The 230,686-nt window shown below is 58.7% G+C and carries 194 protein-coding genes, 1 tRNA gene and 2 CRISPR repeat arrays (1 of these 197 running past the window's edge); of the genes, 54 read left to right on the top strand and 141 right to left on the bottom strand.

Going from position 1 to position 230,686, the window contains the following annotated elements; translation table 11 throughout:
• The first annotated feature begins 189 nt into the window (after positions 1 to 189).
• A complete protein-coding gene (locus QWJ34_RS06730; RefSeq protein WP_302726311.1) occupies positions 190 to 1,191 on the top strand; it encodes a LysR substrate-binding domain-containing protein in 1,002 nt (333 codons plus the stop codon).
• Positions 1,192 to 1,352: 161 nt separating this feature from the next.
• Here the strand turns inward: QWJ34_RS06730 and QWJ34_RS06725 are convergent, their stop codons facing one another.
• From QWJ34_RS06725 to QWJ34_RS06680, 10 genes are all read right to left on the bottom strand, one after another.
• The gene (locus QWJ34_RS06725) at positions 1,353 to 2,711 is read right to left on the bottom strand and encodes a glycoside hydrolase family 30 protein (protein ID WP_302726309.1); all 1,359 of its coding nucleotides are present in this window, start codon (positions 2,709 to 2,711) and stop codon (positions 1,353 to 1,355) included.
• Between the two features lie 92 nt (positions 2,712 to 2,803).
• Positions 2,804 to 4,444 (bottom strand): type 2 periplasmic-binding domain-containing protein, encoded by a 1,641-nt coding sequence (locus tag QWJ34_RS06720; protein ID WP_302726308.1) that lies wholly within the window; start codon positions 4,442 to 4,444, stop codon positions 2,804 to 2,806.
• 61 nt (positions 4,445 to 4,505) lie between these two features.
• The gene (locus tag QWJ34_RS06715) at positions 4,506 to 5,393 is read right to left on the bottom strand and encodes a carbohydrate ABC transporter permease (protein WP_302726307.1); all 888 of its coding nucleotides are present in this window, start codon (positions 5,391 to 5,393) and stop codon (positions 4,506 to 4,508) included.
• A gap of 50 nt (positions 5,394 to 5,443) precedes the next feature.
• A complete protein-coding gene (locus QWJ34_RS06710) occupies positions 5,444 to 6,421 on the bottom strand; it encodes an ABC transporter permease (RefSeq protein WP_302726305.1) in 978 nt (325 codons plus the stop codon).
• A gap of 158 nt (positions 6,422 to 6,579) precedes the next feature.
• Positions 6,580 to 7,599 (bottom strand): LacI family DNA-binding transcriptional regulator, encoded by a 1,020-nt coding sequence (locus QWJ34_RS06705; RefSeq protein WP_302726304.1) that lies wholly within the window; start codon positions 7,597 to 7,599, stop codon positions 6,580 to 6,582.
• Between the two features lie 154 nt (positions 7,600 to 7,753).
• Positions 7,754 to 8,806: a hypothetical protein gene (locus tag QWJ34_RS06700; protein ID WP_302726302.1), complete on the bottom strand. Its 1,053-nt coding sequence runs from the start codon at positions 8,804 to 8,806 to the stop codon at positions 7,754 to 7,756.
• Positions 8,807 to 8,928: 122 nt separating this feature from the next.
• Positions 8,929 to 10,191 (bottom strand): serine hydrolase domain-containing protein, encoded by a 1,263-nt coding sequence (locus tag QWJ34_RS06695; RefSeq protein WP_302726301.1) that lies wholly within the window; start codon positions 10,189 to 10,191, stop codon positions 8,929 to 8,931.
• A gap of 102 nt (positions 10,192 to 10,293) precedes the next feature.
• A complete protein-coding gene (gene licT / locus QWJ34_RS06690; RefSeq protein ID WP_302726300.1) occupies positions 10,294 to 11,133 on the bottom strand; it encodes a BglG family transcription antiterminator LicT in 840 nt (279 codons plus the stop codon).
• A gap of 48 nt (positions 11,134 to 11,181) precedes the next feature.
• Positions 11,182 to 12,642, bottom strand: a complete 1,461-nt coding sequence (locus tag QWJ34_RS06685) for a glycoside hydrolase family 1 protein (RefSeq protein ID WP_302726299.1) — start codon at positions 12,640 to 12,642, stop codon at positions 11,182 to 11,184.
• Positions 12,639 to 14,606: a beta-glucoside-specific PTS transporter subunit IIABC gene (locus QWJ34_RS06680; protein WP_302726298.1), complete on the bottom strand. Its 1,968-nt coding sequence runs from the start codon at positions 14,604 to 14,606 to the stop codon at positions 12,639 to 12,641. The genes QWJ34_RS06685 and QWJ34_RS06680 overlap by 4 nt, the downstream gene beginning before the upstream one ends.
• A 303-nt stretch (positions 14,607 to 14,909) precedes the next feature.
• On the opposite strand from QWJ34_RS06680, the gene QWJ34_RS06675 reads away from it, so the two are divergent.
• A complete protein-coding gene (locus QWJ34_RS06675) occupies positions 14,910 to 15,041 on the top strand; it encodes a hypothetical protein (protein WP_302726297.1) in 132 nt (43 codons plus the stop codon).
• A 67-nt stretch (positions 15,042 to 15,108) separates the two neighbouring features.
• Here QWJ34_RS06675 and QWJ34_RS06670 read toward each other — a convergent pair whose 3' ends face one another.
• Positions 15,109 to 15,297 carry a glycine zipper domain-containing protein gene (locus tag QWJ34_RS06670; protein WP_302726295.1) on the bottom strand — a complete coding sequence of 63 codons (189 nt, stop codon included), beginning with the start codon at positions 15,295 to 15,297 and terminating at the stop codon, positions 15,109 to 15,111.
• A 109-nt stretch (positions 15,298 to 15,406) separates the two neighbouring features.
• Positions 15,407 to 16,315, bottom strand: coding sequence for an ATP-grasp domain-containing protein (locus QWJ34_RS06665; RefSeq protein WP_302726293.1), 909 nt, complete (start codon positions 16,313 to 16,315; stop codon positions 15,407 to 15,409).
• Positions 16,316 to 16,649: 334 nt separating this feature from the next.
• Positions 16,650 to 17,276: a CRISPR direct-repeat array (repeat unit 32 nt; unit sequence GTCGCTCCCCGTGCGGGAGCGTGGATTGAAAC).
• Positions 17,277 to 17,571: 295 nt separating this feature from the next.
• On the opposite strand from QWJ34_RS06665, the gene QWJ34_RS06660 reads away from it, so the two are divergent.
• Together QWJ34_RS06660 and QWJ34_RS06655 are read left to right on the top strand one after the other, a co-directional pair.
• Positions 17,572 to 18,366, top strand: a complete 795-nt coding sequence (locus tag QWJ34_RS06660) for a nucleotidyl transferase AbiEii/AbiGii toxin family protein (protein ID WP_302726291.1) — start codon at positions 17,572 to 17,574, stop codon at positions 18,364 to 18,366.
• A complete protein-coding gene (locus tag QWJ34_RS06655) occupies positions 18,357 to 18,779 on the top strand; it encodes a hypothetical protein (RefSeq protein ID WP_302726290.1) in 423 nt (140 codons plus the stop codon). Before QWJ34_RS06660 ends, QWJ34_RS06655 begins: the two co-directional genes overlap by 10 nt.
• Positions 18,780 to 19,302: 523 nt before the next feature.
• Here QWJ34_RS06655 and cas2 read toward each other — a convergent pair.
• The 23 genes from cas2 to QWJ34_RS06540 form a co-directional block, all read right to left on the bottom strand.
• Positions 19,303 to 19,593, bottom strand: a complete 291-nt coding sequence (gene cas2 / locus QWJ34_RS06650) for a CRISPR-associated endonuclease Cas2 (protein WP_302726289.1) — start codon at positions 19,591 to 19,593, stop codon at positions 19,303 to 19,305.
• Positions 19,594 to 19,658: 65 nt separating this feature from the next.
• Entirely contained in the window at positions 19,659 to 20,696 is a 1,038-nt protein-coding gene (gene cas1c, locus QWJ34_RS06645; protein ID WP_302726288.1) for a type I-C CRISPR-associated endonuclease Cas1c, read from the bottom strand.
• 34 nt (positions 20,697 to 20,730) lie between these two features.
• Entirely contained in the window at positions 20,731 to 21,426 is a 696-nt protein-coding gene (cas4, locus tag QWJ34_RS06640; protein WP_302726286.1) for a CRISPR-associated protein Cas4, read from the bottom strand.
• Positions 21,423 to 22,346: a type I-C CRISPR-associated protein Cas7/Csd2 gene (cas7c, locus tag QWJ34_RS06635; protein WP_302726284.1), complete on the bottom strand. Its 924-nt coding sequence runs from the start codon at positions 22,344 to 22,346 to the stop codon at positions 21,423 to 21,425. The genes cas4 and cas7c overlap by 4 nt, the downstream gene beginning before the upstream one ends.
• A gap of 105 nt (positions 22,347 to 22,451) precedes the next feature.
• Positions 22,452 to 24,428: a type I-C CRISPR-associated protein Cas8c/Csd1 gene (cas8c, locus tag QWJ34_RS06630; protein WP_302726282.1), complete on the bottom strand. Its 1,977-nt coding sequence runs from the start codon at positions 24,426 to 24,428 to the stop codon at positions 22,452 to 22,454.
• Positions 24,425 to 25,096 carry a type I-C CRISPR-associated protein Cas5c gene (cas5c, locus tag QWJ34_RS06625; protein WP_302726281.1) on the bottom strand — a complete coding sequence of 224 codons (672 nt, stop codon included), beginning with the start codon at positions 25,094 to 25,096 and terminating at the stop codon, positions 24,425 to 24,427. The genes cas8c and cas5c overlap by 4 nt, the downstream gene beginning before the upstream one ends.
• 28 nt (positions 25,097 to 25,124) lie before the next feature.
• Positions 25,125 to 27,473 carry a CRISPR-associated helicase Cas3' gene (gene cas3 / locus QWJ34_RS06620; protein ID WP_302726280.1) on the bottom strand — a complete coding sequence of 783 codons (2,349 nt, stop codon included), beginning with the start codon at positions 27,471 to 27,473 and terminating at the stop codon, positions 25,125 to 25,127.
• Between the two features lie 451 nt (positions 27,474 to 27,924).
• A CRISPR array of direct repeats spans positions 27,925 to 29,817; the repeat unit is 32 nt; unit sequence GTCGCACCCCGTGCGGGTGCGTGGATTGAAAC.
• A 536-nt stretch (positions 29,818 to 30,353) separates the two neighbouring features.
• Positions 30,354 to 31,274 (bottom strand): cysteine synthase A, encoded by a 921-nt coding sequence (cysK, locus tag QWJ34_RS06615; protein WP_302726279.1) that lies wholly within the window; start codon positions 31,272 to 31,274, stop codon positions 30,354 to 30,356.
• A 16-nt stretch (positions 31,275 to 31,290) separates the two neighbouring features.
• Positions 31,291 to 32,046: a class II aldolase/adducin family protein gene (locus QWJ34_RS06610; protein WP_302726277.1), complete on the bottom strand. Its 756-nt coding sequence runs from the start codon at positions 32,044 to 32,046 to the stop codon at positions 31,291 to 31,293.
• Between the two features lie 86 nt (positions 32,047 to 32,132).
• Positions 32,133 to 33,488, bottom strand: coding sequence for an LLM class flavin-dependent oxidoreductase (locus tag QWJ34_RS06605; protein WP_302726275.1), 1,356 nt, complete (start codon positions 33,486 to 33,488; stop codon positions 32,133 to 32,135).
• On the bottom strand, positions 33,460 to 34,815 hold the full coding sequence (locus QWJ34_RS06600; RefSeq protein ID WP_302726273.1) for an LLM class flavin-dependent oxidoreductase: 1,356 nt from the start codon (positions 34,813 to 34,815) through the stop codon (positions 33,460 to 33,462). The genes QWJ34_RS06605 and QWJ34_RS06600 overlap by 29 nt, the downstream gene beginning before the upstream one ends.
• 54 nt (positions 34,816 to 34,869) lie before the next feature.
• Complete coding sequence (locus tag QWJ34_RS06595) at positions 34,870 to 35,979, bottom strand: ABC transporter substrate-binding protein (protein WP_302726271.1); 1,110 nt, start codon at positions 35,977 to 35,979, stop codon at positions 34,870 to 34,872.
• Positions 35,980 to 36,049: 70 nt separating this feature from the next.
• Positions 36,050 to 36,922, bottom strand: a complete 873-nt coding sequence (locus QWJ34_RS06590; protein ID WP_302726269.1) for an ABC transporter permease — start codon at positions 36,920 to 36,922, stop codon at positions 36,050 to 36,052.
• A gap of 21 nt (positions 36,923 to 36,943) precedes the next feature.
• Positions 36,944 to 37,723 (bottom strand): ABC transporter permease, encoded by a 780-nt coding sequence (locus QWJ34_RS06585; protein ID WP_302726267.1) that lies wholly within the window; start codon positions 37,721 to 37,723, stop codon positions 36,944 to 36,946.
• Entirely contained in the window at positions 37,720 to 38,499 is a 780-nt protein-coding gene (locus tag QWJ34_RS06580; protein ID WP_302726265.1) for an ABC transporter ATP-binding protein, read from the bottom strand. Before QWJ34_RS06580 ends, QWJ34_RS06585 begins: the two co-directional genes overlap by 4 nt.
• A gap of 359 nt (positions 38,500 to 38,858) precedes the next feature.
• Entirely contained in the window at positions 38,859 to 39,818 is a 960-nt protein-coding gene (locus QWJ34_RS06575) for a D-2-hydroxyacid dehydrogenase family protein (protein ID WP_302726263.1), read from the bottom strand.
• 3 nt (positions 39,819 to 39,821) lie between these two features.
• Complete coding sequence (gene cysK, locus QWJ34_RS06570) at positions 39,822 to 40,754, bottom strand: cysteine synthase A (RefSeq protein WP_302726262.1); 933 nt, start codon at positions 40,752 to 40,754, stop codon at positions 39,822 to 39,824.
• A 218-nt stretch (positions 40,755 to 40,972) separates the two neighbouring features.
• The gene (locus QWJ34_RS06565; protein ID WP_302726261.1) at positions 40,973 to 41,896 is read right to left on the bottom strand and encodes a DUF4261 domain-containing protein; all 924 of its coding nucleotides are present in this window, start codon (positions 41,894 to 41,896) and stop codon (positions 40,973 to 40,975) included.
• 51 nt (positions 41,897 to 41,947) lie between these two features.
• Positions 41,948 to 42,700, bottom strand: coding sequence for an esterase family protein (locus QWJ34_RS06560; RefSeq protein ID WP_302726260.1), 753 nt, complete (start codon positions 42,698 to 42,700; stop codon positions 41,948 to 41,950).
• Between the two features lie 38 nt (positions 42,701 to 42,738).
• Entirely contained in the window at positions 42,739 to 43,905 is a 1,167-nt protein-coding gene (locus QWJ34_RS06555; protein WP_302726259.1) for an ATP-grasp domain-containing protein, read from the bottom strand.
• 421 nt (positions 43,906 to 44,326) lie between these two features.
• Positions 44,327 to 45,097 carry an SDR family NAD(P)-dependent oxidoreductase gene (locus tag QWJ34_RS06550; protein WP_302726258.1) on the bottom strand — a complete coding sequence of 257 codons (771 nt, stop codon included), beginning with the start codon at positions 45,095 to 45,097 and terminating at the stop codon, positions 44,327 to 44,329.
• A gap of 648 nt (positions 45,098 to 45,745) precedes the next feature.
• Complete coding sequence (locus QWJ34_RS06545) at positions 45,746 to 47,452, bottom strand: ATP-binding protein (protein WP_302726257.1); 1,707 nt, start codon at positions 47,450 to 47,452, stop codon at positions 45,746 to 45,748.
• Positions 47,449 to 48,135 (bottom strand): response regulator transcription factor, encoded by a 687-nt coding sequence (locus QWJ34_RS06540; protein ID WP_302726256.1) that lies wholly within the window; start codon positions 48,133 to 48,135, stop codon positions 47,449 to 47,451. The genes QWJ34_RS06545 and QWJ34_RS06540 overlap by 4 nt, the downstream gene beginning before the upstream one ends.
• 231 nt (positions 48,136 to 48,366) lie before the next feature.
• Between QWJ34_RS06540 and QWJ34_RS06535 the strand changes: the two genes are divergently transcribed.
• From QWJ34_RS06535 to QWJ34_RS06515, 5 genes are all read left to right on the top strand, one after another.
• On the top strand, positions 48,367 to 50,619 hold the full coding sequence (locus QWJ34_RS06535; RefSeq protein WP_302726255.1) for a glycosyltransferase family 39 protein: 2,253 nt from the start codon (positions 48,367 to 48,369) through the stop codon (positions 50,617 to 50,619).
• Positions 50,620 to 50,712: 93 nt separating this feature from the next.
• Positions 50,713 to 51,948, top strand: a complete 1,236-nt coding sequence (locus QWJ34_RS06530; RefSeq protein WP_368046295.1) for a glycosyltransferase — start codon at positions 50,713 to 50,715, stop codon at positions 51,946 to 51,948.
• Positions 51,945 to 52,862 carry a UTP--glucose-1-phosphate uridylyltransferase GalU gene (gene galU / locus QWJ34_RS06525; protein WP_302726254.1) on the top strand — a complete coding sequence of 306 codons (918 nt, stop codon included), beginning with the start codon at positions 51,945 to 51,947 and terminating at the stop codon, positions 52,860 to 52,862. The genes QWJ34_RS06530 and galU overlap by 4 nt, the downstream gene beginning before the upstream one ends.
• Before the next feature lie 205 nt (positions 52,863 to 53,067).
• On the top strand, positions 53,068 to 53,367 hold the full coding sequence (locus QWJ34_RS06520; RefSeq protein WP_302726253.1) for an autorepressor SdpR family transcription factor: 300 nt from the start codon (positions 53,068 to 53,070) through the stop codon (positions 53,365 to 53,367).
• Positions 53,368 to 53,413: 46 nt separating this feature from the next.
• Complete coding sequence (locus QWJ34_RS06515; protein WP_302726252.1) at positions 53,414 to 54,046, top strand: SdpI family protein; 633 nt, start codon at positions 53,414 to 53,416, stop codon at positions 54,044 to 54,046.
• 66 nt (positions 54,047 to 54,112) lie between these two features.
• Here the strand turns inward: QWJ34_RS06515 and QWJ34_RS06510 are convergent, their stop codons facing one another.
• Entirely contained in the window at positions 54,113 to 54,679 is a 567-nt protein-coding gene (locus QWJ34_RS06510) for an FAD-dependent oxidoreductase (protein ID WP_302726251.1), read from the bottom strand.
• A gap of 256 nt (positions 54,680 to 54,935) precedes the next feature.
• On the opposite strand from QWJ34_RS06510, the gene QWJ34_RS06505 reads away from it, so the two are divergent.
• The 4 genes from QWJ34_RS06505 to QWJ34_RS06490 all read left to right on the top strand — a co-directional run bounded on the left by QWJ34_RS06505 (position 54,936) and on the right by QWJ34_RS06490 (position 59,289).
• The gene (locus QWJ34_RS06505; protein WP_302726250.1) at positions 54,936 to 56,135 is read left to right on the top strand and encodes an alanyl-tRNA editing protein; all 1,200 of its coding nucleotides are present in this window, start codon (positions 54,936 to 54,938) and stop codon (positions 56,133 to 56,135) included.
• 187 nt (positions 56,136 to 56,322) lie between these two features.
• Positions 56,323 to 58,038 (top strand): ABC transporter ATP-binding protein, encoded by a 1,716-nt coding sequence (locus tag QWJ34_RS06500; protein WP_302726721.1) that lies wholly within the window; start codon positions 56,323 to 56,325, stop codon positions 58,036 to 58,038.
• 60 nt (positions 58,039 to 58,098) lie between these two features.
• The gene (locus QWJ34_RS06495; protein ID WP_302726249.1) at positions 58,099 to 58,425 is read left to right on the top strand and encodes a hypothetical protein; all 327 of its coding nucleotides are present in this window, start codon (positions 58,099 to 58,101) and stop codon (positions 58,423 to 58,425) included.
• Positions 58,426 to 58,629: 204 nt separating this feature from the next.
• The gene (locus tag QWJ34_RS06490; protein WP_302726248.1) at positions 58,630 to 59,289 is read left to right on the top strand and encodes a hypothetical protein; all 660 of its coding nucleotides are present in this window, start codon (positions 58,630 to 58,632) and stop codon (positions 59,287 to 59,289) included.
• Positions 59,290 to 59,412: 123 nt separating this feature from the next.
• On the opposite strand, the gene QWJ34_RS06485 is transcribed toward QWJ34_RS06490, so the two are convergent.
• The 8 genes from QWJ34_RS06485 to QWJ34_RS06450 all read right to left on the bottom strand — a co-directional run bounded on the left by QWJ34_RS06485 (position 59,413) and on the right by QWJ34_RS06450 (position 70,512).
• Positions 59,413 to 60,918, bottom strand: a complete 1,506-nt coding sequence (locus QWJ34_RS06485) for a polysaccharide biosynthesis protein (RefSeq protein ID WP_302726247.1) — start codon at positions 60,916 to 60,918, stop codon at positions 59,413 to 59,415.
• Positions 60,919 to 60,954: 36 nt separating this feature from the next.
• Complete coding sequence (locus tag QWJ34_RS06480; protein ID WP_302726246.1) at positions 60,955 to 61,740, bottom strand: glycosyltransferase family 32 protein; 786 nt, start codon at positions 61,738 to 61,740, stop codon at positions 60,955 to 60,957.
• 16 nt (positions 61,741 to 61,756) lie between these two features.
• Positions 61,757 to 62,809: a glycosyltransferase gene (locus QWJ34_RS06475; RefSeq protein WP_302726245.1), complete on the bottom strand. Its 1,053-nt coding sequence runs from the start codon at positions 62,807 to 62,809 to the stop codon at positions 61,757 to 61,759.
• A 339-nt stretch (positions 62,810 to 63,148) separates the two neighbouring features.
• Complete coding sequence (locus tag QWJ34_RS06470; protein WP_302726244.1) at positions 63,149 to 65,134, bottom strand: PTS fructose transporter subunit IIABC; 1,986 nt, start codon at positions 65,132 to 65,134, stop codon at positions 63,149 to 63,151.
• A 113-nt stretch (positions 65,135 to 65,247) separates the two neighbouring features.
• On the bottom strand, positions 65,248 to 66,159 hold the full coding sequence (pfkB, locus tag QWJ34_RS06465) for a 1-phosphofructokinase (protein ID WP_302726243.1): 912 nt from the start codon (positions 66,157 to 66,159) through the stop codon (positions 65,248 to 65,250).
• Positions 66,160 to 66,162: 3 nt separating this feature from the next.
• On the bottom strand, positions 66,163 to 66,909 hold the full coding sequence (locus QWJ34_RS06460) for a DeoR/GlpR family DNA-binding transcription regulator (RefSeq protein WP_302726719.1): 747 nt from the start codon (positions 66,907 to 66,909) through the stop codon (positions 66,163 to 66,165).
• 372 nt (positions 66,910 to 67,281) lie between these two features.
• Positions 67,282 to 68,367, bottom strand: a complete 1,086-nt coding sequence (locus QWJ34_RS06455; protein WP_302726242.1) for a suppressor of fused domain protein — start codon at positions 68,365 to 68,367, stop codon at positions 67,282 to 67,284.
• Positions 68,368 to 68,535: 168 nt separating this feature from the next.
• Complete coding sequence (locus QWJ34_RS06450; RefSeq protein ID WP_302726241.1) at positions 68,536 to 70,512, bottom strand: methyl-accepting chemotaxis protein; 1,977 nt, start codon at positions 70,510 to 70,512, stop codon at positions 68,536 to 68,538.
• A 298-nt stretch (positions 70,513 to 70,810) separates the two neighbouring features.
• Between QWJ34_RS06450 and QWJ34_RS06445 the strand changes: the two genes are divergently transcribed.
• Genes QWJ34_RS06445 through QWJ34_RS06435 form a run of 3 tightly spaced genes read left to right on the top strand, consistent with a single transcriptional unit; the run spans position 70,811 to position 72,741 of the window.
• Positions 70,811 to 71,179, top strand: coding sequence for a GntR family transcriptional regulator (locus QWJ34_RS06445; RefSeq protein WP_302726240.1), 369 nt, complete (start codon positions 70,811 to 70,813; stop codon positions 71,177 to 71,179).
• A gap of 4 nt (positions 71,180 to 71,183) precedes the next feature.
• Positions 71,184 to 72,062: an ATP-binding cassette domain-containing protein gene (locus tag QWJ34_RS06440; RefSeq protein WP_302726239.1), complete on the top strand. Its 879-nt coding sequence runs from the start codon at positions 71,184 to 71,186 to the stop codon at positions 72,060 to 72,062.
• Positions 72,055 to 72,741, top strand: a complete 687-nt coding sequence (locus QWJ34_RS06435) for a hypothetical protein (RefSeq protein ID WP_302726238.1) — start codon at positions 72,055 to 72,057, stop codon at positions 72,739 to 72,741. The genes QWJ34_RS06440 and QWJ34_RS06435 overlap by 8 nt, the downstream gene beginning before the upstream one ends.
• A gap of 65 nt (positions 72,742 to 72,806) precedes the next feature.
• On the opposite strand, the gene QWJ34_RS06430 is transcribed toward QWJ34_RS06435, so the two are convergent.
• The 9 genes from QWJ34_RS06430 to QWJ34_RS06390 all read right to left on the bottom strand — a co-directional run bounded on the left by QWJ34_RS06430 (position 72,807) and on the right by QWJ34_RS06390 (position 87,220).
• On the bottom strand, positions 72,807 to 74,918 hold the full coding sequence (locus tag QWJ34_RS06430) for a serine hydrolase domain-containing protein (RefSeq protein WP_302726237.1): 2,112 nt from the start codon (positions 74,916 to 74,918) through the stop codon (positions 72,807 to 72,809).
• Between the two features lie 146 nt (positions 74,919 to 75,064).
• Positions 75,065 to 76,369, bottom strand: coding sequence for a slipin family protein (locus tag QWJ34_RS06425; RefSeq protein WP_302726236.1), 1,305 nt, complete (start codon positions 76,367 to 76,369; stop codon positions 75,065 to 75,067).
• A 571-nt stretch (positions 76,370 to 76,940) separates the two neighbouring features.
• Positions 76,941 to 77,729: a DUF4253 domain-containing protein gene (locus QWJ34_RS06420; protein WP_302726235.1), complete on the bottom strand. Its 789-nt coding sequence runs from the start codon at positions 77,727 to 77,729 to the stop codon at positions 76,941 to 76,943.
• A gap of 254 nt (positions 77,730 to 77,983) precedes the next feature.
• A complete protein-coding gene (locus QWJ34_RS06415) occupies positions 77,984 to 79,234 on the bottom strand; it encodes an L-lactate MFS transporter (RefSeq protein ID WP_302726717.1) in 1,251 nt (416 codons plus the stop codon).
• A gap of 257 nt (positions 79,235 to 79,491) precedes the next feature.
• A complete protein-coding gene (locus QWJ34_RS06410) occupies positions 79,492 to 80,310 on the bottom strand; it encodes a LytR/AlgR family response regulator transcription factor (RefSeq protein WP_302726715.1) in 819 nt (272 codons plus the stop codon).
• A gap of 29 nt (positions 80,311 to 80,339) precedes the next feature.
• Positions 80,340 to 82,013: a sensor histidine kinase gene (locus QWJ34_RS06405; protein WP_302726234.1), complete on the bottom strand. Its 1,674-nt coding sequence runs from the start codon at positions 82,011 to 82,013 to the stop codon at positions 80,340 to 80,342.
• Between the two features lie 109 nt (positions 82,014 to 82,122).
• Complete coding sequence (gene recG, locus QWJ34_RS06400; RefSeq protein ID WP_302726233.1) at positions 82,123 to 84,174, bottom strand: ATP-dependent DNA helicase RecG; 2,052 nt, start codon at positions 84,172 to 84,174, stop codon at positions 82,123 to 82,125.
• Between the two features lie 12 nt (positions 84,175 to 84,186).
• A complete protein-coding gene (locus QWJ34_RS06395) occupies positions 84,187 to 85,047 on the bottom strand; it encodes a DegV family protein (protein WP_302726232.1) in 861 nt (286 codons plus the stop codon).
• Positions 85,048 to 85,444: 397 nt separating this feature from the next.
• Complete coding sequence (locus QWJ34_RS06390) at positions 85,445 to 87,220, bottom strand: DAK2 domain-containing protein (RefSeq protein WP_302726231.1); 1,776 nt, start codon at positions 87,218 to 87,220, stop codon at positions 85,445 to 85,447.
• A 428-nt stretch (positions 87,221 to 87,648) separates the two neighbouring features.
• Here QWJ34_RS06390 and rpmB point away from each other — a divergent pair, with 428 nt between their 5' ends.
• Positions 87,649 to 87,837 carry a 50S ribosomal protein L28 gene (gene rpmB / locus QWJ34_RS06385; RefSeq protein WP_302726230.1) on the top strand — a complete coding sequence of 63 codons (189 nt, stop codon included), beginning with the start codon at positions 87,649 to 87,651 and terminating at the stop codon, positions 87,835 to 87,837.
• A 221-nt stretch (positions 87,838 to 88,058) separates the two neighbouring features.
• Here rpmB and QWJ34_RS06380 read toward each other — a convergent pair whose 3' ends face one another.
• The 15 genes from QWJ34_RS06380 to QWJ34_RS06310 all read right to left on the bottom strand — a co-directional run bounded on the left by QWJ34_RS06380 (position 88,059) and on the right by QWJ34_RS06310 (position 104,190).
• Positions 88,059 to 88,310, bottom strand: coding sequence for a hypothetical protein (locus QWJ34_RS06380; protein ID WP_302726229.1), 252 nt, complete (start codon positions 88,308 to 88,310; stop codon positions 88,059 to 88,061).
• Positions 88,307 to 88,972: a ribulose-phosphate 3-epimerase gene (rpe, locus tag QWJ34_RS06375; protein WP_302726228.1), complete on the bottom strand. Its 666-nt coding sequence runs from the start codon at positions 88,970 to 88,972 to the stop codon at positions 88,307 to 88,309. Before rpe ends, QWJ34_RS06380 begins: the two co-directional genes overlap by 4 nt.
• Before the next feature lie 3 nt (positions 88,973 to 88,975).
• The gene (gene rsgA, locus QWJ34_RS06370; RefSeq protein WP_302726227.1) at positions 88,976 to 89,884 is read right to left on the bottom strand and encodes a ribosome small subunit-dependent GTPase A; all 909 of its coding nucleotides are present in this window, start codon (positions 89,882 to 89,884) and stop codon (positions 88,976 to 88,978) included.
• A 49-nt stretch (positions 89,885 to 89,933) separates the two neighbouring features.
• The gene (gene pknB / locus QWJ34_RS06365) at positions 89,934 to 92,243 is read right to left on the bottom strand and encodes a Stk1 family PASTA domain-containing Ser/Thr kinase (protein ID WP_302726226.1); all 2,310 of its coding nucleotides are present in this window, start codon (positions 92,241 to 92,243) and stop codon (positions 89,934 to 89,936) included.
• Positions 92,240 to 93,019, bottom strand: a complete 780-nt coding sequence (locus QWJ34_RS06360) for a Stp1/IreP family PP2C-type Ser/Thr phosphatase (RefSeq protein ID WP_302726713.1) — start codon at positions 93,017 to 93,019, stop codon at positions 92,240 to 92,242. The genes pknB and QWJ34_RS06360 overlap by 4 nt, the downstream gene beginning before the upstream one ends.
• 5 nt (positions 93,020 to 93,024) lie before the next feature.
• Positions 93,025 to 94,083, bottom strand: a complete 1,059-nt coding sequence (gene rlmN, locus QWJ34_RS06355) for a dual-specificity RNA methyltransferase RlmN (protein WP_302726225.1) — start codon at positions 94,081 to 94,083, stop codon at positions 93,025 to 93,027.
• Between the two features lie 184 nt (positions 94,084 to 94,267).
• Positions 94,268 to 95,611: a 16S rRNA (cytosine(967)-C(5))-methyltransferase RsmB gene (gene rsmB, locus QWJ34_RS06350; protein WP_302726711.1), complete on the bottom strand. Its 1,344-nt coding sequence runs from the start codon at positions 95,609 to 95,611 to the stop codon at positions 94,268 to 94,270.
• Positions 95,612 to 96,285: 674 nt separating this feature from the next.
• The gene (fmt, locus tag QWJ34_RS06345) at positions 96,286 to 97,227 is read right to left on the bottom strand and encodes a methionyl-tRNA formyltransferase (protein ID WP_302726224.1); all 942 of its coding nucleotides are present in this window, start codon (positions 97,225 to 97,227) and stop codon (positions 96,286 to 96,288) included.
• Between the two features lie 5 nt (positions 97,228 to 97,232).
• Positions 97,233 to 97,715 carry a peptide deformylase gene (def, locus tag QWJ34_RS06340; protein WP_302726223.1) on the bottom strand — a complete coding sequence of 161 codons (483 nt, stop codon included), beginning with the start codon at positions 97,713 to 97,715 and terminating at the stop codon, positions 97,233 to 97,235.
• Between the two features lie 132 nt (positions 97,716 to 97,847).
• Positions 97,848 to 100,415, bottom strand: coding sequence for a primosomal protein N' (gene priA / locus QWJ34_RS06335; protein WP_302726222.1), 2,568 nt, complete (start codon positions 100,413 to 100,415; stop codon positions 97,848 to 97,850).
• Entirely contained in the window at positions 100,412 to 101,833 is a 1,422-nt protein-coding gene (gene coaBC / locus QWJ34_RS06330) for a bifunctional phosphopantothenoylcysteine decarboxylase/phosphopantothenate--cysteine ligase CoaBC (protein WP_302726221.1), read from the bottom strand. The genes priA and coaBC overlap by 4 nt, the downstream gene beginning before the upstream one ends.
• Before the next feature lie 222 nt (positions 101,834 to 102,055).
• Positions 102,056 to 102,295 (bottom strand): DNA-directed RNA polymerase subunit omega, encoded by a 240-nt coding sequence (gene rpoZ / locus QWJ34_RS06325; RefSeq protein ID WP_302726220.1) that lies wholly within the window; start codon positions 102,293 to 102,295, stop codon positions 102,056 to 102,058.
• A gap of 99 nt (positions 102,296 to 102,394) precedes the next feature.
• Positions 102,395 to 102,967, bottom strand: a complete 573-nt coding sequence (gene gmk, locus QWJ34_RS06320) for a guanylate kinase (protein WP_302726219.1) — start codon at positions 102,965 to 102,967, stop codon at positions 102,395 to 102,397.
• An 11-nt stretch (positions 102,968 to 102,978) separates the two neighbouring features.
• The gene (gene remA / locus QWJ34_RS06315) at positions 102,979 to 103,239 is read right to left on the bottom strand and encodes an extracellular matrix/biofilm regulator RemA (RefSeq protein ID WP_005548256.1); all 261 of its coding nucleotides are present in this window, start codon (positions 103,237 to 103,239) and stop codon (positions 102,979 to 102,981) included.
• Between the two features lie 63 nt (positions 103,240 to 103,302).
• Entirely contained in the window at positions 103,303 to 104,190 is an 888-nt protein-coding gene (locus QWJ34_RS06310; protein WP_302726218.1) for a YicC/YloC family endoribonuclease, read from the bottom strand.
• Positions 104,191 to 104,433: 243 nt separating this feature from the next.
• On the opposite strand from QWJ34_RS06310, the gene QWJ34_RS06305 reads away from it, so the two are divergent.
• The gene (locus QWJ34_RS06305; RefSeq protein ID WP_302726710.1) at positions 104,434 to 105,399 is read left to right on the top strand and encodes a ring-cleaving dioxygenase; all 966 of its coding nucleotides are present in this window, start codon (positions 104,434 to 104,436) and stop codon (positions 105,397 to 105,399) included.
• Positions 105,400 to 105,551: 152 nt separating this feature from the next.
• On the opposite strand, the gene dapF is transcribed toward QWJ34_RS06305, so the two are convergent.
• The gene (dapF, locus tag QWJ34_RS06300; protein WP_302726217.1) at positions 105,552 to 106,388 is read right to left on the bottom strand and encodes a diaminopimelate epimerase; all 837 of its coding nucleotides are present in this window, start codon (positions 106,386 to 106,388) and stop codon (positions 105,552 to 105,554) included.
• Positions 106,389 to 106,889: 501 nt separating this feature from the next.
• Here dapF and QWJ34_RS06295 point away from each other — a divergent pair.
• On the top strand, positions 106,890 to 108,647 hold the full coding sequence (locus tag QWJ34_RS06295; RefSeq protein ID WP_302726216.1) for an Rqc2 family fibronectin-binding protein: 1,758 nt from the start codon (positions 106,890 to 106,892) through the stop codon (positions 108,645 to 108,647).
• Between the two features lie 194 nt (positions 108,648 to 108,841).
• On the opposite strand, the gene QWJ34_RS06290 is transcribed toward QWJ34_RS06295, so the two are convergent.
• The 6 genes from QWJ34_RS06290 to QWJ34_RS06265 all read right to left on the bottom strand — a co-directional run bounded on the left by QWJ34_RS06290 (position 108,842) and on the right by QWJ34_RS06265 (position 113,588).
• Positions 108,842 to 109,723, bottom strand: coding sequence for a PHP domain-containing protein (locus QWJ34_RS06290; protein WP_302726215.1), 882 nt, complete (start codon positions 109,721 to 109,723; stop codon positions 108,842 to 108,844).
• Positions 109,713 to 110,657, bottom strand: coding sequence for a selenium metabolism-associated LysR family transcriptional regulator (locus QWJ34_RS06285; protein WP_302726214.1), 945 nt, complete (start codon positions 110,655 to 110,657; stop codon positions 109,713 to 109,715). The genes QWJ34_RS06290 and QWJ34_RS06285 overlap by 11 nt, the downstream gene beginning before the upstream one ends.
• Before the next feature lie 135 nt (positions 110,658 to 110,792).
• Positions 110,793 to 111,230, bottom strand: coding sequence for a hypothetical protein (locus QWJ34_RS06280; protein ID WP_302726213.1), 438 nt, complete (start codon positions 111,228 to 111,230; stop codon positions 110,793 to 110,795).
• Positions 111,231 to 111,513: 283 nt separating this feature from the next.
• Complete coding sequence (locus QWJ34_RS06275) at positions 111,514 to 111,798, bottom strand: YlbG family protein (RefSeq protein ID WP_302726212.1); 285 nt, start codon at positions 111,796 to 111,798, stop codon at positions 111,514 to 111,516.
• A 39-nt stretch (positions 111,799 to 111,837) separates the two neighbouring features.
• The gene (locus QWJ34_RS06270; RefSeq protein WP_302726211.1) at positions 111,838 to 112,275 is read right to left on the bottom strand and encodes a YlbF/YmcA family competence regulator; all 438 of its coding nucleotides are present in this window, start codon (positions 112,273 to 112,275) and stop codon (positions 111,838 to 111,840) included.
• 146 nt (positions 112,276 to 112,421) lie between these two features.
• A complete protein-coding gene (locus tag QWJ34_RS06265; protein ID WP_302726210.1) occupies positions 112,422 to 113,588 on the bottom strand; it encodes a M20 family metallopeptidase in 1,167 nt (388 codons plus the stop codon).
• A gap of 228 nt (positions 113,589 to 113,816) precedes the next feature.
• Here QWJ34_RS06265 and ftsW point away from each other — a divergent pair, with 228 nt between their 5' ends.
• On the top strand, positions 113,817 to 115,103 hold the full coding sequence (gene ftsW / locus QWJ34_RS06260) for a putative lipid II flippase FtsW (protein WP_302726209.1): 1,287 nt from the start codon (positions 113,817 to 113,819) through the stop codon (positions 115,101 to 115,103).
• Between the two features lie 135 nt (positions 115,104 to 115,238).
• On the opposite strand, the gene QWJ34_RS06255 is transcribed toward ftsW, so the two are convergent.
• Positions 115,239 to 115,625, bottom strand: a complete 387-nt coding sequence (locus QWJ34_RS06255; RefSeq protein WP_302726208.1) for an Asp23/Gls24 family envelope stress response protein — start codon at positions 115,623 to 115,625, stop codon at positions 115,239 to 115,241.
• Between the two features lie 187 nt (positions 115,626 to 115,812).
• Here QWJ34_RS06255 and cax point away from each other — a divergent pair, with 187 nt between their 5' ends.
• Positions 115,813 to 116,970 carry a calcium/proton exchanger gene (cax, locus tag QWJ34_RS06250; protein WP_302726207.1) on the top strand — a complete coding sequence of 386 codons (1,158 nt, stop codon included), beginning with the start codon at positions 115,813 to 115,815 and terminating at the stop codon, positions 116,968 to 116,970.
• Between the two features lie 95 nt (positions 116,971 to 117,065).
• On the opposite strand, the gene QWJ34_RS06245 is transcribed toward cax, so the two are convergent.
• The 4 genes from QWJ34_RS06245 to QWJ34_RS06230 form a co-directional block, all read right to left on the bottom strand.
• A complete protein-coding gene (locus QWJ34_RS06245) occupies positions 117,066 to 117,353 on the bottom strand; it encodes an Fpa/YlaN family protein (protein WP_302726206.1) in 288 nt (95 codons plus the stop codon).
• 154 nt (positions 117,354 to 117,507) lie between these two features.
• Entirely contained in the window at positions 117,508 to 117,753 is a 246-nt protein-coding gene (locus tag QWJ34_RS06240) for an HPr family phosphocarrier protein (RefSeq protein WP_302726205.1), read from the bottom strand.
• Positions 117,754 to 117,853: 100 nt separating this feature from the next.
• Positions 117,854 to 118,969: an aminopeptidase gene (locus QWJ34_RS06235; RefSeq protein ID WP_302726204.1), complete on the bottom strand. Its 1,116-nt coding sequence runs from the start codon at positions 118,967 to 118,969 to the stop codon at positions 117,854 to 117,856.
• 264 nt (positions 118,970 to 119,233) lie between these two features.
• Positions 119,234 to 121,219, bottom strand: coding sequence for a sensor domain-containing diguanylate cyclase (locus QWJ34_RS06230; protein ID WP_302726203.1), 1,986 nt, complete (start codon positions 121,217 to 121,219; stop codon positions 119,234 to 119,236).
• A gap of 500 nt (positions 121,220 to 121,719) precedes the next feature.
• Between QWJ34_RS06230 and rpsD the strand changes: the two genes are divergently transcribed.
• Both rpsD and QWJ34_RS06220 read left to right on the top strand, forming a co-directional pair.
• Positions 121,720 to 122,322, top strand: a complete 603-nt coding sequence (gene rpsD, locus QWJ34_RS06225; RefSeq protein WP_302726202.1) for a 30S ribosomal protein S4 — start codon at positions 121,720 to 121,722, stop codon at positions 122,320 to 122,322.
• Between the two features lie 261 nt (positions 122,323 to 122,583).
• Positions 122,584 to 125,757, top strand: coding sequence for a transglycosylase domain-containing protein (locus QWJ34_RS06220; RefSeq protein ID WP_302726201.1), 3,174 nt, complete (start codon positions 122,584 to 122,586; stop codon positions 125,755 to 125,757).
• Between the two features lie 198 nt (positions 125,758 to 125,955).
• Here the strand turns inward: QWJ34_RS06220 and QWJ34_RS06215 are convergent, their stop codons facing one another.
• The 4 genes from QWJ34_RS06215 to QWJ34_RS06200 all read right to left on the bottom strand — a co-directional run bounded on the left by QWJ34_RS06215 (position 125,956) and on the right by QWJ34_RS06200 (position 128,742).
• Positions 125,956 to 126,666 carry a 5'-methylthioadenosine/adenosylhomocysteine nucleosidase gene (locus QWJ34_RS06215; RefSeq protein ID WP_302726200.1) on the bottom strand — a complete coding sequence of 237 codons (711 nt, stop codon included), beginning with the start codon at positions 126,664 to 126,666 and terminating at the stop codon, positions 125,956 to 125,958.
• Positions 126,667 to 126,678: 12 nt separating this feature from the next.
• Positions 126,679 to 127,689, bottom strand: a complete 1,011-nt coding sequence (gene ccpA / locus QWJ34_RS06210; protein WP_302726199.1) for a catabolite control protein A — start codon at positions 127,687 to 127,689, stop codon at positions 126,679 to 126,681.
• Between the two features lie 140 nt (positions 127,690 to 127,829).
• Complete coding sequence (gene ytxJ / locus QWJ34_RS06205; RefSeq protein WP_302726198.1) at positions 127,830 to 128,171, bottom strand: bacillithiol system redox-active protein YtxJ; 342 nt, start codon at positions 128,169 to 128,171, stop codon at positions 127,830 to 127,832.
• Between the two features lie 154 nt (positions 128,172 to 128,325).
• Entirely contained in the window at positions 128,326 to 128,742 is a 417-nt protein-coding gene (locus QWJ34_RS06200; RefSeq protein WP_302726197.1) for a hypothetical protein, read from the bottom strand.
• 396 nt (positions 128,743 to 129,138) lie between these two features.
• Here QWJ34_RS06200 and QWJ34_RS06195 point away from each other — a divergent pair, with 396 nt between their 5' ends.
• Positions 129,139 to 129,672, top strand: a complete 534-nt coding sequence (locus QWJ34_RS06195) for a type 1 glutamine amidotransferase domain-containing protein (protein ID WP_302726196.1) — start codon at positions 129,139 to 129,141, stop codon at positions 129,670 to 129,672.
• A gap of 194 nt (positions 129,673 to 129,866) precedes the next feature.
• On the opposite strand, the gene ptsP is transcribed toward QWJ34_RS06195, so the two are convergent.
• The 4 genes from ptsP to aroA all read right to left on the bottom strand — a co-directional run bounded on the left by ptsP (position 129,867) and on the right by aroA (position 135,748).
• Positions 129,867 to 131,591, bottom strand: coding sequence for a phosphoenolpyruvate--protein phosphotransferase (ptsP, locus tag QWJ34_RS06190; RefSeq protein ID WP_302726195.1), 1,725 nt, complete (start codon positions 131,589 to 131,591; stop codon positions 129,867 to 129,869).
• A gap of 52 nt (positions 131,592 to 131,643) precedes the next feature.
• Positions 131,644 to 133,521, bottom strand: coding sequence for a glucose PTS transporter subunit IIA (locus QWJ34_RS06185; RefSeq protein ID WP_302726194.1), 1,878 nt, complete (start codon positions 133,519 to 133,521; stop codon positions 131,644 to 131,646).
• Positions 133,522 to 133,927: 406 nt separating this feature from the next.
• A complete protein-coding gene (locus QWJ34_RS06180; protein WP_302726193.1) occupies positions 133,928 to 134,362 on the bottom strand; it encodes a CoA-binding protein in 435 nt (144 codons plus the stop codon).
• Positions 134,363 to 134,449: 87 nt separating this feature from the next.
• Positions 134,450 to 135,748, bottom strand: coding sequence for a 3-phosphoshikimate 1-carboxyvinyltransferase (gene aroA, locus QWJ34_RS06175; RefSeq protein WP_302726192.1), 1,299 nt, complete (start codon positions 135,746 to 135,748; stop codon positions 134,450 to 134,452).
• Between the two features lie 115 nt (positions 135,749 to 135,863).
• Between aroA and QWJ34_RS06170 the strand changes: the two genes are divergently transcribed.
• The gene (locus QWJ34_RS06170; protein ID WP_302726191.1) at positions 135,864 to 136,169 is read left to right on the top strand and encodes a rhodanese-like domain-containing protein; all 306 of its coding nucleotides are present in this window, start codon (positions 135,864 to 135,866) and stop codon (positions 136,167 to 136,169) included.
• Between the two features lie 269 nt (positions 136,170 to 136,438).
• Here QWJ34_RS06170 and gndA read toward each other — a convergent pair whose 3' ends face one another.
• Positions 136,439 to 137,890: an NADP-dependent phosphogluconate dehydrogenase gene (gene gndA / locus QWJ34_RS06165; RefSeq protein ID WP_302726190.1), complete on the bottom strand. Its 1,452-nt coding sequence runs from the start codon at positions 137,888 to 137,890 to the stop codon at positions 136,439 to 136,441.
• Between the two features lie 194 nt (positions 137,891 to 138,084).
• On the opposite strand from gndA, the gene QWJ34_RS06160 reads away from it, so the two are divergent.
• Positions 138,085 to 138,720, top strand: coding sequence for a YktB family protein (locus QWJ34_RS06160; RefSeq protein WP_302726189.1), 636 nt, complete (start codon positions 138,085 to 138,087; stop codon positions 138,718 to 138,720).
• A 153-nt stretch (positions 138,721 to 138,873) separates the two neighbouring features.
• On the opposite strand, the gene QWJ34_RS06155 is transcribed toward QWJ34_RS06160, so the two are convergent.
• Both QWJ34_RS06155 and QWJ34_RS06150 read right to left on the bottom strand, forming a co-directional pair.
• On the bottom strand, positions 138,874 to 139,668 hold the full coding sequence (locus tag QWJ34_RS06155; RefSeq protein ID WP_302726188.1) for an SDR family NAD(P)-dependent oxidoreductase: 795 nt from the start codon (positions 139,666 to 139,668) through the stop codon (positions 138,874 to 138,876).
• 350 nt (positions 139,669 to 140,018) lie between these two features.
• On the bottom strand, positions 140,019 to 141,302 hold the full coding sequence (locus QWJ34_RS06150; protein ID WP_302726187.1) for an MFS transporter: 1,284 nt from the start codon (positions 141,300 to 141,302) through the stop codon (positions 140,019 to 140,021).
• 335 nt (positions 141,303 to 141,637) lie between these two features.
• Here QWJ34_RS06150 and QWJ34_RS06145 point away from each other — a divergent pair, with 335 nt between their 5' ends.
• Positions 141,638 to 143,116 (top strand): aminotransferase class I/II-fold pyridoxal phosphate-dependent enzyme, encoded by a 1,479-nt coding sequence (locus tag QWJ34_RS06145; protein WP_302726186.1) that lies wholly within the window; start codon positions 141,638 to 141,640, stop codon positions 143,114 to 143,116.
• 202 nt (positions 143,117 to 143,318) lie between these two features.
• Here QWJ34_RS06145 and QWJ34_RS06140 read toward each other — a convergent pair whose 3' ends face one another.
• Together QWJ34_RS06140 and QWJ34_RS06135 are read right to left on the bottom strand one after the other, a co-directional pair.
• Positions 143,319 to 143,648: a DUF1292 domain-containing protein gene (locus tag QWJ34_RS06140; RefSeq protein ID WP_302726185.1), complete on the bottom strand. Its 330-nt coding sequence runs from the start codon at positions 143,646 to 143,648 to the stop codon at positions 143,319 to 143,321.
• 92 nt (positions 143,649 to 143,740) lie between these two features.
• Positions 143,741 to 144,289 carry a copper amine oxidase gene (locus QWJ34_RS06135; protein ID WP_302726184.1) on the bottom strand — a complete coding sequence of 183 codons (549 nt, stop codon included), beginning with the start codon at positions 144,287 to 144,289 and terminating at the stop codon, positions 143,741 to 143,743.
• Between the two features lie 263 nt (positions 144,290 to 144,552).
• Between QWJ34_RS06135 and QWJ34_RS06130 the strand changes: the two genes are divergently transcribed.
• Together QWJ34_RS06130 and QWJ34_RS06125 are read left to right on the top strand one after the other, a co-directional pair.
• A complete protein-coding gene (locus QWJ34_RS06130; protein WP_302726183.1) occupies positions 144,553 to 145,281 on the top strand; it encodes an MBL fold metallo-hydrolase in 729 nt (242 codons plus the stop codon).
• Between the two features lie 84 nt (positions 145,282 to 145,365).
• A complete protein-coding gene (locus tag QWJ34_RS06125; RefSeq protein WP_368046274.1) occupies positions 145,366 to 146,622 on the top strand; it encodes an anaerobic sulfatase maturase in 1,257 nt (418 codons plus the stop codon).
• 103 nt (positions 146,623 to 146,725) lie between these two features.
• Here the strand turns inward: QWJ34_RS06125 and QWJ34_RS06120 are convergent, their stop codons facing one another.
• Positions 146,726 to 147,100 carry a winged helix-turn-helix transcriptional regulator gene (locus tag QWJ34_RS06120; protein ID WP_302726182.1) on the bottom strand — a complete coding sequence of 125 codons (375 nt, stop codon included), beginning with the start codon at positions 147,098 to 147,100 and terminating at the stop codon, positions 146,726 to 146,728.
• A gap of 316 nt (positions 147,101 to 147,416) precedes the next feature.
• Here QWJ34_RS06120 and hxlA point away from each other — a divergent pair, with 316 nt between their 5' ends.
• The 4 genes from hxlA to QWJ34_RS06100 all read left to right on the top strand — a co-directional run bounded on the left by hxlA (position 147,417) and on the right by QWJ34_RS06100 (position 150,514).
• Entirely contained in the window at positions 147,417 to 148,067 is a 651-nt protein-coding gene (gene hxlA, locus QWJ34_RS06115; RefSeq protein WP_302726181.1) for a 3-hexulose-6-phosphate synthase, read from the top strand.
• Positions 148,068 to 148,071: 4 nt separating this feature from the next.
• Positions 148,072 to 148,653: a 6-phospho-3-hexuloisomerase gene (hxlB, locus tag QWJ34_RS06110; RefSeq protein WP_302726180.1), complete on the top strand. Its 582-nt coding sequence runs from the start codon at positions 148,072 to 148,074 to the stop codon at positions 148,651 to 148,653.
• Positions 148,654 to 148,984: 331 nt separating this feature from the next.
• Entirely contained in the window at positions 148,985 to 149,689 is a 705-nt protein-coding gene (locus tag QWJ34_RS06105) for a hypothetical protein (RefSeq protein ID WP_302726179.1), read from the top strand.
• Positions 149,690 to 149,743: 54 nt separating this feature from the next.
• Entirely contained in the window at positions 149,744 to 150,514 is a 771-nt protein-coding gene (locus tag QWJ34_RS06100; protein WP_302726178.1) for a Na-translocating system protein MpsC family protein, read from the top strand.
• A 161-nt stretch (positions 150,515 to 150,675) separates the two neighbouring features.
• Here QWJ34_RS06100 and QWJ34_RS06095 read toward each other — a convergent pair whose 3' ends face one another.
• From QWJ34_RS06095 to QWJ34_RS06085, 3 genes are all read right to left on the bottom strand, one after another.
• Positions 150,676 to 150,942: a hypothetical protein gene (locus QWJ34_RS06095; protein ID WP_302726177.1), complete on the bottom strand. Its 267-nt coding sequence runs from the start codon at positions 150,940 to 150,942 to the stop codon at positions 150,676 to 150,678.
• 84 nt (positions 150,943 to 151,026) lie between these two features.
• Complete coding sequence (locus tag QWJ34_RS06090) at positions 151,027 to 151,614, bottom strand: hypothetical protein (RefSeq protein ID WP_302726176.1); 588 nt, start codon at positions 151,612 to 151,614, stop codon at positions 151,027 to 151,029.
• Positions 151,607 to 153,955, bottom strand: a complete 2,349-nt coding sequence (locus QWJ34_RS06085; protein ID WP_302726175.1) for a glycoside hydrolase family 3 C-terminal domain-containing protein — start codon at positions 153,953 to 153,955, stop codon at positions 151,607 to 151,609. Before QWJ34_RS06085 ends, QWJ34_RS06090 begins: the two co-directional genes overlap by 8 nt.
• A 184-nt stretch (positions 153,956 to 154,139) precedes the next feature.
• Here QWJ34_RS06085 and QWJ34_RS06080 point away from each other — a divergent pair, with 184 nt between their 5' ends.
• Positions 154,140 to 154,883, top strand: coding sequence for a helix-turn-helix domain-containing protein (locus QWJ34_RS06080; protein WP_302726174.1), 744 nt, complete (start codon positions 154,140 to 154,142; stop codon positions 154,881 to 154,883).
• 93 nt (positions 154,884 to 154,976) lie between these two features.
• Positions 154,977 to 155,048 (top strand) — tRNA-Val (locus QWJ34_RS06075).
• A gap of 133 nt (positions 155,049 to 155,181) precedes the next feature.
• Here the strand turns inward: QWJ34_RS06075 and QWJ34_RS06070 are convergent.
• Together QWJ34_RS06070 and QWJ34_RS06065 are read right to left on the bottom strand one after the other, a co-directional pair.
• Positions 155,182 to 155,604, bottom strand: a complete 423-nt coding sequence (locus QWJ34_RS06070; protein WP_302726173.1) for a hypothetical protein — start codon at positions 155,602 to 155,604, stop codon at positions 155,182 to 155,184.
• Positions 155,601 to 155,843, bottom strand: a complete 243-nt coding sequence (locus tag QWJ34_RS06065) for a hypothetical protein (protein WP_302726172.1) — start codon at positions 155,841 to 155,843, stop codon at positions 155,601 to 155,603. Before QWJ34_RS06065 ends, QWJ34_RS06070 begins: the two co-directional genes overlap by 4 nt.
• Positions 155,844 to 156,105: 262 nt before the next feature.
• On the opposite strand from QWJ34_RS06065, the gene QWJ34_RS06060 reads away from it, so the two are divergent.
• On the top strand, positions 156,106 to 157,812 hold the full coding sequence (locus tag QWJ34_RS06060; RefSeq protein WP_302726171.1) for a cellulase family glycosylhydrolase: 1,707 nt from the start codon (positions 156,106 to 156,108) through the stop codon (positions 157,810 to 157,812).
• Positions 157,813 to 158,065: 253 nt separating this feature from the next.
• On the opposite strand, the gene QWJ34_RS06055 is transcribed toward QWJ34_RS06060, so the two are convergent.
• Positions 158,066 to 159,190, bottom strand: coding sequence for an excalibur calcium-binding domain-containing protein (locus tag QWJ34_RS06055; protein WP_302726170.1), 1,125 nt, complete (start codon positions 159,188 to 159,190; stop codon positions 158,066 to 158,068).
• A gap of 203 nt (positions 159,191 to 159,393) precedes the next feature.
• On the opposite strand from QWJ34_RS06055, the gene QWJ34_RS06050 reads away from it, so the two are divergent.
• Complete coding sequence (locus tag QWJ34_RS06050) at positions 159,394 to 159,714, top strand: hypothetical protein (RefSeq protein WP_302726169.1); 321 nt, start codon at positions 159,394 to 159,396, stop codon at positions 159,712 to 159,714.
• Between the two features lie 80 nt (positions 159,715 to 159,794).
• Here the strand turns inward: QWJ34_RS06050 and QWJ34_RS06045 are convergent, their stop codons facing one another.
• The 3 genes from QWJ34_RS06045 to licT (QWJ34_RS06035) all read right to left on the bottom strand — a co-directional run bounded on the left by QWJ34_RS06045 (position 159,795) and on the right by licT (QWJ34_RS06035) (position 164,249).
• On the bottom strand, positions 159,795 to 161,300 hold the full coding sequence (locus QWJ34_RS06045) for a 6-phospho-beta-glucosidase (protein ID WP_302726168.1): 1,506 nt from the start codon (positions 161,298 to 161,300) through the stop codon (positions 159,795 to 159,797).
• 39 nt (positions 161,301 to 161,339) lie between these two features.
• Entirely contained in the window at positions 161,340 to 163,232 is a 1,893-nt protein-coding gene (locus QWJ34_RS06040) for a beta-glucoside-specific PTS transporter subunit IIABC (RefSeq protein WP_302726167.1), read from the bottom strand.
• Positions 163,233 to 163,421: 189 nt separating this feature from the next.
• On the bottom strand, positions 163,422 to 164,249 hold the full coding sequence (gene licT / locus QWJ34_RS06035) for a BglG family transcription antiterminator LicT (protein ID WP_302726166.1): 828 nt from the start codon (positions 164,247 to 164,249) through the stop codon (positions 163,422 to 163,424).
• A 368-nt stretch (positions 164,250 to 164,617) separates the two neighbouring features.
• Here licT (QWJ34_RS06035) and QWJ34_RS06030 point away from each other — a divergent pair, with 368 nt between their 5' ends.
• Positions 164,618 to 164,869 (top strand): hypothetical protein, encoded by a 252-nt coding sequence (locus tag QWJ34_RS06030; RefSeq protein ID WP_302726165.1) that lies wholly within the window; start codon positions 164,618 to 164,620, stop codon positions 164,867 to 164,869.
• Between the two features lie 45 nt (positions 164,870 to 164,914).
• On the opposite strand, the gene QWJ34_RS06025 is transcribed toward QWJ34_RS06030, so the two are convergent.
• The 5 genes from QWJ34_RS06025 to QWJ34_RS06005 all read right to left on the bottom strand — a co-directional run bounded on the left by QWJ34_RS06025 (position 164,915) and on the right by QWJ34_RS06005 (position 170,340).
• Positions 164,915 to 165,511, bottom strand: a complete 597-nt coding sequence (locus tag QWJ34_RS06025; RefSeq protein WP_302726164.1) for a sugar O-acetyltransferase — start codon at positions 165,509 to 165,511, stop codon at positions 164,915 to 164,917.
• 22 nt (positions 165,512 to 165,533) lie between these two features.
• A complete protein-coding gene (locus QWJ34_RS06020; protein ID WP_302726163.1) occupies positions 165,534 to 166,565 on the bottom strand; it encodes an ROK family protein in 1,032 nt (343 codons plus the stop codon).
• Between the two features lie 244 nt (positions 166,566 to 166,809).
• Positions 166,810 to 168,435 carry an extracellular solute-binding protein gene (locus tag QWJ34_RS06015; RefSeq protein WP_302726162.1) on the bottom strand — a complete coding sequence of 542 codons (1,626 nt, stop codon included), beginning with the start codon at positions 168,433 to 168,435 and terminating at the stop codon, positions 166,810 to 166,812.
• 41 nt (positions 168,436 to 168,476) lie between these two features.
• Positions 168,477 to 169,400 carry a carbohydrate ABC transporter permease gene (locus tag QWJ34_RS06010; protein ID WP_302726161.1) on the bottom strand — a complete coding sequence of 308 codons (924 nt, stop codon included), beginning with the start codon at positions 169,398 to 169,400 and terminating at the stop codon, positions 168,477 to 168,479.
• Positions 169,401 to 169,416: 16 nt separating this feature from the next.
• Positions 169,417 to 170,340: an ABC transporter permease gene (locus QWJ34_RS06005; RefSeq protein ID WP_302726160.1), complete on the bottom strand. Its 924-nt coding sequence runs from the start codon at positions 170,338 to 170,340 to the stop codon at positions 169,417 to 169,419.
• 336 nt (positions 170,341 to 170,676) lie between these two features.
• Here QWJ34_RS06005 and QWJ34_RS06000 point away from each other — a divergent pair, with 336 nt between their 5' ends.
• The 7 genes from QWJ34_RS06000 to QWJ34_RS05970 all read left to right on the top strand — a co-directional run bounded on the left by QWJ34_RS06000 (position 170,677) and on the right by QWJ34_RS05970 (position 180,834).
• Positions 170,677 to 172,542 (top strand): cache domain-containing sensor histidine kinase, encoded by a 1,866-nt coding sequence (locus tag QWJ34_RS06000; RefSeq protein ID WP_302726159.1) that lies wholly within the window; start codon positions 170,677 to 170,679, stop codon positions 172,540 to 172,542.
• Positions 172,539 to 174,212 carry a helix-turn-helix domain-containing protein gene (locus QWJ34_RS05995; RefSeq protein ID WP_302726158.1) on the top strand — a complete coding sequence of 558 codons (1,674 nt, stop codon included), beginning with the start codon at positions 172,539 to 172,541 and terminating at the stop codon, positions 174,210 to 174,212. Before QWJ34_RS06000 ends, QWJ34_RS05995 begins: the two co-directional genes overlap by 4 nt.
• A 211-nt stretch (positions 174,213 to 174,423) precedes the next feature.
• Entirely contained in the window at positions 174,424 to 175,305 is an 882-nt protein-coding gene (locus QWJ34_RS05990) for an AraC family transcriptional regulator (protein ID WP_302726157.1), read from the top strand.
• Between the two features lie 193 nt (positions 175,306 to 175,498).
• A complete protein-coding gene (locus QWJ34_RS05985; protein ID WP_302726156.1) occupies positions 175,499 to 176,779 on the top strand; it encodes a glycoside hydrolase family 27 protein in 1,281 nt (426 codons plus the stop codon).
• Positions 176,780 to 176,945: 166 nt separating this feature from the next.
• Positions 176,946 to 177,479: an RNA polymerase sigma factor gene (locus tag QWJ34_RS05980; RefSeq protein WP_302726155.1), complete on the top strand. Its 534-nt coding sequence runs from the start codon at positions 176,946 to 176,948 to the stop codon at positions 177,477 to 177,479.
• Positions 177,460 to 179,169 (top strand): DUF4179 domain-containing protein, encoded by a 1,710-nt coding sequence (locus QWJ34_RS05975; protein WP_302726154.1) that lies wholly within the window; start codon positions 177,460 to 177,462, stop codon positions 179,167 to 179,169. The genes QWJ34_RS05980 and QWJ34_RS05975 overlap by 20 nt, the downstream gene beginning before the upstream one ends.
• A 408-nt stretch (positions 179,170 to 179,577) precedes the next feature.
• Complete coding sequence (locus QWJ34_RS05970) at positions 179,578 to 180,834, top strand: MFS transporter (protein ID WP_302726153.1); 1,257 nt, start codon at positions 179,578 to 179,580, stop codon at positions 180,832 to 180,834.
• Between the two features lie 482 nt (positions 180,835 to 181,316).
• On the opposite strand, the gene QWJ34_RS05965 is transcribed toward QWJ34_RS05970, so the two are convergent.
• The 3 genes from QWJ34_RS05965 to QWJ34_RS05955 form a co-directional block, all read right to left on the bottom strand.
• Entirely contained in the window at positions 181,317 to 182,480 is a 1,164-nt protein-coding gene (locus QWJ34_RS05965) for a copper amine oxidase N-terminal domain-containing protein (RefSeq protein ID WP_302726152.1), read from the bottom strand.
• A gap of 173 nt (positions 182,481 to 182,653) precedes the next feature.
• The gene (locus QWJ34_RS05960; RefSeq protein ID WP_302726151.1) at positions 182,654 to 184,966 is read right to left on the bottom strand and encodes a putative bifunctional diguanylate cyclase/phosphodiesterase; all 2,313 of its coding nucleotides are present in this window, start codon (positions 184,964 to 184,966) and stop codon (positions 182,654 to 182,656) included.
• Positions 184,967 to 185,208: 242 nt separating this feature from the next.
• Positions 185,209 to 185,700, bottom strand: a complete 492-nt coding sequence (locus QWJ34_RS05955) for a YflT domain-containing protein (RefSeq protein WP_302726150.1) — start codon at positions 185,698 to 185,700, stop codon at positions 185,209 to 185,211.
• A 164-nt stretch (positions 185,701 to 185,864) separates the two neighbouring features.
• On the opposite strand from QWJ34_RS05955, the gene QWJ34_RS05950 reads away from it, so the two are divergent.
• A complete protein-coding gene (locus QWJ34_RS05950; protein WP_302726149.1) occupies positions 185,865 to 186,317 on the top strand; it encodes a GNAT family N-acetyltransferase in 453 nt (150 codons plus the stop codon).
• A gap of 9 nt (positions 186,318 to 186,326) precedes the next feature.
• Here the strand turns inward: QWJ34_RS05950 and yfcE are convergent, their stop codons facing one another.
• The 11 genes from yfcE to QWJ34_RS05895 all read right to left on the bottom strand — a co-directional run bounded on the left by yfcE (position 186,327) and on the right by QWJ34_RS05895 (position 201,606).
• Entirely contained in the window at positions 186,327 to 186,878 is a 552-nt protein-coding gene (gene yfcE / locus QWJ34_RS05945) for a phosphodiesterase (RefSeq protein WP_302726148.1), read from the bottom strand.
• Positions 186,879 to 187,102: 224 nt separating this feature from the next.
• The gene (locus QWJ34_RS05940) at positions 187,103 to 187,516 is read right to left on the bottom strand and encodes a hypothetical protein (RefSeq protein ID WP_302726147.1); all 414 of its coding nucleotides are present in this window, start codon (positions 187,514 to 187,516) and stop codon (positions 187,103 to 187,105) included.
• Positions 187,517 to 187,540: 24 nt separating this feature from the next.
• On the bottom strand, positions 187,541 to 188,209 hold the full coding sequence (ung, locus tag QWJ34_RS05935; RefSeq protein ID WP_302726146.1) for a uracil-DNA glycosylase: 669 nt from the start codon (positions 188,207 to 188,209) through the stop codon (positions 187,541 to 187,543).
• Between the two features lie 218 nt (positions 188,210 to 188,427).
• Positions 188,428 to 189,072: a ribonuclease H gene (gene rnhA, locus QWJ34_RS05930; protein WP_302726145.1), complete on the bottom strand. Its 645-nt coding sequence runs from the start codon at positions 189,070 to 189,072 to the stop codon at positions 188,428 to 188,430.
• 223 nt (positions 189,073 to 189,295) lie between these two features.
• Positions 189,296 to 191,689, bottom strand: a complete 2,394-nt coding sequence (locus QWJ34_RS05925) for a beta-galactosidase (protein ID WP_302726144.1) — start codon at positions 191,687 to 191,689, stop codon at positions 189,296 to 189,298.
• Positions 191,686 to 193,782 carry a beta-galactosidase gene (locus tag QWJ34_RS05920; protein WP_302726143.1) on the bottom strand — a complete coding sequence of 699 codons (2,097 nt, stop codon included), beginning with the start codon at positions 193,780 to 193,782 and terminating at the stop codon, positions 191,686 to 191,688. The genes QWJ34_RS05925 and QWJ34_RS05920 overlap by 4 nt, the downstream gene beginning before the upstream one ends.
• Positions 193,783 to 194,154: 372 nt before the next feature.
• Positions 194,155 to 195,693: an ABC transporter substrate-binding protein gene (locus QWJ34_RS05915; RefSeq protein ID WP_302726142.1), complete on the bottom strand. Its 1,539-nt coding sequence runs from the start codon at positions 195,691 to 195,693 to the stop codon at positions 194,155 to 194,157.
• A 283-nt stretch (positions 195,694 to 195,976) separates the two neighbouring features.
• A complete protein-coding gene (locus QWJ34_RS05910; protein WP_302726141.1) occupies positions 195,977 to 196,915 on the bottom strand; it encodes a carbohydrate ABC transporter permease in 939 nt (312 codons plus the stop codon).
• A 21-nt stretch (positions 196,916 to 196,936) separates the two neighbouring features.
• The gene (locus tag QWJ34_RS05905; RefSeq protein WP_302726140.1) at positions 196,937 to 197,878 is read right to left on the bottom strand and encodes an ABC transporter permease; all 942 of its coding nucleotides are present in this window, start codon (positions 197,876 to 197,878) and stop codon (positions 196,937 to 196,939) included.
• Positions 197,879 to 198,154: 276 nt separating this feature from the next.
• The gene (locus QWJ34_RS05900; protein ID WP_302726139.1) at positions 198,155 to 199,798 is read right to left on the bottom strand and encodes a response regulator; all 1,644 of its coding nucleotides are present in this window, start codon (positions 199,796 to 199,798) and stop codon (positions 198,155 to 198,157) included.
• Positions 199,798 to 201,606, bottom strand: coding sequence for a sensor histidine kinase (locus QWJ34_RS05895; RefSeq protein ID WP_302726138.1), 1,809 nt, complete (start codon positions 201,604 to 201,606; stop codon positions 199,798 to 199,800). Before QWJ34_RS05895 ends, QWJ34_RS05900 begins: the two co-directional genes overlap by 1 nt.
• 228 nt (positions 201,607 to 201,834) lie before the next feature.
• On the opposite strand from QWJ34_RS05895, the gene QWJ34_RS05890 reads away from it, so the two are divergent.
• The 6 genes from QWJ34_RS05890 to QWJ34_RS05865 all read left to right on the top strand — a co-directional run bounded on the left by QWJ34_RS05890 (position 201,835) and on the right by QWJ34_RS05865 (position 207,433).
• Entirely contained in the window at positions 201,835 to 202,299 is a 465-nt protein-coding gene (locus tag QWJ34_RS05890) for a MarR family winged helix-turn-helix transcriptional regulator (RefSeq protein ID WP_302726137.1), read from the top strand.
• Between the two features lie 68 nt (positions 202,300 to 202,367).
• Positions 202,368 to 204,182, top strand: a complete 1,815-nt coding sequence (locus tag QWJ34_RS05885) for an ABC transporter ATP-binding protein (RefSeq protein ID WP_302726136.1) — start codon at positions 202,368 to 202,370, stop codon at positions 204,180 to 204,182.
• Positions 204,183 to 204,390: 208 nt separating this feature from the next.
• Complete coding sequence (locus QWJ34_RS05880) at positions 204,391 to 205,674, top strand: alpha/beta hydrolase family protein (RefSeq protein ID WP_302726135.1); 1,284 nt, start codon at positions 204,391 to 204,393, stop codon at positions 205,672 to 205,674.
• Between the two features lies 1 nt (position 205,675).
• Positions 205,676 to 206,119 carry a LytTR family DNA-binding domain-containing protein gene (locus QWJ34_RS05875; RefSeq protein WP_302726134.1) on the top strand — a complete coding sequence of 148 codons (444 nt, stop codon included), beginning with the start codon at positions 205,676 to 205,678 and terminating at the stop codon, positions 206,117 to 206,119.
• A gap of 1 nt (position 206,120) precedes the next feature.
• Complete coding sequence (locus QWJ34_RS05870; RefSeq protein WP_302726133.1) at positions 206,121 to 206,567, top strand: DUF3021 family protein; 447 nt, start codon at positions 206,121 to 206,123, stop codon at positions 206,565 to 206,567.
• Between the two features lie 2 nt (positions 206,568 to 206,569).
• Positions 206,570 to 207,433: a polysaccharide deacetylase family protein gene (locus QWJ34_RS05865; RefSeq protein WP_302726132.1), complete on the top strand. Its 864-nt coding sequence runs from the start codon at positions 206,570 to 206,572 to the stop codon at positions 207,431 to 207,433.
• A gap of 184 nt (positions 207,434 to 207,617) precedes the next feature.
• Here QWJ34_RS05865 and QWJ34_RS05860 read toward each other — a convergent pair whose 3' ends face one another.
• From QWJ34_RS05860 to QWJ34_RS05820, 9 genes are all read right to left on the bottom strand, one after another.
• Entirely contained in the window at positions 207,618 to 208,070 is a 453-nt protein-coding gene (locus QWJ34_RS05860) for a MarR family winged helix-turn-helix transcriptional regulator (RefSeq protein WP_302726131.1), read from the bottom strand.
• Between the two features lie 95 nt (positions 208,071 to 208,165).
• The gene (locus QWJ34_RS05855) at positions 208,166 to 208,858 is read right to left on the bottom strand and encodes an SDR family NAD(P)-dependent oxidoreductase (RefSeq protein WP_302726130.1); all 693 of its coding nucleotides are present in this window, start codon (positions 208,856 to 208,858) and stop codon (positions 208,166 to 208,168) included.
• Positions 208,859 to 208,916: 58 nt separating this feature from the next.
• On the bottom strand, positions 208,917 to 209,696 hold the full coding sequence (locus QWJ34_RS05850) for an ABC transporter ATP-binding protein (RefSeq protein ID WP_302726129.1): 780 nt from the start codon (positions 209,694 to 209,696) through the stop codon (positions 208,917 to 208,919).
• Positions 209,697 to 209,771: 75 nt separating this feature from the next.
• On the bottom strand, positions 209,772 to 210,962 hold the full coding sequence (locus tag QWJ34_RS05845; protein ID WP_302726128.1) for an ABC transporter substrate-binding protein: 1,191 nt from the start codon (positions 210,960 to 210,962) through the stop codon (positions 209,772 to 209,774).
• 130 nt (positions 210,963 to 211,092) lie between these two features.
• Positions 211,093 to 211,899: an ABC transporter permease gene (locus QWJ34_RS05840; RefSeq protein ID WP_302726127.1), complete on the bottom strand. Its 807-nt coding sequence runs from the start codon at positions 211,897 to 211,899 to the stop codon at positions 211,093 to 211,095.
• A 56-nt stretch (positions 211,900 to 211,955) separates the two neighbouring features.
• On the bottom strand, positions 211,956 to 212,783 hold the full coding sequence (locus QWJ34_RS05835; protein WP_302726126.1) for a VOC family protein: 828 nt from the start codon (positions 212,781 to 212,783) through the stop codon (positions 211,956 to 211,958).
• Positions 212,784 to 212,860: 77 nt separating this feature from the next.
• The gene (locus QWJ34_RS05830) at positions 212,861 to 213,841 is read right to left on the bottom strand and encodes a zinc-binding dehydrogenase (RefSeq protein WP_302726125.1); all 981 of its coding nucleotides are present in this window, start codon (positions 213,839 to 213,841) and stop codon (positions 212,861 to 212,863) included.
• A gap of 70 nt (positions 213,842 to 213,911) precedes the next feature.
• Complete coding sequence (locus QWJ34_RS05825; RefSeq protein WP_302726124.1) at positions 213,912 to 215,507, bottom strand: class I adenylate-forming enzyme family protein; 1,596 nt, start codon at positions 215,505 to 215,507, stop codon at positions 213,912 to 213,914.
• Positions 215,504 to 215,920: a PaaI family thioesterase gene (locus QWJ34_RS05820; protein WP_302726123.1), complete on the bottom strand. Its 417-nt coding sequence runs from the start codon at positions 215,918 to 215,920 to the stop codon at positions 215,504 to 215,506. Before QWJ34_RS05820 ends, QWJ34_RS05825 begins: the two co-directional genes overlap by 4 nt.
• Before the next feature lie 180 nt (positions 215,921 to 216,100).
• Between QWJ34_RS05820 and QWJ34_RS05815 the strand changes: the two genes are divergently transcribed.
• On the top strand, positions 216,101 to 217,129 hold the full coding sequence (locus tag QWJ34_RS05815; protein ID WP_302726122.1) for an MBL fold metallo-hydrolase: 1,029 nt from the start codon (positions 216,101 to 216,103) through the stop codon (positions 217,127 to 217,129).
• A 470-nt stretch (positions 217,130 to 217,599) separates the two neighbouring features.
• Here the strand turns inward: QWJ34_RS05815 and QWJ34_RS05810 are convergent, their stop codons facing one another.
• The 7 genes from QWJ34_RS05810 to QWJ34_RS05780 form a co-directional block, all read right to left on the bottom strand.
• On the bottom strand, positions 217,600 to 218,514 hold the full coding sequence (locus tag QWJ34_RS05810; protein ID WP_302726121.1) for a glycoside hydrolase family 43 protein: 915 nt from the start codon (positions 218,512 to 218,514) through the stop codon (positions 217,600 to 217,602).
• 52 nt (positions 218,515 to 218,566) lie between these two features.
• The gene (locus QWJ34_RS05805) at positions 218,567 to 220,465 is read right to left on the bottom strand and encodes a glycoside hydrolase family 127 protein (protein ID WP_302726120.1); all 1,899 of its coding nucleotides are present in this window, start codon (positions 220,463 to 220,465) and stop codon (positions 218,567 to 218,569) included.
• 33 nt (positions 220,466 to 220,498) lie between these two features.
• On the bottom strand, positions 220,499 to 221,329 hold the full coding sequence (locus QWJ34_RS05800; protein ID WP_302726119.1) for a carbohydrate ABC transporter permease: 831 nt from the start codon (positions 221,327 to 221,329) through the stop codon (positions 220,499 to 220,501).
• Positions 221,326 to 222,213 carry a carbohydrate ABC transporter permease gene (locus tag QWJ34_RS05795; protein WP_302726118.1) on the bottom strand — a complete coding sequence of 296 codons (888 nt, stop codon included), beginning with the start codon at positions 222,211 to 222,213 and terminating at the stop codon, positions 221,326 to 221,328. The genes QWJ34_RS05800 and QWJ34_RS05795 overlap by 4 nt, the downstream gene beginning before the upstream one ends.
• Before the next feature lie 167 nt (positions 222,214 to 222,380).
• Positions 222,381 to 223,796 (bottom strand): ABC transporter substrate-binding protein, encoded by a 1,416-nt coding sequence (locus QWJ34_RS05790; protein ID WP_302726117.1) that lies wholly within the window; start codon positions 223,794 to 223,796, stop codon positions 222,381 to 222,383.
• A gap of 124 nt (positions 223,797 to 223,920) precedes the next feature.
• Positions 223,921 to 225,687 (bottom strand): sensor histidine kinase, encoded by a 1,767-nt coding sequence (locus QWJ34_RS05785; protein WP_302726116.1) that lies wholly within the window; start codon positions 225,685 to 225,687, stop codon positions 223,921 to 223,923.
• A complete protein-coding gene (locus QWJ34_RS05780) occupies positions 225,684 to 226,589 on the bottom strand; it encodes a response regulator (protein WP_302726115.1) in 906 nt (301 codons plus the stop codon). Before QWJ34_RS05780 ends, QWJ34_RS05785 begins: the two co-directional genes overlap by 4 nt.
• A 164-nt stretch (positions 226,590 to 226,753) precedes the next feature.
• Between QWJ34_RS05780 and QWJ34_RS05775 the strand changes: the two genes are divergently transcribed.
• The gene (locus QWJ34_RS05775; RefSeq protein ID WP_302726114.1) at positions 226,754 to 227,101 is read left to right on the top strand and encodes a hypothetical protein; all 348 of its coding nucleotides are present in this window, start codon (positions 226,754 to 226,756) and stop codon (positions 227,099 to 227,101) included.
• Between the two features lie 149 nt (positions 227,102 to 227,250).
• On the opposite strand, the gene QWJ34_RS05770 is transcribed toward QWJ34_RS05775, so the two are convergent.
• The 3 genes from QWJ34_RS05770 to QWJ34_RS05760 all read right to left on the bottom strand — a co-directional run.
• Positions 227,251 to 228,987: a hypothetical protein gene (locus QWJ34_RS05770; protein ID WP_302726707.1), complete on the bottom strand. Its 1,737-nt coding sequence runs from the start codon at positions 228,985 to 228,987 to the stop codon at positions 227,251 to 227,253.
• Between the two features lie 61 nt (positions 228,988 to 229,048).
• The gene (locus QWJ34_RS05765; RefSeq protein WP_302726113.1) at positions 229,049 to 230,080 is read right to left on the bottom strand and encodes a sugar phosphate isomerase/epimerase family protein; all 1,032 of its coding nucleotides are present in this window, start codon (positions 230,078 to 230,080) and stop codon (positions 229,049 to 229,051) included.
• Between the two features lie 31 nt (positions 230,081 to 230,111).
• A protein-coding gene (locus QWJ34_RS05760; RefSeq protein WP_302726112.1) for a carbohydrate ABC transporter permease crosses the window boundary here: on the bottom strand, positions 230,112 to 230,686 show its 3' portion. Its footprint extends 298 nt past the window's final position; 575 of the gene's 873 nt are visible here — the last part of the coding sequence; its start codon lies beyond the right edge, outside the window; the stop codon is at positions 230,112 to 230,114.

Raw genomic sequence — 230,686 nt, 5'->3', positions numbered from 1 at the left:
GGGTTCGTTTTTTTGTTTTCCGATTCGAGTGCATGCGATAGCTTTCCCGGAATGCTGACTTCCCGCCTGTCTCCTGTCTCCCCACTTTACTCTTCTTTTACACTGTATATAAGCAAATTGATGTTTTATAATTATTATGATAAGTAAATTCATATACCTGACATAACTTTTGCAAAAGGAGGGACCAACATGGAGCAGCAGCTTCGCGTTTTCGTCAAAGTCGCGGAAAAAGGACATTTCTCCCGTGCCGCCGCTTTGCTGCATATGAGCCAACCCGCCGTCAGCCAGCATATTCGCACGTTGGAACAAGAGGTCGGCTCGCAGCTGTTGGAACGCAATAACAAACAGGTACGCATGACCAGAGCGGGCGAGATCGTTTATGCGCACGCCAAAGAAATCCTCGATTTGCATGCCCGGATGCGCAAGCGGATCGACGATCTGGACAGCCGTGCAGCAGGTCCTCTCTTCATCGGAGCCAGCTATACGTTCGGCGAATATATTTTGCCGCGCGCCGTGGCCGGGCTGAAAGCCGCTTATCCCGACGTCGCCCCTTCCGTGACGATCGGTAATACCGCTTCTATCGCGAGCAAAGTGCGCGCCGGCGAGCTGGACATCGGAATTGTCGAAGGTCATCCGCGCGACCTAAAAGAGCTTCATGCCGAAGCGTTGGCCGAGGACCGTATATTACTGGCGGCTTCGCCGGAACATCCCCTTGCCAGGCGCGAAGGCGAATGGCCGGCGCCGCCGAATAATCCTTTCCATCTGCGCCTTCGAGAAGATCTGAATCGCATCGATCGGCAAAGCGGAAGCGGCTCGCCGTTCCTCGAACCGATCGTGCCGGAAGCGCTGAGCGCCTGTGCCTGGGTACTGCGCGAGTCCGGTTCGGGCACCCGCGAAGCCGCCGACGAAGCGCTCGACGGGCTGGGCGTAGTGCCGTCGGAGGTCCTTGTATTCAACAGCATGCAGGCCGTCAAGGAAGCGGTCATCGCTGGTCTTGGCATCGGCCTGTTTTCGAAGTGGGCGATTCGGCGGGAATTGAACAGCGGGGAGCTGTGCATCCTCGACGTTCCCGGACTGCCGCATATCCGTCAATGCTCGATTGTTACGGCTTCGGCTTTTCGCAACCGGGCACTGGACGTATTTATCGAACTGCTGCGGGAGCGGCGCGAACTGACAGGGTTAGACGCCTGAATCCCGCCGCATTCAAAAATGCTCCCTGTAAGGCCCGGGAGCGTTGGGAATTATCCTCTAAATCATCGCAGCATAAGCGCAGTCCGCCGGAAACGCGATATCCGAGGCTGCGCTTTGCTGTGTTGCTTATATCTAATTTTTCAAAAGATGCTCCGTAGACGTTAACGCCGCAGCACCGAAATCGCTTCTTTGCCGCTTATCGCGAACTCCAACTCCTCTCCGTCCGGCCAGTTCAACGCGACCCGACACGTTTCTTCGCCGTCGTTAAACAGCACGATCCCGAGCGAGCCGTCCGGGTTCTCGAACGCGGCTGTGCGGATATCGAGGTCCGCGCAGTCCGAGTCGATGCGCATCGCGCCGGGGCGGATGACTTTGCTGAAATGCGCCAGCGCGTAGTAATCCAGCGTATACGTCAGTTCGCCGGTGGCCTGGTTCACCTGCACGATGCCGCGGCAGGTACTCCGGCCGAAGCCGGGCACGGTCGGGCCGTTATGTTCGTCGAGCGCCATATTCCACAGCACGAACGATCGGCTGTGATTGCGCAGGATCTCGATCCCTGTGCGTATCACATTGGAGAAGGCCTGCTCGAACGGAGGAATCCATTCCCCGCCGGAGCCTTCGGTAAAATGTACTTCTTTGCCCGGCGCCGCTTCCAGCACCTGCGACTGCGCCGCAGGCTTGCCGCCGTACCAGTGCCAGGCTACGCCGTCCACCGCGTCCGGCGCTGCTTCCAGTACTTCGAGCGGATAATCCGGCCGGTCCCAGTTGTGGTCGTAGCACAGAATTTTCGTATCGATTCCCGCCCGAACGAACGCCGGCTTAAGATGATCGCGGATAAATTCGGCTTGAACGGATGCCGGCATCCGCATACTCGGATAATGCAGCGGTTCGTACAGCGATTCGTTCTGCGGCGTCACCGCGCAGATATCCAGTCCGTGCTGCCGGAACGCTTGGATATAACGGACAAAGTACTCCGCATATGCTGCGTAATACTCCGGCTTGAGCTGTCCGCCCAGCATGGAACCACTGCTTTTCATCCAGCCCGGTGCGCTCCACGGCGAAGCCATCAGCTTGACGGCGGGGTTCAGCTTGAGCGCCGTTTGCAGCAGCGGAATGATATCTTCTTCGTCGTGTGCGATCGAGAACTTCGCCATTTCCGGATCGCTTTCGCCTTCCGGCAGGTCGTTATAACTGTAGATGCTTCGCGCGTAATCCGACGCTCCCATCGGATTGCGCAGTACGGACAGGCCGATTCCGCGCTCCGCATCGAACAGCTTGACCATGACTTCTTCGCGCTTGCTCTCGTCCAGCACCTGATGGATCAGGTACGCGGCCGAGTCGGTAAACGAAGCGCCGAACCCGTCCATACGCTGTCCGCGCCGCGCGGGATCCAAAGTCACGACGGCCGAAGCCGCGTCCGGCTGCTTCTCTCCGGCCGCTTCCTGCGCCATCCGTTCCGGCGTCACTTCGCGAAACAATTCGTTTTCTCCGCTCGAGCGGTAAATGTTGATTCCAGGCACGTTCACTCCTCCTTTTCAATGATGACGGATAAACGCATTTTCTTTGTGCTGCTTGCTTTTCTTTCTTTACTTGCTCTGTTCGCTCTTCCCGCTCACTTGAGACCGAGCTTTTCGCGGTTCGCCGCCATTTTCTCGCTGCGCACTTTGACGATGTCTTCCCAGCCGTTCTGGTCGAGGAACGACTTGTAATCGTTAAGCACCGCATCGAACGAAGCGTCGTCTTTGGCGCGGATCAAGCTGACGAGCGCCGTGTTCCATTTGGTGTTGATCGCGGTCAGCGAGCGGGCCTGAGGCGTGCCCTGGTCCGGGTTGATATTTTCCAGCACGAAGTGCGGCACCAGCTTGCCTTCGCCCCACTGCCGCATCTGTTTGATCGATTCCGGAGATCCGTTGTCGCTCAGCAGCGCGTATTTGTCGTGGCCGAAAAACATGAACTCGCTCATCCGGTATTCTTTTTTATACTGGTCGGAGTTGTTCAGGCGCATATCGTTGACTTCCGGCAGCAGCTCGATCTTGCCGTCCGCGTTCTTCTTGTACGTCTCGCCTTCGATTCCGTACTGCATCAGAATCTGCCCTTCGTCGCTGAGCAGGTACGTAAAGATTTGCATCGCTTTGGCCGGGTCTTTGCACTGCTTGGTAATATAGTTGACCATCCAGCCGGTAATGCCGGATTGATTGAGCGTCGGCTGGCGTCCTTCCGTGCTCTGCGGACCGTCGATCGCCATATAAGCCTGATCGGGATGCGCGCTTTTGAACGTTTGCAAACTGCCGCTCAGCTGAGGCGTACCGCCGATCAGCAGCGTCGCGTATTTGCCGGCTTTCACTTTTTCCTCGAATGCCGTTCCGTCGTCCGCGAAGCTGTCGTCGCTGATGCCGCCGCTGCGGTACACGGTGTTCAGCGCTTTGACCCAGGCCAGGTAGTCTTCATCCAGATTCCGGTTGTAAAATTGTCCGTCTTCCGTCTCCAGCGGCACGCCGAGGAAGTCCTGGAGCGTATCGCCCAGCGAGCCCGTGCCTTCGCCGATCGCGTTGAAGCCGAACGGAATCAGCTTGGGGTATTTGCTTTTGATTTCTTTCATGACGCTCTCGAACTGCTCCGGCGTGCCCATCTCCGGCTTGCCCAGCGCTTCGTAGATATCCTGGCGGATCGCGAACGCCGTCGTCGCCTGGATTTCGCCGTCGTCGTAGTTGGCCTGCGTATTGGAGTAGTTCGGGTAGCCGTAAGTCTTGCCGTCTTTGAGCTGGAACCAGTTCAGCGTGTCTTCGGCGGCGACTTTGCGGAAATACGGATCGTACTGATCGGCCAGATCGTCGAGCGGCAGCGCCCAACTGGCGGCTTTCTGCGCAACGGCGGAGTTGGCGTCGAACACGGTAATCAGGTCGGGCATGTCTCCGCCGGCGAAAAAGGTATTCAGCTTGGTATCGTCGCCCGTAATGAATTTGATGTCGATATTGAGGTCTTCTTTGATCTTCTTGGTCACGACGTCGCTGCCGAAATCGGTGTTCCACCAGTCCGCGTTCACATACCAGGTCAGCTGCGTCGGCTCTTCTTTCTTGTCCAGCTTCCAGGCCGGCGTTTCGGGATCGAGCTCGTAACGGTTTTCCAGCGAAACTTTCGCCGCTTCTTTTCCCGAACCTCCTCCTCCGCAGCCGGTCAGCAGCAGCGCCGTTGTCAGTACCGCCGCGCCGAATTTAAATCCATTTTTTCTTAAAACGTTTTTATTTGCGATCATACTTGTTCTCCTCCAATTCGAATAGGCGGACGCCCGGGAATCCACGCTTGTGTTCAATCTGCTATTCTTTCACCGCGCCCAGCATCATGCCGGATATAAAGTAGCGCTGAAGCAGCGGATAGATGGCGACGATCGGCAGCGTGGTGATCACGATCGTAGCGAGCTGCACGCCTTTGGTCGTCGTTTCGATAATCGCGGATCCGCCGATATTTTGCATGGACTGCGTTTGCGACTGGACGATAATATCGTAGAGCAGCATCTGCAGCGGATACAGCGACTGGTCGGTGATGTACAGCTTGGTGGTCATAAAGTCGTTCCACTGCGAAACCCCGTTGAACAGCGCAATCGTCGCCATCGCGGGCATGGACAGCGGAATAAAGATACTGAGGAATACGCGCCAGTCGCCCGCTCCGTCGATCTTCGCCGATTCTTCCAGCGAGTCGGGCACGTTGCGGAAAAAGTTCATCAGGATCACCACGTCGTAGTAGCTAAGCAGCGCCGGGATGATGTACACCCAGAACGTATTGAGCAGGCCCAACGATTTGATCAGCAGATAGGTCGGGATCATCCCGCCCGAGAAGAACATCGTAATCACGCCCATCGCGACGTACAGTCTCCGCCCTCTTATGTAGCGCTTGCTGAGGCCGTAGCCGACCATGGCGCAGAAGAACACGTGCGTGACGACGCCGAGGCCCGTTTTGGCGACGGAGATGAAGAACGCCTGCCAGATGCTCGAGTCGCTGAACACCGCGCGGTAATTCTCCAGGGAAAATTCGGTCGGCCAGAAGATGAATCCGCCTTCCGCGAGCGACCGGCCGGAGCTGAACGAAGACACGATGACGTTCCAGAGAGGAACGATAATCACGACCGCGAACAGTCCCAGCAGAATCATATTGATCGTATCGAAGACCCGGCTGTCCAGATCTCCTTTTACCGCCTGTCGGTTCACATCCAAGCCCTCCTTTGCGCTGCGCCGATTCCTGTCTTATATGAATCTTTTTACAAAACGGATTGGTTGTCGTTCAGCTTGCTGGTGACTTTGTTCGCGGTCACGAGCAGGATCACCGATACGATCGAGACGCCCAGGCCCACCGCGGTCGCGTACGAGAAATCGCCCTGCGTCAAGCCCATGCGGTACACGTAGGAATTGATGACTTCCGCCGTTTGGCGGTTCTGGGAATTCATCAGCACGAGCGTCTGGTCCAGGTTGGAGCCGAGCAGGCCGCTCACCGTCAGGATCAGGTTCAAGCTGATAATCATCTTCATATTGGGCAGCGTGATATTCCAGATCTGCCGCATCCGGCTCGCGCCGTCGATCTTGGCCGCTTCGTAATACGTCGGATCGATCTTCGCCATAATCGCCAGGTAAAGAATCGTGCCCCAGCCGACTTCTTTCCAGATATCCGACAGCACGGCGATCCACCAGTATTTCCCCGGATCGAGCAGGATATTCTGCGGCTGCGAGATCAGGCCCAGCCCCATCAGCAGCTGGTTCAGCAGGCCGGTCGTCGAGAACCAGGTAATCAGCATCCCGCCGAGCACGATCCAGGACAGGAAGTGCGGCAGGTAAGAGATGGTCTGCACGAACTTTTTGAACCGGCTGAAGCGCACTTCGTAGATCATGATCGCCAACACAATGGGAAGTACGAATCCGATCGCAAGCTTCAGGAAGCTGATCGCGAGCGTATTGACGACGGAATCCCAGAAGTAGCGGTCGGATAAAATAATGCGGAAGTTCTCCAGCCCCACCCACGGAGCGCTGTCCAGCGTATCGATGACGGTATAACTTTTGAATGCGATCGTCAGGCCGTAAATCGGGATAAAGCAGAATACGATCATGAAAATAACGCCCGGCAGTACCATCGTTTGCAGCTCCCACTGCCTGAAATAATCGATGGCGAAATTTTTGGCCCGCCGCTTCAGCGACGGCTTGCCCGCCGATTGACCGTCCGGCGAAGCCAAAGCCGATTTTGCCATATGAGCCGCTCCTTTCCGCTTACTATGATGAGTGTTTCAAATTGATTAAAACGTTTTTATTGACGGATAAAAAAAATGAGCCGATTTGATCCACATTCTTCTCTCTTCATGTTAACGGTTACATTTTTGCAGCGGGCACCGGAGCCGGGACGGACCGATTACCTTCGATCCGCCCTGCCGATATTGACGTGGCTGGAACCGCGCACGATCAGTTCGCCCGGCAGCTTCTGCGACAATCCTTCTTCTTCGCCGCGGATCATGCCCACCAGCCGGTCGATCGCCAGAATGCCCTGCCGCGCGATAGGGTTGCGCACCGTCGTCAGCGGCGGCGAGAAGTACGGCGCGATATCGATATCGTCGAAGCCGACGACGCTGATATCGGTCGGAATCTCGTAGCCGTGGGCTTTCAGCGCCTGGATGCAGCCGATCGCGCTCAGGTCGTTGCCCGCCAGAAACGCATCCGGCAGCTTGTGCCCGTACGAGCGGATAAACGCTTTGATCGCGTTGAACGTGCTGTCTTCTTCGAAGTAGCCCTGGATGATATAATCGTCGTCCGGCGGCAGCCCGTATTCGCGCAGCGCCGCCCGGTAGCCTTCCCGCCGCTGCACGCTGTCGAACATCGTGTCCACGCCCGAGATATACGCGATCCGCTTGTGTCCGAGCCCGATCAGGTACTTGGCCGCTTCGTAGCCCGCCGTATACGAGTCGAAGATCACGCTGCCCATCGTTTCGCCTTTGAACTCCCGGTCCAGAAACACGGCTTTGATCCGGTCTTTCTCCATCACGGCGATATCGTCTTCGTCGATCTTCAGCTCTTCGTAGATGATGACGCCGTCCACCCGCCGCCCGAGTATATTGCTCATGATAACGTGTTTGTCTTTGGTGACGAACACGTTCAGCCCGTAGCCGTGGCGTTCGCACTGGCGCGACATGGTCTCGACCAGTTTGTAGAAGTAAGGGCCCGCCACGCTTGTGGTAAAGAAGCCGAGCATCATGGTCTTGCCCGATTTCAGCATTTTTCCGTTCAGATTCGGAATATAGTTCAGCCGTTCCGCCACTTCCAGCACGTGCATTTTCGTCGCCGGGTTCAGCACGTCCACATCGTTCAGCGCGTTCGATACGGTGGAGATCGATACTCCCGCTTCCCTGGCGACATCTCGAATCGTAATTTTGGCCATAGTTTTTGGTTCCTTTTTCTAAAAACGTTTTTATGGATTTAAAATAGCACAGGTTGAGCGGCAGGGCAAGCGGTTTTTTATACGCTTACATTCAAAAATATCAAAAAGAGCTTCGCGCTTGCGCAACAAAGCTCTTTTCACTCTTCTTGCCGACTTACTTCTTCACGCTGTTTTTGAACACATTCATCGCCCGCTCCAATACAAAGCTGGCTTCGTAATCCAATTCCTCCGCCGATCCGGCGGTTTCCAGGACGCGCTGCGCATGGTTGATCGCCCGGTTCAGCGTGCCGAACGACGAAGCCGGATACTGGCCGGGCTGGACGCCTTTCGGCGAATCCAACAGCTGCTCCGCTCTTGCGATCGCCCGGGCCAGTTCCTCCGAATCGATAATGATATTGCGGTAAATCTCCACATCGTGCCGGGCAGCCTGGTAAACGGACCGGTCGTAAGGACCGTTGTCCAGCAAAGTCTGCAGGAACTGCGCCGAACGCTCGAAGTCGCTTACGCGCTTGTCGACGTTGACGTTAAGCTGCGCCAGCGAAGCGAGCGGCGCGACGATCCGGGCCCGGTATTCGGTCAGCGAGCTGCGATACGGCGCCAGGTCTACGGGTGCCAGGGAAGGAAGCTTGGCCAGACCCAGTCTGTAGTATTCGTAAGCTCGAACCGCCTCTTCCTTGCTTTCGCCCACTCCATTCAGATATGCGAAAAACTGGTCGAGAAAATCGAGGATCGCATTTTGTTCCGCGGTCAAATTCAGCGTTTCGCGCGGTTCTCCGTGCGTAATGTACTGCGCCAGTTTGGACGCCGATCTCGATGCTTCGCTTTTGTTGTCGATGTACCGGTAATCGTACGTCCATCTCGCACTTTCCAGCTTGCGCAGAGCGGAAGACAGCTGCGCCGAAGTCGGGTTCGGATTCGCCAGCACTTTAAGCGCCTGGTTCTGCGCCTCGGACAGCGTCCAATATTCAAAATGATCCGATGTTTGCGAGAATTCGAGCTGCGAATCAATCGAAGCATTGACCAGCGCAATCAGTTCCTTTTTCTCCGAGCTGCTCAGATCAGGCGCAGCCACGGCTGCGGCGGAACTTTCCGCCGCCGAGACGTGCGGAGCGAACGGCAGCGAAGACGCCGCCGTCCCGAAGACGATGACGGATGCGAGAGCGGCGGTCGGAAGCTTTTTCAATACGTTGAATGTGGACGAGTTCATGTAATTCCTCCTTATGTAATAAGAAATGGGGGTTTTTATTCATTCTTTTCTCATTACACAAACAAGGAAATTTGGAAACTCAATATCCTTTTTAATTGTCGAGCGGCGCGTAGGCCTGGAAGCTATTCGTTCTTAAACAGCGTTTCCGCCACGAGATGCGCGGCGCGGTCCGTGCCGAGCTCGCCCAGGCCGATCATCTGCTTGAGCTGTCCGCCGAGACTTATCCCGCGATTGGACAGAATCACGAAGCCCGACTGCAGATCGCGGTTGAACGCCGCGAAACTGCTGGCGCCGTAGGTCGCGCCGTTGTGCCAGTGTGTCACGGTTCCGTCGCCGCGCATCGAGCGCATCCAGGCGTAGCCGATGCCTACGCCTTTGGACGGGGCGACCGACGCCTGCTCGGTCTGGCAGTCCAGGAAAGCCGGCTCCAGCGAAGCGCCGCCCGGATGCTGCCCGAGCTGCGCTTCGAGATACGTCAGCATATCCGGCAGCGTGGAGCGGACCGCTCCGGCTCCCGCCATCGCGGAAGTGAAATCCCAGTGCGGCGTCGGCTTGCCGCCGGGCGCGAAGCCCGAAACGAGGGACAGATCGGCCCTCAGACGTTCGGCCGTCTCGCCGGACTGCGCAAGCATTCTTTGCTTGCGGGCATCGGTAAGCTCGAACGGATTGCCGGCCGGCGATCCCTGTTCAGGCGGCGCCTGCGCGCGAGACGATTCCCGCGCTCCGACGGCCTTCGCTTCGGCGGCCGTCTTGCGGCCAGCCTCGGGCGCCGTATCCGCCTGCTTGCGGCTGTAAAGCTCGCTGCCGTTCATGCCCAGCGGAACAAACAGCTCCTGCGCAAGCATATTCCGCAGCGCAACTCCGCTGCGGCGGGCCAGTATCCAGCCGAGCAGCCCGAAGCCGTAGTTGGAGTACTGGTGCTTTTTTTTGATTTTTACTTGTTCGGCGCGCACCGCTTCCAGCAGATGCTCGTCAAGATAACCCGCGTAAGGATTGGCTTTGCCTTGCTTCATGGAGAGGATTGCGTTCTGCGGCAGTCTCGGAAGCCCGGACGTATGCGTCGCCAGCTCGCGCAGCGTCGTCTGCCGGGCAAACTCGCTGCTCTCCAGCTCCGGAATCCCTTCGCTGAGCGAATCCGAAGCGTTCCACAGCCCTTCCCGTTCTCCGTTCGCCAGTAAGAAGGCAGTCAGGGTCTTGGTGATCGAACCGATCTCGTACTGCGCCTGCGATTCGTTCCCGGAAGACGCCGCCGTTTCGTCAGCTTCGGGCGTCCAGACGAACTTCTCTCCCCGGACGATCCAGCCGATCGACGGCGAATGATCCGCAAGCCCGGCCCAGCGCGCGATCTTCTTGTTGTTTTCCAGCATATGCCTAACCGACTCCATATAAAAAGCCCTCCTTGTCTCGGGTTAATACGCGAGAGGAGGGCCCGGGTTGCGTTTGACTTTTGAAAAAGAAGCTTCGGAACCGTTCGAGCACTCTAATCTCTAGCTCCGATTCACCACCCGGTGGATATGGATCGTCAGGTAGATCAGCTCGCTATTGGAGATGGTGCGGTCGAAATTTTTTTCGATATATTTCCGAATCCGTCCGGCGCACTCGAACTCTTTGACGTAAGTGCTCCGGACCTGGTCGTACAAAAAGCCTTCGTCGCGTTCAACTTCCATATTCTCGATCAGGCGCTGCGCAAAGTACTGCAAATGGGTGACGAAGCGCGAATAATTCAGCGACTCGTGGTCGAGCGCGATGCCGAACTGGTACGAAACGATATTCAGGATGTCTTTGATCACGCCGGTAATTCTTGTGCTCAGCGCCATATTATCGTCGGACGACTGCTGGGCGTTGACGAGATGGAACGCGATATTGCCGGCTTCCTCCTCGGGAAACACGATATTCAGTTCCTCCAGCAGCACGTTGAGCGCGTATTTGCCGATTTTGAACTCTTCCGGGTAGAACTTTTTCACTTCCCACAACAGCCGGTTCTGCACGACGACATTCTGCTTGTGCCGCTGCACGGCGAAGTAAATATGATCGGTCAGCGCCACATAAATATGCTCGTTCAACTCCGCTTTGAGCGTTCGTTTGGCGCAGCGGATCACCCGGCTGGACACGTCGAAATACACGTCCGGGATATCGCGCGACAGCCGGATTACATCGCTCGACGTTTTCTCGTCTTTGAGCACGAATACGCGCTCGACGTCGCCTTGGCTCAGCACGCTGCCCATCTCGTAATTGCAGCCGATTCCTTTGCCCATGACCACTGTTTCCCGGCCTTCGTCGTCCGTCGCGATGACCACGCTGTTGTTCAGCTTTTTGATAATCCGCATCTTCGTCCACCCTCTTCGCGCCGCCTCCATATCCGGAATGCCGCGGCTTTAACTCAATTCCTCGCCGTTGGAGGCGATCACCTGCTTATACCAGTCGAAAGACTTCTTGCGGCGCCGTTCCAGCGTGCCGCTTCCGTCGTCGTGTTTGTCCACATAGATCATGCCGTACCGCTTCGCCATCTCCCCCGTGGAAATACTGACCAGGTCGATGCAGCCCCACGCCGTGTAACCGATCAGATCGACGCCGTCGCGGATCGCCTGCTTCATCGCCAGCACATGTTCGCGCAGGTAACCGATGCGGTAATCGTCTTGAATCGAACCGTCTTCTTCCACCGTGTCCGCCGCGCCCAGCCCGTTTTCCACGACCATCATCGGGATCTGGTAACGGTGGTGGATGTTGTTCAGCGCCCAGCGGAGCCCCTGCGGATCGATCTGCCAGCCCCAGTCGCTTGTCGGGATATACGGATTCTTGATGCCCCGCGCCATATTGCCCGCCGTCGTTTCCAGCGTCGGATCGGTGCTCAGCGTAAACGGCGTGTAATAGCTGAACGTATAGTAGTCGACGCAGCCGTTTTGCAAAATCGCATCGTCTTCCGCCTCTACCTCCAGCTCGATGCCCTTGTCCGCCATATAGCGCAGCGCGGGTCCGGAATATTCGCCGCGAATCTGCACGTCCGAACAGAGCAGGTTGTTGATCAGGTCTTCTTCCTGCGCCAGCATCACGTCGTCCGGGCTGCACGTGTACGGATACGGCGAATGGTAGGTGATCATGCAGCCGATACGGAACTCCGGATTGATCCGGCGTCCGATCGCCACGGCTTTTGCGCTCGCCACCAGCTGATGGTGCATGGCCTGGAGTCTTTTGCGCGCATCGTCGTTCGTCGGCTTGAAAAAGAGTTCGCCGTTCTCCTCGGGCAGCAGCATGCCGCCGGCGAAGTACGTCCCGTAAGGCTTCAGCAGACAGTTCAATTCGTTGAACGTAATCCAGTATTTGACCGAATCTTTGTAGCGTTCCAGCACGACTTCGGCGTACTTGGCAAACAAGTCGACCAGCCGGCGCGATTCCCAACCGTTATATTTCTCGCTCAGTACAAAAGGAAGTTCGTAATGCGACAGCGTCACCAGCGGTTCGATGCCGTGCCTGCGCAGCTCCGCAAACACCCTGTCGTAAAAACGCAGCCCTTCCTCGTTCGGCTCGCTTTCTTCGCCCGTCGGGAAAATACGCGTCCAGGAGATCGACATGCGGAAAATCTTGAACCCCATCTCCGCAAACAGCGCGATGTCTTCTTTATACCGATGGTAAAAGTCGATGGCTTCGTGGCTCGGGTACAGCGTCCCTTCTTCGAACTCCCGCGTGATCCGGCGTTTGGACGTCCGGCTGCCGACCGTGACGTGATCCGCGGTCGACGGTCCTTTGCCGCCTTCTCGGAAACCGCCTTCGATCTGGATCGCGGACGTCGCGCCTCCCCAGAGAAAGTCCGGCGGAAATTGTTCTCGTACTTTTTTCATCTTAAATCTCCTCCTGCCCGGTTTAATATGTTCGAATGCGGCTGTAAAACGGCAATCAGTTGATCGCCCGGCTGGACATCGCGGTTCCCTCCGCCGATGACATCGAGATAATCCGCCGTGTTCGTAATGATGATCGGCGTGATCACATCGAAGCCCGCCGCGCGAATGTCTTCGATACTGAACTCGATCAGCGGATCGCCCACTTCGACCCGATCGCCGGCTTCCACGAGATTTTCAAAAAATTGCCCTTTGAGCCGCACGGTATCGACACCGATATGCATCAGCACCTCGACGCCTTCGTCGGACGTGACCGAGATGGCGTGTTTGCTTTTGGTGAGCGTGGTAACCGTGCCCCCGACCGGCGAGACCAGCCGGCCTTCGGCCGGAATCACCGCGATCCCTTTGCCCATCAGCTCGTCGGCAAACACGTTATCGTCGACCTTCGACAAATCGACGGCTTCGCCGCGCAGCGGGCTGAATACCGGGAGCTGCTGCTTGGAGAGAACGGATAGAGCCGCGGGCCCGGCATCGGCTCCGGGAGCGTTACTGCCGTTCTCGCCGGTAACTTCCGCACCGGACGGCTGGACTTCCGAAACGCTTTCGTCTTTGAAACCGAGCACAAACGTCAGGATAAACGAAGCGACCAGCGCAATCGAAGCCGTAATCACCGCGTTCAGGAAGTTGCCCGGATACAGATCGCTGACGAACGAAGGCAGCTTGAGCAGCGACGGCGAGACCATGGCGAAGATCTTGAGCTTGACGATGCCGGCGAACACGCCGGCGATCAGCCCCGCGATAATACTGGCGATCATCGGACGTTTGAGCCGGAATACGACGCCGTAGATCGCGGGCTCGGTAACGCCGGACAGCAGCGCGGTCGTCCCCGAGGAGATCGCGATCTGGCGCATCGACTTGTCGCGCGTCTTGATCGCGACCGCGAAGCACGCGCCGGTCAGCGAGAAGATCGCGGAGAGCGAGCTGACCGCCATCAAGCCGTCGTATCCGTAGGTCGCGATCGAGGTGATGATGGCCGGCGTAAAAGCCCAGTGCATGCCGGTCATGACCAGCAGCGGCTTGAAGCCGGACAGAATCGCCAGCGCGAGCCAGCCTACTTTTTCCTGGATAAAGTAAATACCGACCGCAAGCCCGTTTCCGAGATGGTAGCCCAGCGGACCGACCGCAAGCAGCGCGACCGGCGCCATGACGATAATCACGACCAGCGGTTTGAAAAAGACTTTGATCACGCCCGGCGACACCCGCTCCGCGAAGCGTTCGACGTAGGACATCAGCCACACGACGACGATAATCGGAATTACGGTCGAACTGTAGTTGATCAGCGTCACCGGCACGCCCAGCAGGGCGACGGGTTCATTGGCTGTGACCAGCTCGATCCACTTGGGATGCAGCATGATGCCGGCGATCGCCAGCGCCAGATACGGATTGACTTTGAACTTGTTGGCCGAAGACAGCGCCAGCATGAACGGCAGGAAGTAGAATACCGCATCGGCGAAAAAGGACAGAAAATAATAAACGCGATCTTCCGCGGTCAGCACGCCCGTCAGCACGAGCAGCGAGATGATGACTTTCAGAATACCCGCCCCGGCCAGAGCCGGCACGATCGGCGCCATCGCGGACGACAGCACGTTGACCATGCGCATCAAAACGTTCATTTTCTTCTTCGGTTCGTCGGCACCGCCGGAAGCTTGCGAAGCGCCCTGCGCGGGCAGCAGCTTTACGACCTCCTGGTAGACTTTAGGCACGTCGTTGCCTATAATGACCTGATACTGGCCGCCGTTGTCGGTCGAACCGAGCACGCCGGGCAGCACCCGCAGCTCCCGTTCGTTGACTTTGCCCGAATCCCGCAGCGTGAATCGCAGCCTCGTCATACAGTGGATCAGACTGACGACGTTCTTTTCTCCGCCGACATGTTGCAGAATTCGCTCCGCAAGCTGGCTTCTTTCCATGTTCCATTCCTCCATGTTCGGAGCGGCGGAGCTGCCGGCTGCTCAGCCCGGCACCGCCGTCCGTGATATCAGAACACAAAAAAAGATCCTATTCGGAAAAAGGCCTGCGCTCTACAAAAAGGCGCGTGCGTCGTTCCCGAATGGATCCTGCCTGCTCGACCAGTAACACGTCCGCATCGGATATTCGTTTGTCTTCTGCCGTTAACGATAACATGCCAAGAAAGCGGTGTCAACCGGATAAAAAAGGCAGTTGATCCCTGGCGCTCCAGCCGGGAAACCCTGTCTCGATTAAGGAGGAATCCCATGAAAAAATCTCATTACTGGATCGATACAGCCGCAGGCCGGCTTATGCAGGGCGAGACCGTGTTGGCCGAGCAGCAGTCGGAACTTCCTTCTCTGCAAGAGCTGGGACGGCTGCTGTTTCTTCATCATTGAAAAAACCGGCAGCCGCGCAAACTGCGGGCTGCCGGTTTTGCTGTTCATGTACTTGTTTGCCGTGCTTCTATTTGCGCGACTCCTTATTCTTGTTGGCAGACGCTGCGCCGACCGCCACGCCTACGCCGATCCCGATCGGCAGGCCGAGCGCGATATTGTCCAGGGCCAGACCGAACAGCAGCCCGATCGCCGCCCCCAGCGCAATTCCGGCGCCCATTGCTTTTTGTCTGCTGTCTTCGCTTTGATTACCGTTCATTGTACGATACCTCCGCTTTGGAATAAAATCCGACTTTTTCCGCCGACATTGTTCGTTCTATTACGTTTTTTGGCTTGAAAAGTTTCAAAAAGTCAAGCTCGCTTGACCGTTATCCGTGCAAAGCCTCGCTTAATTTCCTGTAGAAAACGCCGGCATCCGTATCGTCGGGCAGCCCCGCCGTTTGTCCGTCGCCCAGTTCGAGCACGATCCACGGCCCGTTTTTGCGTTTGGCAAAATCCATTGTGAAAAAACGGCTCTCCACCTCGGCGATCGTCGGCACAAATTCGCTCAGCGCCTGTTCGAATTCGCGGTCTTCGCCCGCCGACCAGTAGTTCGATACGTACGCCGGTTTGCCGTCCAGCACAAACACGCGCGTTTCCCGGGACAGCGGCATGCCGCTCCGGGGATGATGCGACAGCAATTCCAGTTCGACAAACTCCCGGAACACCAGGCCTTCGTTCAACTCGTCGCCCTGCCGGTCCAGAAAAGTACGCACGACCCGCTCCACCTGATCCCGGTCGGCGGCGTTCGGGATATAGCAGGCTTCCAGCCATTCGTGCTTGCGCGATTTGACGTAGTCTTTGACGACGATCGGCCGCTCGCCGAATACGCGGATCGCTTCGTAAACTTCGTTCATAGGCGGCTCGGGGGTGGCAGCCGGCACCCAGACCGATTCCGGCGTGCGGCCTGCGATCTTGTCGTAAGATTCCGGAAGATAATGGGCGTGCTTGTACTGTTCCGGCGTGTTGATGAGCCGCAGATTGCGGGACTTGAGCGTATCGAACAGCAGCGCATAGTCGGCGGGCTTCAGCATCCAGCCGCGATAGATCGCTTCGGTGCGCTCCTCTTCCGCTTTCAGCATCCGAATCGCCCGCACCGGATCGCGGTTCAGCAGCAGCTCCTCCAGATTGACCAGCCCGACCGTAAAACCGGCAGCCTGCGCGGATTCGTATTCTTCGGCGTAACTCTCGTCCGGCTTCCGCTCATCGAGCGGAGAAGCGGGGAATAGGATTTTCATAAGGGTTGCTCCTTAGCAGTGAGTTGGAGATTTCGGGCTGCGTGTTAACGTTTATGATAGAGCGAGGCGGGAGCGTTTGCAATGGTGGGCGATTGGCGGAGGAGATACGGCGCTGTTGAGCGATACTACCTGAACGATATTAATGTAGGAAGAAATCAGAGCAAAAGTGCGAACCTGAAGCTCCCATGAAATCCCCGGGAGGTTCGCACCCCGCGCTACGTAAGGCTTTGTCCAGTTTTGCTTGTGTTTTTGTCCAGTTTTCGGTAGGCTGATTTTGAGGTTCGCACTTTTGGGGTCTGGAAGCCTTGCGGGGCAAGGGCTCGGAGTGGGGACAGTCGCTCCCCGTGCGGGAGCGTGGATTGAAACAAAGCCCGGTGCCTTACCGCTTGGCGATTCCCCATCGTCGCTCCCCGTGCGGGAGCGTGGATTGAAACAGGAATCTTGCTGCTTGTGCCGCTGACCTCTTTTGTCGCTCCCCGTGCGGGAGCGTGGATTGAAACCGTATCCCGGTACGAACAAGTTTCCTCGTGAACTGTCGCTCCCCGTGCGGGAGCGTGGATTGAAACACTCATTATCATAATAACTAAATGCCACAATGAAAGTCGCTCCCCGTGCGGGAGCGTGGATTGAAACTTGAGCCGGTTTTTTCGATTATTCCGTCGAAAAAGTCGCTCCCTACGCGGGAGCGTGGATTGAAACTTAAAAATTTCTGTATACGGCATCTTATTTTCTGTCGCTCCCTACGCGGGAGCGTGGATTGAAACCGATCTATCATGAATTTCGTTGGCAGTTTCCGGCCGTCGCTCCCCGTGCGGGAGCGTGGATTGAAACTCGGTCGTTCTACAAGATCGACTTCCCGATCGTGTCGCTCCCCGTGCGGGAGCGTGGATTGAAACAAATTCCGATGTTCAGGGACAGGCTAAAGATGCGTCGCTCCCCGTGCGGGTGCGTGGATTGAAACGCTCGGGCTGGCGCTGTTTACGACGGCGTAGGTGCGTGGATTGAAACGGCGGGCGGATGCTAACCCTGCGCTTGTCATACCTGGTCGCACTTTGTGCGAGTGCGTGGATTGAAACCGCATGCGATCGTACCCGGACGCCTGCATCTGGAAGAGTCGCTCCCCATACGAGAGCATTTTTTATTCCATAAAACCCCCATTCCTCTGCCCCAGAGCATGATTCAAAATCCATATAATGATGCTATACTTACAGAAAGACAAAACAAATTTGCTAGTCGGTCGACCAAGGAGCGGTATCATGAATATTTTTTCTTCATCGCCCTACTCTCTCCAACAGGTACTAAGAGACTTCGTCAAAGCGGTCAACGCCGCCGGCTTCTCGGATCGTATCGTTTTAAAAGGCGGGCTCAATCTGGAGGCAGCTGTGCAGAAATATAATGCTAATCTGGTTGCCAGGCCTACAGTAGACGCGGATTTTCATATTTCCAAAAAAGAAAGTTGGGAGCAATTTCTCGACGAAGTTCCCAAAAAGATTAGTCAATCCTCTCAGTTGGGCTTATCTTATTCGCTCAAAAGCAGAAGAGGATTCGACCGCTTTCCCGGCAGCGATACAGTCACCCTTACCAGCAGTCAGAATCATCAATTCGATGTAGACATGAATATCAGTTCTTTTTCAGGTAAAACGGAGATTTATGTAGGCGGCTACTTGCCGGGGTTCACGATCCCTACCATGCTCGCGGATAAAGTGGCTGTATTTCTTTCAACCCGTATCTACAGAAGATCCAAAGACCTTTACGACCTTTACCTTTTTTCTTATTTGATGGACTACGCTATGAACGTGCTGCTGCCGGAAATCCAAGAAAAGTTAGCGGTTGGCAAAGGTATAGAAATTCCTTATCATATTGCCGATCCGGTCAAGTTGGAGCACGCGTATTCGAAATTGAGCGGAATCCCAAATAAACCTTCGTTCGAAACGGTCTGCGCTCGCGTGATTACTTTCGTTTATCCGATCGCCGGGCAGTTGAATCAAGCGGAAATTTCCGCGGCTTATTGGAATCCAATTCAGGGAGAGTGGGTGGAAAAATGGAGCTGAGCTCTTTCTTCGCCAACAGCGATCTATCCGGCGTATTATGTATGGAGAGCGCCTCGCATCTGAATCGGCAGTCTACTTTTCCTTCGCTGCCCGTCATGGTGTTTGCCCCGCTGCCTCGCGATTACAACATGGGTTATCTGCAAATGTATGCGCAAGCGGAACTCGATTTGAGATTTACGCGCAAAGTTGGACACGGCTTGTATTTGACTTCTCCCGAGCGAACGATTGTCGATTTGCTTCGTTTTGATCGTGAAGAGAGAGTTCTTTTTGAAAGCCTCGATCGGTATTTGCGAGAACACCGGAACACGAATGCTCTTCTAAAAGTGGCAAAAGAATACGGATGCCTGAATGAGCTAAAGCAGCGAATTGTGGAGTTGGATGAATGGTTAAGCGAGTTTTACGAACATGGATGAAGCGATTAATCTTCAATTCAAACGATAGAAGCGAAGAACTTTGCCTTTCGACTTTAGAGGCTGAGTTCTTTTTTTAGTCTCAGACCAATCAGGCTTCTTAAACCATACTCTCAAAAAGTGCGAACCTGAAGCTCCCATGAAATCCCCGGGAGGTTCGCACCCCGCGCCACATAAGGGTTTGTCCAGTTTTACTTGTGTTTTTGTCCAGTTTTCGTTAGTCTGATTTTGAGGTTCGCACTTTTGAGGTCTGGAAGCCTTGCAGCACAAGGGCTCAGAGTGGGAACAGTCGCTCCCCATGCGGGAGCGTGAATTGAAACACATCGCCCTCCTAACAAACAGTGTACTCCTTGGGGCCGTCGCTCCCTACGCAAGAGCATAGATTGAAACAATGAGTACCCTCCTACGACGAATCAGCTCCATGTTGTTCCTCACTGGAAACATGGATGAAGACATCGCGCCCTCCCAGCACACAAATAAGCCGCAGGAACGCATCCCGCGGCTTTTCGCCTATCCCCCACACGCTTTACAACAACAGCAGCCCTTCCGGGTCATACCCTTCTTTCGCCCCTACATGCTCCACTTTCCTTTTCCAATTCGCTCCGAGCATATAATAGCGCAGGCTATCCGCTTTAGGGTCCATGACCGATTCGAGCTGCGTCTTGAGCTGCTTGAACTGCCACGGGTCGACGAGGCATTCGAAGACGGAATTCTGTACCCGCTGGCCGTAATTCTGGCAGATCTTTGAGATGGAACGCAGGCGCTTCACGCCTTCCGGGGAAGTCGTCTGCACATCGTACGTAATCAGCACCATCATGGGAGCCGCTTCCTTTCCCCGCCCTGCCTGTTCGATTCAGGCGATATGGGCGGCATGATGTACCTTTATTTCCACAGAAACGGCGGATAGTCGTCCATATCGCCCCGGATATGCCTCGCCAGCAGCAGCGCCTGCGCGTAAGGCAGCAATCCGAGCGAAATCTTTTCACCCAGAAAAGGATGCGTGATCTCTTCCTGCTTGCGTTTCTGCCAGGCGGACAGTACTTCTTTGCGTGCATCGTCTTTAAGCAGCACGGCCCCGTTTTCTTTAATCACAAAAGACTTCGCGGACAGCTGACGGCGATTCACCAGCGACAAGACCAGCCGATCGGCGACGTACGGACGAAGTTCTTCCATCAAATCAAGCGCAAGGCTTGCCCGGCCGGGGCGGTCGCGATGCAGAAATCCCACGGCTGGATCGAGTCCTACCGTCTCAAGCGCCGACTGCACATCGATGCGCAGCAGCGTATAAACGAAGGAAAGCAGCGCGTTGAGCGGATCGAGCGGCGGACGGCGGTTTCTCGTTTGCATATAGAAAAGATTCCGGTCCGCCAGGATCAACTCGTTCATCGCTCCGAAATAAATCTTCGCCGCTTCGCCTTCCGCGCCCCGAATCGTATTGCCGGTCGGCATTTTCAACACCGACAGCGACAACCGCTTGAGCGCGTTCGCCGCCTCCGTGACTTTGACCGCATCGATCTCCGCCGCATGGTCGCGCACCGCCCGGCGCAGCACGCTGCGCGAGTTGATAATCTTCGCCTGGATCAACCGTCCCGAGATCCGCACCGCTTCTTCTCCGTCCGCCAGCCGGTACTGTTTGCGCCGCAGCAGCACATTCCCGTTCACCTTTCCTTGAATACGCGCCTGAAAACCGCCGTATTCGTTGAGAAAAGTCAATCCGACGCCGCGTTCCGCGCACAGATGGAACAGCGCCGGACTTGCGCCCGTATAACCGAATGTCACGATCTGCTCCAAATTGTGCACGGGTACGCGGAACTTTTCTTTCTGCTCTTTGTCGCCCATCAGCACAAGCACATTCTCGCCGTCGCGCGCCAGATAACTGTCCGCGGCCGTAACGTAGAGCGTATTCAGCAGTTTTCGCAAAACAACCTCTCCCTTCTCCGGCACGAACGCCGCGTTATTCTTCCTCGTCGTCCTCCAGATAGGTTTCCATATAGCGCCCGACGCCGCCCGTTCTCATCCTGGGCATACAGATATCGATCAGCGAACACGACTTACATCCGGCCTTGTACCGCGCGGGCGGCGTTTCTCCTCTGTCGAACAATTCCCTCATCCCGGACAAGTATTCCTCGACGCGCTTGCGCAGACTTTCCGTGAATGCAACATCCACCCGCCGTTCCCGCTCGCCGTAGAACAAAGCGCCTTCTTCGACGGTTACACCGAACATCTCTTCCAGACAAATCGCCTGTGCGCAGAGCTGTACTTCGTCCCAATCGTCGGGTTTGGGCTTGCCGCGCTTGTATTCAACGGGAAAAGGAATCCAGCTTCCGCGCCGACCGGCGAGCTTTGCGGCCAGTCCCGGAGGCGTTTCGATATCCGCGGCATGAAACTCGATCACGTCCGCTTTACCGCTGAGTCCCAGCCGATGCGAAACGAGCGGCATGGCGCGGGAGATCAGCAGATTGCCTCTTTTCTCCGTCAGTTCGGGATTATCCGCGCGTTTATGCAGCAGCTGCCCTTCGTACGTTTTGATATTTTCTTCCCATTGCTGTTCGATATGGATCAGCGCCCACTGGCGTTTGCAGAACGAATAATGCTGGAGACCGGACAGCATCAGCAGTTCGTCGTCACCGTACGCCTTGGGCGCGCTCATCTTTCGGTTACCGTCACGCCGTCCGGCAGATCGGCTGTACGCACTTCGATCTCGTAATCCGTATAGGAACGCGCCGGAGCATCGTTCGTTTTACGCGCCACTATCCGTTCGAACAGTTTATGCGCCGGGGCGTTTCCAAGCTTGGACGCGTGTTCGAACACGATCAGCTTGCGCAGCGCCATCTGTCCGCGGGAAGCGGAGCGGTCGTGTTCGAACATATTCTCCAGCGACTCCCACAGCAGTTCCAGATCTTCCGGACCGAAATGCGTTTTCTCCGCCAGATGTCCCGACACATAGCCGTCCATCCGGTACAGTCCGTAAGGCACGATATGCTTGCGTCCCATCTCGCGTTCTTTATCGCTGCCTTCCTGCGTCACGGCCATGCGCGTAATCGTCGTTTCCTGCGAGAAGATCGGATCGATGCTGCGGGCGAACGTAAACTGGACCGGTCCGCGCACCTGGCCGCAGTTGACTTTGGTGGTCATCACGGCGCCGAACGCGCGGACGTCGTAGAAATTGTCGCACATCCAGTGGGTGAGCAGCGCCGCTTCGGCGCGGTCTTTCGGCTTCAATTCTTTGGCTTTGTCCACGTCTTCTTCGCGCAGGCTGCGATACGCTTTGCGATGCTGTTCGTTCAGCACCGCGCCTTCCGTTACATAGATCCGGTGCCCTTCGCCCTGCTCGCGCGTAATATCCACATAGTTGCGCACTTTGCGTTTCAGGCAGACATCGGTCACAATTCCGTGTCCGGTCTCCGGATCGATCCGCGGCATATTGCCCATATCCGGGTCGCCGTTCGGGTTGCCGTTGGTCACATCGAAGAAGATGGTGAATTCGTGACGATTGATGGTGCCTACCGTGCTGCTGTTCTCTACGTCTTCCTGCTCCAAAATAGATCCCTGAATATTCGCATCCGTCATTTCATTAGCCTCCGTTTCGCGGAATAAGGCCGTGGCCCGTACCGCGGTGTAATGGTGTGCAGATCCTCGATCTTATGCCCGGCTTTCGCGTTTATCCGGCTGCGTTTATACCTGTACTTCGTTCGAAAGGTCTTCCCCGCTCTCGGCCGCATGCTCCGAAGGTTCGCCGATTGCCGTCTTTGCCGGAGCCCGGTAAGCCGCCTGATGATAGTATCCAAGCATGAAGAGCCCCTGCTGCTTCAAGTCCAGATGATTCGGAAACCCGTCCACGCCCTGCAAAATAGCCCCGATCTCCCGATCGCGGAATCTGCCGTACTCCGCTTTCGACATATGATGCTGCGCCAGACGAAGCAGGATCGGGAATACAGCGGCCGGCGTCGAGGAAGCGGAACCGAAATAGCGGTCCTTGATCGTCGCATTCAGACGGTTAGGTCCGCCCGCCGCATCCGTCTGCGCCCGTTCCAACACCGCAAACAGTCTTCCCAACCGGTAAGCGACCGGCTGCGCGTTTTCGTTTAACATAGGCGTCAACGCCTCCTCGATTTCGTTAAAGTGATGAATCCGCGCGTATCTCGTTAAGTAAGCTTTGATGATCGAAGCCCGAATCCAGGCGCTTCGTCCGTGCTCGCCGTATGGCGACATGCGCCCGTCCACCCGCGCTCGTCCGACGACGGCGGCGTAGACCGAATACGGCAGCGCGCCTCCGCTCAGCATCGCCCGGAACCATTCGCTTTCCATCGCACCCGAGATGCTTTGCCGCATCTTGGACATATCGCCGGTCTGCCGTACCGTCTGGAGCATGATATTGAACAGCTGCGGAAGATCGGCAGGGCGATCGCCCGGACGGTTCATCGCCATATCCGACGCGTACAAACTCAGTTTGCGAAACAGTTCTTCGAACGAGCCGTTCCAGAAAAAGCGTACCGCCAAACGCGCATTGTTACCCGACATACCGAGCACATAGAAGGAAGCTTCTTTGGCCGGCAGCATATCCGCGGTTACGGTTTCCGCGCGTTTGACACGGCCGAGCAGGTCCTCCACCTGGCGGGTCAGCGCGCGATCTTCTTCGCCTGCCGCCATGGTTCCGGCATTGTCGGAAGATTCCGCCGCTTCGCCGGCGTCGTTCGCGCTGCCGGAAGACGCTTCGCCGTGTCCTCCTTCAAAAAACGTCCCGAACATGCTCTCCTGCAGCTCCCAATCCCGCTCCGGTTCGTCCGGCAGACGCTGCGCCCAGAAGACGACCGTCATATCGCCCATGCGGCGCAGCCGGTTGCGTTCCGACAGCAGCAGATGATTCAGCGCTTTGGCGTAACCGACCGAAGCGGCTTCGCTGACGGGAGCGTTGAGACTTTTTTCTTTTCCATACGACTCGGCTGCTTTGAAGTTGAAAGAGATTAAGCTTGCACCGGCCTGTTGCGAATTCGGAACGCCTTTAATATTCACTTTGTGTACTTTGGCAATCGGCTGATCGGCGCGGCCCGTAACCAGACAATCGCCGAGTACCGCATCGCTGCCCGCTTCGGCTTCCGCGATCGAGCGGTCCCAGACTTCCTGCACCTCCGGCACCTCATGTACATATTCATTCGCTCCGCTCAAATGGAAGATCAGATTGTTATCCGTCGTTCCGACGATTTTGAGCAGATCGCTGTAAAAAGGCGAAGTCTCCGACAGCGCCTGCGGGTCCCACCCTTCGAAGAAACCGGCGACAGCCCGGGCTTCCCGCCGATCGCATCCTGCAAGCAGCCGTTTGTGAAGGTCGGCGCTGCTGGCGTATTTGGCGGGCGACGCTTTGAGTCCCGAGTCTTTGTCCGCCAGTATTCCGAGTAGATATTCCGCTTTGTCCGATAGAAAAAAAGGCTTGATCCCGCTTGTGCGCACCGGATGCTCCGGCACCATCATCCGCAGCGGAACCAGCTTTTTGCCCTGCTGCACGCGCAGATCCACGATATTCCGTAGTTCGCCGTTTTCGCTAATTTCCAGTACAAAAGACACTTTATCCGAGCTGTAGCCCGGCTTCGACATTCCGGAATTCGGGTCCGCCAGCAGCTGCTCGTATCGCTCGTAAAGCGACTGCACGATCATGACCGCACCTCCCGCTTATGCAGGTCCGGCACTTCGATCACGCCTTCGCGCATGGTTGCCCGGAAAAACTTCGGCGTTATATCCTGCCCGTACTCCAGATCCCACAGCATCCACTGCAAATCCCGCTCCGGCGTTTGCGCATAATACGAAGCGGGCAGCGGCTGTCCGTCTTCCAGCAGTTCGAAATGCACCGGGAATTCCCGGCATCCGAAATACGGCTGATGATAAAACTGCCCGTTGCGTGCTCTCCGGGAAAAGATGCTGTAATGCTTTTCCGGATTGTCGGTTTCGCCCGCGCTCGACGTCATTTCAAAGTGCGCCTCGATGACATAAGCCACATCCCGCAGCATCACGGTCATGCGCTGCTGCCGCTCCTCCGAAGAAGCCTGATTCAGTACAATATCGCGCCCGTTCATCGCCGATTTCACCTGGGAAGCCGAAATCTTATTCTCTACTTCGTTGCGCCGCACGGAATCGAAAGCGATCTCGTTCAGCACATGAATCCGGTCCACCACCCAGCGAATCGCCGGCTTCCAATGGATCGCTTCCAGAATCCCGCGCGCCGCCGAAGGCGTCATCACGTCGTAGCTCACCCGCTCCGCCTTCATTTCCGGACGCGTGAAGCACGCCCGATCTCCCCATACATAAAGCCTGATTCCATAGCCCATCTATACCGGCCCTCCTTTCTGCTTGCACTTATACAATCCACAGTTCCTCAACCGCGCTTTGCAGCGAATACGGCTTGATTCCCGTCTTTAGGTCATACCAGGCATTCGCCCGGCTCAACACAAAAATCCCTTCGCGAACTTCTTCCAGCTCTCCCGCGCGTTGGTATTCTCCGAATTCGTACGGATAAAGCTGGACGGTATAAGGTTGAAGAGCGCGCATGATCGACCTGATTTCGAAAGGTTCTTTTTCCAAGCGATTCAGCAATTTCCGGGCTTTGCCTTCATAATAAGGATCGTCGGGATCTTGCCCGGCCGCCTGCGCTTCTTCGCGTTCTTTGTCGTCGACGTAGGGAATCAGCAGCGTTTGCATCGGCGAGTCGATCAGGCTGAATTTATCGGCCACCGTTTTAAAAGGAAACCCCATATCTTTCGCATCTTCTTCCAGCAGCGGCAGAATGCCTTCGGAATCCGTTTGATCGGATTCGCTGCTTTGCCCGTAAAAAAACAACTCCGCGAAGTATTTCCGTACCGCCTCGATCGACAGCGGGCTCGTTCCGCTTTCGCCGTATTCAAGCAGAAGTTTGCGGGCGATTGAGCCGGTTCGACTCATCCAGCCGGCCGGCAGCCCTTTCTCCGTTTCGAAAACGGTCACTTCGCCTTTGCACGGCTGCCCGCCCCGCATTAACCGTCCGTTGCGATTGCAGCGTCCCGCCGCCTGCGCGATCGAATCGATCCCGGCCAGCTCGCGATACACCGCGGGAAAGTCGATATCCACGCCGGCTTCGATCAGCTGCGTACTGACGAGCACGCAGGGCAGCCCGGCGTCGAGGCGCTTTTTGACCGTACGCAAAATATCCCTGCGGTGCTGCGGGCACATACGGGCGCTTAGATGATCCAATTCGTCTTCCGCGTATTGCTCCGCCAGCGTTTCGTACAATACCCGGGCGTTGCCGCGCGTATTGACGATGCAGAGCGCCTGCCGCCGGTTTTCCGCAATCCGCTCCGCAAGTTCCGTCCACGTTTTTTTTTCGGCAAAACGGATATTCACCCGCTCGAACTGCTCGTAACGGCGCTGCGGATCGGTGACGGTCTCCACGATCTTCGCGTGCGGCAGCAGTTGGTCGGCAGGCGGCTGGGTCGCGGTACAGAACATCACGGAACATCCGTAATTGCGAACCAGTTCGTCCAGCGCATACAGGCAAGGTTTAAAAAATCCGCCGTTCATCATCTGCGCTTCGTCGAGCACGATGACGCTTCCGGCGATATTGTGCAGCTTGCGCGTCGAAGAACGCCGGGCGGCGAACAGCGATTCGAAAAACTGTACGTTCGTCGTCACGATCAGAGGAAGTTCCCAGTTTTCTTCGGCCAGCTTCTGACGTTCCGTCGTTTCGAAGCTTGGCGTTCCGTCGGCATGCGGTTCATGTTGAAAGTTGGAATGATGCTCAAGCACAAGTCCGCCGCCGAGAATGTCCCGAAACTCCTGGGCGTTCTGCTCGATGATCGATGTATACGGAATTACGTAAATGATTCGCCGCAGGCTGTGCGTAATCGCATGTTCGAGCGCGAAGCCCAGCGAAACCTGCGTTTTTCCGCTTCCGGTCGGCAGGGTCAAGCTGAACAGTCCGCGAGGATCGGCGGCGCGCCGGATCGTTTCTTCGAAGATTTCCGTACGCCAGCGGTCGATATCGCCGCGGGGCGTATGGAATTTGGCGCTGCGATAGGCGTAGAACCGCTCCCTGAGCTGCTCGAACAGCTTCTTCGTTTGTTCGTCCGCCTGTTCTTCGCGTTTGCGCAGACGATGTTTGGACGGATCGGCGAAAGCTTCGGTATTGAGGGAGTCGGCGTCGACCAGACAGGAGAACAGCATGCGGGTGAAAAAAGAAAACTGGAAGCCGGGCGCGTGCGCGGGTCCGGCCTTGATCGGAATGCGGCGCGGAGCATCGGGGAGGGTGATTTCTGTATAGGCGGCGCTGTAGTCTTCGATATGATCCGTACTTTTCAGCCTTTTGCGAAGCGTTGCGTTGTGATCCGCATCCGACGTTCCGTAGTCCGGCAGCCCGCCGTGATGACCGGCCACGATATAAGCGAGCAGGCGCGCGGACAGCTTTTCCGTAAAATTGCCCGACCAGTGCCGAGTCAGCTCCAGCGCTCCGGCCGTCGCGTGGTCTACCTGTTTTGAAGAACCGTCGAGCCTCCGCTGAAAAGCCAGCGAGTATTTGCCCAGATCGTGCAGTCTTCCGGCCGCTCCCGCCCACTCCGAAGCCCCGAAGATGTCAGCCATGGAACCTGCCAGCTCTTCGACTTCCGTGAGATGCGTCTTGAGCAGCTGCCAGGTCGATTTGTCGTCGGAGTCTGTGGTATGGGCGTAGTAGTTCAATCTTCTACCTCCTTCGAATGGAATGACCTGTGTATTTTGGTTGGTCGCTTATGTATTCAACAAAATGCTTGTTATCTCCTTTTTTTAATTCATATGGAAATTGTATTTTGTGTGAATGAATGCTGGATTGACAGGTTTACGATTTATCCTTATGATCATTCTAAATAAATTATCTGTGCCCGTTTTCTGATCGACCCTTCCGATCGGCTGACGGACATCCAGAGCGCAACCTTTCCTGGCTACCATTCTTGCCGGGCTGGGTTGCTTTTTATTTGATGAAAAAGTGCGAACCTGAAGCTCCTATGAAATTCCCGGGAGGTTCGCACCCCGCGCCACGTAAGGCTTTGTCCAGTTTTACTTGTGTTTTTGTCCAGTTTTAGGTAGGCTGATTTTGAGGTTCGCACTTTTGAGGTCTGGAAGCCTTGCGGGGTAAGGGCTCAGAGTGGGGACAGTCGCACCCCGTGCGGGTGCGTGGATTGAAACGTGAAGTGAAGAACCGGAAGTTTGACCCGAAGAAATCGTCGCACCCCGTGCGGGTGCGTGGATTGAAACTGCTCTTCAATCGACCTATAACCCTGAACAATAGTCGCACCCCGTGCGGGTGCGTGGATTGAAACGTAGTGGCGACGCCGCCGTTCGACCCGGACGAAGTCGCACCCCGTGCGGGTGCGTGGATTGAAACGCCTGTTACGCTTGCGGTCAATGTATTTTGTACAGTCGCACCCCGTGCGGGTGCGTGGATTGAAACCAGACAGCGCCGCTAAACTTAGGGCGCTGTTTCCGTCGCACCCCGTGCGGGTGCGTGGATTGAAACATATATCCAATCAGGAAAGCGCGATAAATCTGGGTCGCACCCCGTGCGGGTGCGTGGATTGAAACGCGTCACTGATATTTTTGCTTACTTTGGCCTCAGTCGCACCCCGTGCGGGTGCGTGGATTGAAACACTGAACCAAAACAGCAAAGCGGCGAGAATCCCGCCGTCGCACCCCGTGCGGGTGCGTGGATTGAAACCGGTACGAGCGCGTAGTCCGCGGATACAACACCTGTCGCACCCCGTGCGGGTGCGTGGATTGAAACCAGACCAACAGCCTATCGTTTACGATATCGCCCAGTCGCACCCCGTGCGGGTGCGTGGATTGAAACGTATTCGGGGCTCCAGTGTCGCTTGTACAGGTCCGTCGCACCCCGTGCGGGTGCGTGGATTGAAACGCGCAGTCTCGACACTGACCGCGCGCATGGACTCGGTCGCACCCCGTGCGGGTGCGTGGATTGAAACCTAGAGGGAGGGGGCATAAGCCCCCACACTTGGTCGTCGCACCCCGTGCGGGTGCGTGGATTGAAACTCAGCACGCCTATTTTGAAACCAGAACACAGCAACGTCGCACCCCGTGCGGGTGCGTGGATTGAAACTGTACGGGCGTTTGTACCGGCGTTTGAACGGGTGTCGCACCCCGTGCGGGTGCGTGGATTGAAACTCCTTTCTGCTCCCCCTTATGCCCGCAGGCCGGGCAGTCGCACCCCGTGCGGGTGCGTGGATTGAAACCCGAATGTGCAGCACATCAGCGATGTGAAGCAAGTGTCGCACCCCGTGCGGGTGCGTGGATTGAAACGGGTCGCGGAAGTCCACGACCTGACTTGCCGGAAGTCGCTCCCCGTGCGGGTGCGTGGATTGAAACACTTTTTACATTGCTGCTCGCGATCGCTATTTTGAGTCGCACCCCGTGCGGGTGCGTGGATTGAAACAGCTCAGCGATTTTCCGAAACTCGTCTTCCGTCAGTCGCACCCCGTGCGGGTGCGTGGATTGAAACCATTCCAGACACGTCAGCCCCCGCTTCGGTCGCCGGTCGCACCCCGTGCGGGTGCGTGGATTGAAACGAGATCGATGCGAAGGATATGTCCGTCTGGCTGATCGTCGCACCCCGTGCGGGTGCGTGGATTGAAACGAGCGTGCGACGGCGCTTGTGATCCGGCTGGGAAGTCGCACCCCGTGCGGGTGCGTGAATTGAAACACCGAAGCCCGCGAAGATCACAATCCCCTGGATCGCTGTCGCACCCCGTGCGGGTGCGTGGATTGAAACTTATATCGGCTACGCGTGCGCATATCTAAGATATTGTCGCACCCCGTGCGGGTGCGTGGATTGAAACTTCATCTGAACTCCTTTCATGGATTCGTCCATCTCGTCGCACCCCGTGCAGGTGCGTGGATTGAAACGCTGATAATATGAGCGATGCCGGTGAAAATTTTGTCGCACCCCGTGCGGGTGCGTGGATTGAAACGATTTGGGCGGATGATAGTGAAGACCCGCCGTCGTCGCACCCCGTGCGGGTGCGTGGATTGAGACTACAGCGGCGACCAGGTCCAATATAAGCGGGAACCTGGATTGAAACCCGAGTCCGGATTGCGAGAGCCGGCACGACTGATCGTCGCTCCCCGTGCGAAAATATCTGTCCAAACCAACAAAATTCCAATCCCGTTCCCGCTAACGGAACGAGGCGACGCTTAGAGCGTGATTTGAGCGGTTTAAAAATTCTAACGGAACCAGGTGACGCTCAAAGGTGAGAAATCGGAATTTTCGAGCCGATTTCCGCCTATCCTGATCATTTAAGAGCGCTCAGATCCGTTAGATCCGCGAGAAGCACTCCGAGCAGCGCCTAACGAATCTACGTTCCGTTACAGCATGCGCGAGCACGGAATCCGTCTGCTTGCTTCCTTTCCATTGCGGAAAAGCGAACTAAAAACGGAAGGTCGGCGGTACACGCGATAACGCCCAGCCTTTTCGCCTCTCCAATCGACAAAAAGCCGAAGTCCCGTTCGCCTGAACGAACGGAAACTTCGGCTTTTCGATTTGCTTTCGGAACTTTCTTAAACTCTCCGCCGTCAATCCGCCGCCGAACTCAAATACCGCTCCCCGTTATCCGGAGCGATGCAAAGCACCCGCTTGCCGGGTCCCAGGCGCTCGGCTTCGCGCAGGGCCGCCCAGACGGAGGCGCCGGAGGACGGGCCGACGAGCAGGCCTTCCCGCTGCGCCAGCAGGCTGGCGGTGCCGAGCGCGTCTTCGTCGGCGACCTGGACGATCTCGTCGTAGACGTCGCGGTTCAGGATCGTCGGGATAAAGCCGGGGCTTGTGCCGACCAGCTTATGCGGACCCGGGACGCCGCCGGAGAGAACCGGCGAGCCTTTGGGCTCCACCACGACGATGCGGATATCCGGCAGCTCGCGCCGGAGTTCTTCCCCCGTGCCGGTGATGGTGCCGCCCGTGCCCGCGGTCGCTACAAAAGCGTCGATCCGGCCTTCCATCTGTTCCAGGATCTCGCGCGCCGTGGTACGGCGGTGAATATCCGGGTTGGCCGGATTCTCGAACTGCTGCGGCACGAAGCTGCCCGGAATCTCGCGCTGAAGTTCCAGCGCTTTACGGATCGCGCCGGGCATCCGCTCTTCCGCCGGCGTCAGCAGCACTTCCGCGCCGTACGCTTTGAGAATCCGGATGCGTTCTTCGTTCATGTTCGAAGGCATCGTGATGATCAGCCGATAGCCTTTGACCGCGGCGTTCATCGCCAGTCCGATCCCGGTATTCCCGCTTGTCGGCTCGATAATCGTGCCGCCCGGACGCAGGATGCCGTCCTGTTCGGCCTGGGCGATCAGGTTGTAAGCCGCGCGGTCTTTGACGCTGCCGCTCGGGTTGAAGAACTCCAGCTTGACGTACACGTCCGCGGCTTCCGGACCGTTCAATCTGCGAATCCGGACCGCGGGCGTACAGCCGATCAGGTCCGTGATGCTGTCCACTACAATCGATGCCATCTTCATGCGTCCTCCCCTATTCCAGCAGATCCGGCTGTTCTTTGACAATCCCGTCGTAGAGCGGCTGGAAGTTCAGCCAGCCCCGATGCGGCGTAAAACCTTCCGCGATCTCCCGCGCATGCGCGTCGCCGATCAGCTTGGGCGTGCCGGCCGCTTCCGCGAGCAGCTGCGCCTGGCATACTTTTTCCAATGAAATAAACAAGTACGCCGCTTCGTCCACCGTCTGTCCCACCGTGACGATGCCGTGATTCTCCATGATGATCGCCCGGTTGTCGCCGACCGCGTCGGCCAGATTCTGCCCTTCCCCGAGCGCGAAGCTGTCGTACAGCGCATGGCGCTTGTAGAACACCGCCGCTTCCGCCGTGATCGGATCGACCGGGCGTCCCAGCGTGGACCAGGTTCTGCCGTAGATGGAGTGCGTATGCACGGCGGAGATTACGTCCGGGCGGGTCGCCAGGATCGGAATATGCAAAATAGTGTTGCCGCGATGGATATAAGGCGTTTTGCCTTCCACGATCTCGCCTTTGAAGTTATACAGGACCAGGTCGCTGACCTTGATCGTGCCGAAGCTGTAAGCGAACGGATTGGCCCAGTAATGATCGGTTCGCTCGGGATCGCGCGCCGAGATATGGCCCATGACGCCTTCCTCGAAGCCGAATTTGGCAAACAATCGGCAGGCCGCCGCCAACCGGCGCTTGCGGTACAGCCGTTCCTCCTCGTAAGTGGCGAATTCCGGTTTTTGCGGTCTTGCGATCGGTGCGTTTTGAGCCATGCGGTCGTCCTCCTTCTATATAATGGTGGAAATGAACAGCGGAATCGCGGGATGCGGCGCAGTCGGAACCGTTTGGCGTTTGTCCTTTAGCGCACCGCGCCGGCTTCCCGCTCCCGCTGCGCCGTATACCGGTTGACCGGATATTGAAGACCCAGATGTCCGCGCAGCGTGTCTTCCTCGTATTCCGTGCGGAACAAGCCGCGCTCCTGCAGAATCGGGACGACCTGTTCGACGAAGTCGCGCAGTCCTTCCGGCTGAACGTGACCGGAGATAATATAGCCGTCGATATCGCCCGTCTCGAAGCGTTTCTGGATCGTATCGGCGATCTTGCGCGGCGTGCCGACAAAGTCGCCTCTCGGCGTCGAGACGCGCAGCGCAAGCTGGCGCAGTGTCAGCCCTTCTTCGCGCGCGATGCGCAGATACAGCTCCGACGTCGATTTGAAGCTGTCTTTGCCGATCTGCTCCAGTCCTTCCGGCAGCGGCTCGTCGAGCGGATACTGGCTGAAGTCGTGGAAGCTGAAGTAGCGGCTGAGATACTTCAGCGCCAGTTCGATATCCACGTACGCGCACGTTTCTTCGTACCGCCGCTGGGCTTCTTCTTCCGTTGCGCCGACGATCGGGGTAATGGTCGGGAAGATGCGCAACTCGTCCGGGCCCCGACCGAACGACGCCAGCTGCTCGCGGATATCCCGCGCAAACTCGGCCGCGAGCTTGAGATCGCTGTGCCGCGAGAAGATCGCGTCCGCATGCTTGGCGGCCAAGCGTTTGCCTGCATCCGACCCGCCCGCCTGGAACAGGATCGGCCGTCCCTGCGGCGAGCGTTCCATATTGAGCGGACCCTGTACTTTGAAAAATTCGCCTTCGTGGTCCAGCGTGTGCATTTTATCGAAATCGGCGTACTGCCCCGTTTCTTTGTTGCGCACGAACGCGTCGTCTTCCCACGAATCCCACAGCCCTTTCGCCACTTCGAGATACTCGCCGGCTACCCGGTAGCGCAGACTGTGTTCCATAATCTTCTCCTGCCCGTGGTTGCGGCCGAGTCCTTCCAGCGCTGAAGTCACCGCGTTCCAGCCCGCCCGGCCGCCGCTCAGTTTGTCGAGCGAGGCCAGTTGGCGCGCCGTTGTAAACGGTTCGCTGTACGAGGTGGTAAACGTGCCGACCAGTCCGATATGCTTCGTCGTGACCGCAAGCGCCGACAGGATGGTCATGGGATCGAAGCGGCTGAGGAAATAAGGCGTGCTGTCTTTGGTAATGTACGCGGAGTCGGCAATAAACAGAAAATCGAATTTGCCCTGCTCCGCAAGACTCGCCAGCGTCTGTATATGCGCGAGGTTGACCGGGGCGTCGGCCGGCGTGGCGTGATGCCGCCAGGCGGCGACGTTCGAGCCGGCCGCGGTCAGGAAAGCGCCGAGTCTAAGCTTGCGCGATGGCAGATGGGTCATATCGAGTTCCTCCTTTGGAATAGCGGTTGATTGGAATATCCAGCTCCAGATTGCCGCGCAGCGTGTCGGATTCGTACTGCGTCCGGTAAATGCCCCGTTCCTGAAGCAGCGGGACGACGTACCGGTTGAACTCCAGCAGCCCTTCGGGCTGGCTGTGCGAACTCAGCACGAAGCCGTCGACGACGCCCGTTTCGTACAGCGCCTGAATCCGGTCCGCGATTTGTTCCGGCGTGCCGACGTAATCGCCTTTGGGCGTCGCCACGCGCTGGGCCAGCTGGCGCAGCGTCAGATTCTCTTCGCGCGCCAGAGACAGATAGTACTCCGCCGTCGACTTGAAGCTGTCTTTGCCGATATCGCCGAGCTCGGGCAGCGGTTCGTCCAGCGGGAACTGGCGGAAGTTGAAGAAGCTGAAAAAACGGCTCAGATATTGGATCGCCATATCGATATCGACGTACTGGATCGATTGCAGATACTTCTCGCCTGCTTCCTCCGGCGTCGCGCCGACGATCGGCGTGATCTGCGGGAAGATGAGAATATCTCGGCGGGATCGTCCGTAAACGGCGGCCCGGCTGCCCAGGTCGTCGGAGAATTCGGTCGCCCGCTTCAGGTCGCTGAAGCGCGAATAGATCGCGTCGGCGTGCCGCGCCGCCAGGTCCCGTCCCTGGTCCGAGCCGCCGGCCTGGAATATGACCGGCCGCCCCTGCGGCGAGCGTTCCATATTGAGCGGACCCTGCACCTTGAAAAATTCGCCTTCGTGGTCCAGCGTGTGCATTTTATCGAAATCGGCGTACTGCCCCGTTTCTTTGTTGCGCACGAACGCGTCGTCTTCCCACGAATCCCACAGCCCTTTCGCCACTTCGAGATACTCGCCGGCTACCCGGTAGCGCAGACTGTGTTCCATAATCTTCTCCTGCCCGTGGTTGCGGCCGAGTCCTTCCAGCGCCGAAGTCACCGCGTTCCAGCCCGCCCGGCCGCCGCTCAGTTTGTCGAGCGAAGCCAGCTGCCGCGCGGTGGTGAACGGCTCGCTGTACGACGTGGAAAAGGTGCCGACGAGCCCGACATGCTTCGTGGTCGCCGCGAGCGCCGACAGAATCGTCAGCGGCTCGAACCGGCTGAGAAAATACGGAATCGAATCTTTGGTGATATAAGCCGAGTCCGCGTTGAACAGAAAATCGTACAGCCCTTCTTCCGCCGCCCGGGCGACCGCGTTGAACGCGTCGAAGTTGACCGCCGCGTCGGCCGGCTTGCCGGGCAGTCTCCAGCCGGCGAGGCCGGAAAAGCCGCTCAGGAAAGTCCCGAGTTTCAATTTGCGCCGGGATTCACTCATTTTGGTTTCCCTCCGTTTTCGTAACCGATTTCGTTCGATACTTGCCCGCCAGGCTTAACGCAGAATCCAGTCGTTGATATCGAAGTCGGCCGCCGCCAATCCTTCTTTGACAAGAAAATCTTTGGAGCCTTCCACGCGGGCGATGCCCTCGTCGCTGAAACTTTGTTCGGCGATGCCTTCGATCGGATACAGCGTCTTGACCGCTTCCGTGGACAGACCGTACAGCTCCGATACGAACGCGTAATACTCATCCGGCTTGGATTTCAGGTCCGCAAGCGCTTTGGTCCGCGCGGCATCCCAGGCTTTGGCGATATCCGGCACTTTGTTCACATAATCTTCCGTGACGACCACCGAGCCTGTAGCCAGCAGTTCGGGATGGTCGGAGGCATTGTCGATCACCCGGTATCCGCCTCCTTCGAGCAGCTTGTACACGAGCGAATCCGTCGCGGCCACCGCGTCGATCTCGCCTTTGGCCAGCGCCGCAAGCGAGTCCGTCGTCGTCGAGCCGATGCTGATTTGCTTGGCGTTCTTTACGCCGCCCGCCGCCAGCGTTCCGACCAGATAGCGGTGCATGATCGATCCTTTGACGATCGCAATCGTTTTGCCTTCCAGCTCGGCGACCGTCTGCGGACCGTCGTCGCGTACGATAATCAGGCTGTTCATTTCGATATCGGGCTGGGAAATCAGCCGTGTTTTGGCGCCTTTGGCCCGGTTGAGAATCGCCGGCGTATCGCCGGAGTGGCCGATATCGACACTGCCGCTGATAATCGCTTCGTTCAGATCGGGACCGACTTTGAAACCGACGGGCTTGATCTCGGTAATTCCATATTTGCCCAACTCTTCTTGGAAAATGCCGGTATGAATGCCCCAGCCTTCCGCTCCCGCGATCAGCGAGTAGCCGCCGACGTATCCGAAAGTGAGCGTTTGTCCCGAGGAATCCGACGCATCCGGGGAAGCGGAAGCCGAAGATTCCGGCTTCTCGTCCGCCAGTACGCTTCGGCCGCTTCCCGCCGCTCCGCAGGCCTGGAGCAGCAGCGCCAGCACAGACAGCAGCGCCAGCAGCGCAAAGGCCCCCGGCCGGCGATGCCGCCTTTTGCCGGACAAAGTTTCTTGCGATCGACCGATTTGCGCGTGTTCCCTTACCTTTTCCCGTTTCTTTTCCACTGCATAAGCCCCCTATTGGTTGGAATAACAGCTCTAACGACTTTTCGAATCGGCGCGCCGCCCCGCGGCGTCAGCCTTTGTACGTATCGCGCCAGCCCAGCAGCCGCCGTTCCAGCAGCCTGACCAGCGAGTCGATGCCTTTGCCCGCCACCGCGAAGATCAGGATGCCGACAAAGATCAATTCGGTGCGGCTGTTGTACTGCCCGTAATAAATGAGATAACCGATGCCGGACGTCGAGTTGATCAGCTCCGCCACCACTACGCTCAGCCAGGAAACCGCGAGCGACAGCCGAACGCCCAACAGCAGCTGCGGTACGGACGAAGGCAGGATCAGCCTGCGGATCGTATCGAACCGGCTGTAAGCCAGCACCTTCGATACTTCGTACAAGCGGTTGTCGACCGACCGGATGCCGAGCACCGCATTGACGTACATCGGGAAAAAAGCGCCGTTGGCGATAATCACGACTTTGGACAGTTCTCCGAAGCCGAACCAGAGAATAAACAGCGGGGCGACCGCCAGATTCGGCGTCATCCGCAGCAGTTGGAGCATCGGATCGAACAGCTCTTCGCCGCGCTTGGAGAACCCGACCAGCAGTCCGGCGATCAGTCCGAGGCCGCCCCCGAGCAGGAAGCCCAGCAAAACGCGCTGCAAGCTGATTCCGGTATGCGTGAACAGTTCCCCCGTCGCTCCGAGATCCGCAACCGTCGAAGCGATCAGCAGCGGCGAAGGAAGGAAAAACGAATCGACCCTGCCCGAGCCGCTGTAGAACTGCCAGATTGCGATGCCGACTACCGGGATCAAAGCGCCCAGCGCGATGTCCAGCGGGCCGATCCGTCTGCGCACGTGCCGCTTTTTCCGGACGACGGCGGGGGTTCCGGCGCTTTCCGCGTCCGGCGCCGCTGTCGCCTCCGTTCTTGCTTTGACTTCAATGACTTTGTTCATGTCGTCCTCCTTTCCGCCTCGCTACTGTCCTTTGTATGTCGCATTCCAGCGCAGCGCCCTGCGTTCGATCGCCAGCACCAGCGAGTCGGCGGCTTTGCCGATTACGGCGAACAGCGCAATGCCCACGAATACGGTCGAGGTGCGTCCGAGCATGCGAGCGTCCATCATCAGGTAGCCGATGCCCTCGGTCGAGCCCAGCAGTTCCGCCACGGCCAGACTTAGCCAGGCGACGCCGAGCGACAGGCGGATGCCCAGGAACAGATTCGGCAGAGCGGACGGCAGCGCCAGCAGAAACGTCCGTTTGACGAAGCCGAAGCCGAGAATGCGGGATACCTCGAACAATTTGTTGTCGGCGTTGCGAATGCCCAAGAACGTATTGATGTACAGCGGGAAAAACGCGCCTTTGGCGACCAGCAGGATCTTCGAAGTCTCGCCGATGCCGAACCATAGAACGAACAGCGCCGTAACCGCCAGATGCGGAATCATGCGAATCATCTGCATCGTCGGATCGAGCGTCCGCTCGATTCCCCGGAACAACCCGACCAGCAGTCCCGCCGCGATGCCGAGCCCCCCGCCGAGCGCGAAGCCGCCGAGCGCCCGCAGCACGCTGATTCGAAGATGCGACGCCAGCTCTCCGCCCTGCAGCAGTCTCCAGAAGTCCTGCCAGATTGCCGAGGGATTAGGGAATAGCAGTTGGGAGATTACCCCCGCGTTCCCGAGCAGCTGCCAGGCGACCAGGATCGAGACCGGAACGATCAGCCCGACAAGCGCAGGCCGCAGCGTCCGGATTCTGCCGTTCATATGCCCGCCCCGCTTTCTCCCCAGGCGACTTCTTCGATCTTCTCGAACTCGCTCAGTACCCGCAGACGCAAATCCTGAAAGACCGGCGTGGTCTTTTTTCTCGGGTAAGGCAGGGTGACCGGCACGATGCTGCTGATCTCGCCCGGCCTCGGCTTCAAGATCACGACCCGGTTGGCGAGAAATACCGCTTCGTCGATATCGTGGGTGACGAAGATCATCGTGGTGCGGTTGGTCTGCCAGATGTCCAGCAGCGCTTCTTGCATATGCGCCCGGGTAAACGCGTCGAGCGCGCCGAACGGCTCGTCCAGCAGCAGCACGCGGGGATTGCGCAGCAGCGCCCGGGCGATCGCCACCCGCTGCGCCATGCCGCCCGACAGCTCGCGGGGATACGCTTTTTCGAAGCCGTTCAATTTGACCAGTTCGATCAGCTCGCTTACCCTCCTCCGGGTCGCCTTGTCCCGCAAAGACAGATCCGCCGCGATGTTCTTCTCCACCGTCAGCCAGGGAAAAAGCCTCGGCTCCTGAAAAATAAAGCCTTTGTCGATGCCGGGTCCCGCGATCCTGCCGCCCGCCAGCCGAACTTCGCCTTCGTAGTCGGCGTCCAGTCCGGCCACGATGCGCAGCAGCGTGCTTTTACCGCAGCCGCTGGGGCCGATCACGGTAAGAAACTCTCCTTCTTCCGCCTGCAGCCGGATATTTTGCAGAGCCTGAACGCCGCCGCCCTGCCGTTCGAACCGTTTGCTTAAATTTTCGATTTCCAGCAGATGAGTAGTCATCTTTCTTCCTCCTACTTTGTTTCTGGGTTTACTTGGTATTAGCCTCGTGCTTCTCCTTTTCCGAGCTCCGTTTTCAAACTCGGATTCGACTTGTTTCGATCTAATTCCGACTAATTTACTTTGTTTTATCGGTTTTGATTTAGTGTAATTTATCACCGCGTTAAACCCTTGTCAACCTCAAACTCGAACTTTTCTTCCCCGATTGACATCGATGTCTCTCCCGGCAGAAACCGCGCAGCCGCGCGTTTTGGTAACGCAAACAGCCCGACGTCCGGGACGCGGGCCGATGCTTTGTTATTTTTTTAAGAACAGCAATCCCGATCGATCCGAAACAAACGGCTCAAACCTGCAATTGTCGATTATTCGTTCAGCACACGCAGCGAACGTCCGCTCAAATACGCTTCGATATTCTCGACGGCATGGGTATAAAAAACGCGGTACGATTCTTCGGTCACGTAGCCGATATGCGGCGTAGCCAGCACATTGGGCAGCGAACGGTACGGATGATCGGCCGGCAGCGGCTCCGTGTCGAATACGTCCAGCCCGGCTCCGGCGATCCGCCCGCCGCGCAGAGCGTCGATCAGCGCTTCCTGATCGACGATAGCGGCGCGCGACGTGTTGATCAAATAAGCTTCCGGCTTGAGCAGCGCAAGTTCCGCCGCTCCGAGCAGACCGCGCGTGCGTTCGCTCAGCACCAGATGGATCGAGACGATGTCGCTTTCGCGCAGCAGCTCTTCTTTGGAAACGCGGCGGACCCCCGCCTGCCCGGCCTGCTCTTCGGTCAGATTTTGGCTCCACGCCGATACGTCCATACCGAACGCCTGTCCGATGCGCGCCGCCTGAAGTCCGATTTTGCCGAGACCCAACAGACCGAGCCGGCGGCCGGACAGATCGCGCCCGATGACGGACTGCCAGGGACCGTTTTCGCGCAGATTCCGCTGTTCGAGTTCGAGCTGCCGCGACAATCCGAGAATCAGCGCCCAGGTCAACTCCGCCGGTCCGGCGCCCGCGCCTCCCGTGCCGCTCACCGTAATGCCGAGCTTGCGCGCGCTTTCCAGGTCGATCGAAGCGTTGCGCATGCCGGTGGTGACCAGCAGTTTCAGCCGGGGAAGACGCTCAAGCAGCGATGCCGGAAACGGCGTACGTTCCCGCATCGCGACAATAATCGAATAAGGCTCCAGCGCCTGCGCCAGTTCTTCTTCGCCCGGAATATGCCGCTCGAACAGCGTAATATCCACCTGTCCCTGCAGCGCGGACCAATCGGCATAACGCAAAGATACTCCCTGATAATCGTCCAGCACGGCGCAGCGCTCCGGCATGGGTTATTCCTCCTCGTCGAACAGATTCAAACTCGCATACCGCTCGCCGCTGTCCGGCGCGACGCATACGATACTTTTGCCCGGACCGAGACGCTTGGCAATCTGAAGAGACGCCCAGACGGCGGCCCCGGATGACGGTCCGACCAGTATGCCTTCTTGCGAAGCCATCTGCTGAGCGGTCACAAGGGCGTTCTCGTCGGACACACGAATAATTTCGTCGTAAATCCGCGGATTCAGCACGGCCGGCACAAACCCCGGACCCGCCCCGATCAGCTTGTGCGGTCCCGGCTGTCCGCCCGACAGCACCGGCGAGCCTTCCGGTTCGATCACCGCAATATGCAGACCCGGCAGCTTCCCGCGCAGATATTCGCCCGCTCCCGTTACCGTGCCGCCCGTCCCCGCCGTGGAAACGAACGCGTCCACCCGGCCTTCCATCTGCTCGTAAATTTCCGGACCGGTCGTCTCTTTATGTATTTCGGGATTGGCGGGATTCTCGAACTGCTGCGGAACGAAGCTGTACGGCGTTTGCCTTTGCAGCGCAAGCGCTTTGCGGATCGCGCCGGGCATCCGTTTCGCGGCGGGGGTAAAGACCACTTCGGCCCCGTAGCTTCTGAGCACGTTGACGCGCTCTTTGGACATATTGGACGGCATGACGATAATCAGCCGATAGCCTTTCGCGGCGGCCGTCATTGCCAGCCCGATGCCCGTATTGCCGCTGGTCGGCTCGATAATGGTCGAACCCGGACGCAAACGCCCGCTTTTTTCCGCCTGCACAATCATATTGTACGCGGCTCGGTCCTTCAAACTTCCTCCCGGATTGAAATATTCCAGCTTGACGTAAATATCCGCATCGTTGTCGCCGACCAACCGATTCAGCCGGACCACCGGAGTCTGCCCGATCAGGTCCGTGATATGATTCGCTTTCCTGGCTGTCATCGCAATCTCCTTTTCTCGACCTGTCCTTATCCATAATTATAGTAAGTTAATCGGATTTATCGTATTTTGTTTTATGTAATCTAGCACTAATTGCTTGGCATGTCAATGAGATTGGATAAAGCGCTTCGGCAAAGCAAATTCCCGGCCGGATTCCATCCCCGCCAAAATACGCACAAAAAAGAGGCTCCGAAACCGCCGGAACCTCTGCTGTCTTCGATTTAAAACCCTTCCACTTTCAGCGTCGTGCCTTCCAGCGCCGTGCCCGCCGAACGCGTCAGCGTCAGCGACTGCTCGTCCTTGAACGCGATTTCTTCCCCGCCCTGGAACACCAGATTGCGCTCGATCGCGTAAGCCGCGACGGAGAACATCATCTCGAACGCTTCGCCGGACGGGCGCTGCGTGTTCAGCAGTTCCAGTTCGTCGCTGCCGAAGTCCCGCATGCCGTGCGTGTACGCGCAGCAGCCCGACGGCGTGTCGTACAGGCCGACGAATACCCATAAATTGATCGGAAGCAGTCCTTCTTCCAGCATCTCGGTGCTCGCCAGATAAGCCGCCCGGCTGACGACCATCGGCGCGGAGTAAACGGCGAGCGCGTTCGGCGTATCGGTCAGCAGCGCGGCGACGATTCCGGTCAGGAACTTGTGTCCGGCCAGTCCGTCCGATACGTTCCGCAGCGAGACTTCGATCTGCGCCGCATAACCTTCGACCGCCGCCTGCGCGTCCGGCCAGAGCGAATTGTACTTGCAGTTCTGCTCCACTTCGCCGTCCGGAATCGGAGACGGATTGTAGGCGCATACCGCGGTCATCCCGCGGTGATGCAGAACAATGCCGCCTTCATGCAGCCCGCCTTCCGTCGATTCCGACAGTCCCTGCTCGCGCAGCGCCAGCATGAATCCTCCGAAGTCGTGCTCGGGCTGTGCCAGCAGGATGGAACGGTTCAAGGTCTGCGTGCCCGGACGTTCGTCCGGAATCCGCGTCCAGTCGGCGGAGCCGCGCGCCACACGTTCGAACTCCGACGTCCGGCGCGCCGGGCCCCGGCTGTCGTCGTACGCTTCTGCGCGCTCATGCTCTTCTTCGCGTTCCGGCTGCCTGCTTTGCGTTTCGGCTTTGATCTTGTTTAGCAATTTTGTAAAAAAACTCACGTTTATCGCTCCTTTCCGTCCAACATGCTGTTCTTGTACGCCGGATCGGCGTTACATCAATTCGTTCATATAATACCGGATCTGCCTGCGCCACCAGTGCCAGTCGTGATCGACGTCGTAGCCCCAGAAGTCCACTCTTGCGGGAATCACTTTCTCGGCCAGCACTTCGCGGATCCGGGCCGTTTCTTCCCGCATCTCGTCTTCCCACGCGCCCTGGCCGCAGCACAGAATAATCCGGCTGCGCCGGTACTGCTCCAGCAGGCGGTCGTCGCTTAGTCCCGGCAGATAATCGAGCGGAGAGTTGTAATACACGGCTCCTTCCCTGTACCCGCCGAAGAAGTGGTTGACCGAATACACCCCGCTCAGCGCAAGCAGCGTATCGAAGAATTCGGGATGCCGGAAAAAGAAATTCCCGCTGTAATACGCGCCCATCGAGCAGCCGCTGATCAGGATCTTCTGCTCGTCGCCGCCGTTATTCCCCATGCTTTCGCGCAGGATATCCGGGATCAGCTCGCGGACGATATATTCATTATACTGCTCGTGCCGCCCGATGCGGTCCTGGATATTCCAATGCGGCGAGAAAAAAGTTTCTTCGTCCAGCGTATCGCACGCCCAGACCTGCAGCCTGCCCGCGTCGATCCATTCCGCCAGCTCGTCGATCATGCCCGCATCTTCGTACTGGTAGAAGCGCCCGAGCGACGTCGGGAAGACGAGCATCGGCTTGCCCCTGTGCCCGTAAACTTTCAGTTCCATGTCCCGGCCGAGCGCCGGACTGTATATTTTCCGATACTGCGTCGTCACCATATGCCCGCGTTCCGCCTTTCTTCGTCTGTAAGACGCGCTCAGCGCTCTTCCTGAATATACGCCACCATGCCGCGCACTTCGTCCAGCGTTTTCGCCCGGAACTGGTACGCGCGGTTGCCGCTGGCCCGGCTGAATACCGCTTCGATCTCGTCGTAGCGCACCAGCGAATCGCCCAGCGACTGCACGATCTCCTGGTGGCTGTGCGCATAGTGTTTACGATCCTTGCGGCTGGCGTAGCCCGTGTAATAATGTCCCGAAGGAGGATCGCCGCAGCCGCCGTGCACGACCATTTTCGCCCACAGCGAATACACGTCCACGTCGTACGAGTAGTTGATCGAATCCGTCATCCAGGCGCCCGGCGGACGCATATTGACTTCGAGCGCGATCAATCGGCCGTCCTTGTTCGATTTGAACAGCTCGATATGGAAAAAGCGCTCGCGAATATCGAAAGCCCGCAGAATATTGCGCCCCGCCCGCTCCACTTCCGGATCGACATGGTCCAGGCAGATGTAATGCAGATGATCGTCGTCGCCGACCACTTTCATGATGCTCTGGTCGAAGCGGTGGCTGGCCTGGAAACGCACGATGCCGCTCTGGTCGATCAGCCCGTCGTAGGTCAGAATGATTCCGTCGATAAATTCTTCCATAATAAACTCGATATCCTGCGGACGCGTATGGAAAAAGTAGTCCAGCTCGCCTTGATTGCGAATCTTGTACGTCATGCTGGCGCCCGAGCCCAGATCCGGTTTGACCACGACGGGGAAACCGTTTTGCTCGATAAAAGCCGCCGCCGACTCCCGCTCCGGGTTTTTGAGGAAACGGACTGTATCGACGCCGCTCGCCTGGAAAAAGTCTTTCATTTTCGATTTTTGTTTGAGGTTGTCGACGAAATCCGCTTTGGTTCCGTACACATTGAAGTCCGTGCGAATCCGGGCGTCCGTCTCCAGCCAGTATTCGTTCAGCGATTCGAACCGGTCGAGCCGCCCGTATTTATGGGTAAAAAATCCGCAAGCGCGCACGATTCTGTCTTCATCTTCCATACTGTCCACGCGGTAATATTCCGTCAGCGCGCGCTGCAATCTGGGGTCCAGCGAATCGTAAGCCGCGTCGCCGATGCCGAGCACCGTCGCGCCTTCCTCGTGCAGCCGAATCGCAAACTCGGTGCTGCTGCCGGGAAAATGCGGAGAAAAAAATACAAAGTTCATAACCGGACCGCCTCCATCCAAATATTGTTCCCAGGGCTTGTCTTTACATTCCGAAGGAAGCAGATTTTGCTGAATTTTCGTTCTCGACGACTTGTCTCAAATCGAGGTTCGGTTTCGTTCGTCTAAATTGCACTTAAACCGTGTGCAATTCAGCCAATCGAAATCCTAGCATTAAACTGAGACAAGCGACTCGGCAAGGAACTTTTCCGAAGGCGTGCCGGGGCACGTCAAGGGAACGTGACGTAGACGAGGGCGAAAAGGCGGCAAAAGATGCACTTCAGCGAATTTAAAGACACGCCCTAATTTATCAGTCCGTGGAACATTCGTCAAATCGTTTTCTTCTATAAAAAAAAGCGCCGCCGGAAATTCCCCGGCGGCGCTGCCTCGGCGGCTGAACGACTGAACGCTCGGCGGATAACCTTTAGCGGCTGGTGTAGCCGGCGTCTACATGGATCGTCGTCCCCGTTACGTAAGACGACAGATCCGACGCCAGCCACAGGCTGGCCTGCGCCACTTCGACCGGCTGCGCAAAGCGGCCGAGCAGACTGAGCTGCGGCGCGAATTCTTCCGCCGTCTGTCCGGTTTCTTCCAGCGAACCGCGCAGCATCGGGGTGTCGATCGCGCCCGGCGCCACATTGTTGACGCGGATATTGCGGGCGCCGTTCTCCAGCGCCGCGACTTTGGTCAGCCCGATAATACCGTGCTTGGCCGCCACGTAAGCCGGATTGTTCGGCTGCGGACGAAAGCCGCTGACCGACGAGATATTGACGATCGAACCGCCGTCGCCCTGCTTGATGAGCTGCTGAAGCTCGTACTTGAGACACAGCGCGGTGCCGGTCAGGTCGATCGAGATCAGCTTGTTCCAATAGTCTTCGTCGAACTCGGCGGTCGGCGCGTTATCCGGCGTCAGCGCGGCGTTGTTGACTGCGATATCGAGCCGGCCGTATTGCTCCACCGTCGCACGCACCATCTCCTGCACCTGCGCGCTGACCGAAATATCGACTTTTTGGAAGAAAGCCGTTCCGCCCGCCGCTTCGATCTCGGCCACGGCCGCCCGGCCTTTCTCTTCGTTCATATCCGCCGCCACAACCTTCGCTCCGGCTTCCGCGAACAGCTTGGCCGTCGCCAGCCCCATGCCCATCGCCGCTCCGGTTACGATGGCGACTTTGCCTTCCAATACGGGAAATGTCATGATCTTCATCCTTTCGCGACTGTGCGCTTTGTTTTGTGGAACGCGGTATCTCTTGAACACAGTATCCCTTTAAGCGTAACTTGATTCGAAAGTAATTTCAAATTCGCACTATTGTTTTGGCAAGCGCAAGGTATGAGCAAGCCTCTGCCAAGAAAATTCATCCATAACATCCGTTCAAAAAAACAGCATTTTGCCGCCGATGTTCTTGTCACGCCGAAAATACGTATGGGAAACGCAACCACGAATCCAAAGCAAACCAAGCCTGCTTTCGATTCGAAATAAATGCGCCTGTACATCTATTTTGCGATAATATCCGCTTTTTGAGCAAATAAGCGCACCCGTACACTTATTTGTCTCATTCCAAGCTTTTACGCAGCTTTTTGATCCAAATAGTTGTACCTGCGCGCTTATTTGGCCATCAAGCGGCTTGCGGTCCGAAATAACTGTATCTGCGCAGTTATTTCGGACCGCTGTCCCGGGCCGAAGCGCGGCACTGCGGCGCCGCCGGTTCGGGCCGTCTGCGGCAAAAGCCGGTTCGTCCGGTTCGCCAAGCTCGCTCGTACCGCGTACAACAAGACGGAACCCCCGCGTCGAATGCGCGGGGGTCCCGTCTTGCAGGCCCGCCGCCCCTTCCGCGGCGCCGGCAGCCTAGCGGAGCGGCAGCACGATGCGAAACGTGCTGCCCGCCCCCGGCTCGCTCGCAAGCTCCAGCGAGCCGCCGTGCGCTTCGGCGATCGACTGCGAGATCGCCAGGCCCAGCCCCGCGCCGCCGCTGCGGCGCGAGCGCGACTCGTCGCCGCGGTAGAAGCGCTCGAACACCCGGCGCTGCATGTCCGCGGGAATGCCCGGTCCGTTGTCTCGGACCGAGATCACCGCCGCCTCGCCGCGCCGCTCCAGCGCAAGCGCGATCTCGCCCTGCCGCGCATCCGTATGCTGCACGGCGTTGCCGAACAAATTGAGCACGATCTGCTTCAATTTGTCCGGATCGGCTGTGACTTCCGGCCCGCCGCCGGCCGGAAGCGACAGCGTCACCCGGCGCTCGCCGGCCAGCATCCGCAGATGCGACTCCAGCTCGCGCAGCAGCGCCGCCGGCCGCAGCGGCGCAAGCCGGAGTTCCGGCCCGCGGTCGAGCTTGACCAGCAGCAGCAGGTCCTCGACCAGCTTGTTCATGCGCTGCGATTCGCCGTGCATGCTGCGCAGCGCGGCCCGCAGCTGCTGCTCGCTTATCGACGAGCCGCGCAGCAGCACTTCCAGGAAGCCGTGAATCGACGTCAGCGGCGTCCGCAGTTCGTGCGACGCGTCCGCGATAAAGCGGCGCATCCGCTCCTGCGATTCGCGTTCCGCGGCGAAGGCGAGCTCCAGCCGCTCCAACATGCCGTTGAACGACCGGGCCAGCCGGTCGGTCTCCGCCTGGCCCTGCTCCGCCGGAAAGCGTTCGTCCAGCCGGCCGGCGTCGATGACTTTGACCTGCTCGACCATGCGCGAGAGCGGCGAGAGCGACCGGCGCAGCACCGGCCGGTACAGCGCGAAGCCGCCGGCCAGCGCCAGCGCCGCCAGGCCGCCGAAGATCGCCAGCTGCCGCCACAGAATGTCGCGCAGCGCCCCGGTCGCCGTGCCGATCTGGAGCATCGGCAGCTCCCCGCCGCCGAAGTTTCCGGCGGCCCGAACCACAAGCAGCTGCTCCGCGCCGTCCGCCCCGGCGGCGAGCACGTAATGCACGCGGCCGCCGCGCTGCGCCGGCTCCGCCCGCAGCCGGTCGTATTCGCGCGCCGACAGCACCGGCGCGGGCAGCCCGTAGTCCGCGTTCAGATCGGTCACGCGGCCGCTTTCCGCTACCGAAGCCAGCGACAGTCCCGCCAGCAGCAAAGCGCGCCGCCCCGGCACGCCGAATCCGCCGCCGCTGTCTTCCGGCATTCCGCCGCCGTTTTCGTAAACGTCCCGCTCCGCGGTTTGTTCCGATTCCGAAACCGCTTCCGAATCGGCATTCGATTCCGCCGGATCTCGATCCGAGCTTTGAACCGAACTGCCGGCCGATTCCTTCTCCTCCTCGCCCGCCGACCCGCCGTCTGCCGACAGGCTTCCGTTTTCCGCAGAATCTCCGCCCTGCGGCGCGCCCGTCCGCTCGCCGCCCCATTCCGCCGCCAGAAAAGGCGGAACGGCCCGCAGCTGCGCTTCCAGCGATTCCGCTTCGTTTTGGTACAGAAATCCGCGCATTAGAAAATACTGGAGCCCCCCGATCAGCACCAGCAGCGCGGCCAGCACGAACAGCGAACGGGCCAGCAGCTGTCCGTAAAGCGAGCGTCCGCCGAATTTCCCGCCCGCGGCGCCGGCTCTTTTTTTCGCTTCTTTTTTCATAACAAGTCCATCCGGTAGCCGGCTCCGCGCAGCGTGCGGATCAGCCGGTGCTCGCGGTCGCCCAATTTCTCGCGCAGGGAGCGGATATAGACTTCGACGATATTTTCTTCGCCGCCGAACTGGTAGCCCCAGACGCTGTCGAGAATTTTCGTTTTGCTGAGCACGATCCCGTGGTTGAGCACCAGGAATTTGAGCAGCTCGTATTCCGTCGGCGACAGCGACAGCGCTTCGGAGCGGTACAGAATCTCTCCGCGCCGCTCGTCGATCCGAAACGGTCCCAGCTGCACGCCGCCCAGCAGATTCGGGAACTGGTTGCGCAGCCGCGCCTGGATGCGGGCCAGCAGTTCCTCGAAGCTGAACGGCTTGACCATGTAGTCGTCCGCGCCGAGCGTCAGCCCGCTTACCCGGTCGTCGACGCCGTCTTTTGCGCTCAGCATGATGACCGCGACGTTCGACCCGCTTTTTTTGAGCCTCCGGCAGACTTCGAATCCGTTCATCTCGGGCATCATGATATCGAGCACGACGATATGGGGCCGGAACGCTTCGGCTTCGCGCAGCGCCTCCGAGCCGTTCTCCGCCGTGCGCACCTCGTACCCTTCGCCGCTCAGTCCCAGCTCCAGAAACTGCAAAATATGCGGCTCGTCGTCCGCCAGCAGAATTTTGACTCCTTTTCCGCCCGTCATGGCGACCTCCTCCGTTCTATCCCGCTCTGCGTCCACAGCCGGGCTCTACCGCCCCATTATGCCCTATTTCAGCAGCTTTCAGCAAACATTCAGTTGGCGTTCAGGCTGATTTCAGGTGCGGCGGCGACAATAGAAATAACAAGAATCGCAGCCGGGAGCGAGATATGCGCGTAAACGCGCCCCGGCGCGGATTCGATATTCATTTCACATGTTAAGGAGTGACTTGCACCGATGAAACCCCCTGCGAAATTCCGCCCGGACTTCTGGCTGCTCGCAACGGCGCTGATCGCGCTGTTTCTGAACGGCTACAACATCTGGACCGAAACCTACGCCAATACCTACTACACCGTCGCGGTGGCGAGCATGATGGAGAATTTCCACAATTTCTTCTATGCTTCGCTCGATTCCGCGGGCTCCGTGACGGTCGACAAACCGCCGGTCGCATTCTGGATTCAAACGATCAGCGCGCTTATCTTCGGCCTGCACGGCTGGAGCGTGATTCTGCCGCAGGCGCTGGCCGGAGTCGGTTCCGTATTCCTGATCTATCTGCTCGTCAAACCGTCGTTCGGCGTCTGGGCCGCGCGCATCGCCGCGTTCGCCATGGCCTGCACGCCGGTCGCCGTCGCGGTCAGCCGCACGAACAATATCGACGGCCTGCTGGTATTCACGCTGCTGCTCGCGAGCTGGCTGCTGTTTCGCGCGGTGCGCCGGGGCGGCATCTGGAGCCTGCTCGGCGCGTTCGCGGTGATCGGGATCGGCTTCAATATGAAAATGCTCCAGGCGTACATGATCCTGCCGGCGTTCTATCTGTTCTACCTGCTGGCGGCGAAATACGGCTGGAAAAAGAAAATCCTGTCGCTCGTCGCGGCCACCGCGGTGGTGGCGGCCGTATCGGTCTCCTGGGCCGTTACGGTAGACTCGATTCCCGTGAGCGAGCGGCCGTTTATCGGCAGCAGCGGAACGAACTCCGTGCTGAATCTGGCGTTCGGCTATAACGGCGTGTCCCGGCTGACGGGCGATCGCAGCACGGGAGCCGCGGGCGGTTCCGGACAGGGTTTCGGCGGCGGGCAAAACCCTGGCGGCCGGGACGGACAGGCAGAAACCGGTTCGCAGGGCGCGAACGGCTCGAATGCCGGAAACGGCGCGTCTGACAGCCGGAACGCCGCCGGCGTCCAGGGCATGCCGGGCGGTCAAGACGGCGGTTTCGGCGGCCAGAACATGCCGACCGGCGGTTTCCCGGGCGGCGGAAACGGCGGCGGTGGCGGCATGTTCAACACCGGCGAAGCGGGCCCGCTGCGGCTGTTCCAGTCGGAGCTGTCCGGACAGGCCAGCTGGCTGATTCCGCTGGGCTTGATCGGCGCGGCGGCGATTCTGGCTTCGTGGCGGCGCCGGAATTTTACGGACAAGCATAAAGAAATCATTTTCTGGCTGGCTTGGCTTGTTCCGGTCGCGGGTTTCTTCAGCATCGCGGGCTTCTTCCATCAATATTATCTGATTATGCTGGCCCCGCCGGTCGCGGCGCTTGGCGCTGCCGCGATTACCGAACTGTGGGACGCTTACCGCAATCGAAGCGGCTTCTCTTCGTGGCTGCTGCCCGCGGCCGTGCTGGTCACGGCGGGCTTTGCCTGGTTCATTATCCATCCGTACGACGATACGATCGGCGGCTTCTGGTCGGTCGCGGTGCTGGCGCTCGGCATCGTGTCGGCGGCGGCGCTGGCTTTGTTCAAACGCGGCGCTTCCGCTCTGCGCGGCGCTGCGATGGCCGCGGCGATCGCGGCGATGTTTATCGGCCCGGTTTACTGGGCGCTGACTCCGATCGTCTACGGGCAGAATTCGCAGCTTCCCGCGGCCGGCCCCGACAGCGATTCGATGGGCTTCGGAGGCGGCGGACGCGGCGGCGCGAACTTCGCGGGCGGCTTCCCCGGCGGCTCCGAGAACGGCTTCCCGGGCGGAGGCACGCCGGACGGCGGCGCATCGTCTTCCGGCGAAGCTTCCGGCAGCGGCGGCTTCCCGGGCGGCGGGAGTTCGGGTTCCGGCCGGGGCGGCGGCTTCGGCGGCATGAACGAATCGGAATCCGCCAACCAGGACCTGCTGGCCTATCTTCAAGCCCACAATACCGGCCAGGAGTACCTGATGGCGGTCACCAATTATACGACGGCCGCGCCTTACATGATCGACGAAGGACAGAAACTGGTCATCCTGAACGGATTCAACGCTTCCGACACGGTCTATACGCCGGCAACGCTTGAAGCGCTTGTACGCAGCGGCAAGGTCAAATATTTCCTGCTCGGCGGAGGCGGCATGGGCGGCGGGCGCGGCGGCAGTTCCGACGTGACGAGCTGGATCACCGAGAACGGCACGCAAATTCCGTCTTCGGAGTGGCAGGGAACGTCTTCCGCGGACAGCGATTCCGATGCGGACTCGCAAAACGGCTTCGGTTCGGCCAGCCTGACGCTGTACGAAGTCACGCTGCCGGCCGAATAACGTTCGCAGCCGGCAGTAAGTCCCGTCCCCGACGTTTCAACATACGATCGCACGACCCGAATCATCTATTACATTCCCGAGGAGGCGAGCACGATGGGAAACAAAGCACGGGTTTCCGTGATTATCCCGATGTACAACGAAGAAGCCGTCATAGCCGAGACGTATCGCCGGCTGACGGAAGTGATGCGCACAAGCGGCGAAAGCTACGAGCTGCTGTTCGTCAACGACGGCGGCTCGGACCGGTCGCCGGACATTATCCGCGAGCTGTCGCTGCGCGACGCGTCGGTCAAGCTGATCGATTTCTCCCGCAACTTCGGCCACCAGGTCGCCGTAACCGCGGGCATGGATTACGCATCCGGCGACGCCGTGGTCATTATCGACGCCGATTTGCAGGACCCGCCGGCGCTGATTCTCGACATGCTGAACAAATGGCGCGAAGGCTACGAGGTCGTCTACGCGCAGCGCGTCAAACGCAAAGGCGAGACGCTGTTCAAGAAATGGTCGGCGGCGCTTTTTTACCGGGTGCTGCGGGCTTCGACGGAAATTTCGATCCCGGTCGACACCGGCGATTTCCGGCTGATCGACCGCAAAGTCTGCGACGAGATGAACCGGCTCGGCGAACGCAATCCGTTCGTGCGCGGCCTGGTCAGCTGGACCGGCTTCCGTCAGACCGCGATCGAGTACGAACGCGACGAGCGGCTGGCCGGCGAAACCAAATATCCGCTCAAAAAAATGATCAAACTCTGCCTGGACGGCATCACTTCTTTTTCGCATAAGCCGCTGAAGCTGGCCGGTTACGCGGGCGCGCTGATGTCGGCGGGTGGCTTCGTTTATATGCTGTACGTGCTCGCCATGGCGCTGTTCACCGACAGTACCATCCGAGGCTGGGCGTCCACCATCTGCCTCCAGCTGATCTTCGACGGCGTAATCCTGGTGATGCTCGGCATCATCGGCGAATATGTGGGCCGTATCTACGACGAAGCGAAAGGCCGGCCGCTGTACATCGTGCGCGAAACGCTGAATATGCAGAAACGTCCGCTGCGCGGCGACAGCGCCGGACCGCGAGTTTACGCCGCCCCGGCCGGCTCCCCGCCGCTCGGCCGGGAAGCTTACGGCGACCCGTCGTCCTACGCCGGCGAATCCGAAGCGATTATCCGCGCGGCGGAATCCGCCGATTACGCGGACCCTGCCGGCGAAGCGCGCCCGGTTCGCAGCCGGCCGGACAGTCCCGCCGCTGTTCCCGCCGATTACGCGCTCCGGTATGCGCATCACGAACCGCCGCATATTACGCTCCGGCATCCAACCGGCACGGGAGGCGAGCGAAGATGAAGATCCGCAAAGCCGTGATTCCGGCCGCCGGTCTCGGCACGCGCTTCCTGCCGGCGACCAAAGCGCAGCCGAAAGAAATGCTGCCGATCGTCGACAAACCGGCGATCCAGTATATCGTCGAAGAAGCCGTCGCGGCCGGCATCGAGAGCCTGATTATCGTCACCGGCCGCAACAAGAAATCGATCGAAGATCACTTCGACAAATCGGTCGAACTGGAACAGCAGCTTGAAGAAAAAGGCAAGCTCGATCTGCTGCGCAGCGTGCGCGGAATTAGCGAAATGGCGAGCATCCATTATATCCGCCAGCGCGAGCCGCTCGGATTGGGCCATGCCATCCTGTGCGCCCGGCAGTTTATCGGCGACGAACCGTTCGCCGTGCTGCTCGGCGACGATATCATGGTCTCCGATCCGCCGGCGCTCAAGCAGATGACCGACTTGTACGAACGGACCGGAAGCCAGATCGTCGGCGTGCAGCCGGTTCCCCGTTCCGAAGTGAACAAATACGGCATTCTGGTACCGGGCACGGCGGACGGCTGCGTGCATGCGGCCGCCGGCCTAATCGAGAAGCCTTCGCCCGAGCAGGCGCCTTCGAATATGGCCGTGATGGGCCGTTATATTCTCGAACCGTCGATCTTCGCCCGGCTCGAAGCGCTGTCTCCCGGCGCGGGCGGCGAATACCAGCTGACCGACGCGCTGCACGCCGCCTGCCGGACAGACGGACTGCTCGCGCTCGAACTCCAGGGCGCCCGCTACGATATCGGCGACAAGTTCGGCTATATGAAAGCGATCCTGGAGATCGGCCTCCGGCGCTCCGAACTCTCGCCGATGCTGCTCGATTACCTGCACGAACTGGTTTCGCGGCCGGAGTATGCCAGAGCGGCAGTACCGCTCCCTTTGAATTCGCAAAACGCATAGCTTAAAGCTATAACGGAACTTTATTTCTCATACACGTTTTTGCTATCCCTGTCCAAGACTTCGTTTCCGCTTCGCGGAGAACGAAGTTTTTTGGCGTTTTGAATTCGACGATTTTGTGAATCGGCTTCCGGTTTCTTCTCCGGCGCCGTATTCTGTGCTATATTACATTTAGACATTTAACTAAATGTTGAAATGAGGTGTACACATGGACCGAATATTCAAAGCGCTGGGCGACCCGACCCGCATGAAGATCGTCGATCTGTTGAAAGAAAGCGACCTGACCGCGGGTGAGATTGCCGAGCACTTCCAGATCAGCAAGCCGAGTATTTCCAATCATCTGAATATCCTGACGCAAACAGGGCTCGTTCATGTCGAACGCCGCGGCAAATACCTGATTTATCAGTTGAACATGACCGCTTTTCAGGAATTGTTCTACTGGATGTCCAAATTTCGCGGCGAGCGACGGACTTCGTCCGGGTCGGAATCTTTTCCCCGCTCCGAATAATGCCAACCCCGTCTTCCGGAAGCGCCGCCGTAAAGGAGAGTTCGATATGTCGGTATGGAACAAACGATTGTCATGGATTCTGATTGCCGTTATCGCCATCGTCAGTATCGCCGTTTACCCCGGCCTGCCGGAGCAGCTTGTCATTCGGATCAGCGATAGCGGCGTTCCCCTGAACACGGCTCCCAAATGGATCGGAGCCTGGGCGATTCCGCTGGTCATGCTGCTGCTTCATGCGACAAGACCTTATGCGCTGCGCGGCGTTCCCGGAAACAGTGTAAGGGATGCGGGTTTGATTTCTATGATTGTTCAGTTCGTGCTTGCCGGAGCGCAGATCGCACTGCTGCTCTACGCCTACAATCGCGGTTTTCTGCTTCGGGACTTGATCGTCCCCGCGCTCGGTCTGCTGCTTATTTTTATCGGCAATGTCTTATTTCGAGCCCGGCCCAACTTCTCGTTCGGCCTCCTCAACAAGTGGGCTCTAGCGGACTCACAGGCCTGGAAGTCGTCTCAGCGGTTCGGAGGCTGTTCTTTTATTTCCGCCGGTTTGCTGGTGGTCGCCGCTTCTTTCCGTCCGCAGTCCGCACTGTTTTATACGGCTCTCATCGTAGGACTCGTCATGATCAATTACGCTGCTTCTTTTTTCTTTTATCGAAAATATACGTCGGCCGGCGGCAGGTAAACGCATACGAATAAGCCAAACAAAAAACGGCCCGCCGCCGCTTGGCTCGGGCCGTTTTTGTGCCGGTTACTTTTGCAGCAGATCGTGATCGACATACCGTTCGCCGTTCAGCTCGCTGATCACGTTGACCGCCGTTTTCGCGCCGTCGCCCGCCGTAATCACCGCGTGCACGCTGACGCCCGCGACGGTGCCGGCCGCCCAAATGCCCGCAATATTGGTGCGTCCCGCGGCGTCGACGGCGACAACCGTTTTGATGCGCGGCTCGGTGCCGTCTGTCGTTTCCACGCCGGACTTCGCGGCCAGGTCGGTCAGCGCGCCGGTCGCCAGGATCACGTGCTTCGCTTCGTAAGACGCGCCGCTTTCCGTGTCGATCTTGAAGCCTTCGCCGCTTTGTTCGATCGAAACGGCCTGCTCGCGCACCAGCTCGGCCCCGAATTTCTGTGCCTGCTTATGCCCCGTTTCCACCAGTTCCGGTCCGCCTACCTGCTCGATGCCGTAATAGTTTTCGTACCAGCCGCGTCTCGTCATGCCTTTGTCGTTGTCGATCAGCAGCGTGTGCTTGCCCGCCTTGGCGGTAAACAGCGCCGCGCTCGCCCCCGCCGGTCCCGCTCCGATAACTGCCACTTCGTACATTGTGATTCCTCCCATTTCCGTATTCGGCCCGCCGGTCTTCATACTTCCGCCGTCCGTTCTTTTTCATTATACGCCCGTGCGATCACCATGAAAAATACAACCTCCGATTCCGCGCCCGTTCGGGTTAACATCCCTTCGCTGCGGGATTGCCCGCGCCTCCGATATGCGATACGATGCAAACAGAACCTTCCGGGCGGCGAAGCGCAGGAGGCATCCGATCAAAGCTTGCCGCGCCGGAATACCAAAGGAGACCGCTATGACGCATAAACTGTATTACGATTCCGCTTATACGCGCGAGTGGACCGCCCGCATCTCGCAGACCGCGCAGCGGGAAGACGGGATTTACGTGCTGCTGGACGAAACGGCGTTCTACCCCGAGGGCGGCGGACAGCCGGGCGATACGGGCTGGATCGGCGAAGCGCGCGTGCTGGATACGATCGGGGAAAACGGCGATGTGATGCACCAAGTAGACCGGCTGCCGGGAGAAACCGGAGAAGAAGTGTCCTGCGAGATCGATTGGGAACGGCGGTTCGATCATATGCAGCAGCACAGCGGCCAGCATCTGCTGTCGGCGACCGCCCTGGAACTGCTCGAAGCGCCCACGCTCAGCTTCCATCTCGGGCAGGACCACGCCACGATCGACGTGGACCGGTCGGAGTGGACGGACATCGAGCTGGAGAAGCTGGAATATGAGGTCAACGCGCGGATCTTCCGCAGTCTGCCGATCGCAAGTTATACGGTCAGTCCCGAAGAAGCGTCCCGGCTTCCGCTGGTTAAAGCGCCTTCCGTCCGGGGAGACGTCCGCATCGTCGAGATCGAAGGCATCGAATACAATGCCTGCGGCGGCACGCATGTCCGTTCGACCGGCGAGCTGGGACTGGTGAAGCTGCTCAGATCCGAGAAGCAAAAAGGCCTGCTGCGCATCACGTTCAAGACCGGCTTCCGGGCGCTGCGCGAATTCGGCGAACAATCGAAAGTGCTGAACGCCCTGTCGTCCAGGCTCAGCACGCCGAAAGAAGAACTGCCCGCGCGCATCGACAAGTGGGCAGCGGAAGACCGGAAAAGGCAGTCCGAACTGAATGAACTGCAGGGTCTGCTGGATCAGCATACGGCAAGCGAGTTGATCCAGCAGGCGGAAACTTCCGGCGGTCCGGTAGCGAAGCTGTTCGGCGACCGGATGCTCAAAGATCTTCAGCAGCTCGCTTCCTCCCTGATCGGGCGGACCAAAAAGCCTGTCGTGCTGGCTTCCGTGCCGGAACGCAAGCTGCTGCTGGCCCACGGCGGCGAATCCGGCTTCTCCTGCGGCAGCGTGCTCAAAGAAAAGCTCGCCGAATTCGGCGGCAAAGGCGGAGGCGGAGACAAATCCGCCCAGGCCGCTTTCGGCTCCGAAGACGAACTGCTCGACTTCTATGCCATGCTGACCGACCGCTTCTCCGGCGGCGAAGAACGTTCCTGAGCTTCCGGGCATTTGGATCGATTGATGAAGACTCCTGCTGAAAAAGGGAGTCTTTTTCTTTTTATTTCTTGCCCTTCTCCACTCTTTCAAGCTATCATAGAGAATGATTCTCAATGAGGCCCGGATTCGGCGGCCGGCCGTCTTACATAGGGATACAAGCAGATAGAAAAGAGGGATTGGCATTAACATTTTGAAACGTTTCTTCGAATTTTACCGCCCGTATAAAGGATTGTTCGCGCTCGACTTCTGCTGCGCCGTTTTCGCCGGCCTGCTCGAGCTGACCTTCCCGCTGGCGGTCAACGTTTTTATCGACGACCTGCTTCCCGGCGGAAACTGGGGACTGATTATCGCCGCCTGCGCGGCGCTGCTGGCGATCTACGCGCTGAATACGGCCATGCAGTACATCGTAACGTACTGGGGACATATGCTGGGCGTCAATATCGAGACTGATATGCGCAGAAATCTGTTCGGCAAGATCCAGAAGCTGTCGTTCCGGTTTTTTGACAATCATAAAACCGGTCATCTGATCGGCCGCATCACAAACGACTTGAACGATATCGGCGAACTGGCGCACCACGGGCCGGAAGATGTGTTTATCGCCGTCATGACGCTGATCGGCTCGTTTATCCTGATGTACAATATCAGTCCGGAGCTTGCGATCATCACGTTTATCGTGGTTCCGGTTATGGCCTGGATGATTATCTTCTTCGGCCGCCGCATGACGCGCACGTACAGCCGCCTGTTCGGCAACGTCGGCAACTTCAATGCGCGGATCGAAGACAATATCGGCGGCATTCGCGTCGTGCAGTCGTTCGCCAACGAAGCGCACGAGCGCGAACTGTTCGATGTCGAGAACCAGGAATTCCGCAAAACGAAGCTGCTCGCTTATAAAACGATGGCCGGCAGCATGTCGGTCAACTATATGATGATGCGGTTGATCAGCGTGCTTGTGCTCGTGTTCGGAGCCTGGTACTTTATCCGCGGCGAGATCCTGATCGGCGAATTCGTCGCTTTCCAACTGCTGGCGAACGTCTTTTTCCGTCCGATCGAGAAGATCAACGCGGTTATCGAAAGTTATCCGAAAGGCATTGCCGGCTTCAGGCGCTATCTGGAAATCATGGATACCGAGCCGGATATTCAGGACGCGCCGAATGCCAAAGCCGTCGACTCGCTCAAAGGCGAGATCCATTTCGACAACGTCTCGTTCGGTTACGAGAACGAACGGCCGGTGCTCGAAGACATCAGCCTCCAGGTGCATCCGGGCGAGACCGTCGCTTTTGTCGGCCCGTCCGGCGCCGGCAAAACGACGATCTGCAGCCTGCTGCCGCGCTTCTACGACGTAAAGTCCGGCTCGATCAGCGTGGACGGCCTCGATATCCGCGATATGAAGCTGGAATCGCTGCGCAAGCAGATCGGGATCGTGCAGCAGGACGTGTTCTTGTTCTCCGGCTCGATTCGCGAAAATATCGCATACGGCAAGCTCGACGCTTCGCTTGAAGAGATCTGGAACGCCGCGGAGCGCGCCCATATGGCCGACGTCATCCGCCAGATGCCGGAAGGCATGGATACGATTATCGGCGAGCGCGGCGTAAAGCTGTCCGGCGGCCAGAAGCAGCGGATGGCGATCGCGCGCATGTTCCTCAAGAATCCGCCGATCCTGATTCTCGACGAAGCGACCTCGGCGCTCGACACCGAAACGGAACTGGCGATCCAGAAATCGCTCGCCGAACTGTCCGTGGGCCGTACGACGCTTGTAATCGCTCACCGTCTGGCGACGATCCGCAATGCGGATCGGATCATCGTCGTGAACAAAGACGGCATTGCCGAGCAGGGCCGCCACGACGAACTCGTCGCGTCGGGCGGCGTTTACAGCCGTCTGCACGAAGCGCAGTTTGGCAGCTGACCGAACGGGGTTAATGAAGAGAAGAAGGTCAATTGCTGGATTCGACGAGGAGCTGATCCGATGGACGAAGTGACGATGAAGCGCGTGGGACGTATTGTAGCCGGGACACTGGCCGGAGCGGGAGTAGCCGCCTGGTTCCTGACTTCCGCCCAGGGCGCCGGCGCAAGACGCGGCATGCGCAAGCTGGCCGATCAAACGAAAGATCTCGGTCACGAGACGGTCGAGAGAACGCTCGATTTGATCGCGCTGGGCAAAGAGATCACCCATGAAGAGGATTGGAAAGAAGCGATCGAAACACTGGAAACGGAGCCCGAGACCGGTTCTTCGCCTGAAGAATCGTCGGACTCCGCCGAAGCCCAGGATAAACCCGGGGACAAGCCGGAATAAGCGCCGTTCCGGGATCGCCGAAAGCGTAAGGATCATCGGCTTCCGCTTGACAGAGATCGTCCGTTTACTCCGTATCAGCCGGCACTTCGGCCGCCCTATCGGCGGCCGGGGTGTCTTTTTTTGTACAAACTGCTGGCTGACTCTATTCAGAACCGCCGATGAGGGTAATACTAGAAGAGAACCTTTCAGACAGGAGGCCTACATATGGCGAATCAAACAGTAAAATTTATTGCCGGACTTGCGGCGGGTGCCGCGGTGGGAGGCGCCGCAGCTCTGCTGCTTGCGCCGAAAGCGGGAGCCGAAACGCGCCGCGATCTGGCCGCGATCGACTACAAGGCCAAAGGCATCGAGTTGAAAGACAAAGGGATCGAACTCAAGGACAAAGGCGTAGAAGTCGCGCTCGGAATCAAAGACAAAAGTCTTGAACTCAAAGACCGCGGCGTCGCCGCCGCGATCGATCTGAAAGACAAAAGCGTGGATACCGCGCTTCTGATCAAAGACAAAAGCGTCGGCACCGCCGTCACGATTAAGGAAAAAAGCCAGGAGACGTTCGAAACGGCCAAGAACAAAGGTCAAAGCGCCATCGTAACGCTCAAGGAAAAAGGCCAGATCGCAGCCGAAAAAGGCAAAGAACTGATCGCTTTCGGCAAAGAAGTCGCCGAAGTCGCCCAGGAATGGAAAGTCGAGATCGAAGCCGCGATCAACCAGCTCAAAGTCGAACTGGAGAAGTTCCAGCGCGAGCAGGAGAACGACACGCAGCTCCAGGACGATATCAACAAGCTCAAAGCCCAGACCGAACAAACGGCGGCCGTGGTCAAAAATGCGCAGCAGCGGATTGCGAATACGTCCACCACGGGAGCCTGATTCCTCCTCTTTAGCTTGACGCAACCGCGTTAGAAAGAACAGCAAACCGCGCCCGGCAGCGAAAAGCAAAATCCAAAACAGCCTGGATTCCTCTGACGGAATCCGGGCTGTTTGTCGTCATCTTCAACGCTTGAATACTCGGGTTACGCGCGACAGCACGGCTGCGAGCGCTTTGCGTTCCAACAGTAAATTGGCAATCAGAATCACGAAGCCGGCCCAGAGCGCAACGCCGATCGCCTGAACGACCCAGCTCCACATGCCTGTCGCATGCAGATCGAAGACGGTCTCGAACGGCGCAATAATAATCGCCCCCGTCACGAACACGCGAATCAACCGCAGCAGAGTGGGCGTAAAAGAGATTCCGATCAATTTGTGCGCATACAGCAGATCGATCGCCCGATAAGCCAGACCGAGCGAACTGCCGATCAGTACGCCTTTAAGTCCCAGCGGAAACACCAGGATCGTCGAAGCAATCAGTACAATCACGGCTTCGATAATAGCGCGATGACGGGTTTCTTTGAAGTGCCCGGCCGCGATGATAAGCGTGGATTGAGGAATTTTCCAGTTCTCCAGCACGCCGATTACCACGAACAGCAGCAGAACGATGCCGTCTTCGTAACGGGTGGTGCTGATTCCGTCCGTATAGACATGAACAAACGGCAGCCCCAGAATCCAGGCGCATGAATATACGAATGCCAGGATCATATAGAACAGAAGCTCATACTGCGAATACGAAACTTGCAGGTTGCTCCGCATTTCTTTTTGCGTAAAAAGCTGGCCGAAGCCGGCCGTAAGACCGTTGTTGAATACCCCGATAATCATGTTTATGCCGGTGAATACGAGCGCGTAGACCGAATAAATACTGACGTCGGTCAATGTGGCAAACAAGGTGAGCAGAATAACCGGAGAACCGAAAACGGCCATGCGCGACAGCTCATGCACGAGTACATTGTTTCGGTTGGCCAGCGCGCTTGTATCCGGCTCGGCATCGAAACGGGCGTCCGGATATTTGCGTTTGGCGTACAGGATGATCCCTATCGCCTGCAGCAGCTGCGCTCCGAGCGCGGCTGTATATACCAGCGCAAAATGGGCTCCCGCATGCACCATGCCGACAATAATCAGCGTATTGGCGATCAAGTAAACGATGCGGAATATCGAAAGCACGTAATTGGACTGCGAAGCGACAAGCAGCGCGTTGTACTTGGCTATCGTAAAATAATTCAGCAGGCTGGCGCTTCCGACAGCGGCGACCAGAGCCGCGACTTCAAAGTATGTAATTTGCTCGCCGATCACGAACAGCGGATATACGAACATCATAATCAGCACGATTCCGGAGGCGTATAACCCGATCTGGCGATACGTATTTTTGGCGGCGGTCAGTATGCGGTTTACCGCAGCCGTATCGCCTTCCGCCAAAGGTTTATAAAGCGAAAACGTCAGCGCGCCCGAGATGCCGACCTCGATCAGATACAAGTATCCGATAAATTGCACGATCGAGACGACCAGCCCGTTGACGTTCGATCCGTAACTTTCGATAATCAGGCGGGGAATAATCAGTCCCGCTCCGAAATTGATCAGCTGCATCAAAAGGGCAGTCAGGGTATTGTATATGGCGCGTTTGGTTCTCACGGCTTTTCCATTTCCTTTCGGCTGGGACGGATCCTGTCAGCTTCCGTATTTTTGTTTGATTTTGGCGTATGCTTTGTCTCCCACCACGGCTCGCGTCATCCGGAGCGCAAAACCGATTTGACGGCCGAATTTTCGCCAGAGCAGACTTTTGCTGCGCCGAATATCTTTTTCGCTCAGCCAGGAGCCGGCAAAGTGGTGCACGGTATAGCTTTCCTCGGGAATGGGTTTATCGGCGATCTTTTCCTTGTCGGGATTCCAATCCATCGGGCTGAATACATTTTTGGGATAAAGGGCAAAACCTTCGAACACCTGATACTCATTGTTCGGCTCGAATCCTCTGGACAAGCAGTATTCGGTAATAATTTTCACGTTCGTCGTAATATCCATATTCCCGTCCGGTTTGATAAAAGAGCGGTCCGTATAGTAATCGAGAAACGCATGCATGACGGGACTGCCCGCTTTGGCCCCCATCACCGCGGTCGGAATCGTTTTGGGCGTCTCGAAGCCGGAAAACGCCTCGTGATGCAGAAAAGGATCGAGCGATTTAAGCACCTGCAGATCGGTATCCATATAAATTCCGCCCTGCGTATACAGCGCATATAAACGAACGTAATCGCTGACGAACGCAAATTTTCGCGCTTTGTACGCTTGACGCACAAACAGGTTGGATTCGATATCGAAGCTGTCCTCGTCCCAGCGAACGATTTTGTAATCCGGCAGATACGTTTTCCAACTTTCGATACATTTTACGGCAAGTTCCGGCAGCTCCCCGCGCCCGAACCAGCAGTAATGAATGATTTTGGGGATGTGTTCCTGTTCCACCTGCATTCCTCCCTAATTAAATGATTCGAGCCTGCGGAGACTTGGCAATCGCGCTGCGGGCCCGTTCACGTTTTCTTTTTCTCATATTCGAAAGCAGCAGCAGGATCCGCAGATAAACAGCCGCCGAACCGTACAGCCGCCGCCGGCAGATTCGGGCCAATATGCGCATCGGCATCCAGATTTCGCGATCGCGCGCCGCTTTGCTCATGCAGCTTCCGAACAGCGGATGACGCCCCGCGGTTTCCAGTTCCGAACGAACGAAGCGGCGGCCCAGCCCTACAGACAAATTGTGCAGGCAGGCGTTTTGGATCCGCTCGAAGAACAGTCTCGTCATCAGATTGTCATAGACCGCGCGATCTTCGTAGTCTGCGTAATATTCGCGAAAGCGGTCTACGAGGAAAAGTTCTCTTTTCAAATAATCCGGCTTCGGACTGTTCATCAACGAATTTTCGCGCTGGAAATAGTAATAATAAGACCCCTGTACCGAAGAGCAGACCGCGACATGTTTCAAAAAGCACAGATTGAACAAAACGTCTTCGCTGAACACGTTGCGATTCGACTCGAACCGCAGACCGTGTTTTTCAATAATCGCCCTGCGGTAAATCTTGTTCCAGACGACGACCGAATACTTTTTGCCGTTCCAGAAGCGGTCGAGACCATAGCTGCCGATCTCCAGCTTCTCGTCCCGCAGTTCAAGCATTCCGCGCACGAACCGGCCTTCCGGGTAAGCCAGCGTAAAGTCGCAGGCGCACAAATCCGCCGAGTCGCGCTCGGCTTTGTTCACCATTTTCTCAAACATTTCGTTCTCGATCCAGTCGTCCGAATCGATAAATGCCACAAATTTGCCCGAAGCGGCATCCAGTCCGGTATTGCGCGCTCCGCTGAGCCCCCGGTTCTCCTGACGAATCGGTACGATTCTCGCGTCGCGCGCGGCATAGGCCGAAATAATTTCCGGAGAACGATCGGTCGAGCCGTCGTCCACGATAATAATCTCGATCTCTTTCAGCGTTTGGGCCGATAAGCTGTCCAGACATCTCTCCAGGAAATCTTCGATATTAAATACCGGCACAATCGCGCTTATGAGAGGTTTCAGCGATTTCGCCTCCTTTTGGTTAGACTTATCATTCTTGGGCCCTGCATGGCCTTGGCGTATGCGGCTATATAGCTAATGTATGTATAAAAAACGTATAAACGAAGCCGCATTTTTTTGTTTTTTACCTAAAATATGGTACCTAACTCCTAAGCACGTGACATATTTAACCTGCACCCGTGACGATTGAATCAGTTGAAAATAATTACTGAAAATTTACGCAGCACTTTTCGGAAAATCGTAAAAAAGATCCTTACATTCCGGTTTCGAAATGTAAGGATCTTCTATATCCCATCGATAATATCCAGTCTTTGACGGTTAAGCCGCTTTTCTCGCCGCGATCTCTTCGCGCTGCGCCAGCGTCTTTTTCCACAGGCCCAGGATCAGGCCGGAGATGACCGCGCCGATCAGCACCGCCACGATGAACAGCAGCGCGTGGTTCGCTAGGAAAGCGACGAAGATGCCGCCGTGCGGAGCCGGAACGTTGACGTGCCACAGCTGGGTCAGGCCGCCGGCTACCGCCGAACCGATGATGCAGGAAGTCAGGACGCGCAGCGGATCGGCCGCCGCGAACGGAATCGCGCCTTCGGTAATGAAGCTGAGGCCGAGCACATAGTTCGTGATACCGGATTTGCGTTCCTGCTCGTCGAACTTATTGCGGAAGAACGTCGTCGCCAGCGCGATCGCCAGCGGAGGCACCATGCCGCCGGCCATAACGGCCGCCATCCATGCGCCGTCGCCCGTCGACGTGAAGATGCCGATCGCGAACGTATACGCCGCTTTGTTGAACGGACCGCCCATATCGATCGCCATCATGCCGCCGAGCACCAGGCCGAGCAGCACTGCGTTGCCCGTGCCGAGATTTTCAAGCACATTGGTCAGGCCGGTATTGAGCCAGCTGAAGACCGGGTCGAACACATAGTACATGATTACGCCGGTTGCGAACAAGCCGAGCACCGGATACAGCAGAATCGGTTTCAGGCCGTCGAGCGTTTTCGGCAGGCCTCTGAGCATCCTGCGCAGGCCGATGACGATATAACCGGCCAGGAAACCGGCGGCCAGACCGCCGAGGAAGCCGGCGCCCGACTGGCTTGCCATATAACCGCCGACGATACCCGGCATCAGCGCCGGACGGTCGCCGATGCTCATCGCGATAAAGCCGGCCAGGATCGGAATCAGGAAGTGGAACGCGCTGTCGCCGCCGATATTCATCAGCAGTTTGTACACCGGATTATCGGAACCGCCTCCGCCCCATTGTTCGAACAGGAACGAGAGCGCGATCAGGATACCGCCGCCGACCACGAACGGAAGCATATGCGAGATGCCGTTCATCAGGTCTTTATAGATCTTGCCGCCGACGCTCGGTTTGCCGGAACGGTCGCCGCTCGCGGCAGCTCCGCCGCCGCTGTGACGGTAGATCGGCGCTTCGCCGTTGACCGCTTTGGTAATCAGCTCTTCCGATTTGCGGATCCCGTCGCTGACCGGACGCTGGAGCACCGGCTTGCCGTCGAAGCGGGCCATTTCCACGTTCTTGTCCGCCGCGATAATGACGCCGCTCGCGCGGGCGATCTCGGCGGCCGTCAGTTCGTTGCCCACGCCTTCGGAGCCGTTCGTTTCGACGCGGATATTGATACCGAGTTCGCGCGCTTTCTTTTTCAGCGCGTCTTCGGCCATAAACGTATGCGCGATTCCGGTCGGGCACGCCGTAACCGCAACCACGAACCGATCGGAATCGGGATTGCCGACGATCACGTCGGACAAACCGGAAGCGCTTCCTCCGACAGACGAATCCGCTGCTCTTGCCGCTTCCGCTTTCTTCGCTTCCCGGGCGGCTTCGGCCGCGTCGGATTCCGCCTGCTTGGCGTTGAACAGTACGGTAACTTCGGCCGGAGTACTCGTGCTCTTGAGCTGCGCGATAAAGTCGGCATCCACGAGCAGCCGCGACAGGGCGGCCAGCGTGCGCAGATGCGTATTGCCCGCGCCTTCCGGCGCCGCGATCATAAAGAAGATTTCGGCCGGCTGGCCGTCTAGCGATTCGTATTCGACGCCTTTGGAGCTTTTGGCGAAGACGACCGTCGGTTCGTTGACCGCGCTCGTCTTGGCGTGCGGCATCGCGATGCCGTCGCCGATCCCCGTGCTGGACTCCCCTTCGCGCTTCAGAATCGCCTGCTTGAACGCCGCGGGATCGTTGATTCTTCCGCTTGTATTCAAGGACGCGATCAGTTCGTCGATCACGGCGTCCTTGGTGGTGGCCTGCAAATCCATAATCATGACGGATTCAATCATCAGGTCCGTAATTCTCATCTTGTTCCACTCCTCCGGAGGTGTTGGTCGACGCGCGTCCGTTACTTCGGCGCGCGCCGCTTGATGCTATCGAAACGATGGGATCGGGTTGAAGCCCAGTTGAAAAATAATAGTTACAGCTCGCTCACTTTCACCTGCGGCAGCAGCGATTCGATCTTGGTCCTCTCGGCCAGATCGTCCGAGAACGCCGTGGCGCTGCCCGAAGCGGTGCCGGTGCGCAGCGCGGCCAGCGGATCGCCGGTTTGCGCCAGCGTGCCGACGAAGCCGGCAATCATGGAGTCGCCCGAGCCGACGGAGTTTTTGACTTCGCCTCTCGGCACGTCGGCGTGGTACACCTTCTCCTGCGTTACCAGCAGCGCGCCGTCGCCGGCCATCGAGATCAGCACGTTTTGCGCGCCTTTCTCCAGCAGCCTGCGGCCGTAGCGGATCAGGTCTTCGCGTCCTTCGATCTCGACGCCGAACAGCTCGGCCAGCTCGTGATGGTTGGGCTTGACGAGCAGCGGCCCGTGCGGCAGCGCTTCCAGCAGCGCCTCGCCCGTCGTGTCGATGACGAAGCGCGCTCCGCGTTCCTTCACGATCGCGATCAGCCGCCCGTAGAAATCTCCTCCGAGCGACGGCGGAACGCTTCCCGACAGGATCACGACGTCTTCTTCGCTCAGCGCTTCCAGCTTCCGCGTCAGCGCTTCGGCTTCTTCGCCGCCTATTCGCGGCCCCTGCCCGTTGATCTCGGTTTCGCCGCCGTGCTTCAACTTGATATTGATGCGCGTATCGCCTTCGACCGGAACGAAGTCGGTACGGATCGATTCGCCCCGCAGCACGTCTTCGATAAAGCGTCCGGTGAATCCGCCCAGGAAGCCGAGCGCGGTATTGGGAATATCCAGCCGGCTCAAGATGCGCGAGACGTTGATGCCCTTGCCTCCCGGAAGTTTCAGGTCCCGCTTCATGCGGTTGAGAGCGTCCAGCCGGAGCTCTTCGACTTCCACGATGTAATCGATGGAAGGATTAAGCGTAACGGTGTAAATCATGATTTATCCCTCGATTATTTTGGTTTTTTCAACAATGGATTTCTTCCAACGTTCCGGAACGGAATCGGTGATGATCGTCGCTTCTTTGAGATCGAACAGTTTGGCAAAAGCGACTTCGCCGAACTTGCTCGCATCCGCCAGCACGTAAGAGCGTTCCGACAGCTGCCGCGCGCGGCGCTTGATCAGCGCTTCTTCCGGGTCAGGCGTCGTAAAGCCGAACTCGGCATTGACGCCGTTCGTTCCGATAAACGCTTTGTCGAACCGGAAATTGTCCATGTTCTGAAGCGCGATGCTGCCGATTACCGCTTTGGTATGGCTTTTCATCATGCCGCCGAGCAGGTAGGCGCGGATATTCTTGCTCACCAGCGCCTCCACGTGCGACAAGCCGTTGGTGACGACTGTAATGTCGCGCGCTTCGATATAAGGAATCATCGCCAGCGTAGTCGTGCCGGCATCGATGTAAATACATTCTCCGTCGCGAAGCTGCTGCGCCGCCGCTTGACCGACTGCGTTTTTTTGTTGAACGTTTTTGAAGGTTTTTTCTTCCATGCCCGGTTCTTCGCTCCGGCGGTGCAGCAGGGACGCCCCGCCGTGAACACGTTTCAGCAGATGCTGGGATTCCAGGTCGATCAAATCGCGTCTTACGGTCGATTCCGACGTGCCCAGAGCTTCAACCAGCTCCTGCAGCTTGACGATGCCCGACGACTGTAAGCGCTGTAATATGAGTCGATATCGTTCTTCTGTCAGCATGTTCATTCCTCCATCTGCTCCTCATTGTAGCATATCGTTCGCAAAAAACAATCATTTTCTATCAAAATCATTCAAAAATATTCAAAATATTTTTTTGATCCAAGAAAGCCCTTCAATGCCTTGCAGCCAGCGAATGGCATCGCTTACGAAAAAGCCTTTTTTCTATCGTTTGGAAGCTTCTTCCGACAATAAACGTTCAAGAACGTCCAGCTCCAAATATCGGAACCGATCCGGCTTTTGCCGGTCAAGACCGGACAGTAATCCGGCCGCAATACCAGGTCAGCCGGCAAAAGGCCGGCCGCGGCCGAACGCAAAAAAACCGGGCTTGGCCCGGTTGAGACTTTTGTCCGGCTTCGAAACGTTCCGGCCGCGTCAGCCGATCGTTTCGACCACATTGCCGTCCGCATCTCGGATCAACGTTTTTTCGATTCGGATTTTCAGCGCTTTGAGCGTTTCCAGCTCGAATTCGCCCGCTCTCGGCTCCAGCCGGCGCGCCAGTTCCGTCACCGCTTCGGTATTGAGATAAATTTGAAGTTCGTCGCCGTTCTCGACCAGCCGGTTCTGGAGATCGGGGATCAGCAGCACCCGGCGTTCCTGTCCGATCAGCGCCAGTTCTTTGCCGTGCGCCAGCCGGGCGGGCAGGATCCGGGCCAGCGACAGGGTCTGCTTCGCGCCCATTTGCAGAATATATCCATTGCTTTTGAGCAGGTGCCGCTTTTCTTCCCACAGCAAATTGTCGAAATACAGATGGCCGGTATTGGAGCCTTCCGCCCGGCTGCCTTCTTCCGCCGCCGCAAGCACGCCGGGATCGTCGAACAGCGAATTTCTCGACAGATCGGTGATATACAGCGGCAGGCGCGATTTGACGGTCTCCATCACTCTCAGCGTATTCCAGGCCTGCATGATCTCCATCTCGTCTTCCGTAATCCCCACCGCCTGGATAAACGTAAATTTGCCGAACGGCGATCGCGCCGTGCCGAGCTCCGGATCTTCCACGAACGCCACCGCCGTCAGCTTCGTGTGCTCGCCGACCTTGATCGGCCCGTTCGCGTCCAGGTGGTGTCCCGGCTCGAATACATTGCCGCTGCTGAAAACGTACCGGGCCAGGTTTTGCAGAAAGTTGATCGCCCAGGCCGGAGGTTCTTCTTCGCCCTGCCGCGCCAAACGAAACGTAAGTTCAAAGCCGAATCCGCTGTATTCCGCGTTCTGCGACTCTTTTTCGTACAGCTCGGTCAGTCCGTACGTCACGTAATGCCAGTGGGGTACGGGCTCCTGCCGCGCGTATACGCTGACGCCGTCGAGCGGATCGGGTCCGCCCAGCCGGTAGGAAACCAGCGTTCCGTAGTGGAACGGCTCCGCGGCTCCGTATATCGTCGCCAGCTCCGCGTCGATCGCTTGCCATCCCGGCGCCGCATCCTCCGCCGGTTCGCTTTCCTGCCGCTGTTCATCGTCGTTCATGGTCAGGCTCCTCTCCGATTGCTTTTATTCGTTCGCCTGCTTTCTCTTTACCCGCAAACGGCCGCGATGCAAAAGGCGGAACGCAAAAAAACGGCCGGAAAAATCCCGGCCGTATTCTTCCCGCCGCCGCGATCGCATACTGCGACCGCGGCGGGCCGGAATAATTCTTTATTCCGTTTTGAATCTGGCGATGCGCGAGCGAAGTTCGTCGGCGCTGCCGGATACGCCGCCGGACAGCTCGGAGATATTGGCGATCGCCTGAGCCTGTTCCTGCGTGGACGACGCGGCTTCTTCGGTGCTGGCCGCGCTTTGTTCGGCCACGGCGGCGATATCGGTCATGATTGCCGAGACCTGGTCCGCGCTGCGCTTCAGTTCGTCCGACGACGAAGAGACTTCGCGGATGCGGCTTGTAATGCCGTCGACCGAGCTGCGGATCACATCGAAAGCGCTGCGCGTCGAAGCGGCCGCTTCGACCTGTTTGCCGACCGTCGCCTGGAACTCCCGGATTTCGTCGATGCTCTGCCGGCCCGCTTCCTGGACGCCCAGCAGCAGCTGGTCGATATCGGCCGCCGACGCGCGCGCCTGCTCGGCGAGCTTGCGCACTTCGTCCGCGACGACGCTGAAGCCTTTGCCGTGCTCGCCGGCCCGCGCCGCTTCGATCGCGGCATTGAGCGCCAGCAGATTGGTCTGCTTCGCCACGGTATGAATCAGGCTGACCGCCTGACCGATCTTGACCGTCTGGTCGCCAAGCCGCCGGTTCGCTTCTTCGACGCGCTCCGCCGAGCTCCGCCCGGCTTCCGTCAGTACGCCCTGCGAGTCTACGGCGTTCAGCCCTTCGCGCATCGCTTCGCTCACTTCGTCGGTGCCGGAAGCGGCCAGGCTGACGCTGCCCGCGATCGCATCGATCGAGTCGTTCATTTCGCCGACGCGTTCCACGCCGGATTGAATCGATTCCGCCTGATCGGAGGCTCCTTTGGCCAGTTCCTCGATCACGACGGCGATCTGGTCGGAAATATGCTTGGCGCCGCTCGCCTGTCCCTGCATATGCTTGGCCGACGCTTCGACGCCTTCCGCCGATCCGGCCACCGTATGGATCAGGTCTCGCAGGCTGACGGACATCTCGTTAAACGCGCTGCCCAGCTTGCCGATCTCGTCGCGCCCTTTGACGTCCACCGTCGCGGTGAGATCGCCCTCGGCCATACGCAGCGCGCTTTTTTGCAGCAGGATCAGCGGTTTGATCAGCCGGTCCGCCGCGAACAGCGCGACCAGGATCAGCAGTACGGCAAGTCCCGCGATTCCGGCGAAGAACAGATTGCGCAGATGCGTGTATTCGGCAAACGCATAATCTTTGGAAACGGAAGCCGCCACGATCCACCCCGTGCCCGCGACTTTTTGATAATGCAGCAGCTGCTTCTCGCCGTTGTACGTATACTCCAGGCTGCCCGAATCGCCCTGCAGCATTCGATCGGCGATCGACGCGTAATCCGCTTCGTCTTTGAGCGGTTTGTTCACATAGTCCGCATTGGGATGAGCCAGCACAACGCCCGTTTTATCCGTCAAAAAAGCAAAACCGCCGTCGATCTTAATGTTATTGATCGTATCGGTGATGGTCGACAATCTCATATCGCCCGCCATCACGCCGGCAAAGTTCCCGCTTTTGTCGTGCAGCGGATACCCGATCGAAACGGCGTACTGCCCGCTGATCAGGTCGAGATACGGATTGCTGAAATTGAGCGCGTTCGCGGCTTTCGCTTCCGTGTACCACGGGCGCGCTTTGACGTCGTAACCGGCGTCCGGCACCCAGCCCGAACCGTCGATCATCGTGCCGTCTTCAAGCCCCAGATAAAGATCCGACAGATTGTCTTTGTTCGAAGCGGCCGTATAGGCCTGCAAATACGATGCGTCGAGTCTTGCAAACGGCACCGCCGATTCCAGAATCTCCGCCGTCGTTTCGACAACCTTGGCATTGGCGTTTACCCAGCCGCTCATCTGCGCCGAAGTATTCACCGCCGTGGCGCGCAGGGTATCGTTGACCGACTCCACCGCTTCCTGCTTGATGCTGTTCAGGGCGAACAGGCTGATACTTCCCGTTCCCGCCAGCGTCACAACAACAAGCAGAATAGCCAATTTCCATTTTAAATTCATAGAGAATCCTCCCGAAATCAATCTCGTGTAACGAATACGCTGGCGCAAAGCAGGCGGGATCGAATGAGTCAAGAAGCGGAGTGTGTGCGAAGACCAGTTGGTATTTTCGATATTTATCGACAAGGCGGGGCGGAAACTTTATGCGAAAAGAGGGGCAAAACCAAAATTTTCACGGGACTGCCCGGATTTTTTTATCGCCCGGATGTCCGCAGATGCAAATTTGCAAATCGCTGTTGACAAAACCCGGATTGGGTTTTATGGTTAGTTACATGACTAACAAACCGGAAAGGTGGTTGGGATGCCGATACATTTTGACGAGAACCGGCCGATCTTTCAGCAGATTGCGGAGCGCGTCGAGGACGATATTTTGAACGGCACGTACGGCGAAGAAGACCAGATCGTCTCGACGACCCAGTTTTCGCGCATGTTTCAGATCAATCCGGCGACGGTGGTTAAAGGCTTCGCCCTGCTGGTGAACGAGGACATCATTTACAAAAAAAGAGGGCTCGGCATGTACGTGGCGGCGGGCGCGAAGGAGAAAATCATGGGCAAACGGCGGAAACGCTTTTACAACGATCTCGTGGTCAAGCTGCTGGAAGAAGCGGAAAAGCTCCAACTGACGAAAGAAGACGTGGTCGCCATGATCCAACAGGAGAAAAGGGGTTAAACGAATGACCGATGTATTGAAATGCAGCAGCCTGGTCAAAGCGTACGGACGGACCGAAGCGGTCAAAAGTCTGAATCTGAACCTGAACGAACATACGATTTATGGACTGCTCGGCCGCAACGGGGCGGGTAAAACGACGCTGCTCGACATGATTACCGGCGGGCTGTTCCCGGACGGCGGCGAGATTCGGGTGCACGGACAAGCGCTGCGCAGAGGCGAAGTGCCGCGGCAGACGTGCTATGTGCGCGAAAAAAACTTCTACCCCGGCGGCGCGAAGGTCGGCGAAGTCTTGAACATGGCCTCGACTTTCTATCCGGATTGGGATTCGGCGCTGGCCGAGCGGCTGCTCGGAGAATTCAAGCTCAACTCGCGAAAAAAAATGCGCCAGCTGTCCAGGGGCATGGAATCGCTGGTCGGCAATATCGTCGGACTGGCCAGCCGGGCGCCGCTGACGATCTTCGACGAACCGGTGCTGGGGCTGGACGTGCTGATGCGCGAGCGCTTCTACCGCGTGCTGCTGGAAGATTACGCCGAGTATCCGCGCACGATTCTGCTGTCCACGCACCTGATCGACGAGATCGCCACGGTGGTGGAGCGCGTCTACATTATGGAAAGCGGCGATATTTTGCTGAACGAAGAAGTCGAGCAGATCCGCGAACGCGCTTATCTGGTCAACGGCAGCGGCGGCGCGGTCGAAGCGTTTACGTCGGGCCGCCGGGTGCTGTACCGCGAAAATTACGGCAGCCATACGATTGCGGCTTTATATGGAGAAATCGGCGCAGAAGAACGCCGCGAAGCGCAGAGCCGGGGCATCGAATTCGACGGGCTGCCGCTGCAAAAGTTTTTTGCTTATCTGATTGAAGGAGGACAGGAACATGAATAAACTCGGGGTACAGTTCCGGGCTTCTTTTATTCAGATCCGGCCGGCATTGTGGGTTGTAATCGGCTTGATCGCGGTCAGCATGATCGCCGATTTTACGGTAAATATGGCGCTTGGAGACAGCGCGGAGAACGTCCAGATTTCCTCGGGCAATATGCTGCTGGCGCTGCTGCCTATTGTCGCGATTCTGCTGCCGCTGCGTACATTCCGGCAGATGCTGAATTTCGGCGCTTCGCGCAGCGAATTTTTCAAAGGACAGATTGCGATTTATGCGTTTGCGGCGCTGCTGCTGGCTCTGTTCAACAGTCTGTGGTGGCTGCTGGAGACCGGATTTATCCGCGATTACCGGCAGACGATCAATATTCTGGAAGTGTTCCACTGGACGCAGTTCGGGCCGGTCGGCATGTTCGTTTATCAAACGGTATTCTATTTCTTCGTGCTTACGCTGTTTAATCTGCTGTTCTCCGGTCTCCAGTCGGCCGCCGGCTGGGTGCTCTGGGTGCTGCTGATCGCGGCGATTCCGGTCGGGACGGCGATCGCTTCGCTGCGGGTGCACGTCGCCGATTTCTTCCTGGCGCTGCTGTTCAACGATTCGCTGATAGCGGGCATGGCGGTGAATCTGGGCTTGAGCCTTGCGTTCCTGGCGGGAGCCTGGTTGTTTACGGCGAGACGCCGGTTTTAACGGTTAAAAAAGAGCGCTCTTCGAAATGCGAAGAGCGCTCTTTTGATGGGGAGAGATTTAACCCATTACATTCTCGACGCGGACATTTTGACGATCATAAGCGCCATTTCCTGACGCAGCAGCGGATCGAACGGCCGGTAATCGTAACGGCCGGACTCGCTTCGCGTTACTTCCGGACCGTAGAACTGCGATTGGATCATAAACTCGACCGCTTCCCGCGCTGCTTCGGACGGCTGCTCGGTCAGTTCGATATCGGCCGGGACTTCTTCATCGACCAGCAAGTACACGATTTGAGCCGCTTCTTCGCGGGTGATCGGGTCCTGCGGCCGGAAGCTTCCTCCCGGAGAATCGCCGAACGCCCCCAGTTCCGCCAACAGTTCGATCCATGCCGTATTGGGATCGCTCTCTGTGTCGTCGAAGCGCGAAGGTTTTTTCGACGGCGCCAGATGGGTCAGCACTCCGATCTGCCAGGCGAACTCGCTGCGCGTTACGGGCTGCTCCGGGCGAAAATTCGGTTCGCTTTCGGCCGGCGAGAGCCCCATCAGCCGTTCCGCGTTAATCGAATCGGCATACGGACTGTCCGTTTTCACATCTTTGTACGCGGGATAATCGGGCAGCCGTTCATACCATGAGCCTTCGCTGTCGACGTTCAGGTAACGGCCGCGTCCTTCTTCGTCCAGCCTGAATCCGATGCGATTGCCGTACAGGTCGACAAACATGTTTTCACCGGAAGGAACGAGATTCATTTGTACGCTCATCGGGGCATTGCTTTGCATTTCCAGGCGATCGTTCGCGGCTCGAACGTTAACGTACAGCTCGGGCGTGCGCAGGTCGCGATAAATGCCTTCGTAGGCCTGAAGATCGACAGAACCGGGCGCCGTTTCGGACGAGGCCGCTTTTGTCTGCGACGGGTAATAATGATTCATGAAGTCTCTGAAAAACTCCGGCGCGGCATCGTAAGCGTCGTTGTTCGTCGAGATAAAGACGCCGACTCCCCGCTCGGGCAGCAGCCACAAATGCGAAGCGAAGCCGGGCAGGTTCCCGCCTTTTCCGACTACTTCTTCGTCGTTGTTCAGCTGATGGGCCGTGTAGGCCAATCCGTAAGTCGTATTGGGCATCTCGGCCGAGAAACCGAACTGCGCCGACTCCATTTTTTCCAGCGACTGCCCGCTCAGCACCTGCACGCCGCCCGGATTTGTCCGTCCGAGCATCGCCAGCATAAATTTGCCCATATCCGCTCCGGTCGTCAGCATGCCGCCCGTCGGCGAAACCAGCGGATTGGTAGGCAGCGATTCGATTTTTTGCATGGAAGAGTCGTAGGCGGTCGCCAGACGGTTCTTCGTTTCCTCGTTCAAGTCGAATCCGCTGTCGTTCATGGCAAGCGGCTCGAACAGATTGCGGCGCAGCGTTTCTTCGTAAGGCGCTCCCGCAACCTGCTGCACAATGTATCCCTGAAGATTGTAACCGAAGTTATCGTAACGATATACCGTACCCGGCTGCCGGATCACGGACGGCATGTAATGCTTCACGTAAGCATCCAGCGCTTCCGCGTCTTTGTATTTCCCGGCCACGACCGGACCTTCCGTATAGTCGAATCCGCTCGTATGGGTCAGCAGATCGGCCATCGTGACGGGCGTTCCCGCGTCGTCGGCAAAAGTCAATCCGTTCATATAGGTCTGCACGTCCTGCTCGAGATCGATTTTCCCCTGGTCGGCCAGCTGCATGACAGCCGCCGCCGTAACCGTTTTCGTGATCGATCCGATGCGAAACAGCGTCCGGTCCGCATCCACGGGAGCGCGAGTCTCGATATCGGCGTAGCCGTAGCCTTTGCTCAGCAGCGCTGTCCCGTTGCCGACGACCGTTACCACGACGCCCGCTCCCTGCAAACGATTTTGTACAGCCGTTCGGTTAAATACCGAATCGATAAACTGTTCCACCTCGGCCGGATTGTTGGGTCCGTTCGCTTGGGCAGCCCGCCCTGCCGAATCTTCGTTTACCGCCGTTTTCGCTTCTGTTTTTACTTCCGTTTTCGCCTCCGCTTTCGTTTCCGTCTTCTGCGGGCTTTGCGACCGGCCTTCTTCCCCGCCCTGATGCTTCACTGTAAGAAAAACAGCCGTCATAATCACGATCAACAGCGCGCCGGCGATCAGCCAATTCTTTTTACGAAATTCCGGCATCTTCCCTGCACCTCCTCGATTACTGGCTAGCTCTACTCACGTATACGGCAAAATGATGATAACGGTTGCAATTATAATATGTAAAAAAAGTGAACAAAAAAATCCCGCGTCGGCGGGACTTTTCATTCCTTTTTCACGCGCGAAGCTTATCCGATCTCTTTGCGTTCTTCTTCCCGGCGCAAACCCAGTATACCGTTCATCTGCTCCAGCAGATTTCCGCCTCCGCTGAGCGAAATGGTGCCGATCTTCTCGCAGATTTTCTCTACGAATTCCAGCTCTTTGAGCCGGTACAGCGTCGCATTCTCGTCCATCAGCTTGGCGGTATTGAGCAGACTGCGCGTGGAAGCCGTTTCTTCGCGCCGCGTGATCATATTAGCCTGCGCTTTTTTCTCGGCCAACAGCACCGTATTCAGGATCGAGCGGGTTTCGCCCGGCAGAATGACGTCTTTGAGCCCCGCCGCCAAGAACTCAACGCCGTAGTCCCCGCTGCGCGTACTCAACCGGGCAAGCACGAAGTCGCCGATCTCTTCTTTCATCCGCAGCAGATCGTCCAGCTTCAGCGTTCCGACATACTCGCGCAGCAGCAGCTGAAGCTGGACGTAGACCTGTTCTTCGACGTTCTTGATCTCCGCCGCGCGCAGCGGATCGGCGATCTTGTACTGGCAGACGAAATTCAGCCGCAGCGAAACTTTGTCCTCCGTCAAGATCTCCTGTCCCGTCATATCGAGCTGCTGGCGGCGCAGATCGAATTTCTCGACCGTTACCGCTACGGGGCCTTTCCAGAAAAAAGAACGTCCCGGCCCCAGACGGCGCACCAGTTTGTTGTCGAAGTAAAGCAGTCCCGTCTCGTGGCTGGACACGTCAACGATCTGGATATAATTCGAACCGATCTTCTCCATCGCGGAGCGCGGAATTTGTTCTCCCGCTTCCGGGTTGGAGAGGTCCGCGCGGATAAAAGAATGCTCCCGCTCCTCGTTCCAAAATGCGTACGTCCCCGCCGTCAGCAGGCTTTCGAAGCGGCCGTTCTCCATATGCACGGCGTACTCGTCGTCGCCGACTTCCGCTACGGTTACCTGCCGCATCAGTTCCGGATCGTGCGCAAACAGCCGGATATCGGCAGCCGCCTCTTCTTCGCCGCTCCATCTGCCGCGATTGTCCAACCGGGACGGCCGGTATTGAAACGGCTCGTTCAGCGCTTTGAACACGACCGTCCGGCTTCCGCCGGACCAGCCGAAGAAGCGGTGTTCGCCCGGCATCAGCAGCCGGACATAGCGCCCGCGCTCGAACAGCAGCGCGCGCTCGCCGTCGCGGACTTCTACGGTGCGCAGGCCGGCTCCGAGCGTCAGCGTTCCGTTGCGGGAATCGGCCGGCTTCGTATCTTTGCCCGGCAATCCCGGGATCTTGCGTCCGTGCGGCACAGCGGAATTGGATGTATAGGAATTTGTTTTCATCGGATAGTTCCTCCCTGGAATTTTTGCGGCGGAAGCCCGTGCACGCTCGCGCGCGGAGCCGAACTTGAGCCCGCATCGGCCGGACGTTCGGCGGCGGACGCTCCGGGCCGGCGAAGCGGTCCCGACTTCGGACCGCCGCCCGCCCGGAGCGTTCGCGCCGCCTGAGATCCGGCGTCCGCGGACGAATCCGTCCGGCTGCTAAGCGCCTTTGCGCGCCGGCCCCCGTACAGGCGGCGCCGGCGGAACTTCCGCTGCAAAAACCTTCATTGTAGTCTCCATTAAAAGTGGAGTGCTCGACCAGAGCTCGCGCTTTTACGAGTGGGGATTCGAACCCCGCAGCAAATATCGCTTGTTCTCGGCGAATACTTCTTCCGGCATACCGCGGCGCAGCGCGCCCGGCACCGCGGGACCGTGTGGAGGTCCCCGCCTCGGGAATTCTTTCGCTATCGGCTTTCGAATTGAAGCCGTGCGTTTATCTTCGCCGATCCGGGGAGGAAGGAACAGGGCGGAAATATGGCGAATTGCATATCGACGATGGATTTCGCGCCTTGGCGGAAATATGGCGAACCCATTAATCCCACCAGAATTCCCATATGCCCCCGCGCTTCAGTTGCGCCGCATACTGCCCGATGGAATCGAAAGACTCCAGCACGTACTGGCAGAAAATAAAATGTTCGCGCGCCAGATCCAGCGCTTCTTCATCCGTCCGCGGCAGTATCTGGGCTTGAAGAATCCAGGTGTCTTCCGTAACGGCAATCGGAACCGCTTCGTAGCGCTCGTACCAGTCCCTGAACAAAATCGCTTGTTCGATCGGCTGCGGGCAGTCGTTGTAGCCGCCCATCGGCACAATCAGAGGAGCGTTCCAGAGCTCAGAAGCCGGAAGGGCGAGCAGCAGCAGGCCGTCCTGCGCGTAGCGTTCCACCCATTCCGCATTCGGCATACCGGCCGACGAATCGAAACCGTCGTCCCCCGAAGACTCTTCCGCCGGCATGCGATCGTCCAGCAGCCCGATTCCCGGCTCCCACTGCCCGGCATACGCACGATACAGGTCCCGCAGATCGAATTCTTCAAAGCCAGGGCTATCCTCCGGCGAGTCTTGCCGATCCAGCCGATCGGCAGCAATGCTCCGCAGAGCATCCAGGCCGGATCTTTCCGCCGATTCCCCCGCCTGCGCTTCGGCGTAAGAACGGATACTTGCCGCGCCGTCCGCCGCGAGCTCCATCATGTCCTGGATATTATCGCCCGGCAAGATCAGCAGCCGGGGCAGGCCGTCGGGAAACATAAGTGGAAACTCGACTCGTCCAACCTCACGGACCTCAACCTGATACGTCTGCAAAAAATCGGTGATCGTGCGATTCATCCTTATCCCCTACCCGCTTTTTTTAGTAAAAAACATATCTTATACTACTATATTCCATTAAACTGCACAATCCGATAAATTTACAGGCAGCTTGTTTGCACCTAAACTTGTATTTGGCAGGCCGGATACCGGTCGTTTTATGCAAAAACGCGGCAAGACCCCGGCGCCGCGGCGCCGGGGTCTTTGCCAACATCATATTTATCAGGGGGTGCCTGTGAAACCGATCGGAAGGTTGAAAAACCGGAAGCCTGCGTTCAAATCCCTTTGGTCTGCGGATTGAAGCGCAGCCCTTTGCTTTCTTTGCCCTGAGGAGCTTTGCCGTGCGCTCCGGCGCTTTGGCTTTGAGCTTCTTCGCCGCTTCGCGCGTCTTCCGAAGTCTCGGATTCCGGCGTCCGCGGCGCTTTCACGAACAGCGCGATCAGGAACGAAAGCGCGCACAGCACGCCGATCACGAGAAACGTCGGTTTGAATCCGCCCAGCAGCGCGGCGATAAACGAAGCGGACAGGGCCCCCAGGCCGAAGCCCTGGTAGATGACGCCGTAGTTCTTGCCCTGGTTCTTCAAGCCGAAGAAGTCGCTGACGATCGCCGGGAACACGGTAATATTGCCGCCGAAGCAGAAAGTGATGGCCGCCACGCTGGCGAAGAACAGCGGATACGTCAGCGTCGCGAAGCTGAGCACCGTAACGGCCGCGAACGTCACCAGCAGCGCGCCCGATACGACCCGCAGACGGCCGACTTTATCGGACAGCGGCCCGAGAATGAGGCGGCCGGCGGTGTTGAACACCGCGATCATCGCCACCGCGTTGGCGGCTGTCGCCGCGTCGAGACCGGCCAGGCGCACGCCGATGTCTTTGACGCTGCCGATCAGGTACAGTCCGCTCATGCAGGCGGTGAAGAACACGACGAACAGCAGGTAAGCTTGCTTGGTCTTGAGCATTTCTTTGACCGTAAAGTCTTTGACCCTGCGGCCGGAAGCGGCGGCGGGCGAAGCGCCGACGACGGCTTCGCGGATCAGCAGCGAACCGAACGTCACCATGGCGAGCACGACGATGCCCCAGATCAGGAACGCCTGCGATACGCCGCGCGATTCGATCATCGCGCCGTTGACATATTTGAAGATCAGGCTGCCGGTGCCGTACGCGCCGACGGATACGCCGGACATCAATCCTTTATGCTTCGGGAACCATTTGATGAGGTTGGACAGCGAGGTCATGTACGCCGTGCCGTCGGCGTAACCGACAATCACGCCGGCGACCAGATACAGCAGGCCGAGCGACGACACCTGCGAAGACAGCATGAGACCGATGCCGAGCAGGATGCCGGAAGCCGCGATCAGCTTGCGGATACCGAATTTGTCCTGGAGTTTGCCCGAGAACAGCGTGGCGAACGCGAGCGCGAAGCTGGTAATCGAGAACGTCATCGCGGTGCCGTCGAGTGCCCAGCCGAATTTGTCGGCGAGCGGCTGGTTGAACAAGCTCCAGGTATAGATGGTGCCGAGTCCCATCTGCACGATAACGGTACCGATCACGATCCACAGGCGATTGACGCGGGCCTGCGCGCTTGTTTGCGCGACCGAAGAGTTCGAAATTTTCGTAGAAGAAGCTGCAAAGGTTTTCATCCGGTTTCCTTCTCTCATTCGTTTTGCGTTTCCTTATGGCTTTAGTATAAGCACTCAAGCCGGTTCGGAAGCGTTTTTGGAATGAGATGCCGCGGACGCGGAATGAAATGCACCGGACGCGCCGCGAGCGTTTTGAAACTTTTTCAGATGCGCATAAGCTGCCGGAATTCCTTTACTTTGCTGCGGCTGACCGGCACTTCGGCGCTTACGTCGCGCAGTCTGAGCAGATACGTATTGTTGAACCACGGCACGATCTCCCGAATCTTCGACAGATTGACCGTGTACGAACGATGGCAGCGGAAGAACTTGTCCTGCGGCAGCCCCGCCTGGAAATCGGAAATGCTCATATGCATCGTGTATTCTTCTTTGCGCGTGTAGACGAGCGTCGTTTTCTCCTGCGCCGAAGCGTAGTAGATATCGTCGGCGTCCACCACGATAATTTTGTCGCCTTTGTACAGATTGACCCGCCGTCCCGCGGAGAGATCCTGCGCCCCTCCGCCCTGCGCCGCATTCCCGGCTGTTCCGGGAGGCGCGGCAGGCGCCGGATACGAGCCCGTCGACGGATTCGCCGCAGCGCCGCCCTGCTCCCGTTCTTTTTTTGCCGCAAACGCCGTTTCCAGCTTACTCAGCATCGCCGCGATCCGCGGTTCGTGATACGGCTTCAGGATATAGTCGAACGCTTCGATCTCGAACGCTTCCGCCGCATGCTCTTTGTACGCCGTGGTGAACACGATATACGGCTTATGCGCGAATTTGCTGATACTTTTGGCCAGCAGTACCCCGTCGAGCGACGGAATATTGATATCGAGAAAGATCACGTCCACGTCGCGGCTCTGCAAAAATTTCAGCACGTCGATGCCGTCTTCGAATTTGCCGACGATCTGCACCGAACTGTTTTTGCCGATCAGGTAGTCCAGCTCCTGCATCGCGAGAAACTCGTCCTCCACAATGATGCCGGTCATGCCCGCGTTGCCTGATCCGTTTGTTTCGCTCATGCGCTTTGCCCCTTTCCGACCGTAAATCCGATCACCGTGCCTTTGTCCAGCCTGCGAATATCCAAGCCTTCCCCGTAAATCAGTTTGAGCCGCTCGTGCACGTTCGACAGCCCGATTTTGTTCGACGGCATGCCGCCGCTTCGAATGCGCTCGATCACCGAATCGTCGATGCCGACGCCGGTGTCCGCGATTTCGAACCGCACGTTTTCGCCTGCGTTTTTGACGCGTATCGTAACCGTCCCTTTGCCTTTGTCTTTCAAAATGCCGTGTACGATCGCGTTCTCGACCAGCGGCTGGATAATCAAACTCGGAATCTTCACGTCGGTCTCGTCGTCGATATCGTACTCCACCCGCAAACGGCTGCCGAACCGCGCTTTCTCGATCTCGACGTAGTCCCTCACCTGCTGAAGCTCGCGGTGAACCTCGATCAGCTCGTCGTTCAGCTCCAGATTGTAGCGCAGATAGCCCGATAAGTTGATAATCAGCTCGCGCGCTTTGTCGGGATCGAGACGAATGGACGAAGCGATCGCGTTCAGGGCGTTGAACAGAAAATGCGGGCTGATCTTCGTCTGGAGCGCTTTGATCTCGGCTTTGTCCGCCATCGCCTTAATTTGCTCGACCCGCGACACTTCCATCAGCGTGGAAATGATCTGCGACAATCCGACGGCCAGTTCGCGCAGCGAGTAGGTGATGCGGTGGGCGTTGCGGTAATAGATTTTGAGCGCGCCCGTCACGACGCCTTTTTCCTGCAAAGGGATAATAATCATCGATTTGATCCATTCGTTGCGGTGATCGGCGTCGTTGTTGCGAATCGTGATGCTTCCGCTGCGGATGGTTTCTTTCGTTTCCTCCGTCATGATCTCGTGCCCGATATTGTAGCGCTCCTGACCGAAGCCCGAATACGCCAAAATATGGTTGGTATCCGTAATCGCCACCGCATCCGCGCCGATCTCCTGCTTGATAATGCCGCAGATGCGCAGCAGCGATTCACTGTCGACTTTGCGGAAATAAGGCAGCGTTTTGTTGGCGATATCGAGCGACAGTTTCGCCTGCTTGGCGGCCACGTTTTCTTTTTCTTCCTCCACGCTCTGCACGAGCATCACGATCAGCCCGATCATGACCTGGGCGAGAATCATCGGCGCGGCGATCTTCGACACGATATCGAGTCCCAGCTCGTACGGACGCGCCAGCAGCAGGATCAAACCCATCGTCAGCGCTTCGCAGGCCATGCCGGCGACGATGCCGTATATCCAGCGCTTATGCTTGGGCACGCGCAGATGAATAAAGCCGGACACGACACCCGCCACGATGCTCGTAATCAGGCACGGCACCGCGGTTACGCCGCCGATATCGATCAGATAGCGGTGCACGCCGGCCACGACGCCCGTCACGATCCCGACCCATGGACCGAACAGCAGCCCGCCGGACATAATCGCCACGATGCGCACATTGACGAGCGAGCCTTCCACGCTGATGCCCATATACGTCCCGAAGATCGCGAACAGCCCGAAGATCACGGAGACGGTCATCAGATCCTGCGGGCGGTATTCTTCTTTTTGAAAAACGGCTTTGAAGCGCGGGATGCGCGTCAGCACGAACAAACACATCAGCAGCAGCGAACCGCGTTCGAATAACTGCAAAAAAATAGTGAACGGATGCTTGGGGTCCATAGCGATCGCATTCTCCTTTCACGAATAAGTTACTTGTCAAGCTTAGCTTTTGGGCGAAAAAGAAAGCCGCCGGCGCAGGAGCCGGCGGCGACAGCAATTCTTTGTCCGTTCAGTCGATCAGCTCGCCTTTGAACAAATCACCCGTTTCCAGTGTGCCGCGCAATCCTTCGTAAGCCGGCGACGTCCAGAAGAACGAATCCTCGACCAGCCTCACCGCGTCTTCGCGGGCTTCTTCCAGCACTTTGAAGTCGCTGACCATATCCGCCACTTTGAATTCGGGCAGGCCGCTCTGCTTGGTGCCGAAAAAGTCGCCCGGACCGCGCAGTTCCAGATCGCGCCGCGAGACTTCGAAACCGTCGCTCGTCTCGGTCATCACGCCCATGCGCTGACGGCCCAGCTCCGACTTCGGATCGGCGATCAGCACGCAGGTCGACGCGTGCTCGCCCCGCCCGACGCGTCCGCGCAGCTGGTGCAGCTGCGACAAACCGAACCGGTCCGCGTCCATAATAACCATCAGCGTCGCGTTCGGCACGTCCACCCCGACTTCGACGACGGTGGTCGAGACCAGCACATGCGTCTCGCCGGCGTAGAATTCGCGCATCGTTTCTTCTTTCTCCGCCGCGCTCATGCGGCCGTGCAGCAGACCGACTTTGTAATCCGGCAGCGCTTCGCTCATTTGCAGATGCAGATCGATCGCGTTCTGTACGTCGAGCTTGTCGGACTCTTCGATCAGCGGGCAGATCACGTAAGCCTGGCGGCCCTGTCCGACTTCGCGGCGGATAAAGCCCAGCACCCGCTCCATCATCTCGTGCTTGACCCAGTACGTCTCGATCGGAACGCGTCCCTTCGGCCGCTCCGCGATCGTGGACACGTCCATATCGCCGAACGCCGTAATGGCGAGCGTACGCGGAATCGGCGTCGCCGTCATGGTCAGCACGTCGGGATTGTAGCCTTTGCGGCGCAGCACGCTGCGCTGGTTGACGCCGAAGCGGTGCTGCTCGTCGGTGACGACCAGCGCCAGATCGCGGAAATTGACTTCTTCCTGAATCAGCGCATGCGTGCCGACCAGAATATCGGTCAGGCCCATCTGAAGTCCGGCCAGCAGGTCTTTGCGCTTGCGTCCGGTCACGCTGCTGGTCAGCAGGCCGACGGTGATTCCGAACGGCTCGAACATCTTCTGGAGCGAGCGCGAATGCTGCTCGGCCAGGATTTCCGTCGGCACCATCAGCGCGCCCTGGAAGCCGGAGCGCACCGTCGTATACAGCGCTACGGCGGCCACCGCCGTTTTGCCCGAGCCGACATCGCCCTGCAGCAGCCGGTTCATGCAGTACGGCGAACGCATGTCTTCCAGGATTTCGAGCTCGACCCGCTTCTGCGCGTCGGTCAGTTCGAACGGAAAGCTGCGCACGAACTCGCGGATCGTCGAGTTGGTCGCCGTATGCACGATGCCGTCGCGGCGGTCGCGGTTGAGCGAGCGGAACGCCTGCAGCCTGAGCTGGAACAGGAACAGCTCTTCGTACACCATGCGCTTGCGCGCTTCCTGCCCTTCGGCGATATCGCCGGGCTGGTGCAGCAGGCGGATCGCCTGCGGACGCTGCATCAGCTTGTATTTGTCCACCAGCTGCTGCGGCAGCACTTCTTCCAGCGCTTCGCCGTACTGGTCGAGCGCGCTTGCAATCGCTTTGCGCAGCGAGTTCTGAGTCAGATTGCCGGCGACGGAGTAGACCGGCTGGAGCGAGCCGCTGCGGATCGTGCCGCGGTCCGGGAACTCCGAGTGCGTCACGTTCATCTGCAGCCGGCGTCCGTCCCATTTGCCGGTCACGATGATCTCGCGGTCCAGCTCCAGCTGCTCTTTGAGGTAACCTCGGTTGAACCAGACGGCCGTGAACATCGAATACTCGGCCAGCATTTTGCAGCTCAGCTTCGTTTTCTTGCCGAAGCGCTGCACGATGGGGAGTCCGACGATCTTCGCCTGTACGGTCGCTTTGTCCCCGTCTTTGATCTCGCCCAGCGATTTCTGACGAAAATCTTCGTAGCGAAACGGAAAATATTCGATAAGGTCCTTCACGGTAAAAATGCCAACGGCGTGAAGCTCCTCCGCTCTCCGGGCGCCCACACCGTTGACTTTTTCCACCGGGATTTGATCCAGGCGTATATTCATTATGCTCTCCTTCTATTTAGCGGAAGGCCAGATGTAAATCGCGTTGCACCCCGGCCCGACGTGCGTGCCGACGACGGAGCCGATATGCGAGTAGACCACTTCGCCCACATCGAAATGCTGGCGCAGCAGCGCCAGGATCTCGTCGGCCGAAGCCGGGTCCGCCGTATGGCCGACCGCCACATCGACACGGCCCGCCGCGCCCAGGTCCTGTTTGAACAGCTCGACGACCCGGGCCAGCGCTTTCTTGCGTCCTCTGGCCTTCTCTACGGCGTAAATAACGCCTTCTTTGTCAATGGACAGAATCGGCTTGATGTTCAGCAGCGCGCCCAGCACGGCGGCCGCTTTGCCGATCCGCCCGCCTTTTTGCAGATACTCCAGCGTATCGACGAGGAAGTACAGCTTGCGCGCGCTCTTGAGCCGCTCGACTTCGGCTTCGATCTCCCGCGAAGTGCTGCCGGCCCGCGCCATCTCGGCGGCCCGCACGACCATCAGCCCGAAGCCGTACGAAGCGGAGCGCGAATCGATCAGGGTGATATCGGCTTCCTGTTCCAGCATGGAATGTCCCAGCGTAGCGGACTGGAACGTTCCGCTCATCCCGGTCGAGATATGGATCGAGACGATCGGCGCGCCGGGATTCTCGTCCAGAATTTTCTGATACGCTGCGGTGAACTCGACCGGCGACGGCTGCGAGGTCGTGGGCAGTTTATTGGAGGCGACCAGGCGCCTGTAGAATTCCGGCGCTTTGATATCGAAGCCGTCGAGCAGCGCTTCGTCGCCGAACATGACTTTGAGCGGAACGACCGTAATGCCGAGGCGTTCCACCAGTTCATCGGGAATATCGGCCGTGCTGTCCGTTACGATAATCGGATTCATCCTGTCACCGTCCTTTTAAGTGAGGAGCGGCCGTGTTCGGCCTCTACTGCTTGGAAAGTCCTGTTCGTTTGGAACCCGCAGCGGCTGCGGAGAAAATTCGTTAGCGTATTCTTACGATGTGTCTTTCTTCGAAAGACTTTTAGCGTATTCTTACGATGTGTCTTTCTTCGAAAGACTTTAGGTCGCGTGTTGAAACCAGGAAGATCGATTGGATTCCAGTGGAATCTTCCCGGTTTCAAAAGCGAACGCCTAAGCTTACGTCTCCGAAGTGACTTTCTCCGGAAGTCTTTAGCTCCTTCACTGAATTTTCTCCTCCGCTTGTCGGATTTCTAAACATTAGAACCTTCCAAACAGCTCCGGCCTCAAGCGGCCGGATAGATGCGAGAGAAGATCAAAATCAGGCTTCGACCGAGAACAGGTAATCGTACACCGGCTGGCCGCCGGAATGGAACTCGATCTCGGCGTCCGGGTATTCGGACGACAGCCAATCGGCGAGTTCGGCGGTTTCGTCTTCGACGGCTTCTTCGCCGGCGAGCAGCGTGACCACTTCGTCGCCGCTCTCGATCATGGCGGAGAGCAGCGTGCGGCTGGTCGTCAGGCGGTCGGCGGCGGTCGCAACGATCTTGGAGTTATAGATTCCGATATAATCGCCGGCTTTGATCTCCAGGCCGTCGAACGTGGTGTCGCGTACGGCATGGGTGATCTGCCCGGTCTTGACTTGCTTGAGCGCGTCAAGCATCTGCGACTCGTTGACTTCGGAGTTCTCTTCTTCCTGGAAAGCGAGCGCGGCGGCGATGCCCTGCGGGATGCTATTGCACGGCACGACGGTGATCTGGCGCTCGCCTTCGAGCAGATCGCGCGCCTGCTGGGCGGCCAGCACGATGTTGGAGTTGTTCGGCAGCAGGAAGACATGCTGCGCCGACAGCTGGCCGATCGCGTTAACGAAGTCTTCCGTGCTCGGGTTCATCGTCTGTCCCCCGGACAGCACGATGTCGACGCCGAGACTTTTGAAGATTTCTTCGATGCCCGCTCCGCTCGCCACCGCGATAAAGCCGTAAGGCGCCACTTCGTCGGCGGGCAGCGCGGCCGTTTCTTCGACGGCGGCCGGAGGAGACGGAATATCGGCGAACAGTTCCGGCGACGGCGCGCCGTCCATGCCGGCATGCAGAAGATCGCGGTGCTGCTCGCGCATATTCAGGATATGGATCTGCGTAATCTCGCCGTAGCGGAGCGCGATCGTCATCACTTCGCCCGGCGTTTTGGAATGCACATGCACTTTGACGATATCGTCGTCGGCGATAATAATGATCGAATCGCCGTTTACGGCCAGCGCTCTGCGGAGCGCTTCTTCGTCGAAGCGTTCTCTGGAACCTTCGCCGAGGCTAAGATTAATGAAAAATTCCATATCGTACAGGAATTCGATATTTTCGGTGTCCAATTGGGCCTGCGCCGACAGCGGAACCTGCGTGACGGCCGGCGGAGCGGTCTGCGCGGAAACCGGGCGCGGCTGAGACGTGCCGGCGGCAGGAGCAGACGCCTGCGCGCCCTCGGCGGAACCGTTCTCCAGATGCGCAAGGAAGCCTTCGTAAATATAAACGAGTCCCTGGCCGCCGGAGTCGACGACGCCGACCTGCTTCAGCACCGGAAGCTGTTCCGGCGTGCGGTCGAGCGCCGCCTGGGCCTTGTCAAGCACCTCGCGCATCAGCTCGACGACATCCGTGGTGCGGCGCGATTGCGAAGCCGCATGCTTGGCCGCTTCGCGGGCCACGGTCAGGATCGTGCCTTCGACCGGTTTGACGACCGCTTTGTAAGCCGTATCGACGCCGACCTGCAGCGCCGCGGCGAATTGAATCGCATTCAATTCCGTATGCGTCGAAGCATAGCGGCCGAAGCCGCGGAACAGCTGAGACAGAATCACGCCGGAATTGCCGCGCGCGCCCATCAGCAGTCCTTTGGACAGCACCGTGGCCGATTGTCCGATCGATGCGGAACTGCGCTCGCGCAGCTCGGCAACGCCCGCCGTCATGGTCAGGTTCATGTTTGTGCCGGTATCGCCGTCGGGCACCGGGAATACGTTCAGCGCATTGACGTGCTCCGCCTGCCGCGAAAGCCGTTCCGCTCCGGCCAATACCATGCCGGTAAAATCATTTCCGTTAATCGAACGCCTGCTCAATGAAAAATCCCCTTCCTAAACCTTGCTCGGATAAGCAAACGCCCTGCTTCTGTTCAGGTCCGTCCGCCGTCTGTATGGATCTGGAGCTCTGTATGTTTATCCGCTGCGCGGCGCTCTCTTGCTGCCTTGTTATCGCCGCTCTCTCTATAGGTATACCCGTGCGGCGGCAGGCCGATTGCAATCGTTCGCGCTTTGCTTGCGATGCATACGTGCGGCCCGCTTTCCGGTTCCATACAACATGAGCCTTTTGCAAAATCCGGACAAGAATTCAAAGCAGATTTTGCAAAAGGCCCCATCTAACATTGTACTATAAGCTTACGTAGAAATAAATAAAGTTTTTAGAACCGTTGACGGAGCTTTTTTACGTATGTTATGATGATTTAAGTGTTGCTTTATGTAGGTTTTATCTAGGCAAGGAGGTGTCATTCATGGCTCGCAGATGTTTTGTAACGGGTAAGAAACCAAGCTCCGGTAACCACGTTTCCCACGCCAACAACCGCAATCGTCGTACTTGGGGAGTTAACGTCCAGAAGGTTCGTATCCTCGTAAACGGCAAACCGAAACGTGTATACGTCAGCACCCGGGCTCTCAAATCCGGTAAAGTGACTCGCGTTTAATCGAGATATAAGACGAGAAAGCCCCTTCGTTTGCGAAGGGGCTTTTAGTTTTTTTTCCCGAGAACGTGAATACGCGCCTGAAGAAAACACATGCAGAAAACAGATGGAGACACGCAAAAAGCGCCGTCGACTTCATGCGAAAAAAGCCGAAGCTTGTTCCCCCGCGGGAAAAGCTTCGGCTTTTTGCCATTCAAACTACTCGTTCCAAACGGCCGGACCGCTTACATCAATCCCATTCGATAGCGGACGGACGCGACCAGCACGGTGAAAAACAAAAAGTAAACGACCGCCCAGATCACGAACGCGATGCGTCTTCCGCGCGTTTCGTTGTTGCGAAAAAACCAGATGGCGATTACCGCGGCCAACAGGCCGACCAATGCGTTGAACGGCAGCGGCAGAAAAGCGAAGACCGAAATCAGCAGACCGGTGGCCGATGCCGCAAAAGCAAGCGCCAGCGTCGATTTGAACGTCATACGCTTCGGTCCGCGCTGGCGCGAATCACACGGATCGCTTCCGCCCGGTCGCTCGCGCCGTATACCGCGCTGCCGGCAACCAGCACGTCCGCGCCGGCTTCCACGACTCGGGGCGCCGTATCCGCCGTAATGCCGCCGTCGACTTCGATATGCAGATCCCGCAGCCCCAGCGAGTTCGCCAGTTCGCGGGTTTCGCGGACTTTGTTCACGGCGCGCTCGATAAACGCCTGGCCGCCAAAGCCCGGATTGACGGTCATGATCAGCACCAGGTCCAGATCTTCAATCACTTCGCGGATCGCCGATACCGGCGTCGCCGGATTCAAAGCCACGCCGGCTTTGACGCCGTGCTCTTTGATCAGATGTACGACCCGGTGCAGATGCACGCAGGCTTCGGTATGCACCGTAATGACGGCCGCTCCGGCTTTGGCGAATTCCGGTATGTAATTCTCCGGGTTCTCGATCATCAGGTGCACGTCGAGCGGCAGCTGCGTAAGCGGCGCGATCGAGCGCATTACCGGCGCGCCGAACGTAATATTCGGGACGAAATGGCCGTCCATTACGTCGACGTGCAGCCAGTCCGCTCCGCCGGCCTCCACTTCTTTCACTTCCGCGCCGAGCTTCGAGAAGTCCGCGGACAATATCGAAGGAGCAATCAATACCATAAGTCAGTACCTCCGTTTCTTGTCTTTCATCTCCTGGTTGAAAGCGGCGTAATGCCGATAGCGGCTTTCCGCGATCTCGCCGCGCTCCAGGGCTTCGCGAACTTTGCAGCCGGGCTCGTGCAGATGCGTGCAGCCCCGGAATTTGCAGCCTTCGGCCAGCGGCACGAACTCGCGGAAGCAGCCCGCCAGTTCCTCGATGCCCAGTTCGAGAAAATCGAGCTGGCTGAAGCCCGGCGTATCGGCGATATAGCCCCCGCCCGCAAGTTCCACCAGCTCCACATGCCGCGTCGTATGCCGGCCGCGGCCGAGCTTCATGCTGATCTCGCTCGTCAGCAGATCCAGATTCGGGAACATCGCGTTCAGCAGCGAAGACTTGCCGACGCCCGATTGCCCGGAGAACACGCTGATCTCGCCGGCCAGCCGCTCGCGCAGCCGGTCCGCGCCGATTCCGCGCGGCGAACTGGTCTCCAGCACTTCGTAGCCAATCGATTCGTACAGCGCTTTGGCGCGTTCCACCGCGCCGCGCGTTTCTTCGTCGTCTTCGCCGATCAGATCCATCTTGGTCAGACAGATCAGCGCGTCGAGTCCTTCGTGCTCGATATGCACCAGGAATTTGTCGAGCAAATTCAGATTCAGATCCGGTTCCTTGACCGAGAACACCAGGACCGCCAGATCGACATTCGCCACCGGCGGACGGATCAGTTCGGAGGTGCGGGGCTTGAGCTCGGTTACGGTGCCCTCCCCGTTCTCGGTCCGTTCATATACGACCCGGTCGCCGACGAGCGGCGGCTTGCCTTTGAGGCGGAACACTCCGCGCGCCCGGCACTGCACCGATGCGTCTTCGGGAGCCGCGCCGTCCTCTTTCACATAATAATATCCGCTTAACGCTTTAACGATTAATCCTTCGGGCATGCTTCACCGTCCTTTTTTCGGACCGGACGATAACGCGCCGCGCGGCGCGTTATCGTCCGTTTCCGTGTTCAACTGCCTTATCGTGTCCGCGTCCGTTGACAGGAGCGCGCGCCGAAACGTTCTCGACTTTGCCGGACGGAACCAGGGCGGAAGGATCGGTTTCTTCGCCGCCTTCCGGTTGTCCCGGATCGTCCTGCTGCTGATCGGTGCCGTCCTGATTCTGCGCATCCGTGTTGTCTTCCGGAGGCGGCTGGGTATCGGCAGCGCCGCCGTCGCCGTCGGTCTCCCCGGCGCCGTCTCCTTCCTGCCCGCCCTGCGGGTCGCCGCCCGGTTCTTCGGCCGGCGGTTCCACAGGATCTTCTTCCGGAGGAGGCGTCACTTCCGGTTCTTTCTCCGGAAGCTTCGGCTGCTGGTAAGTCCCGTCTTTGGCGCCGGTGTAATCGACCGTGTAGGAATCCACGTATTCGCCGTCCCGAAGCACTACGACCGATCCGTTGCGGTTCGGCGCCAGCACCAGCGGAATCTGGAAGATGCGCAGCGAAGAAATCGTCGCCGTGCCGAAGTCGATGTGTTCGCCCCGCGCATCGCTGTATTCGATGCTTATCTTGCTGGCTGCGCCTTCTTGCGAAGGCTCGACCGGCAGATTCAGCGTAAAGTTCAGCGCTTCGGGCGGAACGCCCGTGCTGACCACGATCTTGACCGTGGAGCCCGGTTTCACTTCCGTGCCCGATTCGGGAGCCTGGCTGATGACTTTGCCCTGTTCGACCGTATAGCTCGGCTCTTCCGAAGTGGAAGGCGCCAGCGATTGGGCGTTGATGGCCGCCACCGCCTGATCGCGGGTCTTGCCCGTCACGTCCGGCACCGTCATGTTCTCGACTCCCTTGCTGACGGTCAGCTGCACGACGTCCTCGTCGGGGTCGAACTGATCGTTGGCGTCCGGAGACTGCGCGATCACCGTTCCGGCTTCGGCTTCGTCGAAGACTTCCTTGGACTTGACGCGATCTTCCGAAACGCCGAGCGCCGCCAGCTGTCTCAGCGCGTCGTCGTACGTCCCGTCGGTCACCGCGGGCATCTTGGACAACGGTTTTTCCGCGCCTACCGTCAGCAGCACCGACGCTCCCTGCTTGACCGTCAGCCCTTCCGGCTTGCTCTGCTTGAACACGATGCCCGGTTCGGTGGACGGATCGTATTCCTTTTTGACCCCTTCCACTTCAAGCATTTTCTCGGCCAGGGCGGTCCGCGCCGCGTCTTCGGTCAATCCGAGCACGTTCGGCACCGTCGTGTCCTTCACTACGACCTGATTGCGGACGTACAGGACGACCAGCAGTGCGATCAGCAGGACAAGCAGCGTCGAGCCGATAATAATCGCCGGCTTTTTCCAGTTCTTTTTGCCCGCCGCCTTGCCTTTCTTGCTTCCGTCCGCCGGATCGCCGCGCTGCATTTCCGGCGAAGGCGGCGCATACGAACGAATCGCCGGCACGACCAGCGTGCGGTCGGCGTCGTCCACTTCTTCGAAGTTCACTTTTTCTTCGTCGCGGCGCGACGGCAGCAGGCAGGTATCGAGATTCCGCTGCATTTCGCTTGCCGACGCGTAGCGTTCCGCCGGATTTTTGCGCATCGCCCGGATGATAATGTTCTCCACGCTCTGCGGAATCATCGGATTGAGCTTGCGCGGCTCTTCGTATTCGTCCTGCAGATGCTTGAGCGCCACGCTGATCGGGCTTTCGCCCTGATACGGCAAAGCGCCGGTCAGCATCTGGTACATCACGATGCCGAGCGAATACAGGTCCGATTTCTCGCCGGCCGCGACGCCTTTGGCATGCTCGGGCGAAAAGTAATGCACCGAACCCACGACCGAACCGGTCTGGGTGATCGTCGTCGACGTCACCGCCCGGGCGATCCCGAAATCCGTCACTTTAACCCGTCCGTTGCGGCCGATCAGAATATTGTGCGGCTTGATGTCGCGGTGAATAATCTGATTGTTGTGCGCGTGATCGAGCGCGTCGCAAATCTGGGACGCGATTCGCACCGCTTCTTCGGTCGGCAGCGGAGCCCGCTCCTTGATCACTTCGTCGAGATCGCGGCCTTCGATATATTCCATAACGATATACTGCACTTCGCCGTCCTGGCCCACGTCGTAGATGCTGACGATATTGGGATGGGACAGCGAAGCCGCCGACTGCGCTTCGCGCCGGAAACGGCGGATGAACTCGTCGTCGTGCATAAACTGCTGACGCAGCACTTTAACCGCGACGAAGCGGTTCAGCAGCAGGTCGAGCGCTTTGTACACCAGCGCCATGCCTCCGCCGCCCACGCGTTCTATAATTTCGTAGCGGCCGCTGAACACCTGACCGATCATTGTACCCACTCCTTCGTCGCCGCATCCTGCCCGGCGCGCCCGTTCTCGAACAGCGCGACGGTGATATTGTCGTCGCCTCCGGAATTGAGCGCCATGCGAATCAGTTTATGCGCCCGGTCTTCGAGCGCTTCGCCGGATTTGAGCACCGTGCGCAGCATCTCGCTTTCGGCTACGAAGTTGCTGAGTCCGTCGCTGCACAGAATCAGCGCTTCTCCCGACGCGAGGGCGAGGCGATCCAGATCGACCTTTACCTCGGCGTCGGTGCCGAGCGCCCGCGTCAGCACGTTGCGCCGCGGATGCGAGCCCGCTTCCTTCGCGCTGATCTGCCCGCTTTTGAGCAGCTCGTTGACGAGCGTATGATCGTCGGTCAGGCGCTCTATGCCTTCCGCCGTAATCTTGTAAGCCCGGCTGTCGCCGATGTGGGCGATTACGCCTTCCGTTCCGCTGAGCAGCACGGCCACTACGGTCGTGCCCATATTGTGATAACGGATATCGGACTCTCCCTGACGATGCACGACTTCGTTGGCATGCAGAATCGCGTCGCTGAGCGCCGCTCCGCAGGCTTCCGGCGACAAGCCCGCTTCGAGTCCGCCCAGATCGGCGACGATCGTCTCGACCGTCAGCCGGCTTGCCGTATCCCCGGCCAGGTGGCCGCCCATTCCGTCCGCCACGATCCCCAGCGTATAGCCGCCCGGCTTGATCCGGCCGACCCAGCTCAGGTCTTCGTTGACGCTGCGCACGTTTCCGATATGAGTTGCATGAACGGTATGAATCACCATATTCACCTCGCAGCCTTTTCCTGTCCTTTTTCCATATGCTTGGCGCGCAGCTGGCCGCAGGCCGCCGCAATATCGTGTCCCTGCTCGCGGCGGATCGTCGCGTTGATGCCGTTCTCGGTCAGAATGCGCTGGAAGTTGAAAATATCGCTGCGCGACGTGCGCACGTATTTGCGTTCCGGCACGTGGTTGACCGGGATCAGGTTGACGTGCGCCATGCGGGTCTTCAGCACGTCGGCCAGTTCCTGCGCGTGCTCGGCCTGGTCGTTTACGCCGCCGATCAGCGCGTATTCGAACGTCAGGCGGCGGCCCGTTTTCTCGAAATAGTAATCGAGCGAAGCGATCACGTCGTCGAACGGATAACGGCGGTTGACCGGCATCAGCTTTGAACGCAGCTTGTCGTTCGGCGCGTGGATGGAGATCGCCAGGTTGATCTGCGTGTCCTCGTCGGCGAATTTGTAAATATTCGGCACGATGCCGCTCGTCGAGACCGTAATATGGCGCTGGCCGATATTCAGTCCTTTTTCGTGAATCATGATGCGCAGGAATTTCATGGTGGCGTCGTAGTTCTCGAACGGCTCGCCGGAGCCCATGATGACGATGCTGCTGACGCGTTCGCCGTCGACGTCCAGAATCTTCTGCGCTTCGACGACCTGGGCCACGATCTCGCCGGCCGTCAGGTTGCGCTTGAGTCCGCCCAGCGTGGACGCGCAGAACGTGCAGCCGATGCGGCAGCCGACCTGGGTCGTGACGCAGATGCTGTTGCCGTAGTTGTGCTTCATAATGACGGTCTCGATCGCATGCTCGTCGTGCAGGCCGAACAGGAATTTTACGGTGCCGTCTTTGGACTTGAATTTGGTGATCTCGCTCAGTGTGACGAAAGCGAACTGTTCATCCAGTTTGCCGCGCAGCGATTTCGACAGGTTGGTCATTTCTTCGAAATTCGAGACTCTTTTGACGTACAGCCAATCGAAGATTTGATCGGCGCGGAACGCGGCTTCCCCGTTCGCCGTTACCCATTCCCGCAGATCGTCGAGATTGTAATCGTATATGAAAGGTTTCATGTTGTCGGTTATCCCCTTGTTTGTTCAATTTATCGCTTTCCATCTCATCTATTTTAGCATAAAACCCGTTCATGCTAAAGAGGAACCCCCGGCCGACCCGCGAAGGCGCTGCCTGGGTTCCTCTGTTATATCGGCACACCGGACCGAAAGACTCAATCCGGACCGCCCCGTTCGTTAGGCCGAATCAGCTTCTGCGGCGCAGCCGGGCGATATAGAAACCGTCCGAACCGAATTGATGCGGCAAAATTTGCATGCCCGCCCCGCCGGTCTGCGGCGCGTTCTCAAGCGAGGGAACGTCGAACGGTTCCGAAACGAATTCCGCGTGATCGCGCAGGAACTCCGCCACCGCCCGCTGATTTTCTTCGCGCTCGATCGTGCAGGTGCTGTACACGAGGATGCCGCCCGGCTTGACCAGCCCGGCGACGGAACCCAGCAGCTGGCGCTGCAGCTTTGCGATCGAGGCCGCGTCGTCCGGCGTTTTGGCCCAGCGAAGATCCGGCTTGCGCCGGATAACGCCGAAGCCCGAGCACGGCGCGTCGAGCAGCACACGGTCGAACGAAGCCGGTTCGTACCGGTCTTTGAGCGTCAAAGCGTCGCCGACGCTCGTCTCGACGCAGGACAGATTCAGCCGCTCGGCCTGCTCCGCGATCAGCCCCTGCTTGTGTTCGTGCAGATCGTTGGCGACGATCTCGCCGCGGTTCTGCATCTTTTCGGCGATATGCGCCGTTTTGCCGCCCGGGGCGGCGCAGCAGTCGAGCACTTTCATGCCCGGCTCCGGCGCCAGCGCTTCGGCGACGAGCATCGAGCTTTCGTCCTGGATGCTGAACCGGCCGTCCCGATAACCGTGATCGTCCGCCAGATTCCCGCCGCTTTCGACAATCACGCCTAGCGGAGACAATTCCGAAGCGCGAACTGTCCGGCCTTCGGCTTCCAGCTCGCCAAGCAGTTCTTCGCGGCTGCCGCGCAGCGTATTGACGCGCAGGCTCGTTTTGGGCGGCTGATTGTTCGCCGCGCAGACGGCTTCCGCCGTTTCTTCGCCGTACTGGGCGATCCAGCGTTCGACCAGCCACAGCGGATGCGAGTGCTCAAGCGCGATCCGCTCCGCCGCCGGCAGATCGTCCGGCAGGGTCAATTCGCCCTCTTCGCGCAGAATGCTGCGCAGCACGCCGTTGACCATCGAAGCGATGCCCTGGTGGCCCCGCTTCTTGGCGATCTCGACCGCTTCGTTCACCGCCGCGTGCGGCGGAATCCGGTCCAGATACCGGATCTGGTACAGCGACATGCGCAGCAGGCTGCGCACCCACGGATTCAGGCGCTTCACGCCGCTTTTGATAAAGCGGTTCAGGAAATAATCCAGCGTCGCCTGACGCGCGATCGTGCCGTATACCAGCTCGGTGGCGAGCCCCGAGTCCGCCGGACTCAGTTCCGCGCGCTGCAAAGCGCGGTTCAGCAGCAGATTGCTGTACGCGGCGTCTTCTTCGACGCCGGCCAGTACGTTCAGCGCGACTTCGCGCGCCGTCGCCTGCACTTTGCGTCTGCGCGGCGCTTCGCCGCCGCGGGCGCCGGACTGCGGCGCCGAAGTGCCGCCTGCGGCTTTGGCCGCGATACGCTCGGCCGCGCTCGCCGGCTTGGAGCGCTGCGGCGTTGGGGCCGCCGCGGCTCCCGTCTGCCGGCGCTGCGGCGCTGCCGGCGCGCCGCTTTGAACCGAAGCCGATTGCGGCTTCGGTTTCGCTGCCGGCCGGGGCCCGGCCTGCGCTTCGCGTTTGACGCCGGCGTTTGCTGCGGCATCCGGCTTCGCCGGCGCGCCCGCTCGAAGCTTCGCTTCGGCCTGCGCGCCGATTCCCGCCGACGGCCTGCCCGCGCCGCCGGGCGCCGCTTTGCGGCTTTCGGCGTTTTGGCGGTTTGCCGCCGGTTTGCCGCTGCCGCTTTGCTTGAAGCCCGCCTCCGGTTTGCGGGCGCCCGTCGGCTTCGCGCCGGCTGCCGGTTTGCCTGCGCCGCTGGATTTCGCGCCCGACGCCGCTTTGCGGCTGCCGCTTTTGCCGCGGTCTTCCGTTTTGTTGCCACCGTCTTTTTTATTCCGCTCGGCTTTTTTCGGACGCTCCGCCGCTTTGTTCGGATCGAAGCCGCCCGGCGATTTCGTTCCTCCGCCGAAGATCCGGATACCCGGCTCGCCCGAGCGTTTTCCTTTTTCTCCGTTTCCGCTCATCCCAGCACCGTCCCGCTCTTCATTGCCGTGCCGCGCGCAAAGTCGGACACCGGCATCGCTTTTTTACCGGCCGGCTGCACTTTCGTCAGCCGCACGGCTCCGCCGCCGCAGGCGACGACAATCGCTTTTGCGCTCACGTCCAGCACCGTGCCGGGCGCCGCCCCGCCTTCGGGACCGTTATCTTCGGGCCGCTCGACTTCCCAGACCTTGAACACTTCTTCGTTCCACAGCGTATAGCCGCCGGAGAACGGAGACAATCCGCGCACCCGGTTGAAGATTTCGCGCGGCGAACGCGTCCAGTCGATCCGCTCGTCGCCTCGCGTCAGATTCGGCGCGTAAGAAGCCAGCGACTCGTCCTGCGGCTCCGCGTCCACGCGGCCGGCCAGCAAGCGCGGAAGCTCGCTTTTCAGCAGCTCTGCACCCGCGGCGCCCATTTTCCCGAACAACGTGCCCGACGTGTCCTCGTCCGTAATGTCCACTTCGCGCTTCGCGATCATATCGCCCGTATCCAGTCCCGCGGCCATATACATCAACGTAATGCCGGTCTTGGTCTCGCCGTTGATAATCGAGCGTTGGATCGGCGCGCCGCCGCGATAAGCCGGCAGCAGCGATCCGTGCACGTTGACGCAGCCCAGCTCCGGCACGCTCAGCAGCGACTTGGGCAGAATCTGGCCGTAAGCCGCCGTAACGATCAGATCGGGATGAAACGAAGCCAGTTCCTCGACCGCTTCTTTGTCGCGCATCCGATCGGGCTGAAGCACCGGCAGATGACGGCGCAGCGCCGCTTCCTTGACCGGAGACGGCGTGAGCACCTTTTTGCGTCCCTGCGGACGGTCAGGCTGGGTGACGACGGCCACGATATTGCACTCCGATTCCAGCAGCGCTTCCAGGCAGGATACCGCAAACTGCGGCGTTCCCATAAATACTACTCTTTTCATTCCGTTCACTCCTTTGCCGCGCTGTCCGGCACGATGTCGTATACGTTCTCGGCGATATCCGTAAACAGCACGCCGTCCAAATGGTCGATCTCATGCTGAAACGCCCTGGCCAGCAGCTCGCTGCCCGTCACGGTAAACTCGGCGCCTTCGCGGTCCAGTCCTTTGACCGTAACCGTCATCGCCCGGCGCACGTCGCCTTGAAAACCGGGGATGCTGAGGCAGCCTTCGGCCCCGAACTGCTCGCCGTCGCGTTCCACAATCTCCGGGTTGATCATCGCGATCAGACCGTTCTCGTCGCCTGCGTCGATGACGATAATGCGTTTGAGAATGCCGACCTGCGGAGCCGCCAGGCCCACGCCGTCCGCATCGTACATCGTTTCCGCCATATCGTCCATCAATTTCCGGACGTTCGGCGTAATCTTGGTTACTTCTTTGGCTTTTTTGTGCAGCACTTCATCGGGTTCTTTAACAATCAATCGAATCGACATGGTCGAGCACCTTCCTTTTTTCAAAACGTTATGCGTAAAAAAAGCGCGGAAATCCGCGCAGGGCCGAAACTGCCGGGAGCCCGGCGCGAAAAAGCGGTGAGGGAGAAGTCCTCTTCTCCCGGCCGCTCCGCCTTACATCATGACCTGGGGATCGACGTCGATGCTGATCAGCAGATCCTGCTCTTTCGCCGTATCTTCCAGCTCGTCCGCGATCTCTCTGACCAGCAGGGCGGCGTCCATTTCTCCCCGCCATTTTATCATACATTGAAATCTGTATCTATTCTTGATCCGCGGAATCGGCGACGCGATCGGTCCGAGCAGGTCCAGCGCTTCCGAACTCAGCCGGTCCAGCCGGGTCAACCAGCCGCGAGCCCTCGCTTTTTCTTTCACCATCGCCGCGTAATTTTCCGCCATCCGCACCACGACCGGAAGCTTTTCGTGAGAAAAAGTCACGAGGATCAGCCGGCAGTACGGCGGATAGCCGAGCTTGCGCCGGTGGCCCAGTTCTTCGCGCACAAACGAATGGTAGTCATGCTTGGACGCATGCAGAATCGAGTAATGATCGGGATTGTACGACTGGATAAACACTTCGCCCGGCAGATGGTGACGGCCCGCGCGTCCCGCCACCTGCGTCAGCAGCTGGAACGTTTTCTCGGCCGCGCGGAAATCGGGCAGATTGAGCGCCGAATCCGCGGTGATAACGCCGACCAGCGTCACGTCCGGGAAGTCCAGTCCTTTGGCGACCATCTGCGTGCCGAGCAGCACATCGCCTTTCTTGTCGCGGAACTGCTGCAGCAACTTTTCGTGCGAGCCTTTTTCGCTTGTCGTATCGACGTCCATCCGAACGACCCGGATGCCGGGGAACAGCTTCGCCAATTCTTCCTCGACCCGCTGGGTGCCGGTGCCGAAATAGCGGATATGTTCGCTGCCGCATTCCGGGCACGTCTCCGGCACCGGCTCGGCGTGGCCGCAGTAGTGGCAGCGCAAATTGTTCGAGCGCTGGTGATAGGTCAGCGAGATATCGCAGTTCGGACACTCGGCGACGTAACCGCAGGTGCGGCACATCACGAACGTCGAGTAGCCGCGCCGATTCAGCAGCAGCACCGTTTGTTCTTTGCGTTCCAGACGCTGCTCGATCGCTGTGTGCAGCTCGCGGCTGAACATGGAGCGGTTGCCTTCTTTGAGTTCTTCGCGCATATCGACGATCTTGACTCCCGGCAGTTCGCTGCCGAGCGCGCGCAGCGAAATCTCCGCCAGCAGCGGGGAGAAATGCGGATCGCTCTGCGAGCGGGCGGCGTGATAAGTTTCCAGCGAAGGCGTCGCCGAGCCCAGGATCACGACCGCGTTATGCTGCTCCGCGCGTTTGACCGACACGTTGCGGGCATGATACTTCGGGCTCTCTTCCTGTTTGTAGGACGATTCGTGCTCTTCATCCATAACGATCAGGCCGATGTCTTTGAAAGGAGCGAAGACCGCCGATCTCGCGCCGATCGCCACCTGTACCCGGCCTTCGCGGATCTTGCGCCATTCGTCGTAACGCTCGCCGCCGGACAGACGGCTGTGCATCACGGCCACTTTCGAGCCGAAGCGGCTTTTGAACCGTTCGACCATCTGCGGCGTCAGCGAGATCTCGGGCACCAGTACGATCGCCTGCCGGCCCTGCGCGATGCAGCGTTCGATACACTGCAAATACACTTCCGTTTTGCCGCTGCCGGTAATGCCGTGCAGCAGGAACACGCCTTCCCTGCGCTCGTTCAGCTGGCCGACGACGGAATCGTACACCTGCTGCTGCTCGCCCGTCAGCCGGGGCGCTTCGCTCGGCTTGAAGCGGCGCCCTTCGTACGGATCGCGGAATACTTCCACGTCTTCCAGCCGCACCAGCCCTTTGTCTTCCAGCGACTTGACGGCGCTCGCCGTCACGCCGAGCGCGCTCAGCACTTCTTTCATGGGCATCGGCACGCCGAGCTCGATCAGCAGCGCAAACACTTCTTTTTGCTTTTTGGCCCGGGCCGGGAAATTCTCCAGCTCTTCCGCCGCGCGCTGCGCGTCGACGTTGAGCACGACCGTTTTGATCGTTTTGCGGCCCATCCGGTCGCGGATCTCCTGGCTCTCGAACAGCAGCCCGCCGCGGATCAGCGCCTGGACCGTCCGCTCGCGCCCCGGAAAGTTCTGCCGGAGCTGCTCCGCTTTGACCTGTCCCCGGCTGCGCACGTATTCCACAATCTCCCCCGCGCCCGAAGCGTCCGGCTGCGAGCCGAACAGAGTCGGCTCCGCCGCGTCTTCCGGCATCGACGCCAGCGCGTCTTCGATCGCCGAGCTTTCGCCGGCGTCTCCTTCGGCAAGCGCCGCATGGATAAAGCGTTCCGCTTTGCCTTTGAGCGCGGACGGGATCATCGCCTGCAGCGCCGTCGTTTCGTGGCAGGCGTACTTCTCCGCGATCCAGCTCCCCAGCTCGACCAGATCCTCCGGCAGCGGAGGCACCAGATCGAGCAGATCGCGGATCGGTTTGATCCGGCCGTGCTTATACTCGCTCTCGTCGGTAAAGCCGACGACAAACCCCTGCACCGTGCGTCCGCCGAACGGCACGCCGACCCGGCTGCCGACCGCGATCCATTCCTTCATTTCTTCGGGAACGCGGTAGTCGAACGGACGGCTGACCGCCCGCACCGGCACATCCACGATCACCCGCGCAAAATTCATCGCAGCGCTCCCTCGCTCATTCGGCGCGACGCTTCGAGCAGAATTTCGCGCGCCGTGCTGTATTTGGACTGCTTTGGCAGCGCGCCGATCTCGCCTTCGCGCCCGAACAGCCGCACGATATTCGTATCGCTGCCGAATCCCGCGCCTGTCTGGGTCACGTCGTTGGCGACCAGCAGGTCGCAGTTTTTACGCTGGAGCTTCTCGGCCGCGTATACGTCGAGATCGTGCGTTTCCGCCGCGAAGCCGATCAGGAACTGATGCTCTTTCTGCGCGCCGAGCGTCTGCAGCACATCGACCGTTTTGACCAACTGCAGCGACATGGTGTCGCCCAGCTTTTTGATTTTGCGCGGGGCGCTCGATTTCGGCCGATAATCGGCGATCGCCGCCGACATAATCAGCACGTCGGTATTCGGCCATTCGTTCAAGCAGGCCTCGTACATGTCCTCGGCCGATTCGATCCGGATTGTTTCGATGCCGGCCGGCAGCGGGATCTGCACTTTGCCGGCGATCAGCTTGACCTGCGCGCCCATATCCCGGGCCGCCATGGCGAGCGCCGCGCCCATTTTGCCGGAAGAATCGTTCGTGATATAGCGCACGGGATCGATTCGTTCGATCGTGCCGCCCGCCGTCACGACGATCTTCTTGCCCGCGAGCGGACGGTCTTCGGAGCGTTGAAGAAGCGCATCGGAAGAAGCCTCGGCTTCTTCCGCCGATTCCGGCGCCGAGCCGATCCCAAGCACGCCGTCCGCCCCCGCGGTTTCTTCGGGCGAAACGATCGGGAACGCCTGCGGCCCCGGATCGAGGAACTCGCTCTGCGTTTCAATGGAAGGTTCCGTCGATGCCGCGGCGAAAGCGCCGGCGGCGTTCGCCGTCCGGTCGCCGAAGAAGCTGCGCACCACTTCCACGATCGTTTCCGGCTCTTCCAGACGTCCTTTGCCGACATAACCGCAGGCCAGCATTCCGCTGCCCGGCTCGATCATCATGACGCCTCGGTCGGTCAGGACGCGCATATTGTGCACGACGGCCGGATGACTGTACATATGCACATTCATCGCCGGCGCGATCATGACCGGAGCGGTCACGGCCAGCAGCGTCGTGGACAGCATGTCGTCGGCGATGCCGTTGGCCAGCTTGCCGATGATATTCGCCGTCGCCGGCGCAATCAGCACCAGGTCGGCTTTGTCGGCCAGATCGATATGGTTGACGACTTTCGGGTTGCGTTCGTCGAACGTATCGGTATAAACATCGTTTCGCGTCAGCACCTGGAGCGTCAGAGCCGGGATAAAGCGCAGCGCGGATTCCGTCATGATCACATGCACGTCCGCTCCCGCTTTGACCAGCTGGCTGCACAGCGCCGCGGCTTTGTAAGCCGCGATTCCTCCCGTTACGCCGAGCAGAATCTTTTTCCCGTTCAACATTTCGTTTCCCCCTCCTGAAAAAAAATAACAACCTTTCGGTTGTTAAGATCGGAGCCGTTTCCGCGATGTGTTTGCCCGGAGAACAATCGTGCTTCCGCTTTCCGGAAACGCGCTTCTCCGCCGCTGCGGGCTCCGCCGACTGCTTATCGGATATATCCGGTCCGTGGGCAGCCGCAATCGCCGGCGTTGTTCCGGCTTATGCGCCGCTTATCGGAACGTATACTACAGGTTGCGTTTGCCTTTTTGCTCTTCGACGACTTCGTTCTCGTCGCGCGCTTCGAGGCGGATGTAATCGCCGTAAATCTCTTCGAGCGCCACGCCTACGTATTTGTGCGATTTGGCCCGCTGAAGTTCGGTTTCCGAACCTTCGCGCAGCTGTCTGGCCCGTCTGCTGGCCGCTACGACCAGGGAATACTTACTGTCTACTTTGGTCATGATCTTGTCGATGGAAGGATACAGCATATGAATATCGTCCTCTCTTCGCTCCCCGTTCCCGTACGCCCGCGCGCCGGCGGGGAAGCTTCCGGTTATCCGGCAATCTGGTCGGCCGAAGCCTTGGTTCTACTTGACGATCCGGCAGTGTTCCGCCACAATGATCGATTCGATCCGCATACAGGCCAGATCGACTTCGTCGTTGACGACGGAATAATCGTAATGGCGCATCAGGGCGATCTCGTCTTCGGCCACGGACAGACGGTTGTCGATCACCGACGCCGTTTCCGTGCCGCGTCCGACGATCCGCTCCCGCAGTTCGTCGATCGAAGGCGGAGTCAGGAAAATAAACACGCCGTCCGGAAACGTTTCTTTCACTTTGAGCGCGCCCTGCACTTCGATCTCCAAAATGATATCGTTGCCCGCTTCGATCGTCTGTTCGACGAAATCGCGGGGCGTGCCGTAATAATTGTCGACGTACTGCGCATATTCGAGCAGCTGATCGTTTTCGATCATGGTCAGGAACTCGTCGCGGCTTTTGAAAAAATAATTTACGCCGTGCTGTTCGCCCGCCCGGGGCGACCGGGTCGTCGCCGACACCGAGTATACCAGCCCGGTCAATCTTTTGCGCAGCGCGCTGCACACCGTTCCCTTGCCGACTCCCGAAGGTCCGGACAGTACAATCAGTAACCCTTTAGACATAGTTCTCTCCATTATTCGTCGTTATCGTCGTCTTTGGTCGACAGTCGGTGAGCCACCGTCTCCGGCTGAACCGCCGACAAAATGACATGATCGCTGTCGGTGATAATAACGGCGCGCGTTCTGCGGCCGTATGTCGCGTCGATCAGCATATGCCTGTCGCGAGCCTCCTGAATGATGCGCTTGATCGGCGCGGATTCCGGGCTTACGATGGAAATGATTCGGTTGGCCGATACAATGTTCCCGAAGCCGATATTGATGAGCTTGATTGCCATGTCCAGGTTTTCCCCCTAATTAAGTTCGGTTACTCTCTCGTTTATCGGGCCGGCGCCCGGCCGTTATTCGAGATTGGCGGCCTGCTCGCGCATCTTCTCAAGCTCCGCTTTCATCTCGACGACATGGCCTCCGAGCGCCAAATGATTCGCCTTCGATCCGATCGTATTGACCTCTCTGTTCATTTCCTGAATGAGGAAGTCGAGCTTGCGTCCTTTCGGTTCCGCGCCGGCCAGCAGTTCGCGGCACTGGCCGAAATGGCTGCCCAGCCTCGCCAGTTCCTCGTCGATGCTGCACCGGTCGGCGAACAGCGCCACTTCCATGCCGATGCGGTGCTCGTCGAGCGCGAAGCTTCCATCCTGCAGTTCCGTCAGGCGCTGCCGGAGCCGGCTCCGGTAATCTTCGACCACCGTCGGCGCAAGCCGCTTCAGCTCGGCATGGGAAGCGGCCAGGTTGTCCAGGCGAATCCGGCAGTCTTCCGACAGGTGGCTTCCTTCCGAACCTCGCATGCGCACCAGTTCCTCGAGCGCTTTGCCCAGACCTTCGAGCAGGACCGGTTCCCAATCCGCGTTCTCTTCCTCCGGCGCCGAAGCTTCCGAAGGAACCATCACGTCGGGCAGGGCCAGCAGTTCCGAAGCGCTCAGCCGTCCGTCGATTCCGTAAACCCGTGCCAGTTCTTCGGCGGCCTTGATATAAGATTCGGCCGCCGCGCGGTCGAGCGCCAGCGCCGTTCCCGCCGATTCGCTCTCCCGCGTGACGTATACGTCAATCCGCCCGCGTTTGACATGCTGCTGTACGAGCCGCCGGAGACCTTCCTCGAAACTGTTCCATTCCCGGGGCATCCGAAGTACGACTTCGCAGTAGCGATGATTGACGGATTTGACCTCAAATTGAATTTTGTATCCGCCGCGCTGCATGGCGGACTGACCGTAGCCGGTCATGCTGAAAGACATCGTCATCACATCCGTTACCCTATTTTAATGGATTATGGAATCCGAAACAAGGGGTACGAACGCAGCATCGCATTTTCGTTTTCCGGCTTCCTTCCGCTTTGCGGGGCGGCCGTTCTTTTCCTCCGCTTCGAAGAACCCGTTTTTGCAAAACGGACTTGATTCTCTTTAAGTAAAGATATATACTGAAATTATTAAAGTTGCTTTAATAAATAAACCAAAAAAAAGATTTGGGAGATGAGCATTATGCATCTGCTCGGACAGCATCACGTCTCGATCATGACCGGCAAAGCCGAGAAGAACTTTGAATTTTTCACGAAGGTACTGGGCATGCGCCTGGTCAAAAAGTCCGTCAATCAGGACAATACAACGTCTTATCATTTGTTCTACGGCGACGCGGTGGCAAGCCCCGGCACGGAAGTGACTTACTTCGACTATCCGGGAATCGGGCCTTCCTATCACGGGATCTCCAGCATCTCCGCTACTTCGCTCAGAGTGCCGACCACGGCCTCGCTGGAATTCTGGGCTTCGCGGCTCGACTTCTTCGGCGTCAAGCGCGAAGAGATCGAAGGCCGGGCGGGCCGCGATACGCTGGCTTTCGAAGACTTCGAAGGCACCCGCCTGATTCTTGCCGCCGACAACGACGAAAGCGGCGTCGCGCCCGGCACCCCGTGGGCGGCGGACGGCATTCCGCTCGAACACGCCGTCGTCGGCCTCGGCCCGGTTACGCTGACCGTCGGCGATCCGAAGCCGACCGCGCTCGCGCTGACGCAGCTGCTCGGTTTCCGCAAAGTCGGTTCGTACCCTTCGCTCGCCGGCGACTTCGCCGAGATCGAAGTGTTCGCCACGGGCGAAGGCGGCTCCGGCGCCGAAGTGCATGTGGAAGCCCGGCCGGATCTGCCGCGCGCCCGGCTCGGACGCGGCGGCGTTCACCATGTGGCGTTCCGCATCCCGAATGAAGAAGAATACGCCAAATGGATCGACCGCATCGCCGCCAGCGGCCTGCCGAATTCGGGCCGCGTCGACCGGGACTACTTCCGAGCGCTGTATTTCCGCGAGCCGAACGGCATCCTGTTCGAGCTTTCGACCGACACTCCGGGATTCGATATCGACGAACCGGTCGAATCGCTGGGCGAGAAGCTCGGCCTGCCTTCGTTCCTGGAACACCGCCGCGCCGAGATCGAAGCGAATCTGCGTCCGCTCGATCTGTAAGCCGGAGGTTTTTACGCCGCCGGTCCGATTTCGATCCAAAAAAGCGAGCCCCCCCTGCACGCACGACGCGCAGGGAGGCTCGCTTGCTTTGCTTATCCGGCGCGGCCTCGCTTCAAGAGCATCGGCCGCGCCGTTTTCCGTTCGATCCCTTTTTAACCGATCAGTTCGCCCGTGTACACAAATGCCGCCGGTCCGGTCATATACACGTGGTTGTCGGCTTCGCTCCATTCGATAAACAGGTCGCCGCCTTTGAGCGATACGGTCGCTTCGCGGCCGCTCAGCCCGTTGAGCACCGACGAAACGAGCGTCGCGCAGGCTCCCGTGCCGCAGGCCAGCGTCGGCCCCGCTCCCCGTTCCCAGACGCGCATGTCGATCTGCCTAGGATGGTTGACGGTCGCGAATTCCACGTTCACCTTCTTGGGGAACAGCGGATGTTTCTCCAGCGCCGGCCCCCACTTGGCGAGGTCGAAGCTCACCGCGTCGTCCACGTAAATCACGCAGTGCGGATTGCCCATCGATACGGCGGTGAATTGAAAAGACTCGCCCAGCGCTTCGATCGGCCGATCGACGACGGACTCGCCGTCGACGGCGACCGGAATCTTCGCGCCTTCGAGCACCGGAGCGCCCATATCGACTCGCACCGTGCGGGCGACGCCGTTTTCGGCCGAGATCGTCAGCGGCTGTACGCCGGCTCCGATCGTTTCGATCGTCAGGCTCTCGCCGGATACGAGCTTGCGGTCGTACACGTATTTCGCCACGCAGCGGATCGCGTTGCCGCACTGCTCCGCTTCCGAACCGTCCGAGTTCATGATGCGCATCATGAAATCCGCTTTGGCCGACGGCAGGATATAGACGAGACCGTCCGCGCCGATGCCGAAAAAGCGGTCGCACACGCGCACCGCAAGCTCCGCGGCGTTCGACGGCAGCTCCCGCTCCCCGTACACGATAATAAAGTCGTTGCCCAGCCCGTGCATTTTGGTGAATTCCATGGTTTGTTTCCGCTCCTTATCGTTTTCGAAACGGCGCGTCCCGCCTCCCTTCCCGGTTCCGGCAAGTTGACGAAAGCGCCCGTTTCGCTCAATATAGATCATGCCGCTTCTTGTCCGGCCCGCCGCTGCGGCAGGTTCCGGACGCGGACTTCCCCGCCGGGGAGACCGCAAAAGCTACATTAATTAAGATACCCGAACCGGGGCGCGATTTCTATTGATTTTGTGCGCGAAACTTTGTGTTTTTACGCGTCTCGACCCGGTTTGGAACAATACGGACGTAGGCCGTGTACGCAAACTCACTGAAGTGCATCTTTACCTGCCTTTTCGCCCTCGAAATGAATCGTGCTCAAAGCGTGTACGATTCATTCAATGCCGCGTTACTTTCCCTTGACGTGCCCCGGCACGCCTTCGGAAAAGTTCCTTGTCGAGAACGAAAATTCAGTCAAATCTGCTTCCTTCGGAGTTTGTGTACACGCCCTAGAGAAAGAAGGTCGTTTATAGATGGCATTGGACGGAATCGTCACACGCGCGATCGCATCCGAGCTCCAGTCGCTTCAAGGAGCCCGCATCGGCAAAGTGCACCAGCCTTCGGGCAGCGATATCGTGTTTCAAATCCGCTCGCGCGCAGGAGGCAAAAAGCTGCTGCTGTCGGCCAGCCTCACGTATCCGCGGGTGCAGTTTACCGAGCAGTCGTACATGAATCCGCCGGAAGCGCCGATGTTCTGCATGCTGCTGCGCAAACACTGCGAAGGCGGCATTATCGAAAAAATCGAGCAGGTCGGCATGGAGCGCATTCTGCATTTCTGGATTCGCCAGCGCGACGAGGTGGGCGACGTCTCGCTCAAAAAGCTGGTCGTCGAACTGATGGGCCGGCACAGCAATATCATCCTGCTCGACGCGTCGAACAACACGATCCTGGACGGCATTCATCATGTAACGCCGGCGATCAGCAGCTACCGCGTCGTGATGCCGGGCTTCCAGTATCAGGAGCCTCCGCAGCAGCACAAGCTGAATCCGCTGGAGGCCGGCCGGGACGAATTTATGCAAAAATGGTCGGAGCACGCGGAAGTGGCCCCGGTCAACCGCATCGTCGACGCCTATACCGGCATCAGTCCGCTGATTGCCCAGGAAGTTCTGCACCGCGCCTCCGCAGCCGAAACGCCGCTTGGCGCCGGGGAATCGGTGACCGAAGCGGTCTGGACCGCGTTCGATCGCCTGATGGCCGGCGTCCGCGAGGGAAGCTTCGAACCGAGCAGCGGCCTGAACGCGCGCGGCAAGCTTGTTTTCTCCGCCGTGCCGCTGACGCTGATCGAAGGCGAACTTCGCCGTTTCGATTCCATCAGCACCTGCATGGAGCATTATTACGGCGATAAAGCGGACCGCGATACAGTCAAGCAGAAGGTGAGCGACCTGCTCAAGTTCCTGCAGAACGAGCGCAGCAAGAACGTGAAGAAACTCGACCACCTGGACCGCGATATCGAAGAGGCGCAGGATGCCGAGCAGTACCGCATTCACGGAGAGCTGCTGTTCGCTTCGCTGCATCTGCTCGAACGCGGCATGAAAGAGATCGAACTGGTCAATTTTTACGACGAAGAACAGCGGCCGGTCAAGATCCAGCTCGATCCGCAGCTCGGTCCGTCCGACAACGCGCAGCGCTATTTCAAAAAGTACAACAAATACAAAAACAGCCTGGCCGTAATCGACGAGCAGATCAAGAAAACGCACGCGGAAATTTCTTATATGGACAATCTGCTTCAGCAGTTGAACGACGCCACCCTGCGCGATGTCGACGAGATCCGCGCCGAGTTGGCCGAGCAGGGCTATGTCCGCAACCGAGTTGCCCGCGGCGCCAAAAAGAAAAAAAAGAACGACAAACCGACGCTGCACGTCTATACGTCTTCCGAAGGCATCGAGATCTATGTCGGCAAAAACAATCTGCAAAACGAATACATTACCAACCGGCTGGCGCACTCCGGCGACACCTGGCTGCACACCAAAGACATTCCGGGTTCGCACGTCGTGATCCGCAGCGCCGAATACGGCGAAGCCACCTTGAACGAAGCCGCCCAGCTGTCCGCCTACTTCAGCCAGGCCAAGCATTCCAGCAGCGTGCCCGTCGACACCACCCAGATCCGCCATGTGCACAAGCCGAGCGGTTCCAAACCGGGCTTCGTGATCTACGATCATCAAAAGACCCTGTTCGTCACGCCCGACGAAGATCTGATCAAAGCTCTGCCGAGCGCCGTTAAAAACGCGTAAACCGGTACTGCCGAAGTTCGTATACTCATGCTGCTTCGTCACTCCCTCCCCCGGTCGTATCCTGCAAATAATTTCGGTTATGCAAAAAGCCCGGATTCCGCAAAAGCGGAACCCGGGCTTTTTTATATCTTTACCAGCGACGCTGCCAAAGGCAGCCAGCCTATCCCGCTCTCCCCCACCCCAGCAGCCGTCGTTTATCGCTCGGAGCGACTTTGGCTTTCCGAAGGAAAACAACCGGAGCGAAGAGTGATAAACGACGGCGTCTCAACCGTATACTTCCCAATCTCCCCGTGGAATACTTTCCCCTGCCGCACGCCGTGATAATCCGACCCCGCCGTCGTCAGCAGACCGTATTCTTCCGCCAGCAGCCGATAACGCGCTTCGTCTTCCGGCGAATGATCGGGATGCCGCACTTCGATGCCGGCAGGCTTCGCATCGTCCAACACCTCGCGCACGAGCGCGTCGTCGCCGTACAGTCCGGGATGCGCCAGCACCGGCACGCCGCCGGCCTCGCGAATCCAGTCCGCCGCTTCGCGCGGCGTAATGCGCGGGGGCGAGACGTAAGCGGCCGCGCCTTCGGCCAGATACTTGTCGAACGCATCGCGCAGATCGTCCGCGTATCCTTTGCGCACGAGCACATCCGCCATATGCGGACGCCCGACGCTTTCGCCGGGACCGAGCGGACGCCCGCCGCGGTCTTTGACTTCTTCAAGCGTAATCTCCACGCCGAGCTCGCGCAGCCGCTCCAGAATCAGGTCGTTGCGAAGGTCGCGCACGCCGCGCAGACCCGCCAGGCGTTCCCGGAACTTCCCGTCCGACGGATCGAAGAAATAACCGAGCATATGGATGTCTTTGCCGCCCGCGCGCGTACTGATTTCCACTCCCGGCGCGAAGTCCAGTCCCGACCGTTCCGCCGCCGCGGCCGCCTCCGGCACGCCCGCCACCGTGTCGTGGTCGGTGAGCGCGAATCCGGCCAGTCCCCGCTCCGCCGCCAGTTCCGCCAGCTCGGCGGGCGTATTCATGCCGTCCGAAGACGTGCTGTGCATATGCAGGTCGTAAATTCCTTCATGCCTCATCCCGGCTTCCCCCTTCCGTCTCCGTGCCGGCCGATTCGGTCTGCCGGTCGCGCAGAAAATTCAAGAAAGCCACAGCCGCGATCGGCAGCAGCGTCGATTTCAACCGGACGGAATAAAACTGTCTTTTGAACGAAGCGTCCCGCACCGGCACGGCGTGAAGCAGACCGAGCGACAGCTCGTGCTTGACCGAAGAAGGCGACAGCATCGTGAGGCCCAGCCCCGCTTCGACCGCCGACTTCACCGCCCCCGTGCTGCCCAGCTCCATCACCGTTTGCAGCCGGCTCGGGTCGATTCCTTTCGCCCTCCATTCGTCTTCCATCACCTGGCGCGTGCCCGATCCTTCTTCTCTCAGCACGAACGGGTAGGCGGACGCTTCTTCGAGCGTCACCGAACTCTGCCGCGCCAGCGCGTGCCCCGCCGGAACGATCAGCCGCAGCTCGTCGTGCATAACCGATTCGCTGACGATATCGGGATGGACGACCGGCGCTTCCACCAGACCGAAGTTGAGCGTATGCCGGGCGATTTCGTCGAGAATCTGCGTTGTATTCATCACTTTCAGCGAGATGGCGATATTCGGGTGCTGGCGGCCGAACGGCACCAGCAGCGGCGGCAGTACGTATTCGCCGATCGTATTGCTCGCGCCGAACTGCAGCCGTCCTTCCAGTTTATGCGTAAAGCGGGCCATTTCCGTATCGGTTTCGCGCATCAGCTCAATGCTTCGCCGGGCGTACGGCAGCAGCATGCGCCCCGATTCCGTCAGTTCGATTTTCTTCGTCGAGCGATTCAGCAGCTTGGTGCCGAAATACTCCTCCAGCGTCTGGATTTGCATCGTCACTGCCGGCTGGGTCATGTGCATCGCTGCGGCCGCCGCGGAAAAGCTGCCTTTTTCGGCCACGGTATGAAAAATATGCAGTTGGTGAAAATTAAGCGCCATTGCTTGCCTCCTCGTAAAAAAAGCATGAAAAATGAATTTCCATGCACAGTGCTTGCTTATTCGATTGGAACGGCCGTTTTGAATTGCGCCGTTCTTCGAACGCCGTTCCCGGACATCCTTTTGCCAAATCCGCCGCTACTTTTTCTTGCGCCCGTTCTTCATCAGCGTCATGCGCCGAGAATGCCGCAGCCACGAATAATACGATTTCAGGTCTCGCAGTTCGATGGTCTCCGACATTTTGCCGAGGAACGTAACGACAATCATTTTGTGCAGCGGTCCTCCCTCGGCCGGATACGGTCCGGCAAGTTCGCCGAATTCGGCTACCATCACGATATCTTCGTCGATCAGGTAGACGTCTTCCTCGTTGCGGTAGTATGAAACGATCTGTTTCATTTTCAAACATTCCCACAACCAGGCAGCGATGTCTTCCGCACTTTTTCCGTCCGATTCGATCCGATCGCCGTAGCGGCCTTTGGCATGATTCGTAATGACGATGTCCGCTACCTTTTTGTCACCGAGAGCGATGAAAAAAGGTTCGTAAGTGCTCCATCGTTCCGTAGCCTTATCCCGCACCGTTTATCACTCTCCAGAGACTAGACTTGGTCCTTTTTAGGTCTTTCTATCTATGTATATATACCCAATATATTACATCATGCCTCTATGTTATACAAGCCAATCAGGAATTGTGAAGTTTCAGGCCGTTTTTCGGAGCGCAGGCGCCGTTTTTCGAATCGATAGCGTCGAAAGTTCCGAACAAACGCCCCGTGCCAAGAAGCGCGGCTCAAGGCGCCCATGTTGCAGAAGAAGCGGCCCAAGCTTGGGCCGCTTCTCTAACATGCCGCCGTTGTTTTCGTCATCAACCCGACAGCGCTTCGGAATCCAGCAGTTCGGCTGAAGCCTCTTCCGGGAGCTTGCTGCCGTAATCCGTCTTCAAATCCGTCCGATGCGATCTTTCGATTTTGCGTACGTAAGACAGTCTGCGCATATTTTTGGCCGTTTCCTCCGCGCGATCGGCGTTGAGGTAAACGACAGCATAATGCATGCGGCGCGAAACGTAATGAAGCGTTCCATATTTCTCAAGATTTCGCGCCGCTTTAAGATCGCTTACCCATACGATGTAGCCTATCCGTTCCGGAACCATAACGTTCGCACCCCGCTTTCTGTGATGGAATCGACGCCCTCATCCGCAGCCGCAGGCACCGCCGCTTCCGCAGCCTTTCTTGGGCAGCGGATCGTTGCCGGGTACCTTGATGCTCGCGGAAACCGAGTAAGCGATCGTCTCCGACATTTCAAAGAGCAGGTCGTCGAGCGCTTTCTCCGCCGCCTTGAAACGGGCGACCGCCTCGATCTGTTCCATCTCCCGCTCGACCAGCTCGACTTCTTCTTTCGCAGCGTGATAATTCGGGTGAAAGTGTCCGAACCGCTGCGCTTCTTCAAACAATTCTTTCCTGGCGTTCAGCTCGACAACGAGCCGCCGCACTTCCGGATGCTCCTGCATCCGTTCGCGCCAATATAAGTAATCCGCAACTTCGACAGAACCGTTGATCATATCGCCCAAATCGTATGCGCTCATAAGCACACGGGCCATATCGACTGTTTCAATCTCCGATACGCTCATTGTTTCATCCCGCTTCTACACTAAAACTCTACCCGATCCCACCCGGGCCGGGCAGGTACAATTATCATAGCACAACGCCGCGCAGGATGTAAGCCTTTAACAAAAGAGGACGAGTCAGGACGTCTTCCCTTGCGCGTCAGCCTTTCTTACTTCTCTGTCAAAAAAGATTCCGCCATCGCGATCAGCAGAGAAGCCGAAGCCTGCATCGCCGATTCGTCGAAATCGAACTTGGGATGGTGGTGAGGATAAACGAATCCCTTTTCGGTATTACCCGCTCCCACGAGCATGAAGCACCCCGGACGTTCCCGGAGGTAATAAGCGAAGTCTTCGGCGGGCATCAGCGGCTTGGCCGTTTCGACTCGATGTTCCGGAAGCGCGGCGGGCGCGACCCGGAAAAACCGTGCGGTTTCGGCCTCGTCGTTGACCAGCGCCGGATACCCGACCATATACTCGACCTCCGCCCCGGCGCCGTACGCTTCGGCGACCTGCCGGCACATCGTTTCGATCCGCCGGCGGATCAGCGCTCTCGTTTCTTCGTTGAAGGTGCGCACCGTTCCCGTAATGCGCGTTTTCTCCGCGACCACGTTCTGCGCAAAGCCTCCGTGAATCGTTCCGATGCTTACCACGGCCGGCATCAGCGGATCGACGGAGCGGCTGACTACCGTTTGCAGCTGCATGACCAGCGCCGAAGCCGCCACGATGCTGTCGACCGCTTCGTGCGGCATGCCGCCGTGTCCGCCGCGTCCCGTAATATCGATAAAAAACTCGTCCGTCGAAGCCATCATCGGCCCGTCGACCGATGCGACCGTTCCTACCGGCAGCGGCGTCCACAGATGCACGCCGTATACCGCGTCCACGCCGTCGAGCGCCCCGTGTTCGATCAGCGGCTTGGCCCCGCCGGGGCAGACTTCTTCCGACGCCTGGAACAGCAGCCTCACTTCGCCTCGCAGCGTATCCCTCCGCTCCGCGAAGTACCTCGCCGCGCCCAGCAGCGCCGACGTATGCCCGTCGTGGCCGCAGGCGTGCATCACGCCGTCGCGAAGCGAAGCGTACTCCGCGCCGCTTTCCTCCCGGATCGGCAGCGCGTCCATATCGGCGCGCAGCGCGACCGCCTTGCCGGGCAGCGCCCCGCGAACGGTGCCGATCAAACCGTAGCCGCCCAAGTTTGTGCGAACCTCGATGCCGAAGCTGTTCAATTTTTCCGCGACGAACGCCGCCGTTTCTTTTTCTTTATACGAAAGCTCGGGGTTGCGGTGCAGATGTCTGCGCCACTCCACCATCTCTTCAAATCCTTTTTGCACAGTCTCGTTCATCTTGGGTAATTCCTTTCTTTCCGGGTCTGCCGGCGTTTATGTAAACATTGTAGCAAAAAACAAAAGCCCAGCCCATATCCATGGCAGGTCTTGCACCGCTCTTTCAAAGCGATTATGATGAAGAATGAGATTTTATAACCGTACGGAAGGAAGAGCCGGTTTGTCCTGCCTGTCACATTCCCACATCAACGGCGCTTCCGCAGCGTCCGCCGAAGGATTGAAGCGAACATGAGCACAGTGAACAACAACCGAGTAAAACAAAGCGCCGCAAACAAAAAGACAGCGAGAACCAGAGTCCAGAAAGCGCCGCCGGATTTCCAGCTGCTGATCCTGACGCTGATCCTGACGGGCTTCGGTCTGCTGATGGTGTTCAGCGCAAGCTCAAGCGTTACGCTGCTGGGCAAGAAATTCGAATACAATCCGCTCTATTTTACAATGTCTCAATTTCAGTACGCCATATTGGGTATCATCGTGATGCTGGTTGTTATGAATATTCCTTACAAGCGATTCAAGAAACTGTTTATCCCGATGTTTCTGATTACGTTTCTTATGCTGGTCGTCGTATTGTTCATGCCGGCTGTCAATGGCGCGCACAGCTGGATTACAATCGGAAAATTGTTTTCCTTCCAGCCGACCGAACTGGCGAAGATCAGTACCATTTTGTACTTGTCCGCCCTGATCGCCAAGAAAGGCGACAAGTTCCGCGACCTGCGCTCGGGCTTTATGCCGGTTATCGTAATCGTCTCGTTCGTAGCCGGCCTGGTCATGCTCCAGCCCGATCTGGGTTCCTGCATGATCCTGGTCTCCGCCTGCTTCCTGGTTATCTATGCGGGCGGCGCGAGTCTCAAGCATATTCTGGGTTCGGTAGCGATTCTCGTCATTATCCTGGGACTGTTCCTCGGCGGCAAAGCGCTGCTGACGCATCAGACGGCGGACGAAACCAGCGCAAGTTCGAACTATCAGGTAGGCCGGATTCAAGCCTATCTCAATCCGTTCGCCGACGAAAAAGGATCGACGCAGAATTTGCTCAACTCGCTGATCGCGATCGGCGAAGGCGGCGTGACCGGCGCGGGCTACGGACAAAGCGTGCAAAAGCTGTCGTATCTGTCCAATGCGCACAACGACTTTATTTTCGCGATTATCGGCGAAGAATTCGGTTTTATCGGCACCGCCGTATTCCTGCTGCTGTATCTGTACTTCCTGTGGAGAGGGCTGCTCGTCTCGCTGCGCTGCCCGGACGTATTCGGCACGCTGACGGGCGTGGGCATCGTCGGATTGATCGGCATTCAGGCCTTTATCAATATCGGCGGCGTCTCCAACACGATTCCGCTGACCGGCGTTACGCTGCCGTTTATCAGCGCGGGCGGCACTTCCCTGCTGATTACGCTGTTCAGCATGGGCATCCTGCTCAGTATTTCCCGCGATTCCAAAAAAGCGGTTCCCGCGGTCAAAGAAGAAAAGTCGCAGACCGTTACCGTGCCGGAACGCCGGACGGCTCTGTATCGTTCGCGGTAATATCGGCTTTATGCCGGATGCCACATAGAAAAAGGTTCTTCCGCATCTGCGGAAGAACCTTTTTTGCGCGGTTTGACCGAAGCAGCCGGCCGATACCCCGAGAATCGGTGCCGGCTCCGCCGGAAGCTTAGGCGCTCAGCGGATCCGGGACGGCTCCTCGATCGAAATATCGTCTTTGAAGGCGACTCCTTCGACTTTGACGTTGACTTCAACCACTTTCAGGCCGGTCATGTTCTCCACCGCTTCCCTGACGTTCTGTTGAAGCATGCGGCAGACCTCGTGAATCGGCGTTTCGTACAGCACGATGATGCGCAGGTCGATCGCAGCTTCAAGCTGCCCGACCTCTACGGTTACGCCCTTCTGCACGTTTTTCCCGCTCAGCCGCTTGGCAAAGCCTTCCGACAGCCCGCCGGACATCGCGGCAATCCCCGGCGTTTCCAGCGCGGCCATTCCCGCGATCTTGGCCACGACATCGTTGGCGATCCGTACGTTTCCATTGTCCAGTTGTACCTGTTCGGACATGACCATCCCTCCTTCCTTCATAGCTCTAGTTTAAAGGCTAACCCCCTTGAAGCGCAAATGCAGATTTTGCTTTTTTCGCATTCCCGCTTTCGGGATCGTTTCACTTGAAGGCGAAGTAGCGTATATTGTGAGAGGATTGTTTATTTTCATTTTTACATAACGAATTTTTGCGATGGAGGACTGTCCCATGAAAAAACTGCTTTCCCCGATTCTGCTGATCGGCACTTTCGCGCTCAGCGCGGCCGGTCATCTGCTGCACTGGAATTCCACGCTGGAATTCGTGCTGTCCGCGCTGTCCGTTATCTTCGTGGCCGGATTCCTCGGGCGCGCCACCGAAAGCGTCGCCCATTACGCCGGCCAGCGGCTGGGCGGATTTCTGAACGCGACGTTCGGCAATGCGGCCGAGCTGATTATCGCCGTCCTGCTTGTCAAAGAAGGGCTGTTCGACATGGTCAAAGCCAGCTTGACCGGCTCGATTATCGGCAACCTGCTGCTCGTGCTCGGCCTCAGTTTGTTCGCCGGCGGGCTGAAGTTCAAGATCCAGCGCTTCAACGTACCTCTCGCCGGCATGAACGGATCGCTGATGATCGTGGCGGTGATCGCCCTGTTCGTGCCGGCGGTGTTCCTGAACACCCATTCGATCGAAGGGCTCCAGATCGACACGCTCAGCCTGATCGTGGCCGGCATCCTGATCGCGGCTTATCTCGCCTGGCTGCTCTTCTCGCTCGTGACGCACAAAGAATACCTGGCCGATCCCGCCGAATTGTCCGCGGCTTCCGCCGGCGCGGCCGCGGCAGGCAGCGTTCTTCCTGCGGACGGCGCGGAAACGGCGTCCGGAGCGCCGGCGCATGCCGAAGAACACGCCGAAGAGCCAGCCTGGTCCAAAGGACGCTCGATCCTGTATCTGGTGATCGCCACCGTTATGGTCGCTTTCGTCAGCGAATGGCTGGTCGGCACGCTGGAGACGTTTACGGTCCAGTTCGGCCTCAGCGAACTGTTTGTCGGGGCGTTCGTTGTCGCTATTGTCGGCAACGCCGCCGAGCACAGCGCCGCGATCATGCTCGCCATGAAGAACAAGATCGGCGCTTCGGTCGAGATCGCCGTCGGCAGCAGTCTGCAGATCTCGCTGTTCGTCGCTCCCGTGCTGATCTTCGTCAGCTTCTTCATGGGCGGCCTGAGCGGTACGATGGATATCGTCTTCTCGACGATCGAGATCGTCGCGATCGCCGTCTCCGTGTTCGTGGCCAAATCGATTATCCAGGACGGGGAGACCAACTGGTACGAAGGGCTTCTTCTGATCGCCGTTTATATTATCCTCGGCGTTTCGTTCTATATGGTGCATTGACCGTTTCCGGCGGCTGTGCGCGCAACAAAAAAAGCGCTTGAAGCTTCGGCTTCAGGCGCTTTTGATATGTCGGAGCCCGGGAACAGGCGAAATCTCTATTCCTTGTTATTCAGGGCTTCGTAGAGAACCGCGAGATTGCGTTCCAGCTTGCTGACGATCTGCTTGCCTTCCGTCTCGCCTACGAGACCCGCCCGGATCGCAAAATCGACCTGTCTGGAAAAACCGTACATTTGCGTATCCAGTACTTCCTCATAGAGAGGACAGTGGCGGGTTGCCAGATTCTCCATCTGCACTTCAATCAGCTTCTCGATTTTATTTGCATCTTCTTGAAGAAGAGTCGCTGCCTTAATTTGAAATTGTTCCTGCACCTCAGATGAAGTCATATTTTCTCCCCCCCATGCCCGAAAGTGTGGCCGGCCGATTCTAAATCTAATATTAGACGAATTTAAAAGGTAATACAAGAACCGGCTTGCAAAACGCAAGGAAAAGCACCGCCCGTTGGGATTCGGGCGGTGCCGGTTTTCATTCCGCTTGCGGTTACTCCGGCGCGATCGCGACGTTCAGTCCGTGCTTCTCGAACACTTCGACCATTGCGGCTTTCGCTTCTTCGGCGTCCGGTCCGATGACGTGCAGTTCGTACTGCTGGTTGCTTACGAGCGTCGTAAACAGGCCCAGAATACTTTTTACGTCGATGTACTTGTTCTCCGCCTGCAGAACGATCGAAGAAGAGTAGCGGGATGCGGTCTGCGCGATTTCAACTACTGCAGCATTGTTTTTAGCCATTTCTATCCCTCCGTCTGTCTCTGAAATAAAAACGGTACTCACGTCTTTCATCATAACGTGAATCCGCTTTCTTATCAACCGTTTTCCTCGCGTCTGAAACCTATTTCAAGTTTTCGGGATTCAGGCATTCCAATTCCGGCACGGTGAAGATGCCGTCTTTGCGAATCAGCCGGTCGTCGAAATAAATTTCTCCGCCGCCGTATTCCGGACGCTGGATCAGCACCAGGTCCCAGTGGATCGACGAACGGTTGCCGTTGTCGGCAATCTCGTAAGCCTGGCCCGGCGTGAAGTGCAGGCTGCCGGCGATCTTCTCGTCGAACAGCGTATCTTTCATCGGAGTCAGGATATACGGGTTGAAGCCGATCGCGAACTCGCCGATATGGCGGGCACCTTCGTCGGAGTCGAGAATCTTGTTCAGCTTCTCCGTATCGTTGGCCGTCGCTTCGACAATTTTGCCGTTTTCGAACCGGAACGTCACGTTCTCGAACGTGATGCCGTTGTATACGCTGGCCGCGTTGTACGCGATCGTGCCGTTGACGGAATCGCGCACTGGCGCGGTGTACACTTCGCCGTCCGGAATATTCGCGGTGCCCGAGCATTTGATCGCCGGGATGTTCTCGATCGAGAACGACAGGTCCGTGCCCGGTCCGACGATGCGCACCTTCTCCGCCCGGTTCATCAGCGTCTGGAGCGAATCCTGCGCGCGGTCCATCTTCGCGTAATCCAGGTTGCACACGTCAAAATAGAAGTCCTCGAACGCCTGCGTACTCATATTCGCCAGCTGCGCCATGCTCGCGCTCGGATAACGCAGCACGACCCATTTCGTGCGCTTGACGCGCTGTTCGCTGTGCACCGGATGGTTGTACAGCGCGTTGTATATCTTCATCTTGTCTTCCGGCACATCGGCCAGTTCGTTGACGTTCTCGCCGGAACGGATGCCGATGTAGCCCTGCATCTGCTTCATGCGGTTCAGGTCCGTCTCCGCCCAGGTGCGGATCATCTCTTCCGTCGCGTTCATCAGCAGCGTGCGCTGCACCATCTTGTCCGTCAGCTGTACGAACGGATTGCCGCCGAGCGCGCTGATTTCTTCCACGACCGCCTGCAGCAGATCGCGCTCCGGTCCGATCATCTCGACCAGAATGTTCTCGCCCGGCTGAACGTTGACGGAATAGCCCGCCAGCGTTTTAGCCAATTTCTGTACTCTGGGGTCACGCATGCAGTCAGTTCCTCCTACGAATCGGTTCCGGGCGCGGGCGCCCGGAACTTCTTATTGAACGGCGGTCCGCAATCGGCCGCCGATAGCCTACCCATTGTAGCATTTCCCCCGCTTGAAGTCACCGGGTGAAGTCGCCGGGTCCGGGGCGTTGAAGAACGTCCGGCGCCCGGGAACAAACCAAAAAGCGTTCCGCTCAGCCGAAGAGGCATTGCGGAACGCTTAAATTCCAATACGGTCAAAACTTCGGAAAACCGAAACGGAGCGTCAATCGGCAACCGCCGTCTGAATCCGGTTGCGTCCGCTGTGCTTGGCCTGGTACAGCGCCATGTCGGCCCGATAGAACAGCGACTCCACGCTGATCGAAGCGTCGCCCTGCGCCCAGTCGGCGACTCCGCACGAAACGGTAACGGCAGGGCGCGTTTCTTCGGCGACTCCACTGCGAATCCGCTCGGCCACAATCAGCGCTTCGTCCAGCGTCGTTTCCGGGAAGTAAACCGCCAGTTCTTCGCCGCCCCATCTGGCCGATACGTCGGTCGCCCGGATCGAACCGCTCAAGATGGCGCTTACCTGCTGCAGAACGGAATCGCCGATCTGATGGCCGTACGTATCGTTGACCTGCTTGAACCGGTCGATATCGATCACGAGCAGCGAGCCTTTGGAACCTTCCAGCTGATGGGTATGGATCTGTTCGTCGAGATGACGGCGCACATACAGCCCCGTCAGCGCATCGCGGTTGGCCATTCGCTGAAGCTCCGCATGCAAGGTGGCATTGCTGAGCGCAAGACCGATATGCGTCGACAGCATTTGCAGCAGCTTGAAATTTTCGTACGAAAAATAGTGATGCTCGCGTTGGGCGAGCAGAACCGCTCCCATCGCTTTGCCGTTCGAGATCAGGGGCGCGGCGATCATCGAACGGGCTTCGGACAGTTCCATAAAACGCGACGGCATGCCGGACTCCAGGTAATCCGATATAATCAGCGGTTCCTGCGTGCGCAGCACCGCGCCGCCGAAGCCGTAATCGCGGCTGAACGAAGCGCCCTGAAGCTCCGGCAGGCTGCAGGCCATAACGTCGAAGCGATTCTCCGCCGGATTGTCTTTGAGAATGCAGCAGTACTCGGCGCGGAAAATGCCTACCAGTTCCTGAATCGCGAACGAGAACACGTCGCTGAGCTGCAGATTCTGATTGAGCCGTTTGGTCAGCTCGTTAATCAGCAGCAGCTCGCGGATCAGCAGATTCGACTGTTCGTACAGCTTGGCGTTCTCGAACGCTTTGCCCGCGGTGTCCGATACCATGCTGAGCAGGCCGGCGTTAAAGCCTTCCGGCGGAACGTCGAGCGTAAAGTGCAGCACGCCGTAGATACCCTGATGTCCCGCAAGCGGAAGAGCGACGCCGATCCGTTCCGGACGGCCGGGCTTCGGCTTGTGCTCGACTTCGACGCTGCCCCTCATAAAGGCGGTCGTGCAAATGCCCTGCTTGCGCTGATCCAGCAGGCTCACGTTCAACAGGGGATTGGGATTCGGATAATCCTGGGTCATCAGCAGCCGGCAGTCGGCCGCCGGATGCAGCGTCAATACGATGCGCTGCAGTTCTTCCAGCACCCCTCCCACGTCGAACTTGTCGTACAGCCTCCGGACCATGCGAAACAAAGCCGAATCGCCGCTAAGCGAATGGGCTCCCGCCTGCCGGGTGTACAGCGCGTCGTGAATAAACGAGTATTCGAGCCTCTGGTAGAAGCAGGTGCGGAAATGCCGAGCCGCCATCTCCACAATCGGCATCATGCCGGAAGAAAGACGTTCCGGCACCGCGCAGCCCAGCACGGCGAATACTTCGCCGCGCGTCCGGCTGAATACCGGAACGGCCAGCGTGACATACTCCTGCATCCACGCTCCCGTATGCAGCCGCGCGGGTACCAGCACGGCTTCCCGCCGGGCGAGCGCTACCCAGCCCGCGTGGGCGGGCTCTTCGTTAAGGCGGCGGATCAATTCGGGAGCTCCGGCCACCGAGTCGCCTTCATTGCTAAACAAAAACCATTCGGCCTCCGATATAAAAGAAGACGAAGCGTTCTGCTGCATCCAATCGATGAAGCTTTCCTTAAGCAAAGGTTCTATATAAGGAAAATCGGCCGTGCCGATGTCGACGGACTGAATCCAGAAAGACGGATCGCGGCGGGAAACGACGGGGAACAGCGCTTCGCTGACTTCGCCGCGCCGGATTTCTTCCACCGGGTTCTTTCCTGAATGTTCGGACATAACTTCTCTCCTTTGCCGAAAACAGTGCCTTCTGCTGCATATAATCGATTATAAAGCTTCGCGCCCATGCCGTTCGGCATGCGGAAGGGAAGCCTTCTTGTGTTTCTCCTGAAATGCTTCCCTCCCATTTTACTCTTTTCGCCCCACTTTTGCATCTTATTTTTCGCTGTTTTTGTATTCTAATGGGTCTTTCGGCTTATTCAGGTTTTCCCGTCTTGTTTTCCCTTCGGCGATCTTTATTTTAACCCTTGACTCGAATTCGTTTGTGCTATAGAATTTAACGATGTATGAACGCCGGATACCTACGTATCCGGGTGTAACAGTGCGTCACCCTCACGTGCTTGGTTGCTATCGGGACAGCGGCTGAACTTTCCCGGTATGAGTACGCTGATTCGTTTCTTCCTTATATAAAGGATAACGTCTCCGGCCTGCGTACGCGAAACCAAACACGGCGCACACGGTTCCCCGGTCATTAAACATGACAAAGGAGTTTTTCCGATATGGCACGTTACACAGGCCCTAAATTCAAACTCAGCCGCCGTCTGGGTATTTCCCTGAGCGGTACTGGCAAAGAAATCAAGAAACGCAACTTCCCTCCGGGTCAGCACGGCGCCAACCAGCGCAGAAAGCTGAGCAACTACGGTATGCAGCTGCAAGAAAAGCAAAAGCTGCGTCACACGTACGGTCTGGGCGAGAAGCAATTCCGCACCCTGTTTGCAAAAGCACAAAAAATGCAAGGCATCGCCGGCGAGAACTTTATGTTCCTGCTGGAAAGCCGTCTGGACAACCTCGTGTATCGTCTGGGCTTCGCCAACTCCCGCGCAGGCGCGCGTCAGCTGGTCGCTCACGGACACGTAACGGTTAACGGCAAAAAAGTCGACATCGCTTCCTACGCGGTAAGCCTGAACGACGTGATCGGCCTTCGCGAAAAAAGCCGCGGTCTGTCCTCGGTTAAAGAAGCGCTGGAAAATCGTGCGTTTATCCCGGCTTACCTGGAGTACAACGATACGGCGATCGAAGGCAAATACATCCGTTTGCCCGAGCGCGCCGAGCTGTCGCAAGAAATCGACGAAAAACAAATCGTCGAATTCTACAACCGTTAATCCCTGTTCGGTCCAAATACCCGCAAGCTTTCCGGCTTGCGGGTATTTTTTTATGCCGTTCGGCACTTTACTCCCCTGCTTTTCCTTTCACCGGCCGCCTTGTTTCTCTCCCGGCCCGCTCCCCATTTCCTATGCTTCTTTTGCCTTTTTTGTGCTATAATAAGCCCTGTTCGTTTACCATGCAGCGGCTCGGGTTACAGCCGCCCCGGTTCGCTTCCCTGCACGGGTGTATGGATTGAAACAAAGGAGGAAGATACGCCAATGGCTGAAGAAACCAAAACGCCCAAAACGAAACCTTCCGTCAAGAAAAAATCGTTTTTCCGCAAAACGCTGACCTTTTTTAAATGGATGGTTATCCTGGGATTTGCGGCGGTTCTTTTTGCGGGAGGCACGGTGGCCGGATATATAACTTCCATTCTCAAAGACGAACCTGTCCGCTCGCGAGCCGCGATCGAACAGGCCATCGACGAGGACGCCATCACGGGCTTTGCTTATTTTCGGGATACCAGTCCCATCGGCCAGCTGCGCACCGACGAGGACCGCAGGCCCGTCGGCTACGACCAGATTCCGCAGAATGTAATGGACGCGCTCGTTTCGATCGAAGACAAAAGCTTTTACGAGCACCCGGGCATCGATACCAAAGGCACGCTGCGCGCCGTCAAGCAAAAAGTGCTTAACGAGCCGGTGCAGACAGGCGGCAGCACACTCACCCAGCAGCTCGCCCGCCGGGTGTTCCTGAGCCTCGACAAGACCAACGATCGCAAGATCAAGGAAATCCTTCTTTCTCTGCGCATGGAACGATTCCTGTCCAAAGAAGAAATTATTACCGCCTATCTCAATAAAATGCCGTTCGGCAAAGGTTCGTCCGGCTACAATCTGTTCGGCGTCAAAGCGGCGGCCAAAGGCATTTTCGGCTTGTCCGACCCGTCGAAGCTCAATCTGGCGCAGGCCGCCTACCTGGCCGGGCTCCCCCAGCTTCCGACGACCTACTCGGCGTTCGACAGCCGCGGCGCTTTGAACGAAAAAGGCTTCGCCAGCGCGGTCAGCCGTCAGCACCGCGTGCTTGAAAACATGCTCGAAGACGGCAAAATCACGCAGGTCCAGTACAAGGAAGCGCTCGATTTCGATCTGGAAACGTCGCTGGCCGCGCGTACGCCGAAAGCTTACGCAACTTATCCGTACTTGATGGCGGAAGTGGAACGCGAAGCGACCAAGATCATTATGACGCTGGAGAATCCCGGCGGCGACGCGGCTTCCGGCGAAGGCACGTCTTCTTACGAAGCCGCGAACCAGATGCTGCTGACCGGCGGCTATAAAGTCTATACGACGATCGACCGGGATATCTACAAAACGATGCGCAATATCGCGGAGAATCCGGCCCACTTCGGCGTCGACGATCCCGACGGGCTGCCGCAGCAGGTTGCCGCCAGCCTTGTCGATCAGAAGACCGGCGCGGTAATCGGCATGATCGAAGGCCGAAGTTTCGATACGCAGGAGATGAACCTGTCCACGCAAATGGTGCGTCAGCCGGGTTCGACCATGAAGCCGATCGCCGCGTATCTGCCGGCGCTCGACAGCGGGCTGATCCAGCCGGCGGGCGTGATCGACGACGCGCCGATCATTCTGCCTTCCGGCTCGGGCTACCATATTCCGAAGAACGCCAACGGCCGTTACCAGGGTTTGGTTACGGCGCGCTACGCGCTCAATCAATCGCTGAATATTCCCGCGCTCAAGCTGTTCAACGAGAAAGTCGGGATCGACAAAGCCTGGGCTTTCGCCAAGAAGCTGGGCATTACGACGATCAAAGACAGCGACTATAACAACAGTACCGGCGTGATCGGCGGGATGACGAGCGGGGTCACCGTCAAGGAGCTGACCGGCGCTTACGCGGCGATCGGCAACGGCGGCGAATTCAACGAGACATACATGATCGACAAGATCGTCGATTCCAAAGGCAATATCGTCTACAAACATCAGATCAATCCGAGCCGCGTCTTCTCGGCGCAAACCGCTTACCTAATGACGAATATGCTGGAAACCGTCGTTAGCGACGGAACCGGCAATGCTTCGGTGGGCAATATCCCGAATCTGGTCAATCAGTACGGAAATATTGCCATCGCCGGTAAAACGGGCTCCACCCAGAACTATGCCGATGTCTGGTTTATGGGTTACACGCCGGACCTGACGCTCGGTGTGTGGACCGGTTACACCGTGCAGAAAAATACGATGAACGACGACAAAGGCCGCGCGCGGATCGTATGGGCGGCGATCATGAACGACGTTATGGCGCTCAAGCCGGAACTGTTCCCGACCAAAGAGTTTACGAAGCCGGAAGGCATCGTCTCCAAGACCGTATCGGGTTACAGCGGCAAGCTTCCGACCGACCTGACCGTGCAATCGGGCAAGCTCGTCACGGATATTTTCAATGAAAAATACGTGCCGACCGATTACGACGACGGTCTCGTCAACTCGAGATATATCGTCTACAACGGCGTCAATTACGTGCCGCACGCGGAAACGCCGGACGATATGGTTCTGCAAAAAGTAACGGTCAATCGGGAGAAACCGATCAATCAGCTGATTCTCGAATTGAAAGAAGTCCTGTCCAAAGTACCGAACGCGGAATCGCTCAGCTATTATATTCCGGCGGACGCGGGCGTCGACGCACCGAAAGAAGTCGATCCGCGCGGCGACGACGGCTATGCTCCGTCCGCTCCGGTCAACGTTTGGATGAACGCTTCCGGCACCGCAATCGCTTTTACGGCGAATCCGGAGAACGATGTAGTCGGCTATCGCCTGTACCGCTCGACGGACGGCGGAGCTTCGTATCAGTATATGGATGCGGTTCTGACCGGCAATTTCCTGCAGTTCGGAACGTCCGGCGTCGCCGGAGCTTCCTATTACGTCGCCGCGGTGGACGTGGTCGGCAACGAATCTTCGCCGAGCCGGATCGTCGGTTACTCCGCGCCGCCGGCGATTGTCGAAGAGACTCCGCCGCCGGCGGAAGAAAATCCTGTGGTAGAAGGCGAAGTTGTGCCGAACGAGACCGAAGAAGAATCGCCGGTCGATACCGAAACGGAAGATCCGCAGGAACCGGTCGAAGCGGCCGATCCGAAACCGGAAACGGAGCAGCCTCAAGAACAGCCCGACAGCGAGCCCGCTGCGGTGACGGCTCCGGCCGAACCGAGTCAGCTTCAGGGCAGTTCTTCCGCCGAAGGCGTTCAGCTCAGCTGGCCGTCTTCGGAAGGTGCTTCGTCCTACACCGTTTATTACAGCGCCACCGCCGAAGGTCCGTTTGCGGCAATCGGCACGACTTCGACGCCGTCGTTCACCTACACGGCGCAGGCTCCGTTTACGGCCTGGTTCAAGGTCTCGGCTTCCAACGAAGCTGGCGAGTCGCCGCAGAGCATGACGCTGTACACGGCAAGCCAGTAATTTTATCGCGGCGCATACTTTACATTTCTTCCGGCAGCCGTTGTTGCCGGATAACCACAAGAACCCCCGGGATTCGCGTTCTGCGAATCCCGGGGGTTCTTCTTTTCTTATATCAGCGTCTGTACGGCGGCATGACGCGTTTCGTCCACTCCCCGACACGGAGAGTGGCTGTGTCGAAGCAGCGGCTTGCACCCAAGTTTACGGCTGCCGCAGCGCCCGCAGCTCCAGCATCCCCGAAACGATCCCGAACGAGCGGGCCGAAGCCGCAGCCGTAAATTCGGCGAAGCTTTCCGGAGCCGCACCGTTGGCTTTATCCGACATGGAGCGGATAATCACATGCGGGATGCCGTTCATCCGGCAAACCTGCGCGACCGCGGCCCCTTCCATCTCGGTGCAGGCTCCGCCGAACTCCTCGCGCAGCTTTGCCACTTCTTCGCGGTCGGCGACGAAGCGGTCGCCCGACAGCACCCTGCCGGTCGCGAAGCGGACTCCCGCCGCCTTGCAGGACTCTTCCGCCAACCGGACCCAATCCGGATCGGCCGGGAACACCGACTCTGTCTGAAAAGGAATGATTCCCCGCGCGAAGCCCAGCGGAGATGCGTCCATATCGTGCTGCACACTTTCGGACGAGACGACGATATCCCCGATTTCGAGCGCGGGATCGAGCGCTCCCGCCACGCCGGTAAAGACCAGCGCTTCGATCCGGAATTCGCTGGCCAGCACCTGAGCGGCGGCGGCCGCGTTGACTTTGCCGACTCCGCAGCGGCAGACCACGACCGGGCAGCCGCGAAACAGCCCTTCCGTGAAACGAATACCCGCAGCCGTCCGGCTGCGGGTATTCGTCATCTCGCCGAGCAGCAGCCCGACTTCTTCATCCATGGCGCCCATCAGGGCGATTGTCTTCGTCATCAATTCCGCTGCTCAGTCGTTCACGCGAGCGACGGACAGGCGAAGAATCGTTTCGTGCGGCAGGACGACCTGCGAGCTTTCCACGTTTTCTTTCTTCATCAGCTTGGTCAGCAGGCGCATGGCCACCGCGCCGATATCGTACATCGGCTGCGCCACCGTCGTCAGCTGCGGACGCACCATGGAAGCCATGCTGATATTGTTTACACTGATAACCGAGAAATCGTCCGGAACTTTATAGCCTTCGTCCTGGATGCTGTGGATCGCGCCGATCGCCATTTCGTCGGTTGCCGCGAAGATCGCGGTCGGCTTATGCTTCAGGCCGAGGAAGTATTTCATCGCTTCCACGCCGGATTCGTAGCGGTAATTGCCGATCCGCACCAGGTCTTCCTGATAATCGATCCCCGCTGTTTCCAGCGCGCGTTTGTAACCCTGGAAGCGCGAGTATCCGTTGGCCGGGTCCTGCAGCGTGCCGCTAATCATCGCGATCTCGCGGTGACCGTGGCGAACCAGCGTGCTGACCGCGTCGAAAGCGGCGGCTTCATGGTCGATATCGACCGAAGGAATCGTACCGTTTTCATCTTTGGTCGCACAAAGGACGATCGGCACGGACGCCGTCTGGAAAGCCTGCACGTGATCTTCGGTGATGGTACCGCCCATAAAGATCAGCCCGTCCACCTGCTTCTCGAGCAGAGTATTGATTACGCGAATTTCTTTTTCTTTCTTCTTATCGGCATTGCACAAAATAATGTTGTAATGATACATGTTCGCGATATCTTCGATACCCCGTGCAATTTCGGCGAAGATCGAGTTGGAAATATCCGGAATGACTACGCCGACCGTCGTCGTTTTCTTGCTCGCCAGGCCGCGCGCGACCGCGTTCGGGCGATAGCCCAGGCGCTCGATCGCTTCATATACTTTCTTGCGCGTTTGCGGTTTCACATTCGGGTTGTTGTTAACGACCCGGGAAACCGTCGCCATCGAGACTCCCGCTTCGCGAGCCACGTCATAAATAGTTACCGTCACATCTGTTCTCTCCATTGCCAGTAAATTTTTCAATCAGGTTTCAATGAATTACATTCAAACTTTCATTAGTACCATGATACGATAAATTCCTCTGGGGCGCAATGTTAACGCTTCACTTTTTTCCAAAAAAGGCGGCTGTCTTAAGACAGCGCCTCCTGCAGGGCAGCGGAAGTAATCCGCGAATGCGACGTATTCCAGACGGCTTTGCCGTTCTTCAGCAGGATCGCCTGCGGCGAAGCGTGCTCCACCCCGAGACGATCGGCGGCTTCGAGCGACACCGGGCGATCCTCGACAACGTGGATCAGCACGTAGCCCGCTTCCTCGTTGGGCGTGCCCTGCAGATAGCGTTTCGCTTCTTCGTAGGCTCTGGCGCTGATCGGGCAGCGCGTACTGTGCTTGAATACAAGCACCGGTTTGTGTTCGGATTCTTGAATCGCGGAGTCGAGCTGCTCGCTTGTCGCGATCTGTGTAAAATTGGGCATTGATAGCCTCTCCCTTCCGTTATCCAAGCTGCAGCGGAATATCGCGTTGCATACAAGTGTTCGCTTTCAGTTTAACAACCCGGGAAAACGAAGTCAAAACCGTCTGTTTGCGGCGCGGGCGCCCGTTACCGGTTTACAAGGACGCCCGCCAGGGCTAAACCGGCGAGTAACGGCGCGCCGCGCCGGATTCGCACGCTACCGCGCTCAATTGGGCCAGCCGCTGTTCGATCTCGGCCATTCTCTCCTGGTCGCCGGCTTCCCTGGCAAAGCTGTAGAAGTCCAGCAGCGTATTGATGCGAGCCTCGCAGTTCTCCAGAATCTCCGCGCGAAGCGCGTCTTTGGTATCGGCTTCGCTGCAGGTAAACGCCGTATACGCGATACAGGCCAGCTCGTTGAAATCCGTGTAATCGAGACCGTACGGTTCTTCTTCGAGCGGCAAACTGAGCAGAAGCGCCTGCAGATCCTTTCTGACGCCGAACATCACTTCTTCGTGCTCGCAGCCCGGGCAGGCCAGAATCGGCACATTGTCGATGCTGATGTGTTTCTTATAACCGACGAGACGAAAATCCAAATCGTACCTCTGTCCGCATGTGCAGTATTCCAGCATCCAACAATCCCTCCAACATCGATATTGCCGCATGATCGCCGCGACTGGCTTCTCCGCCCCGTATATGCCTTCAAACCGACCGGCCTCCCGCCGCAGGCGGAAGAACGACCCGAGCCGCCTTTCAAAGCACGCCGCAGACCGGAGATTCTTTTTTATAGGTATTCTATAGGTTGCTTCATTCGCTGTATCTTCCGCAAATTCCTGCTTCTTTTCTCAAAAAATATTAAGCGCTTTCAAAACTGGGTCAAAAACCTCTTTTTTTTCGTAATTTTGCCCGGCGCCGCTTGAATTGATACAATAATGAAAGCAATTCGAATCAAGCCTCAAATTAACGATAATCAAACGGGAGGAACGGTGAATATGCGTCTGAGCGGTAAAAAAGTGATTGCGCTGGTGGACGAGGAATTCGAAGATCTCGAACTGTGGGTTCCCGTTTACCGGGTGCGCGAAGAAGGCGCGGAGGTCCATCTGGCCGGCGCGGAAAAAGGGAAAAAATATATCGGCAAATACGGCGTCCCGGCCGAAGCGGAATATGCTTTCGACGAGCTGGACAGCGCCGACTACGACGGAATCCTCGTACCGGGCGGATGGGCGCCGGACAAACTGCGCCGCTATCCGAAAGTGCTTGAGCTGGTGCGCGAAATGCACGAAGCCAAGAAACCGATCGGCCAGATCTGCCATGCCGGCTGGGTGCTGATCTCGGCCAAAATTCTGGACGGCGTTACGGTAACGTCCACTCCGGGCATCCGCGACGATATGGAAAATGCCGGCGCGATCTGGAAAGACGAAGCGGTCGTCGTCGACGGCCATATTATTTCCGCGCGCCGTCCGCCGGATCTGCCGCCTTACGGGCTGGCGTTCTGCAACGCGCTGGCGAAATCGCAGGCCAAGTAGACGATAACGGCAAACGGCCGCTCCGCTTGTGTGCGCCACGGCGGCCGACGCATCGTTGAGGTTCAAAGCCGCTTCAACGTTCAAAAAAGAACCTTCATTTCCACACGGCTGTGGATTTGAAGGTTCTTTTGTAATACATTCTTTTGTACGCTCATCGGGCGATTTTGCCGACGTTCTCTCGAATCGGTCCCCTTTTAAACGACCGGCGTCACAAACTCGGACAGCAGCCGCTCGATCTCGCCGGAGCGGCTCAGCCTGAAGCTCTCCCGCCCGGTCTCGCGCGCGGCCGACGCCGTGGTGTTGAGCACCCGGTGCTTGACCCTCAGCAGAGACTGCGGCGACATGCTGAGCTTATGTACGCCGAGCTCCAGCCAGAGCGGAATCGCCCGCTCGTCGCCGGCCAGTTCGCCGCATACGCTGACTTCGATGCCGCGCTCCCGCGCCGCGTTGACGGTCATGCGCAGCATGCGCAGCACGGCCGGATGGTACGGATGATACATATGCGCGATCTGTTCGTTCATCCGGTCGACGGCCAGCACGTACTGGACCAGGTCGTTCGTGCCGATGCTGAAAAAGTCGACTTCTTCGGCCAGCAGATCGGCGATCGCCGCCGCGGCCGGCACTTCGATCATGATCCCGACCGGCAGATCCGCCCGGTACGCTTCGCCCCGCTGATCCAGCTCCCGCATCGCCCGGTGCAGCAGGTCTTTGGCCTGGCGCACTTCTTCCACCGACGAGATCATCGGATACAGCACGCGCACGTCGCCGAACGCGCTGGCGCGCAGAATCGCGCGCAGCTGGGTCAGGAACAGATCGTGCCGGTCCAGGCTGATGCGGATCGCCCGGTAGCCGAGAAACGGATTGTCTTCTTCCGGCAGCGCGAAGTAATCGAGCTGCTTGTCGCCGCCGATATCCAGCGTGCGGATGACGACCGGCTGTCCGCCGGTTCGTTCGGCGATCTTGCGATACACGTCGAACTGCTCGTCTTCGCTCGGAAATTCGGCGCGGTCCATATACAGAAATTCCGTGCGGAACAATCCGACGCCCTGCGCGCCGTGCCGCATCGACGTCTCCAGCTCTTTGAGCGAGCTGATATTCGCCGCCAGCGTCAGACGCTCGCCGTCTCTCGTCACCGCTTCGACTTCGGCCAGCAGCTGCAGCTGTTCTTTTTTGCGCTGGAGCTTCAGCCGTTTCTCTTCGTAAATCCGCAGCGTATCTTCGCCCGGCTCGACGAACAGCACGCCTTCTTCCCCGTCGAGAACCAGCAGTTCCCCCGTTTGAAAAGCCTGCTCGCGCTTGTTCTCGAGTCCCGCCACAAGCGGAATGCCAACCGCGCGCGCCATAATCGCCGAATGCGACGTTTTGCCGCCGATGAGCGTGACGATACCGAGCACATGGCTCGGATTGAGGTGCACAAGCTGAGACGGCGACAACTCCTTGGCGACCAGGATATAAGGCTGCGTATCGGACGGCAGCTTGATCTCCGGCGCGCCGAGCAGATGCTTGAGCAGCCGGTTGCCGACGTCCTTGATATCGGCCGCCCGTTCTTTCATATATTCGTCGTCGAGCAGATCGAACATGGTGACGAAGTGATCGATCGCTTCCTTGACCGCGACTTCCGCGGCTTTGTACTGGCGTTCGATGATCCCTTTGATCTCGCTCATGAAGACCGGATCTTCGAGAATAGCCAGGTGCGCGTCGAAGATACTCGACTCCTCCGGCCCGACCATTTCTTTGACTTCTTTTTTCATATCTTCAATCTCGCAGCGGGATGTGCGGATGCCTTCGGTCAAGCGCTCGAATTCGCGCGTCAGATCGACGACGTCTATTTTTTGATCCGGTACATCCCATTCCCACGTCGGCAGAACGAAAGCCCTCCCGATCGCAACGCCCGGTGCGGCTCCGATACAGGTAATCATCGTTCTCCCCCTCTCGTTTCTCTGTGTTGACCCGATTTCGAAACAGCCTGCTTCATTTCGGCCCCGTCTCCTTATCGTAGAGTACGACCGACATGACCGACCCCTGTCCTTTTTTGACCGCCTTGAACGGCGCGAAGCTCCAGGACCGCACGCGGTCCGGATTCGTAATCAGCATCGGCGTCGCCAGCGAAGGCGCGTGTTCGCGCAGCTTCGGCAGATCGAAGCGGATCAGGAGCTGACCCGGCTCCACGATATCGCCAACTTCGACGAACGCTTTGAACGCGCCTTCGATCTGCGAGGTGTCGATGCCCACATGCAGCAGCACATCCACTTCCTCGTTCGTGCGGATGCCGAGCGCGTGCTGCGTCGGGTAAATATGCACGATGGTGCCCGCCACCGGCGAAACCAGTTCGTCTTTTTCCGGAATAAACGCCACGCCGTCCCCGACCAGCTTGCCCGAGAAGATCTTGTCCGGCACTTCGTCGAGCGGAATCATGCGTCCCTGCACCGGCGAAGCGAACAGCACATGGTCCAGCTCCCGGTCGATCAGCTTGTTGATCTCTTCGCGGATCAGCTCGGAATAAGTGCCGAACACCACCTGCACGTTGCCTCCGCCGAGCCGGATCAAGCCCGCCGACCCGAGCGACTTGAGCGCGTGGCCGTCGATCTTCCGGTCGTTCGCCACCGTCAGCCTCAGCCGCGTGATGCACGCCTGCACCTGCACGATATTTTCCCGTCCGCCCAGCGCTTGCAGAATCAGCGGCGCCCGGTACGGAATATTGCCGGCCCAGTCTTCCAGCGTCGAGCCTTCTTCGCGACCCGGCGTCGGAATCTGGAACTTGCGGATCGCCCAGCGGAACAGGATGTAATAGCCGGCCCCGTATACGATGCCGATCGGGATCAGCAGCCAGGCGTTGGTCGACAGGTGGAAGTTCAGCACGAAGTCGATCAGGCCCGCGGAGTAGGAAAATCCGTGATGGATATCCAGCGCGTACGTCAGCCACATGGCGAAGCCGGCCAGCACCGCGTGCAGCGCGAACAGGAAAGGCGAAGCGAACAGAAAAGCGAATTCGATCTGTTCGGACACCCCGGTCAGCAGACAGACGAGCGCGGCGCGGACAAACGTTTTGCGCACTTTGGGTTTCAAGTCTTCGCGCGCTTCGTGAATCACGGCCATCGCCGTCGCCGGCAGCGCGAACATCATGATCGGGAACAGTCCCGACATAAACAATCCCGCGGCCGGATCGCCGGCGAAGAAACGCGGCAGGTCGCCCTGCACGATCATCCCCGAAGCCGTCTCGTACGAGCCGAACTGGAACCAGACGATATTGTTGAGCAGATGATGCAGGCCGAACGCGGACAGCACCCGGTACAGGATGCCGTACACGAACAACCCGAAGCCCCCGGTCAGCCGAACCTCCATAAACATCCAGTTCAGCAGCGCTTGAAGCACCGGACCGATCGCCAGCATCGCGAACGCGAACAGCGCCGACAGCAGTCCCATAAACAGCAGGACGAAGCGCGACCCGCCGAAGAATTGGATCGTTTCCGGTAGTTTGAAATCTTTGAATCGATTATATAAAGCGCCCGCGATTACGCCGAGCAGGATACCGACCAGCGTGGTCGGCCGAACCTGTCCGCTCGCGAAGTAATCGGTGACGCGGTCGTAAATCGTCATGCCCATCAGCGCCGCCAGACCCGCGTAGCCGGCCTGGTTGGCGAGTCCGAGGGCCACGCCCACGGCAAACAAATAAGGCAGATAGAGCAGTATGCCCGATCCCGCCACGTTTAACGCTTCGGATACGCCGGGAATTCCCCAGGCTCCCCAGGGGAGACTGCCCGCGCTGAGCAGAATGGCCGCCGCCGGCAGGACCATCGTCGGGATCATCACGGCCCGGCCGAGCTGTTGAAGCGAACCTAACCAATTCAAAGACGTCCCTCTCCTCTCTACCTTCAAATGTTAAGGGTTGACCGTCTGTTTGTCAAAGTGTTTCGGCCGTTTTTTCACTCGGCGAAAAGGCTCTTCTCCGGTTGGGGAAGAGTCTCTTGGTTGTAGAAAAGTCCCGTTCGGAAGCGAAGCCTTGAAGGCGGCGGGGAAAGTTCGTTTCGGTCGCGTGTTGCAATCGGGAAGCTTGATGAGATTAATGTGGGAGCTTCCCGATTGCAAAGGCGAACGCTGTCGCTCCTACACTGAACTTTCCCCTCTTCCTGCGGCTTCGGAAGACCGGGATTTTCTACAATCAAAAGTCGAGGCTCTTCCCCGGATACGGGAAGAGCCTCGGTTCGCCTCGCGAGAAAAGCGGCGAATGGGGTAGTGATGGGAGAGATCGGTTCGATTAGCGGCGGGAGCCGGCGCCGGTTACGGCGTCTTCGACTTTGATGCAGCGGTCCATGATGACCGTAAGGCCTGCGGAGCCGGCGATTTCGGCGGCTTCGTCGTTGTAGACGCCGGACTGCAGCCAGAGCGTTTTGGCGCCGGCGGACACGGCTTCGCGGGCGACGTCGGCGCAGAATTCGCTGCGGCGGAAAACGTCGACGATGTCGATCGGCTCCGGCACGTCGGCCAGGGACGCGTAGCAGGTCTCGCCGAGGATCTCGGCGCCGGCGGCGGCCGGGTTTACGGGAATAATGCGGTAGCCGCGCGACTGCATCGCCTGCGATACCATATAGGATGTGCGATCCGGTTTGTCGGACAGGCCGACGACCGCGATATTGCCGGCCTGCTGAAGCAGCGTTCCGATTTCGTCACGGCTTGGATTTTGAAAACTCATTTCGATTCGCCTCCTCGAAGGATTCGGCAGTCGGCCGCGGCGGGAAAACCTTTTTACAAGTCGAAAGGTCTTCCCGGATCGCGCAGACTACTGTTCATTTTTTACCCATTCGACGTTCGCGCCAAGCGCGGTCATATCGTCGAAAAATCCGGGATACGATTTGGCGACGTGATGCGCGTCTTTGATCGTAATCGGCGCGTCGGCGCGCAGGCCGACGATGGTCAGCGCCATGATCACGCGGTGATCGTAGTGCGAATCGATCGTCACGCCGCCGGCCACGCCCTGCGGGCGGCCGTACACGATAATCTCCGCCTGCTTCTCCTCGACGTCCGCGCCGGCTTTGCGCAGCTCGTTCAGGTAGTCGGTGATGCGGTCGCATTCCTTATAGCGCAGATTCTCGACATTGTAGAAGCGGGATGTGCCTTCGGCGAATACGGCGGCGGCCACCATCGCCAGCACCGCGTCGGTCGCGGCGTCGCCGTCGAACTCGACCGGCTTCAACGCTCCGGTTCCGCGGACCGTTACAATATCGTTCTCATGCGTCAGCGGGGCTTCCATCATGCGCAGCACATCGACGACGGCGCGTTCGCCCTGGCGGCTCAGCTCCGGCAGCCGGCGCACGGTCACGTCCGACGGCACGACGGAAGCGGCCGACAGAATCGCGGCCGAGCCCGGGTAGTCGCCCTGGACGATATACTCGCCCGCCCGGTACGCCTGGCCGCCCGGCACGCGAAACCGCGAATAGTCCGGTTCGGCCTGCACGGAGATGCCGGCCTGCTCCAGCACTTCGAGCGTCTGGCCGACGACCACTTTCGATTTGAGGTCGCCGGTAACGACGATCTCGCTGTCTTCGCCGAGCAGCGGCGTCAGGAACAGCAGCGCGCTGAGATACTGCGAGCTGACTTCGCCGGACACGGTAACGCGTCCGCCCTTTACCGGTCCTTTGACGGTAATCGGCAGTCTGCCGCCGTTATGGTCGATCCGCGCGCCCATCTGCGTCAGCGCGTCGATCAGGTCGTCGTGCGGACGTTTGCCGAGCGAATCGGGATACGTATTCACGAAGTGCACGTCTTCCGACAGCGCCGAGACGGCAAGCAAAAAGCGCAGCACGGCGCCCGCGTTGCCGACGTTTAGTTCGGCCTGCGGCTTGGGACGCCGTCCGAAGCCCTTGATCACGATCCGTTCTTCGTTCTCGTCCAGCTCCGCGCCCAGTTCCGCGATGCAGCGCCGCATGGCGTCGCTGTCTTCGCTGTGCGCGGGAAAACGCACGGTGCTCGTTCCGTCCGCCAGCGCGGCGGCGAGCAGGTAGCGGGTGGTATAGTTTTTGGAAGACAAAGCTTCGATGGTTCCTTCCAGTTTATCCGTTCTTCTGACGATGACGTCCATAGTTGCGGTTCCTCCCGGGCTTTCGATTGAATTGAATTTGACACAAGTTTTTCGTATTCGCTATCATGGAAGAATCTTCACCGACTTATCCCCTAAGGAAAGGCAGGCCAGATCCATGAATCCTATTGCACAAATCGAGCCTTCGGAACTGCGCGAGCGTCTCGAACAAGGCGACGCTCCGCTGATGATCGATGTCCGCGAGCCGGAAGAAGTCGCCCAGGGCATGATCCCCGGAGCCGTTCATATCCCGCTCGGAGAACTGGCCGGCCGTCTGGACGAGCTGGACCCGGACCGCGAGACCGTCTTTATCTGCCGCAGCGGTTACCGCAGCGAACGCGCATGCGAATACCTCGCCGACGCGGGCTTCGACCGTACCGTCAATATGACGGGCGGCATGCTTGCCTGGAACGACCAGGATTGAATCGTCAAAAGGAGCCGAAAGGCTCCTTTTTTCGTATCGTCCCCGTCGGGCTCCGCTATGCCGCTTTTGTCCGCGCCGCGGCCGGTGTACGGCTTCCTTCTTTCCACACTATACCACGTCCCGATACTCCGATTCAATAATTAGACGCTGTAAAGCGCTAAACTATATTTTTTGAACTCTTCTCCCAATCCCTATAAAAAAGCGGCGAACAGCAGCCCTGAGGACCGCTTCCGCCGCTTGATTTGAGTTCTGTCCGAAAAAGTCTCGGCTTATTGATTCTTCGTATCCGGCAGGTCGAGCGTGCCGTTGTCGAGGTCCAGCCACTCGTGGTGGAACACGCCTTCTTTGTCCACGCGTTTGAACGTGTGGGCGCCGAAGTAGTCGCGCTGCGCCTGGAGCAGGTTCGCCGGCAGGCGCTCCGTGCGGTAGCTGTCGTAGTAAGCCAGGGCGCTGGAGAAGCCCGGAACCGGAATCCCGCCCGTTACGGCCGCGGCTACGACTTTACGCCACGAATCCTGGTACTTCTCGATCACGTCTTTGAAGTAATCGTCGAGCAGCAGGTTCGCAAGCTTGCCGTCGCGGTCGTACGCGTCCTTGATGTTTTGCAGGAACTGCGAACGGATGATGCAGCCGCCTCGGAAGATCATGGCGATATTGCCGTACTGGAGATCCCAGCCGAACTCGTCGGACGCGGCGCGCATTTGGGCGAAGCCCTGCGCGTACGACACGATCTTGCTCGCGAACAGCGCTCTGCGCACATTCTCGATAAACTCGGCGCGGTCGCCGGAGAAGCCGCCCGTTTGCGGTCCGCTCAGCACTTTGCTGGCCGCGACGCGTTCGTCTTTCATCGCGGACAGGAAGCGCGCGAATACGGATTCCGTGATCATGGACAGCGGAACGCCCAGGTCGAGCGCGCTCTGGCTGGTCCATTTGCCCGTTCCTTTTTGGCCGGCCGCGTCGAGGATCACGTCGACCATCGGCTTGCCTGTTTCCGGATCTTTTTGCGAGAAAATGTCGGTCGTGATCTCGATCAGGTAGCTGTCGAGTTCGCCTTTGTTCCACTCGCCGAAGATTTCGTGCAGCTCGTCCGTATCGGCGCCGACCACGTTTTTGAGCAGGTGGTACGCTTCGCCGATGAGCTGCATGTCGCCGTACTCGATGCCGTTGTGCACCATCTTCACGTAGTGGCCCGCGCCGCCCGGTCCGATGTACGTGCAGCAAGGATCGCCGTCGACTTTGGCGGAGATCGCGGTCAGGATCGGCTCGACCAGCTCATACGCGCTTTTCGGTCCGCCCGGCATGATCGCGGGGCCTTTGAGCGCGCCTTCTTCGCCGCCCGATACACCCGTGCCGATAAAGCGGAAGCCTTTGGATTCCAGGTCTTCGCTACGGCGCTGCGTATCCGGGAAGAACGCGTTGCCTCCGTCGATAATGATGTCGCCCTGATCCAGGAACGGGATCAACTGCTCGATCGTCGCGTCCGTCGCCGGACCCGCCTGCACCATGATCAGGATCTTGCGCGGCACTTCGAGCGATTGTACGAACTCTTCGACCGAGAACGAGCCGACGAGGTTTTTGCCTTTCGCTTCCTCGAGCAGATCATGGGTCTTCTGCGGGGAGCGGTTATATACCGAGACGGTAAACCCTTTGCTTTCAATATTCAGCGCCAAATTTTTGCCCATGACGGCAAGGCCGACCACGCCAATTTGTTGTTTTGACATTTCAGGTTCTCCATCCTTTACAAGTGAAATTAACTTTCAACAATTTTCATTGTACCCGTTTTGTTTAGCAAAGTGAAGTCCTGAAGAACGGGCTTCATCTTCCCTTCATTTTTCCGGCCGCGCGCTTATGCTATAATGGCCGGTGAATGTCTTGAAGGCTCCCGCGGGAGCCATTTGCCGAAAGGAGCATGAACATGGATTTCCGGGGCTTTGACGAAAAAGATTTTGCCGTATTCGAAATAGAGGGGCTGCAGCCCCGCATGGAAGCGCTGATCGGGCGTATCCGTCCCAAACTGAACGAGCTCGGAGAACGCCTGGCTCCTTTCCTGTCCGCGCAGTGCGGCGAAGAAATGTATCCGCATGTCGCCAAGCACGCGCGCCGCACGGTCCATCCGCCCGCCGATACCTGGGTCGCCTGGGCATCGAGCAAACGCGGCTACAAAGCGCTGCCCCATTTCCAGGTGGGGATGTTCGGCGATTACCTGTTCATCGTGATGGCCGTTATTTACGAAAGCCCGAACAAGAACACGCTGGCCGAAGCGCTGGGCAAGCACGAACGCAAAGCGCTGAACCTGGTGCCGGAGGATCTGCGGGAACAGTTTTACTGGTCGGTCGACCACACCAAACCGGGCGGGACCAAGCACTCGGAGCTGGGCAAGGACGGCCTGCGGCGGATCGCGGACCGGCTCGGCAGCGTAAAGAAATCCGAAGTGCTGTGCGGACGCTTTTTGCAAAAAGACGATCCCCTGCTCAAAGACGGCGACAAGCTCGTGCAAACGATCGAAGATACGTTCGAAACGCTGCTTCCGCTGTACAAGATGGCTTTTTGACGCAGAGCGACTGGTCTCGATCAAAGGCAAGGTTTCGCCTGTTATTCAAGTGGGACAAGCCGATAGAACCGCGGTTTTCGCGCAGGCCCTTCTGCCGCGAAGCTGCGGTTTTTGGCGTTGAAACCGATTTGTTCGAGCGCTTCGGTCCGGATGTTACATGCCTTTGAACGAACCGCCGTTGACCGGATATTCCGCGCCGAACGCGTACTCCGCTTTATCGGAGGACAGGAACACGACCATCGCGGCGATGTCTTCCGGCAGGCCGATGCGGCCGACCGGCAGCTCGCGCACTTCGTCGACGAAGAAGTCGATGACTTCGTCTTTCGGCTTGCCGAACTTCTCCGAGATCGCGTCGATCATGCCGCCCGGCCGGTCCCAGATATTCGTATGCGTCGGTCCCGGCGATACGGTATTGACGCGGACGCCTTTGGGCCCGAATTCGAACGACAGCGCTTTGCCCACGCTCAGCAGCCCCGCTTTGAACGCCGAGTAATCGACCGACATCGGCTGAGGCTGGCGCGCGTCTTCGGACGCGATGCTGATGATGACGCCTTTGCCCCGATCGACCATATGCGGAATGGCGGCGCGCGAGGTGCGCACCATGCTCATCAGGTTGTTATGGTACGTCTCTGCCCACTGCTCGTCGGTCGTGCCGAGGAAGCCGTCCAGCCGGGAATGCGAGATGCCGGCGTTGTTGATCAGGATATCGATCCGGCCGAACTTGGCGACGGCCGCTTCGATCAGTTTCTTCGGGCCTTCGGCGGTGCTCAGGTCGGCTTCGACGGCCAGCACGACGTCTTCGCCGCCCAGTTCGCGAATCTTCGCCGGATGGCGGCTTGCGCCGGCCACTTTTGCGCCTTCTTCCAGAAACAGCTTCGCGGTCGCCAGTCCGATTCCCGAGCTTGCGCCGGTCACGACGACGACTTTATCTTTTAATCCGAGTTCCATTTTGTTTGCCTCCCGTCATTTGTACGTGCAGCCTTTATTCTTTAACCGTTTTTGAGGGGGAGTAAAAAGCCGGTTGTCGGAGTTGCTTTTGTGCATAAAGTTCCTATTCGTAAAAGAAGTTCAAACGCTGCGGAGAAAATTCGTTACAGTCGCGTGTTGAAACCAGGAAGACTGATTGGATTTGGTTGGAATCTTCCCGGTTTCAAAGGCGAACGCTAACGCTCTTTCACTGAATTTTCTCCTCCGCTAATTGACTTTTGCGAAAATCTAACTTTCTTGACACACAAAAGCCGCTCCTCGGAGCGGCTTGGAAGTGCGGGCGGGAAAAGCGGGAGTGAGCAGCGGACCGGTTATGCGGCCTGTACTTTGCGAGACCACGCCATGGAGGCGTGGATCAGCAGGAGCAGCGCCATGGAAGAAGCGCTGGCCCAGAAAGGGGCCTGGGGGCCGAGGCTGTCCCAGGTCCAGCCGCCGGCGAGGGGGCCGAGCACGGTGCCGGCGCCCTGGAGCGTCAGGAAGACGCCCCAGATCGCGCCGCGTTCCGTCTCCGGCACGAGCTGGGCCAGCAGCGTGTTCCAGGCCGGCAGGATCATGGCGAAGCCGAGGCCGGCGATTACGACGGAACACCAGACCAGCGGCATGGCGCGCGTGGAGGCGAACCCTGCCAGCGCGATCACCGCCAGCAGGAAGCCGATATGCAGGAACCAGCGCGTGCCGAATTTATCGACCAGCCTGCCGGCCGGGATCAGCCCCGCGACGGCCACGCCGCCTCCGACGATCAGCAGCACGTTGAACTGCCCCGGCGTCAGGCCCAGTTCGTTGCGCACATATACGGTGATAACCGGCGTCAGGATGCCGATCGCGAACGTTTGCAGGAACATAGCCGGATACAGCAGCGGCGTCAGTTTGAGGGCGGTCAGCGCCCGGAATACTTTGCGCACGGAATATACGGAACGCACGGTGCGGCGCTTGACGACGCGGCGCACCCTCTTCGGGAAAGAAAAATGGGCGTGCGGACGGCGCGCGATCTTCGGCACGCTCCAGCGCATCCGTCCGGGCAGCAGCAGCGCCGCGGCCGTGACCAGCGCCATGATGCCGAGCAGCACCCAGAACACGATGCGGTACGAATCGCCGACGATCAGGTTGGCGACGAGCGGCCCGCCGCCCGTTCCCGCCAGCGTGGCGATCTGGATAATGCCCATCTTGGTGCCGGCTCCGCCGCTCGCTTCGGATTCCATGCTGATCGTGCTCATCACGACCGGCCAGATCGGCGCGGTGCCGATTCCCAGCAGCGCGCACGCAATCACGAGCGACGCGCTGGTCATGGAGATCGCCATCACGGCAACGGCCGCCCAGGAAATCAGCAGGCCGGCGGCCACTGTGCGGCGCAGGCCGACATGCTCCGCCAGCCAGCCGGCCGGACTGCGCAGCGCGTTGTCGCCGACATACTGCAGCGAGAAGGCCAGGCTGACGGTAAACGTGCTGAGCCCAAGCGAATTGTGCATATAAACGGGCAGCACCGTGACCAGCAGCGCCCCCTTGACGAATTCGGTCAGAAATACGATGGCCCACATACAGGCGAAGACGGAAAAAAGTTTTGGTTTCGGCTCCGAACCGATTAACCGGTTATTCATAAATACCCCTTTCGGGCCGCTGCGGCGTGGTCCGCGTCCGGCCTTCTCTCCGCTTCGCGCCGCGGCGCCAGCGGTATTCTCTCTATCCTTGTTTATTATATCGGCTCCCGGCGAAGAAAGTCTAACGCTCGTCAGTTTCTTCCATATATGCCGCTTTCATTCCGATATAAACGATATTCATCTTGTCTTCCTCTCCCGTTCGGCGGCCCGCGAAAAATTGACTTCTTGCAATCCCGCCCCGTTTTGCTATACTCAGTTTGTTTGATTTTTTTATAAATGCCAGGTGCTTCAGTTGCTCTACTATTCTACGCACACGAAAGGTTGTGACAACCCTAATGGATCATGCTCGTACTCCGCTTTTTACCGCCCTTCGGCGGCACGCGGACCAAAATCCGGTACAGTTTCACATTCCAGGTCACAAGAAAGGAATGGGAACGGATCCGGAATTTCGTGAATTTATTGGGGACAACGCCCTTTCCATAGACCTGATCAATATCGCGCCGCTCGACGATTTGCATCAGCCGATGGGCGTGATCGAGGAAGCCCAGCAGTTGGCCGCGGACGCGTTCGGCGCTACGCATACGTTCTTCTCCGTTCAGGGCACAAGCAGCGCGATCATCACGATGATCCTCTCGGTCTGCGGACCGGGCGACAAGATTATCGTGCCGCGCAACGTGCACAAATCCGTACTCGGCGCTATTATTTATGCGGGCGCTAAACCGGTCTTTATCGCGCCGGAACGCGACACCAACCTGGGGATCGACCACGGCATCACGGTTTCTTCGGTCAAAAAGGCGCTGAAACTGCACGGCGACGCCAAAGCGCTGCTGGTCATCAATCCGACCTATTACGGCGTCTGCGCGGATCTCCAGCAGATCGTCGCGCTCTCGCACAGCTACGGCGTGCCGGTGCTGGTCGACGAAGCCCACGGCGTGCTGATCCATTTCCACGACCAGCTGCCGCTGTCGGCGATGCAGGCGGGCGCGGATATGGCCGCGACCAGCGTGCACAAGCTCGGCGGTTCGATGACGCAGAGCTCGGTCCTGAACGTGAATACGCGAAACGGCTATATCAATCCCAAAAGAGTGCAGACCGTAATCAGCATGCTGACCACGACGTCCACTTCCTATATTCTGCTCGCGTCGCTCGATACGGCCCGCCGCCAGCTCGCGCTGAACGGTTACGCGATGGCCGAGCGCGCGCTCGACTTCGCCGACTATGCGCGCAGCGCGATCAACCAGATCGAAGGCCTGTACTGCTTCGGCGAAGAAATTATCGGCAGCGAAGCGACGTACGACTACGATCCGACCAAGATCACGATCCAGGTCCGCCGCCTCGGCATCACCGGTTACGAAGCCGAGAACTGGCTGCGCGACAATCATAACATCGAAGTCGAAATGAGCGATATGTATAACATCCTGTGCTTGATTACGGCGGGAGACAACGAAGGCACGATCCGCATCCTGCTGGACGCGCTGCGCGAAATGTCGCAGGAGTTCCTGCATCAGGGCAAAGCGGTCAAAGAGCTGGTCGTCAAGATTCCGGATATTCCGCATCTGGCGCTGCTGCCGCGCGACGCGTTCTACGGCGAAACGGAGTCGATTCCGTTCAAAGATTCCGCGGACCGCATTATCGCCGAGTTTATCTACGTTTATCCGCCGGGCATCCCGATTCTGCTGCCGGGCGAAGTCATCACCCAGGAAAATATCGACTATATTACGGACCATGTCGAAGTCGGCCTGCCGGTCAAAGGACCCGAAGACCGTTCGGTGCAGTTCGTCAAAGTCATCGTGGAACCGGGCGCGATCCGTTAAAAACGGGCTGCCGCGATTCACGCCCCGATTCTTCGACTCCTCGCCTGCGCGTTTCAAGCAGACGGCCGCCGCCGCGGCCGTCTTTTTGCCGTTCCCGCGGGCGAAGCCCATTTGCCGCGATCCGCAAAAAAAAGGACGCCTCTCGCGAACGAGGCATCCTGTTTCCGAACTTCGGCGCCCGGCTTGCCGGCCGAGAACCCGCTTATTCTTCTTCGCTTTGCGCGGCGACGAGCTCGTTGTAAGCCGCTTCGACTTTCGCCCACTCGGCTTCTTCTTCGATGTTGACGAGCACGGTCTCGCCGTCTTCTTCTTCCAGGCGCAGGATAAAGCCGTCCGCTTCCGGATTGTCGCGCTCGAGCAGCAGGGCGTAAACGTCTTCGCCGACGTCGAAAGTTTGGACGAGAACCATTTCCTTCTCGTTGCCTTCTTCGTCGCTGAATGCGACTACGATTTCCTCGTCGTGGCTATGGTCATGACCGCAATCCTCGCCGTGCACGTGATTGTGGGAATGGTTGTGTTCATGTTCGCTCATTGTGGTAAACCCTCGTTTCGTAAAGTTTAATAGACACCGTTTATCCTACCACTTCGCCCCGAACAGGTCAATTTGCGGCATGTCCATCCCTTTTACTCCACGGCGTTGATCGCTTTTTGCGCGACCATCGAATAGCTTCCGTTGTCTTTTTTGATATAAAACTCGACATAATACTTGCCCGCTTTGCTGAAATCGTACGTGAAATCGTAAGTTTTGAACCAGAAGTTGTCTTTGCTCGAGCTGAGGTCCTGGGACTGGATGTCTTTGACGTCGCCCGAAGGATTGCGGATCGATACTTTGACCGAACTGATGCTGGTGTTCAGACTGTCCACCTGGGAGAAGATATAGAACTTCAATTTACCGACATTGACGTTGCCGAAAACGGTATCTCCTTTGAACAGAAAAATATCGACGTTGGGTTTGGTGAAACTGACCGTCTTGCTGCTGTCGCTGTATTCCGCCAGACCGTCGAACTCGCGCACCGGCACATACGTCGTTCCGTCGATCAGGTAGCCCCCGCCGCTGACCGTCGTTCCGTTGATCATGACCTTGATTTTCTGAATTGCCGATTCGGCAAATACCGCGGACCCGCTTAGCAGCGACAAAGCAAGCGTACAGGCCGCAATTCTTTTCCACCTCATTCTGGGCGTCATCCTCTCCGTATCCATGGGATCGCTCGCTTCCGCGCAGCTTTCCGGCCTTTTGCAAAAACTCGGTCGACCGCCGCTTCCGAAAGTTTTTTTGCAAAAGGCCGATCTCATACATGTATACTCTTCGCCCGCTGTCAAGTTGCGGTCGTTTTGTTGATTCCGGCAGCGAAATCGTCCATAATAGTGCGCAAGAAACGGGAACGCCGCACAAATGCCGATTGCATCGGCAAATCCCCACGGGAGGACAATCCGCAATGAACCTGCAAATGATCGGAACGGGCAACGCTTTTGCCAAAACGTACTTCAACAATAACGCCTTAATCGAGCAGGACGGCTTCAGGCTGCTGATCGACTGCGGAATCACCGCGCCGCTCGCCCTGCATAAGCTGGGCATCGACTTCGGCGAGCTCGATGCGGTGCTGGTCACCCATACGCACGGCGACCATGTCGGCGGACTCGAAGAGTACGGCTTCCAGATGAAGTTCAAGCACGGTCGCAGGCCGGTGCTGTACCTGGCCGAATCGCTGGTAGAGCCGCTGTGGAACCATACGCTGTCCGGTGGAATGACGCAGGAAGGGCTGGAAAGATTGGAAGACGCGTTCGACGTGCGGCCGCTGCGCGTGGGCGAAGTGCAGGAGATCGCGCCGAATCTGTGCGTCGAACCGGTGCGCACGCAGCATATCGCCGGCAAAAAAAGTTATTCGCTGATCCTCAACCGCGATATTTTCTACAGCGCGGATATGACGTTCGATCGCGAGCTGCTGCTCAATCTGGTCCGCGACCGCGGCGTGCGCCGCATCTTCCACGAGGTACAGCTGGAAGGTCCCGGAATCGTGCACACGACGCTGGACGAGCTGCTGTCGCTGCCGGAAGAAATCCAAGCCATCACCCGGCTGATGCACTACGCGGACAACCGCGACGAATTCGAAGGCCGGACGGGAAAAATGACGTTTCTGGAGCAGGGCGAAATATACCGGATTTAATTGCAATTTTAACTATATTCCTCTTTTTGACATGTCCGATACAGGGTGCTAGGCTTGATTCATCTTGAATCGGGAGGGACACTCTTGTCCGTACTAACCGCCGCGGCCGCCCGGCCGAGAATGAGCGTCATGTGGAAAACCGTTTCCGAAGACTGCAACCTGGCGTGCGACTACTGCTACTACAGCACGTGCGGAGGCAAACCGGACGCACAGATTCGCCGGGTCGAACGCGAGGTGCTGGAGCGCTTTGTCCGGCAGTATATGGATTACGGCCGGGGTCCGGCCGTATTTATGTGGCAGGGCGGCGAACCGCTGCTTGCGGGCCGCGATTTCTTCGAAGAAGTCGTTCGGCTGCAGGCGCAGTACGCCCCTCCCCATACGACCATCAGCAACTCCCTGCAAACCAACGGGACGCTAATCAACGACAAGTGGGCCGGATTTTTCAAAACGTACAATTTCCTGATCGGCGTCAGCCTGGACGGTCCGCGGGACGCGCACGACGCCAGACGGCCTTATGCGGACGGAAGCGGAAGCTTCGACCGGGCGATGCGGGGCATCGAACATCTTCGCCGCCGGGATGTGGACTTCAATATCCTGACGGTCGTGCACCGCGAGAACGTCCATCGGGCCGCGGAACTCATGGCATTCTACCGCGAACAGCGGTTCAGCCATGTCCAGTTTATTCCGTGCATGGATTTTAAAACGCAGGATGCGGAAGGAGCCGGCACTTACGAGATCACCCCGGAAGAATACGGCGAATTTCTGTGCGGGGCTTTCGACGCGTGGTACGCGGACGGCCGGCCGGTTCTCTCCGTCAGGTTCTTCGACAATATGCTCAGCGTATACATTAACCGCGAAGCGGAGCTGTGCCAGCACCGGGAACACTGCCCCGAATCTCTGATCTTCGAACAAGACGGCAGCGCTTACCCGTGCGATTTCTTTATCAACGACGATTGGAAGCTCGGCAGCATCGCCGACGATTCCCTGGAAGACCTGATGCAAAGTCCGGTGTGGGAAAAATTCCGCGCCCTGAAGCCCGGCCTGCCGGAGCCGTGCCGAAACTGCCCATGGCGCAGCCTCTGCCACGGCGGCTGCCCCCGCAGCCGCACCGATACCGGCGAAGGACTGCGCGGCGGACCGGATTATTTCTGCGAAAGTTATACGCGCTTCTACGCGTACGCCCACGAGCGCATGACAAAGCTGGGCAGCCAGCTTCGCCGCAGCCTGTTCGAACAGGGCCTCCGCACGACCTTCGGCGGCCGCCTGCCCGGCCGCAACGAGCCCTGCGCCTGCGGCAGCGGAAAGAAATATAAACACTGCTGCGGCGCCGTTTCTTTTTAAACGAAACTCCCCGTCTCGGGCAAAGCGCTTATGACCCGGCAGTCCGCTTCACGACAAACGATCTGCAAGAAAAAAGCGCCCCGGCAGGCGCTTCTCCCTCTATTTAATTCGCTTCCTCAGCCGGCGTTTTCCAAATCACCTCTTCGCCGTATTGCTTCCCCCAATCGTACATCATCCGCAGCACCGGAATCAGACTCTCCCCGTACGGGGTCAGCGAGTATTCCACCTTCGGCGGCACCTCCCGGTATACCTCGCGGTGCACCAGCAGATCCTCTTCCAATTCCCGCAATTGATTGGTCAGCATTTTCTGGGTGATATTCGGGATCAGCTTTTTCAATTCGCTGAAGCGCTTGGTGCCTTCAAGGCCCAGATGCCACAGGATAATCAGCTTCCATTTGCCCCCGATCACGGCCAACGTCAATTCTTTCTCGCAGTTGATCGCCTGCAGGTCGATCCGTTCTTTTACTTCGCTCGCCATCGTTTGGCCTCCGTCCGCCGCTTTTATTTGATTTGCATTTCTTCTGTTTTCGTTCGCGTCAAGCTCCAATAGTATACAACGGGAGGGTACTCCCCCGCAAAGAAAGTACGCTCTTCTTCCATACCGGTCCGCTCAAACCCGCGCCCCGCACAATAGTATCCTCGGCGTAACTTTCCCACTTTGAAGTGCCTTCTTCCGCTTTGCGAAACCGGGGCTTACAATTTACCCAGCGGAGAGAACCGGGGCCCTCGTCGGAAGGCCTCGAGAGTCTAACTCCGCCTGTTTACCCAACTTAACCGATAAGGAGTGTTACAATATGAAATTGCAATTGGCTTTGGATCTGGTGGATATTCCGGGCGCGATCGGGGTCGTGTCCGAAGTGCAGGCTTATATCGATATTGTGGAGATCGGGACTCCGATCGTGATCAACGAAGGGCTGCACGCGGTCAAAGCGCTCAAAGACGCGTTCCCGCAGCTCGACGTTCTGGCGGACCTGAAAGTCATGGACGCGGGCGGCTACGAAGTGCTGAAAGCGTCGGAAGCGGGCGCAAGCATCGTGACCGTTCTGGGCGCGAGCAGCGATTCGACGATCCGCGGCGCGGTCGAAGAAGCGAAGAAACACGGCACGGAAATCCTGATCGACATGATCAGTGTGCCGAATCTGGCGGAGCGCGCGGCGCAGGTCGACGCGCTGGGCGTGGACTACATCTGCGTGCATACCGGCTACGATCTGCAGGCCGAAGGACAAAGCCCGTTCGAGGATCTGCAAACGATCAAATCGGTCGTGAAGAACGCCAAAACGGCCGTCGCGGGCGGCATCAAGCTGGACACGCTGCCGGGCGTGATCGCGGCGCAGCCGGATCTGGTCATCGTCGGCGGAGGCATCGCCGGCCAGGCCGACAAGGCGGGTACGGCGGCCGAGATGCGCCGCCTGATCGAAGCCGGTTCCGCGGCGGCTCGGGTCTGAGCCGATGAGCGGACTTTCTTCCGCCCCTTCGGGCGCGGCGGACTTTGCGGCGGTAATCGCCGCGGAGCTCGGCGAAGCCGTGCGCGGCATCGACGCGGCGCAGGCGGAAGCGTTCGCGGACGCGCTGGACGGCGCGGCGAACGTATTTACCGCCGGAGCCGGCCGCTCCGGCTTGATGGCCAAAGCGCTGGCAATGCGCCTGATGCACAGCGGCAGCGCGGCTTACGTCGTCGGCGAGACGACGACGCCGGGGATCGGGCCGGGCGATCTGCTGGTGATCGGCTCCGGTTCCGGCGAGACCCGTACGCTCGTGCCGATGGCCGAGCAGGCCCGCTCGCTCGGCGCCGACGTGGCCGTCGTCACGCTCAAAGCAGACTCGACCCTGGCGAAGCTGGCTTCGCTGACGGTGATTCTGCCCGGCGCTCCCAAGTCGCGCGAACAGGGCGACTATGCGACCATCCAGCCGATGGGTTCGCTGTTCGAGCAGGTCCTGCTGCTGTTCGGCGACGCCTGCGTGCTGCGCCTGATGCAGCGCCGGGGTCTCGATACGAACCGGATGTACGGCAGACATGCCAATCTGGAATAGAAGGAAATATATTGTAAAAACAAAAAAGCCGGATATCGGCGATCGCTTCTTTTAGACAGCGTTCGCCGGCATCCGGCTTTTTTCGATTCTTTATTTTTTAGACATCCGGGAATACAGTCGGGGACCTTTCGATACAAATCTGTGTTCGTATTTCCTCCGAAAATCCTGTATTCGAATATTATTCCAACTAAAATAGTGCAAATGGGTGGATTTTTTATGTTCTATCCTAGGTATTTGGGTTTATTTTAAGTAGACGTATTTGATATCATTCTTATTCCTCCAGCTTATCCAAACAGATTGGCCTGTCTCACCCAGAGAGGAGCCACCGAAAATGTTAAAATATGCGCTAACGGATAGCATCCGTTATAAGACACTGGCCCTATTCGCCGAGCACTTCGGCATTTCCCCGGCCCGGGTCAATGTGATGCTCGACGGCAGCTGCCTTGTGATCTGCGCCGAACGATTCCTGCAGCCGATTGTTGAATCGATGATTCACGAAGAGTCCCATGGCGCGCTGCAATCGACCAGAGAACTGATGACCGGCTACCTGATCCCCGAACTCTGCCGCTACGTATGCCAGGACTGCGGTCTTTCGGTCGATTTGCGCTTCTACGACTGGAACGACGAAGATCTGTCCTGCATGATCTTCATGATGCTGAGCGAACCGCTCTACCTGCGGGAAAACGTTCCTTACCCCGGTCAAAGCAAAGTCCATCGCCACGTTGCCGCCATTACATACGAAGCTCAGAAATTCCCCGACAAAATTTATTCCTACTGGCTGGAAGAACGTCTGCTGATCATCATTCGCGAAGGAACGCTGATCGAAGTGGAGAAAGCCCTGGTCAAAGACGGACATACCGAAGCGCTGCGCATGTCCAAACGCAAAGTCGAAAAACCGAAGTTCGCTTCGGACAAGCCTTTCAGCGAGGAAACCGGCCGCAGCCTTGACGCTGTATATCTGGACTGGGCGTTTCATCACGATCTTAGCGTGCTGGTCTACGTATTCAACAAACCGCCGCGCGAACTGCTGAATTGAGTGTTGCCCTCGGCTCATTGTATAATGAATCAAAAAAGGAGATTATGCACCCTCATGCCGCTCGAATCGCTCAGACCCAGAATTCAGCAAAAAGTCGAAGAACTGTTCGCCAACAATTTCGACAAGTCGCCGGAAAGCATCCGCGTGGCTTCGACCGAAAAGTGTCTCCTGATCCGAGTGGAAGGTTTTCTGAACAGCACGGTACAGTCCCTGATCGAAGAACGGGCGCACGGCGCTTTGAGTTCCACCCGCGAGCTTATTGTCGGTTACATGCTGTCCGAATTCCGCGAATATTTAAAGTCGGATATGGGGCTTTCGATCGCGCATTTCTATTACGATTGGAGCGACGAAGATCTGTCCTGCCTGATTACCGTCGTGATGAGCGAATCCGTTTATCAGGAAAAAGACGATATTTACAGCGGCAAAGAACAGGTTCACAAAAAAGTGGGACAGATTACGCATACCGTGGAAAAGTTTCCGGATGCCGTACATTCTTTTTGGATCGGCGAAGACTTTCTGGTCATCGTGCGCAACGGCCTGCTGATCGAATTGGAACAGGCGCTGATCGAGAACGGACATGCCGACGCGCTGCGCGTCGCCAAACGAAAAGTAGAGAAAACCCATTTTATCAAAGAAGCCCATTTCGACAAGATTCTCGGCCGCAATATGCAGGGCATTTATCTCGACTGGACATTCGAACTCGACCGCAGCGTGATGGTCTGCGCTTTCGAGGCCCGTGACGAAACGCCGCCGGAAGCCGATGTTGAACTCGAAGTTTCTTCGGCTTCGCGCCCGCTGCCGGCCAATCCGGACGTGCGCGCTTAAAATCCCGCTCGCGGCTCCTGTTTCGGTCGATCCGATCCAGCGGTCCGCCGGTCGTATGAAGCACAATAAATAGGCACGTCCAAAAACCGGCGCGGAATCCGTGCCGGTTTTTGGGCCGGGCTTGCCCGCCCGATATTTTCTTTCTTTCGATCATCCGATATTTACTCGTTCTCGTTCGTCATTTCCACCCGGTCGATGCCCTGGATCGTAATCGAAATTTCATAGCCGCCGCTTTCGACCGAATGCAGGCGGATCAATCCTTTATCCGCCAAATAACGGTAAGCCAGCTTCAATTCTTTCGCCTCGCCGAGCTGTTCTTTCGAAAGAACGGAAGGTTCTCCGTCCAGCTCGAACCAATTATCGTACAGCCTGCCCAGAATTTCGCGCCGCAGCTCGCGGCGGCGGTTGAATTGTCCCATGCGTTCCAAAAGGGATCTCCTCCTTTGTGTGTGGATCGCGGGGCTCTGCGCTCGCGGTGTCCAAACCAAAGCCCTCCCTATCTTATTACACGATTAAGGTCTTGTTCGACGCTCCCTCGCTTCTTGCAGAATGCCGCGAGCCGATAGATTGACCCGCCGGATCTCCAATTCCGCTTCGATGTACGCGTACGGATTATTCGGATCGTCCGGTTCGGGCTCGATCTCCGCCGCTTTCCGGGCCACGGCCAGCAGACGCTTCAAGACCTCGGGTTCCAACGTATCGGGATCGCTGCACGCGCAGGCTGTCAGCACCCCCTCGAAAGCCAGGCCGAGCGTAATCGACAGATTCTCGTACTGCTTCCATTTTTGCTCCGCAAACGTAACCAGCGGCTCGGCCGCAAGCTCCGGGCCGAAGCGTTTGAGCGCTTCGCAGACCGCCTCCTCGTCGGCAAAGCCCAGTTCTTCCAGCAAACGGCGCACGGCGGCTGCGGAACCCGCTTCCGCCAGCGCGTGATAGGCCATTTTCCGTTCCGGCTTCTTCCCGGTATCGGCCAGCTGCATCAGCGCGGCTTCGTTCTCCCGGTCCGCGCCTCTGCTCTGCAAAGCGGCTTCAAGCTTCTCCAGCTCTTTGGCGGAACGCTGCGGCTTGGCGGATTCGCGAAAAAACGAACGCTCAGCCATTCAGTTTCTCCAGCAGGTCGCCCAGCTTCCGCTCCCCGTCCGGTTTGGCCGCGAAGCCGACCGCGGCCCGAAGCGGAAGATAGCGCCCGACGGCTTCCATCATGCCGGCGTTGCCTTGCTCGTCGTGTTCGTCGTCTTCTTCGCCGTCCGTTCCGGCCGGCGCTTCGTCTTCCGCGGGCGGCGTAAACAGCCCGCCCCGCAGGAAATCGTCCAGCAGCGCTTTTTGCTCCGGCGACAGACGTCCCGGCTGCATCAGATCGCCGATTAGCGAATTGCGATGGATCGGCTCCGGCTTCGGCTCGTCGCCTTCGATCTGCACTTCGGCCGTCAGCGCGAGTTCGCGCGAAGACGATCCGACGCTCACCTCGAACACGCCGCTTTCCACGCGCCAGCCGCTCTTTTGGACGTCGTAGTAGGCAAAAGCTCTGCGGTCGAGCGCAAAATACACCGTCGTACTTTCGCCCGGCTCAAGCTCTACTTTTTCAAACCCTTTCAATTCCCGCTGCGGGCGATCCACGGCGCTCTCCACATCCCGGACATACAGCTGCGCGACTTCCTTGCCTTTGACGCCGCCGGTGTTCGTCACTTTGACGCTGACTTCCACGCCTTCGTCCGCCGCCGCGCTTGCCGCGCCCAGCTTCAGGTCGGAGTAAGCGAACGTTGTGTACGACAGTCCGAAGCCGAACGGGAACAGCGGCTCGACCGCTTTTTTATCATAGTAGCGGTAGCCCACATAGATGCCCTCGCGGTACTCGACACGGTCGCCATTTCCCGGGAAATTCAGGAAAGCGGGCGTGTCTTCCAGCCGCATCGGGAACGTCTCGGCCAGTTTGCCCGACGGGCTGACGGCGCCGAACAGCAGATCCGCGATCGCGCCGCCGAGCGCCTGGCCGCCCAGATAAGCTTCGAGCAGGCCTTTGACGCCGCCCAGCCACGGCATCTCGACCGGAGAACCGTTGCTGAGCACGACCACAAGCTTCGCGCCCGCGCGCGTCAATTCTTCAATCAGCCGAAGCTGGTTGTCCGGCAGACGCAGGTGACTGCGGTCGTACCCTTCCGATTCGTACGCGTCCGGCAGTCCGGCGAACAGCACCGTCACATCGGACTCGCGCGCCAGCTTCACCGCTTCCGCGATCGCATTTTCGTCCACTTTGTCGCCTTTGAGCTTGTAGCCGTCCGCGTAGCTCACCTGCGCCTCGCCCGCTTCCCCAGCAAACTCGTCGTAAATATTGTCCAGCTTCGTCGGCTTGATATGCGAACTGCCGCCGCCCTGGTAGCGCGGACGCTTCGCCAGCTCGCCGATCACCGCGATCCTGCCCGAGCGCTTGAGCGGCAGAATACCGTTTTCGTTTTTCAGCAGCACCATGCTTTCGCTCGCGACTTCGCGCGCCAGCCGGTGATGCTGTTCTTTGTCGTACGACGCGTGCTCGACTTTCTCCTCCACCGACCGGAACACGATGCGCAGAATCCGCTCGACCGCGGCGTCCAGCTTCTTCTCCGGCAGACTGCCGTTCCCGACGGCTTCCGCGATCTTGGCGGCGCCGATCCCGCCGCTCGACGGCATCTCCAGCTCAAGCCCCGCCGCAAGGCCGTCCGCCCGCTCGTTGACCGCGCCCCAGTCGGAGACGACGAAGCCTTCCAGTCCCCACTCTTCTTTGAGGATATCGCTCAGCAGGATTTCGTTCTCCGACGCATACGTGCCGTTGACCCGGTTGTACGAACTCATCACCGTCCACGGCCGACCCTGCTTCACCGCGCCTTCGAAGCTCGCCAGGTAGATCTCGCGCAGCGTCCGCTCGTCGACGATCGCGTCCACCGACATCCGGCGGTGCTCCTGGTTGTTGACGGCGAAGTGCTTGAGCGACGTGCCGACGCCTCGGCTTTGTACGCCCCGGATGTGGCTGGCCGCGATCTCCGCCGACAAATACGGATCTTCCGAAAAGTATTCGAAATTGCGGCCGCACAGCGGCGATCGCTTGATATTCGCCCCCGGTCCGAGCAGAATCGCCACGTTCTCGGCCTGGCACTCTTCGCCCAGCGCTTCGCCCATGCGTGTAATCAGCTTCCGGTCCCAGGACGACGCGATGCCGGCCGCCGACGGAAAACAGGTCGCGGGCACGCTGTCGCTCAGGCCCAGATGGTCCGCGCCTTCCGCCTGCTTGCGCAGCCCGTGCGGGCCGTCGGTCATCATGATGGACGGAATGCCGAGACGTTCGATGTCCCGGGTATGCCAGAAGTCTTTGCCCGAGCAGAGGTCGGCTTTCTCCTCCAGAGTCATTTGGGCGATCAGCTGCTTGAGGTCGGGCGTGCGGGCTGCGGAACTTTGGTCAGGCTGCGTCATATTCGTGCTCCTCTCGGTTGGATACGGTACGTTTTTTGTTTGTTCAACTTCCATTTTAGAGCGGTTACAAGCCGGGATTCTGTCGAAAAAGCGATCTTTTTGTCGGATTCCGTACCTATCGGTTAAAATGAATACAAGCGAAATGCGATCGAACCGGCATAAGCCGCGAAAGGAGCGACCTAATATGGAATCGACGTTTGCCGACGACCGCGAACTGCTGCGCACGCTGGCCCTGAGCCGGCAGGAAGCGCGGCTGCACCACGATCTGCCGAGAGAACGCAGGATGCTGCAGTATATCCGCGAAGGCCGGGAATCGGAATTGGAAAGGTTTATGCAGTCCGAATGGGAGCAGGAGCGTGTCGGCGTCCTTTCGCGCAGCAGCCTGCTTCGCCACCGCAAGAATCTGGCGATCTGCGGCATTACGCTGTACACGCGGGCGGCGATCGAAGGCGGAGTCGATTCGGAGATCGCGTTTACGCTGAGCGATCTGTATATCCAGCGGCTGGAAGACCTGCATACCGCGCAGAGCGTGGACGACCTGAACAGCTCGGCGATGCTCGACTTCGCAAGAAGAGTGCGCGGCGTGCGCGAACAGAGCGCCGGGCGGACATTCGAGGCGTGCCGGCATTATATTTTCAGCCATCTGTACGAGGATCTGCCTTTATCCCGGCTCGGCCGGGCGTTCGGGTTGAATCCGACCTATCTGTCGCGCCTGTGCAAAAAGGAAACCGGCTTCCCCCTCTCCGCCTACATCCGCCGCGAACGGATCGAAGAAGCCAAGCGGCTGCTGGACCTGGGCGAATACCGCTTGTCCGACATCTGCGCCCTGCTCCGCTGGAGCGATCAAAGCCACTTCACCCAGGCGTTCAAGCAGCAGGTCGGCATCACCCCGGGCGCATATCGCAAACGTCGGGCGAAAGAATTTTGAGGCTTTTTTCGATAAAACGCTTGCTCTCCCTCTATCGTTCGTGGTATGATCTTTCTTGTCGACACGAACTGATTCAGTTCAAGTCATGAATGCAGGACGGTAGCTCAGCGGGAGAGCACTATCTTGACAGGGTAGGGGTCATGGGTTCGATCCCCATCCGTCCTATACGCGTAAAACCACCGGAGACGGTGGTTTTTTCTTTTTTTCCGAAAACTTCGCCTTTTGCAAAATCGTCCATTTGTCCCAGACCGTTTCGCGCGAATGCACAAATACCGTAGCGATCTTGTTCGCCTCCTTTTTACCGTGCAGTCAAATGCAGCGTTTCTTTCCGCCCGTTCGCATTAATCTCCAGCTCCACGCCTTCTTCGCTGCCCGCTAGAAAATCGTGCGAGGCGATTATGCCTCTTTCCAGTTTAAACCCCGCCGACGAAAATCCCTGCTCCGTTCCTGTAAAACTTTCCGAGCCGTCGGGACTGGTCAAACCGTATTCGAAATAATTGAACGTGCCTGCGGGCACGCCGATATATTCGATACGCAAATCGATCCTGTCCGGCTGCTTATCCGAAACCTTCAGCTGCGCCCGCCATTCGTTCGACTCGGCTTTATACACGGTTTGGCTGAGCTTTCCGCAGCCGGCAAGTCCGAGCAGCAGGATCGAAGCGGCAAGGCAAAGGACGCGGATGCGCAGCCATCGCCTTGCTTCCTCGCCCGGTCTCCTCACTCTTCTTCCTCGTCTTCGCGCACATCGTAGAACCAGAAATATTTGATCGTCGCCGTGTTGATATAGTTGTCGTCGATCTCTACCCAGCTCTTCGAAGTGATCTCGCCCGGCAGGGTATCGAACGCTTTTTCGTTTACCGTCAGCTCCAGTACTTCCCCATCCGTAAAATGAATCGCAATCACGACCGTTTCTTCCATTTCGCGCACCTCCAGATTGATGTAGAAGCATTTTTCCGGCAAACGGCTTCTCTGCTTTCAATGTACGCAGCTGTTCGCTTTCCGTTCCTTTTTCACTTATTGAACGTATGCGAACGAAGCTTCGTTACAGCGGTTCAGCTTCTTGAAAACGTTATTATTTTTACATTTAAATAGTTCTAAAGTATTTATTTTCTATCCGGATTATCTATTAAAAATGCTACGAAAGAATGATTTCGAAAAAAGTTCTGGCTTTATTTTTGCATGGAATTGTAAGATATGGTTGTCAAATCAAAGGAGGGATTGTGTGTATAAAAACGTTTTAAGTCCAAAAAGAGGATTGCGTATCGCGCTGGCCGCCGTGCTGCTGATCGGATTGATGCTGTCGGGAACCGGCTCCTTGGGCAGTCATCCCGTGAAAGCGGCTTCACGAATCGCCGACGCCGACTTTCTCAAGACCAACGGTACGACGATCCGTAAAAACAAAGGCAGCGGCGATACCGTGTATCTGCGCGGCACCAACGCCGGCGGCTGGCTGGTGCAGGAGAACTGGATGAACCCGACCGACGCTCCCGACCAGAAAACGATGATGAATACGTTTAAGAACCGATTCGGCGCGTCGGTGCGCGACGAGCTGATCAAAGTGTACGAAGACAATTACTGGACAACGCAGGATTTCGACAATATGGCGAATATGGGCATGACGGTCGTGCGGCTGCCGTTTACGTACATGAATCTCGTCGACGACAACGGAAATCTCAAATCGAATGCCTGGTCGCGGCTCGACTGGTTCGTGGAGAACAGCCGCCAGCGCGGGATTTACGTCATCCTTGATATGCACGGCGCTTTCGGCTCGCAGAACGGCATGGACCATTCGGGCGAGATCAACGACGGCAACCAGCTGTACGACAGCCCGGGCAACCGCGAGAAAACGCTGAAGCTGTGGGAGCAGATCGCGGCGCATTACAAAGGCAATCCGGCGGTCGCCGGCTACGACATCCTGAACGAACCGGGCATCAAAGCGGGACTGACCGGCAAAAAGCAGTGGGACTTCTACAACGAAATCTACAAACGCATCCGCGCGGTGGATTCGGAACATATCGTGATTATGGAATCGTGCTGGGACGCCGACCATCTGCCGAGACCGAGCGATTACGGTTGGACGAACGTCGTCTACGAGTATCACTACTACCCATGGGGAATGGACAACGACGCCGCGGGGCAGAAATCGTACATCGACGGCAAAGTCTCGGATATCAACGGTCATAACTACGGCGTTCCGACCTTTATCGGCGAATTCACTTCGTTCGTATCGGACGCGGCCTGGAAAAATACACTCTCCGTCTTCAACCGCGAAGGCTGGCACTGGACGACCTGGTCGTACAAATCCACAGCGTCCACCGGCGGCACCAATTCGTGGGGCATCTACAACCACAATCCGGGAAAAGTCAATATCAACAGCGATTCAGCGGACGTGATCCGTCAGAAGTGGTCGAACGTCGGCACGCAAAACGGCTGGGTCAACACGCAGATTTACAATATCGTGAAAGCGTATACGTCCGGTAAAGTCGATGCGGGTACCGGAACGGGCAGCGGCAGCACGCTCGCAAACGGCGAATATTACCTGACCGCTTCCGGCAACAACAATGTGGTCACAGCCGACAACGCCGGCGCTTCCCCGCTGATCGCCAGCCGCGCTTCGCTCGGCGGCGCATGGGAAACGCTGAAACTCGAAAATAACAGCGACGGCACCGTTTCGTTCAAGTCGATGGCCAATCAGAAATACGTCTGCGCCGTGATCGACGAAAGCAATCAACTGCTGGCGCGCAGCGCGTCGATCGGCACCTGGGAGAAATTCCGCCTGGTCGGCACGGGCAACGGCGATTACGGCATTCAAGCCGTGGCGAACGGCAAGTATGTCCAGGCCAACCTGAACGCCGGCGGCCGCCTCGAAGCGACGCAGGACAAGGTGGCGGGATCGTGGGAAGCTTTTAAGATTACGCGCATTAAATAATCGGCCGTTCCAACCACCTAACGAAACGCCCCCGAGCAGTCGGGGGCGTTTGAACGTTCCATTCAATTAGGCATTCCAGTACCCTTTCAACTCTTAATCACAGGTTTACGTTTTCCTGAAATGCACACGCTTTAGGTGCGATTCCGTCGGAGACTTCGTACACGCTTCAGGTACGAATCTCAGGGGAGCGTATTCCTACCTTTAGTGTTGACAAGGCACTAGCCGGAGAAGCAAAAGAGGCTTCTTCGGCCTTTTACTCGCAGCCGATTCCGTCGCCGTCGCGATCCAATTTACGCGAATAGCCCGGATCGCCGGCATACACAGGCGCGGCTCCGGCCGCTCTGGCGGCTGCACAGTTCTTAAAGTAGACCGTACCCGCGCCGGAAGAAGAAGAACTATCCGCAGAGCCGGAATACCCGCTGTCGTACGAATCCCAATCGGTAATTTCGCAGCCGATCCCGTCGCTGTCCCGGTCCAGCCAGCTTGCGTAGCCGGGATCGTCCGCATATACGGGAGCCGCTCCCGCCGCTTCGGCCGCCGCGCAGTTTTCATAATAGACGCCTGTCGGCTCGTCCTGATACAAACTCGACTCCGCGGAAGATCCATACTCGACAATCAGCTTTCCGCTAATCCAGCCTTCGATACCGGACGGAATCTCGACCCGGTACCAGGTGCGGCCGTCGGACGGATCGTAGCGCTGTTCGTTCTCGCTTTCCAGCACGGCTCCGGCGGCGACCGTACCGGCCGATTCCGAGCCGATCGAAGGCGAGCGGCGGATATTCGCGTTTTCCAGCACTTGGTACTGTACGGCAGGTTCGGACACCGCGGCGTATTCGTCCGCTTCCCGCTCGCTTTGCTCGTCATACTGACCATCCGATGCCGAGACGACCGCGCCGCTGATCCAGCCGGTCTGTCCTTCTTCGCTTCGCACGTTATACCAGACCCTCGAATCCCGGGGATCGAAATACTTCACATGCAGGTACTCCAGATCCCGTCCTTCGCGGCCGATCATAACCGGCTCCGACGTATAATCGGGAGCCGAGCGAATATTGGCGTCTCCCCCGGCGATTCTCCAATAAGACGTCCCGCGTTCATCGGCCGTTTCGTCGGCGGGAACACTTTCCTGCTTCTCCGGCTCGGCCTGTTCGTCTTTCGCCGTGTTCGGCAGTTTTAGCGTCTGCGCTTGATCCTGCTTCTGCGGCTGCTCCGAAGTTCCGTCCGTCAGACCGGAAGAACCGCCTGCCGCTCGGGCCGGCTGCTCCGCTTCCGGCGCTTCCGTCTTCAGCAGCGACGGATCGCCCTGGAGCAAAGAACCGTTTCCCGTCGAATCCGGATTCCCGCATGCGGCAAGCGCCAGCAGCAGTACCAGCGGCAGCAATTTCCCATATTTCTGTTTGATCTTGCTTCCCCTCCCGTTATTCAGCTTCCTGATTATACCCGAACCGATCTTACCCGTATATCGGCTCTTTCCCGGAAAGGCATAAGATTCGGCGCCTATTTCCTCGCCGGCTTGGGACAAAGCAGTAGTTTCTGGTAAACTAAAGGAAAGCGCAATCAAGGCCTATATAAGGAGGGTTCCACTTGAATCTGAATGCATTGTCCCGTGAGGGCGAAGAGCTGCGCGACAAAGTCGCAAGCGCCGAAGATTTCCGCAGGATTACCCAGTGGCTGTCGACGGCCGCCGTTTATCTGGAAGCGCGGCATAAGAACCTGAAAGAAACGGCATCGTTTATCGCGGAGAAAGACAAATTCAAAGCGCAGGTGCTGAACGAGGAAAAGTATTCGCTTCTGCTGTTCGACTCGCTGCTCGGCACGCTGAAAGCGATCGAGATGCTGGAGGAGATGCAGACCAAAGAGCAGACGTCGGCGAAAACCGGCGCGCGGAACTGGAACGATTTTTAAACGAAACGCCAAAGAGGAACCGGTCAAACGACCGGTTCTTCTTTTGGTGCTCCGTCCCTATTTCGCCCCTGCTCCGTGTTTTACTCCGCTCCGTACTGCTCCACCGCCGGCTTGGCCGGTTCCAGTTCTTCCCCGTTGCCGGCGATCACCTGCTTATACCAGAAAAAGCTGTCTTTGCGCGAGCGGTCCAGCGTGCCCCGGCCTTCGTTGTCTTTATCCACATGGATAAAGCCGTAGCGCTTCTTCATCTCGCCGGTGCCGGCGCTGACCAGGTCGATGCAGCCCCACGGCGTATAGCCGATCAGGTCCACGCCGTCCGCGATCGCTTCTTTCATCGCTTCGATATGCCGCTTCAGGTAATCGATGCGGTAATCGTCGCGGATCGAACCGTCTTCTTCCACCGTATCGACCGCGCCGAGCCCGTTCTCCACGACCATCAGCGGAATTTGATAGCGGTCGTAGATGTTGTTGAGCGACCAGCGCAGCCCGGCCGGGTCGATCTGCCAGCCCCATTCGCTCGCTTTGAGATGCGGATTTTTGAGCCCCAGCGACAGATTGCCTTCGGTTTCTTCTTTGCCGGGTTCGGCGCTGACGCAGTTGGACGTGTAGTAGCTGAACGTATAGTAATCGACGCGACCTTCGCGCAGCGACTGTTCATCGTCTTCCGTAACATCCGGCGCGATGCCTTTTTCCGCAAAATACCGCTTCGCAAAGCCCGGATACTCGCCGCGCACCTGGACGTCGGAACAGAGGAAGTTGCTCAGCTGGTCTTTGCGCTGCGCTTCGAGCACATCGTCCGGATGGCTGGTCAGCGGGTACACGCACATATAAGCGATCATGCAGCCGATCTTGAAGTCGGGATTGATCGAATGTCCCAGCTTGACCGCTTTCGCGCTGGCGACGAACTGATGGTGCAGCGACTGGAAGCGCGCCCGCTCGTCGTCCGCGCCCGGATCGCCGCCCAGTTCCAGGCTGCCGGCGGGGATCATCGCCGCGGACATGAACGTGCCGAACGGCATGGTCAGGATATTGATCTCGTTGAAAGTCAGCCAGTATTTGACGACGTTTTTGTAGCGCTTGAATACCGTTTCGCAGTAACGGACGTAGAAATCGATCACCCGGCGATCGCTCCAGCCGCCGTATTTGCCGGCCAGCGCGAACGGCGCTTCGTAGTGCGACAGCGTAACAAGCGGCTCGATACCGTGCTTGCGCAGTTCGGCGAAGACGCGGTCGTAGAAACGCAGTCCTTCTTCGCTCGGCTCCGCGTCGTCGCCGTTCGGGAAGATGCGCGTCCAGGCGATCGACAGGCGAAACACTTTGAAGCCCATTTCCGCGAACAGCGCGATGTCTTCTTCGTAACGGTGATAGAAATCGACCGCTTCGTGGCTCGGGTAGTTCAGCGCGGGGTCTACGTCAAGCGTGATGCGCCGGGGCGTCGTATGCGTGCCCGCCGTCATCAGGTCCGCGGTGCTCAGCCCTTTGCCTCCTTCGCGGTAGCCGCCTTCGAGCTGGTTGGCCGCCGTCGCCCCGCCCCACAGAAAGCCTTCGGGAAAGCCTGTCGGAACCGTGCTTTTGAATGTATTCATCTTGTTTATTCCTCCTCGTAAAAGTTTGGACCGCCGCGATCAGACCACTACGGTCAGCAGCTCGTCGTCGTAAGCGATGGTCTTCTTCTCCGTCTCGATCACATCCAGATAACTGCCGGAGTTCGAAATAATGACCGGCGTGGTCACGACATAACCGGCCGCCTTGATCGCTTCGATATCGAACTCGACCAGCAAATCGCCTTTGCGCACCGGATCGCCCTGCTTGATCTTCGGCGCGAAGTGTTTGCCTTTGAGCTTGACCGTATCCTGGCCGATATGGATCAGGATATCCACCCCGCCGCCGCTGGTGATCCCGATGGCATGGCCCGACGAGAACAGCGAAGTCACGACGCCGTCGACCGGCGAGAACACTTTGCCTTCGGACGGCTCGATCGCGATGCCTTTGCCGAGCGCGCCGGTGGAGAACGCTTCGTCGCGGATATCCGTCAGCGATACGATATTGCCTTTGAGCGGGCTGGACACCGATTCGCGCTTGACCAGCACTTCCAGCCTGCGCACGTTCGGATCTTCGCCCGCGGCCGGCTCGTCTTTGAAAGTGAAGAAGACCATGCCGAAGCCGAGCAGGAAACTGACGGTGATGCCGATCAGCGCGCCGTACAGGCCGGCTCCCGCGCCGTCCGCGCCGATAAAGCTCGGAATGCCGAATACGCCGAGGCCGCCGATCATATACATCTTGCTGCCCATGGCGCCGATAATGCCGCCGCCGACCGCCGCGGCGATACAGCTCAAGATAAACGGCTTTTTGCGCGGCAGGGAAATCCCGTAAATCGCCGGTTCCGTGACGCCGAAGACACCGGAGATCACAGCCGGAATCGACAGCGCTCTCAACTTGACGTTCTTCGTTTTGAGCAGGATCGCCAGCACGACGCCGGTCTGCGCGAACGAAGCGCCGAATGTGCCCGCAAGCACCGGATCGCTGCCGAGTACGGTCAGGTTGTTGATGGCGATCGGCACGAAGCCCCAGTGCAGGCCGAAGATGACGAACACCTGCCAGAACGCGCCCATCAGCACGCCGGCGGCGAGCGGGCTCAGGTTGTACACGGCCAGCGTGCCCGCGCCGAGCAGCTGTCCGGCCCAGGTCGCGACCGGCCCGATCGCGATCAAAGCCAGCGGCACGGTGACCAGCAGCGTGCAGAACGGCACGACAAAGGTGCGCACGACGCTCGGGGTAATGCGTTTGAAGCCTTTTTCAATCTTCGAGCCGACGAACGTGGACAGGATAATCGGGATGACGCTGGACGAATAGGTCATCAGGATCACCGGAATGCCCATAAACGTCAGATGCACGGGCGATTCGATCACGGTGCCGGTAAACAGCGTATACAGCGGTTCGCCGGCGGTAAGCGCGGACAGCGAAGGGTAGACGAGACACGCGCCGATCCCCATGCCGATAAAGATATTGGCGCCGAATTTCTTCGCCGACGTATAGCCGAGGAAGATCGGGAAGAAGTAGAACAGGCAGTCGCCGATCGCGCTCAGGATAATATAAGTGCCCGAGGTCGCCGTCAGCACTTTGAGCGTCAGCAGCAGCGCCGTAAAGCCTTTGATCATCCCGGTCGCGGCGAGCACGCCGAGCGTCGGGGCGAATACGCCGGAGATGATATCGATGAATTTGTTGAACGCGTTCATCTTCTCGCCGGATGCTTCTTCGGTCGTCTCGACCTGGAATCCGCCGACCGCGGCGACGTCCGCGTACACTTCGGGCACATGGTTGCCGATGACTACCTGGTACTGGCCGCCGCTCTGGATCACCGTGACGATTCCGTCCATATTTTTGAGCGCGTCCGTATTGGCTTTGCTTTCGTCTTTCAGCTTGAAGCGCAGCCGCGTGATGCAGTGGGTCAGTCCGCCGACGTTTTCTTTGCCGCCCACGTTGCGAATAATTTCATTGGCCAGCTGTTCGTATTTCATCCCGATCTCTCCCTTTACCGAAGTCCGCGTTCGCTTCCGGATACGTCCCGGATCGACGCGGTCAAACAAAAAAGACGAGCCCCAATAAGCCTCCTGCCTCGATAGGCACGGAACTTATGCTGGTCTCGCCCGCCGGTCAAACGTTTGGCAGTAACAATCCAAGGGTTATTATGCGGTTTTCGATTTCCTTCAATCGCGCGTTACCCGGTGTACGTGAATCGTCAGGTACAATCGCTCTTCGCTGGACAGCTCGGTTTGCAGATATTTCTCGATCCGGCCCGCGCATTCATAGGCTTTGCGGTACTTGGAGCGCACCTGCCGCAGCAGGAAATCGTCCTCCAGTTCGCTTTTCTTCTCCCGGCCCATCCGCTGGAAAAAGAAGCGCAGATGCGTCACGAACCGTTCGTAGCTTACCGACTGTTCGTTCAGCGGAGCATTGTAGCTGTACTTGATGATGTTCAGGATATCCTGGATCTTCTCCGTCTGCTCGACCGCGTTCGCCATTCTCGGATTGCCGGCGTTCAGCTGGGCGTTGATCAGATGCAGCGCGATATTGGCGGCTTCGTCTTCGGGCAGCTTCCGGTCCAGCGTGGATTCGATAAATTCCAGCGACTTGAGCCCGATGCCGAATTCTTTGGGATAAAAACGCCGGATCTCCCACAGCAGCAGATTGACGTTGGCGACCCCTTCGTCGGCCATGCGGAACACATTGTGCAGATGGTCGGTCAGCGTGACGTAAATGTAGTCGCTGAGCGGCACGCCGAGCATATTCTTGCCGTACTCGATAATGTCGCTGCACACGGCGATCGTTTCGGCGGGCACGTCTTCAAGCAGCCGTTTGAACTTCTCGGACGCTTCTTTCTGTTGGAGCACGAAGATTTTCTCGATCCGCTCTTTGTCCACCGCTTCGCCCACGCTTTTCTTGAAGGCGATGCCCCGGCCCATGACCACGAACTCTTCCTTTCCCGAATCGCGGGCGATAATCGCATTGTTGTTGAAGATCTTGCAGATAATCATTCCCTCGTCCTCCTTCGCGCCTCCCTTCGCCGGCCGGGTATCCTGCACCGTCACGAAAAAAAGGGATTGAAACCGAAAAGGCAAAACCTAAAACACGTCGAAGACATGTCTCGGGTTTTGCCTTTTCAGTAACAATCCCAGATTCAGAATAGCATGACTTAATAGGCTTGGCAAGTAAAAAGTATGCGCTTTCTTTATCGAAAATTCTTTCTTTTTTCCGAAACCCTTTTCTTTATTTCCGCGTATAATGAGCAAAGAAAGCGTTTTAAATTTTTAGTGTTTTTTTCGATTCAGTGTGACATTTCTAACAGATGATAACGCTTTCTTCTTCCATAATAGGAACAAAATCAGGGAAGGTGGCGATGCAGATGGCAACGACTAATCTTCTGTACCAGATTTTGAAAGAGATTCAATGGGAGAAAGACCCGACGGCGCTGCGTCTGGGCGTCGGTCAAGGCGAATTCTCGACGGCGCTGCGGCAGGCGGACGAATCCGGTTACGCTTCGAATATTTCGTATATCAACGTGGACGGCGGGGAAGATATTCCTTTTGCCGACTACTGCCGGCTGAGAGCGGCGGGACGACAGTTTATTCATAATTACGAACACGGCGTGCGCTAACTCGCACGCCGTGTTTTTTGCGTTCGCCCTACTCGGCTGTTCTCTTTAATTCCCTGCTTGTTCCGGCTCCGGCTTCTTTACTTCGATCGTTCGGATCGCCCGCGCCGGATTGCCGCCGACGATCGTATTGGCCGGCACATCCTTGGTCACGACCGCTCCCGAAGCGATCACGGCGTTGTCGCCGATCTTCACGCCCGGATTGATTACCGCGCGTCCGCCGATCCAGACGTTGTTCCCGATCGTGACCGGCTTGCCGAGTTCGGGACCGGCGATGCGCTCGTAAGGATCGATCGGGTGCGTCGCCGTATAGATACTCACGCCCGGCGCCAGCATGCAGTTGTCCCCGATCCGCACCTCGCACACATCGAGAATGGTGCAGTCGAAGTTGGCGAAGAAGTTTTCCCCCACATGAATATGGATGCCGTAATCGACGCGCAGAGTCGGTTCGATATGGATGTTCTCCCCGGTCGAACCGAACAGTTCTTTCAACAATTCGACGCGCCGCTCCGGTTCTTCTTCCGTCGTGGCGTTGAACAAACGAATCAGCTTCTTCGCATGCAGGCTTTCCTTCCGCAATTCTTCGTCCCAGGCTTTGTACAGCTCTCCGGCCAGCATTTTTTCTTTTTCGGTACGTTGGGTCATTTTCAAACATCCTCCTCTATCATCAGTAACGCTTCTCCACAAGCCGGAGCGAGTACGACAGGCTTTCCAGCGTCATCGCGATCAACCCTTGCAAATAAGGTTCCATCGAAACTTCCAGCCATACCAGTTCCGGCATATGCTCGGCGGGCACGACGTCCAGGCAGCGCTCGCGAATCGCCGGAAGATCTTCTTCGGCCACCTGGCCGCCCGTCAGCGCCAACAGCCGCGGGTTAACGATCGCGGCCAGACTCGCCACGGCATGCGCGGCCAGCGGGATAAACGTTTCCCGGATATCCAGCCGGCGCAGCTGCTGCTCCCGCGAGATGCCGAACGGCAGAAACGAAATTTCGCCCGCAAAGCGGCTTGCTCCCCGGTGGATATGCCCGTCGATCATCAGACCCGCGCCGGGAAAGCAGCCCGGAATAAACGTCATCACGGCCAGCGTGCCCGGTTCTTCCCAATCCTGCTCGTGGTACAACCCGTATACGGTCAGATTCATATCGTTCTCGACCGTCACTTTCACGCCGTAGCGCTGCTCCAGGCTGCGTCCGAGCGGCACGCCGACCAATTCGGCCGCGTCGCAAATATGGATCACGCCTTCGTGCACAAGCCCGGGAATGCCGACGCCGACCGCTTTGATCTGCGGGTATCGCCCGAGCAGCACGCCGACCAGCGTATCGATCGATTCCTCGTCCAGGGCCGCCGTTTCCCGGGAGCGCCGCTCCAAGACCCGGCCCGCCGAATCGGCGACGGCATAGATCAGCCTGGGGCGCTTGGCTTCGAACACGGCGCAGATGCAGGCGATATACGAATAGTCCGCGTTGTAGACAAAGCGCCGGGCCCGGCGGCCTCCGCTCGATTGTTCCGGTTCTTCTTCCAGCGCTTCGCCCCGCTGCAGCATCTCGCCCAGCAGCGTGCCGCAGGTGGCGACGCTCAGTCCGGTCGCCTGCGACAACGAAGATTTGGTGCCGTACTCCATCGATCGAAGCGCCCGCCGGACCAATTCTTCGTTGATTTTCTTGAGTTTGATCGAACTGTGCGTTTCGGAGTTCATCCGCTCACCTTCTTCTGACGGTCTGGGCCGATCCTGATTTGCGTTTCCTCTTTCAATAATACTTATCGAAAGTAAAATCACAAGATTGACTATAGCCGATTCGGCGCAGTTTGTCTACGTTCTTCGCGGCTTGTCCGGCGTTTGCCGATGCACCGGAAAAAACAAGCCAAAAACACCCGGAATCCGCCTGGGCGGTTCACGGGTGTTTCGGTATGCGCGGTATGCGCGATACGGCTTCGGCGTTTTACTCGGCGCTCATATACCGTCCGTACGCTTCCGTGCGGATCTTCATCAGCTGCTCCAGCCCCATCTGGTCGAGCTGTTTGAGGTAAGCGTCCCAGCCTTCGTCGATCCCGCCTTTGCTGACCCACTGGGCGCGCATGGTCGAGACGTATCCGTCGATATCGGTGGTGAGCGTCGGCAGTTCCTGGAATTCTTCCGAGCTGTACATGACGTTCGGGTAAGGCGTGGTTACGTAATCGCGGCCCAGCTTGTCGATCTCCAGCTTGAGTCCGTCGCCCGTTTCCGGATTGAGCACGATCTGGTCTTCGAACGAAGGGCTGACGTATTTCGGTCCGAAATCGCGCAGCGACTGCTCCCAGTACCAGGCGTCGGCGCTCGTGCCTTCCGGCGGGTCCATCAGCGTAAACGTGCCGTCGTCGCCCTGCTCGATGACCGTGCCGATCGCGCCCCAGAAATTCTGGATGCTCGCTTCGTTCGTATAGAACTGGTCGGCCCAGCGGGCGGCCGCTTCCGGGTTGGCGCACGAAGACGTAATCAGCAGCTCGTTGCGGTTGAAGCTCATGCCGTTCGGATCGCCCGGGTTGTAGCGTTCCCCGCTCGGGCCCGCAATCGGCGCGATCGTTTCGTACTGGTCTTTCCACTTGCCGAATACGGCGTCCGGCGTCCACTGGTTGGTAAAGCCCACGATGGCCGCGTCCGGGTTCTGCTGCTTGGCCGAAGTCATCGTCGCGTCCTGGGTGAAGATCTCCGGATCGATCAGTCCTTCCTTGTACATCTCGTGGGCCCATTTCAGCGCTTCTTTGTACTCGTCCGTAATCGGATAATAGACCGGCTTGCCGCCCTTGACCAGCATATTGTTGCCGTTGATATCGGTAATGCCGAACGGGTTCAGGAAGTCCATGCCGAGGCCGGTTTCCGTATACGGAATCTCGTCCGCTTTGCCGTTGCCGTTCGGGTCTTTCTCCTTAAACGCTTTGAGCACGGTATGCAGGTCTTCCACCGTTTCCGGCGCTTTCAGCCCCAGCTTGTCGAGCCAGGCTTTGTTGATGACCGGCTGGTTCTTGGTCTTCGGCCGCGAAGGCAGACGGGTCGGCAGCGAATAGATCTTGCCGTCGGGGAACGTGCTGATCTTGCGCAGCTCCGGCGTTTCTTCCATCGCGGCTTTGAGGTTCGGCATGTATTCGTCGATATAATCGTCCAGCGGGCGGAAGAAGCTCAGGTTGTTCACGATATCCGAATCGGAAAAAGTCTGGTCGCCCAGGATGATATCCGGCAGCTTGCCGCTGGCCAGCAGAATCGACTTTTGTTCGCTCCAGTCGTTGGAAGAAACGACCTGCCATTCGATCTTGACGTTGGTGTCTTTCTCCAGGTCTTTGAGCCACTGGTTCTGCGTAAACGTATCGCCCATATTGCCCCAGCGCATCGTCAGCACTTTCAATGTCACCGGCTCGTCGACGATCGGCAGTCCTTCTTTGTGGAAGCCGCTGCTTTGCTCGGCCGGCGCGCTTTCTTTGGCGTCTCCGCCTCCGCATGCCGTAAGTCCCGCCAGCAGAACCGCCGCCATCGACAGCGAAGCGGCGCGTGTAACGCCCGACCCGAACTTTTTTTGCCCGAAAAATGATTTCATCGCTTGTTCCCCCTCTGTTTGAGTATTCGACTTCAACCGGATTATTCCTTGACCGCGCCGATCATCACCCCCTGGTTGAAGTATTTCTGCACAAAAGGATAAATCAGCATGATCGGAACGGTGGCGACGATAATAACGGAGTAGCGCATCATGCTGGCGAGCCGCAGCGCGATCTGGGCCGCTTCGCCGCTGCCCATGCTCGACTGCATCTGGTTGGTGATAAGGATATTGCGCAGGATAAGCTGGAGCGGATACAGATCCGGATTTTTGAGATAGATCAGCGCGTTGAAGTACGAATTCCAGTAGCCGACCGCGATCCATAGCCCCAGCACCGCCACGATCGCTTTGGACAGCGGCAGCACGACAAGCAGGAAATAGCGCAGATTGCCGCATCCGTCGAGCTGCGCCGCTTCCCACAGATCGCCGGGGATGCTCGTCCGGAAAAAGGTGCGCGCCACGATGATATCGAACACAACGACCGAGAACGGCAGCACCATGACCAGGAACGTATCGTACATATGGAAATCGCGGATCGTCAGGAACGTGGGGATCAGCCCGCCGCTGAAAAACATCGTAAAGATAAAGAACAGCGAGAAAAAGCGGCGTCCGACCAGATCTTTTCTCGACAGCGCGTACGCCGCGGACAGATTGACCGCCAGCCCGATCGCCGTGCCGGCCGCCGTGTAGAGGATGGTATTGCGGTAGCCGATCCAGATATTGTCGTGCTTCAGCAGTTCCCGGTATCCGTCGAGCGTGAAGCCTTTGGGCACCAGCCATACCTGGCCGCCGGCCACCGCCGACGGGTCGCTGAACGACGCGATGACGATAAAATACAGCGGGTAGATCAGGATCAGCAGAAACAGCGACGCCAGGATATACAGCAGCGCTTCGGACAAACGTTCGGACCGGCCTTTGCCGGCCCGGGCCGCTTCCCTTGAACCGCGCGCCGCTTTGACGACTCCCATCGTTCTTCCCCCTCCTTTACCAGAGACTGTTGTCGCCGACCTTCTTCGCGATCTGGTTGACCAGGATCAGCAGCGCGAAGTTAATGAGCGTATTGAACAAATTGATCGCCGACGAGAAACTGTACTGGCTGCTGAGCAGCCCGATCTTGTAGACATAGGTGGACAGGATCTCGCTCGATAGAATATTGAGGTCGTTCTGCATCAGGTACACTTTCTCGAAGCCCACGCCGAGCAGTCCGCCCACCCGCAGAATCAGCAGCGTGATCGCGGTCGGCATCAGCATCGGGATATCGATATAGCGTACTTTATGCCAGCGGTTCGCTCCGTCCACCGTCGCCGCTTCGTACAGGCTGGGGTCCACCGCGGACAGCGCGGCGATATAGATGATGCTGTCCCAGCCCACGTGCTGCCATACATCCGACCAGACGTAGAGGCTGGCGAACCAGGAAGACGATCCGATCAGGTCCGGCGCCTGCGCCCCGAACAGTCTGAATACGCTTCCAAGAAGTCCCGTGCCCGGCGACAGCAGAATCAGCAGCAGCCCCACCATGACCACGGTCGAGATAAAGTGCGGCATATACGAGACGGTCTGAAAAAAGCGCCGGAACCGGTTCGCCCGCATCTGGTTGACCATCAGCGCAAGCACGATCGGGATCGGGAACGTCGCCAGGCTGTACAGACTCAGGATCAGCGTGTTCTTGATCGTGTTCGAGAATTGGTACGAATGGAAAAACTTTTCGAAATACTTGAATCCCGCCCACGGACTGTCCCCGATCCCGAGCGCCGGGCTGTAATCTTTGAACGCGATCAATACGCCGTACATCGGCTTGTAGGCGAACAGCAGCGTCAGCGTAAAAGCGGGCAGCAGCAGCAGGTACAGTCCCCAGTTGCGCCTGATCCGCCCGGCTCCGCGCCGCAGCTCCAATCGTCCGGTTTTCATCGCTTTTCCCCCTCTCGGCTTGATTTCAGTATAGCCGGGACGCGGCGCGCAAACCGGACTTCCGCGGCGCGGAATCCGGACTTTTATCGGGCAGGCGGCCGGCAAAAAGATCGCATAAGTCGTCCGCCGTGTCGAAGCAATGCCGGAATCCGGACTTTTGAACGCGCTTTCCGGACTTCCGGGCGGTGCGGCCGCGATAACTCGTGTGTTTCGGAGCGGACCGTTTTATAATAATCCTACCTCCCGTTAAAGCGCATACAATAAGACTCGAAGACGCGCGGCCGGCTTGTACGGTCCCGGGCCGCGTCTTCGTTTGCAGAAAGGATGCGGCAGCCCGTGACTTCAACCGAACCCTTCGCCCGGCGGCGGGGCAAATCGCTTCGCAAACGGTTCAAACCTTACCCGATCCGCCATTACGTCCGCATTATGTTCTTCATCTCGCTCGCCGCGCTGCTGCTGGATCTGGCCATCAGCGCGGTTTCGATCTCGATCGTCAAGCAGCAGTCCGCGCGCTATCTTCAGGATACGGCGGATCTGTATATCGACGGGATCGACCACGATTTCGAATACATCAACCATTATATGGGCTGGACGCTCGCCAACGACCGCAGCCTGGAGCAGATGAGCGAAGCGCAGCCGAACAGCGCGGACTTCCTGGAAGCGAGCGACGACCTGCACAAGCGCTTCACGGAGCTGCAAAAAAATTACGTGCAAAAATACAACTTCTTCTATTACTTGGAAGGCAGCGGTTCTTTTCTCAACTGCGCGCCGATCAGTATTCCCTACGGCGATTATCTGGAGCTGAAAGAACAGATTATCCGTTATACCGGCGAGAAGGACGTGTATGAAAAATACTACGCCAAATGGACGTCCGTCTCGGTCGGCGGCCGCTTCTACCTGCTCAATATCGTGCCGTACCACGACCGCTACCTGATCGGGCTCGTCTCGGCGGACGAGCTGGTCCGGCCGCTGCGCGGGATCAACCTGGGCGGAAGCGGCTATGTGAAGCTGGTCGGCGAAGACGGCGGCGTGCTGTCCGGTCCGCGCGGCGAGACGGGCGCGGACCGAAGCGGCGGGTCTTCTGCCCCGCTGCCGCTTCCGCGCACGGTGATCAGCGGCGACTTCGCCCATGCTTCGTTCCGCGTCGATATGGTGATCCGGTTCGGCTTGTTCGAAAAAATCGTCATCGCCCAGCTGCTGATTATGCTGCTGTTCTTCGTGGTCGTATCGGCGATCGGCGTGCTGCTGCTCTACTTTATGCGCAAAGTGCTGCGCCCGATCCGCGAATTCGCGGCCGAACTGGAGCGCATCCAGACCGAAGGCGAGCCTTCGGACCTGCGCGGCAGCGGGATCGAGGAGCTGGAGCGGGCCGGCGCCCAGTTCAGGCGGCTCGTCGCGCAGATCCGGGAGTTCAAGATCGAGCGCTACGAGAAAGAACTGGAGCAGCAGCAGATCAAGCTCGACTATATGAAGCTCCAGATCAAACCGCATTTCTTCCTGAACTGCCTGACGAGCATTTACAGCATGGCGCAGATTCAGATGTACGAAGAGATCGAGCGCATGGCGCTGTCCACGTCTCGCTATTTCCGGTACGTGTTCCAGAGCGGCGAGAACTTCGTCCCTCTGCCGGGCGAGATCGAGCATGTCCGGCTGTACATGGAGATCCAGAAAGCCCGCTATCTGGGCGCGTTCTCCTATCGGATCGAGCAGGCTCCGGGCACGGAAGAAACGCGGGTCCCTCCGCTTGTGCTGCAAACGTTTATCGAGAACGCGGTCAAGTACGGACTGTCGCGCGACGGACAGCTGCGGATCGAACTGACCGTCTCGGCGCGACGGGAAGCGGGCGAAGAACGCACGCTGATTACGATCGCGGATACCGGCCCCGGCTTCCCGCCGGAACTGCTGCGTCTGCTGGGCGGCGGACAGCGGCCCCGTCCGGAAGGCGGCCACCGGATCGGCATCGCGAATACGCTCCAGCGGCTGGAGCTGCTGTACGGCGGCCGGGCCAGGGTGGAATTCGCCAATCGCGGAGCGGGCGGAGACAGTGGGGACGGCGGTATGACGGCGGCCGTAAGCGGCGGTTTTAACGCGCCGGGCGAATATCCGAACACGGCCGGAGAAAGCGGCGGCGCGCGCGTGACGCTGTCGCTGCCTCCCGCTCCTCCGGCCGAAGCGGCCGCCACGAAAGGAGAAGCCTCATGAACGTACTGCTGGTGGACGACGATTATTTCGTAATCGCCGCGCTGGAGACCAAGATCGGCTGGGCGGCGCTTGGCGTGGAGCGCGTATTCACGGCGTTCAATATCTCCCAGGCCCGCGAGATTCTGCTGGAGCATCCCGTCGGGGTGCTGGTATGCGATATCGAGATGCCGCAGGGCAGCGGCCTGGAACTGCTGTCCTGGATTCGCGAAGAATCGCTGAATGTGCAGGCGATCTTCCTGACGAATTACGCGGACTTCAATTACGCGCAGAAAGCGATCGGCCTGCAAAGCTTCGACTATTTCCTCAAGCCGATCGAATTCGACAAGCTGACCCTGATTCTGCGCAAAGCGATCGCCAAAGCCGGCGAGCGGCGCGGCGGTGACGGCGATTACGCCGGATCGTCGCCGGAGAGCCGGCTGCGCGAGCGCAAACGGTCTTACTGGCAGCGGCTTGCCGGTGAAGCCGCGGCGCAGCGGCCGGTGCCGGCCGGCGGCGATTCCGCGGACCGGGAATCGACCGAGCTCTACGGACCGGACGATGTGCTGATCCCGGTGCTGCTCAATCTGTTTCCGCGCAGCGGCAGCCTGGCCCGCGAAGACAAAGCGCTGTTCGATTACGCTCTGCTCAATATCGCGGAAGAACTGCTGGGCGGCAAAAAGGCGGCAGGAGAAGCGCGGTCGGGCCGCTTCGAGCTTGAAGCCTTTTGCCAATTCGGCGATTCGCGGGTATGGGTCGCGCTGCGGCGCGACAGCGCGGAAGGAACGCGGGGCGATGAGCCGCCGGCGGACGATTGGGCCGCTTCGGCCTGCTCCGCGCTGATCCGCCAGGCGCGGGAACTGCTCAAATGCGGCCTCTGCTGCAGCATGGGCGTCGGGGCGCCGGCGGGCGAAGTCCCGGACGGGCTGCGGGAACTGGCCGCCATGAACGAAAGCCTTGTCCTGCAGCCCGGACGCCTTTTCCGTCTGGACGATTACCGCGCGAAGCCGCACGACCTGTACGTCCCGCCCGATCTCGGCCGGCTGGAGCGTCTGCTGAACGAGAACCGGTTCTCTTCGTTTCTGGACGAAACGCGGAGCTACCTGAACAAGCTGGAAGAATCGGCGATGACCGACCGCTTTATTCTGCATCTGCTGCGCCTGGATCTGGTCCAGCTCGTTTACGTCCATCTGAAAAACCGGGAAATCCAGGCGCATCAGCTGTACGCCGGCGCAGCGGGCGACCGGCTGTTCGCCGATTCGGCGCGTTCGACCCGCGATATGCAGGCGTATATCGACTACCTGGTCCGGACCGCCGCCGATTATCTCAGCTTCGCCGACCGGCCGGATTCGGTCGCGCGCGAGCTTCAGCGCTATATCGGCGAGCATTACGGCGACGACCTGACGCGGGGCGGCCTGGCCGAAGTCTTTTTCCTCAATCCGGATTATCTCGCCCGGCTGTTCAAGCGGGAAACCGGGATCTCGCTCGGCGCTTATATTATCCGCTGCCGGATCGACGCCGCCAGACGGCTGCTGGAAAGCACCCGCTGCTCCGTCGGCGTCGTCGCCGGCAAAGTCGGCTACGCCAACGATTCGCATTTTGCCAAGCTGTTCAAGCAGGAGATCGGCGTGTCGCCAAACGAGTACCGAAGGCTGCACGAAGCCGGCGAAGCGCCGGGACCGCTGCGCAGATGATCCGGCCGCGCTTCGGGACAACCGCGCGGACGCGTTTGACGAACGAATCCCGCAGACGCCGCGGCGCGGCAGTCCGCTTCCGCCGTATGGTAAGATCAAGGTATATACGGCGGAAGGAAGCTTGCGCGGCAGGGCGCGAAACAAACGGCTTTGTCCCGAATCGCGGCGCCGCTTTTCCCTCCGCTCCATCTTCGCTTCGAGGAGGACGCTTATGGATATGCAACCCGGCACTTACGGCTTTCGTTTCGCCGAAGATCCCGAGCTCCGGCTGTGCGCGCTGTATGCGGCCGGCTGCGACCGTATCGATCACGCCGATTATCAATGGGACGGGCAGCAGCGGACCGACGGTCCCCTGCTGCTGTTCCAGTACACCGTATCCGGCGAAGGCGTTTACGAATACGAAGGACGGACGCGCCGGATTTCCGCCGGACAGGCTTTTCTCGCCGAGATTCCCGGACCGCACCGTTACGCCTACGATCCGTCGTCGGCGGAGCCCTGGTCGTTCTTTTTTCTGCTGCTGCGGCCGGAGCTTATTCTTCCGCTCTGGCGGAAATTCCGGCTCGAAGCCGGAGACACGCCGCATCTGCCCGCAGACAGCGCGCCGGTCCGGCTGCTGCGGATGATCGTGGCCGACGCGGCGGCGGGCCGGATCTCCGATCCGCTGATCGCGTCTTCCTGCGTGTATCAGTTTATGACCGAACTGGCCCGCTTCCCTTCGACCGCCCGGCGCGACCGTTCGAACTGGCCGGCGAATATCCGGCTGGCCGCCGAATACATCGAGCGGCATTACGCCCGCATGATCAGCATCGAACGGCTGGCGGAGGTCGTTTCCCTGTCGAAGTACCATCTGATCCGCCGCTTCTCGGCCTGCACGGGCCTGACGCCCGGCGCTTACCTGACCCGCGTAAGAATCGAAAAAGCGATGGAGCTGCTGCGCGGAACCGGGCTCGACATCTCCACCATCGCCGAGCAGGTCGGGTATTCGAGCGGCAGTTATTTGATCCGGGCGTTTCGCGGCATGACGGGGCTGACGCCCGGCGAATTCCGCGGCGGCAGCGAAAGCCTGGTGTACCGGAGACTGTTTTTCGATTGAACGGGTTCGATTGAACAGATCCGGTTGCGCGGGTTCGATTGAACGGGGCAGGAACTTGTGGTCTATCCGGATCGATCGACCGCAATATTGTGCTATCGTTCGTTCATAATCGTCGTAGAATCGTGCTCTCCCCTTTATTATGATGAAATCGTCAAGAGCAATACGCTCACTAAACGGTAAAGGGGATTGTCAAATGAACCACAAGCTTGCCGCAAAGGTTCCGCCGCTCGGCTGGAACAGTTGGGATTGTTATGGAGCGGCCGTGACGGAGCAAGAAATCCGGGGCAACGCCGAATACATGGCCGAGCACCTCAAAGCGTTCGGCTGGGAATACATCACCGTGGATATCCAGTGGTACGAGCCGGGCGCGAATTCTTCGCAGTACCGGGCGTTCGTTCCGCTCGTCATGGACGAATATTCGCGGCTGATGCCGGCCGAGAACCGGTTTCCTTCGGCCGCGGGCGGGCTCGGATTCAAGCCGCTGGCCGATTACGTGCACAGCCTGGGGCTCAAGTTCGGCATCCATATCATGCGGGGGATTCCGCGTCAGGCCGCGCATGCGGCGGCCGCCCTGCTGAACACGGACGCGACGGCGCGCGATATCGCGCATCCGAATTCCATTTGTCCGTGGAATACGGATATGTACGGCGTGGACGCTTCCAAAGAAGGGTCGCAGGCTTACTACGATTCGCTGTTCGAGCTGTACGCGCAGTGGGGCGTCGATCTGGTCAAAGTGGACGATATCGCCGCTTCGCGCCTGTACGATACGCATCAGCCGGAGATCGAGCTGATCGCCCGCGCGATCGAGCGCAGCGGCAGAAGCATGGTGCTCAGTCTTTCCCCCGGTCCCGCCCCGGTCGAATATGCCGATTTCTTCGCCGGGCATGCCAATATGTGGCGGGTGACGGACGATTTCTGGGACCAGTGGCCGCTGCTGCTGGATATGTTCGACCGCTGCCGGACCTGGCAGGGAGTTCCGGCCGAAGGGTGCTGGCCGGACTGCGATATGCTGCCGCTGGGCCATATCGGCATCCGCTCCGTGGACGGCGGCGGCGCGGACCGCTGGACCCGCTTTACCCAAGACGAGCAGCGGACCATGATGTCGCTGTGGAGTATCTTCCGCTCGCCGCTGATCTTCGGCGGCGAACTGCGCGACTGCGACGACTGGACGCTGTCGCTGCTGACCAACCGCGAAGTGCTGCGCATGCAGCGCGAAAGCCGCGGCGCCCGCGAAGCGCTGCGCGAAGGCGCGCTGATTGTCTGGACCGCCGAGCACGACGACGGCTCGCGTTATGCCGCCGTGTTCAACGTCGGCGACGCGGAGCTGCAACCGGAGCTGGAATTGACGGCCCTCGGCTTGACCGGCCCGGCGTCGGGCACGGAGTTATGGAGCGGCGAGTCCGCCGAACCGGATTCCGGCGTTCTGCGGACGACCGTGCCTCCGCACGGAGTCCGATTGTACCGGCTGGGTTAAGCCGATTCGAAGGGTCGACCGTTACGGATATTCCGTAACGGTTTTTTAGTATGGCCGATACCGACATCCCGGAATAAAATAAATGCAGCAAAGAAAAAATGAACCTTACGCCTCCGTCGTTTGTTTGATATTTGATAAATGAATCCACCCGGAAGGAGGCGCGCAAGTGACGAACAAAGAGCTGTTCGAAACGTACCGCTCGGACGTGTACCGGACCTGCTACTATATGCTCGGTCAAGCCGCGGACGCGGAAGACATCTGTCAGGAAGTGTTCATGACCGCTTTTCGCAGCGGCTGGCAGCATATCGACAACGTACAGGCCTGGCTGCTGCGCATCGCGGTCAACCGCTGCCTGAACCTGCTCAAGCGCCGGACCACTCTCCGCTCCAAGCTGACCACCCATTCCAGGCTGCTGGTCCGGGCGCCCGAGCAAACGCCCGACGCCGCGGCCGAAGACCGGGAAGCCGCCGAAGAATGGGCCGGCTACCTCGGACGCCTGCCGATCAAGATCCGCGCGGTGATCTCGCTGCGGTATATCCACGATCTCGCCATCGCGGAAATTGCGGAAATCCTCAAAATTCCCGCCGGCACCGTCAAATCGAGGCAGCATAAAGGCTTGAAACTGCTGAAGCAGATGCTGGAAAAACAGGGGAAGCTTAAACTGAATAAAGGAGGAGCTTATGAATACCAAATTTATTGACGGCAAACAGCCGAGCGACCGGAAGACCGAAGCAGTCGAAGCGCTGCTGCACGGCAAACTGGGCGGAGGATCGGCGCCGCCCGAACCGGATTACGACGCGATGTGGATGAAAATGAAGCTTGAACTGGAACGCGGCGGCGCGGCCGGAGCTCCCGGCCGGGAATCGGCGAATCGCGCTCCGGCGCGAATGCGGGTACGCAAAGTCGCGATGGTCACGGCGCTCGGCGCGGCGCTGGCCGCCGTACCGGCTTACGCCGCTTTCCAGTACGACTGGAGCGATATTTTGGCCGGACGCGAAGGCATTCAAACGGCGCTGGCGCAGGGTCTCGGCCAATCGATCGAACAGTCGGTCACGCATGACGGCGTTACGCTGACGCTGCATACCGCATTTGCCGATGCCGGACGGACGGTAATTCTGTACAGCCTCGACCCGGGCTGCAAACAAGGCTCGTCTTTCGACTTTTCCCGCCTTTTGATCAACGACGCGAGCGGACAAAGCCACGAAGTCAGCGAAATGCAGCAGTTGAACGAAAGCGGCGGCACGCTGGCGGGATACTTCGAAACGGACTGGTCGCCGTCGGGTTCGTCGGAATCTGTCCAACTTCATCTGGAAGGACTTCACTTCTACGAAGGAACCGAACGCGAGCTGAACTTCGACGCCGCCGATCCGCAGCCGCAGACGGTGGAGATCGGGCAGGACGGTATCGATCGTCTGGCGCTTCAACCGTTCGTCCGGGAGGACGGCAGCACGATGATCCGCACGGCGGTATCGGCGAACGCATCCGGGCAGGCTGGAAGCCGATTTACCCAACTCCGGGTTTACGACGCAAACGGCAAACCGATTCCGGCTTCGCAGCCGGGCGCTTACGGCGCTCCTGGCGAGAACGGCTCGAAGATCAACGAGGAGTACTACGACACTTCGGCGCTGGCTCAAGGCGGCTTGACCTATAAACTGGCTTATCAGCGCGCCGTGGACAAGGTCGCAGACAGCTGGAATTTCCCGCTCGTCCTCGACAAGTCGGAACTGCGGCACGCTTCGTCCGAGCAGAAGCTGAACGTTTCCCTGGGCGAAGGCGAGGACGCTCTGAAGCTCAGCAAACTGTCGATTACGCCCACGCAGATCCGGCTGGAAGTCCGCGAACCGGACGGCCCGTCTCCTTCCTTCAATCGGTATGAGCTGATCGTCGACGGCAAACGCATCGACAAAGAGCTTAACAGCTGGGCAATCCGCGGCGAAAGCGGCTACAATCTGGTTTTGGAAAGACCGGCGGATCTGGCGCTGTCGCCGGATTCCACGATCGTGCTGAGCGCGAAGCACGAAGTCGTCCCGCATGAAGGCGATCTGCCGGCTCCTGTCCGGCTTGCGAATATCGGCGCCCGGAAGCAGAGCCTGGTCGCCAACGTCGGCGGATTCCCCGTAAAATGGACGTACTACAAACAGGGCGGCGATCTGTATGTGCAGACGAGCAGTACGGACCCGAATTTCGGCGGTATCGCGCAGACGTACATGGGTTCGGGCCGCGGCAAAGTATACGGTACCCCGATGATTCAACGCATGCAGGACGAAGGCGGCGAACGCCTGGACGCGTACAAGAATTTCACCGGCGATTCCGCCGAGCTGCAAATCTTCTATTACATCGAGCATCTGCCGGACAAGGAAGTTCGGGTGCAGGTGTATCCGGGGAAGTAAGCGGATAGTCTTTTAACTTGAAAGCCGTATTCTCCCGTCGCTTCGCCGAACGGGAGAATACGGCTTTTTGAATAGATCTGTACTTCTAATAGGCTTTTTGAGTATAATGTTACCAATTGAGCACAGGTACAGCCTGTGCCGGCCGGTTATATTTCGAACGCAGCTTGCGGACAACCGGCCAAAAACGGAGGTGTTTGTTTTGTTAACAGTTCATCGAAGACCCCAACTCGATCCCACCCCATATTCAATTACGATCGGCGGCGCAAATGCGCGCGGTCCGGCAGGGACGGTACGGTAGGCTTCGCGTTTTATTGTACATGATCCGGCTGCGGACAAAGCGTGCGGCCCGCCCGAAAGGCGGACAACGAATTGTCGAAGAACAACCGGGCGTCACAAGTTTATTTATTTATGAATGCGATAACGGCGCTGGCTTCCAGCACCATCTTCACGACGTACAGCATCTACTATATTGCGCAGCTGGGCTTGAATCCGCTGCAGCTGGTGCTGGTCGGCACCGTGTTGGAGCTTACCGTTCTGCTGTTCGAAGGTTTGACCGGCGTGGTTGCCGATACGTACAGCCGCAAATGGTCGGTCATTATCGGCATGTGGATAATGGGAGGCGCGTTCGCCTTCGAAGGGTGCGTCGTCTGGTTTGTCGCCGGCGGCTCGGCGCTGCCGGCTTTCGGCTGGCTGCTGATCTCGCAGATGCTGTACGGCATCGGCTGGACGTTTATCAGCGGCGCAAATACCGCCTGGCTGGTCGACGAGACCGGCGAAGAAGCGGCCGGTTCCGTGATGATGCGCTCGCAGCGCTTCTCGCTCCTGGCTTCGCTGCTCGGTATCGGACTGAGCGTAGGTTTGTCGCAGCTTGCGCCGAACCTGCCCTTTCTGGCAGGCGGAGCGATGTATCTGCTGCTCGGCCTGCTGCTGATCCGCAGGATGGACGAAACGGGCTTCGCGCGCCCCGAGCACGAAGCGGACAAACGGCCGAATCCGCTGCGCGAGATGGCCGGCACCTGGATGCGCGGCGCGAGCTTCGTGCGCCGCAGCCCGCTGCTGCTGGGCCTGATCGTCGTGACGCTGCTAAGCGGCGCTGCGTCGGAAGGCTACGACCGGCTCTGGCCGACGCTGCTGCTGAGCGGCGAAGGCCTTCCGGACGCGGGGCTGAGCACGGCCGCATGGTTCGGCGTGATCGGGGCGTCGATCACGCTGCTGGGCCTTGTCGGCGTGCGGCTGGCGGAGCGCCGGCTCGATCTGGGCAGCCGGCGAGCGGTCACGACCGCGCTGCTGCTGCTGACGGCGCTGCGCGCGGCGGCGATTGCCGGCTTCGCGCTTGCGCCGGACTTCGGCCGGGCGCTGTGCGCGCTGCTGCTGACCGGCACCGCCTCGGCGGTCTTTGCGCCGGTGTACTCGGCGTGGCTGAACCATAACTTGGAGAAGCGCAGCCGGGCGACCGTGCTGTCGATGGTCAGCCAGTCCGACGCGCTCGGGCAAACGGCCGGCGGCCCGTTCGTCGGCTGGATCGGCAGCCGCTTCTCGATTAGAGCCGCTTTGCTGGCGTCGGGCGTTCTGCTGCTGCCGCTGTTGGGCGTGTTCGCCCGAATGCGCGGCTCGGCCCCGACTGCCGCCGCAGAGCACGAAGAGCAGCCCCCGGATAACCATTGATGCAAATACGCAGAAAATTTGGTGCTTTGACCCGTAAAACCGGGCATTCCTGCATATGCGCAGCAATTTCGCTGCCAATAGAGCGATTTCTCCCGATTTCAGGTTATTGGAGATGAAATTGCTGCGGATCGACATCAATGATTGACTTTTCCGAGTACCTGGGACAAATTGATGCGGATTTGCAGCAATCATTTCTTTCCCAATCGATATTTGTTCGGAGGCGACAGCCTGATCGGCGGCTCCTTGGACGTTCAATCGACCTGCTCTCACCATTCTTTTTGTTCTCGCATACTCGCCTTCGTCCTCGTTCTGCTATTTTCGATCGCGGTACGAACAATCTCATAAAAGCACCCCATAAAAAAGAACCTTCGAGACCACTTTCGTCGTGGTTTTGAAGGTTCTTTGGCATTCCCGTCAGCGCATCGTTTTTTTCTTTATCTCATTCGTCCCGCTCAAAAGTTCCCTTTGCCCAAAACCAAATCTCATCGCTTCAGCGTATACACGACCGTGCCTGTACCGCCGAATGTGCCGCCCGGCGCGATGCGCCGATACGTAAAGGTCAGCTCACCGCCCTCCTGCTTCACGAAGCGCAGTCTCGATTGCAGCAGCAGCGGCTCGCCGGTATCGGTCGATACCTCGTCCCACTCTTTCTGCTCGGCCGCGTCCAGCAGTTCGCGGTAAAGGAGAACGGATCGGTGCGCGTTGAGGTCGATCAGCGTCGGCTGGAGCGTATCGAAAGCCCTCACCAGCAAATAATCCGCCGTAACGGACTCGACGATAAACGGTCCGGTTTGTCCGGTCAGCTCTTCCAGCTCGTAAGTTGCGGCCAGCGCGCCGTTCGCGCCGACGACCTGCACCGTTTGGCCGTCGGTCATGTAAGCGCGCTGCGCGGGCAGCGTTTGCGGTCCGAACTGCGCAGTCGAATACATGCCGGAATACCGCTCGTGCATCTGCCGCCGTACCGTCCCGTTCTTGACCAGGAATTGAAAGCGATGATTGACGATCTGCATCGAAGCGCCGTACTCGCGTCCCACCGTCAGCAGATAAGCGCTGCCGCCGAGCGGGCGAATATCCAGAGTCCCCCAGTCCAGATCCGATACGTCCGCGTCCGCCAGCTTCCGGGGAGAACCCGATTCCAGCGAATAAACTTCTCCGCTCTCGAACGAGACCCAGGCCGTCCGGTCCCCCTCCGCGATCATGCGGAATCTGCCGGCGTCGCTCAGCGTAACCGTATTGGCTCCCGCTTCCCGCCCGATCCGGATCTTCGGCGCGGACGACAGCAGCTTCAGCGGAATATAGGCCCGCCCGCCGCGTATAAACGCAGCCGCGCCGGTCTTGACGATTCGGCCGTTGATCTCCGCGCGTTCTTCGCCCGGCTTTACGTCGATCCGGGCATCCGGCCGCAGCAGCGTCAGCGTTTGCGAAGCGGAATCGTAATTCGCGCGGAACCCGAGCAGCCGCGCCGCGGTTTCCGCCGGTATGTAAGTGCGTCCATCCCGTACTTCGAGCCCGGCCGAGCCTTCGGACTGCGGCGAGCCGTTCAGCACCAGCGAAGGCGGTTCGGATGCTTCCGCGTGCGGGATAGGCGTAATCAGCAGGCTGCCCGCCAGCAGCCCGGCCGCCCATTTATACAGTCGATTCTTCATCGTCGGTCCCCTTCCTGTTTCCTGCGGCAAACTTCTCTTTCATAAAGACGCGTTCAGCCCGGACAAAGTTTCCCGAAACGAAAAATTTGCGGCCGCCGGCACATGAAAAAAGAGAGTTCCCACTTTGCCGGAACTCTCCCACTTTTCTTCTTTCGAAATTTGAACCCATGCTGCTAAGCCGTTCCCGACATCGGGGGACGCTTCCCTTCAAGCAGGCGTTCCACTTCGCGCGCCGGCATCGGGCGGTTGATGTAGTAGCCCTGCACTTCGTCGCAGCCCGCCGCGCGCAGGTACTGCAGCTGGTTCTCGGTTTCCACGCCTTCGGCGAGCACTTCCATGTTCAGGCTTTTGCCGATCGCGATAATCGCCCGCACCATATCGCCGCGAGTCGTTTCGGTATCGATGCCTTCGACGAAGAAACGGTCGATCTTCAGCAGCTGCGGTTCGAAGCTGCGCAGGTATTTCAGCGACGCGTAGCCGGTGCCGAAATCGTCGATAGCGAGCTTCAACCCGGCTTCGCGCAGCAGCTTGAGCTGCATGACGACTTTATCCGTATCGCGAATCGCCAGCGATTCGGTGACTTCGAGCGTGATCTTCTCCGCGTCCACTCCGGTTTCGCGCAGTGTGCGGATAATCTTCTCGACAAACAGCTCGTCCTGGAACTGATACGGCGAGACATTGACGCTCATCCGCAGCGATCCGTAGCCTTCGCGCTCCCAGCGGAGCTGCTGCAGGCAGGCTGTCTTCATCACCCACTCGCCGATCTCGACGATCATGCCGGTTTCCTCGGCCACCGGAATAAACTCCACCGGCGAGATGCTGCCGAGCACCGGATGATGCCAGCGCAGCAGCGCTTCGACGCCGACGATCCGGCAGTCCTGGATATTTTTTTGCAGCTGGTAATAGACCGAGAATTCGCCGCGTTCGATCGCGCCGCGCATCTCGTTTTCCAGGCCGACTTTGTAACCGAGCTTCTCCGCGAAACGCGGTTCGAAAAAAAGACTTTTCTGATGGCGGTTGTTCTTCGCTTCGTGCATCGCCATATCGGCGCTCTGCATCAGTTCGCCCGCCGTCGCGCCGTCTCTCGGGTACAGCGCCGCGCCGATACCGGCGGACACGTACAGCACGGTATGCCCGATCGCGATCGGCTTTCTCAGCGCTTCCTCGATTGCGGCGATCGCCCGGTATGCTTCCACTTCCCCGTTCAGCGGATCGACCAGCACGGTAAACTCGTCCCCGCCCTGACGGGCCAGCAGCCCGGAAGCCGGCAGGTACTCCCGCAGCCGGTCCGCCACGATTTGCAGCAGCCGGTCACCCACCGTGTGGCCCAGACTGTCGTTGACGTGCTTGAAGCGGTCGAGGTCGAAAAACAGCAGCGCCAGATTGCGGCCTTCCTGTTCGGCGCGCTCTACGGCGGATTGAAGCTCCAGATCGAACAGGCGGCGGTTGGGCAGTCCGGTCAGCGGATCGTGATTGGCTTCGTAGTCTTTGACTTCGATCGACTGCCCCAGCCGTCCCAGCAGATTGTCGTTTTCCGTAAACATCAGCACCTGGCGCATGATAATCAGCAGAACCGCCACGGCGCTGCCCAGCACCATCACGTTAAATTCCGACAATTCGCCCAGGACGACCGCAAACAGGATCACGAGGCTCGCGCAGGGCAGCAGTCTGGGCAGCCAGCCCCGCCGGCCCGGAAAACGGCGGCTTTTGGCCGCGCCGCGCTTCGTTTGCTCGCCCTCCAGCGATTCCGCTCCGGCCGCCGTCATGCACAGAATCCAGATCGTCCAGACGATATTGATCGGACTTGCGGCCGAGTAGGCGTCGTTGATCACCAGATACAAATAGACGGAATCGCCGAAGGCCAGCAGCAGCACCGAAACCAGGAAGCAGACGTCGGCTCTGGCGGTTCCAAGCGACTGATTGGCAAACAGCAGCAGGCTGAGCAGAAACAAATTGCCGAGGTCCGTAACCGGATAAGCCAGGCTGAGCAGCAGGTGCATCCAGTTCTCCTGCGGCGCATGGCGGAGCAGCGGATCGATCAGCAGACTCCAACTGAGCACCGCGACGGTCGTCATCAAGATCGAAGCGTCGAGCATCGCCTGCACCAGACGCAGCTTCTTGAGCCGCCGATATACCAGAAACAGCAGCGCGGCAAACAAAAGCAGGCTTTCGAGCATCCAGAAAAATTCCGACAGGCTGGACGAAGACAGCCAGCCGCTTCCGCGGAACATATCCGTCATTTGCAGCAGGAGAGACAGCAAATAAGCGGACGCGCTGGCCGCGATCAGCCTCCAGAACAAACGGCTTCGCGGTTCCGATCTGCGAATGACGCCGGCAAGCAGCCCCAGACAGCACACAATGGGCAGGATATTCAGAAATCCGATTCGGGCGATCGCCGCTTCTTGCCCTGCGAATACCCGAAACAGAATAAGGTAAAAGGCGAGGTAAAGAAGGGAGCCCCCGTAAAAAATTTGGATACGTTTCATCTCAGCGGCCTCCAAAAACATAGACGTATACGCAAGAAGTCCCCGTAAATTATAGACAAAGCGCGGATAAGGGTATTTTTTATATCGGCACCCCGCTCGCTTAACCTTAGGCGTTTTTACTTTTTATGTTAGAAATTCAGCAGTAAGCTCCGACCCGACGTTTCCGTTCAACGCAAAAAAGGCGGACCGGCAAAGTCCGCCGTCCGCCCCGCATGATTCCGCCGCCAAAACCGCGCAGCGGGTTATTCGCTTGTGTTCGCCGTGGTGCCGAGGATGCTGCGGATCTCGCCCAGCTCGCCGGACGATTCTTCGAGCAGCAGCAGCAGGCTGCCTTCCTGCACCGCTTTGTCGTACTTCTCGGCTTCTGCTTCGCTGAATCCCAGATTCGCGAAGTCGTCTCTCCAGCCGTGGCCGCCCGAATACGTATCGGAGCCGATAAACTTATGCGCCAGCGGTCCCGCCGCCACATAAGGACCGACATTGGTGAATTCGCTGTCGCCGGACTCGCTGAACGTGTCGCGGATGCTGTTCAGGAACCCTTTGGATTCTTCGGGCTGCGTGTTGGCTTCCGCGGACTTCAAATTGGTGTCCTGGCTGATTTCCTCGATATGATGCGGGTCGCGCCCGATTACCGTAATCTGGTCGCTGCCCACGCCTTTCGCTTTCAATTGGTGAATGGCGTCCAGTGCCGCCTGCTCGGTCGGAAATACGCCTACGATCGTTCGGTTTGTCATGATGGCTCCTCCTCTTTCCTTTTGACCCTTCAATACGATTTTAACCGAATGAGGAAGCGCGGAATCGGTTTCCCGTAGATTTTTGCCTGCCGCTTCGATATAATGATGGTTCGAATCGAAAGTCGGAGAACGGAACGAAACGCAAAAAGGAGGCTTCCTGCGTCATGCAAACGAAAGTCACGAGAGTGGAGAACGAAGAGCAGCTGCGGCGCGGCCTGGCCGTGCGGCGGGAAGTCTTTATCGAAGAACAGCAGGTTCCCGAAGAGCTGGAGGTCGACGACTACGACGCAATCGGCTCCCGGGCGCGTCATGTGCTGATCGAACAGGCGGGCGAAGAAGTCGCCGCCGGACGGCTGATTCCTTACCAGGGCGGCGCCGCCAAATTCCAGCGCATCGCCGTGCGGTCCGCTTTTCGCGGCAAAGGCTACGGGCGCGTCGTCGTGGCGGCGCTCGAAGACGCGGCCCGGGAAGCCGGATTTCGCCGTGCCGTGCTCGACAGCCAGTGCCACGCCGAAGCTTTTTATGCCGGGCTCGGCTATGTCACGAAGCCCGGCGAACCGTTCTACGACGCGGGCATCCTGCATGTGCGGATGGAGAAAGAACTCGGGCCGCTGTAAGGTTCCTATTCAGGCAAAGCCGATCCGCTTGATCTCCGCTCCGTCCAGCCCGCGGACGACCAGCCCTTCGCGGTCCAGGATGCCGAGCGACGGCGGATAGCCTTCTTTGGGCAGCGAAACCGAACCGGGGTTGAACAGATACAGGCCGTTTCGGCGTTCGGCGACCGGCACGTGCGTATGTCCCTGCATAAAAATATCGCCCGACAGCAGCTCCGGCAGATCGTCCATATGCCGGTGATGTCCGTGCGTGGCGAAGATCCGGCGGTCTTCCTGCAGCGCGATCGCGTACTCGCCCATGATCGGGAAGTCGATCAGCATCTGATCGACCTCGGCGTCGCAGTTGCCGCGAACCGCCAGCGCGATCTGCGCTTTGCGGCCGTTGAGTACCGCCGCCGCGCCCTGCGGGTCGTAGCCGTCGGGCAGCGGATTGCGCGGTCCGTGGTACAGATAGTCGCCGAGCAGCAGGATGCGGTCCGCTCCTTCGAGTTCCGCCCGTTCCAGCGCCCGGTTCAAGCCGGTCAGCGAGCCGTGGATATCCGAGATTACAGCCAGTTTGTTCATGTTGTTCGATTGCCTCCCTGCAGCGTAATGGGGACGCCGGGCGCGCGAATCCCGTGCTCCCGGTCCCTTCGCTTTCTATTATAGGCCCGGATGCGCCGGGCGGACAATTCAAAAAGCCGCGCGTAATCCATTGAAGGATCGCGCGCGGCTCCCGTACGGGCTGCCGTTCGCCCGCCGCCGCTGCCGCCGTAAGCGGTTTACCGCTCAAGGCGACAGGAAACGGCTTATCCGCGGAACGAGCGGACGACGAACAGGTATTCTTTTTTGACCAGTACGGTTCCGTCTTCAAGCGTGACCGTCTGGTCGTTGTGCTTGATCAAATGCGCTTTTGCGGCCAATAGACGGTCTCCTTCCCAGATCATCATTGCGGAGCGGAACAAGACGGCGTGCTCGAACTGCCGCATCGTCTTGACGATATAACCGATCGAGTTCGGACGGCCGGCGGCCTGCCTGCTTTCCTGGGGCAGAATCTCGATCTCGCGGATCGACATAATGTCCTTCATGGCAATCCTGACTCCGCCGGGACTGAGTACGATATATTGCTCTTTGTCGTTCCACCGGATCAAAGTCCCGTAGCGTTTCGTCTGATACGGCCCGCCGTTGTCGACGACCACTTTTCTTCCCACCCAATGTTTCAAAGCGCGCACCTCCGGGCGGTCGCTTTACAGCGACGGTATTTCCCAATTTATCGGCTGAATGCCGTGAGATTTCAAGTAATCGTTCGTCTGCGAGTACGGCCGGCTCCCGAAAAATCCGCCTCTGGCGGACAGCGGGCTGGGGTGTACCGATTTGAGCACGGCATGACGGCTCGCATCGATCAGCGCTTCTTTTTTCTGCGCATGACTGCCCCAGAGAATAAATACGGCCGGCTGCTCCCTTTCGCCGATCGCTTGAATAACGGCGTCGGTAAAACGCTGCCAACCCAGCTTCTGATGCGAAGCCGCCTGGCCTTCCCTTACGGTCAGCACGGTGTTGAGCAGAAGTACGCCCTCCTCCGCCCAATGAATCAAATAACCGTGATCCGGCGCCGGCACATTCAAATCGCTTGCCATTTCTTTGTACATATTCCTCAGCGACGGAGGAATCCGCACGCCGGGCAGAACGGAGAAGCTGAGTCCGTGCGCCTGCCCCGGACCGTGATACGGGTCCTGGCCGAGAATAACGGCTTTGACGTTCGCAAAAGGGGTCAGCTTGAGCGCCTGAAACAAAAGCGGCTTCGGCGGATACACGGTGTGCGTTTCATATTCTTCCTCCACCCGTCGCATCAGTTCCTCAAAATACGGCTGACGAATCTCGTCCTTCAGCACTTCATCCCAATCGTTGCCAAACATTTCTTTCGCTCCTTTCCGAATTTTACGACATATGATGGAAGAAACTCGTCTTGGCTTTCATTACCCGAAAAAGACACATTCGTCCTCAGCGCCCCAAAACGGTCAAAAAGCCGACTCTCGCGCGAACAAGAGCCGGCCTGACGGTCCGGTAAACGTTAAAAAGTATACTAGCACGTTCGCAGGTAGGGCGCAATTTCGGAAGCCGCCGGCCGAGCCGCTTATTTTCTTCCATAATCGGCTTTGATCTCCCCCCAATCTCTGGTTTCCCATTTCATGATCCGGGTGCTGTAAGGATGGGTCTCCAGCCATTGAACGGCCCGGTCCACCAGCGTCCAGATCTCCTCCGTCGACTTGTCGCGCGGCAGCGTGGACGACACCCGGCGCTGCTTGACCCATTTGATCGCGTTGACGGAATCGCTGTAGACCGATTTGCCGCTGCCTTCGCGCTGAATATGGGCCAGCGCATGCACGATGGCGAGAAACTCGCCCAGATTGTTCGTGCCTTTGGCGATCGGACCGTGCGAGAAGATCACTTCGCCGGTCGCCGTATCGACGCCTTTGTACTCGACCGGACCGGGGTTGCCCCGCGTGCCCACATCCACCGAGATGCTGTTGTAGTCGATCTCGCTCGTCGGCTTGGCGCCCGGCCTCGGTCCTCCGGCTTTCTTCGCGGTTCCGGCGCCGCCGGACCGTATGTACGGCTTTGCTCCCCCGCGATAAGCCTCTTCCGCCGCGGTCTTCGACTCGAACGATTTGTACCGGGCTCCCGGAAAACCGTCCACCTGCGCTTTGCATTCGGCCCACGTCGCGTAAACGCCGGGCTGTTTGCCGCTCCACACGACATAAAATTTCGACTTGCTCATACGCACCTCCAGCCCCGTTTGGCTTTTTTTCGTTAACACTTCATGAATGAATGTGTAACACTTTATTATAGGTTAGCCCTTCGAATAATTGCAACACACGCCGAAAGTCCCAGTTGCGTTGGAATTCGCTTGCGGCGAAATCCGCCGGCCCGATCCGATTGTTCGAAAAAGCCCGCCGGACGCTCTGTCTGGAAGCGTTCGGCGGGCTGCGTGCAAATCCGGTCTACTCCATTTCTTCGGCGCGCGGCGTCCCGAGCCCGGCGTCGGCGGCCGGCGGGATATTCAGCGTCACGGTATACACCGGTTCGGCTTCGATACGACGGAACTCCGCCGCCGCTTCGCCTTCGAAAGACTGCCGGACCGCCATGGCGGCATCTTCGGCGATATTCGTTTTGCCTTTGCGCAGCGGAGTCGTTTCCAGCACTATCTCTCCGCCCGTCAACGCTTCCCGGAAGCGCGACAAACCGATCTCCCACAATCCTCCGTTGTAAAAATGGTCGTGGAACAGCTTGCCTTCGGCAAACGCGTAACCGACGTTGCCCGTGTACTCGATGCTCAGTAGCACCTCGTCCGTTTCGTCCAAAAGAGAAGGATCGAACGTCAGCACCGCTTTGCCGGGACGGACGTGCGCAATTCCGATCTCGACTTTGCGCTCGGGCACGGCGACCCGGCGGCGCTTGAACCCGTCTCCGTGCGCTCCGCCATTATATTCGCGGAATTCGAACTCGCGCCGTCCTCTGCTGTAGAACTGCAGTCCGTCGGGCACGGGCGCAAGCGGAACTTCCGAGAACAAAACGCGGGCGCGTCCGTTTTCCTCGAACGTCCACAGCCGGTCGGCTTCCGCTTTCGCCATGACGTACAGCCGCGTTTCCCCGCCGTCCTCGCGCCGGATGCGGATTGCCGCCGCATCGGATCGCGCTTCCTTTTCGCTCGGCACCACAATGCACCAGCTTCCGTTTCCCCCGCGGGAAACGCCGCCTTCTTCGCAGCTTACTTCCGCAATCCCCGCCGCGTCCAGCGCAAATTCCGCCGCCTGGCCGTCGATCATGCGGAAAAAGTACGTTTCTATCTCTTTCTTGCGTTCTGCATCTTCTTGCGCGCGGTGCACCGTTACAAGCTGGGCTGTCGCGTAGCGCAGATTCAGCCCCGACAGATCGAAATTCAGCGGCAGCATAAACGAAGCGTTGGACCGTACGTCCAGTCTGCTCTGCCGCGGAAATTCCAGCTTCTCCCCGTTCAGTTCCACCGAGAACGTCACGTCCGGGCGATCCGGCATCTCGATATGATCCTGGTAGTTGTTCACAAACAGGAAGCCCGAGCGCCCGTCGGTACGCGCCGCCCAGCGAAGCGTTTGCGTATCTTCGGGTCGAAGACCCGCGGCGTCTTCCGGCAGCACGGTCGCGAGCGGCGCAAGCCGAGCGCCGAACGTCCGCAGAAACGCGTGCAGGCTTCGCAGCGCGTGATTGGACTCGCGAATCTGCCCGAATTCGCCGATTGGCGCCTGAAAGTCGTAGCCGATCCTCGGCGTCGTGCTTTCGTTCAAATAACCGCCGGAGCCGATCGGATTGCTGCCGCCGTGGAACATATAGTAGCCCAGGAAGTTGCAGCCGCCGGCGAGCTTGACCAGGCTCATGGCATGCACGCTTTCCGGTTCAACGACAAAGCGCGACAGCACCCAGGTCTGCATGCCGCCGCCGATCTCGCAGCAGGCGAACGGATAAGCCGTCCGGTCGTAAGGCGGACGGAATCCGCGCGCGTCCGCCTCGGATTCGCCGTGGTAATCGGCGAACAGGTACTCGCCCGTCGGCCGCTGCCGCGGATGCTCGGCGCCGACGCTCCACGGCGTATAGGCGTAGCCGCCGTACAGCGGCAGCAGTTCGTCTTCCGGCAGCGGTGCTTCGTCCCAGCCGGTCGCCGTATACAGCGGCGCGTCGAGGCCCGCTTCGACCGCCATCCGCTTGAGCAGCGTCATATGCCGCTCGCCTTCGGCCCCGCCGACTCCGCCGCTCAAATACTCGCCGCCCTGCCCGGCGGTCAGTTCCCACAGCGCGGCGGCCGCGTTCAGCTCGTTCTCCAGCTGGATGCCGATGACCGGTCCTCCGTTTTTGAACATCAGCCCGTCGCTCTGCCGGCCGATCTCCGCGTACAGCCTGCGGACATGGCGCAGATATTCTTCGTCGTTCGAACGAACCTCGAACGACCGGCCAAGCATCCAGTCCGGCAGGCCGCCGTTGCGGACTTCGCCGTGACAGAACGGCCCGATCCGCAAAATAACACGCAGGCCGAGTTCGGCGCAGCATTCAACGAACCGGCGCAGATCGCGGTTTCCCGTCCAGTCGTACACGCCTTCACGTTCTTCGTGATGATTCCAGAAAATATAACTCGCCACGATCCCGATACCCGACATCTTCATCTTGCGCAGCTCGATCTCCCAATCGCGGGCGGGATAGCGCGAATAATGAAATTCGCCGCAGATCCCGAAGTACGGCCGGCCGTTCCATTCCATATAATAATTCGTAAACGAAAGCCGGTCTCCGCCGGGCGCCGTTCCTCCCGCTTTGAGCGTCGAAGGACGGATGGCTTTTCGCGCGATATTCGCGCGGATGGAATGCTTCATGCCGGTTGTCCGCTTTCGCGCTCCGCGTTCGTTCGGCGGCTCAGCACGACGGCCGCATTGACCGGCAGCGTCAGCTTCTTCGGGACGGGCTCGCCCGTCTCGGCGTCGGTATAGCTGTGCCCGTCCAGTTCCAGCTGCCGCTCTTCGCCGCTGAAATTCAGCAGAAATACGTAATCCTGCTCTTCGCCGCGGCGAAGCTGAGCCGTCACGCCCGGTGGGAGCTCACTGCCCAGCACGGGCTTCACGCCGCTTGTCCGGATAAGGCCCGCGTAGAAATCGTTCAGGAAGTCTTCGCCCAGCCGCGTCGCCAGATGATAGGCCGAGCCTTCGCCCAGCCGGTTGACAGTCAGCGCCGGTCTGTCCGCATAGAAATCTTCCGTATACACGCCCAGCACTTCGGCCGTCTCGGCGTGAATCAGTTCGCAGATCTCGCGCGCTTCATAGGCTCCGCTCAGTTCCGGCAAACGGCCGGAACCGCCCGGCACGATCGACACGCCGTTGCGGTCGTAGTCGTACAGCCCTTCGATCTCTTCGGCCCAGATGCCGAGCGTCCGGCGCAGCGGGCCGGGGAATCCGCCGAGATGGCACAGATCGTGCTCGTCGACCACGCCCGACCAATAAGTCGTGACCAGCGTGCCTCCCCGTTCGACGAACGCTTCCAGTTTGCGGCCCGTGTCTTCGCTGCACAGATACAGCATGGGAGCGACGATCAATCGGTAATCGTCGAAGCTGTCGCCGCTGCCGATCACGTCGGCCGGCACGCCCCGCTCCCACAGCGCGCGGTGGTGTTCCATCGCCGTCTCTTCGTAGTGCAGCCCGCTGTTGCGCGGACCCTGGGCGTCTTTGACCGCCCAGCGGTTGTCCCAATCGAACAGGATCGCCGTTTCGGCCGGCGTAGGCGCGCCGGCGATGCCGGACAGGCTGCCCAGCGAGCGGCCGAGATCGGCCGCGTCGCCGAATACGCGCGTATGATCGTGTCCGGCATGGTCCACGACCGCGCCGTGGAATTTCTCGCTGGAGCCGCGGCTTTTGCGCCACTGGAAGTACTGCACGGAATCCGAGCCGTGCGCGATCGCCTGGAGCGAAGACAGGCGGTGCATGCCCGGACGCTTGAGCTTGCTGACCGCCTGCCAATTGGTCAGGCTCGGCGTGCTCTCCATCAGCAGGAACGGCCGGTGCTTGATGCTGCGGAACAGGTCGTGATAGAAAGCCACCGAAGCGGCCAGCGCGGCGTCGCTCGTATGCTCGTGCCAGGTCGGGTACGCGTCCCAGGAGATCACGTCCAGCAGGTCGGCGAACTTCCGGTAGTCCACGCCTTCGATCATATGCATATTGGTCGTCGCGGGCAGCTCCGGGTTCGCGCCGCGGACGGCTTCGATCTCGTGGCGGCAGAAATCGACGGTCTGGTGCGTAACGAAGCGGCGCCAGTCCAGATTCTGGCCGTGCACCATATTCTCGCCGTGCGGCGCGGGCGACTCCACCTGCGACCAATCGGTGTACGTATGCGCCCAGAACGAGGTCCACCAGGCGGCGTTCAGCGCTTCGAGCGAACCGTAGCGCTCTTTCAACCACTCGCGGAAGCTGCTTTGGCAGTATTCGCAGTGGCAGTCCCCGCCGTATTCGTTGGAGATATGCCAGCCGATCACAGCCGGGTGACGGGCGTAGCGCTCCGCCAGGCGGCTGTTGATCTTCGCCGTTTTCTCGCGGTACACCGGCGAGCTCCAGCAGTGGTTGTGCCGCATGCCGTGCAGGTTGCGCACGCGGTTGGCTTCGGTGCGCAGCACTTCGGGATACTTGGCCGACATCCAGGCGGGACGGGCGCCGCTCGGCGTAGCCAGCCAGGCGTAGATGCCTTCCTGCGCGAAGCGGTCCAGCACGCGATCCAGCCAGTCGAAGCGGTAGACGCCTTCTTCCGGCTCCAGCGACGCCCAGGAGAAAATGCCGACGGCCATGACGTTGCAGCCGGCCAGCTTCATCAGGCGGATATCTTCGTCGAGGATATCCGGGCGGTCCAGCCACTGGTCGGGATTGTAGTCGGCGCCGTGCATGAGCACGGGGAGTTTCGGCGATATTGGGGGGAACGGTTTGGTCATATTGGGTCGCTCCTTTTGAAGTTTTGATTGGTTTAACAGAAGATCCTGTACGTAGGAAGCCCTGGGAGGGCAGCGGGATAAATTCGTTACAGTCGCTTGTTGAAACCAGGAAGCTTGATTATATTTTATGGAATCTTCCCGGTTTCAAAGGCGAACGCTAACGCTCTTTCACTGAATTTCTCCCTCCGCTTATCGGCTCCTCTTAACAAAAAGAATGCCTTAGAAGCTGTGCCTTTCTTTGAAAGGCTCTGCCTCAACGCGCAAACCGTTCCCGGAACAATCCCGGGAACGGCGGATTCGGTACAGACGGCTTCCGAGCGTGCGCGATTCGGTTTGCGGTTGTGGAAGACACGCGCGGAAGCTGCGGTCTTGTTAGTTCTGCGCGGCCAGGAAAGCGTCGATCTGGGTTTGCATTTCGGTCTGGACTTTGTCGAGGCCCGCGGCCTGGAGCTGTTTGATCAGGTCGGCCTGGCCTTTGTCCAGGTCCTGGATCAGGCCGTATTCGAGCGGGATGGCGTAGCGCAGCATGACGTTGCCGATGCTGGCGACCTGGTTCTTGACGTTGGTGTCGTCGAACACGAACGTTTCGAGCGCGGAGTGATGGACTTTATCCTGCCAGGAGGCCAGCATGTCGTCCGCTTCTTTCGGGTACGACGTATCGGTGCGGTTCAGCAGCGAGTTCCAGCCCCAGTTGGAAAAGCCGGTATAGTTCGCCGCGCTCGGGCCCGGTTCGTACCGGTCGTCGCCGATCGGTTTGTAGTGCTTGTCCGCGATGCCGTACATGGTCAGGTCGTGGATCTCGCGGTCGTTTTGCAGCAGGTCGATCAGTTCGAGCGCGCGCTCTGCGTGTTTGGACGTGGCGTGGATCGCCAGGCCGTTCTGCGTGGAGATGGCGCTCGTTTTGTATTTGTCCGGCGTCAGGTCGACGAACATCATGTCGTACTGCGGCGTATCGCGGCGCGCTTCGGCCACGTTGAACGCCACGGTGCCGAGGTTCTGCGCGTAAGAAGCCACTTTGCCCGCTTTCATATCCTGCCAGACGTCGTTTTTGTTGTTGACGATATTTTTGGACCAGCCGCCGTTATCCGCAAGGTCTTTGTAGTAGCTCAGCAGCTCGCGGAATTCCGGCGTATCGTAGACGTTGAACACTTTGCCGGATTCGTCGTCCAGGCTGTACGCCAGCGGAATACCGGTATTGATTACGCTCCACTGATTCTGCTGCTCCAGAAGCACATCGTCGAGTTCGTGCCATTTCCAGCCGTCGGCCGGTTTGGCTCCGAATCCGCTCACGCCTTTTTCGTTTGCGGGCACCGCTTTGACGTATTCCGCGTAAGTCGCCGGATCGGTGACGGGATCCAGCTTGTATTTGTCCACCAGATCCTGACGGATCAGCACGACTTTGTCGATGACTTCCTGGCTGTTCTGCGGAACCATGTACAGTTTGCCGTTTACTTTTGCCTGATCCCAGGCCGTCTGCGGCAGCGCTTCAAACGTCTTCGGCGCATGTTCTTTGAGCATGTCTTCGGTCAGTTCCAGGAATCCGCCTTTGAGCGCCTGGTCGTTATAATAAGCCCAGTTGGCGGTGTACACGATATCAAAGTCTTCGCTGGCGGCGAATTTGAGCGGGTATTTCTGCGTCCAGTCGGACCAGTCGAGGAATTCCGCTTCCACCGTCGTGTTGATCTTTTCTTTGAGAATTTCGTTCAGCTTGCCGAATACTTCGTCGTAATCGACCGGCTTGCCGCCGATCAGCAGCATTTTGAGCGTGACCGCTTCGCTGTCCGAACCGCCCGCGGCGGGATTGTCTCCAGCCGTTTCTTTTTCTTTCGTTCCCCCGCAGGCCGTCAGTAGCGTCGCCAGCAGCAGCAGGGCCGCCAGCAGCAGACTTCCGAGCTTTCTTTTTTGTCTCATGACCATCGTTCCCCTCTTGGTAAAATGGTGAGGCTGAAATCGATAAAGCTGTATGATAACCCGATTGCGCCGTTTCGGGGCAGAGCCGGTGCGAAGCCGCGCCGGTACTTTGTCCCAGATGAAAGTACTGGAGACTTGTCTCAAGTAGATGTATGGTTTCGCACGTCTGAGAATTTGTACTTGAACCGTGTACAAAATCTTCAACGGAATCGCACCTAAACCATGTGCAATCCAGCCGAACGAAACCCTATTATTAAGTGAGACAAGCTACTGGAACCGGGGATTATCCTTTGACCGCGCCGATCGTAAGCCCCTGCACGAAATACCGCTGGATAAACGGATACGCCAGCAGGATCGGCCCCGTCGCCACGATGGTCATCGCCATTTTCAAACTTTCCGTCGGCAGGCTTGTGCTGACCACCGCGCCGGACTCCATCATCGCTTTGCGCATGCCGTCCATATTGCCGAGCAGCCGGTACAGATAATACTGCAAAGGCATCAGGTCGGAGTCGGAAATAAACAGCAGCGCGTGGTACCAATCGTTCCAGTAGCCCAGCGCGATAAACAAACCGATGGTGGCGAGCGCGGGTTTGGACAGCGGAAGAATCAGTTTGATAAAAATCAGGAAATCGCCCGCCCCGTCGATCTTGGCCGATTCCACGATCGCTTCGGGAATACTGCTCATAAACGACTTCATGACGATGATATAGAACACGTTCAGCAGCATCGGCAGAATCAGCACCAGCAGCGTGTCTTTGAGATGCAGATAGTTGACGATCATCAGGTACCAGGGCACCAGCCCGCCGCTGAACAGCGTGGTGAAGAAGAAGAAAAACGAGAACGGATTGCGCCATTTGAAATCGCGCCGCGACAGCACGTAAGCGGTCATCGCGGTCAGGAAAAGCCCCAGCGCCGTGCCGATCAGCGTTACCGTAATCGTAATGCCGTAGGCTTTCAGCATATCGGCCGGATAGCGGAACAGGATGCTGTACGCTTCGACCGAGAACACCGAAGGAATGATCTGGAAGCCTTTTTCGACAATCGCGCTTTCCGCGGTCAGCGACGAGGAGACGACCAGCAGAAACGGAAAGATACAGAAGACCGCGAGCACGGTCAGTACCGTATAACCGATCGCCGCCAGCAGAATCCGGTCGCTTCCGGGCCGCTTCTTCGCTTCCGGCCGCGCGGCGGCCCGGCGTTCGTTGACGTTCGTTGAACTCATAACGCTTTTCCCTCCTTTGTCCTAGAATAGAGCGCGGTCTTTATCGTATTTGCGCACGGCGTAGTTGGCGAACATGATGGTGGCGAAGCCGAGCACCGATTGGTAGAATCCGGCGGCGGCCGACATCCCGATCTCGTTGGACGTGGTCAGCGAGCGGAACACGAAGGTGTCGATGACGTCGGTCGAAGCGAACAGCAGGCCGTTGTTGCCGACCATATTGTAGAACATGCCGAAGTCCCCGCGGAAAATATTGCCGATCGCCAGCAGCACCAGAATAATAACGGTGGGCATGAGGTTCGGCAGCGTGATTTTCCAGATGCGCTGGAAGATATTCGCTCCGTCGATCTCGGCCGCTTCGTACATTTCGGTGTCGATGCCCGTGATCGCGGCCAGGTACATCACCATGCCGTAGCCGAGTGTTTTCCAGGCGGATACCGCGACCAGGATAAACGGCCAGTACGCGGAAGTGTTGTAGATATCGACCGGCTCCATGCCGAGTCCCTGGCGCAGCATGTTGATCGTGCCGACGTCGAAGTTGAACAGGTTGTACGCGATCGCGCCGACGACGACCCAGGAGATAAAGTACGGCAGGAACATGATGGTCTGCGCAATCTTGCGGAACCATTTGCCCGCCGCTTCGAACAGCAGGATCGCCGCGAAGATCTGGAGCACGTTGTTGACGACGATAAACGCGATATTGTACAGCGCGGTGTTGCGCGTCACGCGCCAGGCGTCCCCGGAGTCGAAAAAGAATTTGAAGTTGTCGAGACCGTTCCACGGACTGCCGAACACGCCCCCGTCGTAGTTGAACTGTTTGAAAGCGAGTACGATCCCCGCCATCGGCACATAAGCGAACAGCAGGAAAAACAGGACGGCCGGAGCCAGCATCAGCAGCATTGTGCGATTTTTCCTGACGTCGTCCCAGAACCCGCGTTTCCTTCCGGCTGCGGTCTGTTGTGTCATGATGATTCCCCTTTCTTGCCCGCTTTCGGGCGCGCTGCGGTTTGTTGACGAAGCGGCGCTTGGCAATGCGGCTCTATGTCATTGATTATAAGGAAGCGCTTACAGGATAAAAATGGAGGCGGCCAACAAAAACCTATACTTTTTCACCGATCCATCGTTGTTTTGCGCATCCCCCGTTTTCCGTATGCCTTGTTTCTCGCGTCCCCATTCCGACAATCGGCCCGCAGCCTTGTAGCGGCTGCGGGCCAATGCGGAGGAAAAGAAAGAAGCCAAACGTCAAATCCGGTTTTTCTTGCGGTATTCGCCCGGCGTCATGCCGGTATTCAGCTTGAACTGCCGGTTGAAATAAATCATGTTCTTGTAGCCCATCCGCTCGGCGATCTCGTAGATGCGCAGCGTGGGGTCGCGCAGCAGCTCGCACACGCGGGTATTGCGCAGCTCGTTGACGTGCTCGCCGAACGATACGCCCGTTTCTTCCTTGAACAGATGACCCAGGTAATTGGGGGTAAAGTCGAAATGCGCGGCCGCTTCCTTGAGCGTGATCTTTTGTTCCGGCCGGGCTTCGGCGTAGCGGATCATCTCGTCGATCAGCTTGCGCTTCTGCCGCTGGCTTTTGACGTACAGCAGTTCCGACAATTCGAAGAAGCGGCGTCTGAGCCAGGAGCGGATATCGTGCACCGTCTCGAACCGGAACAGCAGCTCGGGATTGTGGCTGTCCCATTCCAGCAGCTCGTACAGATTCTCGCTGCGCCGCTGGAGATCGGCGTGCAGGATCGAAGTCAGCCGCACGATCAGCTCGTAGACGCGCCTTTTCCCGGCCCCGGCCGATGCGGCGTCGCTGCGGAACAGCTCCAGCAGCCCGTCGTCGATCGCCACCAGATCGTAGCCCAGGATGGCGTCGATCAGCCGCTGCGCCGAGGCTTCGATTCCGGCTCCGGCCGCGGCGGGAACAGCCGGCTCTCCGGTTTCGTTCTCCGGCGCTTCCGCCGGCTTCCGCCCGTCCGGCCGATCGTTCGCGGCAAAGCTTGCTTCGTTCGCGATCAGCCGGTTCTTGCCGAGCAGCCATTTGGTACTCAGCGCTTCCGCGGCCCGGCGGTACGACCGGTACAGGCCGGCTTCGTCGTCCGCATGCGGACCGAGGCCGATCGTGATCGTATGGCCGCAGCTCTGCTCCACTTCGCGGATCAGCCCCTGAAGTCCGGCCGAGAAAGCGGCCGCAGGCCGCGCCGCCAGCAGCACGAAGCGGGCGGGACCGTGCGGAATCAGCGTGCCCAGCTGCTCCTCCGCGGCGCATGAGCGGATCAGCGCGGCGATTCGCCGCGTCCAGCGGCGGCGCCCGTCTTCTCCGTCTTCCCCGAGCTTCCACTCCGCATCGTCGATCTCGATGACGGCCGCGGCGGAGCCTTCGGCCAGCAGCGGTTCGACCACAGCGCGAAGATGAGGCGCAGGGGCCGCGTACTCGTCGTCTTCGAACCAGCGCAGCAGCAGTTCTTCCTGCACGAGCGAAAGCGCTTCGAGCATCGAGCGGTCGCGCTCCCCTTCCTGGCGCAGCTGTTCGCACAGCCTATTCAGCGTAGCGTACAAATCTTCGTCCTTCACCGGCTTGAGCAGATACGCCGACGCGCTGATCTCGATCGCTTCGCGGGCGTAATCGAATTCTTCGTGCCCGCTGATAAACACGATCTTCAGCTTGGGATTGATGACTTTCGCCCGGCGCGCAAATTCGGTTCCCGTCATGATCGGCATGCGGATATCCGACAGGATCAGATCGACCGGCTGCTCTTTGAGCCGCTCCAGCGCGGCGAACCCGCTGGTCACCGCTCCGGCCAGCTCGATATCGAGCCCGCCCGACAGCACCCGCCGGCGCATCCATTCCAGGTCGATCGTTTCGTCGTCGACCAGCAGCACCCGTACCGCCATTACGAGCTCCCCCTTTCATTTTCCCCGCGCGGGTCTTTCTCCGCCGCGCCCGGCTCCGGCAGATCCGCCGGGAACGTCAGCCGGACCGTCGTGCCTCCTCCGTACACGCTGCCGATCACAACGCCGTAAGGCTGTCCGTATTTCAGCTTGATGCGCTCGTCCACGTTCTTGACCCCGTAGCCCCCGGAAGAACCGTGTCCGTCTTCATCCCCCGACGCTTCCCGCGGTTCCGTCAGCTCCCGCAGCGTACCCGGCTTCATCCCGATTCCGTCGTCGATCACCTGGAGCACGATAAGATCGTCTTCGCGGCGGCCGGTAATCAGGATCGAGATCCTTTCGCCGAACCAGGCATGTTTGAAAATATTTTCGACAAAAGGCTGGAGCACCAGCTTGATAATCGTCGCTTGTTCAATGCCCGGCTCGATATCGAAATGCACCCGGAACGCTTCGGCGTACTTCACCCGCTGGATATCGAGATAGGCTTCGATCTGCTCCAGCTCGCGCTCCACCGTAATCTGCACACTGCCCCGATTGAGCGTCAGCCGGTAGAAGCGCGACAGACCGTGCACCATTTCCGTCACTTTGCCGATCTCGCCCAGATTCGCCAGACTGCTGATCGTCGACAGCGTATTGTACAGAAAATGCGGATTGATCTGCGCTTGAAGCGCTTCGAGCTCCGCCTGCTTGGTCTGCACGCCCTGGCGGTACACGCTGCGCAGCAGTTCGTCGATGCTGGCGGCCATGGCGTTGAACGCGTCGGCGATCTGCACGAACTCGTCGCTGCCGGAGAAATGCAGGCGTTTTTCCAGGCGTCCTTTTTGAAAAGACCGCACCGTAGACAAAATGCGCGAGATTTTGCGGCCGGACAGCCGCGCGACCAGAAAGCCGATGCACGCCATCACCGCGAAGCTGAGCGCGCAGACCAGCACGATCGCCTGCTGGAGCCTGCCCGCGTCGCGGGTCAGGTACCGGCGCGGCACTTTCGTTTCGATCAGCAGGTCCGTGCCGGGAATCCGTTCGCTCAGCGTCAGGTACGAGACCGAACCGCTTCCTTCCTCCGGCTCCTGCTGCGGTCCTTTGCGAAACAGCGTTTGCCCAGCGGACGAATCCAGCATACTCACCGTAAAGCCTTCCGCGATCGGAAACGCTTCCAATCCGCCGAACAAATCTTCGAGCGACGCGGTGATGCGGATATAGCCGATCCCCGTCTTGTAATCGCTGTACGAAACCAGGCGGCGGAAATGCGAAATATTGCCCAGCTTCCGGTCGGTATCGATCTGGAGCCAACCGTTGTCGCGATCTTCGTTCTCCAATTCGTCAAACCAGTCCGCGTCTTCGATACCCGCAAGCGGCAGGATGTAATAATCGCTGTTCTTGATCGGCAGCTCCAGATTGTCGCCGGACACGGCGTTCAGATCGGGGTTGGGCGTATACAGCATCAGCCGGATATCGTTGCCGAACAGCTGGAGCGGCGCTTTGAGCGCGGGGATGATCTCGTCGGTCATCGTCAGGTAAACGTCGAGCGGATCGCCGTCCTCCTGAAGCGCCCGCTGAAACGGCACACTGCCGAAAAGGGTATCGGACATGCGCTGGATCTCGTCCATTTTGTACCGGATATTGGCGCTGGCCTGCTTCATGCTGGTGCGGATGCTGGTCTCGGCCATTTCGGTCCGGGAGTCGGTCAGCATAGAATACGAGATGGAGCCGATCACCGCGTCGGTCAGCAGTACCAGCAGCAGATACGGAATCATCGTCTTGTATGTAAAAGGCATATAGCGCCGCGCGGAACGTCGTGCGGAGTAAACCATATCGCTGACATCTCCTATTATCCAGAGGTGGGTCGATCCGTCGATTCTTTCCCATCATACCCGGAGGGCCGCAAAAGCGCCAGAGCCGTTTTGCGATCCAGCGCGCGAATACCGTACGCTGCTTGCAGAGACCGAATGTCGCAAAATTGCACAGTCTTGCAAAAATATAGTTTATGATGTAAACTGTTTATGTAGTAAACAATATATGCAGACCGAGGAGTTTAGACCATGTCCGATATCCATCCCGATTCGTCGCGGGAATCCCAAGCGTGCGAACAAACCGACCGGGTATACGCCTCGTTCTTCGCCGTCGCCCGGCATTTGAAAAAGCTCGCGCATCAAAGCGCAGCCGAAGCCGGCCTGACCGTGCATCAGCTGGATATTCTCCGCCTGATCCGCGAACTGCCGGGCCTGCCGCAGAAAGAAGTGACCGAGCGGCTGCGCGTGCCCAAAAGCCGGGTCAGCCTGCATATCGATACCCTCGTCGAGCAGGAGCTGGCCGAGCGCCGCGTCTCGCCGCGGGACCGCCGGGAAACCCGGCTGTATCCGACTGCGGCCGGCGAAGAATTGTGCGAGCGCTACGCCCGCGAAGATCTGTCCCGGCTGCGGTTAAGCGAAGCGCTGCGAGATTTCCGGCAGGAGGAGATCGAGCTGCTGCTGGAGACGCACCGCAGATTGCTGGAGCGTTTGTAACTGTTTAAACGTCCGAGCCCCTGTCGCGAAAAGCGAGTCTTCAATCCAATCATACAAGGAGCTGGTGCATGAACATGACCAAAACAGGCAGTCCCTCGATGGGACGAATGAAATTCAACGAAACGTCGGACAAGCCGGATCTTTCGCCGGCCATGCTGCGGCGAATCGCCGGCTATTTCGCGCCGTACCGGCGGCGTACGCTGGCGGTGCTGGCCGTGCTGGTCGTTACTTCGCTGCTCGGCCTGCTGCCTCCGCTGCTGATTCAGCAGATCGTCGACAAAGCGCTGCCCGGCAAAGACCTGCGCCTGCTGGCGTTTCTGGTGAGCGCGTCGCTGGCGACGACCGTGCTGTCGGGCGTGCTGGGCGTGCTGCAAAGCTATCTCAACACGTATATTTCCCAGCATATCGTATACGATATGAAGAACCGGATGTACCGGCATCTGCAGAGCCTTCCCCTGTCGTTCTTCTCGAACGTGAAACAGGGCGAAGTCATTACGCGGATGACGAGCGATATCGCCGGCATCCAGGGCATCTTCAGCGGAACGCTTGTCAGCTTCGCCAGCAATGTGCTGGTTCTGGTCTCGACCGCGGTTACGCTGTTCCTGATGAACGGCAAGCTGGCTCTGCTCAGCCTGTGCGTTCTGCCGCTGTTCGCCGCGCCGACCCGGCGGATGGGCCGGGTGCGCTGGAAGCTGGCGAAGCAAACGCAGGAGAAAATTTCCGAGCAAAACCGGATCGTGGAAGAAACGCTGGGCTTGAGCGGCTATCTGCTGATGAAGCTGTTTGCGCGGGACGGCAAAGAATACGAAGGATTCCGGACGGCAAACGCCGACACGACGCGGCTGCAAATCCGCGAATCGACGGCGGGACGCTGGTTTATGATGATGGTCGGCACCTTCGGTTCGATCGGACCGATGCTGATCTACCTCTACGGGGGCTACCTGTTTATCCAGGGCGAGATCTCCATCGGCGCGATTATCGCGTTCGTGGCGCTGCTCGGCCGCCTGTACGGCCCGGTCGGTTCGCTGACGAATTTATATGTCGATATCAAGCGTTCCGTCGCGCTGTTCCAGCGCATCTTCGAATACTTCGATCTCGATTCGGAGATCAAGGATATACCAGACGCCGCCGCGGCGGTGCCGGACGGCGGCATCGGGTTCCGCGATGTGAGCTTCGCTTATCAAGCGGACAAGCCGGCGCTGCGCGGCATTTCTTTCGATGCCAAGCCCGGTACCGTAACGGCGCTGGTCGGGCCGAGCGGCGCGGGCAAGACCACGATCACACAGCTTATTCCTCGGCTGTACGAAGTCGATTCGGGCAGCGTCTCGGTCGGCGGGGCCGATGTGCGAAGCGTAACGCTTGAAGCGCTGAGATCGCGGATCGGGCTTGTTACGCAGGATACGTATCTGTTCAACGGCACGATTCGCGAGAATCTGCTGTACGCCGACGAAAATGCGGACGAAGACAAGATGATCGCCGCCTGCCGCGCGGCTTATATCCACGACTTTATCGCCGGACTGCCGGACGGCTACGACACCGTTGTCGGCAACCGCGGCATCAAACTGTCGGGCGGCGAGAAGCAGCGCATCGCCATCGCGCGGGTCCTGCTCAAGAATCCGCCGGTCGTGATTCTCGACGAAGCGACTTCCGCGCTCGATACGCGCTCGGAATACCACGTCCAGCAGGCGATGAACGCCCTGCTGCGCGGCAAGACGGGCATCGTGATTGCCCATCGCCTCTCCACGGTGCGCAGCGCCGACCAGATTCTCGTGGTCGACGGCGGCCGCATCGCCGAACGTGGCCGGCACGACGAGCTGCTGGCGCTCGGCGGACTGTACAAAGAACTGCACGACAAGCAGTTTGCGGCGAAGACGCCGGCTTAGCGGCTCGTTTCGCTTCACTTGTTTGCTTCAATAGCAAAGGCCCGATCCCGGGGCAGGGGTGCGGCGGCATGCGGTTCTTTTTTCGGTCCGATTCCGGCCGCGCTTTGCATCTTGTCCCGTCAGAATGCAGCTTGCCTCCGATTCGTTGCGGAGTTTCCGCATGCTCCCTATACTGGGGAGCGGTTGGAACACACATGGAGGTGAGAGAATGGGCATGACGATTCTGGCGTTGTTGGTCGGGGTGGATCTTGTTTTTCTTATCCGAACGATCCGAACGCAAGTTGGGCATCGGCTTGTCAAAAGTCGGGTTCGCGCCGCGGAGATTCTGCTGCTGATCCTGCTCGTCGTCTTCGGCGTTCTCGAGTGGAGCTTTCTTTATTACGGGATTTTCGCCCTTCTGCTGCTGCAGACGATCCTCGGCCTGACGATGGCTCGCCGCAGCGCCCGGATATCCCGAACATCCAAAAAAGCGGTCGGATCGTTCCTGGGCAGTGTGATCCTGCATTTGTTTGCGCTGCTTCCCGTCCTGATTTTTCCGCCGTATACGCCGCCCGTCGTGACCGGCAGCCATGCCGTCGCTGCGGCCGAATACGTCTGGACGGATCCCGATCGAATCGAGACCTTTTCCGAAGACGGGACAAACCGATTCGTGACGGCGTCTTTCTGGTATCCCGAAGACGAAGGAACTTATCCGCTGGTCGTTTTTTCGCACGGCGCATTTGGCGTTCCGATCAGCAATCTGTCCACGTTCACAGAGCTGGCTTCCAACGGCTATGTGGTGGTCAGCATCGGTCATCCGTATCATTCTTTCTATGTGCCCGGCCCGGACGGAAGACCCGTTATGGCGGATACCGATTTTATCCGGAGCGTCTACGCGGCCAATGAGATGGAAGACGGGCCCGAGCAGCAGGCGCTTGTCGATCAATGGCTGGACGTACGGCTGGCGGACATCCATTATGTAATGGATACCCTTTCCCGTCGGGCTCGCATCGCTTCGGAAGATCCGGTGTTCCGGCGGATCGATCCGGAAAAGATCGGGTTGTTCGGACATTCGTTGGGAGGCGCGGCTTCCGCCGAGATCGGCAGGCAGCGGCCGGATATCGATGCCGTCGCGGTGCTGGACGCAACGATGCTGGGCGAAAGAGTCGGCTTCGACGGGGAAAACTTCATTTTGAACGAGTCGCCTTACCCCGTGCCGCTGTTCAATCTATACCGGCAGGACCATTATGAAGAAACTCGGCTTTACGGCGAAAAATACGAGAATACCCATGCTTCGAAACATGCCCTTTCTTCCTATCGGGCGGTCGTGCGGAAAGCGGGCCATATGAGCTTTACCGATCTGCCGCTTGCTTCTCCCGTGCTCGGCAGGCTGTTGGATTCGGGCACGGTCGATACTTATTACGGGATCGAAACAACGAACGCGCTGGTGCTGGAATTTTTCAATTACACGCTAAAAGACGGTCCGGCTCCGCCTTCCGAAAGGACCTATTGAGATGAAAGTTACGATCAAACGCATTGCCGATCCACAAGCCGAGCAGGTGATTATCGAATGCGTAAAAGAAAATCCTGACATCAAAGACATCGAAGCTTATGTACTCAGTAAAGGCACGCTGCTGTCGGGGATGGAAGACGAGCGGTTCTATTCGTTCCGTTTGTCCGAAGTCTTCTACTTCGAGGCGGTTGGCGAACGGGTCTTTGCCTATACGAAACAGCGGATCTTTGAAGTGAAAGCGCGTTTATACGTTCTGGAAGACGCCTATCGCGACAAGTTCTTCGTGCGAGGCTCCAAATCGACTTTGCTCAACCTGATGCTGCTGGACAGCATAAGCCCCGCCCTGAACGGCCGCTTTACCGCACACATGAAAAACGGCGAAAAAATCATGATCTCTCGTCAGTATGCCGGCACGCTAAAAAAAGCGGTATTGGGAGGGAAATAGCATGGAATTCAAAACTTTTTTCACGACCCAGATCATCCCCAGCTTTTTTGTCGCCGTTGCGTGCATCGCAGGCGTGATGGGCATCGTCGGCGTGTATGCCCAACCCGACGCATCGCTGGGCTACGGGATTCTTTTCTCGCCTTTGATCTACGGGCTGCTGGGTGCGCTGCTGCAGACGGTCCACTACTCAAGCAAAGAACTGTCTCCGCGCCAGACTATACTGCGTCAGCTCGTTCACCTGCTGCTGCTCGAAATCGGAATCGTCTCGCTTGTTTACGCAGGCGGCGAACTCACCGGCGTCGGCGTCGCTCTGGCGCTCGCGCTGTCCATCGCGGCCGTGTATTTCGCCGTCATGCTGATCTTGTGGATAAACGATAAACGAACCAGCCGCATCTTCAATCGCGCCCTGCAAGAACTGCACCATAAACACTTACCGGAGGAAAAATAACCATGAATATTTTCGACCGTTCTTCTGCGCGGCGCCGCCTGATCCTGCACGCCGACGATTTCGGCATGTGCCGTTCGACCAACGAAGCGATACTCGACCTGTGGCGGCGGGGCGCGATCACGTCCACCACGCTGATGGTCAACTGCCCCTGGTCGCTGCAAGCGGCGAAAGCCGCCGTGCTCGATCCTTCGCTGGATGTGGGGGTCCATCTGACTTCGACCAGCGAATGGGACGCGTACAAGTGGAGACCGGTGCTGCAGGGACAGCCGGTAAATACGCTGGTCGACGCATTCGGCTATTTCCCGCCGGATACCGGCCATATGCCGGGTGTCGACCGCGGCCAGCTGCGCGCCGAGCTGATCGCGCAGATCGAACTGGCCCGGCGGATGGGCGTCGATCCGACGCATCTCGACAACCACATGGGCAGCCTGCGCGGCGGCCGCGACGAGCTGCTGGTCGAGCTGGCCGCGGAGTTCGGACTGCCGATCCGCTTCACCGCGCGTCCGGCTTATCCGTCGGGACGCGAAGCGGAGATCGCCGCGCTCGCCCGCGAGAAAGGCGTGCTGCACCCGGACTATGTAATTGGGCTGCCGTTTTCCTACGGCGCGGACGAAGATTACGAATCCGTCCGCGAGAACGTGCTGACGCTGCTGCGCGGCCTTGAGCCGGGCCTGACCGAAATGCTGTTCCATCCTTCGCTGGATACGGACGAACTGAAAGGAATCACGGATACGTGGAGATTCCGCCGCTTCGATTACGAGCTGTTCCTGGACCCGCTGGTGCAAAGCGTTATCCAAGAAGAAAGCATCGTGCTCACCGGCTGGCGGGAGCTGAGGGATTTGCAGCGCGGACAAGCTCGCGCGTAGCACCGACCGCCGGCCGAGGCGGGTCTCCAAATCGAATAAACCGCACAACCCCGCTTTATTCTCGTCCCCGGTCCCCTAAAACGGCGATCGGATGCAAAAATCCACTCTATTCCCGTTTCCGGCGCTGTTTCGGCCTTCGAATCGAGCATAAAGTGGATTTTTACGCGACAAGCGCCATACTCAACTATTCCAGGTAACGGCTCATTTCTTCGGTATATTTCTGCACGAAATGCAGAATCAGCGCCTGCTCCTCGGCGGAGTAGCTGTCGAACTCGCGGTCGATATCGGCGCTTCGGGATTCATGATGTTTATCGTGCCCTTCGAAAGCGCGGCGTCCCGATTCGGTGAGCCGAACATACACTTCCTTCTTGTTGTCCTCCAGCTGGTACCTGGACACCAGATTCTTCTGCGTCAATTTGGCGATCATCTTGGAAGCCGTGCCTTTGGTAACGTTGAGGATATGCGAAATGTCCGTAAGCTTCGAGTCCGGATACCGGCCGATCGCTTCGATCATATGGATTTCCGCCAGATACAGCGGCATGCCGGGCGCATATTCTTTCGGCTTTTTGTTCAACGCATTATACACTTCGAACATTCTTCCCAGAGCCAAATCGAGCTGAACGTGAAACTGCCCCAACGACAACGCTCCTTTTACATTTTGTTTTCTTACGAAACATTCCTTTTCATCTTATCCGCTCCTTTCGCCCCGAGTCAATGTTCAATTGGATTTTTTTAGAAAGTGTCGCCGAGCATCGGCCGGACCGTCAATTCTTCCACCACGGCCTGCGGGCTGAGCGTCAGCAGGGCGGCGGTCAGCAGCGCGATATCGCGGCTTTCCAGCAAACGGTCCGGCCCGATCTCTCCGCCGGGCACCCGCCGCTCCGTAAACGTCCCGCCCGGATTGATCAGCGTCACGCCGATGCCCGACGTCTTCAGTTCTTCCCGCAGGCCGAGCGCGTAATTGCGCAGCGCCGCTTTGGAAATGCCGTACAGCGAGGTATCGGCGCGCAGCGAAGCGGTCGAGCCGATCAGGATAATGCGCGGATAACGGCCGCCTTCAAGCAGCGGCGCGAACGTTCGCGTCCATTCGTAATTCGCAATCACATTCGCCCGCAGGATGCGTTCCAGCTCTTCCGCGCCCGGCTCCACCACCGAGCGGGTGGCATCGTAGAACGACGCCGCGTTCAGAATCAGCACATCCGGCTCGAAGCCCCGTTCCCGCGCGAAAGCGGCGGTCTTCTCCGCCGCCCCGCCCAGGGTCCGGTCGTGCGCGTAAACCAGCGTTTCTTCGCCGAGCGCCGAACGCGCTTCGGCCAGCGACTGCTCGCTGCGTCCCGTCAGCAGCAGCCGGTGCCCGGCCGCAGCCAGCTCGCGGGCGATCGCCAGCCCGATGCCCCGGCTCCCGCCTGTGATCAGGATATTCATCGTTTCCGCCTCCTTTGCGCTCTGCGCGCTTGATTGCACTTCTATTTATTGCAGCGGGTCAAATCGAATATTCCGTTTCTTCGTCCGAAGCCGGCTTGTTGATCTCCACATAGATCCGCTCGACGATGCTCAGCAGTTCCGCGTCGCTTCGGCTGCGCGGACGCTCGAACGGCACGTCGAAGATCTTGCGGATTTTCCCCGGGCGCGGACTCAGCAGCACGATTCGCGAAGCGAGATAAACGGCTTCGGCCACATCGTGCGTAATAAAGAGGATCGTTTTACGCTCCCGCTGCCAGATGCGGACGATCTCGTCCTGAAGCGTCAGCCGGGTCAGATGATCGACCGCGCTGAACGGTTCGTCCATCAGGATTACGCGAGGATTGGCGACCAGCGTCCGGGCCAGCCCGGCGCGCTGGCGCATCCCGCCCGACAGCTGGTGCGGAAATTTATCTTCGAAGCCTTTGAGGCCCACAAACTCGATCGTTTCACGCGCGCGGGCGCGGCGTTCTTCGCGCCCGACGCCCGCAACCTCCATGCCGAATTCGATATTGCGGCGGATACTGCGCCAGGGCAGCAGCGCCGAATCCTGAAATACGACGCCGATATCGCGGCTTGTGCCCGACTGCAGGGCGTCGTCCAGCAGAATCTCGCCGCCGGTCTGGGGCAGCAGCCCGGCGGTAATTTCCAGCAGCGTGCTTTTGCCGCAGCCGCTCGGTCCGAGGATGCACAGAAATTCGCCGTCCTGCACGGTCAGATTGATGTCTTGAAGCGCGTAGGTCCGCTCTTCGCCTTCGCTTTCGTATTCTTTGGTAATATTTCGAATCTCGATCGTCGGCACGCCCGATCCCCTCCCTGCTTATCCCGAGTTTTGCGTTCTCCCGTTTCCCGTTGCTTTCCGGCCGCTTCGCCGCGCTTATTCCGCTTTGTACTTGCCCAGCTTGAGTTCTTTCGCCACCGCTTCGGCAAAGGTGTTATCCACGGTTCCGTCGACCGAAATCTCGTCGCGCTGCATGCCGTATTCGTGCAGCAGATCCTCCGTGACCTGAAGGCGGGACGGGTCGACGATCGGGTCGTTTTCCCACAGCACGATTTCCGATTCGATCGCTTCGCGCGCCGTCGCTTCGTCGAGCCCCAGATACTCCGCGGCCCACGGGATAAACTCGTCCATATGCGTTTTGGCGTATTCGTTGGCGTAGAAATACACTTCAAGCACGCGCTGCACGGCTTCCGGCTGCTCGTCGATCAGCTTCTCGCTCGCGACCAGCACGCCCGTTTGATAATCCGGCATGAATTCCCACGTTTTGGCGAGCACCGTGCCTTTGCCTTCTTTCTCCGCGAGCGTGGCGAACGGCTGGTGAATAATGGTCGCGTCCACTTCGCCGGACTCCAGCGTGGCGTAAGCGGCCTGATACACGCCGTTCGGTACCAGCGTCACGTCTTTTTTCGGATCGAGTCCGTTCTCGGACAGCACCTTCATCAGAGTCAGCGGCATGCCGCCGACCGGCATGGCCGAACCGACCGATTTGCCTTTGAGATCGGCGAACGATTTGATTTCCGGCTTGGCGATAATCCAGTAGGCGCCGCGGCTTCTCCACATATTGCTGACGACTTTGATCTTAACGCCGTTGACGATCGCCGGGATATACGTGCCCGGGTCGCCGTCGGCGATATCGACTTCGCCCGCGCCGAACGCGGCGACCGGATTGATCGTATCCACAAAATCGAGCTTGATGCCGGCGTCTTCGTACCAGCCTTTGGACACCGCAAATTGGTTGGCGATCCCCGTCATGCCTTTGGCAAAGCCCGCGGTCAGCGAGATTTCTTCGTTGTCGCGTCCTTCCCACGGCGGAATACCCGCGGCGATATCTGTTTTGGAATCGGACGTTTGCGCGGCCGCGGCCTCCTCGCCGCCGGTCGTATCGTCCGCTCCGGCTTCTTCGCTGCCGCTTTGCGCGCCGGACGCATCCGCGCTTTTCTCCGCGTCCGCCTGCACCGCCGCTCCTTCGGCGGCGGAACCGCCGTTGTCCGCAGACTTCCCGCAGGCCGCAAGCGCCATAACCAATACCAGACCCATTGCAATAATCAGAATTCGACGTGCATTCATCCTTGCTCACACTCCCTGCCCCGGCATGCGGGATCGTTATGGGGCGGCCTTGTTGGTCGGGCACCCGTTATTTTTTTATAAAATGAAGCAAAAAAGTCCGACGACGATTCGGAAGCGGAAATCTTTCCGCTCAAACCGCCGCGTCCGGCTTCCAGCGGCGGCATATGATCCGCTCGGCCAGATTGACCAGTCCGACGAACAGTACCGACAAAATGGTTACCAGAATAATGACCAGATACAATCGCGGCGTATTGAGCACGGCCTGCGATTCGTTGAGCAGGTAGCCCAGACCGTTGCGCGCCGCCGCCATTTCGGCGAACACGACGCCGGTAATCGCGGTTGCCGCCGTCACCCGCAGTCCGTTGAAGATCGAAGGAAGCGCGGACGGCAGCAGAACTTTGAATACGGTCTGCGTCCGGCTCGCTTCGAATACCCGCGCCAGCTTCAAATGTTCGGTCCGCGTCTGCTTGGCGCCGGTTACCGTGTTGTACAGCACGTTGAAGAAACAAAACAGCACGACCAGCACGACTTTGCTTTTGAAGCCGACGCCGAACCAGACGATAAGCAGCGGCATGATCGCCGTTTTGGGAACTGCCATAACCGCCGCCATCAGCGGATCGAGCAGCTTCTCCGTCAGCGGAAACGCGACGAATACGACGCCCAGACCGATGCCGCCCACAGCCGAAATCGCATAGCCCAGCGCGACTTCCCGCAGCGAAACGTTCAAATGCGGCCACAGGCTGTTCTCGTTCAGCATATAGAGAAGTTCCTCCACGATCTGGGAAGGAGAAGCGACGAAAACGCGGCTGATCCATTCGTTCTGCACGGCAAACTGCATCCAGAGCAGCAGCAGCGCGACGAACGCAATCTGTACGGCCGTAATCCACGGCGGATTCTTGCGTTTTCTTCTTCCGGTGTTCTTGATGCGCTTGGCCACGGCCCGGCCTCCTTTCGTGTATTCGCCCGCTCCGGCATGCCGTTCGGCGGCCTTGTTCATTTCAGCTGATACCGGGCGCCTTGAAATTCTTCAAAGCGCTCGCCGCCGAGGCCGGCCGCGCCGTCGAGGCCGATCGCGAAAGGGCGTTCGCCGCGCCGGTCCAGAAATTCGCGCGCCGGCCCTTCCTCGTCCGGCTGGACGAAAACGAGCGAGACGTCCCCCAGCCGCAGCGTCCGGCTTTGGCCGCGCCACCGCTCGTTATAAACCGGTTCGCCGGCTTCCAGCCCCAGCCAGTCCGTCCAATTGCCCGCCGACTGCTCCAGATCGCGCACGGCGAACGCGACGTATTCCAACCGCACGTCGCCGGCCGGATGGGCGCCGATCGTACCGTTTGCCGTCAGCTCCGCGCGTCTTGCGTCGTCGGCGTCGTTCCACTGGATAAAGAACGGAAGCGGAAGACCGCCGCCGGGCTTTCCCGCGAACAGCAGCTTCCATTCGACCAGGCGTCCGTCGGGACGTCTGCGCGAATAATCGTTCGGCCCCGTTACTTCGAGCCCGCTTGCGGCAAGCTGCTGCGCCAGTTCGTCGATCCGGTCCGTGCTTGCGGCGATCCGGCTGAGCCCGTAGGCGTAATCGTCCTCCGCCAGCGTCGACACCAGTCCGTACGGTTCCGTGGCGCGGTTCGGCGGCAGCCGGTCGAAATCCGAAATGCCGAACCACTCGATATAATTCAAGCCGAAGTAAGTCAGCGCGTTATAGGTGCCGAGATGTTCGTGTTTGCCGCCGTTGACCGCGTGAAGGCCCCAGGCCGCAAGCTCCGCCGGGATCTGTTCGGGCTTGTCCACGCGGTGCACCGCATGATCGAATTTCAAAGGTACCGTCATGGTGATTCCTCCTTGTACTACTTGGGATCTGTTTGATTTATCAGCAAACTGCCGCGAGAAAGCATTGAAGCAAATCATTAAGGCGTAATCAGGATTTTGCCGAAAAACTCGCGTTCTTCGATCAGCCGATGCGCTTCGCGAATCTCTTCGAGCGGCAGGACGCGGTCGATGACCGGCTTGATCTTGCCGCTTTGCACCAGGTCGAGCAGCGTGTGCAGATCTTCCGGCGCCCAGCCGTTGGAGCCGATGATCGAGATCTCCCGCACCCAGACGTAGCGCAGATCGGTCGTCGCTTCGAAACCGGTCGTCGCGCCGCAGGTCAGGATTCGGCCGCCGAACCGCGTCGCTTTGATACTTTTCGGCCAAGTCGCTTTCCCCGTATAATCCACCACCACGTCCGCGCCTTTTTTGCCGGTAATCGTCCATACTTCTTTTGAAAAGTCCGAGGTGTTGTAGTTGATGACGTAGTCCGCGCCCAGTTCTTTCAGCCGCTGCGCTTTATCGTCCGAGCCGGCGGCGGCGATCACTTTGGCGCCGGCCAGCTTGGCGATCAGCACCGCCGCGTTGCCGACTCCGCCGCTTGCGCCCAGGATCAGAATCGTTTCGTTCGCCTGGAGCTTGCCCCGCGTAATCAGCATCCGCCAGGCCGTTCCGTAAGCGATCGGCAGCGCCGCCGCGTCTTCGAACGAGATCTCGTCCGGCAGCGGAATCAGATTCGAAGCGGGCACCGCCACGTATTCGGCCAGGCCGCCCGTCGTATCTTCGCCCAGCGCGCCTTTATTGGAAATATGCGGATCGATCAGCACCCGGTCGCCCGGCTGTACATTCGTTACGCCTTCCCCGATCTCCGCGACCACGCCGGATACGTCGCCGCCCGAGATATGCGGAAGTTCCAGCGTGCGTCCCGGGATGCCTCGTCTGACGAAGATATCCAGATGGTTGAGCGATACGGCTTTGACCCGCACCAGTACCTCGCCCGCGCCGGCTTCCGGCTTCGGATATTCCCCCACCACCACGTTGTCCCGGCTTCCGTGTTCCACGATAAGAGCTGCTCTCATATTCGTTCTTCCTCCTCTATGAATGGTTTGCGACGATAGCCGCCGCGCCGAGGCGCGCCGCAATCGTCCGTCAATGCCCGGTTTGGTTTTCCGCCGTCAATTGGGCCAGAATCCGCTTCATCTCCGTCCGGTCCACTTTGCCCGGTCCGGTCAGCGGAAGCGAATCCCGGTAAAGGATCTCCCGAGGATGCGCATAAGCCGGTCCCCGTTCGATAAAAAACCGCTTGATCTCTTCCTTGTCCAGTTCGCCGCCGGTTACGACGAACGCCACCGGCACCTGGCCTTTGAGCGCATGGTCGACCGGCAGCACGCACACGTCGTCGATCAAAGGATGCTTGAGCAGAATATTCTCGACTTCCTTGGGATACACGTTCTCGCCGCCGACGTTGATCATATCGTCCTGGCGCCCAACGATATACACAAAGCCTTCTTCGTCCTGCCGGGCGGCGTCGCCGGTCTTGAGCCAGCCGTCGCCCGTGATCTTGCGGCGCGTGACGTCGGGCAGATTCCAGTATCCGTCCGCGACGCCCGGATTGCGCACCCACAGCTCGCCCACTTCGCCGGACGGCAGATCGCGTTCGTCTTCGCCGACGATCCGGATCTCTCCGCCGCTCAGCGGAATGCCGGCCGAACCCGTCTTGTGCAGCCCTTTGCGCGATTCCAGCACGACGGGACCGCCTTCGGTCAGGCCGTACCCTTCGTATACGTCCGCTCCGAGCCAGGTGCGAATATCTTCCAGCAGCTCCGGCGGAGCGTCGGACGAACCGCAGACGGCGTACTGCAGCGAGCTCAAATCGTAAGCGCGCCTGGACTGCTTCAAATGCGTGACCAGCATGCGGTAAAGCGCCGGAACGCCGGAGATATACGTGCAGCGCCGCCGTTCGATCGCCGACAGAATCCGTTCCGGATCGGGCGCGTCCAGGATAACGGCGGACGAACCGGAGCGGAACACGCCTTTCATCGACATCATGGCGTTCTTATGATACAGCGGCAGCGAGATCACGATCCGGTGCTCCGGCCGTATATCGCGCGCTTCGACGACCGCCGAAACGTTCCACAGCTGCCCGCCGTGCGTCAGCCGGCAGCCTTTGGGCCGCCCCGTCGATCCCGACGTATAGGGCAGCAGGCACAAATCGCGTTCGCCGGTCGGATACAGTTCAAGCTCGTCCGGCTGTTCGCGCAGCAGCAGATCGTAAATCCGCGCGGCGTCCTCCCGTTCCCCGGCCGCCTGCGCAGGCTGAGCTTCGGAACCGTCGAGACCGTCGTTCTCCAGGCACAGCAGACCCGTTGCGCCGGGAACCCGACGCCGGACCTCGTCCGCCTTGTCCGTCATCGCCGCGTGGTACACCAGAATCCGGCTGCCGCTGTCTTCGTAAATATAAGACAGCGTTTCCGCTCCGAGCTTGGAGTTCATCGGCACCGGCACCGCGCCGATCGCGATCAAGCCGAAGCAGATCTCCAGAAAGCGGAAGTCGTTGACGAACAGCAGCGAAACCCGGTCTCCCGGCTGTATGCCGAGCGCAGTAAACAAACGGCCCGCCCGGCTTACCCGTTTGGACAGTTCGCCGTAGGTGATCTCCCAGTCCTGCGCGGTCACGATCGCGATCTTCGACGCATCCCGGGAAGCGGCCGTATACACAAGCTCGGCAAAGTTGTATGTACTCATGCCCGCACCTCCGCGGAGTGGAAAACGCCTCTTCCGGCGGCGATCTGCCGGCCTTCCGTATCCGTCACCGTAATATCCGCGATACTGACGGTCCGGCCCAGCTTGACGACTTTGGCGGCTGCCAGCAGGTCGCCAGCCCGTCCGGGTCTTAAATAGTCGATGCGCAGATCGAGCGTCGGCACCGGCCGGTCCAGAAAGCGGAACACCGCGAAATATCCGGCGATATCGATCAGGGTGGACAGGATGCCGCCGTGAATATAGCCGTCCGCCGACGTATAAAACAGTTCGTTGTAGGGCAGGCGCACCGTCAGCGTTTCTTCGGTCAACTCATCGAGGCCGATGCCGAGAAATTGATGGAAAGCGGAGCCGGTCAATACCGGTTCGATCTCCGCCCGGGTCAAGCTTACAGGCATAATCGTTCACACTCCTTTTTTGTTTCGTGACGAAACATTTTAATCATTGTAAATTCATCGGAATTGTTTGTCAATGAGTTTGAAAAAGATAATTTTTTTCTGAAAAGCGGTCTTGACAGTCCTTTTCGTCTTGTTCTATAGTTCTCTCTAAACTTGGTCTTACCGGATTGGAGAACCTTTATGCCCAGAGCTGCGGAACCTGTTACGGAACGGATCTACCGGCTGCGTCTGCCTCTTCCGTTCCGGCTGAACCACGTCAACGCTTATTTGATACGGGACGATTCGGGCTGGAGCGCGGTCGATCCCGGCCTGCTGATCGATACTACCCGGCCGCTGTGGGAATCGGCGCTGGCCGGGCTGGGTCTGACTTTTGCGGATATCCGGCGCATCTTCGTCACGCATTTTCATCCCGACCATTACGGCTTCGCGGGCGAGCTGCAGCGGCTGTCCGGCGCGCCCGTTTACGCCTCGAACGTCACTTTCCGTCTGGCCGAGCGGCATTTCAGCCGCGGCCAGATCGGCCGCAGCCTGAATTTCTATCTTCGCGCCGGCATGCCGGCGGAATTGGCGCGGGCAGCCGCTTCGTTCGACGAGCGGCTGCTGGAGCAGACGGCGGATGTGACGGGAGAACGCATCGACATCGGCGGCGCGGAATCCGGAGCGCCAATGCGCAGCCTTCCGCTCGGCGGCCGAACGTACACGGTCGTAACCGGAAGCGGACATGCCGAAGGAAGCGTCGGCCTGCTGGACGAAGAAGAAGGATTGCTGATCGGAGGCGATCTGCTGCTGCAAAAAATTACGCCGAACGTGTCGTTCAGCTACGACGAGGAGCGCAATCCGCTGCGGGAATATTTCGATACGCTGGAGCAGTTGAAGCGGCGGAAGATCGACACGGTGCTGCCCGGCCACGGTTCGGCGTTCAAGCTCGATTCGCGCCTGATCGAGTCGGTAAGATCCCATCACGAAGAACGGCTGGCCGAAGCGGAAGAAGCCGTTACCGTTCTGGCAAAAGCCGGAGCGGGAACGGCCGCGCCTTACGGGATATGCGGACGGCTGTTTCCGAAAGTGTCGGATGCGGAAAGTCTGCGTTTCGCCGTCGGGGAAACGTCGGCGCATCTGCGCGAGCTGGAAGCGCGGGGCGTTATCGTCCGGCGGACGGAGGCGGACGGCCGGCTGCTGTTTGCCCCGGCGGGTCCGGCACGGGCCTAAACGCCGGCGGCGCTGCGGAAAGCCGGAAACAGCAAAAAAGCGCAAAAAAACGCCGAGGCTTATGCCCCGGCGTCGGATTGTCGAGAAACGATTGGACGTAAACCTAATTTAGGCGGGTTCGATTGGAAGGAAAGGTCGGGAAAGGGTTAGAGAAATAAAGCCAGCGGCAAGAAGAATCCAAATAGCTGCGTATAGGCCCTTATTCCGGCTTTATCTTACGTTTTCGAGCAAATAACTGCACTCATACATCTATTTCGAACTTTTACACTTCAATTCGGCCTTTGGTCCCCGAATAGCTGCACCTGCGTCGCTATTTGGAGAAATCGAAGGATTTCGCCCCAAATAAGTGTACCTGTGCCGCTATTTTCCGTTTAGAACCATAAACGGCTTTCTCGACAGCTTGACGCCGAGGCTTATACCCCGGCGTTTTGCTTTTATCTTTCTGCACGCCGCGTATCCGCTTCCCCCGCTCAGGTCATCTTCACCGGCAGGATCTCGCCGCCTGCGCCGAACTTCATCTTGTCCATGCACAGCGCGCGGTGATTCGCGTCGGTCTCGGTCAGCGGGCGGCGATGGTAGACGATCCACCAGTCGCCGTCTTCCTGCTCCGGCACGAACACGCCGTGATGGCCGGCGCCGGTCGCGACGTCCGGGTCCTGCCGGAGAATCTTGCCGACCCGCTCGAACGGTCCGAGCGGCGAATCGGAGCGGGCGTAGGCCACGGAGTAGTCCGGGCCGCCCCAGCCGCCTTCCGCCCACATAAAGTAATACTCGCCGCCGCGCTTGATCATGCAGGGGCCTTCCACATAACGGTCCGGCGTGATTTCTTTGTACGTCGTCCCGTCGTCGAACGTCCCCAGGCCGAGCATATCGTCGCTTAATTTGACGACGTTGCAGTGCTGCCAGCCGCCGTAATACAAATAAGCCTGCCCGTCGTCGTCGATAAACACATGCGGATCGATCGGCTGGGCGCCATGGTGGAAACGTTCGATCAGCGGCCGGTCGAGCGCGTCGCGAAACGGCCCTTCCGGCCGGTCCGCCACCGCTACGCCGATCCCGCCGTATTCGTCGTCGCTTTGAATATCGTTGGCGCAGAAGTACAAATAATATTTGCCGCCGCGCTCGATCGACGAAGGCGCCCACAGCGCTCTTTTGGCCCACGAGATCCGCTCGATATCCAGAATGCGCTCGACTTTGTTCCACGTTGTCAGGTCTTCCGACCAGAACGCGTCGAAGTAGGTCTGCTCGTCGTAAGGCGCGGAATACGTGGGATAAATCCAGTAGCTGCCTTCGAATATCCGCGCTTCCGGGTCCGCGTACCAGCCCGCCGCAAGCGGATTATCCGCCCGCGCCGCCCTCACGTTCCCGATTTGCCGCTCTGCCATTGCCGCTCCCCCTTTGGTTAACCGGCCGATCCGATATCATACGAACGGCCTTTTAAAAGTAATACAGTCCCCTGCTCGGCTCTTCGCGCGTCCAGACCTGCATCCAGCCAGGCTCGCGGTTGTCCCACGCATAATACGGAATCAGCCGGTACGAACGTCCGCCGCCGCGACCGATCGTCAGCACGTTCACCCCGCCGAGCAGATCCGCCGCAAACTCGGTCTGCACAGGGGCGTCCGGCGAAATCTCGAAGCCGTCGTAATCGAGGCCCGGGTTGTCGGTTTGCTCCAGCGTATATACAATCGGGCCCCGCCGCAGCGCAATCCGGCCCCGGTTCTCTTCCGCCTCGGGCCGCGCGCGCACGATCTCCACCGGCATATCCAGCTCCAGCCGGACCGTCTCGCCGGCCGACCAGGCGCGGTCCAGCACCAGATAGCCGTTCTCCGGCAGCGCCGGCACCTGACGGTCCCCGATGTACAGCTTATAGCTCCGGCACCAGCCCGGCAGCCTCAGCCGCAGCGAGAACTTTTCTGTCCGGCCGTCTTGCCGAGTCGTTTCGTCCCGATTGCCCGGCGCGACCGTCAGCTCCACGACGCCGTCCCACGGATAGTTCGTCGTCTGCGTCACCGAAACCTTTTTGCCGCCGCCGATCTCCAGCTCCGCGGTTCCGCCGATATACTGGTTGACCGCGATTCCGTCTTCGGTCCGCGCGTACGCATACTGGCCGACAGCCGGCAGGAAGCGGACCAGGTTGGTCGGACAGCAGGACGTGTGGAACCACTCCACCCGGTGATGATCGCCTTTGGAAGCCAGCGGATTGACGTAGAAGAACCGGTCGCCGCTCAGCGAAATGCCCGACAGCGCGCCGTTGTACATCTCCGTTTCGACCAGATCGGCATACCGCCCTTCGCCGAGCAGCAGATTCATGCGGTGATTCCAGAACGCCATTGCGATCGCCGCGCACGTCTCGCAGTAAGCGCTCTCGCTTGGCAGATCGTAATCGTGCGTAAAGCCTTCGTTGTGCACCGACGGGCCGATGCCGCCGGTCAGGTACATATTGCGCTCCGTCGTATGATGCCAGACCCGTTCCAGCGCGCCGACGTAATCGGCTTCGCCGCTTACCCGCGCCGCGTCGGCCATCGCCGTATACAGATACATGGCGCGCACGGCGTGTCCGGTTACTTTTTCAATCTCGCGCACCGGCACGTCGTCCTGGCAGTACGCCGGCCCCCAGTCGGGCTTATCCCAGATCTCGCCCCGGCCGTGGCCGTGCCCGCGTTCTTCCAGCAGCCACAGCGCAAGCTTCCAGTACCGCTCCTCGCCGGTCGCCCCGTGCAGCTTCACCAGCGCCAGCTCGATTTCTTCGTGGCCTTCCGCCCAGTGCCGCTTGCCCGGACCGAAGACGTCGCCGTAATGGTCGGCCAGCCGGCACGCGGCGTCCAGCAGCCGCTTTTTGCCGGTCGCTTCGAAGTACGCCACCGCCGCTTCGATCAGATGGCCGCCGTTGTACATTTCGTGCTTTTCCATATCGGTCCATTTCAGTTCCGGCGCCTGGAGGGTAAAATACGTGCTCAAATACCCGTCGCTTTCCTGCGCCCCGCAGATTTCGCCGATGATGGCGTCCAGCCGGGCTTCGAGCGCCTCGTCCCGACGAAGCATCAGCGTGTAAGCCGCGCCTTCGATCACTTTGTACACGTCGGAATCGTTGTAGTACATGCCTTCGAACGCTCCCGGCATCCGGCCCGCGGCTTTGGAAAAATTGTCGATCCGGCCCGTTTTCTCGCACTGGTCCAGGCAGACCGGCACCGTCACTTCCATCACGTTCTCCAGCCGCGGCCGCCAGAAAGCGCTTCGGATCTCCACGCTCGTAAACGGCACGCCGCTCCAGCGTTTCGGCTCCCGGTTCCCGCCCTTCCGGTCTATCGTTTCCGCGCTTTCTCCCGCTTCGGTCATCGCCATCGCTCCTTCATGCTTCTTTCGACCCTTTTAACCTTTCAACCCCGTCAGCGTAATTCCTTCCAGAAAATATTTTTGTCCGAGCAAAAAAACGGCGACGCACGGCAGCACGACGGTGGCGGAAGCCGCCATCAGCAGATCCCACTGGGCCGTATAGGTGCCCTGGAACATCTGCAAACCGAGCGCCAGCGTGAACAAACTGTCGCTTTTCAAATAAATCAGCGGGCCCATAAAGTCGTTCCAGGCCGCCAGGAAGCAGAACAGCGCGACAACGATAATCGCCGAGCGGCTGAGAGGGAAAATGATCGAGCGGTAAATCTGAAAATACGACGCCCCGTCCACAAACGCCGCTTCGTCGAAGTCGCGCGGAATGGTCAGGTAGAACTGCCGCAGCAGGAAGATATTGAAGATGCCTCCGCCGAAGTAAGCGGGCACGATCAGCGGATAAAACGTATCGTAGAAGCCCAGCGCCCGCCAGCCGAGGAAGCTCGGGATCAGCGTGACGGCCGTCGGCAGCATCAGGCTGGACATCAGGATCGCGAACACGAAGTTACGGCCGCACCATTCGACCCGCGCGAAGCCGAACGCGGCCACGCTGCTGCTGAGCACCGTGCCGATAATAACGGATACGGTGATAATCAGCGTGTTGGCAAAGTAAGTGCCGAACGGCAGCACGGTCAGCGCGCGATGGAAATTATCCCAGTGAAACGGCTTCGGGATCCACTCCGGCGGCATGGTGAAGATCTGGGACAAATCCATCAGCGAGCTGCGAATCAGCCATAGAAAAGGACCGATAAACAGCACCGTGACGATCGCAAGCAAAATATAGCCGGCGATCAGCGAAGCTTTCGAATGTCTCATGAACGGCCCTCCCCTTCATAATGCACCCAGGAATTGGACGTGCGGAACACGATAAACGTGAAGAACAAAATAACGATGAACAGCACCCAGGCCAGCGCTGAAGCGTAGCCCATTTCCGCGTCCCGGAAGCCCGTTCTCCACAGATAGAATACGTAAAACAAACTTTTGTTGTTCGGTCCGCCCTGGGTCAGGATGTACGCTTCGTTGAACACCTGGATCGAACCGATAATCGTCATGATCGCGTTGAAAAAAATCGTCGGCGACACCAGCGGGATCGTGATATGGCGCAGCTTGCTCAGCCAGCCTCCCCCGTCGACGTCGATCGCTTCGTAATACTGGCGCGGGATGCCCGACAATCCGGCGAGGAAAATAATGACCGTCCCCCCAATGCCCCACAGCGAGGTGAGCACAACGGACGGCACGACGGTATTCTCCCCGTACAGCCAATTGCTGCCCGGCAGCCCGAACGTATTCAGGATCGAGTTGACAAGGCCGAGGTCGGGGTTGAGCAGCCACATCCAGATCATCGCCGACGCGACGGCCGGAACGATACTGGGCAGATACACGACGGTCCGGAAAAAAGCGCGGCCTTTAATATTCATATTCAGCAGCAGCGCGATCAGGAACGACAGCACGATCACGGCCGGCACCCGCAGCGCGACGAAGTAGAACGTCGCCGCAAGCGACGGGTAAAAGTAATCGTCCGCGCCCGAGAACATGCGCACGTAATTGTCGATGCCGATAAACACGGTTTGTTCTTTGAACACGGAGTAATCGGTAAAGCTGAGTACCAGACTTGCGATCATCGGACCGAGCGTAAAAATAAGAAAGCCGAGGATCGCGGGCGAGGTAAACAGCAGTCCGTGAAATAAACTTTTTCTCATGATTTCCCTCCTGCTTCCGAATCCGGGCGCGTTAAAAGGCGGCGCTCGGCCGCGCGGAGAAGCGGCGTTTCCGAAAGGAAAAAGCCCCGCCTCTCAAGCGCCGTCCGCGCCGCCGCACGGTTTCTGTCCGGCTATCGCACGCTGCAAAAAGATCGGCGGATCGCCGCTTATTCCGCAGCGCTGCGGCGTCCCTGCACCTGGGCCTGCGCTTTGGCGGCGATGCCGTCCAGCGCTTCCTGCGCCGACTGCTCGCCCAGCCAGACTTTGTCCATCGCCGGGTTGACGATATCCATAATCTTATTGAAGTTCTTGACATAGCCGGTCGGCGTCTGGTGACCGTCGTTCAGCAGCACATCGACCACGGCGTCCCGATAACCGGACGGGCGCGACTTCTGGTTGGCCGTCCAGCGGTCCAGCAGCTGCGGATCGGTATACCAGTCTCTCATCGCCGGCATCCAGGTGCCCGCCTGCAGCAGGTCGATCGACGATTCCGGCGCGATCAGCGCTTTGACCAGTTCCCACGCTTCTTCGGGATGCTCGGTCGACTTGAACATGGAGAACATGGCGCAGACGACGGTCGTTTGCGGCTTTTTCATCACGGGCAGCACGCCTACGTTGAAGTCGAAGTTCGATTTGGCCAGAGCGGCGCTCGCCCACTGGCCGTCGACGGCCATCGCCACTTTTTTCGTTTGCAGCGCCACGTTTGTCGAAGGGATATTTTTGGCCTGCACCGGCGAAGGCGCGACGTGATGCACGTTGACCAGATCGGCCAGCTTTTGCAGCGCTTCGACCGCTTCCGGCCGGTTCAGCGCGAACGTCTTGCCGTCCTCGGAAATAAAGTCCCCGCCGTTGGAGTAGATAAAGTTGCTGTAGCTGCCCCACCAGGTCGGCATATTGATGCCGTACTGCTTGATATTCTTCGGATCGAATTCCGGATCGTCCGCCGTGCGGCCTTTGGAATCCAGCGTCAGCTTCTTGGCGACCTCGACGAATTCGTCCCAGGTCCAGGCTTCGGACGCTTTCGCCGGCGGCGGCTCCACGCCCGCTTCGCGGAACGCTTCTTCGTTGTAGAACAGCGCGAACATTTCCGGTCCCGGCGCGATGCCGATCACGTTGCCCGGTTCGAGCGAGTACGTGATATTCGGCACCAGGCTCTCGTCGTTGATCTCCGTATCGGTCGCGAGGAAATCCTGCAAATTGTAGAATTTGCCCTGCTCGGCGAGCGGGTAGGCGATACTGGCCGATTCCATCATCGCGACGTCCGGCACATCGTTGCCGGCGACCATCGTCGTCAGCTTCGTATCGTAATCCGCGGCGATATGCTGAAGCTCCACTTTGATATTGGGATGCTCCGTTTCGAATTTCTCGATCGCGATCTTGTACGGCGCGACTTCTTCCGGAGCGCCCCATACGGTCAGGCGCAGCGTAATTTTGTCGCCGCTTTCGCCGCCCGACTTGCCGGACGACGAATCGTTCGACGTACCGCCGAACTGGGTATCGGACTTTGTGCACGCGGACAGCAGCGCCGCGACCAGAACCAGAATCCAGATCAGCGCGGGCACTCTTTTTTTCGACCCCTCCATCTTGCGGTCTCCCTTCGACTTGCCGTTGATTTCATAGCTGCAGTCTATGATTGCATTTATTATAAGCTTGATGATAACGCTTACATAACCCGAAATGAATTGGATAGGTGGACTATATTTGGAATTACACAGGCAGCCTGATCGCGATTCGGGTCCCTTTGCCGGGCTCCGATACAATCTCGACCGACGCCCGTTCCCCGTACTGCATCGATATTCTGGCCCTCGTATTGCGGATGCCGACCGAAGCGCCTTCCCCGTTTACAATGCTGTCGACCGACGCCGCGTCCATTCCCCTGCCGTTGTCTTCGATCTCGTAAATCCGCATCCCGCTCTCGATCCTGCCGCCGATCACGATCCGTCCGCCGGACTCCATGCCTTCGAATCCGTGCAGGATGGCGTTCTCCACAAACGGCTGAAAGATCAGCCTGGGCAGCTCGCATGCGTACAGTTCCGGAACGAAATCGTACTGCACCGTGAATTTGTCTTCGAACCTCGCCTGCATAATATAGAAGTAGCTGTTCATCCACTCCACTTCCTCGCTCAGCGACACGGCTCTCCATTCTCGGCGGGACGTGTAGTGCAGCATATTGGACAGACAGACGAGCATCCGGCTCAGTTCCCGCTGGTCGCCTTCGAGCGCCATCCAATTCATGACATTCAGCGTGTTATAGAGAAAATGCGGGTTCATCTGCCGGTTGAGCGCTTCGATCTCCGCTTCCTGTTCTTTGAGCCGGGTCTCGTACACCTCGGTGACGAGCGAGCCGATCCGGTCGTTCATCCGGTTGAAATGCAGCATCAACTGCCCCAGCTCGTCGCCGGGTCCGACCGGCAGCCGGGTATCGAAATCCCCTTCCCCGACCGAACGCATCGCGGCGGTCAGGCGCTTGACCGGCTTGGTAATCCGGCCGGAGATAAAGTAAGCCAGCGCCAGCGCGGCGGCGATCATCACGATCGCAAGCAGCAGCGTCGACATGCGGATCACCGGCAGCAGTCCGCCGATCAGGGCCGATTCTGGCGTGATGACGACCGACAGCCAGCCCGTTACCTGCGAGCGGTCGAAGCAGACGATGACCCGCTCGCCGCCGAGCGTCATGCGCGTTTTGCCGGTTCCGGCCAATTGGAGCGGTTCCACCCACGGCTCGTCGTATACGGCGGCGATCAGCGTCCGGTCGCCGCTTGCGACCACGCGGTTGTGTTCGTCCAGCACCAGATAGCGGGAGCGGTCCGGCAGGCTGCCCGAGAACAGGGCGTTCAGCGCTTCGAACTTGAAGCTGATCGCAAGCACCGGCCGCTCGACGTCTTCGTCCAGCCGGCGCAGCAGGGAATTGCTCAAATAAGAAAAATCGAGTACCCGGGTCGCCGAGAACAGGTAGCGGAAATTGATATTGTCCTGGGCGAAATCCGGCTGCCCGAATACGTCGGCGAAGTCGTAGGTCGGATACCAGACCAGCTTGCCGCCCGCGCGCACCGCCGCACGGTAAACGGTCGATTCCGTCGGATCGCCCTGGGGAAGCTGCTGGCCGAACGTGAAATACGACGTCCACAGCTGATACGTGTACACATCGCCGATCCAGGCGAAATAATTGCGCAGCACTTCGGACACCTGCCGGTCCGCCGCAAGCAGGTCCGCCTGATTGGACGGATCGAGCTCGTTGAACAGGGTAAACAGCTCTTTGTCGGTAAACAGCGCCATGCTGTTCTGGTCGACGATCCGCAGCTGCGTATCCATCAGCTGATTGTTCTTGCGCACGATCTCGTAGACATTGTCCTGCGCCTGGCCGGTGACGACCCGCAGGCTGGCCTGGTAGAACAGCATGCCGAGCGCAAGCAGCGGGACCGCGGTCAGCAGCACGTAGCTGGCCAGCAGCCGGAAGCGGAACGATCTTCTCATTCGGCCGCCTTCTTCCGGGCGGAACGATGTTTGTACACGGCCGGGGACACGCCGTGCCGCTTCTTGAATACCCGGCAGAAATATTTGGTGTCCGGGTAGCCGCAGGCGGCGGCCGCTTCGTAGATCCGTTTGTTCTCGCCCAGCAGCTCGCGCGCCCTGCGCATCCGGGCTTCGGTCAGATGCTGCGTGAACGTACGTCCCGTCTGCTGTTTGATCCAGGTGCTGAAATACGACGGATTGAAAAAGAACCGTTCGGCCGCCCGCTCCAGCGTCAGCTCCTCGCGCAGATGTTCTTCGATCCAGTCCAGGCATTCCCGAGCCTGCGCCGCCGCGTCTCCGTCCGCGGCCGGCGGTTCGGACGCCGATACTTCGGGGCGCGCTTGGAGTTCCGACGCGGAAGCGGATTCCGATTCGCCGCCTGCGGATATCGGCGAAACGCCGTCCGGCGCCGGTCCGCTCTCGCCCGCCGCGGCGAAGCGCATCCGTTCCAGGCGCTGCTCCAGTTCCTCCGACTCGGCGCGCCGCTTGTCTTCGAGCTTCAATCCTTCTTCGATCCGATTCAGCATCGCTTCGAGCTTGCCGTCGTCCACCGGCTTGAGCAGATAATCGCTGGCTCCGTGGCGCAGCGCCTGCTGCGCGTAATCGAACAAATTGTAAGCGGATACCATTACGACTTTGGGCGGGCGGCTTTCGCTTTCCAGCTGCCTGAGGAATTCGAGCCCGTCCATATTCGGCATGCGGATATCCGTCAGCACCAGATCGGGCCGCCCGCTTCGGATCATATCGAGCGCCGCCTGCCCGTCGCCGGCGGCTTCCACCCGGTCGCCGGGCCGAAGCGACAGGATCAGATTCATCATGCCCCGCCGATGCCTCGGCTCGTCGTCCACAATCAATATATTCATCTCGCTGCTCCTTTCCTGTCTCTGGGTCATCTCCATTATAAGAGCGAAGGTTCGCCCGGCAGAAGACCGTATGTTTTGGAAAGGTGGACTTTCTTTCGATTCGTTCGTCGAATTCGCGGATCTACCCGCTTCCCGCAGCGCGCGGCGGGCGATCTCGGAACCGGATGAAGCCAAAAAAGCCGCTTCCGTCCCGACGCAGAACCGACAGGTTTTTGCGTACGGGAGAAAGCGGCCTGATTGAAATTACAGCAGGATCGGAAAGATTAGCGCGCGCCGACACGAAGCTTGATAGCGATCAAGCCGCGCAAAATCTCCGGAACGATTCCTTGATGAACAAAGAAATGTTGACTTTAGAGCAGCAATTATCGAGAAAATCCGGGACACAACCCAAAATGTTGACTTTATATGCGCATTCGGGTCAAAAAATCGATGAAAACGAAGAATTGTCCATCAAATGTGTTCCAAAAGTCAACATTCTGCCCCCGAACTTCTTTTTTCGCCTAAAATACTGACCGGATGTGCGCATTTTCAGTGCGGCTCAGAAAGAAATGAAATGCGCTGAATGCTGGCTGTACGTTTCTTGTTATTGCATGGACTCGTCGCTGATTCCAACAACCAACCGAACCCGGCTGGCGGACCGGAACCGGAGCCGGCCGATAATTCATGCACGCGACAGCCGGATCTCGATCGTCTTGTCGAAAGGCGTCATGAAATTAATCAGCACCGCCTGGCAGCCGCCCGGCAGGGCGGCTTCGCGCACCGACGGCGCCAGATGGCCCAGCTCGCCGCCGGTCAGTTCGATCCAGTCTGCTCCGCATTCGTAGCGGAGCGTTCCTCCGCTCCACAGCCGGCGGCCTTCGCCGGTTTTCACCAGCTCGCCCGAAGCGATCTTTCCTTCGGCGCCGAATACCAGCGCAAGCTGCGCCATCAGCTGCTGCGGTCCGCCGCTGCGCACGCGCAGGGTCCAGCCCTGCGGGGTCTGCCGCGCCTGCGCGCGGACGGCGAACGACTGCTCGTGCGTCAGCGGCCGGCTATGATGCGGCAGCAGATACCACGGGCTGACCGGCGAATCGGCCGAAGGCGGCAGCCGATCGGCCGGAATCGGGCCGTAATACCCTTTGCGCTGCTCGCCGGCAAGTTCGTACCCTTCGGCGGTCCGGCTCAGCTCCTGCATCGGCACCCAGCCGGGCTCGAAAACAGAAGCCAGCTGCACGCCCAGCAGCCGGACCGCGCCGTGGCGCAGCGCGAAGAACGAAGGCGTCTCCGTCATCAGCGTGACGCTGGTTCCGCCGTCCCGGATACGCGCGACCGGCGCGCCGAAATCCGTGTGCAGCCGGCTGTGGAAGATGACGCCGCGATGCCCGGCCGCTTCCATGCCCTGCAAATAGCCGCCGCGCCCAAACTCGCCGTTCAAGATCTTCTCGTACCGCTCCGGCGGCGCTTCAGCCGCTTCGAAGTCCCGCCGCAGCTCCGGCTCCAGCAGCAGCGCCGTCAGCGCATGGACCGAGCAGGCGCCCGGTCCGTCCAGGACGCCGGCGGCAAGCTCCGCCATGCCGGCGAACAGCGGATCGCCGTCCAGCCGGGCCAGCACGGCATACGGCAGATAATAAGGCGACAGATCGTGGAACCGGCCCAGATCCTGGCGGCCCGAATAATCCGTTACGATCTCGCCCGACGGATGCACGAGATAAACCATCATGCGCAGATTGAGCCGCACCGGCTCCAGCAGCTCCGGGCGGTCCAGCAGCCGCGCCGCGTGGATCAGCATGATATCGCTGACGGCGCTGTAGATGCCGTTGCTGCGCTCGGTCCATTCGCCGTCGGGCGTCATGTCCATGCCTTCGGCCAGCCACTCCCCGGCCCGCCGCGCCGCCGCTTCGCTGCCGAGCAGCTCGTGCAGGAAGCCGAGCGCGGCGCACAGCACCCAGCGGTGGTTCGGCGTGTGGCAGCCGCCCGTCAGGAGGACCGGCAGCGTCCGCTCCAGGAACAGCCGCATTCCTTCGAGCGCCGGCAGCAGCGGCTCCCAATCCGCCTTCTCCAGCAGCCGATACAGCTGCGCATAGCCGACGACCACGAACGCCGTGTCCGGCGGCGAGTGATCGTTGGTCCAGCCCGGCGAGATCGAGCCGTCGGCGTGCTGGAACCGCAGCACGAACCGCGCCGCCAGCTCCAGGCGCCGCGCCAATTCCTCGTCGCGGTAATACGCGGAATCCGGATTGACCAGCGCCGCGCCCCAGTTGCACATATCGGTCGGCGTGCCGGTCGTATGGTTGACCCAGGCGATGCCCGTGGCGGGATCGATCGTGCCCCCGTAATAGGGGCTTGCCGGCTCCAGCACCTGCCGCTCCAGCCCGGAGCGCGTCAATTCGTCTCCCCGCGCCGTCAAACGCGCGTACATCCCGCTTTGTCCTTCCTTCCGTTCCGCTGCCGCCGCGCGCCCGCGTTCCGGCGGTTCGCTTTTACCGCGTCCCGTCATGCAGTCCTCCTTTCCCGGCTCCTTCGGATTTCCCGTTGGTTTGCGCCGATTCGTTTTCGCCCGCTTCTTTGCCGCGCCGCTCACGCAGCTTGGCGGTCAGCAGCGAATGACTGTTCTCGATCTCTTCCGGCAGACAAGCCGCTTTCAGCTCGTACACTTTCACGCCCGCCCGCCCGATCATCGGCAGGTAAGCGTCGTAGAACTCCATATCCCCGCTGTGCACGTACGGACACCAGTGATCCGACAGCCCGATCGTTTCGTGAATATGCGCGCCGACGATATGATCCGTCAGCCCGTCCATTTCCGCCACACTGTCGTACAACCCCAACCGATCCATCATGATCGCGTGGCCGGTATCGTACCAGATGCCGACCGGCGCGCCTTCCAGCTCGCGGATAATCGTCCGCGCTTCGGCCAGCGTCGGGATCTGGTTCGGCCGGGACCGCGTTTCGATGCCGAAACGGATATTCAGCCCCAGCGATTCGGCGCGGCCGCACGCTTCGTCCAGGCTGCGGATAATCGTACGCACATAGCCGCCTGCCAATTGTTCCCGCCGCTCGGTCAGCTCCGCCCATTTGCGCCGGTACGCGTCCGAATCGCGGCCTTCGCCGTTGTAGAGAATCTCCAGTTCTTTGCCGATGTTGACCGGGAACGGCACTTCGCCCGGATGCACGACGACCGCTTCGCCGCCGAAGCGGTGCGCGTACCGCGCCGATTCCACCAGCAGTTCGACCGCCCTGCGCCGCTTGTCTTCGTCCTCGAAGCCGAGCAGCACCGAATCGGTCCCGTAATCCGGGTCCGGCGTATGCGGGAACGTATTGTGCACGCTCGACACGCCGATCTCCCCGCGCTCGATCATCGGCTCGATCGTCGTCAGCATCTCATGCGTTACATTGTAGTTCAGCTCCACCCGGCGGAAGCCGAGTCCGCGAATCTCTTCCAGCATCGCTCGTCCATCCGTATGGCGCTTGATATTCCAGCAGGTCGAGAACGAATACTCGCCTTTGTTTTGCATATGCCGCCCTCCTTTTTGCGCCGCTTCCGCTTTAGCCTTTCACCGCGCCCAGCATCACGCCGCTGACGAAGTATTTTTGCAGCCACGGATATACGCACAGAATCGGCACGGTCGCGAAAATGACGGTGGCCGCTTTCAGGCTTTCCGGCGTCAGCGGGGTCCGGTTCGCGCCTTCCATCTGCGTCAGCTCGGTGACCATGTTGTTCTGCACCATCTGGAACAGCTTGAGCTGGAGCGGATACAGTTCCGGATTGGTGATATACATCAGCGAATCCTGGAAACCGTTCCAGCGACCTACCGCATAGAACAGCGCCAGCGTCGCCATAACCGGCATGGACAGCGGCAGCACGATGCGCATCAGCGTATGGAAATGCGAGCTGCCGTCGATCTCCGCGGATTCTTCCAGGCTCGGCGGGATATTTTTGAAAAAAGAAATCAGGATAATCAGGTTGAACGGACTGACCAGTCCCGGCAGGATCAGCGACCAGACCGTGTTGATCATATGCAGATCGCGGATCAGCAGATACTCCGGAATAATGCCGCCGCTGAAAAACATGGTCACGATAATCAGGTACAGAAAAAATTTGCGCCCTTTGAGATGCGGTT

Source organism: Saccharibacillus sp. CPCC 101409 (assembly GCF_030518235.1).
GTDB lineage: Bacteria > Bacillota > Bacilli > Paenibacillales > Paenibacillaceae > Saccharibacillus.
This window is presented reverse-complemented; position numbering and strand designations above follow the sequence as displayed.

What these genes read in the sequence shown, in the direction of transcription:
- QWJ34_RS06730 (WP_302726311.1), top strand. Translation starts at nt 190, where the DNA reads ATGGAGCAGCAGCTTCGCGTTTTCGTCAAAGTCGCGGAAAAAGGACAT.
- QWJ34_RS06720 (WP_302726308.1), bottom strand. Translation starts at nt 4,444, where the DNA reads ATGATCGCAAATAAAAACGTTTTAAGAAAAAATGGATTTAAATTCGGC.
- QWJ34_RS06710 (WP_302726305.1), bottom strand. Translation starts at nt 6,421, where the DNA reads ATGGCAAAATCGGCTTTGGCTTCGCCGGACGGTCAATCGGCGGGCAAG.
- QWJ34_RS06705 (WP_302726304.1), bottom strand. Translation starts at nt 7,599, where the DNA reads ATGGCCAAAATTACGATTCGAGATGTCGCCAGGGAAGCGGGAGTATCG.
- QWJ34_RS06700 (WP_302726302.1), bottom strand. Translation starts at nt 8,806, where the DNA reads ATGAACTCGTCCACATTCAACGTATTGAAAAAGCTTCCGACCGCCGCT.
- QWJ34_RS06695 (WP_302726301.1), bottom strand. Translation starts at nt 10,191, where the DNA reads ATGGAGTCGGTTAGGCATATGCTGGAAAACAACAAGAAGATCGCGCGC.
- licT (WP_302726300.1), bottom strand. Translation starts at nt 11,133, where the DNA reads ATGCGGATTATCAAAAAGCTGAACAACAGCGTGGTCATCGCGACGGAC.
- QWJ34_RS06685 (WP_302726299.1), bottom strand. Translation starts at nt 12,642, where the DNA reads ATGAAAAAAGTACGAGAACAATTTCCGCCGGACTTTCTCTGGGGAGGC.
- QWJ34_RS06680 (WP_302726298.1), bottom strand. Translation starts at nt 14,606, where the DNA reads ATGGAAAGAAGCCAGCTTGCGGAGCGAATTCTGCAACATGTCGGCGGA.
- QWJ34_RS06675 (WP_302726297.1), top strand. Translation starts at nt 14,910, where the DNA reads ATGAAAAAATCTCATTACTGGATCGATACAGCCGCAGGCCGGCTTATG.
- QWJ34_RS06670 (WP_302726295.1), bottom strand. Translation starts at nt 15,297, where the DNA reads ATGAACGGTAATCAAAGCGAAGACAGCAGACAAAAAGCAATGGGCGCC.
- QWJ34_RS06665 (WP_302726293.1), bottom strand. Translation starts at nt 16,315, where the DNA reads ATGAAAATCCTATTCCCCGCTTCTCCGCTCGATGAGCGGAAGCCGGAC.
- QWJ34_RS06660 (WP_302726291.1), top strand. Translation starts at nt 17,572, where the DNA reads ATGAATATTTTTTCTTCATCGCCCTACTCTCTCCAACAGGTACTAAGA.
- QWJ34_RS06655 (WP_302726290.1), top strand. Translation starts at nt 18,357, where the DNA reads ATGGAGCTGAGCTCTTTCTTCGCCAACAGCGATCTATCCGGCGTATTA.
- cas2 (WP_302726289.1), bottom strand. Translation starts at nt 19,593, where the DNA reads ATGATGGTGCTGATTACGTACGATGTGCAGACGACTTCCCCGGAAGGC.
- cas4 (WP_302726286.1), bottom strand. Translation starts at nt 21,426, where the DNA reads ATGAGCGCGCCCAAGGCGTACGGTGACGACGAACTGCTGATGCTGTCC.
- cas7c (WP_302726284.1), bottom strand. Translation starts at nt 22,346, where the DNA reads ATGACGGATGCGAATATTCAGGGATCTATTTTGGAGCAGGAAGACGTA.
- cas8c (WP_302726282.1), bottom strand. Translation starts at nt 24,428, where the DNA reads ATGATCGTGCAGTCGCTTTACGAGCGATACGAGCAGCTGCTGGCGGAC.
- cas5c (WP_302726281.1), bottom strand. Translation starts at nt 25,096, where the DNA reads ATGGGCTATGGAATCAGGCTTTATGTATGGGGAGATCGGGCGTGCTTC.
- cysK (WP_302726279.1), bottom strand. Translation starts at nt 31,274, where the DNA reads ATGGCATCGATTGTAGTGGACAGCATCACGGACCTGATCGGCTGTACG.
- QWJ34_RS06610 (WP_302726277.1), bottom strand. Translation starts at nt 32,046, where the DNA reads ATGGCTCAAAACGCACCGATCGCAAGACCGCAAAAACCGGAATTCGCC.
- QWJ34_RS06605 (WP_302726275.1), bottom strand. Translation starts at nt 33,488, where the DNA reads ATGACCCATCTGCCATCGCGCAAGCTTAGACTCGGCGCTTTCCTGACC.
- QWJ34_RS06600 (WP_302726273.1), bottom strand. Translation starts at nt 34,815, where the DNA reads ATGAGTGAATCCCGGCGCAAATTGAAACTCGGGACTTTCCTGAGCGGC.
- QWJ34_RS06590 (WP_302726269.1), bottom strand. Translation starts at nt 36,922, where the DNA reads ATGAACAAAGTCATTGAAGTCAAAGCAAGAACGGAGGCGACAGCGGCG.
- QWJ34_RS06585 (WP_302726267.1), bottom strand. Translation starts at nt 37,723, where the DNA reads ATGAACGGCAGAATCCGGACGCTGCGGCCTGCGCTTGTCGGGCTGATC.
- QWJ34_RS06580 (WP_302726265.1), bottom strand. Translation starts at nt 38,499, where the DNA reads ATGACTACTCATCTGCTGGAAATCGAAAATTTAAGCAAACGGTTCGAA.
- QWJ34_RS06575 (WP_302726263.1), bottom strand. Translation starts at nt 39,818, where the DNA reads ATGCCGGAGCGCTGCGCCGTGCTGGACGATTATCAGGGAGTATCTTTG.
- cysK (WP_302726262.1), bottom strand. Translation starts at nt 40,754, where the DNA reads ATGACAGCCAGGAAAGCGAATCATATCACGGACCTGATCGGGCAGACT.
- QWJ34_RS06560 (WP_302726260.1), bottom strand. Translation starts at nt 42,700, where the DNA reads ATGGTGACGACGCAGTATCGGAAAATATACAGTCCGGCGCTCGGCCGG.
- QWJ34_RS06555 (WP_302726259.1), bottom strand. Translation starts at nt 43,905, where the DNA reads ATGAACTTTGTATTTTTTTCTCCGCATTTTCCCGGCAGCAGCACCGAG.
- QWJ34_RS06550 (WP_302726258.1), bottom strand. Translation starts at nt 45,097, where the DNA reads ATGACATTTCCCGTATTGGAAGGCAAAGTCGCCATCGTAACCGGAGCG.
- QWJ34_RS06545 (WP_302726257.1), bottom strand. Translation starts at nt 47,452, where the DNA reads ATGAAAAAAGAAGCGAAAAAAAGAGCCGGCGCCGCGGGCGGGAAATTC.
- QWJ34_RS06540 (WP_302726256.1), bottom strand. Translation starts at nt 48,135, where the DNA reads ATGACGGGCGGAAAAGGAGTCAAAATTCTGCTGGCGGACGACGAGCCG.
- QWJ34_RS06535 (WP_302726255.1), top strand. Translation starts at nt 48,367, where the DNA reads ATGAAACCCCCTGCGAAATTCCGCCCGGACTTCTGGCTGCTCGCAACG.
- QWJ34_RS06530 (WP_368046295.1), top strand. Translation starts at nt 50,713, where the DNA reads ATGGGAAACAAAGCACGGGTTTCCGTGATTATCCCGATGTACAACGAA.
- galU (WP_302726254.1), top strand. Translation starts at nt 51,945, where the DNA reads ATGAAGATCCGCAAAGCCGTGATTCCGGCCGCCGGTCTCGGCACGCGC.
- QWJ34_RS06520 (WP_302726253.1), top strand. Translation starts at nt 53,068, where the DNA reads ATGGACCGAATATTCAAAGCGCTGGGCGACCCGACCCGCATGAAGATC.
- QWJ34_RS06515 (WP_302726252.1), top strand. Translation starts at nt 53,414, where the DNA reads ATGTCGGTATGGAACAAACGATTGTCATGGATTCTGATTGCCGTTATC.
- QWJ34_RS06510 (WP_302726251.1), bottom strand. Translation starts at nt 54,679, where the DNA reads ATGTACGAAGTGGCAGTTATCGGAGCGGGACCGGCGGGGGCGAGCGCG.
- QWJ34_RS06505 (WP_302726250.1), top strand. Translation starts at nt 54,936, where the DNA reads ATGACGCATAAACTGTATTACGATTCCGCTTATACGCGCGAGTGGACC.
- QWJ34_RS06495 (WP_302726249.1), top strand. Translation starts at nt 58,099, where the DNA reads ATGGACGAAGTGACGATGAAGCGCGTGGGACGTATTGTAGCCGGGACA.
- QWJ34_RS06490 (WP_302726248.1), top strand. Translation starts at nt 58,630, where the DNA reads ATGGCGAATCAAACAGTAAAATTTATTGCCGGACTTGCGGCGGGTGCC.
- QWJ34_RS06470 (WP_302726244.1), bottom strand. Translation starts at nt 65,134, where the DNA reads ATGAGAATTACGGACCTGATGATTGAATCCGTCATGATTATGGATTTG.
- pfkB (WP_302726243.1), bottom strand. Translation starts at nt 66,159, where the DNA reads ATGATTTACACCGTTACGCTTAATCCTTCCATCGATTACATCGTGGAA.
- QWJ34_RS06460 (WP_302726719.1), bottom strand. Translation starts at nt 66,909, where the DNA reads ATGCTGACAGAAGAACGATATCGACTCATATTACAGCGCTTACAGTCG.
- QWJ34_RS06455 (WP_302726242.1), bottom strand. Translation starts at nt 68,367, where the DNA reads ATGAACGACGATGAACAGCGGCAGGAAAGCGAACCGGCGGAGGATGCG.
- QWJ34_RS06450 (WP_302726241.1), bottom strand. Translation starts at nt 70,512, where the DNA reads ATGAATTTAAAATGGAAATTGGCTATTCTGCTTGTTGTTGTGACGCTG.
- QWJ34_RS06445 (WP_302726240.1), top strand. Translation starts at nt 70,811, where the DNA reads ATGCCGATACATTTTGACGAGAACCGGCCGATCTTTCAGCAGATTGCG.
- QWJ34_RS06440 (WP_302726239.1), top strand. Translation starts at nt 71,184, where the DNA reads ATGACCGATGTATTGAAATGCAGCAGCCTGGTCAAAGCGTACGGACGG.
- QWJ34_RS06435 (WP_302726238.1), top strand. Translation starts at nt 72,055, where the DNA reads ATGAATAAACTCGGGGTACAGTTCCGGGCTTCTTTTATTCAGATCCGG.
- QWJ34_RS06430 (WP_302726237.1), bottom strand. Translation starts at nt 74,918, where the DNA reads ATGCCGGAATTTCGTAAAAAGAATTGGCTGATCGCCGGCGCGCTGTTG.
- QWJ34_RS06425 (WP_302726236.1), bottom strand. Translation starts at nt 76,369, where the DNA reads ATGAAAACAAATTCCTATACATCCAATTCCGCTGTGCCGCACGGACGC.
- QWJ34_RS06420 (WP_302726235.1), bottom strand. Translation starts at nt 77,729, where the DNA reads ATGAATCGCACGATCACCGATTTTTTGCAGACGTATCAGGTTGAGGTC.
- QWJ34_RS06415 (WP_302726717.1), bottom strand. Translation starts at nt 79,234, where the DNA reads ATGGGACTCGGCACCATCTATACCTGGAGCTTGTTCAACCAGCCGCTC.
- QWJ34_RS06410 (WP_302726715.1), bottom strand. Translation starts at nt 80,310, where the DNA reads ATGACCGGCATCATTGTGGAGGACGAGTTTCTCGCGATGCAGGAGCTG.
- QWJ34_RS06405 (WP_302726234.1), bottom strand. Translation starts at nt 82,013, where the DNA reads ATGGACCCCAAGCATCCGTTCACTATTTTTTTGCAGTTATTCGAACGC.
- recG (WP_302726233.1), bottom strand. Translation starts at nt 84,174, where the DNA reads ATGAATATACGCCTGGATCAAATCCCGGTGGAAAAAGTCAACGGTGTG.
- QWJ34_RS06395 (WP_302726232.1), bottom strand. Translation starts at nt 85,047, where the DNA reads ATGAATCCGATTATCGTAACGGACAGCACGGCCGATATTCCCGATGAA.
- rpmB (WP_302726230.1), top strand. Translation starts at nt 87,649, where the DNA reads ATGGCTCGCAGATGTTTTGTAACGGGTAAGAAACCAAGCTCCGGTAAC.
- QWJ34_RS06380 (WP_302726229.1), bottom strand. Translation starts at nt 88,310, where the DNA reads ATGACGTTCAAATCGACGCTGGCGCTTGCTTTTGCGGCATCGGCCACC.
- rpe (WP_302726228.1), bottom strand. Translation starts at nt 88,972, where the DNA reads ATGGTATTGATTGCTCCTTCGATATTGTCCGCGGACTTCTCGAAGCTC.
- rsgA (WP_302726227.1), bottom strand. Translation starts at nt 89,884, where the DNA reads ATGCCCGAAGGATTAATCGTTAAAGCGTTAAGCGGATATTATTATGTG.
- pknB (WP_302726226.1), bottom strand. Translation starts at nt 92,243, where the DNA reads ATGATCGGTCAGGTGTTCAGCGGCCGCTACGAAATTATAGAACGCGTG.
- rlmN (WP_302726225.1), bottom strand. Translation starts at nt 94,083, where the DNA reads ATGAAACCTTTCATATACGATTACAATCTCGACGATCTGCGGGAATGG.
- fmt (WP_302726224.1), bottom strand. Translation starts at nt 97,227, where the DNA reads ATGAAAAGAGTAGTATTTATGGGAACGCCGCAGTTTGCGGTATCCTGC.
- def (WP_302726223.1), bottom strand. Translation starts at nt 97,715, where the DNA reads ATGTCGATTCGATTGATTGTTAAAGAACCCGATGAAGTGCTGCACAAA.
- priA (WP_302726222.1), bottom strand. Translation starts at nt 100,415, where the DNA reads ATGAATTTTGCGCGGGTGATCGTGGATGTGCCGGTGCGGGCGGTCAGC.
- coaBC (WP_302726221.1), bottom strand. Translation starts at nt 101,833, where the DNA reads ATGTTGAACGGGAAAAAGATTCTGCTCGGCGTAACGGGAGGAATCGCG.
- rpoZ (WP_302726220.1), bottom strand. Translation starts at nt 102,295, where the DNA reads ATGCTGTATCCTTCCATCGACAAGATCATGACCAAAGTAGACAGTAAG.
- gmk (WP_302726219.1), bottom strand. Translation starts at nt 102,967, where the DNA reads ATGTCTAAAGGGTTACTGATTGTACTGTCCGGACCTTCGGGAGTCGGC.
- remA (WP_005548256.1), bottom strand. Translation starts at nt 103,239, where the DNA reads ATGGCAATCAAGCTCATCAATATCGGCTTCGGGAACATTGTATCGGCC.
- QWJ34_RS06310 (WP_302726218.1), bottom strand. Translation starts at nt 104,190, where the DNA reads ATGTCTTTCAGCATGACCGGCTACGGTCAGTCCGCCATGCAGCGCGGC.
- QWJ34_RS06305 (WP_302726710.1), top strand. Translation starts at nt 104,434, where the DNA reads ATGCATCTGCTCGGACAGCATCACGTCTCGATCATGACCGGCAAAGCC.
- dapF (WP_302726217.1), bottom strand. Translation starts at nt 106,388, where the DNA reads ATGGAATTCACCAAAATGCACGGGCTGGGCAACGACTTTATTATCGTG.
- QWJ34_RS06295 (WP_302726216.1), top strand. Translation starts at nt 106,890, where the DNA reads ATGGCATTGGACGGAATCGTCACACGCGCGATCGCATCCGAGCTCCAG.
- QWJ34_RS06290 (WP_302726215.1), bottom strand. Translation starts at nt 109,723, where the DNA reads ATGAGGCATGAAGGAATTTACGACCTGCATATGCACAGCACGTCTTCG.
- QWJ34_RS06285 (WP_302726214.1), bottom strand. Translation starts at nt 110,657, where the DNA reads ATGGCGCTTAATTTTCACCAACTGCATATTTTTCATACCGTGGCCGAA.
- QWJ34_RS06275 (WP_302726212.1), bottom strand. Translation starts at nt 111,798, where the DNA reads ATGGTTCCGGAACGGATAGGCTACATCGTATGGGTAAGCGATCTTAAA.
- QWJ34_RS06270 (WP_302726211.1), bottom strand. Translation starts at nt 112,275, where the DNA reads ATGAGCGTATCGGAGATTGAAACAGTCGATATGGCCCGTGTGCTTATG.
- QWJ34_RS06265 (WP_302726210.1), bottom strand. Translation starts at nt 113,588, where the DNA reads ATGAACGAGACTGTGCAAAAAGGATTTGAAGAGATGGTGGAGTGGCGC.
- ftsW (WP_302726209.1), top strand. Translation starts at nt 113,817, where the DNA reads ATGAGCACAGTGAACAACAACCGAGTAAAACAAAGCGCCGCAAACAAA.
- QWJ34_RS06255 (WP_302726208.1), bottom strand. Translation starts at nt 115,625, where the DNA reads ATGTCCGAACAGGTACAACTGGACAATGGAAACGTACGGATCGCCAAC.
- cax (WP_302726207.1), top strand. Translation starts at nt 115,813, where the DNA reads ATGAAAAAACTGCTTTCCCCGATTCTGCTGATCGGCACTTTCGCGCTC.
- QWJ34_RS06245 (WP_302726206.1), bottom strand. Translation starts at nt 117,353, where the DNA reads ATGACTTCATCTGAGGTGCAGGAACAATTTCAAATTAAGGCAGCGACT.
- QWJ34_RS06240 (WP_302726205.1), bottom strand. Translation starts at nt 117,753, where the DNA reads ATGGCTAAAAACAATGCTGCAGTAGTTGAAATCGCGCAGACCGCATCC.
- QWJ34_RS06235 (WP_302726204.1), bottom strand. Translation starts at nt 118,969, where the DNA reads ATGCGTGACCCCAGAGTACAGAAATTGGCTAAAACGCTGGCGGGCTAT.
- QWJ34_RS06230 (WP_302726203.1), bottom strand. Translation starts at nt 121,219, where the DNA reads ATGTCCGAACATTCAGGAAAGAACCCGGTGGAAGAAATCCGGCGCGGC.
- rpsD (WP_302726202.1), top strand. Translation starts at nt 121,720, where the DNA reads ATGGCACGTTACACAGGCCCTAAATTCAAACTCAGCCGCCGTCTGGGT.
- QWJ34_RS06220 (WP_302726201.1), top strand. Translation starts at nt 122,584, where the DNA reads ATGGCTGAAGAAACCAAAACGCCCAAAACGAAACCTTCCGTCAAGAAA.
- QWJ34_RS06215 (WP_302726200.1), bottom strand. Translation starts at nt 126,666, where the DNA reads ATGACGAAGACAATCGCCCTGATGGGCGCCATGGATGAAGAAGTCGGG.
- ytxJ (WP_302726198.1), bottom strand. Translation starts at nt 128,171, where the DNA reads ATGCCCAATTTTACACAGATCGCGACAAGCGAGCAGCTCGACTCCGCG.
- QWJ34_RS06195 (WP_302726196.1), top strand. Translation starts at nt 129,139, where the DNA reads ATGCGTCTGAGCGGTAAAAAAGTGATTGCGCTGGTGGACGAGGAATTC.
- ptsP (WP_302726195.1), bottom strand. Translation starts at nt 131,591, where the DNA reads ATGATTACCTGTATCGGAGCCGCACCGGGCGTTGCGATCGGGAGGGCT.
- QWJ34_RS06180 (WP_302726193.1), bottom strand. Translation starts at nt 134,362, where the DNA reads ATGAGTTTTCAAAATCCAAGCCGTGACGAAATCGGAACGCTGCTTCAG.
- aroA (WP_302726192.1), bottom strand. Translation starts at nt 135,748, where the DNA reads ATGGACGTCATCGTCAGAAGAACGGATAAACTGGAAGGAACCATCGAA.
- QWJ34_RS06170 (WP_302726191.1), top strand. Translation starts at nt 135,864, where the DNA reads ATGAATCCTATTGCACAAATCGAGCCTTCGGAACTGCGCGAGCGTCTC.
- gndA (WP_302726190.1), bottom strand. Translation starts at nt 137,890, where the DNA reads ATGTCAAAACAACAAATTGGCGTGGTCGGCCTTGCCGTCATGGGCAAA.
- QWJ34_RS06160 (WP_302726189.1), top strand. Translation starts at nt 138,085, where the DNA reads ATGGATTTCCGGGGCTTTGACGAAAAAGATTTTGCCGTATTCGAAATA.
- QWJ34_RS06155 (WP_302726188.1), bottom strand. Translation starts at nt 139,668, where the DNA reads ATGGAACTCGGATTAAAAGATAAAGTCGTCGTCGTGACCGGCGCAAGC.
- QWJ34_RS06150 (WP_302726187.1), bottom strand. Translation starts at nt 141,302, where the DNA reads ATGAATAACCGGTTAATCGGTTCGGAGCCGAAACCAAAACTTTTTTCC.
- QWJ34_RS06145 (WP_302726186.1), top strand. Translation starts at nt 141,638, where the DNA reads ATGGATCATGCTCGTACTCCGCTTTTTACCGCCCTTCGGCGGCACGCG.
- QWJ34_RS06140 (WP_302726185.1), bottom strand. Translation starts at nt 143,648, where the DNA reads ATGAGCGAACATGAACACAACCATTCCCACAATCACGTGCACGGCGAG.
- QWJ34_RS06135 (WP_302726184.1), bottom strand. Translation starts at nt 144,289, where the DNA reads ATGAGGTGGAAAAGAATTGCGGCCTGTACGCTTGCTTTGTCGCTGCTA.
- QWJ34_RS06130 (WP_302726183.1), top strand. Translation starts at nt 144,553, where the DNA reads ATGAACCTGCAAATGATCGGAACGGGCAACGCTTTTGCCAAAACGTAC.
- QWJ34_RS06120 (WP_302726182.1), bottom strand. Translation starts at nt 147,100, where the DNA reads ATGGCGAGCGAAGTAAAAGAACGGATCGACCTGCAGGCGATCAACTGC.
- hxlA (WP_302726181.1), top strand. Translation starts at nt 147,417, where the DNA reads ATGAAATTGCAATTGGCTTTGGATCTGGTGGATATTCCGGGCGCGATC.
- hxlB (WP_302726180.1), top strand. Translation starts at nt 148,072, where the DNA reads ATGAGCGGACTTTCTTCCGCCCCTTCGGGCGCGGCGGACTTTGCGGCG.
- QWJ34_RS06105 (WP_302726179.1), top strand. Translation starts at nt 148,985, where the DNA reads ATGTTAAAATATGCGCTAACGGATAGCATCCGTTATAAGACACTGGCC.
- QWJ34_RS06100 (WP_302726178.1), top strand. Translation starts at nt 149,744, where the DNA reads ATGCCGCTCGAATCGCTCAGACCCAGAATTCAGCAAAAAGTCGAAGAA.
- QWJ34_RS06090 (WP_302726176.1), bottom strand. Translation starts at nt 151,614, where the DNA reads ATGGCTGAGCGTTCGTTTTTTCGCGAATCCGCCAAGCCGCAGCGTTCC.
- QWJ34_RS06085 (WP_302726175.1), bottom strand. Translation starts at nt 153,955, where the DNA reads ATGACGCAGCCTGACCAAAGTTCCGCAGCCCGCACGCCCGACCTCAAG.
- QWJ34_RS06080 (WP_302726174.1), top strand. Translation starts at nt 154,140, where the DNA reads ATGGAATCGACGTTTGCCGACGACCGCGAACTGCTGCGCACGCTGGCC.
- QWJ34_RS06045 (WP_302726168.1), bottom strand. Translation starts at nt 161,300, where the DNA reads ATGAATACATTCAAAAGCACGGTTCCGACAGGCTTTCCCGAAGGCTTT.
- QWJ34_RS06040 (WP_302726167.1), bottom strand. Translation starts at nt 163,232, where the DNA reads ATGAAATACGAACAGCTGGCCAATGAAATTATTCGCAACGTGGGCGGC.
- licT (WP_302726166.1), bottom strand. Translation starts at nt 164,249, where the DNA reads ATGATTATCTGCAAGATCTTCAACAACAATGCGATTATCGCCCGCGAT.
- QWJ34_RS06030 (WP_302726165.1), top strand. Translation starts at nt 164,618, where the DNA reads ATGGCAACGACTAATCTTCTGTACCAGATTTTGAAAGAGATTCAATGG.
- QWJ34_RS06025 (WP_302726164.1), bottom strand. Translation starts at nt 165,511, where the DNA reads ATGACCCAACGTACCGAAAAAGAAAAAATGCTGGCCGGAGAGCTGTAC.
- QWJ34_RS06020 (WP_302726163.1), bottom strand. Translation starts at nt 166,565, where the DNA reads ATGAACTCCGAAACGCACAGTTCGATCAAACTCAAGAAAATCAACGAA.
- QWJ34_RS06015 (WP_302726162.1), bottom strand. Translation starts at nt 168,435, where the DNA reads ATGAAATCATTTTTCGGGCAAAAAAAGTTCGGGTCGGGCGTTACACGC.
- QWJ34_RS06010 (WP_302726161.1), bottom strand. Translation starts at nt 169,400, where the DNA reads ATGGGAGTCGTCAAAGCGGCGCGCGGTTCAAGGGAAGCGGCCCGGGCC.
- QWJ34_RS06005 (WP_302726160.1), bottom strand. Translation starts at nt 170,340, where the DNA reads ATGAAAACCGGACGATTGGAGCTGCGGCGCGGAGCCGGGCGGATCAGG.
- QWJ34_RS05995 (WP_302726158.1), top strand. Translation starts at nt 172,539, where the DNA reads ATGAACGTACTGCTGGTGGACGACGATTATTTCGTAATCGCCGCGCTG.
- QWJ34_RS05990 (WP_302726157.1), top strand. Translation starts at nt 174,424, where the DNA reads ATGGATATGCAACCCGGCACTTACGGCTTTCGTTTCGCCGAAGATCCC.
- QWJ34_RS05985 (WP_302726156.1), top strand. Translation starts at nt 175,499, where the DNA reads ATGAACCACAAGCTTGCCGCAAAGGTTCCGCCGCTCGGCTGGAACAGT.
- QWJ34_RS05975 (WP_302726154.1), top strand. Translation starts at nt 177,460, where the DNA reads ATGAATACCAAATTTATTGACGGCAAACAGCCGAGCGACCGGAAGACC.
- QWJ34_RS05970 (WP_302726153.1), top strand. Translation starts at nt 179,578, where the DNA reads ATGAATGCGATAACGGCGCTGGCTTCCAGCACCATCTTCACGACGTAC.
- QWJ34_RS05965 (WP_302726152.1), bottom strand. Translation starts at nt 182,480, where the DNA reads ATGAAGAATCGACTGTATAAATGGGCGGCCGGGCTGCTGGCGGGCAGC.
- QWJ34_RS05960 (WP_302726151.1), bottom strand. Translation starts at nt 184,966, where the DNA reads ATGAAACGTATCCAAATTTTTTACGGGGGCTCCCTTCTTTACCTCGCC.
- QWJ34_RS05955 (WP_302726150.1), bottom strand. Translation starts at nt 185,700, where the DNA reads ATGACAAACCGAACGATCGTAGGCGTATTTCCGACCGAGCAGGCGGCA.
- QWJ34_RS05950 (WP_302726149.1), top strand. Translation starts at nt 185,865, where the DNA reads ATGCAAACGAAAGTCACGAGAGTGGAGAACGAAGAGCAGCTGCGGCGC.
- yfcE (WP_302726148.1), bottom strand. Translation starts at nt 186,878, where the DNA reads ATGAACAAACTGGCTGTAATCTCGGATATCCACGGCTCGCTGACCGGC.
- ung (WP_302726146.1), bottom strand. Translation starts at nt 188,209, where the DNA reads ATGTTTGGCAACGATTGGGATGAAGTGCTGAAGGACGAGATTCGTCAG.
- rnhA (WP_302726145.1), bottom strand. Translation starts at nt 189,072, where the DNA reads ATGAGCAAGTCGAAATTTTATGTCGTGTGGAGCGGCAAACAGCCCGGC.
- QWJ34_RS05925 (WP_302726144.1), bottom strand. Translation starts at nt 191,689, where the DNA reads ATGAAGCATTCCATCCGCGCGAATATCGCGCGAAAAGCCATCCGTCCT.
- QWJ34_RS05920 (WP_302726143.1), bottom strand. Translation starts at nt 193,782, where the DNA reads ATGACCAAACCGTTCCCCCCAATATCGCCGAAACTCCCCGTGCTCATG.
- QWJ34_RS05915 (WP_302726142.1), bottom strand. Translation starts at nt 195,693, where the DNA reads ATGAGACAAAAAAGAAAGCTCGGAAGTCTGCTGCTGGCGGCCCTGCTG.
- QWJ34_RS05910 (WP_302726141.1), bottom strand. Translation starts at nt 196,915, where the DNA reads ATGAGTTCAACGAACGTCAACGAACGCCGGGCCGCCGCGCGGCCGGAA.
- QWJ34_RS05905 (WP_302726140.1), bottom strand. Translation starts at nt 197,878, where the DNA reads ATGACACAACAGACCGCAGCCGGAAGGAAACGCGGGTTCTGGGACGAC.
- QWJ34_RS05900 (WP_302726139.1), bottom strand. Translation starts at nt 199,798, where the DNA reads ATGGCGGTACGGGTGCTGCTGGTCGACGACGAAACGATCGACCTGGAA.
- QWJ34_RS05895 (WP_302726138.1), bottom strand. Translation starts at nt 201,606, where the DNA reads ATGGTTTACTCCGCACGACGTTCCGCGCGGCGCTATATGCCTTTTACA.
- QWJ34_RS05890 (WP_302726137.1), top strand. Translation starts at nt 201,835, where the DNA reads ATGTCCGATATCCATCCCGATTCGTCGCGGGAATCCCAAGCGTGCGAA.
- QWJ34_RS05885 (WP_302726136.1), top strand. Translation starts at nt 202,368, where the DNA reads ATGAACATGACCAAAACAGGCAGTCCCTCGATGGGACGAATGAAATTC.
- QWJ34_RS05880 (WP_302726135.1), top strand. Translation starts at nt 204,391, where the DNA reads ATGGGCATGACGATTCTGGCGTTGTTGGTCGGGGTGGATCTTGTTTTT.
- QWJ34_RS05875 (WP_302726134.1), top strand. Translation starts at nt 205,676, where the DNA reads ATGAAAGTTACGATCAAACGCATTGCCGATCCACAAGCCGAGCAGGTG.
- QWJ34_RS05870 (WP_302726133.1), top strand. Translation starts at nt 206,121, where the DNA reads ATGGAATTCAAAACTTTTTTCACGACCCAGATCATCCCCAGCTTTTTT.
- QWJ34_RS05865 (WP_302726132.1), top strand. Translation starts at nt 206,570, where the DNA reads ATGAATATTTTCGACCGTTCTTCTGCGCGGCGCCGCCTGATCCTGCAC.
- QWJ34_RS05855 (WP_302726130.1), bottom strand. Translation starts at nt 208,858, where the DNA reads ATGAATATCCTGATCACAGGCGGGAGCCGGGGCATCGGGCTGGCGATC.
- QWJ34_RS05845 (WP_302726128.1), bottom strand. Translation starts at nt 210,962, where the DNA reads ATGAATGCACGTCGAATTCTGATTATTGCAATGGGTCTGGTATTGGTT.
- QWJ34_RS05835 (WP_302726126.1), bottom strand. Translation starts at nt 212,783, where the DNA reads ATGACGGTACCTTTGAAATTCGATCATGCGGTGCACCGCGTGGACAAG.
- QWJ34_RS05830 (WP_302726125.1), bottom strand. Translation starts at nt 213,841, where the DNA reads ATGAGAGCAGCTCTTATCGTGGAACACGGAAGCCGGGACAACGTGGTG.
- QWJ34_RS05825 (WP_302726124.1), bottom strand. Translation starts at nt 215,507, where the DNA reads ATGAGTACATACAACTTTGCCGAGCTTGTGTATACGGCCGCTTCCCGG.
- QWJ34_RS05820 (WP_302726123.1), bottom strand. Translation starts at nt 215,920, where the DNA reads ATGCCTGTAAGCTTGACCCGGGCGGAGATCGAACCGGTATTGACCGGC.
- QWJ34_RS05815 (WP_302726122.1), top strand. Translation starts at nt 216,101, where the DNA reads ATGCCCAGAGCTGCGGAACCTGTTACGGAACGGATCTACCGGCTGCGT.
- QWJ34_RS05810 (WP_302726121.1), bottom strand. Translation starts at nt 218,514, where the DNA reads ATGGCAGAGCGGCAAATCGGGAACGTGAGGGCGGCGCGGGCGGATAAT.
- QWJ34_RS05805 (WP_302726120.1), bottom strand. Translation starts at nt 220,465, where the DNA reads ATGACCGAAGCGGGAGAAAGCGCGGAAACGATAGACCGGAAGGGCGGG.
- QWJ34_RS05800 (WP_302726119.1), bottom strand. Translation starts at nt 221,329, where the DNA reads ATGAGACATTCGAAAGCTTCGCTGATCGCCGGCTATATTTTGCTTGCG.
- QWJ34_RS05795 (WP_302726118.1), bottom strand. Translation starts at nt 222,213, where the DNA reads ATGAGAAAAAGTTTATTTCACGGACTGCTGTTTACCTCGCCCGCGATC.
- QWJ34_RS05790 (WP_302726117.1), bottom strand. Translation starts at nt 223,796, where the DNA reads ATGGAGGGGTCGAAAAAAAGAGTGCCCGCGCTGATCTGGATTCTGGTT.
- QWJ34_RS05785 (WP_302726116.1), bottom strand. Translation starts at nt 225,687, where the DNA reads ATGAGAAGATCGTTCCGCTTCCGGCTGCTGGCCAGCTACGTGCTGCTG.
- QWJ34_RS05780 (WP_302726115.1), bottom strand. Translation starts at nt 226,589, where the DNA reads ATGAATATATTGATTGTGGACGACGAGCCGAGGCATCGGCGGGGCATG.
- QWJ34_RS05775 (WP_302726114.1), top strand. Translation starts at nt 226,754, where the DNA reads ATGAAGCCAAAAAAGCCGCTTCCGTCCCGACGCAGAACCGACAGGTTT.
- QWJ34_RS05770 (WP_302726707.1), bottom strand. Translation starts at nt 228,987, where the DNA reads ATGTACGCGCGTTTGACGGCGCGGGGAGACGAATTGACGCGCTCCGGG.
- QWJ34_RS05765 (WP_302726113.1), bottom strand. Translation starts at nt 230,080, where the DNA reads ATGCAAAACAAAGGCGAGTATTCGTTCTCGACCTGCTGGAATATCAAG.